Here is a 228,597-nt window from a genome sequence, read left to right as displayed (position 1 = left end):
GGCCGTTCGTCGCGAGGCTGTTTCCACGTGGAACGCGCGCGCGCGTGCCGCACGACGCCGATTCTTTGCCGCAGCGCACCAGGCCGGCGACGGGCGAAGCGCTGCTGGTCGTCGACAACGCGCGCAAGCAGTTCGGCGGGCTGGTGGCCGTCAACGACGTCAGCTTCGAGGTCAACGCGGGGCAGATCATCGGCCTGATCGGCCCGAACGGCGCCGGCAAGTCGACGACGTTCAATCTCGTGACGGGCGTGCTGCGGCCGACCGGCGGCGCGATCACGTTCCGCGGCGAGCGGATCGACGGCCTGACGTCGCGCGAGATCGTCCGCCGCGGCATCGGCCGCACGTTCCAGCACGTGAAGCTGCTGCCGGGGATGACCGTGCTCGAGAACGTCGCGCTCGGCGCGCATCTGCGCGGTACGACCGGCGTCTGGCGCAGCGTCGCGCGGCTCAATGCCCGCGAGGAGGCGCGGTTGCTGGCCGAAGCGGCGCGCCAGATCCGCCGGGTCGGGCTAGAAACCCATATGTACGACGAAGCGGGGAGCCTTGCGCTCGGCCAGCAGCGGATACTCGAAATTGCCCGCGCGCTGTGCTGCGACCCGACGCTGCTGCTGCTCGACGAGCCGGCCGCCGGGCTGCGCTACAAGGAGAAGCAGCAACTGGCGGATCTGTTGCGGCGGCTGAAATCGGAAGGGATGAGCGTGCTGCTCGTCGAGCACGACATGGACTTCGTGATGAATCTCACCGATCGGCTGGTGGTGATGGAGTTCGGCACGCGGATCGCGGAAGGGCTGCCGCAGGAGGTGCAGCAGGATCCGGCGGTGCTCGAAGCGTACCTGGGCGGGGTGGAATGATGGCGGACACGATGCCGATTCTCGACGTGCACGGGCTCTCGGTCCGGTACGGCAAGGTGGAGGCGCTGCACGGCGCGGCGATCAAGGTCGGCGCGGGGCAGATCGTCAGCGTGATCGGGCCCAATGGGGCCGGCAAATCGACGCTGCTGAACGCGATCATGGGCGCGTTGCCGGTCACCGGCCAAGCGTCGGGCGCAGTCGTTTATCGCGGCACCGACGTCGGCGCGCTGCCGGTCGAGCAGCGGGTGGCGCGCGGCATGTGCCTCGTGCCGGAAAAGCGCGAGCTGTTCGGCACGATGTCGGTCGAAGACAACCTCGTGCTCGGCGCATACCGGCGCAAGCAGGCAGGCGAAACGAGCTTCCTCGACCAGCTCGATCATGTGTTCGCGCTGTTTCCTCGCCTGAAGGAGCGGCGTAATCAGGCGGCCGGCACGCTGTCCGGCGGCGAGCGGCAGATGCTCGCAGTGGGGCGGGCGCTGATGGGCAAGCCCGATCTGCTGATGCTCGACGAGCCGAGCCTCGGACTCGCCCCGCTGATCGTGAAGGAGATCTTTCATATCATCAGCGCGCTGCGCGGCACCGGTGTCGCGACGCTGCTGATCGAGCAGAACGCGCGGGCGGCGCTGCAGATTTCCGACTACGGCTATGTGCTCGAGACCGGCGAGTTCGCGTTGGAAGGGCCGGCGGCTGAACTTGCACAGAATCCGCGTGTGATCGAAACGTACCTCGGGTTGGCAAAGAAGACGGCTTGAACGGTGGGTTCGGCGGAAAGCGGGCGGCGTGTTTCACGTGAAACAGGCCGCTTTTGTTTGAGTCGGGACGCAAGACTCGACGGCCACAGCGTTGGGATAAGTGCCAAGCAAACGGCCCGAAATTCTGTGCCTGCGGCATGCGGAACACGGCCGGACGGCACAGATTCGCCGATCGACCAGCGGAAAAGCGACGAAATGAACGGACCCTACCATTCGGACGGCCTTCGGGTGAAAAGCGAACCCGCTATAATTCGGCCCATACATTTCTCAGATAGGTTCGTGCGCAGTCCTGCGTGCGGAATCCACCATGCTTTTTCCCACAGAATTTGACGTCATCGTCGTCGGTGGCGGTCATGCCGGCACGGAAGCCGCGCTCGCGTCCGCCCGTATGGGCGTGAAGACGCTGCTGCTGACGCACAACATCGAAACGCTTGGGCAGATGAGCTGCAATCCGTCGATCGGCGGCATCGGCAAGGGGCATCTGGTCAAGGAAGTCGACGCGCTGGGCGGCGCCATGGCTGCCGCGACGGACGAGAGCGGCATCCAGTTCCGGATCCTCAATTCGTCGAAAGGGCCGGCCGTGCGTGCGACGCGCGCCCAGGCCGACCGCATCCTGTACAAGGCCGCGATTCGTCACCGCCTCGAGAATCAGCCCAATCTGTGGCTGTTCCAGCAGGCGGTCGACGACCTGATGGTCGAAGGGGACCGTGTGGTGGGGGCCGTGACGCAGATCGGCATCCGTTTCCGCGCCCGCGCGGTGGTGCTGACCGCCGGGACCTTCCTCGACGGCAAGATCCACGTCGGCCTGAACAACTACACGGGCGGCCGCGCCGGCGATCCGGCGGCCGTGACGCTGTCGTCGCGCCTGAAGGAACTGAAGCTGCCCCAAGGGCGGCTGAAGACCGGTACGCCGCCACGCATCGACGGCCGCACGATCGACTTTTCGAAGCTGGAAGAGCAGCCCGGTGATCTGGACCCGATTCCGGTGTTCTCGTTCCTGGGGCGAGCGGAGCAGCATCCGCAGCAGCTGCCGTGCTGGGTCACGCACACGAACGAGCGCACGCACGACATCATCCGCGGCGGTCTCGATCGCTCGCCGATGTATACAGGCGTGATCGAAGGCGTCGGGCCGCGCTACTGCCCGTCGATCGAGGACAAGATCCACCGTTTCGCGTCCAAGGAATCGCATCAGATCTTCCTGGAGCCGGAAGGGCTGACCACCAACGAGTTCTATCCGAACGGGATTTCGACGAGCCTGCCGTTCGACGTCCAGCTCGAGCTCGTGCACTCGATGCGCGGCCTCGAACAGGCCCACATCCTGCGCCCGGGCTACGCGATCGAGTATGACTACTTCGATCCGCGCGCACTGAAGGCATCGCTTGAAACCAAGGCGATCAACGGGTTGTTCTTTGCGGGCCAGATCAACGGGACGACGGGCTACGAGGAAGCGGCGGCTCAAGGGCTGCTGGCCGGCGTCAACGCGGGCCTGTACGTGCAGGAGAAGGACGCATGGTGCCCGCGTCGCGACCAGGCGTATCTGGGCGTGCTGGTCGATGATCTGGTGACGCGCGGCGTCGCCGAGCCGTACCGGATGTTCACGAGCCGGGCCGAATACCGCCTGAGCCTGCGTGAAGACAATGCGGACATGCGCCTGACCGAGATCGGCCGCGAACTGGGCCTGGTGGACGACGTTCGCTGGGATGCGTTCTGCCGGAAGCGCGACGCTGTTTCACGTGAAACCGAGCGCCTGAAGTCGACGTGGGTCACGCCGAAGACGCTGCCGGCCGACGAAGCCACGGCGTTGCTCGGCAAGGCAATCGACCACGAATACAGCCTCGCCGAACTGCTGCGCCGCCCGGGCATCAGTTACGACGGCGTGTGCAGCCTGAAGGGTGGCGAATGCGGTCCGGCGGAACCGCTGGCCGACGATCCGGTGCTGCTCGAGCAGATCAAGGAGCAGGTCGAGATCGGCATCAAATATCAGGGCTATATCGAGCGTCAGGCGAACGAGATCGAGCGCAACGACGCGAACGAAAACACCCGCTTGCCGGAAGGCATCGACTACCGCGAAGTGCGTGGCCTGTCGTTCGAAGTGAGTCAGAAGCTGAATCAGTTCCGGCCGGAAACGATCGGCCAGGCGTCGCGCATTTCGGGCGTCACGCCGGCGGCGATCTCGCTGCTGATGGTGCACCTGAAGCGCCGCGGCCTGGGTCGCCGCAACGGCAATGCCAATGCCGCCGAGGCAGTGGAGCAGGGGGACGGCAGCGTCCCGACGCAGCAATGACGGCGCGTCGCGCGCCGGCGCTCAATCGGGATGGCCTGGAGAGAATGCTCGTCGAGGGTGCGCATGCACTCGACGTCGCGCTGACGGATGCGCAGCGGAATCAGCTGCTCGACTATGTCGCACTGCTCGGGAAGTGGAACGCGGTCTACAACCTGACCGCGATTCGCGATCCGCAGCAGATGCTGATTCAGCACATCCTCGATTCGCTTTCGATCGTTCCTCATCTGCGTGGCCGCGCGTCGGCGCGCGTGCTCGACGTCGGGTCGGGCGGCGGGCTGCCGGGCATCGTGCTGGCGATCGTGCTGCCGGACTGGCAGATCACGCTGAACGATATCGTCCAGAAGAAGTCTGCATTCCAGACGCAAACTCGGGCCGAGCTGAAACTCGCGAACCTGTCGGTCGTGACCGGGCGCGTGGAAACGCTGCAGCCGGGCGTCGAAGTGCCGGAAAAATTCGACGTAATCGTATCGCGCGCTTTCGCGGACCTATCCGACTTCGTTAAACTTGCTCGACATCTGGTCGCGCGTGGCGGATCGATCTGGGCGATGAAGGGCGTGCATCCGGATGACGAGATTGCACGGCTGCCCGACGGCAGCCACGTGAAGCAGACCATTCGGCTGGCGGTGCCGATGCTCGATGCCGAACGGCATCTGATCGAAGTCGCCGTCGACGAGGCGAATTGACGGCGCGCTGTCGGCGCGCCGATTGTTTGAAGTTAGAAGGACACACCAACGATGGCAAAGATCTTCTGCGTTGCGAACCAGAAGGGGGGCGTCGGCAAGACGACGACAACGGTCAATCTCGCCGCGAGCCTTGCAGCGCAGGAGCAACGTGTCCTGCTGATCGATCTCGACCCGCAAGGCAACGCGACGATGGGTAGCGGGATCGACAAGGCGGGTGTCGAGTCGACCGTGTACGAGGTGCTGGTCGACGGGGTCACGGTTGCCGATGCGCGCGTGCGCCCCGAAGCGGTGACGTACGACGTGCTGCCGGCGAACCGCGAACTGTCCGGCGCCGAAATCGAGCTGATCGGCATCGACAATCGCGAGCGCCGGTTGAAGGCGGCGCTCGAGCGCGTGGCCGACGATTACGACTTCGTGCTGATCGATTGTCCGCCGACGCTGTCGCTGCTGACGCTGAACGGCCTGTGCGCGGCGCACGGCGTCGTGATTCCGATGCAGTGCGAATACTTCGCACTCGAGGGCCTGTCGGATCTCGTCAACACGATCAAGCAGGTGCATGCGAATATGAACCGCGACCTGAAGATCATCGGCTTGCTGCGGGTGATGTTCGATCCGCGCATCACACTGCAGCAGCAGGTTTCCGACCAACTGAAGGCGCACTTCGGCGACAAGGTGTTCGACGTGGTGATTCCGCGCAACGTTCGCCTCGCGGAAGCGCCGAGTTACGGGTTGCCGGGCGTCGTGTTCGACCGCGGCTCGCGCGGTGCGCAGGCCTATCTCCAGTTCGGCGCCGAGATGATCGAGCGCGTGCGCGCATTCGATGCGTGATCCGGACATGAGCGAAGCGAGGAAGAAAGACATGAACGCGGTGCCGAAGAAGAAAGGGTTGGGTCGTGGCCTCGAAGCGCTGCTCGGCGGCAGTGCCGACATCACCGAAGCGGTGAAGATCGAGGGCGCGCCGAACACGCTCGCGCTTGCGAAGCTGCAGGCCGGCAAGTACCAGCCGCGGACGCGAATGGACGAGGGCAGCCTGCAGGAACTGGCGGCGAGCATCCGCGCGCAGGGCGTGATGCAGCCGATCCTGGTTCGCCCCATTTCGTCAGACAAATACGAGATCATCGCGGGCGAGCGGCGTTTCCGCGCCGCGCGTCTCGCCGGCCTCGAAGAAGTGCCGGTGCTCGTGAAGGATGTGTCCGATCAAGCCGCCGCCGCGATGGCACTGATCGAGAACATCCAGCGCGAAGACCTGAATCCGCTGGAAGAGGCGCATGGCATCCAGCGCCTGCTCGACGAATTCCATTTCACGCACGAGCAGGCCGCCGAGTCGGTCGGCCGTTCGCGCAGCGCGGTGTCGAACCTGCTGCGCCTGCTGAATCTCGCGGCGCCGGTGCAGACGATGCTGCTCGCCGGCGATCTCGACATGGGCCATGCGCGCGCGCTGCTGGCGGTCGATGCGGCGACGCAGATCACGCTTGCGCACCAGGTCGTGAACAAGCGCATGTCGGTGCGCGAGACCGAGAAGCTCGTCACGCAGACGACGAAGGAAGCGCCTGCCGTGAAGGCGCGCGCGAAGGACGACGGCGGCCGCGACACGCGCCGTCTCGAAGAGGAGTTGTCCGACCTGCTGGCGTCGACGGTGAAGATCAAGCTCGGCCGCCGCGGGCGAGGGCAGGTGACGATCGATTTCGGCAACCTCGATGCGCTCGAGGGCATCCTCGCGCGGCTGCGCGGTAACGTCGCAACTGAAGAGTGACGAGGTTCAATTGATCGAAAGCACGGGCGCGCCGGCGCCGCGCCGGTGGCTCGGCTGGCTTTTGCAGGAGCCCGTACTGACGGTACTGGCCGTTGCGCTGATCGTTCTCGAATGGTTGCGCCCGCAACCGTTCGCGATACTGGCCGGTCTGGTCGACTGGCAGACGGTCGCGACGCTTGCCGGCCTGCTGATGCTGACGAAGGCGCTCGAGCTGTCCGGGTGCCTGATGTGGCTGGCCCATCGCATCGTGCATCACGTGCATTCCGAGCGCGCGCTCGCGATGCTGCTCGTCGGGTTCTCCGCCGCGCTCTCGATGTGGCTCACCAACGACGTCGCGCTGTTCGTCGTCGTGCCGTTGATGGTGTCGCTGCGCGCATTGACGCCGCTGCCGTTCCGGCGGCTCGTGATCGTCGTTGCGCTGGCCGTCAACGCGGGGTCGGTCGCGACGCCGCTCGGCAATCCGCAGAACCTGTTCCTGTGGCAGTTGAGCGGCGTGTCGTTCAGCCGCTTCGTGCTCACGCTCGGGCCGCTCGCGATTGCGTTGATGGCGTTGCTGCTCGCGGTCACGGCGTGCGTGTTTCGTGCCAAACCGCTCGACTTGTCGGGAGACGTGCAGGCGGTGCCCGTGCAACGCATGCACGCATTGCTCGCGGCCGTGCTGTTCGGCGGCTTCGTGCTGCTCGCCGATGCGCATCATGCGCTGCACGGCCTGATCGCCGTCGTGCTCGCGCTGCTGGCGGCGAAGCGCGACGCAGTCCTGAAAATCGACTGGCTGCTGTTGCTGATCTTCGTGCTGATGTTCGTCGTGCTGCGCACCGCGGCTGCGCTGCCCGCGATACACGACGCGATCGCGCATGCGCGTCTCGACACGCCGCTGCGCGTGTTCGCGGCGGGCGCGATGTTGTCGCAGGGGATCAGCAACGTGCCTGCCGCGATCCTGCTGTCGGAGTTCACGCGGGACTGGCGCGCACTTGCGTTCGGGGTATCCGTCGGCGGCTTCGGCATCGCGATCGGCTCGCTCGCGAACCTGATCGCGGTGCGGCTCGCGAAGGAGCCGCGCATGTGGCTGCCGTTTCACGCGGTGTCGATTCCGTTCGCGCTGGCGAGTGCGGCACTCGGCGCGTGGTTGCTCGTCCACGGTTGAGCGCCGCGGCCGGCGGCAGCGGCGACGCCGGCCGCCTGCAAAAGCGTGGCCGGGCAGGGCGGCAGCAGCAGCGATCTTCGAAACACCCCCCTGTTGATAAGTGCGCCGATTCTCAGTCGATCTGCTGTGGCGACGCAACGCCGCTCGCCGCTTCATCTGCACGGCTGATCGCATTTCTTCGTGCTGCCAAGCGGCGCACGTCGGCGAGGTGCGGTTGTCGCGCAGCGCCGGCCGCTGCGCTTCCGTTCGTTCCGCCTTCGCGGAATTTCATCGCACTCAGCCCGCCGCGACGCCGCGTCACAGCCCCCATTTCCGGCCGTTGATTTCCGCTGAAACGCGCATTTCCGCCCGCGAAATGTGCGACGCGAAAAAACCACCTTACAACTGTCATCGTACCTCGTGGATTCACGCGTTTTTCACATCATGAGGCGTCGTTTTACGCAGGTTTTTGTCGCGTCTAAAGCCTTGAATCACCTGCAACTATCGCTTACAATCGCCCGGATTTGTTAGCTAGGCGCCCCTGAAAGCTTTCGGAAAGCTTGGGGCCGGGTTCAGGGATTTTGCGGAAGACTGCGATGGCGGGTCAGGCGCCGAAAAATGGGCACGATGATCACCGCGCGCAACGCACCGCTTCAGCGGCCGGCGAGCGGCGCGAATCCTCCGGCGACGACTGGGACGCCGAGCTGCAAGATGACAACATCGTTCCGCTCACGCGGGCCGAAGCCGAGAAGCTGTTCGGCCCGAACGTGAGTCGGCCCTCGCGTATCACCCCCTACAAGGTGGTGATCGCGCAAGTGGCCTTGTCCCTGGTTGCAACGCTGGCGTGGTGGCTGTTTTCGAAGTCGCCGGGCGCCGCTGCGCAATCCGCGTTTCTGGGCGGAGCGATCGGCTGGGTGCCGAGTGCGTTGTTCGTGGCACGACTGAAGGCAGGTGGCTCGGCCACCGTGATGAGCTGGGTGGCAGGTGAAGCCGTCAAGCTCGGTGTGACGATCGGGATGTTCGCCGCAGTGGCGTTCGGCTATCCCGGCGTGCACTGGGTGCCGCTCCTCGTCACGTACCTCGTCGTGCTGAAGACGTACTGGATCGCGCTGGCCTGGCGGTAAGGAACAAGCAGCGCGCGATTTCGACATGAACACGCGCCGGCCCGTTCCCGCAATAGCGTATTGCGGAATCGGGCAAAACGATTTTCGACAATTTGGGTGGCATTAACGATATGGCAGCTAGCGAAGGCACGCGCGGTCCGGATCCGTCCGAGTACATTGCGCACCACTTGCAGAATTTCTCCACCTCGCATCAGACGTCGATTTTCGACATTCATGTCTGGAATCTCGACACGCTGTTCTGGTCGATCGTGTGTGGCGTCGTCACCATCCTCGTGCTGCGCCTGGCTGCCCGCAAGGCGACGTCCGGCGTGCCGGGCCGCTTCCAGTGCGCGATCGAGATGCTCGTCGAGATGGTCGAAGACCAGTCGAAGGCGATCGTCCACGGCAACCGCGCCTTCATCGCTCCGCTCGCACTGACCGTGTTCGTGTGGGTCGCGCTGATGAACGCCCTCGACTTCCTCCCCGTCGACCTGCCGGGCCGCGTGATCGGCGTGCTCGGTCTGTCGGGCATCATTTCCCACCATCGCATCGTTCCGACGGCCGACCTGAACGGCACCCTCGGCATCGCGCTCGGCGTGTTCGTCCTGATGATCTACTACAGCATCAAGATCAAGGGCGCGGGCGGCTTCGTGCATGAACTGCTGTCGGCACCGTTCGGCGCACACCCGGCGCTGTGGATCCCGAACCTCGCGCTCAACATCGTCGAATTCGTCGCGAAGACCGTCTCGCTCGGCATGCGGTTGTTCGGCAACATGTACGCGGGTGAGCTGGTGTTCCTGCTGATCGCCCTGCTCGGCAGCATGTGGAGCTTCGGCGGTGACGCAACGTTCCTCGGCTTCATTGGTCACGTGATCGCGGGCAGCGTCTGGGCAATCTTCCACATCCTGATTGTTCTGTTGCAGGCATTCATTTTCATGATGCTGACGCTGGTGTATCTCGGCCAGGCGCACGACAAGCACTAAGCGCGGCGTGCAAAAAAGAGTCTTCGTTTTAGTTTTTTAAATCTCAGTTCCAAGTCTTTTCACAAAGGAGTGATCATGCAAGCTTTCATCGCCAACATCCAGGGTCTGACCGCCATCGGTATCGGCATCATCATCGGCCTGGGTGCGATCGGCGCCTGTATCGGTATCGCGCTGATGGGTGGCAAGTACATCGAAGCATGCGCACGTCAGCCGGAACTCATCAACCCGCTGCAAACGAAGATGTTCCTGCTGGCTGGTCTGATCGACGCGGCGTTCCTGATCGGTGTTGGTGTCGCAATGCTGTTCGCGTTCGCGAACCCGCTCCTGTCGAAGCTCGCAGGCTAAGGTTCCTCGGAAATATGCGCCCGGCGTGAGCCGGCGCAGGGCGGAACGGAGACTTGGGGCGCTGATCGAATGCAACTCGATGAGCGCCTTACCGTTTCATTTTTCCGGAATAGCAGATAAGGAAACACCGTGAATCTCAACGCAACTCTGTTTGCGCAAATGGTCGTGTTCCTGGTCCTCGCGTGGTTCACGATGAAATTCGTGTGGCCGCCGTTGATCAATGCCCTCGACGAGCGCGCGAAGAAGATCGCCGACGGCCTCGCCGCCGCGGAAAAGGGCAAGGCGGAACTCGACGCAGCGCACAAGCGCGTGGACCAGGAACTCGCGCAGGCCCGCAATGACGGCCAGCAGCGCATCGCCGACGCTGAAAAGCGTGCCCAGGCGGTCGCCGAGGAAATCAAGGCCAATGCCCAGGCTGAAGCCGCCCGCATCGTCGCCCAGGCGAAAGCGGAAGCAGAACAGCAAATCGTGAAGGCGCGCGAAGCGCTGCGTGGCGAAGTCGCCACGCTGGCCGTGAAGGGCGCCGAGCAGATCCTGAAGCGCGAAGTCGATCAAACGGCCCACGCCCAACTGCTGAATCAACTGAAAGCCGAGCTCTGATCATGGCCGAACTTGCAACCATCGCCCGCCCTTACGCAGAAGCGCTGTTCCGCGTGGCCGAGGGGGGTGACATCGCCGCCTGGTCCACGCTCGTGCAAGAGCTGGCCCAGGTTGCGCATCTGCCCGAAGTGCTCTCCGTGGCGTCGAATCCGAAGGTGACCCGCGCGCAAGTGGCCGAGCTGCTGCTTGCCGCGGCGAAGTCGCCGCTCGCGACGTCCGCCGAGGCGAAGAACTTCGTGCAGATGCTGGTCGACAATCATCGCATCGCGCTGCTGCCGGAAATCGCCGTGCAGTTCGACGCGCTCAAGAACGCGCGCGAAGGCGCCGCCGACGCAACGATCGTCAGCGCATTCCCGCTGAACGGTACGGACCTCGAAGGTCTCGTCGCGAGCCTCGAGCGCAAGTTCAAGCGCAAGCTGAAGCCGACGGTCGAAGTCGATTCGTCGCTGATCGGCGGCGTGCGCGTGACGGTCGGCGACGAAGTGCTCGACTCTTCGGTTCGCGCGCGCCTTGCTTCGATGCAGGCTGCCTTGACCGCCTGAGCGCCACGCCGGCACGCAACAGAATTGACTATCAGGAGCGAATAATGCAACTCAATCCCTCTGAGATCAGCGAGCTGATCAAGAGCCGGATCCAGGGCCTTGAAGCGAGCGCAGACGTTCGCAACCAGGGCACCGTGATCTCCGTGACCGACGGTATCGTGCGCATCCACGGCCTGTCGGACGTGATGCAGGGCGAAATGCTCGAGTTCCCGGGCAACACGTTCGGCCTCGCGCTGAACCTCGAGCGCGACTCGGTCGGCGCGGTGATTCTCGGCGAATACGAACACATCTCGGAAGGCGACATCGTCAAGACGACGGGCCGCATTCTCGAAGTCCCGGTCGGTCCGGAACTCGTCGGCCGCGTGGTCGACGCGCTGGGCAACCCGATCGACGGCAAAGGCCCGGTCAACGCGAAGCTGACCGACGCGATCGAAAAGATCGCCCCGGGCGTGATCTGGCGCAAGTCGGTGTCGCAGCCGGTGCAGACCGGCCTGAAGTCGATCGACTCGATGGTGCCGATCGGCCGCGGCCAGCGTGAGCTGATCATCGGCGACCGTCAGTGCGGCAAGACCGCGGTGGCGCTCGACACGATCATCAACCAGAAGGGCAAGGACCTGATCTGTATCTACGTCGCGATCGGCCAGAAGGCTTCGTCGATCATGAACGTGGTGCGCAAGCTCGAAGAAACCGGCGCGATGGAGTACACGATCGTCGTCGCCGCTTCGGCATCGGATTCCGCCGCGATGCAGTACCTCGCGCCGTACGCGGGCTGCACGATGGGTGAATACTTCCGCGATCGCGGCCAGGACGCGCTGATCATTTACGACGACTTGACCAAGCAGGCTTGGGCATACCGTCAGATCTCGCTGCTGCTGCGCCGCCCGCCGGGCCGTGAAGCATACCCGGGCGACGTGTTCTATCTGCACTCGCGTCTGCTCGAGCGCGCGGCTCGCGTGTCGGAAGAGTACGTCGAGAAGTTCACGAACGGCGAAGTGAAGGGCAAGAGCGGCTCGCTGACGGCACTGCCGGTCATCGAAACGCAAGCGGGCGACGTGACCGCGTTCGTTCCGACGAACGTGATCTCGATCACCGACGGCCAGATCTTCCTGGAAACCGACCTGTTCAACGCGGGCATCCGTCCGGCAATCAACGCCGGCGTGTCGGTGTCGCGAGTCGGCGGCGCCGCGCAGACGAAGGTCGTGAAGAAGCTGTCGGGCGGTATCCGTACCGACCTCGCGCAGTACCGTGAGCTCGCAGCGTTCGCGCAGTTCGCGTCGGACCTCGACGAAGCGACCCGCAAGCAGCTCGAGCGCGGCCGCCGCGTGACGGAACTGCTGAAGCAGCCGCAGTACCAGCCGCTGCAGGTGTGGGAACTGGCCGTGTCGCTGTACGCCGCGAACAACGGCTACTTCGACGACCTCGACGTCAAGCAAGTGCTGCCGTTCGAGAAGGGCCTGCGCGAATTCCTGAAGACCAGCCACGCTGACCTCATCAAGCGCATCGAAGACACCAAGGACCTCTCGAAGGACGACGAAGGCGCGCTGCGCGCGGCGATCGAATCCTTCAAGAAGTCGGGTGCCTATTGATCCGCGCGTGAACACTGAAGCCGCGCGGGTCGCTTGACGCGCCCGCGCCGCTTCGGTCAAGGAGCAAGCTATGGCTGGAATGAAGGAAATTCGCGGCAAGATCAAGAGCGTGCAGAACACGCGCAAGATCACGAAGGCGATGGAGATGGTGGCCGCATCGAAGATGCGCCGCGCGCAGGAACGCATGCGCGCCGCTCGTCCGTATGCGGACAAGGTCCGTGCCATCGCCGCGCACATGAGCCGCGCGAACCCGGAGTACCGCCACCCGTTCATGGTGGCGAACGAAGGCGCGAAGACGGCCGGCATCATCCTCGTCACGACGGACAAGGGTCTGTGCGGCGGTCTGAACACCAACGTGCTGCGCGCGACGGTGCAGAAGTTCAAGGAGCTGGAAGAGAAGGGCCAGAAGGTCGAAGCCACCGCGATCGGCGGCAAGGGCCTCGGGTTCCTGAACCGCTTCGGCGCGAAGGTGATGTCGCAGGTCGTGCACCTCGGCGACACCCCGCACCTCGACAAGCTGATCGGCGCGGTGAAGACGCAGCTCGACCTGTACTCGGAAGGCAAGCTGTCGGCGGTTTATCTCGCGTACACGCGCTTCGTCAACACGATGAAGCAGGAAGCGGTGATCGAGCAGCTGCTGCCGCTGTCGTCGGAGCACTTCGAGGCGAATGACGGCACGCCGGCCACGTCGTGGGACTACATCTACGAGCCGGATGCGCAGGCTGTCGTCGACGAGCTGCTGGTGCGCTACGTCGAGGCGCTGGTGTACCAGGCCGTCGCGGAAAACATGGCGTCGGAGCAATCGGCGCGGATGGTCGCGATGAAGGCTGCGTCGGACAACGCGAAGACCGTGATCAGCGAGCTGCAGCTGGTGTACAACAAGAGCCGTCAGGCCGCGATCACGAAGGAACTGTCGGAGATCGTCGGCGGCGCCGCAGCTGTTTAAGCGCGAGCCGCCAGACCACCCGAAACTGCGCCTTTGCGCGAGTAAAGAATCAGGTATTTAAAGGAAAAGCGATGAGTACTGCTGCTTTGGTAGAAGGCAAGATCGTACAGTGCATCGGCGCCGTTATCGACGTGGAATTCCCGCGCGAAAGCATGCCGAAGATCTACGACGCGCTCATTCTGGAAGGCTCGGAACTGACGCTCGAAGTCCAGCAGCAGCTGGGCGACGGCGTGGTCCGCACCATCTGTCTGGGTGCATCCGACGGCCTGCGCCGCGGTCTGACGGTGAAGAACACGAACAAGCCGATCTCGGTGCCGGTCGGCAAGCCGACCCTCGGCCGGATCATGGACGTGCTCGGCCGCCCGATCGACGAGGCTGGCCCGATCGAGAGCGAACACACCCGCTCGATCCACCAGAAGGCGCCGGCGTTCGACGAACTGTCGCCGTCGACCGAACTGCTCGAAACGGGCATCAAGGTCATCGACCTGATCTGCCCGTTCGCAAAGGGCGGCAAGGTCGGCCTGTTCGGCGGTGCGGGCGTGGGCAAGACCGTCAACATGATGGAGCTCATCAACAACATCGCGAAGGAGCACGGCGGTTACTCCGTGTTCGCGGGCGTGGGCGAGCGTACCCGTGAAGGGAACGACTTCTACCACGAAATGAAGGACTCGAACGTTCTCGACAAGGTCGCGCTGGTGTACGGCCAGATGAACGAGCCGCCGGGCAACCGTCTGCGCGTCGCGCTGACCGGCCTGACGATGGCCGAGCACTTCCGTGACGAAGGCCTCGACGTGCTGTTCTTCGTCGACAACATCTACCGTTTCACGCTGGCCGGTACCGAAGTGTCGGCACTGCTCGGCCGTATGCCGTCGGCAGTGGGCTATCAGCCGACGCTGGCTGAAGAAATGGGCAAGCTGCAGGAACGCATCACGTCGACCAAGAAGGGCTCGATTACGTCGGTCCAGGCCGTGTACGTCCCTGCGGACGACTTGACCGACCCGTCGCCGGCTACGACCTTCGGCCACCTGGACGCAACCGTCGTTCTGTCGCGTGACATCGCTTCGCTGGGCATCTACCCGGCGGTCGACCCGCTCGACTCGACGTCGCGCCAGATCGACCCGAACGTGATCGGTGAAGAGCACTACACGATCACCCGCCGCGTTCAGCAGACGCTGCAGCGCTACAAGGAACTGCGCGACATCATCGCGATTCTGGGCATGGACGAACTGTCGCCGGAAGACAAGCTGTCGGTCGCGCGCGCACGCAAGATCCAGCGTTTCCTGTCGCAGCCGTTCCACGTCGCTGAAGTGTTCACGGGCTCGCCGGGCAAGTACGTGCCGCTGAAGGAAACGATCCGCGGCTTCAAGATGATCGTCGACGGCGAGTGCGATCACCTGCCGGAACAGGCGTTCTACATGGTCGGCACGATCGACGAAGCCTTCGAGAAGGCCAAGAAGATCCAGTAAAGGTCGGGTGTAACGCAGCGGGCGCCCGTGCGTCCGCGATGGCTGCCGTTCAGGCGGCTTTTCGCGGACGGGCGCCCACGTAACACGCTCAACCAGGAGTCGATATGGCAACCATCAAAGTAGACGTCGTCAGCGCGGAAGAGCAGATCTTCTCGGGCCAGGCGAAGTTCGTCGCGCTGCCGGGCGAAGCGGGTGAGCTGGGCATCCTGCCGGGTCACACGCCGCTGATCACGCGGATTCGTCCGGGTGCGGTGCGCATCGAAACCGAAAGCGGCAACGACGAATTCGTGTTCGTCGCGGGCGGCATTCTCGAAGTGCAGCCGGGCGCCGTGACGGTGCTCGCCGATACCGCGATCCGCGGCAAGGATCTCGACTCGGCGAAGGCCGAGGAAGCGCGCAAGCGCGCCGAGGAAACGCTGCAGAACGCGAAGTCGGACATCGACCTCGCGAAGGCGCAGTCCGAGCTCGCGACCGCCATGGCGCAGCTCGAAGCGATCCAGCGTCTGGCGAAGATGCGCAGCCGGCACTGAGCCGCGCATCACGCAAAAGAAAGCAGCCTCCGGGCTGCTTTTTTTTTCGCCCCGGTTTCGTCAGGGTTTCGTCCGAGCGTGCTATTTCGCCCGGACGCAGCGAATCGATGTCAGAGTGTCGTCAGCGGAGCGCGCTATCGTCCGCTGCATCAGACCGACAAAAGACGGAGACATCATGGCTGCAGACCCTGGCATGCGGGCGCTGATCGCGCCCGAGAACGGATTGTCGTACGTGCGCGGCGCGACCGACGTGCCGCTTTCCGAAGCGACGATCGGGCAGTTCCTGCGGGATACCGCCGGACGCTTTCCTGACCGTCCGGCCGTGGTGTTCCGCGAGCAGCGCGTGCGCTGGAGCTGGCGCGAATTCGCCGACGAGGTCGACGTGCTGGCCACGGGCCTCGCCGCGCTCGGCATCGCGAGGGGCGACCGCGTCGGGATCTGGTCGCCGAACCGCAGCGAATGGCTGCTGACTCAGTTCGCGACCGCGCGCATCGGCGCGATCCTCGTCAACCTCAATCCCGCGTACCGGCTCGCGGAAATCGAATACGCGCTGAACAAGGTCGGCTGCAAGGCGGTGATCACCGCCGAGCGCTTCAAGTCGTCCGGCTATGTCGACATGCTGCAGGCGATCGCGCCGGAACTCGCGTGCTGCGCGCCGGGCGACCTGCACGCGGTGCGCGTGCCGAGCCTGCGCACGATCGTGTCGATGGGCGAGGTCGCGCCCGCCGGCATGTTCCGCTTTGCCGACGTGATGGCGCGCGGCCGCACGGCGCTCGATGCCGCGCGCTCGACGCGCTCGGCGCGACGCTCGCGTCGATCGATCCGATCAACATCCAGTTCACGAGCGGCACGACCGGCAGCCCGAAGGGCGCGACGCTCTCGCACCGCAACGTCGTCAACAACGCGCGCTCGATCGCGCAGGCGATGCGCTTCAGCGAGCAGGATGCGCTGTGCATTCCGGTGCCGCTTTACCACTGCTTCGGGATGGTGCTGGCCGTGCTCGCGTGCGTGTCGACCGGCGCCGCGATGGTGTTCCCCGGCGAGGCGTTCGACCCGGCCGCGACGCTCGCCGCGGTTGCCGACGAACGCTGCACCGCGCTGCACGGCGTGCCGACGATGTTCATCGCGGAGCTCGATCATCCGGACTTCGCGAACTACGACCTGTCGTCGCTGCGCACCGGCATCATGGCCGGCTCGCCGTGCCCGATCGAGACGATGAAGCGCGTCGTGTCGCAGATGCACCTGTCGGAGATCACGATCGCGTACGGGATGACGGAGACGAGCCCCGTGTCGTTCCAGAGCTCGACCGACGATCCGCTCGAGATGCGCACGACGACCGTCGGCCGCATCCAGCCGCATCTGGAAGTGAAGATCGTCGATCCGAGCGGCGGCATCGTGCCGGTCGGCGCGACGGGCGAGCTGTGCACGAAGGGCTATTCGGTGATGCGCGGCTACTGGGACGACGACGAGAAGACGCGCGATGTGCTGATCGACGGCTGGATGCACACCGGCGATCTCGCGACGCTCGACGCTAACGGCTACTGCAACATCGTCGGCCGGCTGAAGGACATGCTGATCCGTGGCGGCGAGAACATCTATCCGCGCGAGATCGAGGAATTCCTGTTTCGTCATCCGAAGATCCAGAGCGCGCAGGTGTTCGGCGTGCCCGACGCGAAGTACGGCGAGGAAGTGTGCGCGTGGATCGTGCTGCGCGCGGGCGAGCAGCTGACCGAGGATGACGTGCGCGCGTTCTGCCAGGGGCAGATCGCGCACTACAAGATTCCGCGCTACATCCGCTTCGTCGACGAGCTGCCGATGACGGTGACAGGGAAGGTGCAGAAGTTCGTGATGCGTCAGCGCATGATCGACGAGCTGAAGCTCGACGTGCAGAAGACCGCGTGACGCGGGAAACGTGGCGCCCCGCGGGCCGCCACGTTTTCGATGGACGAAAAAAAGCGGGCTTATTAGCCCGCTAAAAACCACACGCTACGGGGTTAGCGCGAGGAGACCAAAGATGGAACGCATCCGGTCCGAAGACCGGAAACGACTCCAACAAGGATGCCCCCCGGAAGGGCTTCGGCATATAACCGACGGGCTCGCAGTGCTTTGCGTCCGCTCACACTTGGCACACGAGACCGCATCCGTGTTGAAACCGTTGAAAGGCATTGTGGGCGAATTGGTGCGCCCTCGCGGTAACAAAGTGTTTCAGGTTGTAACGCCCGCCGGATAAGGCTTTCCGGGATTTTTTGCTGTTTTAAGGGATTCCATTGAGGTCATTTTTACCAATATTATCGAAAGTGTTTTCATCGCGTGCGCGTAATGCGTTTTTCGTGCGCGACAGGCTCGACGAAGTCCACAATTGCACGCGAAAAAGTGCAATGCGCAGAGCATTCGATGTCTGACGATTCAATCGTCAGAAAGATTTTGAAACGTGATCGAGGGGCGCGCCAGTCGGCCGTTCGGCCAAACCGCGCGCCTGCGCCATCGCGTCACGCGCTGGCCGCCCGAGGCGCGGCCGCGGCCGGCGTCACTTCAGCCACTTGTCCGAGATCGCCCGGAACTCGCCGTTCGCGAGCGCCAGGTGCAGCCATTGATCGACGTACTGCTGGAACACGACGTCGCCGCGCGGCACCATGTATGCCTTCTCGCCGAACTGGAACGGCTGGTCCGGATGCACCGAGCACAGGCCCGGATTCAGTTTTTGCTGCAGCAGCGTCTCGGACGCGTCGGTCACCATCACGTCCGCCTTGCCGGCGAGGATCTGCTTGAAGATCGTCACGTTGTCCGGGTAGACAGTGACGTTCGCGTGCGTGAAGTGCTGCTTCGCAAAACGCTCGTTGGTGCCGCCCGGGTTCACGATCACGCGGGTCCCGGGGCGGTCGATCTGCGCGACGGTCTGGTATTGGTCGACGTCCGCGCAGCGCACGATCGGGGTCTTGCCGTCGGTCATGTACGGCTGCGTGAAGAACGCGCGCTTCTGGCGCTCGAGCGTCGTCGATACGCCGCCGACCGCGATGTCGCACTTCGCCACGAAATCCGCGGTCAGGGTCGGCCAGCTCGTCTTCACGTAGTCGGCCTTCACGCCGAGCGATTTCGCGAGCGCGTCGGCCATGTCGATGTCGATGCCTTCGAACCTGCCGTCGGCGCGGTAATACGAATACGGCTTGTAGTCGCCCGTCGTGCAGACACGCAGCGTGCCGCGCGCGAGCACGTCGTCGAGCCGCGAGCCGGCGCCTGCCGTGCCGCCGCCCGGGGCCGTCTGCGCGTGCGTGGCGGCGGCGCATGCCAGCGCGGTGATGATGGCGACGGCGGCAATCTTGGCGAGCTGCTTCATCGAGTCTCCTCCTTCGTTCGTTTCGATATGGGTGTCCGATCATAACGGAGCCATCGCGCGCGTCATATGGCCGCCATCGGCGCCGCGTGCACGGCGGGATGGCCCCGGTCCGGTAAAATGCGCTTTTGCCTCTTCCGCATCGTCGCCTCCACCGTGGCTCATACCCTGCTCAACGACACCTTCCTGCGTGCGCTCCTGCGCGAGCCGACCGACTACACGCCGATCTGGCTGATGCGCCAGGCGGGCCGCTACCTGCCCGAATACAACGCGACGCGCGCGCGCGCGGGCAGCTTCCTCGGCCTCGCGAAGAACCCCGACTACGCGACCAAAGTGACGCTGCAGCCGCTCGAGCGCTTCCCGCTCGACGCCGCGATCCTGTTCTCGGACATCCTGACGATTCCCGACGCGATGGGTCTCGGCCTCGACTTCCAGGTCGGCGAAGGGCCGAAGTTCGCGCATCCGGTGCGCACCGAAGCGGACGTCGCGAAGCTCGCGGTGCCGGACATCGGCGCGACGCTCGGCTACGTGACGGACGCGGTGCGCGAGATCCGCCGCGCGCTCACCGACGGCCAGGGCCGCCAGCGGGTGCCGCTGATCGGCTTCTCGGGCAGCCCGTGGACGCTCGCGTGCTACATGGTCGAAGGCGGCGGCTCGGACGACTTCCGCACCGTGAAGTCGATGGCGTATTCGCGGCCGGACCTGATGCACCGGATCCTCGACGTCAACGCGCAGGCGGTCGCCGCGTACCTGAACGCGCAGATCGAAGCGGGCGCGCAGGCGGTGATGATTTTCGATACGTGGGGCGGCGCGCTCGCCGACGGCGCGTACCAGCGCTTCTCGCTCGACTACATCCGCCGCGTCGTGTCGCAGCTCAAGCGCGAGCACGACGGCGAGCGCGTGCCGGTGATCACGTTCACGAAGGGCGGCGGGCTGTGGCTCGAGGAAATCGCGGCGACGGGCGTCGATGCGGTCGGGCTCGACTGGACGGTCAACGTCGGCGCCGCGCGCGAGCGCGTCGCGGGGCGCGTCGCGCTGCAGGGCAACCTCGATCCGACGATCCTGTTTGCGCCGCCGGCCGCGATCCGCGAGCAGGCGCGCGCGGTGCTCGACAGCTACGGCAACCATCCGGGCCACGTGTTCAACCTCGGGCACGGCATCTCGCAGTTCACGCCGCCCGAGCACGTCGCCGAACTGGTCGACGAGGTGCACAACCACAGCCGCGCGATTCGTAGCGGAGCCGCGCGCTGATTGCAGGCGCGGGCGTGCTGCGGTGCAGAGCGGCCGCGTTTCGCGCCCGGAACTAAACAGGGCGCAACCCCGCCCGGGCGGGTGATCGGCGGCTTGTCAAGACTTGACTTATACACATTTTCCACGTTGCAGCGCGGTAGAGCCCCGTATCGGTCAATTTGCCCCGCTATGGTCTGAGAATTTGAATAGCAGCCTTATGGAATAAGGCTTCGCGGGCCCCGGTTCCGAATCGGCAAAAGCAGCGGCAGGCTCGGCCCGACGCGCTCCGGGCGCGGTGAAAGGCAAGTTCTCAACAAAGTTATCCACAGGCCGGTCAGGGTATACGGCGATTCCTAATGCGAATCCAAAACTTAGCGACGAATCTGAAGTTTTACTTTAAGTTTGCCGCCGCCGCCCCCGTATTGAGGGGCGGAACCCGGATCGCTCGCACGCTCACGGGAGGCCCGTGACCGACGGCACCTATCTGCGGGTGGCGCTCGACCATCCGCTCGCGACCCTGTTCGATTACCGTTGCGACGCGCAGCCGGCGCCCGGGCCCGGCACGCTCGTGCAGGTGCCGTTCGGCAAGCGGCAGGCGGTCGGGCTCGTTTGCGAAGTGACGACTCACACCGACGTGCCGCCGTCGCGGCTGCGCGCGGTCGACGCGATCTGCGCGGACCTGCCGCCTCTGTCCGCCGACTGGCTCGCGCTCGTCGCGTTCGCCGCCGACTACTACCAGCGCGGCCGCGGCGAGGTCGCGCTGCCGGCGCTGCCGCAGGCGCTGCGCGACGCCGGACGCTGGGGCCGGCTGCTGGCGCCGGAGATCCGCTATCGGCTGTCGGACGCCGGCCGTGCCGCGCTGCCGGATGCGTTGCCTGCGCGTGCGGCGGCGCTGCGGCGGCTGGCCCAGGCGCTCGCCGACGCCGAGTCGCTGAGCCTGCCCGACGCGCGTGCGCTGCATCCGAAGGCGGCGGCGACGCTCGACGACTGGGCCGCGCAAGGCTGGGTCGAGGTCGACGAAATCGGCTGGGCGGACAACCCTGTGCCCAAGCCTGTGGATAACCTGTCGACAATGGGTGGACAAGGCGGTGCGCGAACCGTGCCGCCGCCGCTGACCGACCAGCAGGCCGAGGCGCTCGACGCGATCCGCGCCGCGCAGGGGTTCGCGCCGTTCCTGCTGCACGGCGTGACCGGCAGCGGCAAGACCGAGGTCTACCTGCACGCGCTCGCGTCGCTGCTGGGCGCGCGGCCTGACGCGCAGGCGCTCGTGCTCGTCCCCGAAATCAACCTGACGCCGCAGTTCGAGGCGGCGTTTCGCGCGCGCTTTGCCGGCACGCTCGCGCCTGAAGCGATCGTCACGCTGCACAGCGGCCTCGCCGAAGGCGAGCGCGCGCGCAACTGGCTGGCCGCGCACACGGGCCGTGCGCGGATCGTGCTCGGCACGCGCCTCGCGGTGCTCGCGTCGCTGCCGGCGCTCGCGCTGATCGTCGTCGACGAGGAGCACGAGCCGGCCTACAAGCAGCAGGAAGGGCTGCGCTATTCGGCGCGCGACCTCGCGGTCTGGCGCGCGAAGCAGCTCGGCATCCCGGTCGTGCTCGGCTCCGCGACGCCGTCGCTCGAAAGCTGGTGGCAGGCCGAGCAGGGGCGCTATACGAAGCTCACGCTGTCGCGGCGCGCGGTGGCCGACGCGGTGCTGCCGAGCGTGCGGCTGATCGACCTCGAAGAGGAGCGGCGGCGCGGGCGGGCGTCGATGGGCGGGCTGTCCGGGCCGCTCGTCGCAGCGCTGAAGGCGCGGCTCGAGCGCGGCGAGCAGAGCCTCGTGTTCCTGAACCGGCGCGGCTACGCGCCGCAGCTCGCGTGCGACGCGTGCGGCTGGGTGGCCGGCTGCCCGCGCTGCAGCGCATACGTCGTGCTGCACAAGCCCGAGCATGCGCTGCGCTGCCACCACTGCGGCTGGGAGGCGCGCATCCCGCGCTCGTGCCCCGAATGCGGCAACGTCGACATCGCGCCGCTCGGCCGCGGCACGCAGCGCATCGAGGAAGCGCTCGTCGAGGCGGTGCCCGGCGCGCGCGTATTGCGGATCGACGCGGACAGCACGCGCCGCAAGGGCAGCGCGCAGGCGCTGTTCTCGGACGTGCACGCGGGCGAGGTCGACATCCTGGTCGGCACGCAGATGATCGCGAAAGGGCACGATTTCCAGCGCGTGTCGCTCGTCGGCGTGCTCAACGCCGATACCGCGCTGTTCTCGCACGACTTCCGCGCGAGCGAGCGGCTGTTCGCGCAGCTGATGCAGGTGAGCGGCCGCGCGGGCCGCGCCGGGCTGCCGGGCGACGTGCTCGTGCAGACGCGCTATCCGCGCCACGCGCTGTACCACGCGCTCGCGCGGCACGATTACGTCGGCTTCGCGAATTCGACGCTCGGCGAGCGCCGCGACGCGCATCTGCCGCCGTTCGTCTACCAGGCGCTGCTGCGCGCCGAAGGGCGCACGCTCGACGCGGCGCTCGAATTCCTGCAGCGGGCCGCGGCGGCGCTGCCGGGGCTGCCCGGCGCGGACCGCGTGACCGTCTACGACGCGGTGCCGATGACGATCGTCAAGGTCGCGAACGTGCATCGCGCGCAGCTGCTGCTCGAAAGCGCGTCGCGGGCGGCGCTGCAGCACGCGCTGCGCGCGTGGCAATTCATTCGAGCTGCGCGCGCTGAAGGGCGTGCTGAGGTGGAGCGTCGAGGTCGATCCGCTGGATATCTGATGGGCCGGCGCAACCTGCTTTCATGCGCGCGGTAGGGGGCTTGCGCGACCGGCGCGCGTCCGCACGCCGCGGATCAGGGAAAATACCGATCCCCGCGGCGCGGGCAACCCCTAGGTTGCGACAGCATAAACCACTGATTATATTGGATAAGTTTGAGGTGCAACCCTGCTTGCAATTTGGTTGCACCTTTTTATTGTGTGCCGTAGGATTTCGCGCATCCTCTCACGTCACTGGCCGGCTTTCGTCCGGCGCACGAATCCATCATGGCAAGCACCACCCTTGGCGTCAAAGTCGACGATCTGCTCCGCTCGCGCCTGAAAGACGCGGCGACGCGGCTCGAACGCACTCCCCACTGGCTGATCAAGCAGGCGATCTTCGCGTATCTCGAACGCATCGAGCACGGCCAGCTGCCGCCGGAGCTGGCCGGCCACAGCGGCGTGACCGAGCTGGCCGACAGCCACGCCGGCGAAGGCGGCGACGACGACAACTCGCCGCACCCGTTCCTCGAGTTCGCGCAGAACGTGCAGCCGCAATCGGTGCTGCGCGCGGCGATCACCGCCGCGTACCGCCGCCCCGAGCCGGAATGCGTGCCGTTCCTGGTCGGCCAGGCGCGGCTGCCCGCGAACCTGCAGGCGGACGTGCAGGCGCTCGCGACGCAGCTCGTCGAGGCGCTGCGCGAGAAGAGCTCGGGCGGCGGCGTCGAAGGGCTGATCCACGAATTCTCGCTGTCGAGCCAGGAAGGCGTCGCGCTGATGTGTCTCGCGGAAGCGCTGCTGCGCATTCCCGACCGCGCGACCCGCGACGCGCTGATCCGCGACAAGATCAGCAAGGGCGACTGGCGCTCGCACGTCGGCCACGCGCCGTCGCTGTTCGTCAACGCGGCGACCTGGGGGCTGATGATCACCGGCAAGCTCGTCACGACGAACAGCGAAGCGGGCCTGTCGTCGGCGCTCACGCGCCTGATCGGCAAGGGCGGCGAGCCGCTGATCCGCAAGGGCGTCGACATGGCGATGCGCCTGATGGGCGAGCAGTTCGTGACCGGCGAGACGATCTCCGAAGCGCTCGCGAACAGCCGCAAGTACGAAGCGCGCGGCTTCCGCTACTCGTACGACATGCTCGGCGAAGCGGCGACGACCGAAGAGGACGCGCAGCGCTACTACGCGTCGTACGAGCAGGCGATCCACGCGATCGGCAAGGCGGCCGGCGGCCGCGGCATCTACGAAGGCCCCGGCATCTCGATCAAGCTGTCGGCGCTGCATGCGCGCTACTCGCGCTCGCAGCAGGAGCGCACGATGACCGAGCTGCTGCCGCGCGTGCGCGCGCTCGCGCTGCTCGCGCGCCGCTACGACATCGGCCTGAACATCGACGCGGAGGAAGCGGACCGCCTCGAGCTGTCGCTCGACCTGCTCGAGGCGCTGTGCTTCGATCCGGAGCTGGCCGGCTGGAACGGCATCGGCTTCGTCGTGCAGGGCTACCAGAAGCGCTGCCCGTTCGTGATCGACTACCTGATCGATCTCGCGCGCCGCAGCCGTCACCGCCTGATGATCCGCCTCGTGAAGGGCGCGTACTGGGATACCGAGATCAAGCGCGCGCAGGTCGACGGCCTGGAAGGCTATCCGGTCTACACGCGCAAGATCTACACGGACGTGTCGTACCTCGCGTGCGCGAAGAAGCTGCTCGCGGCGCCGGACGCGGTCTATCCGCAGTTCGCGACGCACAACGCGTACACGCTCGCGGCGATCTACCAGCTCGCGGGCCAGAACTACTACCCGGGCCAGTACGAATTCCAGTGCCTGCACGGGATGGGCGAGCCGCTGTACGAGGAAGTCACCGGCCGCGACAAGCTGAACCGCCCGTGCCGCGTGTACGCGCCGGTCGGCACGCACGAGACGCTGCTCGCGTACCTCGTGCGCCGCCTGCTGGAGAACGGCGCGAACACGTCGTTCGTGAACCGCATCGCCGACAAGACCGTGTCGGTGAAGGAGCTGGTCGCCGATCCGGTCGAGGAAGCGCTGAAGGTCGTGCCGCTCGGCGCGCCGCACGCGAAGATCCCGCTGCCGCGCAACCTGTACGGCGACGAGCGCTTCAACTCGATGGGCCTCGACCTGTCGAACGAGCACCGCCTCGCGTCGCTGTCGTCCGCGCTGCTCGCGAGCGCGCATCATCCGTGGCGCGCCGCGCCGATGCTCGCCGACGACGCGGTCGCCGACGCGCCGGCCCGCGACGTGCGCAACCCGGCCGACCATCGCGACGTCGTCGGCGCGGTCAGCGAAGCGAGCGCCGAGCACGTGAGCGCCGCGCTCGCGCATGCGGTGGCCGCCGCGCCGATCTGGCAGGCGACTCCGGTCGACGCGCGCGCCGACTGCCTCGCACGCGCGGCCGACCTGCTCGAAGCGCAGATGCACACGCTGATGGGCCTGATCGTGCGCGAAGCGGGCAAGTCGCTGCCGAACGCGATCGCGGAAATCCGTGAAGCGGTCGATTTCCTGCGCTACTACGCCGCGCAGATCCGCGACGAATTCTCGAACGACACGCATCGTCCGCTCGGCCCCGTGGTCTGCATCAGCCCGTGGAACTTCCCGCTCGCGATCTTCATGGGCCAGGTGGCGGCAGCGCTCGCCGCCGGCAACACGGTGCTCGCGAAGCCGGCCGAGCAGACCCCGCTGATCGCCGCGCAAGCGGTGCGCATCCTGCGCGAGGCCGGCGTGCCGGCCGGCGCGGTGCAACTGCTGCCGGGCACCGGCGAGACGGTCGGTGCGGCGCTCGTCGCCGACGCGCGCACCCGCGCGGTGATGTTCACCGGCTCGACCGAAGTCGCGCGCCTGATCAACAAGACGCTGTCGGCGCGCCTCGATCCGGACGGCAAGCCGATCCCGCTGATCGCCGAGACGGGCGGCCAGAACGCGATGATCGTCGATTCGTCGGCGCTTGCCGAGCAGGTCGTCGCGGACGTGATGCAGTCGTCGTTCGATTCCGCCGGTCAACGGTGTTCGGCGCTGCGCGTTCTGTGTTTGCAGGACGATGTCGCGGACCGCACGCTGACGATGCTGAAAGGCGCGATGCAGGAGCTCGCGCTCGGCAACCCGGACCGCCTGTCGACCGACGTCGGCCCGGTGATCGACGCCGAAGCGAAGCAGACGATCGACGCGCACGTCGCGGCGATGAAGGACAAGGGCCACGCGGTCACGCAGATGCCGATGCCGGAAGCCTGCGCGCACGGCACGTTCGTGCCGCCGACGCTGATCGAGATCGGCAGCGTCGACGAGCTCAAGCGCGAGGTGTTCGGCCCGGTGCTGCACGTCGTGCGCTATCGCCGCAGCGCGCTGGACAAGCTGCTCGAGCAGATCCGCGCGACCGGCTATGGCCTGACGCTCGGCATCCACACGCGGATCGACGAGACGATCGCGCACGTGATCGAGCGAGCGCGCGCACGTCGGCAACATCTACGTGAACCGCAACGTGATCGGCGCGGTGGTCGGCGTGCAGCCGTTCGGCGGCGAAGGGCTGTCGGGCACGGGCCCGAAGGCGGGCGGCGCGCTGTACCTGCAGCGCCTGCTCGCGACGCGTCCGTCCGGCCTGCCGCGCTCGCTCGCCGGCATGCTGGTCGCGGACGACGTCGCCGAAGGCGAGCAGCGCGAGAACCCCGCGGCGACGCTGACGGCGCTGCGCGACTGGCTGATCGAGCAGCGCGAGCCGACGCTGGCGGCGCGTTGCGACGGCTACCTCGCACAGGTGCCGGCGGGCGCGACCGCGGTGCTGACCGGCCCGACGGGCGAGCGCAACACGTATACACTCGGCCCGCGCGGCACGGTGCTGTGCGTCGCGGCGACGCCGAGCGGCGCGCGCGCGCAGTTCGCGGCGGTGCTCGCTACGGCCAACCGTGCGCTCTTCGCGGGCGCGGCGGGCGAGGCGCTCTTCGCCGCGCTGCCGGCGGCGCTGAAGGCGCATGCGGGCGTGCGCAAGCAGGCCGACGCGGCGTTCGACGCGGTGCTGTTCGAAGGCGACAGCGACGAGTTGCAGACGCTGGTGAAGGAAGTCGCGCAGCGGCCGGGCCCGATCGTGTCGGTGCAGGGCGTGTCGGCGGGCGCGTTCGAGAACGGCGACGCGGAAGACTACGCGCTCGAGCGCCTGCTGACGGAGCGCTCGGTCAGCGTGAACACCGCGGCGGCGGGCGGCAATGCGAATTTGATGACGATCGGCTGAACATCCTTGCCGTTCGGATCAAGAAAAGGAAGCGGCAAGGCGATCCCGAAGCCGCTCCATTTACACCTGGTACCTAGGAGAAGCTATGCAACACACGATGAAAAAGCTGGCAGGCGCGACGTTCGTTGCGGTCATGTCGCTGGCGGGGACTGCGCATGCGGATGACGTGAAGGTCGGCTACGCAGGGCCGATGACGGGTGCGCAGGCGCATTACGGCAAGGATATGCAGAACGGCATCGTGCTCGCGATCGAGGATTTCAACGCGACCAAGCCGGTGATCGGCGGCAAGCCGGTGAAGTTCGTGCTCGACACGCAGGACGACCAGGCCGACCCGCGCACGGGCACGACGGTCGCGCAGAAGCTCGTCGACGACGGCATCAAGGGCATGCTCGGCCACTTCAACTCGGGCACGACGATTCCGGCCTCGCGCATCTACGCGAACGCGGGCATTCCGCAGATCGCGATGGCGACCGCGCCGGAATACACGCAGCAGGGCTACAAGACGACCTTCCGCATGATGACGTCCGACACGCAGCAGGGCTCGGTGGCGGGCACGTTCGTCGCGAAGGATCTCGGCCTGAAGAAGATCGCGATCGTCGACGACCGCACCGCTTACGGCCAGGGTCTCGCCGACCAGTTCGAGAAGGCGGCGAAGGCCGCCGGCGCGACGATCGTGCTGCGCGAATTCACGAACGACAAGGCGGTCGACTTCAAGGCGATCCTGACGAAGCTGAAGGCGGCGCAGCCGGACATCGTCTACTACGGCGGCGCGGATTCGCAGGCGGCGCCGATGGTCAAGCAGATGAAGGCGCTGGGCTTCAAGGCGCCGCTGATGGGCGGCGAAATGGTGAAGACGCCGACGTTCCTGAAGATCGCGGGTGACGCGGCCGACGGCACGATCGCTTCGCTCGCGGGCCTGCCGCTCGACGAGATGCCCGGCGGCAAGTCGTACGCCGACAAGTACAAGAAGCGCTTCGGCGAGGACGTGCAGACCTATTCGCCGTACTCGTACGACGGCGCGATGGCGCTGTTCAACGCGATGAAGAAGGCGAACTCGACCGATCCGGCGAAGTACCTGCCGCTGCTCGCGAAGACCGACATGGCCGGCGTCACGTCGACCCACCTCGCGTACGACGCGAAGGGCGACCTGAAGAACGGCGGCATCACGATGTACAAGGTCGAGAAGGGCGAGTGGAAGCCGCTGAAGAGCATCGGCGGCAAGTAAGCCCGATGCTGATCGCGGGCGGCGCCGAACGGCGTCGCGTCGCGCATCCTGCGGGAAAGCCGTCGGGCCTTCGGGCCCGGCGGCTTTTTTGTTGGCGGGTTGGCGGGTACTGCGGCGACGTCAGGCGCGGTACGCACGCTCCAGCAACGCCGCGACATCCATCGCACGCGGATCGAAGCCGCCCGCGATGCGGCCCCACGCCGGCTCGGCGAGCCGCGTCGCGACGAACGCGTCGGCCACCGCGGCTGGCGCATCGCGTGTGAGCAGGCAGGCCTGCGCCACCAGCGCGAGCCGCTGCGCGAACAGGCGGCCGGACGCTTCGAGCGTATCGGGCGGCGCGGCGAGCATCACGCGCAGCGCGTCGAGCGCGGCGCGGATGCGCGGCTCGCCCGCGCCCAGCTCCGTCAGCTCGGCGAGCAGCGCGGCCGCCGCGTCGGGTTCGCGCGACACCGCGCGCAGGACGTCGAGGCACATCACGTTGCCGGAGCCTTCCCAGATCGAGTTGACGGGTGCTTCGCGGAACAGCCGCGCGATCGGGCCGTCGTCGACGTAGCCGTTGCCGCCGAACACTTCCATCACTTCGCCGGTCAGCTCGACCGCGCGCTTGCAGACCCAGAACTTCGCGGCGGGCGTGACGATCCGCTTCCACGCGCGCTCGCGCGGCGTGTCGTCGCGTTCGAACGCGGCGGCGAGCCGCATCGCCAGCGCGAGCGCGGCCTCGCTTTCGAGCGCGAGATCGGCGAGCACCGTGCGCATCAGCGGCTGCTCGGCGAGCGCGCGGCCGAACGCATGGCGCTGCCGTGTGTACGCGATCGCCTGCACGACGCCCTGGCGCAGCATCGCCGCGCTGCCGAGCACGCAGTTCAGGCGCGTATAGGTCGCCATCTCGATGATGGTCGGGATGCCGCGGCCTTCGTCGCCGAGCATGATGCCCCACGCATCGTCGAGCTCGATCTCGCTGCTCGAGTTGCTGCGGTTGCCGACCTTGTTCTTCAGGCGCTGGATCTCGACCGCGTTCTTCGTGCCGTCGGGCCGCCAGCGCGGCACGTAGAAGCACGACGGGCCGCCGGCGTCGGTGCGCGCGACGACGAGGTGCGCGTCGCACATCGGCGCGGAGAAGAACCACTTGTGGCCGCGCAGCCGGTATTCGCCGCCGCGGCCGCCCGCGCCGGCCGGCGTCGCGAGCGTCGTGTTCGCGCGCACGTCGGAGCCGCCCTGTTTCTCGGTCATGCCCATGCCGATCCAGATCGAGCGCTTGTCCGCGACCGGCACGTCGCGCGGGTCGTAGACGTCGCTGTAGAGCTTGTCGCGCAGCATCTCCCACAGCGCGGGCTCCTTCTGCAGCACGGGGATCGCGGCCTGCGTCATCGTCGCCGGGCACAGCGTGCCGGCCTCGATCTGGCCGTGCAGGTAGAAGCCGGCGGCGGTCGCCGCCCAGCGGCCGGGCCGCGTGTCGCGGAACGCGAGCGACACGAAGCCTTCGGCGCGATACAGGCCGAGCAGCGCGTGCCAGGCCGGATGGAACTCGACGCGGTCGATGCGCCGGCCGCGCCGGTCGAATGCGTGCAGTTCCGGCGGATAGTGGTTCGCGTCGTCGGCGAGCTGCGCGGTGTCGGCGCTGCCGAGCCGGGCGCCGTACGCGTCGAGCTGCGGCGCGGCCCAGCCGGCCCCGGCGCGCGCGAGCGCCTCGCGCAGCGCGGCGTCGGTCGTGAAGAGGTTATAGTCGACGAGTTCGTCGAACTGGTTCGAGACTGCGTGCGTCGGGCCTGTCATCGATGTGTCTCCTCATCCGGGGCTTCGTCTTGTCCTGATTCCAGAGTAGCAAATATGCCGCCGCGACATGTTCAGGTTCCGGCGCCGCAGCCCCGGCCCGCGCTGCGCCGCCGGCCGCGCCAGCCGCGCGCGCAGGCGAGCTCCGATGCGCTGCAGCAGGCGTTCGTTCAGCTTTTGCTCGAGCGCGGCTATGCGAAGGCGACGATCCGCGAGATCGCGGCGGTGGCGGGCGTGAGCGTGGGCACGTTCTACGAGTATTTCGCCGACAAGCAGAGCCTCGCGGCGCTGTGCATCCACCGGCGCGTGCAGGCGATGGCCGACCAGTTGCGCGCCGCGGCGCAGGCATTGCGCGGCCGGCCGCGCGCCGAAGTTGCCGCCGCGTTCGTCGCGCTGCAGGTCGACGTCGTGATTGCGGACGCCGGGCTATGGACCGCGCTGTTCGCGCTCGAGCGGCAGGTGTCGCCGCTCGCCGCGTACCGGCGTCATTATGACGGCTACGTCGAACTGTGGCGCGACGCGCTCGCGCACGCGGCCGATCCGCCGCCGGCAGAACGGCTCGGCGAGGTCGCGCGGCTCGCGCATTCGCTGTGCTACGGATGGGTGTCGCAGTCGCTGCTGACGCGCGGGCCCGCGCCAGGCGCCGCCGCGCTGCGCGACGAACTGCACGCGGCGCTGCAGGCCTACCTGGCCGCCGTGCCGGGGGCGTCCGGCGGTTGACGCCTGCCCGCGAAATGCCTTCATTGCATGACGGGAACCCCCAATCCTCCAAAAATTGAACCTGGCGCGATGTGTGTCATGACCTGAATGCATGGCTGCCATGACTATCTTTCGATTGCCGCGCGATATTGGCTGCGGCTAAATCGGTTGAACGATCCGGACGCGCCCGCCGCGTCCGACAGCGATACAACCAGGAGGAGTCATGCGAAGCGCCACCGCGCCCCGTTCGAAGCTGCCGGACGTCGGGACGACGATCTTCACCGTGATCGGCCAGCTCGCCGCGCAGCACGATGCGCTGAACCTGTCGCAGGGCGCGCCGAATTTCGCGCCCGATCCGGCGCTCGTCGAAGGCGTCGCGCGCGCGATGCGCGACGGGCACAACCAGTACGCCCCGATGGCCGGCGTCGCGCCGCTGCGCGAGCGGCTGGCCGAGAAGACCGAGGCGCTCTATGGCACCCGCTACGACCCGGCCACCGAGGTCACGGTGATCGCGAGCGCGAGCGAGGGGCTGTACGCGACGATCAGCGCGCTCGTGCATCCGGGCGACGAAGTGATCTATTTCGAGCCTTCGTTCGACAGCTATGCGCCGATCGTGCGGATGCAGGGCGCGACGCCGGTCGCGATCAAGCTGTCGCCCGAGCACTTCCGCGTCGACTGGGACGAGGTGGCCGCGGCGATCACGCCGCGCACGCGGATGATCATCGTCAACACGCCGCACAACCCGACCGCGACGGTGTTCTCCGAAGCGGACGTCGCGCGCCTCGCGCAGCTCACGCGCGACACCGACATCGTGATCCTGTCCGACGAGGTCTACGAGCACGTCGTGTTCGACGGCGCGCCGCACCAGAGCATGGCGCGGCATCGCGAGCTGGCCGAGCGCAGCGTGATCGTGTCGTCGTTCGGCAAGTCGTTCCACGTGACCGGCTGGCGGGTCGGCTACTGTCTCGCGCCGGCCGAGCTGATGGACGAGATCCGCAAGGTGCACCAGTTCATGATGTTCTCGGCCGACACGCCGATGCAGATTGCGTTCGCGGAGATGCTCGCGCAGCCCGACAGCTATCTCGGCCTGTCGGCGTTCTACCAGGCCAAGCGCGACCTGCTCGCGCGCGAGCTGGCCGGGTCGCGCTTCGAGCTGCTGCCGAGCGAAGGCTCGTTCTTCATGCTCGCGCGGTTCCGGCATTTCTCCGACGAGCACGACAGCGATTTCGTGCTGCGCCTGATCCGCGATGCGCGCGTCGCGACGATTCCGCTGTCGGCGTTCTACACCGACGGCACCGACGCCGGCGTGATCCGGCTCAGCTTTTCGAAGGACGACGCGACGCTGATCGAAGGCGCGCGCCGGTTGCGCGGCATATGACATCACTCCGGTCGACGAGGAAAACCTGATGAAACACCTGAAACTCTGGCTCGCGCTCGCCTGCGCGTTCGGCTCCGGCGCGGCGTGCGCCGACGGGCAGCAGACGCTGCGCTTCGGCCTCGAGGCCCAATATCCGCCGTTCGAATCGAAGGCGCCGAACGGCGACCTGCAGGGCTTCGACATCGACGTCGGCAATGCGGTCTGCCAGACCGCGAAGCTGTCGTGCAAATGGGTCGAGACGTCGTTCGACGGGCTGATTCCCGCGCTGCAGGGCCGCAAGTTCGACGCGATCAACTCGGCGATGAACGCGACCGAGCAGCGGCGCCAGGCGATCGACTTCACGACGATCATCTACCGCGTGCCGACGCAGCTGATCGCGCGCAACGGCAGCGGCTTGCAGCCGACGCCGGAATCGCTGAAGGGCAAGCGGGTCGGCGTGCTGCAGGCGTCGATCCAGGAAACCTATGCGAAGGCGCACTGGGAGCCGGCCGGCGTGTCGGTGGTCGCGTACCAGGACCAGAACCAGGCGTACGCGGATCTCGTGGCGGGCCGCGTCGACGCGACGCTGGTGCTCGCGCCGTCCGGCCAGCGCGGCTTCCTGTCGCGCCCGGACGGCAAGGACTTCTCGTTCGCCGGGCAGCCGGTGCGCGACGACCGGATTCTCGGCAACGGCATCGCGTTCGGCCTGCGCAAGGGCGACGACGCGCTGAAGGCGAAGCTGAACGCCGCGATCGACAAGCTGAAGGCCGACGGCACGGTCAAGACGCTGGGCCGGAAGTACTTCGGCGACATCGACATCTCCGCCAAGTAAGCGGTGCGGACGATGCAGAGCCTGCCCGCGGCCGGCGTGCCGGACGGCCCTGGCGTGCCGCCGCAGGCGGACGACGCGCTCGCCGCGGCGCTCGCCGCCGCGCTGGGCGATGCGCTGGATGATGGCCTCGTCACGCGCTCGGCCGACATCGAGCCGCGCTTTTTCACCGCGTACAACGAGCCGCCCGGCGTGCGGCCGCGCGCGCTGGTGCGAGCGCGCAGCGTTGACGACGTGTCGCGCGCGCTCGCGTTGTGCGCGCGGCTCGGGCAGCCGGTCGTGCCGCAGGGCGGGCTGACCGGGCTGGCGCGCGGCGCGGTGGCGCTCGGCGGCGAGGTGGTGCTGTCGATGGAGCGGTTCGCGGGCGTCGAGTCGCTCGACGCCGCCGCCGGCACGATCACGGTGCGCGCCGGCACGCCGCTGCAGACCGTGCAGGAGGCGGCCGAAGCGGCGGGCTTCACGTTCGGCGTCGACCTCGGTGCGCGCGGGTCGTGCCAGATCGGCGGCGCGCTCGCGACCAACGCGGGCGGCACGCGTGCGATCCGCTACGGGATGATGCGCGAGCAGGTGCTCGGGCTCGAGGCGGTGCTCGCGGACGGCACCGTCGTGTCGTCGATGAACCGGATGCTGAAGAACAACGCCGGCTACGACCTGAAGCAGCTGTTCATCGGCAGCGAAGGCACGCTCGGCGTGATCACGCGCGCGGTGCTGCGGCTGCATCCGCAACTGGCGGCGCCCGCGACCGCGCTGTGCCGGGTTGCCGGCTACGACGCGGTGGTCGGGCTGTGGAACCGCGTGCGCGCGCTGCCCGAGGTGGTCAGCTTCGAGGCGATGTGGCCGGCGTTCTACCGGTATGTCGCCGAACACACGCCCGGGGTCGTCGCGCCGTTCGCGGCCGACGACGGCTTCGCGGTGCTGATCGAATGCGCGACGAGCGCGCCGGGTGGCGATGCGCGACACGCGCTGGAGACGTGCCTCGCCGACTGCTTCGACGCGGGCCTTGTCGACGACGCGGCGCTCGCGACGTCGGAGCGGCAGGCGCGCGACATGTGGACGCTGCGCGAAGGGCTCGCGATCGATGCGCTGCCGAATCTCGTCAACTTCGACGTGAGCCTGCCGACGGGCGAGCTCGGCGCGTTCGCCGAGCGCTGCGAGGCGGCGCTGCGCGCGCGCTGGCCGGCGGCCGTGTGCCTGTTCTTCGGGCACGTCGGCGACGGCAACGTGCATATCGGCGTGTCGCTCGCGGCGCACGGCGCCGCGACCGGCGACGAACTGGATCGGGTCGTCTATGACGTCGTGCAGGCGATGGGCGGCTCGATTTCCGCCGAGCACGGGATCGGCGTGCTGAAGCGTCCGTATCTCGGCTGCACGCGCAGCGACGCGGAAATCGGCCTGATGCGCCGGCTGAAGGACGCGCTCGATCCGCATCACATCCTGAATCCCGGCAAGGTGCTTTGACGGGCGGCGCGGCGCCGGCCCGGGTTCGATCAGCCGTCGACCCAGCGCAGCGCGCCGATCCGCAGGTGGTCGACGACGCTGCGCACCCAGCCGAGCTCGGCGTCGAGCAGCACGAGCGCATGCTCGTTATGCAGCAGGAACAGGCGCGGCACCTGGTCGGCCTGCGCGGCGTTGCGCAGCGATTCGACGCGCGCGCGTTCGGCTTCGAGCGCGGCGATGCGGCGCTCGAGCTGCTGACGGGCGTCGTCGGCGTCGAGCAGCGGCAGGAACGCGAGCCCGGCGCCGAACGCCGGAAACTCGCGCGCGGGCTCCGCGAGCTGCGCGCGCAGCCACGCCTCCCCGGCGGCGCGCCCGGCATCGGTGAGTTCGTAGCGCGTGCGTTCCGGAAACGCGCCGTCGCGCTCGGTGTCGTGCACGGCGATCAGGCCGTCGCGCAGCAGGCGGTCGATCGTCTGGTACAGGCTCGTGCGCTGCCGCACGTTGACGACTTCGTCGTGGCCGCGCGATTTGAGTTGCTGCAGCATCCCGTACGGATGCATCGGCGTTTCGGTGAGGGTCGCCAGCACGGCGAGGGCGAGCGGTGACGGGCGGCTGACCGGCATGGGTAGTTCATCTATATCTAGTCATGACATGACTAGTATTGGGTAAACTATCAGATCCGACAAGGGCTTCAGCCGAGGTGCGTGCGTTTCGCGGCCGGCGCAACCGTCTCCATCGTCGCGAGCCCCTGCACGATCCCGCAGTCCTCGACCGAGTGCTCGCCCACGCATTGGCGGCGCAATTCGGTCAGCTGGTCGCGCAGATGCGTCAGTTCGGCCAGCCGCGCGTCGACGTGCCCGATGTGTTCATCGAGCAGCGCATTGATCGAATCGCAGCGATCGCCGGGCGTATCGGTGAGGCGCAGCAGCGCGCGGATCTCGTCGTGCGCCATGTCGAGCGCGCGGCAGTTGCGGATGAAGCGCAGCCGTTCGACATGGGTTTCCGTGTAGTTCCGGTAGTTCGCGTCGGTGCGCTCCGCATCGGGCATCAGACCCTCCTTCTCGTAGAAGCGGATCGTCTCGGGCGTGCAGCGCGCCGCCTTGGCCAGTTCGCCGATCTTCATACTTTTCTCCTGTCGAAGGGTTGACCTTGTAGTGGCTTCAAGGTGTTAACTCTACACCGTCGAGCTATTGAGGAGGTGGTGATGACCGACGCCCTGCGTACCCCCGACCCACGACACCGCCATGCCGACGGCGCCGCGACCTGCTGCGCCGACGCGCGCGACACGCAGGCGTGCTGCGCCGGCGACGCGGCGCCGGCGGGCGGCGAGCACGCACACGGCGATGCGGCGGCGCGCGGCGTACGTCCGGAGGCCGATGGTCATGAGCACGCCGATTCGCGCGCGCACGGCGCGCAGCACGATCACGGCGTCGCTGCTGCGGGCGGGGCGCGGGGGGATGGGCACGTGCATGGGGCGGCTTGTTCGCAGGGCCACGCCCACGAGCATGCTCACGACCACGACCACGACCACGACCACGACCACGACCACGACCACGACCACGCGGCCGGCGACTGCTGCGCGCCCGCCGCGCTGACGCTCGCGCCGCTGCCCGTGTCGCAGGCCACGGCGTCCGGCGACGTGCGTTCCGCGTTCCGGATCATGCAGATGGACTGCCCGACCGAGGAGACGCTGATCCGCAAGAAGCTCGGCGGGATGCGCGAGGTGTCGGCGCTCGAATTCAACCTGATGCAGCGGATGCTGACGGTCGAGCACGCGCCCGGCGCACAGGCGGCGATCGCCGGCGCGATCCGCACGCTCGGCATGACGCCCGAGGCCGCGTCCGCCGATGCGCCGCCGTCGCGCGCGCGCGCCGAGCCGGCGAAGCCGTGGTGGCCGCTCGCGCTGGCCGGCGTCGCCGCGATCGCGTCGGAGGCCGTGAGCTGGGCCGGCCTGCCGTCGTGGCTCGCGGCGGTGCTCGCGCTCGGCGCGGTGCTCGCGTGCGGGATCACCACCTACAAGAAGGGCTGGATCGCGCTGCGCAACGGCAACCTGAACATCAACGCGCTGATGAGCATCGCGGTGACGGGCGCGATGGCGATAGGCCAATGGCCGGAAGCCGCGATGGTGATGGTGCTGTTCACGATCGCCGAACTGATCGAGGCGAAGTCGCTCGACCGCGCGCGCAACGCGATCCAGGGGCTGATGCGGCTCGCGCCGGATACGGCGACGGTGCGCGACGCCGACGGTTCGTGGCGCACCGTCGAGGCCGCGCAGGTCGCGCTCGGCGCGATCGTGCGCGTGAAGCCGGGCGAGCGGATCGGCCTGGACGGCGAAGTCGTCGACGGCCGCTCGACCGTGAACCAGGCGCCGATCACCGGCGAGAGCCTGCCCGTCGAGAAGACGGCCGGCGATACCGTGTTCGCCGGCACGATCAACGAATCCGGCTCGTTCGAGTACCGGGTGACCGCGGTCGCGTCGAACACGACGCTCGCGCGGATCATCCACGCGGTCGAGGAGGCGCAGGGCGCGAAGGCGCCGACGCAGCGCTTCGTCGACCAGTTCGCGCGCGTCTACACGCCGATCGTGTTCGCGATCGCGCTGCTGGTCGCCGTGGCGCCGCCGCTCGTCGCGGGCGGCGCATGGCACGAATGGATCTACCGCGCGCTGGTGCTGCTGGTGATCGCGTGCCCGTGCGCGCTCGTGATCTCGACGCCGGTGACGATCGTGTCGGGCCTCGCCGCCGCGGCGCGGCGCGGGATTCTCGTGAAGGGCGGCGTCTACCTGGAAGAGGGGCGCGAGCTCGGGTGGCTCGCGCTCGACAAGACCGGCACGATCACGCACGGCAAGCCGGTGCAGACCGATTTCGTGCTGCGCGCGGCCGACGTCGACGCCGCACGCGTGCGGCACCTCGCCGCGAGCCTCGCCGCGCGGTCGGATCATCCGGTGTCGCAGGCGATCGCGGCGGCGGCCCGCGCAGAGGCAGAGGATGCCGCGCCGTTCGCCGACGTGCAGGACTTCGAAGCGCTCGTCGGGCGCGGCGTGCGCGGCGCGATCGACGGCGCGCGCTACTGGCTCGGCAACCACCGGCTCGTCGAGGAGCTGGCGCGCTGCTCGCCGTCGCTGGAAGCGCAGCTCGACGCGCTGGAGCGCGAGGGCAAGAGCGTCGTGATGCTGATCGACGAGACCCGCGTGCTCGGCGTGTTCGCGGTCGCCGACACGATCAAGGAGACGAGCCGCGCGGCGATCGCCGAGCTGCATGCGCTCGGCATCCGCACCGCGATGCTGACGGGCGACAACCCGCACACCGCGCAGGCGATCGCACGGCAGGCCGGCATCGACGACGCGCGCGGCAACCAGCTGCCCGAGGACAAGCTCGCGGCGGTCGAGGAGCTCGCCACGAGCGGTGCGGGCGCGGTCGGGATGGTCGGCGACGGGATCAACGACGCGCCGGCGCTCGCGCGCGCCGACATCGGCTTCGCGATGGGCGCGATGGGCACCGATGCCGCGATCGAGACCGCCGACGTCGCGCTGATGGACGACGACCTGCGCAAGATTCCCGCGTTCGTGCGGCTGTCGCGCGCGACGCATCGCGTGCTGGTGCAGAACATCGGTTTCGCGCTCGGCGTGAAGCTCGTGTTCCTCGGCCTGACCGTCGCGGGGCTCGGCACGATGTGGATGGCGGTGTTCGCCGACGCGGGCGCGAGCCTGATCGTCGTCGGCAACGGCTTGCGGCTGCTGTCGAAGGCCGGTGTGTTCGACGGCGCGCGCACGCAGCGCTGAGGAGCGGGCGATGGGGTTGCTGAAACGGGTGTTTGGCGGGTGGGGTGGTCGGCACGGGGGCGGGCACGGCGGCTCACACGGCTCACACGGCTCACACGGCTCACACGGCTCACACGGCTCACACGGCTCACACGGCTCACACGGCGGCGGGCACGGCAGCGGACCGCAGAGCGGCCATGGCGGCGGCCATCACGGCGAGCGAGGCCGCGAACTGTACGACGCGCACGACGCGCACGGCCGCGATCGCGATCGCCATGACTGGGGCCGGCAGCCGCCGACCGGCGGCCGGGGCGTGCCCGGCGCCGACTTGTCGTTGCGCCAACTCGTATGCGCGGGCTGCGGTGCGCTCAACGCGCCGGCCGCGCGATTTTGCGCGCAGTGCGGCGTATCGCAGCGTGGCCGCGCGTGCGGCCGTTGCCAGGCAGCACTCGCCGCCGACGCGCGCTTTTGTCCGAACTGCGGGACGCAGGCCGGCTAGACGCGCAAGCACGGGTATCGTTGCCGGCAGACCGGCAGACCGGCAGACCGGCAGACCGGCAGACCGACAGACCGACAGACCGACAGACCGACAGACCGACAGACCGACAGACCGACAGACCGACAGACCGACAGACCGACAGACCGACAGACCGACAGACCGACAGACCGACAGACCGACAGACCGACAGACCGACAGACCGGCAGACCGGCAGACCGGCAGACCGGCAGACCGGCAGACCCACCCCCGCACCCCTCCGCGACCGCATCGACCGGCTTCCCTCCCGGCCCAGACATCCCGATACCCCGGACCCGCGTTCGCCCCACGTCATCGCCAGCCCCCTCTCCCAGCCATCGTCCGCCCCCGAATCGCCCCCTTTTAATTTGTCCGAATCGGGGTTCACCCCTCCGATCACCGACTAAAGTTAAAGACGGTGAAATCGGATCAACGCGTCATTTTTCTCGGGTAAGTTCGCCGGACGGTAACGCACGGTTTTCGAAGTACGCAGGTAGTTCGTCGATGTTCAATCGCAACGCCACGTTTTCGGGAGAGAAGAAATGGATGCATCCAGCTTCATCACAACGCTGCAGACCACGCTGGGCGGCTACCTGCCCAAGATCGCCGGCGCGATCGGCATCCTGGTGATCGGCTGGCTGATCGCCGTCGCGGCGCGGGCCGGCACGCTGCGGCTGCTCGGTGCGCTGAAGGTCGACCAGCGGATCGCCGAAAGCACCGGCCAGGGCGCGTACGTCGAGCGCATCGTCGCCGGCGGCCTGTTCTGGCTCGTGCTGCTCGTCACCGCGGTGGGCATCTTCAACGTGCTCAACCTGTACGCGGTGTCCAATCCGTTCTCGCTGCTCGTCACCCACATCGTCGACTACCTGCCGAACCTGATCGGCGGCGCGGCGCTCGCGCTGATCGCGTGGCTGATCGCGTCGCTGTTGCGCAGCCTCGCGAACCGCGCGCTGAAAGCGTGCAAGGTCGACGACAAGCTGACCGAAAGCGCCGGCATGCAGCCGATGAGCGGCTATCTCGGCGACGTGCTGTTCTGGCTCGTGATCCTGATGTTCCTGCCGGCGATCCTGTCCGCGTTCGCGCTGTCGGGCCTGCTGTCGCCGGTGCAGGGGATGGTCGACAAGCTGCTCGCGATCGTGCCGAACCTGTTCGCGGCGGCCGTGATCGGCACCGTCGGCTGGATCGTCGCGCGCGTGCTGCGCGGGCTCGTCACGAACCTGCTGATCGCGGCGGGCGCCGACAAGCTCACCGAGCGCCTCGACAGCCCGACGCCGGTGCGCGTGTCGAGCTTCGTCGGCACGGTCGTCTACGTGTTCGTGTTCGTGCCGACGCTGATCTCCGCGCTCGACGCGCTGAAGATCGACGTGATCTCCGGCCCCGCGACCAACATGCTGAACCAGTTCCTCGCCGCGGTGCCGGACATCGTCGCGGCACTCGTGATCGTGCTCGTCACGTTCTACTTCGCGCGCTTCGTCGCCGCGCTCGCGCAGAAGCTGCTGGTCGCGGCGGGCGTCGACGGCCTGCCGAAGGTGCTCGGCGTCGAGCCGGTGTTCTCGGGCATGCTGCAGCCGTCGGTGCTGGCCGCGCGGCTGATCGTGTTCTTCGCGATGCTGTTCGCCGCGGTCGAGGCGTCGAACCGGCTCGGCTTCTCGCAGGTGCGCGACGTGGTCACGCTGTTCATCGAGTTCGGCGGCCACGTGCTGATGGGCGGCGTGATCCTCGTGATCGGCTTCTGGCTCGCGGGCCTCGCGCGCCGCGTGATCCAGCAGGCGGACACGCAGCACAGCGTGCTGTTCGCGCGCATCGCGCAATTCGCGATCCTCGGCCTCGTGTTCGCGATGGGGCTGCGCGCGATGGGCATCGCGAACGAGATCGTGCAGCTCGCGTTCGGCCTCGTGCTCGGCGCGATCGCGGTGGCCGTTGCGCTGTCGTTCGGCCTCGGCGGACGCGACGCGGCCGGCAAGCTGCTCGATCGCTGGTTCAATCAGCGCGGCGGCGAGTAAGGGGCGAATGAGCGGCAAGCAAGCGGCGGGCCGCGCTGACGTTTTGCTTACGGAAACGGCCGCGCGGACCTTTGCCGAATTTCGATAACACGTCGATTAATGACTCACTAGCATCGATTCTCAGTCGTGCAGACCAGCCCGGCGGACGCGCCCTCGCGGCGCGCCGCCGGACGGACACGCGGTCTGGCGCCCTTGAGGAGAAACCGATGAAAGCAGAGTCGAATGGCCGGCCCGCCGCCGGCGGCAAGTCGTCCGGCCAGCCCGCGCTGCAGCAGACGCTCGGGACCTGGCAGTTGTGGGGCATCGCGGTCGGCCTCGTGATTTCCGGCGAGTATTTCGGCTGGAGTTACGGCTGGGCGAGCGCGGGCACGCTGGGCTTCGTGGTCACCGCGCTGTTCGTCGCGGCGATGTACACCACCTTCATCTTCAGCTTCACCGAGCTGACCACGTCGATTCCGCATGCGGGCGGCCCGTTCGCGTATGCGCGCCGCGCGTTCGGCCCGACGGGCGGCTACCTGGCGGGCGCGGCGACGCTCGTCGAGTTCGTGTTCGCGCCACCCGCGATCGCGCTCGCGATCGGCGCGTACCTGCACGTGCAGTTCCCGGGGCTCGAGCCGAAGCATGCGGCGATGGGCGCGTATCTCGTGTTCATGGCGCTGAACATCGTCGGCGTGCAGATCGCCGCGACCTTCGAGCTCGTCGTCACGCTGCTCGCGATCTTCGAGCTGCTGGTGTTCATGGGCGTCGTGTCGCCGGGCTTCGCGTGGAGCAACTTCATGAAGGGCGGCTGGGCTGGCGCCGATCACTTCAGCGTCGGCTCGTTCCACGGGATGTTCGCGGCGATCCCGTTCGCGATCTGGTTCTTCCTCGCGATCGAAGGCGTCGCGATGGCGGCCGAGGAAGCGAAGAACCCGAAGCGCTCGATCCCGATCGCGTACGTGGCCGGCATCCTGACGCTCGTCGTTCTCGCGATCGGCGTGATGGTGTTCGCGGGCGGCGCGGGCGACTGGACCAAGCTCGCGAACATCAACGACCCGCTGCCGCAGGCGATGAAATACATCGTCGGCGAGAACAGCGGCTGGATGCACATGCTCGTGTGGCTCGGCCTGTTCGGCCTGGTCGCGTCGTTCCACGGGATCATCCTCGGCTACTCGCGCCAGATCTTCGCGCTGGCCCGCGAAGGCTACCTGCCGGAGTGGCTCGGCAAGGTGCATCCGCGCTTCAGGACCCCGCATCGCGCGATCCTCGCGGGCGGCGTGGTCGGCATCGCGGCGATCTACAGCGACGAGCTGATCCAGTTCGGCGGCCAGACGCTGACCGCGAACATCGTCACGATGTCGGTGTTCGGCGCGATCGTGATGTATATCGTCAGCATGGCCGCGCTGTTCAAGCTGCGCCGCACGCATCCGGGCATGGCGCGGCCGTTCCGCGCGCCGCTGTATCCGTTGTTCCCGGCGTTCGCGATCGTCGCCGCGCTGATCTGCCTCGCGACGATGGTGTATTTCAACGGGCTCGTCGCGATGGTGTTCGTCGCGTTCCTCGCGCTCGGCTACGCGTACTTCCTCGCGACCCGCGCGCAGCGCGCGAGCGCGCCGGGCGACGCGCTGCTGGAGGAATGAAGGTGATGGGCCGTTGACACGGCATCCGGCGCGCCCGCGGCAAGGGCGCGCCGTCGGCTTTTGGCAAGGAGACTCGCACGATGTCCTACACGGAGACGATCGGTTCGCGCACCTACCGCTTCGCGGACCTGAAGACGCTGCTCGCGAAGGCGAGCCCGCTGCGTTCCGGCGACCAGCTCGCCGGCGTCGCGGCGGCGAGCGAGGAGGAGCGCGTCGCCGCGAAGATCGCGCTCGCGGGCGTGCCGCTCAAGGCGTTCCTGAGCGAAGCGCTGATTCCCTACGAAGACGACGAGGTCACGCGCCTGATCGTCGACGATCACGATGCGGCCGCGTTCGCGGAAGTCTCGCACCTGACGGTCGGCGACTTCCGCAACTGGCTGCTGTCGCCGGCGGCCGACGGCGCGGCGCTCGAACGGATCGCGCCGGGCCTCACGCCGGAGATGGTCGCGGCCGTGTCGAAGCTGATGCGCAACCAGGACCTGATCGCGGCGGCGAGGAAGCGCCGCGTCGTCACGCGCTTTCGCAACACGGTCGGGCTGCCGGGCCGGATGTCGGTGCGGCTGCAGCCGAACCACCCGACCGACGACGTGAAGGGGATCGCCGCGTCGATGCTCGACGGGCTGATGTACGGCTGCGGTGACGCGATGATCGGCATCAACCCGGCCACCGACAGCCTCGCCGCGATCGTGAAGCTGCTCGCGATGATCGACGGCTTCCGCGAGCGCTACCGCGTGCCGACCCAGTCGTGCGTGCTCACGCACGTGACCAACACGATCGCGGCGATCGAGAAGGGCGCGCCGGTCGATCTGGTGTTCCAGTCGATCGCGGGCACCGAGAAGGCGAACGCGAGCTTCGGCATCTCGCTCGCGCTGCTCGGCGAGGCGCGCGACGCGGCGCTGTCGCTCCAGCGCGGCACGGTCGGCAACAATCTCATGTACTTCGAGACGGGGCAGGGCAGCGCGCTGTCCGCGAACGCGCACCACGGCGTCGACCAGCAGACCTGCGAGGTGCGCGCCTATGCGGTCGCGCGCAAGTTCGAGCCGTTCCTCGTGAACACGGTGGTCGGCTTCATCGGGCCGGAATACCTGTACGACGGCAAGCAGATCATCCGCGCGGGGCTCGAGGATCATTTCTGCGGCAAGCTGCTCGGCGTGCCGATGGGCTGCGACATCTGCTACACGAACCACGCGGAAGCGGACCAGGACGACATGGACACGCTGCTGACGCTGCTGGGTGCGGCCGGCATCAACTTCATCATGGGGATTCCGGGCGCGGACGACGTGATGCTGAACTACCAGAGCACGTCGTTCCACGACCAGCTGTACGTGCGCGAGGTGCTCGGCCTGCGCCGCGCGCCCGAGTTCGAGGAATGGCTGGAGACGATGGAGATCGCCGACGCGCACGGCGCGCTGCGCGCCGCGTCGGCGCGCGTGCCGCTGCTCGCGGGCGCGAACGACTGGATGGGGCTTTCAGCATGAGCGACGCCGTCGAAAAGAACCCGTGGGGGCAGCTGAAGTCGTTCACGAACGCGCGGATCGCGCTCGGCCGCGCGGGCAACAGCCTGCCGACCGCGCCGCTGCTCGCGTTCAACCTGTCGCACGCGCAGGCGCGCGACGCGGTGCACCAGCCGCTCGACGCCGACACGCTGCGGCGCGAGATCGAGGATGCCGGGCTGCCGACGCTCGGCGTGCAGAGCGCGGCGCCGGACCGCCAGCACTACCTGCGCCGGCCCGACCTCGGCCGCAAGCTGTCCGACGACAGCCGCGGGCTGCTCGCCGGCTATGGCGCGGCGCTGGACGACGCGCCCGACGTGGTGTTCGTGGTCGGCGACGGGCTGTCCGCGTTCGCGGCCGCGAAGCAGGCGCTGCCGCTGCTGGAGGCGGTGCGGCCGCGGCTCGATGCGGACGGCTGGCGGATCGGCCCGGTGGTGGTCGCGCGGCAGGCGCGCGTCGCGCTCGGCGACGAGATCGGCGAGCTGCTGCGCGCGACGCTCGTCGCGATGCTGATCGGCGAGCGGCCGGGGCTGAGTTCGCCGGACAGTCTCGGCGTCTATCTCACCTATGCGCCGAAGGTCGGCTGCCACGACGCGCTGCGCAACTGCATCTCGAACGTGCGGCCGGAAGGGCTGCCGTACGACGCGGCCGCGCACAAGCTGCACTACCTGCTGACGCAGGCGCGCAGGCTCCGGCTCACGGGCGTCGGGCTGAAGGACGACAGCGACGCGCTGCTGCCGCAGGCGGAGGCCGAGCGGATCGGGGCGGTGTGACCGCGCGCCGCTACCTGAACAGCCGCTCGCACAGAAAGTCGACGAACACGCGCAGCTTCGGCGACAGTTGCCGGCTCGACGGCCACACGATCGAGAATTGCCCCGGCGCGATCCGGTAGTCGTCGAGCACGGTGACGAGCGCGCCGTGCGCCAGCGCGTCGCGCGCGAGGAAGTCGGGCATGTAGCCGATGCCGAGGCCCGCGAGCACCGCGCCGCGCAGCGCCTCCATGTTGTTGCAGGTCATCGCGGTGCGCAGCTTCAGCGGCGTGCCGTCGTCGGCCGCGAGCGCCCAGTCCTGCAGCTTGCCCGTGGTCGGGAAGCAGTAGCGCACGCAATCGTGCGCCTCCAGGTCGCGCGGCACGCGCGGCGTGCCCGCCTGCGCGAGATACGCGGGCGTCGCGCACAGCACGAACCCGAACGGGCCGAGCCGCCGCGACATCAGGCTCGAATCCGACAGCGCCCCGCTCCTGATCACCGCGTCGAACCCGCCTTCGACGACGTCCACCATCCTGTCGTTGAAATCGAGGTCCAGCTCGACGTCCGGATAGTGCCGCCGGAATTCCGGCAGCACCGGCAGCAGGAACCGGTAGCCGATCACGGGCAGGCTCACGCGCAGCTTGCCGCGCGGCCGCTGCGCGGACGCGGTCACGGTCGCCTCCGCGTCGCGGAAGTCCTCGAGGATGCGCTGGCAGCGCTCGAAGAAGTGCCGGCCCTCGTCGGTCAGCGTGACGCGGCGCGTGGTGCGGTGGAACAGGCGCACGCCGAGCGACTGCTCGAGCTTCGCGATCGTCTTGCCGACCGCCGACGCCGAGATGCCGAGCGCGCGGCCGGCCGCGACGAAGCTCAGCGTTTCTGCGGTGCGCACGAACGCGACGATGCCGTTCAGGTTGTTCATCGAGGTTCCGGATAGAGGCCAGGGCGTCGAAATTCAGGAATTCTAGTCCGCTATATCCGGAGTTCGGCGTGGTTTTTCGGCGATTGAATCCGAATTATCGTGTGTCGCTTCCAAGGCGCGGGTGCGCCGGGTTTTCGAGGAGCGAGAGATGGACCACACGTTTTCCGCCGCGTCGGCGCACCGCCGCACGCTCGTGCTGGCCGCCGTATGCGCGGCCGCGGTCGCGCTGCCGCTGAGCTTTTCCGGCGGCGCGGTCGCGACGCCCGCGATCGGCCGCGACCTGCACGGCGGGCCGGTCGCGCTGAACTGGATCACGAATGCGTTCATGCTCGCGTTCGGCAGCTTCCTGATGGCCGCCGGCGCGCTCGCCGACCAGTTCGGCCGCAAGCGCGTGTTCGCGATCGGCGTCGCCGCGTTCACGTTGTTCTCGGTCGCGCTCGCGTTCGCGCCGTCGATCGTCGTGCTCGACCTGCTGCGCGCAGCGCAAGGCCTGGCCGCCGCGGCGGCGCTCGCGGGCGGCACCGCCGCGCTCGCGCAGGAGTTCGACGGCCCGGCGCGCACGCGCGCGTTCAGCCTGCTCGGCACGACGTTCGGCGTCGGCCTCGCATTCGGCCCGGTGCTGGCCGGCTGCCTGATCGAGCGCTACGGCTGGCGCGCGATCTTCGTGACGGGCGCGGCGGCCGGCGCGCTGTCGCTCGCGTTCGGGCTGCCGCGCATGCGCGAGTCGCGCGACCCGCACGCGACGGGGCTCGACTGGCCCGGCACCGCCACGTTTACCGCCGCGCTGACGCTGCTCACGTTCGGCGTGATCGAGGCGCCGGAGCGCGGCTGGACGAGCCCGCTCGTCATCGGGCTGCTGGCCGGTGCGGCGCTCTCCGCGGCGGCGTTCGTCGCGATCGAGACCCGTGTCGCGCGGCCGATGCTCGACCTGTCGCTGTTCCGCATTCCGCGCTTCGTCGGCGTGCAGGTGCTGCCGGTGTCGACCTGCTGCTGCTACATCGTGCTGCTCGTCGTGCTGCCGCTGCGCTTCATCGGCATCGACGGCTTCAGCGAGATCGACGCCGGCTGGCTGATGCTCGCGATCTCCGCGCCGATGCTGGTCGTGCCGCTCGTCGCGGCGACGCTCGCGCGCCGGCTGTCGGCCGGCGTGATTTCCGGCGTCGGGCTCGTGATCGCGGCGGCGGGGCTCGTGTGGCTGGGCGTCGCATTGCGCCACGGCGCGGGGCCGGCGGCAATTGCGCCGATGCTCGCGATCGGCGTCGGCGCCGGGATGCCGTGGGGGCTGATGGACGGGCTGTCGGTGAGCGTCGTGCCGAAGGAGCGCGCGGGGATGGCGACCGGCATCTTCAGCACGACGCGGGTGGCCGGCGAGGGCATCGCGCTCGCGATCGCCGGCGCGGTGCTCGCGACGCTCGCGCACGCCGATCTGCGGCGCGTGCCGGCGGGCGGCGCGTCCGGCGCATCCGATGCGGCGCTGCGCGCGTCCGCCCGGCTCGCGACCGGCGACCTCGGCGGCGCGGCGGCCGTGTTGCCGGGCGTCGATCGCGCGACGCTGTTGGCGAGTTATTTGCACGCGTTCGACCGGTTGCTGCTCGCGCTCGCGGTGGTGACGGTGCTGTGCGCGGGTGTGGTGTTCGCGTTTCTCGGCGCGCGGCCGGCGCCGGATGCGACGACGGGCGCCGACGACGGCAGCCGCGCGCGTGGCGATGCGGCGGCGCGGCGTGCGGCGCGCAACGCCGCGTAGTCCTACCGATCCGAAGACACGACGCCCGCCCCACGCCGCGTCACGCCAGCACCAGCGGTGGCAGCCGCGCATCCGCGCGTGCCTGCGCGCGCTCCACCGCGACGACCACGTAGCGCCGCGCATCGGGCCACAGCTGCGCGTGGCTTCCGGCATCTTCGTCGACGGTCGCGCGCCCCTGCACGAGCCACGTCGTCTGCCGCACGAAATCGACGAACAGCAACGCGATCGACGGGTTCACGAGCAGGTTGCCGATCGTGTTGAACAGGTTGTTGCCCGCGAAGTCGGGCAGCACCAGCGTCCTGCGATCGGCCACATGGACCAGCGGCGCGAACGAGCCGTCGGCGCGCGGCTGACGGCCGCGATACGAGCAATCGGCGTCGCCGGCCGCGTTCGCGGTCGCGACGATCAGGAACGCCTGTTCCTGGATGAAGGCGACGGCATCGTCGCTGAGAGGGGCCGCATCGGTCATGGTTCGGTGGTCGCGTCTGGGCGTACGAAACACCGAGCCGTACGCAAGCCACATGCCACGCGCCGACTGTCACACACCGATGCGGCGGCGCGGCTGCGCTGTGGAAAATCCGAACACCCGCGCCGCGGCTGTGCCATCGCATTGTTCAGAATCGACACACTTGCGCGATGCGTGCAGCGACTGCGCGCGGCGGACGGCCGCACGCATCGCTCCGGTTTGCTTGTCGGCCCGCTTTGGCACGCATGTTGCGTAATCCGTGCAGCGCGATCCAACCGGCGCTGCATTCACACAAGCAAGATGAACAGGAGACATCTGATGAACCCGTTCGACCTGAAACAACTGGGCCTCGACGTCGAATACCCGTACCGCTCGCAATACGACAACTACATCGGCGGCAAGTGGGTGCCGCCGGTCAAGGGCGAATACTTCGAGAACGTGTCGCCGATCAACGGCCAGCCGTTCTGCCGCATTCCGCGCTCCGGCGCCGACGACATCGAGATCGCGCTCGACGCGGCCCATGCCGCGCGCCGCAAGTGGGGCAAGACGTCGGTGACCGAGCGCGCGAACCTGCTGCTCGCCGCGGCCGACCGGATGGAAAAGAACCTGAAGCTGCTCGCCGTCGCGGAAACGATCGACAACGGCAAGCCGCTGCGCGAGACGATGGCCGCCGACCTGCCGCTCGCCGTCGACCACTTCCGCTATTTCGCGGGCTGCATCCGCGCGCAGGAAGGCGGCATCTCCGAGATCGACGACAACACGGTCGCGTACCACTTCCATGAGCCGGTCGGCGTCATCGGCCAGATCATCCCGTGGAACTTCCCGCTGCTGATGGCCGCGTGGAAGCTCGCGCCGGCGCTCGCGGCAGGCTGCTGCATCGTGATGAAGCCGGCCGAGCAGACGCCCGCGTCGGTGCTCGTGCTGATGGAGCTGATCGGCGACCTGTTCCCGCCCGGCGTGATCAACATCGTGAACGGCTTCGGCAAGGAGGCCGGCGAAGCGCTCGCGACGAGCAAGCGCATCGCGAAGATCGCGTTCACGGGCTCGACGCCGGTCGGCAAGCACATCCTGCGCGCCGCCGCCGACAACCTGATCCCGTCGACGGTCGAGCTGGGCGGCAAGAGCCCGAACATCTTCTTCGCCGACCTGCTCGACCAGGACGACGCGTTCCTCGACAAGGCGCTCGAAGGGCTCGCGATGTTCGCGCTGAACCAGGGCGAGGTGTGCACGTGCCCGTCGCGCGTGCTGATCCAGGAGTCGATCTACGAGCGCTTCATCGAGAAGGCGGTCGCGCGCGTCGAGCGCATCAAGGCCGGCCATCCGCTCGACCTGCAGACGATGATCGGCGCGCAGGCGTCGCAGCAGCAGCTCGACAAGATCCTGTCGTACATCGACATCGGCCGCGGCGAAGGCGCGCAATGCCTGACGGGCGGCGAGCGCACGGCGCCGGCGGCCGACCTCGGCACGGGCTACTACGTGAAGCCGACGATGCTGCTCGGCAACAACAAGATGCGCGTGTTCCAGGAGGAGATCTTCGGGCCGGTCGCGTCGGTGATGACGTTCAAGGACGAGCAGGAAGCGATCGAGCTCGCGAACGACACGTTCTACGGCCTCGGCGCGGGCGTGTGGACGCGCAACGGCACGCGCGCGTACCGGATGGGCCGCGAGATCGAGGCCGGCCGCGTGTGGACCAACTGCTACCACCTGTACCCCGCGCATGCGGCGTTCGGCGGCTACAAGCAGTCGGGCATCGGCCGCGAGACGCACAAGATGGCGCTGTCGAACTACCAGCAGACGAAGTGCCTGCTGGTCAGCTACCAGGCCGAGGCGCTCGGGTTCTTCTGATCGCCGCTTGCGCCGGCGCGCGTCAGCCCGCGCCGGCGCGTCCCGCGAGGAGCCGACACGGCGGAACCGGTTCGGCCGATTGCCCGGCATCCGGTGTTTCACGACGGCGAGCTCGACGCGCTTCGCCGCTTCGGCGTCGTCGACGAGGCCGGGCGCATGCGCGACGTCGTCCCGACGCGGCCGAGCATCGGCGTGCGGCATTTCATCGAGACGCAACCGTTCATGTTCGTCGGCGCCGGGTGCGGCGCTCGCGCGGCTGCACCAGCCGGGTGCGCGCCGGGCGGCATCGCGGTCAGCCCGAATTGCGCGTCCGGGCGCGCCGTCGTTGAATGACGGGCTCGCGCCGGATCGCAAGCGATTCGGCACGGGACTTGCGTGTCATGCGCGGTTCCGGGCGGTTGAAGGAGAAACACGATGAGTGAACGAGTGGAGCGTGCCGCCGAGCCGACGGCCGAGGACACGCAACGCAGCGCGCAAGGCGGCGACGTGCCGGCCGGGCAGGCCGTCGTCAGCGTCGCGCACGATGCCGACGAGCAGGCGCGCAACCTGATCGGCTGGCGGCAGACCTACGACCAGCTCGCGGCGGGCCGCTTCGTCGGCACGCTGACCGAGCTGCCGCTCGACACGATGAAGCTGTTCCGCGAATCGACGAGCCACATGCTGCGCCAGGCGTGCGAGGTGCGCGGCGATGCGTACTGGTTCGGCATCCCGCTCGTGCGCGACGGCGCGGCGCGCGTCGACGCGCACCGGATCGAGGCCGGCGCGCTCGCGTTCCGGCCCGGCAACGTCGAATTCGAATTGCTGACGCCCGCGCAGTTCTCGATCTACGGCGTCGTCGTGCGCGGCGACGTGCTGCGCCGCTATGCGGAGCAGGTCGAGCGCTGCGGGCTCGACGACCGGCTGCCCGCGCAGAGCGTGATGCAGGTCGGCGAGGCGCGGCTCACGCGCCTGTGCGCGCTGCTCGGCGCACGGCTCGACGACGCGGCCGCCGCCGCGCCGCTGTCGGACCCGCTGCGCAACGACCTGCAGGCCGAGGTGCTCGCGGCGCTGTTCGACGTGTGCGCGCTGCCCGCCGACGGCGCGGCCGGCACGGCGCTGTCGAGGCGGCGCCGGATCGTCGAGCAGGCGCGCGACTACGTGCTCGCGCACCGCTCGCGCCCGGTCGGCGTGCCCGAGCTGTGCGAACAGCTGCACGTGAGCCGCCGCACGCTGCAGTACTGCTTCCAGGACGTGCTCGGGATGGCGCCCGCGACCTATCTGCGCACGCTGCGGCTGAACGGCGCGCGGCGCGACCTGTGCGGCCGCGCGGTGGGGTCCGTGCAGGACGTCGCCGAGGCGTGGGGCTTCTGGCACCTGAGCCAGTTCGCGACCGATTACCGGCGGATGTTCGGCAAGCGGCCGTCGGAGACGCTGCGCGACCGTGCCGCAATGGTGACGGCCGGCTGACCGGGCGACGCAGGATGCGGCGGCGCGCGTGGGCGTCGGCGTGACCGCCGCGCTCGTAGCGTGCGCGCTCTGCGGCGGTCGTTCCAGCCGTACTTCCAGCCGCACTTCCAGCCGCACTTCCAGCCGCACTTCCAGCCGCACTTCCAGCCGCACTTCCAGCCGCACTTCCAGCCGCACTTCCAGCCGCACTTCCAGCCGCACTTCCAGCCGCACTTCCAGCCGCACTTCCAGCCGCACTTCCAGCCGCACTTCCAGCCGCACTTCCAGCCGCACTTCCAGCCGCACTTCCAGCCGCACTTCCAGCCGCACTTCCAGCCGCACTTCCAGCCGCACTTCGACCCTAACTCCCCGCCGTACTCCCAGCCGCACCCGTGACCACCACGTCCCGCGCACTTGGCCAAGACAGCGCCGTCCAGTCGATCGCCCGGTAGGCGGCCTCGACCGCCGCAAGATCGTCCGGCCGCTCGCTGCGGTGCAGTCCGTGCAATTCGGCCGGCACGTTCACCGCCACCGGCATGCAATGCGGATAGTCGCGCACGCGCAGCGCCGGCGCGATCGTCGTGAAGCACGCGAGCGTCGGCACGTCGAAGCCGTCCGCGATATGCAGTGCGGCCGTGTCGGGCGCGAGCAGCATGCTCGCACCGGCGATCCACGCGATGAAGTGCGCGGTGTCGGCCGCGTCGCGGCTCACGTCGACATAGGCGGGATGCGCGACCGGCCCGAACCCGACCACGGGCAGCCGGTAGCGCCGCGCGAGCCGGTCGACGAAGGCGGCCCGCAACGCCGGCGGCACGCTGCGCACCGCGGTGCTCGCGCTCGGGCAGAACAGCGCGTACGGCCGCCGCCACGCATCGGGCAGCGCGGGGAGCGGCACGCGTGCGAGCCAGCGGTTGCGCTTGGCCGACGCGGGCAGCGCCGCCGGGTCCGCGCCGAGCGCGGCGAGAAAGAAGTCGATCATCGGCAGCCGCGCGAAATCCGGCCAGTACAGGTGATTGCCGAGATCGATGCAGTGCGTGGCGGCCGGCAGCGCGTCGGCCGGCCACGGCAGCGCGCGCGACGGCGCGACGACGTCGGCCGCGAGCGCATACAGCGTCTCGACGTAGCGCGGCGCGCGGGCAGGGCGGTAGAGCGTGAAGCGCAGCCCGGGGTGCGCTTCGCGCAGCGCGGCGAGCGCGGTCAGGCCGATCACCGAATCGCCGAGCTTGACGCCCATCCCGTTGATCACGTGCACGTCGGCCGTACGCGCCGCCGTAGTCGAGCCGGAACGGCCGCTGGGCCGCATGCAGCAGGCCCAGCGCAGGTGCGGCCGGCACGTACTCGGCCGCCCATTCGCTGCCGTGCTCGAGATCGTACGGTGCGACCAGCGTGCCGTCGCGCGCGAGCAGCGTGCCGGGGTAGGCGAGCGCAGCGTCGCGCGACAGTGCGGCGCCGACGCCCACGCCCGCCGCCAGCGGTGTCGCGGTCATGCGCCGCGCGCGCGGCGCCCCTGTTCGCGGATCTGCTCGAGCGTCGCCGCCGGCGTGCAGGCTTCCTGCGGCACGCGGATCTCGATCAGCGCGGGCAGGCCGCAGGTGAGTGCGCGCTCGAGCGCGGGCGCGAAGTCGGCGGTGCGCTCGACCGTCTCGCCGTGCGCGCCGAACGCGCGCGCATACGCGGCGAAGTCCGGGTTCGTGAGCCCGGTGCCGTGCACGCGCCCCGGGTAGTTGCGCTCCTGATGCATGCGGATCGTGCCGAAATGACCGTTGTTGACGACGATCACGACGATTTTCAGCCCGTACTGCATCGCGGTCGCCAGCTCGTTGCCGGCCATCATGAAGCAGCCGTCGCCCGCGAGCGCGACGACCGGCCGCTCCGGATACAGCGACTTCGCGGCGAGCGCGGCGGGCACGCCGTAGCCCATCGCGCCGCTGGTCGGCGCGATCTGCGAGCGGAAATGGCGGTACGCGAAGTGCCGGTGCAGCCAGATCGCGTAGTTGCCCGCGCCGTTGGTCAGGATCGCGTCGTGCGGCAGACGCTCGCGCAGCTGCACCATCACGTCGCCGAGCTGGACGTCGCCCGGCATCGGCAGCGGCGCGTGCCAGTCGAGATACGCGCGGTGCGCGTCGGCGGCGCTGCCGGCCCACGCGGGCGCTGCCGGCGGGTCGAGCGCGGCGAGCGGCGCGGCGATCTCCGGCATGCCGGACACGATCGGCAGGTCGGCCGCGTAGACCCGGCCGAGCTCGTCCGCGCCCTGGTGGACGTGGATCAGCGTCTGGCGGGTCTTCGGGATGTCGAGCAGCGTGTAGCCGCCGGTCGTCGCTTCGCCGAGGCGCGGCCCGAGCGCGAACAGCAGGTCCGCGTCGCGGATGCGCCGCGCGAGCGCGGGATTGATGCCGAGCCCGACGTCGCCCGCGTAGTTCGGATGCGCGTTGTCGAAGGTGTCCTGGTAGCGGAACGCGCACGCGACCGGCAACTGCCAGCGCTCGACGAAGGTGCGCAGGTTCGCGCACGCGTCGGTCGTCCAGCCGCTGCCGCCGACGACGACCATCGGCCGCTCGGCGCGCGCGAGCCGCTCGCGCAGCTCGTCCATCTGCGCGGCGGACGGCGCGGCCGCGACGCGCCTCGCGGGCGGCGCGGCCGGCTGCGCCGCGCACGGCTCGGACAGCACGTCCTCCGGCAGCGCGAGCACGACCGGGCCCGGCCGGCCCGACATCGCGACGTGGAACGCGTGGCTCAGGTATTCAGGGATGCGGCGCGGGTCGTCGATCTGCGCGACCCATTTCGCCATCTGGCCGAACATGCGGCGGTAGTCGATTTCCTGGAACGCCTCGCGGTCGAGGTGTTCGCGCGCGCACTGGCCGATGAACAGGATCATCGGCGTCGAATCCTGGAACGCGGTGTGCACGCCGATCGACGCGTGCGTCGCGCCGGGCCCGCGCGTGACGAACGCGACGCCGGGGCGGCCGGTCAGCTTGCCGACCGCCTCCGCCATGTTCGCGGCGGCCGCCTCGTGGCGGCAGACGACCGTCTGGAGGCGCGCGGTGTGGTCCGCGAGCGCATCGAGCACGGCCAGAAAGCTCTCGCCCGGCACGCAGAACACGCGTTCGACGTGATTGGCGAGCAACGCATCGACAAGCAGGCGCGCGCCGTTGACGCCGCGCGGCTCGAGATCCTCGGAATGCGACATGAGATGCCGTCTCCCTGGGTAGCGGGACGTACAGCTTACGCCGGTTGCCCGCCCGGTGAAAAGGGGCGGAACGAGGGGCGTTCACCGGAGCACGGCCGGGCGTTCGCGCCGCTTTCGACTGGCCGGACGGCCGGCTTGTGCGGACGCGTGCGCCGGTGGAAAGTGGGCGTTGTGAATATCGGGCCGGACGATGGAGGGAGCTTATGTACACACAGGGATTTACATCACGCATGGCGTCATATGATGTACATCCTCAGTACATCCGACGAGAGGTCGACATGCATACCACGAGGGTATTTCGGAACGGCAATTCGCAGGCCGTGCGAATTCCTGCGGATCTCGCTTATGAGCGCAGCGATATCGAGCTCGAGATCGAGCGCATCGGCGACGAGATCCGCATCCGGCCGGCGCGACGGCCGTTGACGCAGGTGCTGGAGAAGTTCGCGAAATTCGGGCCGGATTTCATGGCGGAAGGGCGTGGCGACCACGAGCAGGCCGAACGCGAGGGGTTGTGATGCCGCGCTACATGCTCGACACCAACATGTGCATCTACTTGATGAAGAGCCAGCCCGAGCAAGTGGCGAAGCGATTTGCGCAGTGCTACACGGGCGACGTCGTGATGTCGGCGATCACGTATGCCGCGCTGGAGTACGGCGTCACCGCTTGCGCGGCGCCCGCGCGTGAGCGCCGCCATCTTGCGGCGCTGATCGAGGATATTCCCGTCGCGCCGTTCGACGCCGCGGCCGCGCAAGCATATGGGCCCGTGCGTGACGCAACGCGCGCATGGAAGAAGGATCATCTCGACAAACTGATCGCCGCTCATGCGGTGTCGCTCGATGTCGTGCTGGTGACGAATGACGAGCGCGATTTCACGAGCTATCCGGGATTGCGGCTGGAGAACTGGCTGAACGATTAGCGCCGGGCGGCGCGTGCGGCGGCAAGGCGCGACGGCGATTCGCGCCGCCTTGCCGCCGTGCCGCGCATCAGCACTCGACGATATTCACCGCCAGCCCGCCGCGCGACGTCTCCTTGTACTTCGTCTTCATGTCGGCGCCGGTTTCGCGCATCGTCTTGATCACCGAATCGAGCGACACGTAGTGCGTGCCGTCGCCGCGCAGCGCCATGCGCGCCGCGTTGACCGCCTTCACCGACGCCATCGCGTTGCGCTCGATGCACGGAATCTGCACCATCCCGCCGACCGGATCGCAGGTGAGGCCGAGATTGTGCTCCATGCCGATCTCGGCCGCGTTCTCGACCTGGCGCGGCGTGCCGCCGAGCACCGCGGCGAGCGCGCCCGCCGCCATCGAGCAGGCGACCCCGACTTCACCCTGGCAGCCGACTTCCGCGCCGGAGATCGACGCGTTCAGCTTGTACAGGATGCCGATCGCGGCGGCCGTCAGCAGGAAGTCGATCACGCCCTGCTCGTTCGCGCCCGGCGTGAAGCGCGTGTAGTAATGCAGCACCGCGGGGATGATGCCGGCCGCGCCGTTGGTCGGCGCGGTGACGACGCGCCCGCCGGCCGCGTTTTCCTCGTTGACCGCGATCGCGTACAGGTTGATCCAGTCGATCATCGACAGCGGGTCCTGCAGCGCGCGCTCCGGGCTGCCCGTCAGCGTGCGGTACAGCTGCGGCGCGCGGCGCTTGACCTGGAACGGGCCGGGCAGGTTGCCGTCCGCGTCCGGGTTGCCGATCCCGCAGCCGCGCGACACGCACGACTGCATCACGCTCCAGATCTTCAGCAGGCCGTCGCGGGTCTCTTCCTCGGTGTGCCATGCGCGCTCGTTTTCCCACATCAGCTGCGCGATCGACTTGCCGGTCGACTCTGTCAGCGCGAGCAGCTCCGCCGCGTTGGTGAACGGGTGCGTCATCTGCTCGGCGGCGCTCAGCACCTTGGTGTTCGGCGCGCCGGCCGTCACGACGAAGCCGCCGCCGACCGACAGGTAGGTGCGCTCGACCAGCACCGCGCCGCTCGCGTCGGTCGCGCGCAGCTTCATCCCGTTCGGATGCTCGGGCAGCGCCTGCCGGTAGAACGCGATGTGCTCCTTCAGCACGAACGGGATCGGGTGCTTGCCGAGCAGCGCGAGCGTCTTCGACGTGCGCACGGCTTCGAGCCGGGCGGCGATCGTGTCGGGATCGACGGTGTCGGGCGCGTCGCCGAGCAGGCCGAGCATCACGCCGCGGTCGGTGCCGTGGCCCTTGCCGGTCGCGCCGAGCGAGCCGTACAGCTCGACCTTCACGTTGGCGGTCGCGTCGAGCTGCCCGTCGCGCTCGAGGCCCTGGACGAACATCAGCGCGGCGCGCATCGGGCCGACCGTGTGCGAGCTGGACGGGCCGATGCCGATCTTGAAGAGGTCAAACACGCTGACTGCCATTTATGTTTCCTGTCTTGCTGTAAGTAGTCTAGCGCGCCTGCAGCGGCAAGCACGCGGCTAGCCATGCGGGCGGCGTCGGGGATAGCTGCTGCGCGACGCGGGCGTAGCGCCCGTCGAGCCGCGCGGCCAGATGAAAGAGTTCGGTGGCGTTTTTCGGGTCCCACTGCCCCGTGTAGCCGGGAAGGCCGGCTTCGCGCCGCTTCGCGTCGAACGCGATCGGCGAATGCACGAATTCCTCATGCGTTTTCTCGCCGCGCGCGTACGGCACGAGCCAGTCGAGCGCAGCCGCGAGCGTCGCGCCGTTCGCGCCCTTTTCGCGCAGCCAGTTGCGGTTGAAGCGGCGCGCGGCGAGCGCGGCGGTCACGAGCGGCTGCAGGTCGTACACCGCGTAGTGCAGCGCATCACGCTCCGTGAAGTCGTAGGTCGTGCCGTCCGCGGCGATGTTGTCGGCGAGATGCTCGACGAACAGGCGCTGCGCGGCGTTCATCATCCGGCGGTCGCCGAGCGTGAACGCGGACAGCGCGATCAGCTTGATCCGGTGGCTCTGCCAGTTATTGCGCCAGGTGCCGGCGAGCGGGCGCTTCTGCGCGTCGATCTGCGCGACGTAGCCGGCGCCGAGCTTCGCGATGAACGCCGACGCGGCGTTGCGGGTCTTCACCGGAAGCGCGCTCGCGGTCATGTCGTACGCAAGGATCAGGCTGTCGAAGCGGGTTTCGTCGATCGGGTTGAAGCTCGGCTGGTAGGTCGCGACCCACGCGGACAGGAAGCGGTCGACGAGCTGCAGGTAGCGCGGATCGTTGGTCACGCGCCATGCGAGCGCGGCGTCGCGCATCAGGTCCATGTCCTTCAGCGCGGCGACGCTCTGGTCGTAGAGGCCTTCGTGCGGCAGCGTGCCTTCGGTGTGCACGCGCGGCAGCGCCTTCGGCTGCTCGCCGAGATGCGCGTCGACGCCGCGGATCAGCGCCTGCACGCCCGGCTCGGCCTGGGTCGTCTCGCTCGACTGCAGCGCGGGCGCCGCGCAGAAGTTCATCGCCGCGCGCGCCGCGCCCGACGCGCCGAGACCGGCGGCGAGCGACAGCGACACGACGAGCGCCGGCACGAACGCGCGGGCGCGCACGCGCCGCCACATGTGCCGTGATTCGCGGCCCGGGAACATCGGACGCACCATGCGGAACTCCTTCATTGGCTGGATCGCGTGTGATGTTAGCCGGATTGGGGGACGAACGTCAGGCGGATCGGCGTCCAACGCAAAAGCCGCACGCAACCCCGGGGGATTGCGTGCGGCGCAGCATCGAACGAACCGGAACGAACGCGCGTTACGCGTATTCCGACATCGGCACGCACGCGCAGAACAGGTTGCGGTCGCCATAGGCGTTGTCCGCGCGGCCGACGGGCGGCCAGTACTTGTTCGTGCCGAGCGATGCGACCGGATACGCGGCCTGCTCGCGCGAGTACGCGTGCGGCCATTCGTTCGCGGTGACGACGGCGGCCGTGTGCGGCGCGTGGCGCAGCGGGTTGTCCTCGCGATCGGCGCGGCCTTCCTCGACCGCGCGGATTTCCTCGCGGATCGCGATCATCGCGGCGATGAAGCGGTCGAGTTCCTCCTGCGATTCCGATTCGGTCGGCTCGACCATCAGCGTGCCCGGCACCGGGAAGCTCATCGTCGGCGCGTGGAAGCCGTAGTCCATCAGGCGCTTCGCGACGTCGTCGACGGTGATGCCGCTCGAGTCCTTGATCGGACGCAGGTCGAGAATGCACTCGTGCGCGACCAGCCCGCCCGGGCCCGAATACAGCACCGGGTAGTGCGGCGCGAGGCGCTTCGCGATGTAGTTCGCGTTGAGGATCGCGGTTTCCGTCGCGGCGGTCAGGTTCTTCGCGCCCATCATCGCGATGTACATCCACGAGATCGGCAGGATCGACGCGGAGCCGTACGGCGCGGCCGACACCGCGCCGATGCCTTCCTCGCCGCGCGCGTAGCCGGTCGAGCGCTGGTTCGGCAGGAACTTCGCGAGGTGCGCGCCGACCGCGACCGGGCCGACGCCCGGGCCGCCGCCGCCGTGCGGGATGCAGAAGGTCTTGTGCAGGTTCAGGTGCGACACGTCGCCGCCGAACTGGCCCGGCGCGGTCAGGCCGACCATCGCGTTCATGTTCGCGCCGTCGACGTACACCTGGCCGCCGTGCGCGTGCACGATCTCGCAGATCTCGCGCACGTTCTGCTCGAACACGCCGTGCGTCGACGGATACGTGATCATGATCGCCGCGAGGTCCTTCGCATGCTCGTCGGCCTTCGCCTTCAGGTCGTCGATGTCGACGTTGCCCTGCGCGTCGCATGCGACCACCACGACCTTCATGCCGGCCATGTGCGCGGACGCGGGGTTGGTGCCGTGCGCGGACGCCGGGATCAGGCAGACGTCGCGGTGGCTCTCGCCGCGCGACGCGTGGTATGCGTGGATGATCAGCAGGCCCGCGTACTCGCCCTGCGAGCCCGCGTTCGGCTGCAGCGACACGGCCGCGTAGCCCGTTGCGGCAACCAGCATCTGCTCGAGCTGGTCGATCATCTCGCGATAGCCGACGGTCTGCTCGGCCGGCGCGAACGGGTGGATCTGGCCGAATTCGGGCCACGTGACGGGCAGCATCTCCGACGTCGCGTTCAGCTTCATCGTGCACGAGCCGAGCGGGATCATCGAGCGGTCGAGCGCGAGGTCCTTGTCCGACAGGCTGCGCAGGTAGCGCAGCATTTCCGTTTCCGAATGATGGCGGTTGAACACCGGGTGCGTCAGGTACGCGCTCGTGCGTTCGAGGCCGGCCGGCAGCGCGGCGACGCCGGCGAGGCCCGCGTCCAGCGCGTCGACGGCCGGTGCGGTGCCGCCCGCGGCCTGCGCGAACACGTCGAGGAGGTCGGCGAGGTCGTCGCGCGTCGTCGTCTCGTCGACCGACACGCCGACCTGCGTGGCGCTCACGCGGCGCAGGTTGATGCGCTTCGCGTTCGCCAGTTCGTGGAGCTGCGCGGTGCGCGCGCCGGTGTCGATCGTCAGCGTGTCGAAGAAGGTGTCGTTGACGGTCGCGAAGCCGAGCTGCTTCACGCCGGCGGCGACGAGCGCCGCGATGCGGTTCACGCGCAGCGCGATCGTCTTCAGGCCGTGCGGGCCGTGATAGACCGCGTACATGCTCGCCATGATCGCGAGCAGCGCCTGCGCGGTGCACACGTTCGACGTCGCCTTCTCGCGGCGGATGTGCTGCTCGCGCGTCTGCAGCGCGAGACGCAGCGCGGGCTTGCCCTGCGCGTCGACGGTCACGCCGACGAGGCGGCCCGGCATCTGGCGCTTGAATTCGTCGCGCACGGCCATGTAGGCGGCGTGCGGGCCGCCGAAGCCCATCGGCACGCCGAAGCGCTGCGCGCTGCCGACCGCGACGTCCGCGCCCCAGTCGCCGGGCGGCGTCAGCACGGTGAGCGCGAGCAGGTCGGCCGCGACGACCACGTGGCCGCCGGCCGCGTGGATCGCTTCGGTGAGCGCGCGGTAGTCGCGCACGTCGCCGTTGACGCCCGGATATTGCAGCAGCACGCCGAACGCGTTCGACTGCGCGGCGTCGGCGGCGGGGCCGGTCTTGACCTCGATGCCGACCGGCAGCGCGCGGGTGCGGATCACTTCGAGCGTCTGCGGCAGCACGTCGTCGGCGACGTAGAACACGTTCGACCGCGGCTTGCCGACGCGCTGCAGCAGCGTCATCGCCTCGGCCGCGGCGGTCGCCTCGTCGAGCAGCGACGCGTTCGAGATCGCGAGGCCCGTCAGGTCGGCGACCATCTGCTGGTAGTTCAGGAGCGCCTCGAGGCGGCCCTGGGAAATTTCAGGCTGGTACGGCGTGTACGCGGTGTACCACGCCGGGTTTTCGAGCACGTTGCGCAGGATCACCGCCGGGGTGTGCGTGTCGTAGTAGCCCTGGCCGATGTACGAGCGGAACACCTGGTTCTTGTCCGCGAGCGCGCGCAGCGCGGCGAGCGCTTCGGCTTCGCTCTTCGGTTGCGCGAACGGGCCGAGCGGCAGCGTTTCGGCACGGCGGATCGACGCGGGGATCACGGCGTCGATCAGGGCGGCGCGGGTCGCGAAGCCGAGCGTGTCGAGCATCGCCTGCTGGCTGGCGGCGTCGGGGCCGATATGGCGTTCGGCGAACGCGTCGTGCGTTTCGAGCGCGGCGAGCGAGAGGGGCGTGCGGTTCATCAGGCGGTCCGGGTGTTCGAGCTTCATGGCAATCCTGCGGTCGCGGCGCGCGGCCGGTGCTGCCGGGCCGGCGCGCCGCGCGATTCGTGAGTAGTTGGGTTAGCCGACCAGCTTCGCGTAGGCGGCTGCGTCGAGCAGGTTGTCGGTCGATGCGCCGGCGGCGAGCTTGATCTTGAAGAGCCACGTGTCGTACGCGTCGCTGTTCACCTCTTCCGGCGAATCGGCGGCGTCCGTGTTGATGGCGACCACTTCGCCCGTCACGGGCGAGTAGATGTCCGACGCGGCTTTCACCGACTCGACGACGCCGACCGCGTCGCCTGCCTTCACCTGCTTGCCGACTTGCGGCAGTTCGAGGAAGACGATGTCGCCGAGCGTGCTCTGCGCGTGATCGGTGATGCCGATCGTCAGCGTGCCGTCGGCTTCGGTGCGGATCCACTCGTGTTCGTCGGTGTACTTCAGATCGGCCGGGACGTTGCTCATCGGATGCTCCTGAATAGAAAGGGTGTGATTCTTCGTTCGGGCGCGCCGCGCGGACGCGCCGGGTGTCGTTTCGCCGGGCGCCATGCCGCCCGGCCCTTCGGTCGTTACGCAGCGAGGACCTTGCCGTTGCGCACGAACGGCAGTTTTACCACGCGCGCGGGAAGTTGCTTGTCGCGAATCTGCACCTGCACGGTGTCGCCGATCTGCACGGCCGCGGGCACGCGTGCAAAGGCGATCGACTCCTGCATCGACGGCGAGAACGTGCCGCTCGTGATCTCGCCTTCGCCGTGCGGCGTGACGACCTTCTGGTGCGCGCGCAGCACGCCGCCCGCCTTGCCGTTCTCCTTCTGCAGGATCAGGCCGACGAACGCGGCGCGCGCGCCGTCGCGCTCGAGCGCGTCGCGGCCGACGAACGCGCGCGGCGCCGTGAGGTCGACCGTCCACGCGAGGCCCGCGTCGAGCGGGGAAACGGTTTCATCCATGTCCTGGCCGTACAGGTTCATGCCGGCCTCGAGGCGCAGCGTGTCGCGCGCGCCGAGCCCGCACGGGCGCACGCCGTTTTGCTGCAGCGCGTTCCACAGTGCTTCGACGTGGACGGCCGGAACGATCACCTCGAAACCGTCTTCGCCGGTGTAGCCGGTGCGCGCGACGGTGAGGTCGCCGAACGGCGTGCCCGCGACCTGCGCGGCGTTGAACGGCTTGAGCTCGCTCGTCGCGGCGCGCGCGGCGGGGATCGTCGCCCAGGCTTTTTCACGGGCGTTCGGGCCCTGCACGGCGACGATCGCGAAATCGCGGCGCGGCGCGATCGTGACGCCGTAGCCGCCTTGCTCGTTGAGCTGGTTGAACCACGCGATGTCCTTCTCGGCGGTGCCGGCGTTGACGACGACGCGGAAGAATTCCTCGGTGAAGTAATAGACGATCAGGTCGTCGATGACGCCGCCCTGCGGATTGAGCAGGCACGAGTAGAGCGCCTTGCCGGGCGTCTTGAGCTTGCCGACGTTGTTCGCGACCGCATGCTCGAAGAACGCGCGCACGCGGCTGCCGGTGAAATCGACGACGCACATGTGCGACACGTCGAACATGCCGGCGTCGGTGCGCACGGCCTGGTGCTCTTCGATTTGCGAGCCGTAGTTGACGGGCATGTCCCAGCCGCCGAAGTCGACCATGCGGGCGTTGAGCGCGCGGTGCGCGGCGTTGAGCGGGGTATGTTTCAGTGCAGTCATCGAGGCCTCAGGCAAGGCGCTTGCGCGCGGGACAATACGGCGTTGTGCCGACCGCCGCGGCCTTGGGCCGGCGGGCGGTGCTGTACATGCCCCTCTGTCCTCGATACCTGAGAGATTGCGTCGCGGGCCGGACCCAACGAACGCGCGCCCCTTCGGTGGGCAGCCTGCCCGCGCTGCATTCGCGCAGCGGGCTACTGCCGCTCTCCAGAGTGCGAAGATCGCGGCCTGCAACGTGCGCAGGCGGGATGCTTCGACGCGGCCGGTCCTTTTGCCTGAGAGTTTGCGGGTGTGCCCCTTCGGCGGCGCGACCGGCGTTCAGCAACGCGGCCACGCGCTCTCCCGACGCGTGCGGGCGACTGTACGCGAGCCAGGAACCCTTGTCAATTTGGGCAAATATGTGTCGCTTCGCGACAAGCGGCGGCACGGCGCCGCCGCGAATTTTCGTCCGGCCGCGGCCGGCGTCACTCGCCGATTGCGCGCGCCGCGGTGTCGAGTTCCTGGTTCAGCACGCGCTGCTCGTCGCCGGACAGGCCGCCGCCGTGCTGCGAGGCCATGTCGGCCGATTCCTGGCGGATCACGTCGAGCCGGCGATGCAGTGCGGCGCCTTGCGGCGGCGCGTAATAGCCGCCGTTGACGCGCGCGTCGATCCGGCGGCCCAGGTTGTCGATCCGGTTCTGGATCTGCTGCATCCGCTCGTAGCCGACGGGCGGCGGGCTGGGTTGCGGGCTCGGTTGAGGAATCACCGGTGGATTGACTTGCGGGGCGGGGCGGGGCGGAGGCGCCGGGCGACGCTGCTGCGGCTGCACGATGCAGGCCGCGAGCGAGGAAACCAGGGCGCAGCACACTGCCGCGCGAATCAACCGTTGCATCAACATTCTCCTGACGGTGTGGTGTCGGTTTGGTGTCGGATCGACTTTTTCGAGAAACGCATCAGACAGGAGCACCGCTGACTTTCGTTCCCGCGCCATTTGTAACCGATTGTTCCGGCGCGACGCGGGCCGGCCGGCTCGGGCCGCTCAGACGATCTTGCGCACGAACGGCAGGCGCCGTCCTTCGTGCTCGCTTTGCGCGGCGAGCTCGATGATCGTCATCACGTCGACCGCATCCTGCGGCGTGACCGGGAACGGCGCGCCTTCGCGGATCGACGCGGCGAGCGCGCGGTAGAACTCCGCGTACTGGCCGTCGAGGGTCGGCACCGGGCGCTCGGTTTCGACGTCGCCGTCGAGCACGCGCAGCACGCCTGGCGGGTTGCCGCCGCCGAACTCGACGTCGTCTGGCGTGAGGCCGGCCTTCAGCTGGTCTTCCTGCGTGTCGAGCCCGAACTTCTGGTAGCTGCCGCGGGTGCCGTGCAGCGTGAAGCGCGCCGGCTCGATCGCCGACAGCGCGCTCGCGTGCAGCGCGACGTCCTTGTCCGGGTAGCCGAGCTGCACGTGGACGAAGTCGGGCGCCGAACCGTTGTCGCGGCGGGTCTTGACGGTCGCGCTCACCGTATCGGGCAGGCCGAACAGCGCGAGCGCCTGGTCGATCAGGTGCGGGCCGAGGTCGAGCAGCAGGCCGCCGCCGCGCGCGGCTTCCTCGCGCCAGCGCACGCGCACCTACCTGCGGCCGGAAGCGGTCGAAATGCGACGTGACATAGGTGATGCGGCCGAGCTCGCCGGATTCGACGATGCGGCGCACGGTGAGGAAGTCGCCGTCCCAGCGGCGGTTGTGGAACGGCGCGAACACGCGGCTGCGGGCGTTCGCGAGGCGCGCGAGCGCGAGCGCCTCGTCGGACGTCAGCGTCACCGGCTTGTCGACGACGACGTGGCGGCCCGCGTCCAGCACTTGCCGCGCGAGCGGGAAGTGCGTGTCGTTCGGCGTGGCGATCACCACGCACTCGATGTCGTCGAGGGCCAGCAGCGCGTCGAGATCGGCCACGATGCGGGCATCCGGATACGCGGCCCGCGCGCGGTCCGGCTGCCCGGTGGCGATCGCGGCGACCTGCGTGCGGCCGCTCGCCGCGATCACCGGCGCGTGGAACGTCGCGCCGGCGAATCCGAAACCCATCAAACCAATCCTGAGCAATGACGACATGGCATTCCTTGGCAACAAGCGAAACGTGAGGACGGCGCACCGTGGCGGCGCGATGACGATCGGCTATTTTGGCACGACGGCGGTCTGGAATCCGGCGCGATTTTTGCGCTCGCGCACATGGGTATATAGAGGGGGCAATGGCCCGCGGCCGCTCATTGTCGCGCAATCGCCGCCGCGCGTAGCCGAATTGGCCGAACGGACAGGGGCGCATGCGCCCGTCCGCCCGCACAGCCCCGCCCGACGGGGCTCCGGAATTCGCCGCCGCGGCCGTGTTAACATGCGCGTCCTGCCCGTGCGTCCGCATGCCCGACCTGGCGCCCCGCGCGCGGCATCCTCCCGGCGTTCCGCCGTCAACCGCAACACCATCCGCAACCATGTCCGCAGGCCTCAATCCCGCTCAGAACGAAGCGGTGCGCTATCTCGACGGTCCCTGCCTCGTGCTCGCCGGCGCGGGCAGCGGCAAGACCCGCGTCATCACGCAGAAGATCGCGCACCTGATCGAAGCCAAGGGCTTCGAGCCGCGCCACATCGCCGCCGTCACGTTCACCAACAAGGCGGCCGCCGAAATGCGCGAGCGCGTGTCGAAGCTGCTCGAGGGCAAGACGCTCACGACGCCCGGCAAGGAAGGGCGCAAGGTGCCGGTGAACCAGCTCACCGTCTGCACGTTCCACTCGCTCGGCGTGCAGATCCTGCGCCAGGAGGCCGAGCACGTCGGCCTGAAGCCGCAGTTCTCGATCATGGATTCGGACGACTGCTTCGGGATGATCCAGGAGCAGATCGGCACGACCGACAAGGGCCTGATCCGCAAGATCCAGACCACCATCTCGCTGTGGAAGAACGGCCTCATCATGCCCGAGGAGGCGATGACGATCGCCGCCAACGAGGACGAGCACCAGGCCGCGCTCGTCTACCGCAACTATGTCGCGACGCTGCACGCGTACCAGGCGGTCGACTTCGACGACCTGATCCGCCTGCCCGCCGAGCTGTTCGCGCGCAACGAACAGGTGCGCGACCGCTGGCAGAACAAGCTGCGCTACCTGCTGATCGACGAGTACCAGGACACCAACGCGTGCCAGTACGAGCTGCTGAAGCTGCTCGCGGGCCCGCGCGCGGCGTTCACCGCGGTGGGCGACGACGACCAGGCGATCTACGGCTGGCGTGGCGCGACGCTCGAGAACCTTGCGCAGCTCGGCAAGGATTTCCCGAAGCTGCACGTGATCAAGCTCGAGCAGAACTACCGGTCGACGGTGCGCATTCTCACCGCCGCGAACAACGTGATCGCGAACAACCCGAAGCTGTTCGAGAAGAAGCTGTGGTCCGAGCACGGGATGGGCGACTCGATCACCGTCACGCCGTGCAACGACGAGGAGCACGAGGCCGAATCGGTCGTGTTCCGGCTGTCCGCGCACAAGTTCGAGCGGCGCGCGCAGTTCCGCGACTACGCGATCCTGTATCGCGGCAACTTCCAGGCGCGGATCTTCGAGCAGGTGCTGCGGCGCGAGCGCATTCCGTACGTGCTGTCCGGCGGCCAGTCGTTCTTCGACAAGGCCGAGATCAAGGACCTGTGCGCGTACCTGCGCCTGATCGCCAACGCCGACGACGATCCCGCGTTCATCCGCGCGATCACGACGCCGCGCCGCGGCATCGGCAACACGACGCTGGAAGCGCTCGGCTCGTTCGCGGGGCAGGCGAAGGTGTCGCTGTTCGAGGCCGTGTACATGGGCGGCATCGAGGCGCGGCTGTCCGCGCGCCAGGTCGAGCCGCTGCGGATGTTCTGCGATTTCATCCAGCGCCTGACCGAGCGCGCGGACAAGGACCCCGCGACCGTCGTGCTCGACGACATGATGGAGGCGATCCACTACGAGGCCTACCTGTACGACGCGTTCGACGAGCGGCAGGCGCAGTCGAAGTGGCAGAACGTGCTCGAATTCCTCGAATGGCTGAAGCGCAAGGGCACCAAGCCCGAGGCGGCGGAGGCCGTCGACGGCGAGGCGGAGGGCTTCCACAACGCCGACGGGCTCGCCGACACCGGCAAGAACCTGCTCGGCCTGATCCAGACCGTCGCGCTGATGTCGATGCTCGAAGGCAAGGAGGAGGACCCGGATGCGGTGCGGCTGTCGACGGTGCACGCGTCGAAGGGGCTCGAGTATCCGCACGTGTTCCTGGTCGGCGTCGAGGAGGGCATCATGCCGCACCGCGGCGGCAGCGAGGACGACGGCCCGATCGACAGCGAGCGGATCGAGGAGGAGCGCCGGCTGATGTACGTCGCGATCACGCGCGCGCAGCGCAGCCTGCACCTGAACTGGTGCAAGAAGCGCAAGCGGGCGCGCGAGACGGTGGTCTGCGAGCCGTCGCGCTTCATCCCCGAAATGGGCCTCGACGACGCGCCGCCGCCCGCGCCGGAGGAAGCGCCGATGACGCCGAAGGACCGGCTCGCGAGCCTGAAGGCGCTGCTGCAGAAGTGATCGCGGCCGCCGCGTGACGGACGGCCAGACAAAACCCCCGCGATGCTTGTCGCAGCGCGGGGGTTTTTCGTTGGGCCGGGCGTTACTTCGCCGCGTTGACCATGTAGTCGACAGCGGCCTTCACGTCGGCGTCGGACGCGGTCGACCCGCCCTTCGGCGGCATCGCGCCCTTGCCGTGCAGCGCGTAGTTGTAGACCGTGTCCATCGATTCCTTCAGGCGCGGCGCCCAGTCTGCCTTGTTGCCGAACTTCGGCGCGTTCAGCACGCCGGTCGCGTGGCAGGCCTGGCAGACCTGCGCGTACAGCGCCTTGCCGGCGGACGCGGCGTCGGCGCTGGTCGGCGCGGCCGCGGGCTTCTCGCCCGCCTTCGGGATCGCGGCGATCGCGGCCTGCGCGGCGGCGATCTGCGCGCTCGCGGCGTCGGCGGCGCCCGACGCGGGCGCGGCGCCGGCAGCCGCCGCCGCGTTGGCGGCCGGCGCGGCGGGCTCGGGGAAGTTCGCGCCGTCGTTGTTCGCCATGTAGACGATCGCGCGGGCGATCTCGTAGTCGCTGTAGTCGTCCGGGCTCGTGCCGCCGCGCGGGGGCATCGCGCCCTTGCCGGCCAGCGCCGTCTTCAGCAGCGTGTCGAAGCCCTGCGAGATGCGCGGCGCCCAGTCGTCCTTGCTGCCGAATTTCGGCGCGCCCGCAGCGCCCGTGCCGTGGCAGGTCACGCACACGGCCTTGTAGACTGCCTCGCCCGTCTTGTAGGTGCGTGGCGCGTTGGCGTCCTTCACGTCGACCTGCGCGAGCGGCGCGATGCGCTTGGCCACCTGTTCGTCGGACAGCGCGTCGGTGCCCGCGCCGGAACGGAACGCGACGTTGGCGTAGGTGGCGAACAGGACGATGAGGGCGATCGGAACCGCGAACGACGCGACGATGAGGGCGATCAGCTGCCGGGGCGTCTTGATGGGAGATTGGTGGGGTGCTTCGCTCATGCTTGCCTCGTCTCCGTGAATAGGAATTGTGAGCGGTGCAACGGCAAAATGGCTGTGAAAAGAAGCAGGACGATTATAGACGGAACGTTTACATCACGGCGAGCGGCGCGGCGGCGCGTGTTTACCCGCACGATCGCCGCCCGGCGGGCGATTTGCCGGCATGGTGGACGCGTCATGGGAAACCGGGTATCCTTGCCGTCTTGCCATTCGTGGCCGGCCAGGTGTCTGGGGTCGCTCCACGGTCACACAGGCGCCCGTAGCTCAATGGATAGAGTACTGCCCTCCGAAGGCAGGGGTTGCTGGTTCGATCCCAGCCGGGCGCGCCAAGTCTAGCAAGACTCTCAGCGGTTTCCTCCCTTCGTCGTGCAGACCCGTTGCAGCTAAGTTGCAGCTAGCATCGGCACCAGCTCGGCCGTTTGCAGCGCGACATCCAGTCGTCGGGAGACCGCCAGACTCCACGCCCACACGGCGGGCATCGTGATCGGCTTCGAACACGTGTCTTCGCGAAGCAGGCTCTCAACGTGCCGGTTCAGGTCAGCCAATCATCCATGCAACGACGATGCCCCGCGCGCGGCGCAGAGCACGTGTATTCGCTTGTGGCGGGACAGATCACGACGAAAAAGCCCGCGAACTCCTGGTCCGCGGGCTTCAGTATCAACGGCGTGATCAGACTCGAGCGGCGCTCGAGCGACGAAGGTCTGGAAGGCTCGCTACGAGCCTGTCGACCTCGATCGGCGTCTTATTCGAACGCGTTGAGGTTGCGCAGCGGGATGAGATTCCACTGTTGAGCCGGCGAGCCGTTGTACGGGTAGAGCCACGTCGGCGTCCCGTCGGCAATTCTGCGGTCCTTGACGTCGAGGCACAGGGGCGGATTGACATCGACCATGAGGTAGCCGGGATGCAGGAAGAAATCGAAATGTATCGCATCCTGACGAAGGGCGAGCTTCGCATAGGATTCGGCGGCGATCGGCGTTGCACCGATCGCAATCCCGCCGCCACTCGAATTGAGCGAAATGACGCCGCTGTCGAAGTCGACATCCCAAAAGGCATATCGCGGCGCGAGCCCTTTCTTGTTCTTGATTACGACCGACGAGCCCAGCATTTGGTCCTGGACGGCGAGCACGAAGTTGGTATCTTGACCATATTCAATGATATAAACACCCATTTTTGCCCTCTTCTAATCATTTTGTTAACGGCTATCCCCGTAGTTTTTTTGGGGGTAGTGTGGCCGAAATTGAATCGGGTCGGCAGAAGAATATTAGGCGGTGGTTGCAAAATTCCTATCTGTCAGATTTGACGGGGTTATTTTGGTTTGCAGTCCGAGTGATTTTTTCGCTCGGCGTTTTATTTCGTATGGTCGCGCCGAATTAATTGGTTCTGGTGCAATTTAATGCTTATGTATTTTTGAAATAATTTCGTGTTTCGTTTGATTTGTTGTATCTGGATCCTCGCGCAGGCGGCCGGCCATCCGGTCACGCCGTCGCACGCGGTCGACGCCGCATGGCACCTGCACCTGCAATACACGCGCGAATACTGGAGCGTGTTCTGCGCCGACGTGCTGCGCGCGCCGCTGCATCACGTGCCGGGCGCGGGCGCGCCCGACGAGGCCGCGAAGTACGAACAGCAATACCGGCAGACGCTCGACAGCTACCGGCGGCTGTTCGGCTGCGAGCCGCCCGCGGCGATCTGGCCGTGCCGCGTGGCTGAGCCGGTCGTGCCCGCCGACGCCCCGGCGCAGCGCGCCGAACCGCGCGTCGGCCCGTCGGGCGAGCGCGCCGCGCGCGCGATCCTGCTGCTCGTGCTCGGCGCGGGGGCGGTGAAACTCGCGATCGGCCTGAGCCGCGGCCGGCCGGTGCTGCTGCTGATGATCTTCATGGCGGCGTTCATGGCGGCGTACCACTTCGTGGTCGGCCGCCTGCCCGGCATCGGGCGCGGCGGCGCTCGACGCGCACCGGAACGAACGCCAGGGCGACCGCGCGACCCCGGACGGGCTGCTGTGGACGGCCGCCTTGTTCGGCGCCGGTGCGCTCGCCGGCACCGTGTGGGCCGAGCATCTGGACGCGCTGATGGCGCCGCCGCCCGTCGTCGCCGCGAAAACCGGCGGATCGAGCGGTTCGTCCGACTCGGATGCCGGGGACAGCAGTTCGAGTTCCTGCGGAGCGTCGAGCGCGTGCAGTTCGTCGAGTTCATGCAGCTCGAGCAGTTGCGGCGGCTGTTCGAGCAGCTGAATATAGGGCGCGCTGCCGGGATAGCGCGCCGGGCCGCCAGCGTTAGGCAAGCGGCTCGGCGCGCGCCGAACTACGCGATCGCGGCATCGGCGGGCGTTCGTGCCTGCGCGGCACGCCCGTCGCCCGCCTCGACGATCAGCGTCCAGTCGAACGCCGGCAGCGCGCAGAGCTGCTCGACGGTGGCCGGGTAGTCGTGCGCGGCCGCGTGCAGGTAGCGCACCTTGTCGGTCCACTCGGGCAGCGGCGCCTGCGACGTGGTCAGCACGACCGCCAGCAGATCCTGTTCCGGCCGCGTCGCGACGGCCTGCAGGCTCAGCCGGACCTTGTCGAGGTCGCCTTCGGCGTCGAGGATCAGCGCGCCCGGAATCGGCGCATCCTGCCGGGCGGGCTGGCTGGCGACGGCGCCATTGTCGACGCACTGCCGATACACCTGCCCATGGCGCGGCAGCGCCTGCTGCAGCGCGTGATGCTTGCGGACCTTCGCCTGCGCGGTGCGCGCGAGCCCGCGGCGCAGCGCCGGGTTCGCGATCAGCCGGTCGAGCGCGTCGATCCAGGCCTCGCGCGCATCCGCGGCCAGCAGGCCGTCGCAGCCGTCGTTCAGCGCGAAGCGATAGGCGGGCCGGTCGCTGACGATCGCGGCGATGCCCGCCGCCGCGTATTCCTGCCAGCGGATCGTGCTCTTGCCGGCGTGGTAGTCATCGTCGGCGAGCGGCAGCAGCGCGATGTCCCAGCGCTGTTCCTTCAGGCGTTGCGCGTACGCGTCGTAGTCGTGCAGCGCGGGCTCGAACGTGGCCGCCGGGTGCGCGGCCCAGCCGGCGGGAGCGCCGGGGCCGGCGAAGCACACCTTGACCTTGCCGGGATGGCGCGCGCAGATCGCCTGCAGCGCCGCATCGACGAGCGCGAAGTTGTCGGCGCGCAGCGCCGCGCCGGCGATGCCGATCGTCACGCAGTCGTCGCCGCGCGTCGCCACGGGGCGGTAGAAGCGGACGAAGTCCACGCTGTCGGGCAGCACGTGGATGCGGGGGGTCTCCATCCGGTAGCGGCTCGCGGCGAACGGCGTCGACACGATCACGGCACTGGCGTTGCGCAGCATGAACTCGATCCCCGCGCGGGCCATCGCGCCTTGCGCGGCGAGCGGATGTGCGGCCGGCAGGTCGGTCAGCAGGTCGTCGGTGTCGTAGATCACCGGCTTCTCATGCTTGAAGATCGTGTACAGGTCGTTGCCGGTCAGTATGCCGGGCGTCATCCGCTGCAGCAGGATGGCGTCGGCGTCGGCCAGCACGCTGCTGTCGATCCGGCCGTCGCGTATGCCCCAGACGAGCTCCCACTCGTCGCGCAGCCGGTCGAACGGCTGCACGAGGCGAATCCGCGCCGACGCGCCTTCGGGCGGCTCGACCGAGTACACGACGAGCCGCTTGCGGCGCGGCGCGGCGTCCGCGCTCGCGGCGACGGGCGCCGGCGTCCGGTTCTGCTCCAGCAGCCGCGCATACAGCGCGCCGTGGCGCGCGGCGTTGCGGCCGACGTCGTGCCGCGCGCGGATCGCATCCTGCGCGGCGGCGGCGAGCTGCGCGCGCGCCTGCGGATGCTCGATCAGGTGCGCGATCGCGTCGACCCACGCGTCGGCGGTGTCGGCGACGAGCCAGCCGGTGCGGCCGTGGACGATCGCGCTGCCTTCAGCGGGCGCGGCGATGAGCGCCGTGGCGGGCGCGGCGACGAGCACGGTGGCCGCGCCGGCCGCCGAGTATTCGAGCCATTCGCGCGGCGGATCGTCGTCGCGCAGCGCGAGCGGCGACGCGACCAGCGCGAGGTCGAGCCCCGCGCGCTTCAGCGCGTCGGCGTAGCTGTCGTAAGCGGCAGGCTCTGCGATCAGCGTGACGTCCGGATCGCCGTCCCAGCCGGCCGGCAGCGCCGGCCCGACGAACGACACGCGGAGCTTGCCCGGATACCGGCGGCGCAGCTCGGCCAGCGCCAGCCGGGCCTGTTCGAGACGAGGGCCGTCGAGCCCGGCGCCGGACACCGCGAGGTTCACGTGGTCGCGAACGCCGGGCGCCGCGCGGTACAGCCGCTCGACATCGATGTCGGTCGGCAGCACATGGACCGACGCGTTGACCTGCCGGTACTGCCGGGCCAGATCCGCCGACGGCACGACGAGCGCATGCGCGCGCTGCGCGGCGTAGCGGATGTTCGTGTTGCGGCGCGCGTTGTCGGCGGCCGCGGGCGCGCCGGCGAGCAGCGCGTCGAGCGGTGCGTCGATCTCGTGGACGACCGGCTTGCCGAGCGCGAACAGCTGTTCCAGCGCAGCCGGAGACAGCAGGCCCGGCGTGTCGCCCTGCAGCACGATCAGGTCGGCGCGCTGCAGCGCGTCCGCATCGAGGCCGGCGTGCGTGACCGGAAAGCTCAGCTCCCATTCGCGCTCCAACCTCGCGAACGGCTGCACGAAGCGCACGCTGGCGCGCGCGTGCGCAGCCGGCTCGGCGGTCACGACCGCGATGCACGAGCGCGGCGTGGATGCCGACTGCCCTTGGGCGGCCGCGCCCGCTGCGACGGCCTGCGCATCCAGCGTGTCCGCGTGGGCCTGGGTCCGTTCGACGAAGTTCTGCAACTGCCGCCAGAACGTTTCCTCTTCCTGCAGGTACGCGTCGCGCGCGTCGTGAACGGTGGCCTTCGCGCGGGCGATCTCCTCTTCGTCGAGCCCCCACGCGATGCCCTTGCCGTCCATCACCCAGCGCTCGGCCTTCGGCATCGACGCGTCGTTCAGGATGCAGACGACCGGACAGCCGCACAGCAGCGCCTCGAACGCGGCGGTCGACCACTCGTACATGTACACGCATTCGACCTGGCGAAACAGCGCCGCGAGCTCGTGCGCCGAGCGTTCCGGCACGCGGTTCGAGATCTCGATCGAATCGGCGGTGACCGGATGCAGGCTGCCGCCGCGCACCAGGTGCCGGTTGATGAAGACGGCCGTGCCGCTGCGGCGCGCGTCGTCGACGCCGTCGCTGTTGAAGATGCGCGTGTCGACCAGCGGCATGCGCAGCAGGTCCGCCTGCCATCCCGCGGGCACCAGCGTCGGCCCGAACGTGAACACGAGGTCGCTCGGCTGCAGGTCGATCGCGTTGCCCTCGATGCGGCCGGGTTCGGCAAGCAGATAGCGCGCAACGCAGCGCGTGCCGAACGGATTGCCGGAGACGATTTCCGGATAGACGGCGATCGGGCTGCGATGCGCGTCGGCGTGCGCCTGCGCGATGTCGTTGGTCAGCCGCGGCGTACGCAGGTCCGGGTGCACGCCATCCGTGTTGACGTACGCTTCGTGGCCGAGCAGGTTCAGCACGTGGCACAGGTAGTGCATCGCGCGGATGCCGCCGGACGTCTGCCGGAATTTCGGCGCGCAGACGTAGTACGGGTGGTCGAGCCGCGCAAAGATGCGCGACCCGCGGTGCGTCGGGCCGGAAGTCGGAATCGTCATCGTTATCGGGTGCGGTAGAAATCGAAGACCACGTCGAGGATGCGGTCCTGTTCGGCTTCGGTCATGTCGTGGTACAGCGGCAGCCGCACGAGCCGGTCGGCGACGAGGTCCGTCACCGGCAGCTCGGACCCGCGGCGCCCGTAGCGCTGGCCGGCCGGCGAACTGTGCAGCGGCACGTAATGGAACACGGCGTTCACGCCCAGCGCGCGGATCTGCTGCAGCAGCGCGGTGCGCTCGGCGAGGTTGCGCGCGAGGAAATAGAACATGTGGCCGTTGCCGCGCTCGGCGAGCGAAATCGCGGGCAGCTCGATCAGCCCGTCGGCGTGCAGCGGCTGCAGCGCGTCCTGGTAGCGCTGCACGGTCGCGCGCCGCTGCGCGGTGATCACGTCCGCGTGCTCGAACTGCGCGTACAGGAACGCCGCGATCAGCTCGCCCGGCAGGAACGACGAGCCGACGTCGACCCACGTGTACTTGTCGACCTGCCCGCGGAAGAACTGGCTGCGGTTGGTGCCTTTCTCGCGAATGATCTCCGCGCGCTCGACGAGGCGCGGGTCGTTGACCAGCAGCGCGCCGCCTTCGCCGGAAATCACGTTCTTGGTCTCATGGAAGCTGAGGCACGCGAGGTGGCCGAGGCTGCCGAGCGGCTTGCCGTTCCACGTCGACTGGAGCGCCTGCGCGGCATCCTCGATCACCCACAGCCCGTGGTCCGCCGCGAGCTGCCCGATCACGTCCATGTCGCACGCGACGCCCGCATAGTGCACCGGCACGATCGCGCGGGTGCGCTCGGTGATCGCGGCGGCGACGAGCGTCTCGTCGAGGTTCAGCGTGTCGCGGCGGATGTCGACGAACACCGGCGTCGCGCCGCGCAGCACGAACGCGTTGGCGGTCGACACGAACGTGTAGGACGGCATGATCACTTCATCGCCGGGCTGCACGTCGGCGAGGATCGCGGCCATTTCCAGCGCGGCCGTGCACGAGTGCGTGAGCAGCGCGCGCCGGCAGCCGATGCGCGCTTCCAGCCAGCGGTGGCAGAGCTTCGTGAACGCCTGGTCGCCGGCGAGGCCGCCCTGCTCGACCGCTTTCGCGATGTAGTAGAGCTCCTTGCCGACCACGAACGGGCGGCCGAACGGAATGCTGTCGAGATTGGGTGGGCCGAACATGGTCAGGCTCCGCGGTAAGGGGTTGGGACGATCGGCCGCGCGGCGCGCTCAGGCGTCCTTGCGGACGAGGATCGTGAATTCGTGCAGGCCGTAGTCGTGCAGCAGCGCGACCTGGCGCGAATAGCGGCGCTTGCAGCGATCGAACAGCGCGCACGGATCGGCGTAATACAGGAGGTCCGGACGCATGAACGGCGGATCGGAATACGACGTCAGGCAGTTGAACGCGAAGCCCCGGCGGCTCGTCGCGTGCAGCGTGTCGAGCGTTGCGTGGAGGTAGTCGAGCCACGCGTCGTCGCCGTGACCGCGCCTGACGTTGAAGATGCCGGACGCGATCCCGTAGTCCGACGCGGCCTGCGGCGTCGCGCCGACGTGAAACGCGACGTTCGCGTCGTCGCGGTAGCGCTGCCGCGCGGCGTCGACCATGTCGGACGAGATGTCGTTGCCCGCATACGTGAAGCCGTCCGGCAGCGCGCGCGCCTTCAGGAAATCGACCAGCGCGCCGTAGCCGCAGCCGATGTCGTTCACCGAGTGGCCGCCGGACGCGGGCAGGATCTTCGTCAGTTGCTCGAAGCGCAGGAACTGGCCGGTTTCGCCGTTCCAGTCCACGCCGCGCGCGGTGGCGCCGTGCTCCGCCAGCCGCGCGCTGTAGTACGCGGCCACTTCCTGCAGCAGGCTTGCATGCGGGGTTTCGCTCATGTGAATCACCTCACGCTTTCGAGGTCAGCGCGTACCGGCGCGCGTCGGGACCGCAGTTGAACAGCACGTCGAGCACCGTCACGCCGTGGACGAAGTCGCCCCACTGCTGCGGATACTCGGGATAGGCCGGGTAGTCGAACCAGCGCACCGCGACCCCGGCGTCGGCGAACAGCTTCTCGTCCAGGTAGCTGCGCGCGGCCGGGCCCGACAGGTACTCGGTCGCGCCCGCCTGCACGCACAGGTTCAGCAGCTTCTCGGTGCGGTCGCCGTGCAGTTCGTAGTCCGAAGACGACGACACGCGCGTGTCGATCTCCAGTTGCCGGAGAACCCACGTCAGCATCGCGCGATTCAGCTCGCTCAGCATCCCGTACGTGCGGCCGGTGTAAAGCGCTTCGAGCTCGTCCGCGTAGCGCTCGAAGTGCGGCGCGCGCGCGTAGTTCTGCTGCAGGCGCTTCCAGTGCAGCGGCGCCCAGTCGGCGCCGTCGATTTCCGTTTCGCGGATCGACTGGTGATACTTGCCCTTCACCTTCACCGGCACGCTCAGCCATTGCACGCCCTGCGGCGTCTTGATCTGGTTGCGGTTGCGCCAGTCGCGGCGCGTGTACTGCGCGTCGTCGTAGAGGATGAACTCGTCGCTGGCGGCGATCAGGTCGAAGTAGCCCTTCCACGGGATGTAGTTGGACTGGACGATCGCCACCCGCTTCGCATCGCGGTTCATGTGCGTGACGCTCATGCCGGGATGTGGCCGTACCGGTACATGTCGACGAGCTCGGGCGGAATGCCCCAGTCCGTCGCGCCCAGCCTGTCGTGCAGCGCTTCCAGGTCCGCGCGCATCGTGTTCTGGAGCTGCTCGACCATGCGGTTTCTCGCCGGCACGAAATCGTGCTGGTAGGCCGCATTGATCTGATGGCGCACGGTCTTCGCGATCGCGGCCTCGCGCGTCATGTTGCGGATCAGCTTTCGCTCGGGCGCGAGTTCCGCGTAGCGCGGATCGATCGGCTGGCCGCGCATCGCCGCGACGAGGTCGCGGCACAGCACCGGCGACAGGTGGAAGCCGTCGCGCTTGGTCCCGCCGAGTATCCACAGGTCCCGCACGCTGGTTTCACCGAACAGCGGATACAGGTCGGACGTCGTCGGCCGCCAGCCGACGTTGACGTTGACCAGGTTCGCGCGCGAGAAGCGGGTGTTGATCTGGTCCATCGCGGATTTCAGCAGCGTGTACGCGCTGCCGGCATGGCCGTGCTCGTGCGGCACCGGGCTGATGTAGTTGCTGGCGCCGACCAGCGTGCGGTCGGGCCCGTACGGCGCCGAATACACGCCGCACGCGAGGCCGCGGTTGGTCGTGCGCACGCAGTGCGTGTGCACGTTCTCCGCGCTCTGCAGCTCGACCGACATGCCGATGCCGTAGAACATCCGCTGCACCGGCAGCTCGGGCAGGCTCGCCTGCAGCACGCGCGTCAGGTTGGCGCCGTTGCTGAGGATGAAGCGGTCCGCGCCGAGCACGCTGCCGTCGGACAGCCGCGCCGCGACGACGCGCCCGCCGGCGGTGTCGAGCCGCTCGACTTCGGCGTCGATGAAGCGCGCGTTGCCGGCCTGCGCGACGGACGCCGTCAGCGCGTCGAGAAACTGCTTCGGATTGGCCCAGCCTTCACGCTCCAGGAACACCGCCTTCAGCGCGCGATAGCGCGGGTCGGGGTGATAGTTCGGGATGCCTGACGGATCGACCGCCTCGCAGGGCTCCTCGAATTCCCGGCAGAACCGCTGCATGGCCGCGAAGTTCTCGTCGTCGAGCGCGTCGGTCGCCGCGTTGTTCAGCACGAAGGTGCCGAAGCCGTGCGCGACCGCGCGCTCCGGCGTGCAGATCTCGGCGAACACGGCGGGCCACGCCGCCGTCGCCGCGCGGCTCAGTTCGAACTTGAAGCGGTCGATCGGCGTGCCGAGCGAGTCGCCTTCCAGCTCGGTAAAGGAGTTGAGCATCGCCGCCGCCGCACGCGTTGCCGAGCCGGGCCGATGCGCGTGGCCGACGATGACGAGCTCGACGCCGGGGTCGGCCTGCTGCCATGCGCGGGCCGTCATCAGGCCGAGAATGCCGTTGCCGAGGATGGCGATCTTCATTTGCGTGCGCCTCCGCCTTCGGGGAACGACAGGTAGCAGAGCGACGGGTATGCCGCCGCCTTGTGGATCTGGTGCGGGCGATTGCCGAGCAGGTCGCGCAGGTAATGGATGCCTTCGGCCGGCAACTGGCCGCCGCGGGTGAGCTGCCAGAACGCGACGACGCCGCCGGGCACCAGCCGCGCCATCACCGCTTCGAACGCGTGCCGGGTCGGCTCGATCACGTTCAGGTCGAACCATGCGAGCGCGACCATCTCGCCGGGATGCGCTTCGTCGAACGCCGCCAGCGTGTCGCGGCAGTCGCCTTCCCACACGCGGTGCTTGTCATGCACGTGCCCCATCGCGTTGTTGCGCTCGTGCAGGCTCAGCAGCTTGCGCAGCAGGTCGGCGTACTCGCCGGACAGCGAGTACGTGCCGTCGGAGAACAGCTTGCGGTCGCGTGCGTCGTTCTCGGCAAAGCCCGTGTAGCCCGTGAACGTATCGAATGCGTGAATGCGGCGCTGGAAGTTCAGCGGCTCGAGAATCGCGCGGAAGTTCTCGCACAGCACGGCGGTCTGCCCGCGCCACGTGCCCATGTCGAGGATCGCGCCCGGCAGCGGCACGATCCGCTGGTACACCTCGAACGTCGCCAGGATGCGCGCGAGCAGCGAGCCGCGCACGAACAGGCCGAGCGAGCGTTCCAGTTCCTCGCGCGTCGCAGGATAGGTCTGCATCAGGTCGAACAGTTCGCGGCGCGCCGCGAGCTGATCGCCGTCTGCGTTGGTGATGATCGCTGATTCGTGCATACACAAGGCTCCAGGCACAAAGGGTGAGACCGGACGAACGCGTGAGCGCTGCGCCGGCATCTGGATGCGCGGCCGTCCGCATGTCGCAAGTCGGACATCTTTCTGCGATCAAGTCTATCGACCGCCGTCAGGATCGAATGTCGGATTAGCGGCCCATTTCACCCCGCATTTCGATGGATGCGCGGTGTTCGGCGACGATTTCGGCGGGCTTGCAGTCGCGGGAATTACGACCAATTCCGGCGCCTGATCGCCGGATTGGAACGCGGCGCGCGCGGAGAGAATTCGGACACGTCGGGGACTGTCCGTGCGCGGCGCCGCACGTCCGCAAGCCCGTTACCAGCGTGAACAGACCCTAGCAGGACGACAGATCTCATGATGCCCACCTCCCCCGCCACCGCCACGATCGAGCACGCGCTGGCGCACCATCAGGCCGACCGCCTCGAAGAGGCCGAGACCCTGTACCGGCAGATCCTCGAGACCGATCCCCGGCACGCGGACGCGCTCCACCTCCTCGGCCTGATCGGCCACCAGTACGGGCGCTATCAGGAGGCATCCAACCTGATCATGGCAGCGATCGAGGTCAAGCCCGAGGCGATCTACTACTACAACCTCGGCAACGTGATGCAGGCGGACAACCGCCATTGCGCCGCCGCCGAGTGCTTCCGCCTCGCGATCGAGCTGCGGCCCGACTACGTCGACGCGTACAACAACCTCGGCAACGCGCAGCGGCTCGCCGGCGACGCCCGCGCGGCCGTCGATTCGTTCTGCAAGGCGATCTCGCTGAACGCGGACAACGCCAAGGCCTACAACAACCTTGCGAACGCGCTGTTCGACCTGAACGAGATCCCGGCCGCGCTCGAGGCATACCAGCACGCGATCGCGCTGCACCCCGAACTGCCGGAGCCGCGCAGCAACCTGCTGTTCGCGAGCCACTACGGCGACGCATTCGACCATGACGCGTATCTCGCCGAGGCCGCCCGCTACGACGAACTCGTCACGCGCCGCGCGAAGCCGTGGACGGACTGGCTCGTCGACCTGACCGCCCGCGTCGGGCGGCCGCTCAAGGTCGGCATCGTGTCGGGCGACCTGAAGTCGCATCCGGTCGGCTATTTCATCGAGAGCATGCTGAAGCATCTCGACGCGAACCGGATCGAGATGCATGCGTACCCGACGCGCGACGTCGAGGACGACGTCACCGCCCGCATCAAGCCGACTTTCTCGACGTGGACCTGCCTCGCCGGCCTGAGCGACGAGGCGGCGGCCGCGCGAATCCGCGCGGACCGCATCGACGTGCTGCTCGACGCATCGGGCCACACGATCTACAACCGCCTGCCGCTGTTCGCGTGGAAGGCGGCGCCGCTGCAGGCGAGCTGGCCCGGCTACTTCGCGAGCACCGGCGTGCGCGCGATCGACTACGTGATCGGCGATCGCCACGTACTGCCGCCCGCGGAGGCCGCGCATTTCACCGAGCGGCCGTGGCATCTGCCGGACAGCTATCTGTGCTTCACGCCGCCGGCCGATGCGGTCGACGTCGGCGCGTTGCCGATGCTCGCGAACGGCCATCCGACCTTCGGCTATTTCGGCAAGCTCGCGAAGCTCACCGATCGCGTCGTCGCGGTCTGGTCGCGCGTGCTGCAGTCGGTCGCGGGCGCGAAGCTGTTCGTGAAGGCGGAGCATCTCGACGATCCGCGCGAACAGCAGGCGCTCGCCGCGCGCTTCGCGGCGCACGGCATCGATGCGTCGCGCCTGATCCTCGAAGGCCGCTCGCCGCGCGCGGAGTACCTGGCCGCGTACCGGCGCGTCGACCTGATGCTGAGCCCGTTCCCGTACCCGGGCGGCACGACGACCGCCGAAGCGCTGTGGATGGGCGTGCCCGTGCTGTGCCGGCGCGGCGACCGGTTCCTGTCGCACATCGCCGAGAGCCTGCTGCATGCGGCGCGGCTGCCCGAGTGGATCGCTGACGACGACGACGCGTACGTCGCGAAGGCCGTCGCGCAGACGGCCAAGCCGGCCGAGCTGGCGGTGCTGCGCACGACGCTGCGCGCGCAGGTGCTCGCGTCGCCGCTGTGCGATGCGCCCCGCTTCGCCCGCAATTTCGAGGACGCGCTGCACGCGATGTGGGCGCGCCGCGTCGACGCCGCGCCGGTCGAGTCCGCGTGAGGTCGGTCACGGCGTGACGTGCGCCGACGATGCCGCGTCGGCGGCAAGCGGAACACGGCGGACGTCGCGCCGAGCAGCGCGCCGGCCGACCTGACGTTCCCCCGACCTGGCGGCGCGCGGCATCGTCGCCGCGATAGGCCGCGATAGGTCGCGATAGGTCGCGAAGGGATCGCGACCTCGCCCGTCACGATCGGACATCTGACGGTCGCCGATCGACTGCGTATGCGACTCATCCGTATTGAGCAGGGCAGACGAGATGGACGGAACCGCTCAGGCATTGCAGTCTGCGCTCGCGCATCATCAGGCCGGGCGTCTCGCGGAAGCGAAGGCGCTGTACGACGCGATTCTCACCGCGCAGCCGGGCCAGCCGGACGCGCTGCATTTCCTCGGGCTGCTCGCATGCCAGCTCAAGCAATACGACGCGGGGATCATGTTGATGCAGCGCTCGCTCGTCGAGCGGCCGGACGCGTCGTACTTCAACAACCTCGGCAACATGCTGCGCGAATGCGGCCGGCTCGACGACGCGATCGCGCACTACCGCCGCGCGGTGGCGCTGCGGCCCGACTACCCGGAGGCGCACAACAACCTCGGCAACGCGCTGCGCGACGCGGGCGAACCGACGGCGGCGATGGCGAGCAGTGCGCGCGCGATCGAGCTGCGCCCCGATTACGCGCAGGCGTACAACAATCTCGGCAACGCGCTGCAAGACCTGGGCGACCTCGATGGCGCCGCCAAGCACTATGAACGCGCGATCGAACTGGACGCGTCGATGGCGGTCGCGCACGCGAACCTCAGCGGCGTGCGCCGCCGGCAGATGCGCTACGCGGAAGCGCTCGCGCATGCGCTGGACGCGATCCGGCTCGCGCCGGACCTCGGCGACGCGCACAACAACGCGGGCAACGCCTATCACGGGCTGGCGCAACTCGACGCGGCGCAGGCCGCCTATCGCAAGGCCGTCGCACTGAATCCGGCGGACGCCGGCGCGTGCCACAACCTGTCGGTCGTGCTGCTCAAGCTGAACCGGCTCGACGAGGCGCTTGCGTATTGCCGGCGCGCGCTGGACGGCGGCGCGCCGAGCGCATCGATGCACGTCAATCTCGGTGACATCCTGCGCGCGCAGGGCAACGTCGACGCGGCGGTCCCCGCGTATCGCGACGCGCTTGCACTGATGCGCGACGACGCCGACGACGGCGCGGCCGAAGTGCTGGGCCGGCTGCTGTTCAGCGCGGCGGCGTCCGCGTGCGTGAGCCCCGCCGACTACCTGGACGATGCGCGGCGCTACGGCCGGCACCTGGCCGCGCGATCGACGCGCTACGCGCACGATCCGCGCGAGCGGGCCGCGCGCGCGCAAGGGCGGCCGCTGCGCGTCGGCTTCGTGTCGGGCGACCTGCGCCAGCACCCGGTCGGCATCTTCCTGGAAAGCGTGCTCGCGCACCTCGATCGCACGCGCATCGACCTGCGCGTCTACGTGACGTCGGACGAGGAGGACGCGATCACCGCGCGGCTGAAGCCGCATGCGGGAGGCTGGCGCTCGATCGCCGGGCTCGCCCCGGGCGCGGCCGCGCGGATGATTCATGACGACGGGATCGACGTCCTCGTCGACCTCGCGGGCCATACGCAGGACAGCGGGCTCGCCGTGTTCGGCTGGAAGCCCGCGCCGGTGCAGGCGAGCTGGCTCGGCTTCTTCGCGTCGACCGGCTGCGACGCGATCGACTACTTCATCGGCGATGCCTGCACGCTGCCGGACGCCGAGGCGCATCACTTCGTCGAGAAGCCATGGCGGCTGCCGGACAGCTGGCTGTGCTTCACGCCGCCGGCGCACGACGTCGCGGCCGGTCCGCTGCCGATGGCGGCGCGCGGCCATCCGACGTTCGGCTGCTTCGGCAAGCTCGTGAAGATCGGCGACGACGTCGTGCGCGTGTGGTCGCGGCTGCTGCATGAACTGCCGGCGGCGCGGCTGCTGCTCAAGGCGCAGGAGCTCGACCGCGCGAGCGTGCGCGACGCGACGATCGCGCGCTTCGCGCGGCACGGCATCGACGCGGCCCGGCTCGAATTCGAGGGCGCGACGCCGCGCGCCGACTATTTCGCCGCGTACCACCGCATCGACGTCGCGCTGAGCCCGTTCCCGTACCCGGGCGGCACGACCACGGCCGAAGCGCTGTGGATGGGCGTGCCGGTGCTCGGCATGAAGGGCAGCCGGTTCGTCACGCACATCTGCGAGAGCATGCTGCACGCGGCGGGGATGGGCGACTGGATCGCGGACGACGAGGACGCCTATCTCGCGAAGGCGATCGACGCGGTGCGCGACCGCGAGCGGCTCGCGGCGCTGCGCGCGGGGCTGCGCGCCCAGCTGCTCGCGTCGCCGCTGTGCGACGCGCGCCGGTTCGCGGCGCATCTCGAAGCGGCGTTCCTCGGCATGTGGCAACGCTATACGGACACGGCAAACGAAGCATGAACGATATCCACGACACTCTGCAGTCTGCGCTCGCGCATCATCAGGCCGGGCGTCTCGCGGAAGCGAAGGCGCTGTACGACGCGATTCTCACCGCGCAGCCGGGTCAGCCGGACGCGCTGCATTTCCTTGGGCTGCTCGCGTGCCAGCTCAAGCAGTACGACGCGGGGATCATGTTGATGCAGCAGTCGCTCGTAGAGCGGCCGGACGCGTCGTACTTCAACAACCTCGGCAACATGCTGCGCGAATGCGGTCGGCTCGACGACGCGATCGCGCACTATCGCCGCGCGGTGGCGCTGCGGCCGGATTATCCGGAGGCGCACAACAACCTCGGCAACGCGCTGCGCGATGCGCGCGACCCGGCGGCCGCGATGGCGAGCTGCGCGCGCGCGATCGAGCTGCGTCCCGGCTATGCGGAGGCGTACAACAACCTCGGCAACGCGCTGCATGACCTGGGCGAGCACGAAGCGGCGGCCGCGAGCTACGGCAAGGCGGTCGCGCACGACCCGCAGTACGCGCAGGCGTACAACAATCTCGGCAACGCGCTGCGCGCGCAGGAAAAACACGATGCCGCGGCGGATGCCTATCGGCATGCCATCGCGCTGCAGCCGGGGTTTCGCGTCGCGCACCAGGGGCTGAGCGCGGCGCTGCTCGCGGCCGGTGATCCGCTGGGCGCGATCGAACATGCGCTCGAGGGACTCGAGCCGGCTGACGCGGATGCGCATTGCGTGCTGGCAAGGCTGCAGCAGCGCATCAGCGATTTCGGCAAGGCGGCCGAGCTGTTCGAGCAGGCGATCGCGATCGACCCGGAGCATGCGCGGGCGTGGGCCTGGCTCGGCGAGCTGCGCAGCCAGCAGGGCGAATTCGGGCAGGCGGTGCAGCTGTGCCGGCGCGCGATCGAGCTCGATCCCGAACTGGCCGACGCGTACAACTTCCTCGGTTTCGCGTATCACAACCTCAACATGTTCGCCGCCTCGGAGCTGAGCCACCGGCACGCAGTCGACCTGAACCCCGACGATGCCGACGCGCATCACAACCTCGCCGCCGTGCTGTTTCGGCTCGACAAGCTCGACGAGGCGACGAAGCATTACGAGATCGCGCGGGAGCTCGGCATCGATCCCTTGCGGATCCAGATGACGCTCGGCGACATCCTGTGGGCGAAAGGGGATCTTGCCGGCGCGATGGATGCGTTCCGCGCAGCGATCCGCTACGACTTGCATCGCGCGTATTCGCGGATGATGTTCAACATGACGACGTCGCCCGCGTTCACGCCCGAGCAATGGGTCGCGGAGGCGCGCAGCTACGGCGAGCATCTCGCGCGTGACGCCAAACCGTTCGAGCACGACCGCGGGCAGCGCGTCGCGCAGGCGCAGGGGCGGCCGCTGCGCGTTGGCTTCGTGTCCGGCGACCTGCGGCAGCACCCGGTCGGCATCTTCCTGGAAAGCGTGCTCGCGCGGATCGACCGGTCGCGCATCGAGCCGCATGCCTACGTGACCTTCGTCGCCGAGGACGACGTGACCGCGCGGCTCAAGCCGAGCTTCGCGAGCTGGAAGAAGGTGACCGGCCTGGCCCGCGAGCAGGCGGCGGAGGTGATCCGCGACGACGGCATCGACATCCTGATCGACATGGCCGGCCACACCAACTGGAGCGGCCTGCCGATCTTCGCGCACAAGCCCGCGCCGGTGCAGGCAAGCTGGCTCGGCTTCTTCGCGACGACCGGTTGCCGCGCGATCGACTATTTCATCGGCGACGCACATACGCTGCCGGCCGACGAGGAGCATCACTTCGTCGAGAAGCCGTGGCGGCTGCCGGACAGCTGGCTGTGCTTCACGCCGCCGCCATACGACGTCGCGGTCGGAGCGCTGCCGATGGTGGCCAACGGCGGCGTCACGTTCGGCTGCTTCGGCAAGCTGTCCAAGATCAGCGACGCCGTCGTCGCGCTGTGGTCGCGCATCCTGCACGCCCTGCCGGACGCGCGCTTGCTGCTGAAGGCGCACGAACTCGGCTCCGGCGACCAGAACCAGACGACGCTCGACCGTTTCGCGCGGCACGGCATCGGCGCGGACCGGCTGATCCTCGAGGGCGGTTCGCCGCGCGCGGAATACTTCGGCGCGTACAACCGCATCGACATCGCGCTCAGCCCGTTCCCGTACCCGGGCGGCACGACCAGCGCCGAAGCGCTGTGGATGGGCGTGCCGGTGCTCGGGATGAAGGGCAGCCGGTTCGTCACGCACATCTGCGAAAGCCTGCTGCATGCGGCGGGGATGGCGGAATGGATCGCGGACGACGAAGCGGCGTACCTCGCGAAGGCGGTCGCGTTCGCGCGCGACCGCGACCGGCTGGCGACACTGCGGGCGACCCTGCGCGAGCGCACGCTGGCGTCGCCGCTGTGCGATGCGGCGCGCTTTGCGCGCAACCTCGAGGATGCGCTGCACGGCATGTGGGCCAGCTACGCGGCTGGCGAGACGGCGCCCGCGGACGCGTGACGCGCGAGCGGGGCGGGGCGCGGCTGGAAGCGACGTTCGAACCGACGCTTTGTGTGCCGGCCGAATGAGCGCTACTGGGTGACCGGCGCGATCCCGCTCGCGCCCCGCGTGCCGGCGAAAAAAAAGCCGCACTGAAGCGGCTCGACGGTACGGCAACAGCGGTCCGCTCGACTGGCGGCGTCTTGTGGTTCGACATCGGTACAGACCAGACGGCCTGCCGGTTACAGCATGCCCGTCTTCTGGTACAAGCTCGCGGCCTTGATGCGTTCCTGCGACTGCGCAAATTCCGCAGTCAGACGGTGATGGTCCGCTTGCGCCTGCTCCGCGATCGACGCGTCGATCGTCATGATCTGCCGCACCAGGTCCAGCACGTCCGGCGTCTGGTCGCGCGACAGGCTCATCAGCAACGGCGAGCGTTCGTCGGCGAGGGCCGCGACGCGCGCCCAGTCGCGCGCGTCGGTTGCCGACTGCATGTCACGGGTCAGGTCGAATGCGCGGGACAGGGTGTCGATCGTCATGGTTCGGCTCCGAAGGTGCGGCGCGGCCGGGGCTTACTTGTTGTTGGCCATCGCGCCGGCGCTGTTCTGGCCGCCGAACAGCTGCGTCAGATAGCGGGTGTTGTTCGCCATGGTCGCCATCAGCGTGTTCAGCGCGGTGAACTGCGCATTGTATTGCTTGGTCAGCTGGTCCGAGTAGCTCTGCAACTGCGTTGCCTGATTCTGCACGCTCTTCAGATCCGAGTTGAGCGCCGTGGTGCGCTGGTCGATCAGGCCGGACGTCTGAGTGTATGAGTTGATCAGCGAGTTGAGCTTCTGGCCGATGCCGTTGGTCTTGTTGAAGACCGCCGACACCGCCGAGCTGTTCGTCTTGAGCGCATTGGCCAGGGTGGCGGCGTCGGTCGTCAGCGTGCCGTTGGCGTTCAGGTTGATGCCGATGGCCGCGAGCGAATAGGTCGTGCCGCCGGTCGTGACACCGCCGCTGAGCGCCGTCGCAAGGCTGTTCGTGATCGTGTTCAGCATGGCGTCGCCGAGCAGCGGCCCGGCGGACTTCGCCGTCGGGTCGTAGGCCGACAGCTGTTTCGCGGTGTTCACGAAATTGGTGTACGCGGTGGCGAAATTGTTGATCGCGGTCGTCGCCGCGGCCGTGTCCTGCGACAGCGTGACCGTCTGCGTCGTGCCGACGGCGGCCTGCGACAGGTTCAGCGTGACGCCCGTCAGCGCGCCCGACACGGAGTTCGACGCGCTCGAGACCGGCGTGCCGTCGATCGTCAGCTTGGCGTCGGCGGCCGCCGTGACCGTCGTGTAGCCCGACGTCAGTTTCGAATTGACGCCCGTGCCCGTGACCGAGACGGTATTGGCTGCGCCGGTCGCGTTCGATTGCAGCACGAGGTGCTGGCCGTCCGAACCCGTGATGACCGACGCGGTGACGCCGGGGTTGCCCGACGCGGAGTTGATCGACGTGGCGATGTCGGACAGCGCTGCGCCGGCCGACACGTTGACGTTGAATGCGGGGTTGCTGCCGTACGTGATGCTCAGCGAGCCGGCCGAGATCGTATCCGCCGACGTGAGGCCGGCCGACGACAGCTTGTTGGCGGTCGCGAGCTGCGTGACGTTGACCGAATACGAGCCGGCCACCGCGCCGCTGTTGCTCGTGATCGCCGGCGTGAGGCCGGTGCCGCTCGCCGTCGCGGCGAGGCTGCTCAGCGCGGTGCCGTTCGAGAGGCCGGTGAGCGCGCTCTGCAACGCGGCCAGCTGTGGGACTTCAGCTGGCCGATCGCGGACAGCTGGGTGTTGTCGGCCGCCTGCCGGTTCTGAAGGGTCTGCAATTGCCCGGCCGTCTTCGCGTTCACGAGCGTCGTCACGAGCGTATTGACGTCGAGCGTCGAATTGGTCGCGCCGCCGATGAGCGATTGTCCGGCCTGCGCCAGGACGTTGCTGATATCCGTCGAACTCACGGGGGATGTGGTGGCCATGCCGTTGCTCCGGTCGTCCGCGCAATCTCGCGCGATGCGGCGGATCGCCGCGGTTCAATGCAAAGAGGGAGGCGCGCCTCCCTGGAGAATTCGGGTCGGGGGTGTTCCGGCGGCGACACCGTGCATGTGCATGGCGGCGCCGCCGGACCCGAAGGCGGGCGGGCGCGTGGCCCGCCGCGCGTGCCCGGCTATTAGCCGAGGAGCTTCAGGACTTGCTGCGGCATCGAGTTCGCTTGCGCCAGAACCGAGATGCCTGCTTGCTGCAGCACTTGCGCCTTGCTCAGGTTCGCCGTTTCCGTCGCGAAGTCCGCGTCGGTGATCTGCGAGCGAGCAGCGCTCATGTTGGTTGCCTGGGTCTGCGTCGTCGAGATCGCAGCCTGGAACGTGTTCTGTGCCGCACCCAGCTGTGCCTGGAACGTGTTGACCTGCTTCAGTGCCGCGTCGATCGACGTGATGGCCGACTGTGCGCTCGCTTGGCTGGAGACGGACAGGGTGTTCACGCTCATGCCCGTGCTGTTCCAGGTCGTCGTGCCGAAGTCGACGCTGACGATCTGGTTCGCTGCTGCGCCGATCTGGAACGAGACGCTGCCTGCGCCGCCCAGGATGGTCTGGCTGTTGAACGTCGTTTGCGATGCGACACGGTCGATTTCGCCGAGACGCGTCGTCACTTCAGCCTGCAGGTTTGCGCGGGCGCTCGAATCCAGCGAGCCGTCGCCGGATTGTTGTGCCAGCACGCGGATACGCTGCAGGTTGTCGATCGTCGATTGCAGCGCGCCGTTGGCGGTCTGGATCATCGAGATGCCGTTGTTCGCGTTTGCCACGCCTTGCGTCAGCGCGTTGATCGCTGCCGTTTGCGACGTCGAGATCGCGAGGCCTGCCGCGTCGTCAGCTGCGGTGTTGATGCGCTTGCCCGACGACAGGCGGTTGATTGCCTGCGACAGCGCGTTTTGCGTGCCCGACAGGTTCGTCTGCGTCGACAGCGACAGGATGTTGGTATTGATGTTCAGCATTTGCTTCCTCGTTTTGGAAAACGCCTGTGTGAGGCAGGTTTTCAATCTCGGCGTTGCGCTTATCGCGAGTTGCGCTGGCCGCCTTTCCTGGTTGACGGCGGCACCCGGCGAAAACTTTAGAGGATTGTCCAAGGAAATTCGGGACCGAAAGATCGGACGATCCCGCGGACCTCGGCCGACCCTCGGCCAACACAAGGCCGGCGGGCGCGCCGGACGGTTCCGGCGGCCGACCCGCAAGCCGTCCGTCCGGCCGCGGCCGTCGAGGGGCGGCGGCGGGGATCGCGAAAAGGGTGGTTTTCTCTGTGATTCCCTGATATGATGGCAGGCTGAATTGAGATTTTCTGTCACGCCTGTGCCGTCTCGGCACGTTTGCTGGCAGTCAAACGCGGCGCTGCACGCGGCTTGTGAAGCGTACTCGCGGTGCTTTCCGCCTCTCTTTTCCGGCCTCCGAGGCCGTATTTCCGCTCGTTTCGCCTGTTGTGGGAACGCCCGGATGGCCGGTGCGTGGCGCTTGGCCGCTACGTTTTTGACCGTTTAAGCAATTTAGGAACGACATGACGACGATTCTTCTGAAAGAAAACGAGCCGTTCGAAGTGGCGATTCGCCGCTTTCGCCGCGCTATCGAAAAAAATGGCCTGATCGCTGAACTGCGCGAGCGCCAGTCCTACGAAAAGCCGACCGCAGTCCGCAAGCGCAAGAAGGCAGCTGCCGTCAAGCGCCTGCACAAGCGCCTGCGCAGCCAGATGCTGCCGAAGAAGCTCCACTAAGAGCGTCTGACGGTTCGCCGCGAAACGGCGGAGCGTGCTTCGAAAGAAGCCGCTCCGCCGTTTCGCTTTTTTGGCTGGCTGTTCCGGGCGGTATAGGTGTCGGGAGCGCTGCCGACAGGCGCGGTCTGCGGCTATCCCCCCAGCCGGCGCCGCTGCCGCTGCCGCCGCCGCGGTCGTGCCGCCGGGCCAGCCCGCTTCGTGGCGGGCCTGTCGTCGGCCCGTCCAGCTCCGCTGCCCGCCGCCTCGCCGTCAGCCTGCGTTGCGGCGCCGTGCCGGCTGCTTGCCCGCAAGCGCCGCACATTGCGCATGGCAAGGGCAGCCGACCTCGTGATCGTTGACCATGCCGGTCGCCTGCATCAGCGCGTAGCAGATCGTCGAGCCGACGAACTTGCAGCCGTAAGCCTTCAGCGCCTTGCTGAGCGCGTCGGAGCGCTCGGTCGACGCGGGGGCGTCGCGATACGACTGCCATGCGTTCTGGATCGGCGCGTGATCGACGAACGACCACAGGAATTTGGCGAGCGAGCCGTGCTCGTCGCGAATCCGCTGCACGGCCTGCGCGTTCGCGACCGCGGCCTGCACCTTCGCGCGGTTGCGCACGATGCCCGGATCCTGCAGCAGCTTCTCGATGCGCTGCGGCGTGAAGCGTGCGACGGCGTCGACGTCGAAATCGGCGAACGCCGCGCGGTAGCCGGCGCGCTTGTTCAGGATCGTCGACCATGACAGCCCCGCCTGCGCGCCTTCGAGGATCAGCATCTCGAACAGATGGCGGTCGTCGTGCGACGGCACGCCCCATTCGGTATCGTGATAGTGAGCGTCCGCTTCCGTTTTCACCCAGTTGCACCGCTGCGACATCGTGTGCCTCGCTTCCCGTATCGATTCGTTCGCGCCAGCATAGCGGAAGCCCGGTACCCGGCAAAGCCGGCCGAACGGCAGATGGGCGCGCGGCGCCGATCCGGTTAAGCTTGGCGCCTGTTCGAATCGGCAGGATGAAGTGATGACGGATATTCTTTTCGCGATCGGCATCGACGGCGGCGGCACCGGCACCCGCGCGGTGCTGGCGGATCGGCAGGGCCGCGAGCTCGCGCAGGGGCGCGGCGGCCCGTCGGGGCTCGGCCTCGGCATCGAGCGCGCATGGGCGTCGATCGGCGTCGCGTGCGCGGACGCGTTCACGCAAGCGGGTTTCGCGCTCGACTGGTCGCGCTGCGTGCTCGGCTGCGGGCTGGCGGGCGTCAACAACGCGAGCTGGCTCACGGCGTTCCGCGCACAGGCGCCGCTCGATGCGCTGGTGGTCGAAAGCGACGCGTATACGACGGTCGTCGGCGCGCACGGCGGCGCGCCGGGGCTGATCGTCGCGCTCGGCACCGGCAGCATCGCGGCGGCGCTCGATCCGGCCGGCGCCTGCCGGTTCGCGGGCGGCTTCGGCTTCCCGTCGGGCGATGAGGCGAGCGGCGCGTGGCTCGGCCTGCGCGCGCTCGCGCATGCGCAGCAGGCGCTCGACGGCCGCGTGCCGCGCGATGCGCTGGCCGACGCGCTGCTTGCCGAGATTGCCGAGATCGGCGCAGCGGATCGCGATACGCTCGTCGAGTGGTCGTGCGACGCGAACCAGACGGCCTATGCGCGCCTGGCGCCGATCGTCTTCGCGCATCGCGCGCATCCGCATGCGGCGGCGCTGATCGCGCAGGCGGGCGACGAGATCGGCAAGATGATCGACGCGCTCGATCCGCGGCGCGCATTGCCGGTCGCGCTGTGCGGCGGGCTCGCCGACGCGCTCGCGCCCGCGGTGCCGGCGCGCCACGCGGGGCGGCTGCGCGCGCCGCTCGAGGATTCCGCGCACGGCGCGCTGAGGCTCGCGCTGAGGTTCGCGTCTGAGGCTCGTATTTGACGCGGCGCAGGGCGGCCGAGCGGAGCCGGCTTGCCGGGGCCGACGCCCGGCAGGCCGCGCGCCAACCTGACAACTGCCCGACGCAGCCCGGCGCGCGACGCTAGAATAGCGATTCCGCAGAGCCAACCGCGCCTTATCCCGTCCCATGTACAAAGTCATCGCCACCGATCTCGACGGCACCCTGCTGAACAGCGATCACCAGCTCGACCCGTACACGATCGAGACCGTGCGTCATCTCGACCGCGACGGCCTGCAGTTCATCATCGCGACGGGGCGGCACTATGCGGACGTCGCGGGCATCCGCGACCTGCTCGGCATCCGGCCGTACCTGATCACGTCGAACGGCGCGCGCGTGCATGCGCCCGACGATACGACGATCCATGCGCAGGACATCGATCCGGCGATCGTGCGCCGTCTCGTGCAGCCCGATATCGTCGGCGCGCATGGCCGCGTGATCGTCAACCTGTTCGCCGATCACGGCTGGCTGATCGACCGCGATGCGCCGCACCTGCTCGATTTCCACCAGGATTCGGGTTTCCGCTACGACGTGATCGACATGGCGGCGCATGCGGGCACGGACATCGCGAAGGTGCTGTACATCGGCGAGCCGGCGGACCTGGCGGTCGTCTCCGAACGGTTGCAGGCGCAATTTGGCGACGCGCTGTACGTGACGTACTCGCTGCCCGACTGTCTCGAAGTGATGGCGGCGAACGTGTCGAAGGGCCGCGCGCTGCGCGCGGTGCTCGGGCGGATCGGCGTCGAGCCGGGCCACTGCATCGCGTTCGGCGACAACATGAACGACATCGACCTGCTCGAAACCGCGGGCCACGCGTTCATGATGAACAACGCGAACCCGGACCTCGTCGCGCGCCTGCCGCACATCCCGCGGATCGGCAACAACTTCGACGCAGGCGTCGCACGCCATCTGCGCGCGCTGTTCGCGCTGACGGATGCCGTCGACGGCGTCGCGGCGTCCTGAACGAAAAGGAAAAACGGGCGCCGACGGCGCCCGTTGAATCTGCCTGCCTCGTTTTGTTCGACAGCGTGAGGCTCGCTGCTCTGCTCGCGTGACCCCGTAGTGTTGTTATGCGCTTGTGCGAGCGGATGCCGGCAGCCGGCCGGGGGCGTCGCGCCCCGCGACCAGCGGATAGATGACCCCGGCGAGCGCCGCGCCGATCAGCGGCGCGACCCAGAACAGCCAGAGCTGCCCGATCGCCTCGCCGCCGACGAACAGCGCCGGGCCGGTCGAGCGGGCCGGGTTCACCGACGTGTTGGTGACCGGAATCGAAATCAGGTGGATCAGCGTCAGGCACAGGCCGATCGCGATCGGCGCGAAGCCGGCCGGCGCGCGCTTGTCGGTCGCGCCGAGAATCACGAACAGGAAGAAGGCGGTCATCACGACTTCGCAGATGAACGCCGCGCCGAGCGCGTAGTGGCCGGGCGAGCGTTCGCCGAAGCCGTTCGTCGCGAAGCCGCTGCCGACGACGTCGAAGCCGGGCTTGCCGGTCGCGATCAGGTACAGCACGAATGCGCCGAGCGTCGCGCCGATCACCTGCGCGACGATGTACGGCACGAGATCGCGCGCGGGGAAGCGGCCGGCAACCGTCAGGCCCACGCTCACCGCAGGATTCAGATGGCACCCCGAAACATGTCCGATCGCGAACGCCATCGTGAGGACGGTGAGGCCGAAGGCCAGCGCGACGCCGGCGAAACCGATGCCGAGCCCCGGAAAGGCCGCTGCCAGCACGGCGCTGCCGCACCCGCCGAGCACCAGCCAGAAGGTGCCGAATGCCTCGGCGGCGAGCCGTTGAGAAAGGTTCATGAAGGGACCTCGTCCAAGTAGGGTGAACACCAATGGGCGGCCGGCTGATTTACTTCGTCGCCCGAATTGGTCTGGATTATAGGAAACGAATCGGGGCCAAGAGGGTCAACGATTGTTAAATAGGAATGCTGGACGAGCGGCTTTTATTAGAATAAGTCCGCATTCTCGATATAGACGAATCGGTTAAAGATGGCAGAATTAATTGGCAAGAGCAGGGCGGCAGTGCGATGACGTAACGGGTGTCGGCGTTCCGGCCGGAGTCGGCGGAGCCGCATCATGCAAAAAAAGGGAGTCGATATGTCTCAATACGCGAAACTCAAGGCGCAGATCGCTGATTTGCAGGCCCAGGCGGATGAAGTGCGCCGCCAGGAAGTCGAGGCGGTAATTGCCGATGTTCAGCGGGTGATCGCCGAATACGGGCTGACCGCCCAGGATCTGGGATTTGCCGAGCGCGCGCGGCGCGGCCGTCCGCCGAAAAAGGCGCCGCTGCCGGCGAAATATCGCGACCCGAAGTCGGGCGCCACCTGGAGTGGCCGAGGCAAGCCGCCGAATTGGATCGTCGGCAAAAACCGCGACCGTTTTCTGATCGAATGATCCATCAATCGCCGGCACCAATCGGCGCGCCGCGCAAAAAGAAAGAGCCGCATCGACGATGCGGCTCTTTGTTCGATGCCGGCAGCTTTTACGCGCGGATTTCCACGCAATTTTTCCGGCGTATTTCGTGACGAATTTACGCGTCAGGCTCCGGCGACCCTGCGCAACGCCGGGCGTTTCGCCGCCGCGCAAAGCGATTCGTAGGTTTCGACATAGCGGCGCGCCATCGCCGTGGCGCTGAAGCGCGTGTCGAAGCGCGCGCGGATCGCGTCGCGCGACAGGCCGTCGATCCGGTGCAGCGCGCCGACCGCCCCCTGCACGTCCTCGACGATGAAGCCGGTCACGCCGTCCTCGATCACTTCCGGCACCGAGCCGCGGTTGAACGCGACGACCGGCGTGCCGCACGCCATCGCCTCGATCATCACGAGGCCGAACGGCTCCGGCCAGTCGATCGGGAACAGCAGCGCCTTCGCGCCGGAGAGAAACGCGGGCTTCTGCGCCTCGTTGATCTCGCCGATGAATTCGACGTGCGCCTCGCCGAGCAGCGGTTCGATCACTTCCTTGAAGTAGTCGGCGTCGGCCTTGTCGACCTTCGCGGCGATCTTGAGCGGCAGTCCGCTTTGCGCGGCGATCCGGATCGCGGTGTCGACGCGCTTTTCCGGGCAGATCCGGCCGAGGAACGCGAGGTACTCGGGCTTCACGCCAGGTTGCGGCGTGAGCAGCGTGCCGGGCAGCCCGTGATACACGGTGCCGGCCCACGCGGCCTGCGGCAGCGGCTTGCGCTGGTTGTTCGAGATCGACACGACGGGCGCGTCGGGGAACGCGTCGAACACCGGCTGCAGCTCCGGCAGGTCGAGCCGCCCGTGCAGCGTCGTCACGTACGGCGTGTCGAGGCGCGACATCAGCGGAAACGGCAGGTAGTCGAGATGGAAGTGCAGCACGTCGAATTCGTGCGCGACCCGGGCGACCTGCTCGAGCAGGCGCATGTGGGGCGCCATCGCATCGCGGATCGACGGATCGAGCCGCAGCGCGCGCGGCCAGGCCGCTTCGAGGCGGGCGGACGTGACCGAGTCGCCGCTCGCGAACAGCGTGACGTCGTGGCCGAGCTCGACGAGGGCTTCGGTGAGGTAGGACACGACGCGCTCGGTGCCGCCGTAGAGTTTCGGCGGGACGGCTTCGTAGAGCGGTGCGATCTGGGCAATGCGCATGGGCGATCTCCAGTGTCGACCAGCGGGTTCCGGTGCGGATGCTGGTCCGATACAAGGTTGCGGAACTCGCCGACGCACGCGTTGAGCGGTACGTGACCGGCCCGCGAGGGGAGATGCGGGACGCCGGGCGGCAAGCTGCGGGGCGGACCGGCGCGGCTCACGCCGCCGCCCATTGGAGTCCATTATGGATATCGCCTTCAGGGGTTCGAGTGTTTTTTCAAACACTTAAGGCTTGTTACACGCTGAAATACGAGAAAACCCCGAGAAAAAGGGCACGCGAATCGAAATCGAGACAGTGGCCATAATTGTTGCGATATCGTGAAAAACCACTATAATTTTTACCGATTGACTCACTCGCGCCCCGCCGTTCCAGCTTCCCCCGTCTACGCGCTCTGCAGCGCCTCTCCTCCGACAGATCCGGGTTTCACCCGTCCCCACCGGGCATTTTTTCTGTCGGAAAAATTCCTACACGGTTTACAGACAAATCCTGCGCAGCGCACGCCACTTTGCTGATACCGGCATAAAACCCGTTTAGCCAAAATCCCGTTGTAAGACCATAAACATGCCGATTGCGCGCCACGAGCCGCCACGTCGAGCAAACGTTTTCATAACACGAATGGCCAAAGGCTCTTAACGGGGAAATCATGAGCGCTACAAGCGAAATGCTCAGTGAGATCAAAGAGGTAAACCTGTCGTACCTCCTGCTCGCGCAACGCCTGCTGCGCGAGGACAAAGCGATGGGCATGTTCCGCATGGGAATTTCCGAGGAACTGGCCGATGTCCTCGGGAACCTCACGCTTGCCCAGACCGTGAAGCTCGCGGCGTCGAACCAGATGCTGTGCCGCTTTCGCTTCGACGATCACGCACTGCTGTCGTCGCTGGCCGACAAGGGGCGCAGCACCGTGGTGTCGCATGCCCATTCGGCGATCCTGATGGCCGGCCAGCCGGTCGAAAGCGTCCGCTGACGCTCCCTGCCCTGCGTTCGTCCCGGCGCGCCGCGCCGGCGGCCGGCGCTTGGGCGTCTGATCCGAAGCAACGAGAGGCGGACGGCTAACACTTATGGCAAGCAAAAGCGTCGTGGTCGAGGTGAAGGAAATCACCCTCGCCATCGAACTGATCGAACTGGGTGCCCGGCTGCAGCTGCTGGAGGCGGAGACGAGCCTGTCGCGGGACCGTCTGATCAAGCTGTACAAGGAGCTGAAGGGCGTGTCGCCGCCGAAGGGGATGCTGCCGTTCTCGACCGACTGGTTCATGACGTGGCAGCCGAACATCCACTCGTCGCTGTTCTACAACATCTACCGGTTCATGCAGGACCACGGCCGCTGCGAGCCGATCCAGGCGATCGTGAAGGCGTACCGGCTGTATCTGGAGCACGTGAACCTGTCCGGCGACGAGGCGGCGCTGAGCCTCACGCGCGCGTGGACGCTGGTGCGCTTCTTCGATTCGGGAATGCTGCAGATGACGCCGTGCACGCGCTGCGGCGGCCATTTCGTCGCGCACGCGCATGATCCGCATCAAGGTTTCGTGTGCGGGCTCTGCCAGCCGCCGTCGCGCGCCGGCAAGACCCGCAAGGCGGCGGCCGCGCAGGCAGGGCAGGCGGCGCTCGCGGTGTGAGCCCCTCGGGGCGGGGGACGCGGGCCGCAGCCGCGTGCCGCGGGCAGGCGCGAGCCGCCGCGGGATGCTGGTAAACACGGCCCGGCCGCCGCCGCGGGGCGCCCAAAGTTTTCCTGCCGACTGCCGTAAACCACTTAACGGCGGTCTCCCCGCCGGCCATTCGTGAGGGACAGGCAGTGCTGATTATCGTAGGAACACTCGTGACGATTTTGTCCGTCTTCGGCGGTTACGCGCTGGCAGGCGGGCATCTGGGCGCATTGATCCAGCCGATCGAAATTCTGATGATCGTCGGCGCGGGCGTGGGCGCGTTCATCCTCGGCAACGGCATGAAGACGATCAAGGCGACCTTGCAGGTGCTGCCGACGCTCTTCAAGGGCTCGAAGTACAACAAGGACGTCTACATGGAGCTGATGGGGCTCCTGTACGTGCTGCTCGCGAAAGCGCGCAAGGAAGGCACGCTGACGCTCGAGGCCGACATCGACGATCCGGACAAGAGCCCGATCTTCACCCAGTATCCGAAGATCCTGGCCGACCGCCACATCGTCGAATTTCTGACCGACTACCTGCGGCTGATGGTCGGCGGCAACATGAACGCGTTCGAGATCGAGAGCCTGATGGACGAGGAGATCGAGACGCATCACACCGAAGGCGAAGGCCCGGCGCACGCGCTGATGCGCGTCGGCGACGCGATGCCGGCGTTCGGCATCGTCGCGGCCGTGATGGGCGTCGTGCACACGATGGCGTCCGCCGACAAGCCGCCCGCGGTGCTCGGCGCGATGATCGCGCAGGCGCTGGTCGGCACGTTCCTCGGCATCCTGCTGTCGTACGGGCTGATCGGCCCGCTCGCGAGCCTCGCGGAGCAGCGCGTCGCCGAGTCGACGAAGATGTTCCAGTGCATCAAGGTCACGATTCTCGCGAGCCTGAACGGCTACGCGCCGGCGATCGCGGTCGAATTCGGCCGCAAGGTGCTGTTCTCGACCGAGCGGCCGTCGTTCGCCGAGCTCGAAGAGCACGTGCGCCGCGTGAAGGCGAAGTGACGCGGAGCGCCCGATGAGCAAGAGCAAGGATCGCGCAATCGTCGTCAAGCGGGTGGCCCCGGCGAAGAAGGGCCACCACGGCGGCGCCTGGAAGCTCGCGTATGCGGACTTCATGACCGCGATGATGGCGTTCTTCCTGTTGATGTGGCTGCTGAGCTCGGTGACGCCGGTGCAGCTCAAGGGGATCGCCGAGTACTTCAACACGCCGCTGCAGGCCGCGCTGTTCGGCAGCGGCGACCGCAGCTCGCAGGATTCGAGCATCATCAACGGCGGCGGGCGCGACATCTCGAGCGTCGACGCGGGCTCGACGCGCCGCACCGACGGCTCGACCAGCCTCGCGGACCGCGTCGCGAAGAAGAACGACGACGAAGCGCAGGCCCAGGCGCAGGGCTCGCTCGAGCGCCGCGAGCAGGCGCGCCTGCACGACCTGCAGATCAAGCTGATGGCCGCGATCGAGGCCAACCCGACACTGCGCCAGTTCAAGCAGCAGATCCGCATCGACTCGACGCTGATGGGGCTGCGCATCGAGATCGTCGACACGCAGAAGCGGCCGATGTTCGCGATGTCGAGCGACCACGTCGAGCCGTACATGCGCGACATCCTGCGTGAGATCGGCAAGACGCTGAACGACGTGCCGAACCGCATCATCGTCCAGGGCCACACCGACGCGGTGCCATACGCGGGCGGCGAAGGCGGCTACAGCAACTGGGAGCTGTCGGCCGACCGCGCGAACGCATCGCGCCGCGAGCTGATCTCGGGCGGCATGGACGAATCGAAGGTGCTGCGCGTGCTCGGCCTTGCGTCGACGCAGAACCTGAACAAGGCCGATCCGCTCGATCCGGAGAACCGCCGGATCAGCGTGATCGTGCTGAATCGCAAATCCGAAGAGGCGCTGATGCGCGACGACGCGACGACCACGACGCTGTCGGCAGACGCCGCGGGCTCGAAGCAGCTCGCGCAGCAGCTGGGCGCCGCCTCGGCCGCCCGGCCGGTGCTCGCGAGCGCCGTGGCCGTCGCGCCGAAACCCTGACGTTTCCAGCTTCCGAGACAGACATGATCCGAACCATTCTTGCCATCGACGACTCCGCGACCATGCGTGCGCTCCTGCAGGGGACGCTCGCGCAGGCCGGCTACGACGTGACGGTTGCGCCGGACGGCGAAGCCGGCTTCGACATGGCGGCCACCGTCGCGTACGACCTGGTGCTGACCGATCAGAACATGCCGCGCAAGAGCGGCCTCGAAGTGATCGCGGCGCTGCGCAAGCTGACCGCCTACGCGGACACGCCGATCCTCGTGCTGACGACCGAGGGCAGCGATGCGTTCAAGGCCGCGGCGCGCGATGCGGGCGCGACTGGCTGGATCGAGAAGCCGATCGACCCGGCCGTGCTGATTGACCTGGTCGCGACGCTGTCCGCGCCGGCCGATTCCTGATTTGACCGCGACGACCTTATCCGGTGACCCGGCATGACTCTCGACATCACTCAGTTCTACCAGACATTCTTCGACGAGGCGGACGAGCTGCTCGCGCAGATGGAGCAGCTGCTGCTGAATCTGGACGTCGACGCGCTCGATCCCGAGGACGGCGCGGCGATCTTCCGCGCCGCGCATTCGATCAAGGGCGGCGCGGCGACCTTCGGCTTCACCGCGCTCACCGAGACGACGCACATCCTCGAATCGCTGCTTGACCGCGTGCGCAACCACGAGCTGAAGCTGACGAAGGAGATGGTCGACGTCTTCCTCGAGGCGAAGGACGTGCTGTCCGACCAGCTCGCCGACTATCGCGCGAGCGCGGAGCCCGATGCGGCAGCCGCCGCGGCGATCTGCGCGAAGCTCGAACGGCTGAAGGCCGCGAGCGGCACGGCCGCGGCAGCACCGGCGCCCGCGCCGGCTGCGGCCGCCGCACCCGCGCCCGCTGCGCCGGCTGCGGCTGCGCCGGAGCCCGCCGCCGCCGGCGATAGCGCGCCGGACCACGTGATCGAACAGGCCGTCGCGGCCGCCCATCCGGCGGCAGGCGGGGCCGATGCCGGCGCCGAAGGCCCGCACCTGAAGATCACGCTGACCGGCGTCGACGCGAAGGACCGCGAGCTGCTCGCCGAGGAACTCGGCAATCTCGGCCGCATCGTCGGCCGCGAGGAGGCGGGCGGCGACCTGACGCTGTGGCTGGAGTCGGACGTGTCGACCGACGACATCGTCGCGGTCTGCTGCTTCGTGATCGACGACAGCCAGATCCGCATCTCGCGCGGCACCGCGCCGGCCGCAGCGGCGGCGCCGGGCGCACCGGCAGCAGAGGCCGCAGCGCCCGCACCGGCGCCGGCCGCCGCGACGCCGGCTGCCGCCGAACCGGCCGCGGCCGCAGCCGCACCGGCCGCACGCGTCGAGGTGTTCGCGCCCGCAGCGCCCGCCGCACCGGCGGCGCCGGCCGCCGCGGCCGCGCCGCAGGCGCCGGCACAGCCCGCCGCAGCCCAGCCGCAGCAAGCGCCGCACGCCGAACCGGCCAACGCGCATGCCGCCCACCATCACCACGACGACAAGCGTCCGCGCGGCGCGGCCGGCGCGGCAGGCGGCGCCGAAGGCAGCTCGATCCGCGTCGGCGTCGAGAAGGTCGACCAGCTGATCAACCTGGTCGGCGAGCTCGTGATCACGCAGGCGATGCTCGCGGAAACGGCGAGCGCGTTCGACCCCGCGCTGCACGACCGTCTCTTCAACGGGATGGCGCAGCTCGAGCGCAACGCGCGCGACCTGCAGGAAGCGGTGATGTCGATCCGGATGATGCCGATGGACTACGTGTTCAGCCGCTTCCCGCGGCTCGTGCGCGATCTCGCCGGCAAGCTCGGCAAGCAGGTCGAGCTCGTCACGTTCGGCCAGGCGACCGAGCTCGACAAGAGCCTGATCGAGCGGATCATCGATCCGCTCACCCACCTCGTGCGCAACAGCCTCGACCACGGGATCGAGACCGTCGACAAGCGGCGCGCGGCCGGCAAGGACGCGGTCGGCCAGCTCGTGCTGTCGGCCGCGCATCACGGCGGCAACATCGTGATCGAGGTCAGCGACGACGGCGGCGGCCTGAACCGCGAGCGCATTCTCGCGAAGGCCGCGAAGCAGGGCATGCAGATTCCCGACACCATCAGCGACGACGAAGTCTGGCAGCTGATCTTCGCGCCGGGCTTCTCGACCGCCGAGACGGTGACCGACGTGTCGGGCCGCGGCGTCGGCATGGACGTCGTGAAGCGCAACATCCAGTCGATGGGCGGCCACGTCGAAATTTCGTCGCACGCCGGCAAGGGCACGACCACGCGCATCGTGCTGCCGCTCACGCTCGCGATCCTCGACGGGATGTCGGTGAAGGTCGGCGGCGAGATCTTCATCCTGCCGCTCAATTTCGTGATGGAGTCGCTGCAGCCGTCCGCGGACGACATCTACACGGTCGGCAACGGCGAGCGCGTGGTGCGCGTGCGCGGCGAATACCTGCCGCTCGTCGCGCTGCATGAAGTGTTCTCGGTGGACGAGGCGCGCACCGACCCGACCCAGGGAATCGTCACGATCATGGAAACCGAGGGCCGCCGCTTCGCGATGCTGATCGACGAGCTGGTCGGCCAGCAGCAGGTGGTCGTGAAGAACCTCGAAACCAATTACCGCAAGGTGCACGGCATCTCGGCAGCAACGATCCTCGGCGACGGCAGCGTCGCGCTGATCGTCGACGTCGCGGCGCTGAACCGCGAAACCCGTGCGACGCACGGCGCCAATCAATCCGGCCGCCGCGCTCGCGTTCTGACTCTCGCCACAACCGATTGGGGGCATACGTGTCTGCTGAAGTCCAAATGATCAATCCGGCCGCGGCGAACGCGGCCACGAGCCGCCGCGATGCGGAGCATGGCGATGCGACGGGTCAGGAATTCCTCGTCTTCACGCTCGGCGACGAGGAGTACGGGATCGACATCCTGAAGGTGCAGGAGATCCGCGGCTACGACAGCGTCACGCGCATCGCGAACGCGCCTGATTTCATCAAGGGCGTGATCAACCTGCGCGGGATCATCGTGCCGATCGTCGACATGCGGATCAAGTTCCACCTGGGCCGCGTCGAGTACGACCACCAGACCGTCGTGATCATCCTGAACGTGTCGAATCGCGTGGTCGGGATGGTGGTCGACGGCGTGTCCGACGTGCTGACGCTGCAGACCGACGCGATCATGCCGGCGCCGGAGTTCGGCGCGACGCTGACGACCGAGTACCTGACGGGCCTCGGCACGGTCGACGGCCGGATGCTGATCCTGATGGACATCGAGAAGCTGATGTCGAGCCGCGAGATGGCGCTGATCGAGACGCTCGGCGTGTAAGCGCGCCGGGCGCAAGGAATTTCGGGAGAACCTGCAATGTTGCAAAACTGGTCGATCCGCACAACGCTCACGGCGGTCGGACTCATCCTCGCATGCCTCGCCGCGGCGGTCGGCGGGCTCGGCCTCTATGCGCTCCATCACGCGAGCCGCTCGCTCGACGGTGTCGCGCATGGCGACCTGCCGGCGATCCATGCGCTCGACGACACGTCGACGTTCCTGCTGCGCTCGCGCGTGTCGCTCGACCGCTTCCGCTCGCTGACCGAAGGCGGCAATGCCGAAGAGGCCGGCAAGGTGCTGGCGCGCGCGCAGGAGCTGTTCGCGAAGTCGGGCCAGAACTGGCAGGCGTTCCTGGCGACGCCGAAGGAAGGCGTCGATCAGGCGCTCGTCGACGACCTGGCCGCGCGCTACGCGACGATCATCAAGGAAGGCGTCGAGCCGGAATTCGCGGCCGCGCGCGCCGGCGACCTGGCCGCGTATCGCGCGATCGCCGACACGAAGATCAGCCCGATGTTCGTCGCCTACGACCAGGCGGCGGCGGCCGTGATCGGCGCGCTGCAGGCGCGCGCGGAATCACGCCAGGATGCGACGCAAACGCGGATCTCGCTGATGATCGCGCTGATCACGGCCGGCATCGCGCTGTCGCTCGTGATGGTGGTCGCGATCCGCTTCGCGCTGCGCGGGCTGATCATCCAGCCGCTCGAGCAGGCGGTCGCGCACTTCGAGCGCATCGCCGCGGGCGACCTCACCGAGCCGGTGCAGGTCCGGAGCACGAACGAGATCGGGCGCCTGTTCGGCGGCATCCGCCGGATGCAGGACGCGGTCACCGCGATGGTGCAGTCCGTGCATCGCGGCGCGGAGTCGATCGACGTCGGCGCGCGCGAGATCGCCACCGGCAACACCGACCTGTCGCAGCGCACGGAGGAGCAGGCCGCGTCGCTGCAGGAAACCGCGTCGAGCATGGAGCAGCTGACCGGCACCGTGCGGCAGAACGCCGAGAACGCGCGCCAGGCGAGCCAGCTCGCGGTCAACGCGTCGGACATCGCGACGCAGGGCGGCGAGGTGGTCGGCCAGGTGGTCGAGACGATGCAGGACATCGCGACGAGCTCGGGCAAGGTCGTCGACATCATCGGCACGATCGAAGGCATCGCGTTCCAGACCAACATCCTCGCGCTGAACGCGGCGGTGGAAGCGGCGCGCGCCGGCGAGCAGGGCCGCGGCTTCGCGGTCGTCGCCGGCGAGGTGCGCTCGCTCGCGCAGCGCAGCGCGACCGCCGCGAAGGAAATCAAGCAGCTGATCGGCGATTCGGCGGACAAGGTGCAAAGCGGCTCGGAGCTGGTCGCGCGCGCCGGCTCGACGATGGACGAGATCGTGCAGGCCGTGCGCCGCGTGACCGACATCATGGGCGAGATCAGCGCCGCGTCCGAAGAGCAGTCGACCGGCATCGAGCAGGTGAACCGCGCGGTCGGCCAGATGGACGCCGTCACGCAGCAGAACGCGGCGCTCGTCGAGCAGGCCGCGGCCGCCGCCGCGTCGCTCGAGGAGCAGACGCGCCAGATGAAGGCGGTCGTGGCCGGCTGGCGCGTCCTCGGCGGCATCGCGCATGCGGCCGCGCCCGTGCGCTCGGCGCCGCCGGCGCTGCCCGCCGCGCGCCCGGCGCCGCAGCCGGCCGCCGTGCCGGCGCTGCCGCATGCAGGACACTCGGCCCACGCCCACACGCATGAACCGCAGCCGGTGAAGCGCGCCGCGCTCGCGGCCGAACCGAAGGCGCCGTCGGGCAGCGCGCCGGCCGCGGGCGGCTATGCGCCGCGCGTCGCGAAGCCGGCCGCCGCCAAGCCCGCCGCGCCGGCGGCGAAGCCCGCGCTCGTGCGGCCCGCGCTGTCCGGCGAGAAGCCGGCGCCTGCCGCGGCCGGCACGTCCAACGACGACTGGGAGACCTTCTAAGCCATGCTGACTGCGCGCGCTCCGCTTCGTGCCGAATCTCAGGACGCTTCGACCCGGGCCGGTGAGGCCGGGCGCGACTTCGCGTTCACGGCCGCCGACTTCGCGCGCATCCGCACGCTGATCCACCAGCGTGCGGGGATTTCGCTGTCCGAGCACAAGCGCGACATGGCGTACAGCCGGCTCGCGCGCCGGCTGCGCGCGCGCGGTCTCGACACGTTCCGCGACTATCTCGACCAGCTCGAGCGGGAGGACGATCCCGTCGAATGGGAAGCCTTCACCAACGCGCTGACGACGAACCTCACCGCATTCTTTCGCGAGGCGCATCACTTTCCGATCCTCGCCGATTTCGTGAAGGGCCGCGACGCGCCGGTGTCGGTGTGGTGCTCGGCCGCGTCGACCGGCGAGGAGCCGTATTCGATCGCGATCACGCTGATCGAGGCGCTCGGCGACTCGGCTGCGCGCAGCGCGTCGATCCTCGCGACCGACCTCGACACGCAGGTGCTCGCGAAGGCCGAGGCCGGCATCTACACGTACGACCAGGTCAAGCACCTGTCGCCGGAGCGCCTGAAGCGCTTCTTCCTGAAAGGCACGGGCGCGCAGGCCGGCCGCGTGAAGGTGCGCCCGGAGCTGCGCGCGATGATCCGCTTCGAGCAGCTCAACCTGACCGATGCCGACTACGGGATCGGCAAGCCGTTCGACGCGATCTTCTGCCGCAACGTGATGATCTACTTCGACAAGCCGACGCAGGGGCAGGTGCTGTCCCGCTTCGAGCCGCTCGTGAAGCCGGGCGGCCTGCTGTTCGCCGGCCACTCGGAGAACTTCACGTACGTCACGCAGGCGTTCCGGCTGCGCGGCCAGACGGTCTATGAACTGACGCGCGACGCGTCGCGCCCGGCCGCGTCCGGCGGCGGCGCGCCGCGCGCGCGCATGGGCGGGGCCGCGACGCCGGCCGCCGGGGAACGCCGATGAGTGCGCTGCCGATCGCGACCAACCGCTACTTCGACAGCCACTTCGGCCTGCCGGGCGTGAAGCTGCTGCCGAACGAGTTCTACACGACCGGCGACGACATGGTGCTGATGACCGTGCTCGGCTCGTGCGTCGCCGCGTGCCTGCACGATCCGTACGCGGGCATCGGCGGAATGAACCACTTCATGCTGCCCGACGACGGCGCGGACGCATGCGCGGCCGCGTCCGAGTCGATGCGCTACGGCGCGTACGCGATGGAAGTGCTGATCAACGAGATGATCAAGGCGGGCGGCCGCCGCGAGCGTTTCGAGGCGAAGGTGTTCGGCGGCGCGGCCGTGCTGGCCGGCATGACGACGATCAACATCGGCGACCGCAATGCGGACTTCGTGCGCCGCTATCTCGCGCTCGAGCGCATCCGGATCACGGCGGAAGACCTGCAGGGCGTGCATCCTCGCAAGGTCGCGTTCATGCCGCATTCGGGGCGCGCGGCGGTGAAGAAGCTGCGTTTGCAGGTGCATGGCGTCACGGAGCGCGAAGCCGCGCTCGCACGCGCGGCCGAAGCCGGCCGCGCCGCGCGGCCGCGCCCGCACGTCGAGCTGTTCGGCACGCCGGCGACGCGCCCCGCGCCGGGCCAGCCCGGCGCGAACCCGCTCGCGAAGCAGCCGGGCGCGGCCCAGCCGGCGCGTGCGCGCATCGAGCTGTTCGGCGCGCGCGGCGGTGCGGGTGCGGGCGGCTCGGCCGCCGGGAGCCCATTCGCCGGCGGCCGGTACGCCCAGACGATATCGAAATAGCAGGAGGCAAGAACGCAGTGCAAAAGATCAAGGTATTGTGCGTCGACGATTCGGCGCTGATTCGCAGCCTGATGACCGAGATCATCAATGGGCAGCCCGACATGGAAGTGTGCGCGACCGCGCCGGATCCGCTCGTCGCGCGCGATCTCATCAAGCAGCACAACCCGGACGTCCTGACGCTCGACGTCGAAATGCCGCGCATGGACGGGCTCGACTTCCTCGAGAAGCTGATGCGCCTGCGGCCGATGCCGGTCGTGATGGTGTCGTCGCTGACCGAGCGCGGCTCGGAAATCACGCTGCGCGCGCTCGAGCTGGGCGCGGTCGACTTCGTCACGAAGCCGCGCGTCGGCATCCGCGACGGGATGCTCGACTACGCGGAGAAGCTCGCCGACAAGATCCGCGCGGCGTCGCGCGCCCGCGTGCGGCAGGCGCCGCAGCCGCAGGCCGCCGCCGCGCGCGCGGCAAGCGGCCATCCCGCTGCGCCGATGCTGAACAATCCGCTCGTCAGTACCGAAAAGCTGATCATCGTCGGCGCGTCGACGGGCGGCACCGAGGCGATCCGCGAAGTGCTGACGCCGCTGCCGCCGGATGCGCCGGCGGTGCTGATCGCGCAGCACATGCCGCCCGGCTTCACGAAGTCGTTCGCGCAGCGCCTGAACGGCCTGTGCCGGATCGCGGTGAAGGAAGCCGAGCACGGCGAGCGGGTGCTGCCCGGCCACGCCTACATCGCGCCGGGCCACGCGCACCTGCTGCTGGCCCGCAGCGGCGCGAACTACATCGCGCAGCTGTCCGACGAGCCGCCGGTCAACCGGCACCGGCCGTCGGTCGACGTGCTGTTCCGCTCGGCGGCGACGCACGCCGGCAAGAACGCGATCGGCGTGATCCTGACCGGGATGGGCCGCGACGGCGCGGCAGGCCTGCTGGAGATGAAGCGCGCGGGCGCTTACACGTTCGCGCAGGACGAGGCGAGCTGCATCGTGTTCGGGATGCCGCGCGAGGCGATCGCGATGGGCGGCGCGGAAGAGGTCGTGCCGCTCGCCGACATGAGCCGCCGCGTGATGTCGCGTCTCGCTACGATGGGCGATCGCGTGCAGCGCGTCTGAACGAAATGTCTCCGGGCATGTACGATGCTGCATGCCCTGACGGTAACGAATCTGGAAAGGAACAATGATGGACAAGAGCATGAAAATCCTGGTGGTGGACGACTTCCCGACGATGCGCCGGATCGTCCGCAACCTGCTCAAGGAACTGGGCTACACGAACGTCGACGAGGCCGAGGACGGCGCGGCCGGCCTCGCGCGGCTGCGCGGCGGCGGCTTCGACTTCGTGATCTCCGACTGGAACATGCCGAACCTCGACGGCCTCGCGATGCTGAAGGAAATCCGCGCGGACGCGACGCTCACGCACCTGCCGGTGCTGATGGTCACGGCCGAGTCGAAGAAGGAGAACATCATCGCGGCGGCGCAGGCCGGCGCGAGCGGCTATGTCGTGAAGCCGTTCACGGCGGCGGTGCTCGACGAGAAGCTGAGCAAGATCATCGAGAAGATGGCCAAGACCGGGAGCTGACGTGAACGAGCCGATCCACGCGGCGATGGCGGGCGCGGGCTTTGCCGCCGACAGCCACTCTGAAGGCGCCGATCTGGCGGCCGACCGCATCCTCGCGCGCATCGGCTCCGTCACGCGAGCGCTGCGCGACTCGATGCGCGAGCTCGGGCTCGACAAGCACGTCGAGCGCGCGGCGGAAGCCGTGCCGGACGCGCGCGACCGGCTGCGCTACGTCGCGACGATGACCGAGCAGGCGGCCGAGCGCGTGCTGACCGCGATCGAGGTCGCGAAGCCGATGCAGGAGCGCATGCAGAACGACGCCGAGGCGCTCGACGCGCGCTGGGCGCAGTGGTATGCGGCGCCGATCGAGCGCGCGGAGGTCCGCGAGCTGATGGACGATACGCGCGCGTTCCTGCGCGCGCTGCCGGAGTCCACGTCCGCGACCAGCGCGCAGCTGCTCGAGATCATGCTCGCGCAGGACTTTCAGGACCTGACCGGGCAGGTGATCAAGAAGATCATGGACATGGTCTACCTGATCGAGCAGCAGCTGCTGACCGTGCTGGTCGAGAACATCGCGCCGGAGCGGCGCGAGCAGTTCGCGGCGACCGCGGCCGCGCTCGCGGCCGAGCAGCCGATGAGCAGCACCGGCAGCCCCGCGTCGCTGCTGAACGGCCCGCAGATCAATCCGGAAGGCAAGACCGACGTCGTCCAGGACCAGGCGCAGGTCGACGACCTGCTCGCCAGCCTCGGCTTCTGACCGGGCACACCCATCGCGCCCGCGGCCCCTCCGTTGCATGGAGCGGCCCGGTGCGGCGCGCATGCGCGGTATTCCGCGCTATTCCGCGGTATTCACATCGCCCGGATCGCCGCGCGGCATCGCTTCGCCTTGCCCTGCCTCGCGCGACATGCTGCGACGCATCATGCGGCACCCATTTGACATTCCGACATACTCCGCAGGCATACTACGCGTCAGCAGCAATGAAGCGTCATTGTGAAGACTCCAATTCGTAGCCGGCGGTGCCGGACGGTTCGGTATCGCGGCGACGAAGCCAGTCCCTTGGGGGGGAATGTGAAACTGAAACGCTTGGGCTGGGCCGTCGCGCATGCGGCGGCTGCAACGGGTGTGCTGTGGTCGATCCACGCACATGCCGAACTGGGCGGCGCGCCGATGTCGCCGCCGGCGGACGACCATGCCGCCACCGTGCGCGCGCTGCAGCGCGCGATGCGCGCAGCCGACGGCGTCGTGCAGCCGAGCGCGGCCGCATACACCGTGCGCGAGATCACGCTCGGGTCGGGCACCGTCATCCACGAATACACCAGCGCGGCCGGCAGCGTGTTCGGGCTCGCGTGGCGCGGGCCGAGCATGCCGGACCTCGAGTCGCTGCTCGGCAGCTATCTTCCGCAGTACAAGGCCGGCGTCGAGGCGGCGCACGCGGCGCGCGGCTGGCGCGCGCCCGTGTCGGTCGACTCGAGCGCCATCGTGATCCGGACGGGCGGCCACATGGGCTCGTTCTCGGGGCAAGCCTGGCTGCCGCAGGCGCTGCCTGCCGGCGTGACCGGCAACGACATCCAGTGACCGGGAGAGCGATCTTGCGAATTTCTCGTACCTTCAAGCGCTGGCTCGGCGTGCTGGGCCTGGCCGCCGCGACGGCGATGCTCGTCACCGCATGCGGCGGCGGCGGCGACAGTGGCGGCAGCGGCGGCAGCAGTGGCGGCGGCTCCAACGTGTCCGACGGCAATACCGCGAACACGGCCGTGATCACGGTCGGCCCGGGCGCCGCGCGGGTGATCAACATCCCGACCGTCAGCGTGACGGTGTGCGCGCCGGGCACGTCGAACTGCCAGGTCGTCAGCAACGTGCTGGTCGATACCGCGTCGTACGGGCTGCGGCTCGTCAGCAGCGCGCTGACCTCGGGCGTGTTGAACGGCCTGCCGCAAATCACCAGCGGCGGCGCGCCGCTCGCCGAGTGCGGCAAGTTCGTGTCGACCTACACGTGGGGCTCGGTGCGCACCGTCGATCTGTCGATCGGCACCGAGCAGGCGCCTGCGCTGCCGGTGCAGATCATCGGCGACCTCGGCACGGCCAACGTGCCGGCCTCGTGCTCAAACAACGGCGCGCGGACCTCGGCGAACACGACCGGCGATCTCGGCGCGAACGGCATCCTCGGCGTCGGGCCGGCGCCGTTCGATTGCGGCGCGACCTGCACGACGTCGACGTCGTCGCTCAGCAACAATTACTACGCGTGCCCGAGCGGCAATGCGAGCTGCACGGTCGCGCTCGTGCCGACGTCGCAACAGGTCGCGAACCCGGTCCATCACTTCGCGAGCGACAACAATGGCGTGATCGTGCAGATGCCGACCGTGTCGAACAGCGGGCAGGGCAGCGCGACGGGGCTGCTGACGTTCGGCATCGGCACGCAGAGCAACAACGCGCTCGGCGCATCGACGCAGCTGACGTCGACGAGCGCCGGCGACGTCGATGCGACCTTCCTCGGCAGCAGCGTGACCGCGTTCTTCGACACCGGCTCGAACGCGTACTTCTTCAACGATGCGGCGCAGACGACGTGCTCGACCAACACGCAGTTCTACTGCCCGTCGTCGACGGTCACCTATTCGGCGACGCTGACCGGCAAGAACGGCGCGAGCGGTGGCGTGTCGATGCCGGTGGGGAATGCGGATGCGCTGTTCGCGGCGCCGTCGACGTTCGTCTACAACGACATCGCCGGCCCGTTCGGTCCGAGCGGCTGGCTCGACCTCGGCCTGCCGCATTTCTACGGCAAGACGATCTACTTCGGGATGGACAAGACGGCCAGCGGCGGCGCGCAGCCTTACGTCGCGTTCTGAACGCGCGCGGCTGGCGATGACCGGAAAGGGGGCGAGCGATCGCCCCCTTTCTCATTGCGCGGGCACCGGGCGTGCTACGGAGCGCGGCGCCGCGCCACCGCCGCACAGCGCCTACGATATAAGACCGGCGCCGGTGCCGGGACGACATCGAGGAGGCACTGCCATGACCGAGCGTATCCAGCGCATCACGCCGTTCCTGTGGTTCGACCGCGACGCCGAGGCGGCCGCCCGCTTTTACGTGTCGGTGTTCGACAACGCGCGCATTGTCGACGTCGCGCGCTACGGCAAAGCGGGTGCGCAGGCGGCCGGGCAGGCCGAGGGCGCGGTGATGACCGTCTCGTTCGAGCTGGACGGCCAGGCGTTCCTCGCGCTGAACGGCGGCCCCGCCTTTCCGCTGACGCCGGCCGTGTCGTTCGTCGTCAACTGCCGCGACCAGCGCGAGATCGACCGCTACTGGGCCGCGCTCGCCGAGGGCGGCGACGAGCGCGCGCAGCAGTGCGGCTGGCTGCGCGACCGCTTCGGCGTGTCGTGGCAGGTGGTGCCCGTGCAGATGCCCGAGCTGATGGCCGGCGACCCGGCGCGCGCCGAGCGCGTGATGGCGCAGGTGCTGCGGATGAAGAAGCTCGATCTGAGCGTGCTGGAGCAGGCGGCGGCCGGTTAGCGGCGGCACGGCGATTTGCTGCGCCGTTTCAGGCCCGTGCGCGATGCTGGTGGCATGCCTGTTGCGAATGGGCGGTAAATCCGTCGCGGCATCGGCGAGCCGATTATCGGCTGTGCAGCGTTTCATGCCGCCGTAATCGAATTGTGGATTATCTTTTGGTTATTCGTCGCGCGGCGCGGCGATTATAAGCGCGGCGGGGCACGCGGCTGGCGGTTCTCCCGGAGCGCCGGCGCGGCCGGTGCGGCAAGCATTGAGCGATGCGCGAAAAGAGATGCAATACCCGGAACTTGATATTTATAATGCCTTCGTTGTTTCCGCGGTCGACGATATAAAACGAGAGGGCAATAAAATGAATTTCGGTGAAGCCGTGCGTTCCGCACTCAATCAATACGCAAAATTCGACGGCCGGGCGCGCCGCGCGGAATACTGGTATTTCGCGTTGCTCACGGGCATCGTGTCGATCGTCTGTCAGGTGGTCGCCGCGGCCGCCGAGGACCCGAGCGCGATCGCGATGCTGCTGATGGTCGTCGTCGCGCTCGCGTCGCTTGCGCTGGTATTGCCCAGCCTCGCGGTCACCGTGCGCCGCCTGCACGATACGGACCGCTCCGGCTGGTTTGTGCTGATCACGCTCATCCCGCTCGTCGGCGCGATCGTGCTGCTCGTGTGGATGTGCGCGCGCGGCACCGAGGGCCCGAACCGCTACGGTCCGGATCCGATCCCGGCTGTCTGAGCGGGGCCGGGGGCGGCCTGGCGGCCGGTTCCGGGCGGGTTGGGCTCCGGCTCGCGCCGGGGCCAACACGCAGACCAACGCTGGGGCGGTGATTCGGTCGCTGGCTCAGGCTTAAATACTCCGGCCCGCCCGCCGTCCGCTCCCACCGCCCACCGCCGCCTCAGCCGCCTCAGCCGCCTCAGCCGCCTCAGCCGCCTCAGCCGCCTCAGCCGCCTCAGCCTCAGCCTCAGCCTCAGCCTCAGCCTCAGCCTTAGCCGGCCCGCCAACCCTCGGCTCCCTCCATCCCCACCGCATTTCCCCCGCATCGCCCACCCGCGAACGCGTGTCCCGCCGCCGCAGCATCCCCCCATCCATCGCCGAACCCCCGCCGCCCACCGCCTGCCGCACGCCCTCACCCGATTCTCCGAAATACCCCCCTTTCCAGGCTTTGCTCGACCGATCGGCGTTTGACGCGTCCATGAATAATCGGTGTCACTGGAAAGCGGCATCCCGCCGTACCCGTCTGGAGGCCCCGTGGCAGACGAGAGCGATCTCGACAAAACCGAAGCCGCCACTCCCAGGCGCCGCGAGAAGGCGCGCGAGGAGGGGCAGGTCGCGCGCTCGCGCGAGCTGGCTTCGTTCGCGCTGCTCGCGTCGGGCTTCTACGGCACGTGGCTCGTGTCGGGGCCGTCGGGCGCCCATCTGCAGACGATGCTGCGCAGTGCGTTCACCTTCGACCGCGCGACCGCGTTCGACACGCACCGGATGCTGTCGGCCGCCGGCACGGCGAGCGCCGAAGGCCTCGCCGCGGTGCTGCCGATCCTCGCCCTCACGGGCCTCGCCGCGCTGCTCGCGCCGATGGCGCTCGGCGGCTGGCTGATCTCGTCGAAGACGTTCGAGCTGAAGCTCGACCGCCTGAACCCGATCACGGGCCTCGGCCGGATCTTCTCGGTCCAGGGGCCGATCCAGCTCGGCATGTCGCTCGCGAAGACGCTGGTCGTCGGCGGGATCGGCGGCATCGCGATCTGGCGCAGCAAGGACGAACTGCTCGGCCTCGCGATGCAGCCGCTGCACGCGGCGCTCGCCGACGCGCTGCACCTCGTTGCCGTGTGCTGCGGCACCACGGTCGCCGGGATGCTGGTCGTCGCCGCGCTCGACGTGCCGTATCAACTCTGGCAGTACAACAAGAAGTTGCGCATGACGAAGGAAGAAGTGAAGCGCGAGCATCGCGAGAACGAAGGCGATCCGCACGTGAAGGGCCGGATTCGCCAGCAGCAGCGTGCGATCGCGCGGCGCCGGATGATGGCGGCCGTGCCGAAGGCCGACGTCGTCGTCACGAACCCGACGCACTTCGCCGTCGCGCTGCAATACACGGACGGCGCGATGCGCGCGCCGAAGGTCGTCGCGAAGGGCGTGAACCTCGTCGCCGCGCGCATCCGCGAGCTCGCGGCCGAGCACAACGTGCCGCTGCTCGAAGCGCCGCCGCTCGCGCGGGCGCTGTATCACAACGTCGAACTCGAACGCGAGATTCCCGGCTCGCTGTACTCGGCCGTCGCCGAGGTGCTCGCGTGGGTGTACCAGCTCAAGCGCTTCCGTTCGGAAGGCGGCGCGTTCCCGGCGGCGCCGGTCGATCTCGACGTGCCGGCCGAACTCGACAAGGGCGCGTCGGTGTCCGCCGCCGACGAGCGCGAGGAAGCCGAAGACGTGCTCGGCGCGCAAGGGGGTAACGCATGATTAGCCCCCACGCTCACATTCGTTCGCTGCCCCCCGAGGGGGCGGCTGCCGTCCACGGCCGGCTTTGCAAAGCCGGCCGGCTGCGCGGGCGCGGAGCCATGCTCCGCGAATTCCCCGCTACGCCCCTTGGGGCGGCCCGGCGGGAGGCAGCATGAGCACGCCGGCCGGCCTGTTCGCGAAGCGCCCGAACCTGCTCGCGGGCACCAACCTGCGCGCGCTCGCGGGCCCGATCCTCATCTGCATGATCCTGGGGATGATGATCCTGCCGCTGCCGCCGCTGCTGCTGGATCTGCTGTTCACGTTCAACATCGCGCTGTCCGTGATGGTGCTGCTCGTCAGCATGTACACGATGAAGCCGCTCGACTTCGCGGCGTTCCCGAGCGTGCTGCTGTTCTCGACGCTGCTGCGCCTGTCGCTGAACGTCGCGTCGACCCGCGTCGTGCTGCTCGAGGGCCACACGGGCCCGGACGCGGCCGGCCAGGTGATCGAGGCGTTCGGCCACTTCCTCGTCGGCGGCAACTTCGCGGTCGGCATCGTCGTGTTCGTGATCCTGATGATCATCAACTTCATGGTGATCACGAAGGGCGCGGGGCGGATCGCCGAAGTGTCCGCGCGCTTCACGCTCGACGCGATGCCCGGCAAGCAGATGGCGATCGACGCCGACCTGAACGCGGGCCTCATCAACGAGGAGCAGGCGAGAAAGCGCCGCACCGCGGTCGCGCAGGAAGCCGAGTTCTACGGATCGATGGACGGCGCGTCGAAGTTCGTGCGCGGCGATGCGATCGCGGGCCTGATCATCATGGCGATCAACGTGATCGGCGGGCTGATCGTCGGGATGATCCAGCACGACATGACGTTCGCGGCGGCCGGCACGAACTACACGCTGCTGACGATCGGCGACGGCCTCGTCGCGCAGATCCCGTCGCTCGTGATCTCGACCGCGGCCGGCGTGATCGTGTCGCGCGTCGCGACCGACGAGGACATCGGCACGCAGATCACCGGCCAGCTGTTCGCGAACCCGCGCGTGCTGGCGATCACCGGCGCGATCATCCTGATCATGGGGCTGATCCCCGGCATGCCGCACTTCGCGTTCCTGCTGCTCGGCGGCGGCGCGATCTGGTTCGCCCGCACGCAGACGAAGCGCGCGGCGGCCCGCAAGGCGGCCGGCGACGTCACCGAGATCGCGCCGCCCGCCGCGCTGCCCGCCGACAGCCACGAGGCGACCTGGGACGACGTGCAGCTGATCGACCCGCTCGGCCTCGAAGTCGGCTACCGGCTGATCCCGCTCGTCGACAAGAACAGCGACGGCGAGCTGCTCAAGCGGATCAAGAGCATCCGCAAGAAATTCGCGCAGGAAATCGGCTTCCTGCCGCCCGTGATCCACATCCGCGACAACCTCGAACTGCGGCCGAACGGCTACCGGATCGCGCTGAAGGGCGTCGAGATCGGCATCGGCGAAGTGTTTCCGGGCCAGTGGCTCGCGATCAACCCGGGCCAGGTGACGGCCGCGCTGCCCGGCGTGCCGACCACCGACCCGGCGTTCGGGCTGCCGGCCGTGTGGGTCGACGTCGCGATGCGCGAGCAGGCGCAGGTGTACGGCTACACGGTGGTCGACGCGAGCACGGTCGTCGCGACCCACCTGAACCATCTGGTCGTCCAGCACGCGGCCGAGCTGCTCGGCCGCCAGGAAGTGCAGGCGCTGATCGAGCGCACCGGCAAGGACGCGCCGTCGCTCGTCGAGGACCTCGTGCCGAAGACGATCTCGCTGACGACGCTGCAGAAGGTGCTGCAGAACCTGCTCGAGGAAGGCGTGCCGATCCGCGACATGCGCACGATCCTCGAAGCCGTGTCCGAGCACGCCGGCCGCATCACCGACGCGTACGACATCACGGCCGCGGTGCGGCTCGCGCTCGGCCGCGCGATCACGCAGCAGTGGTACCCGGGCTCGGGCGAGATGCAGGTGATGGGCCTCGACGCGAATCTCGAGCGCGTGCTGTCGCAGGCGCTCGCCACGGGCGCGAACCCGGGTCTCGAGCCCGGCCTCGCGCATTTTCACTCCTGACCGGCACGCAGCAAGCGATGCTGCGTCAACAGAATCTCGGGCTGCCGCCCGTGCTGCTCGTGCAGCACGCGCTGCGCGCGATGCTCGCGCGCTTCCTGCGCCGCAGCCTGCCGCAATTGAAAGTGCTGTCGTATGCCGAAGTGCCGGATACACGCACGATCAAGGTCGTTAACGTCATCGGGGGTTCCGCTTGAACATTCGCAAATTCACCGGGCCGACGAGCCGCGACGCGCTGCGGCTCGTGCGCGAGGCGCTCGGCGCCGACGCCGTCGTGCTGTCGAACCGCACGCTCGATGACGGCAGTGTCGAAATCGTCGCGCTCGCCGACGCCGAACTGTCGGCGATCACGCCGCCGGGCGCGGCCGACGTCGTCGCGCTGCCCGGCGCGGCGTTCCGGGCCGGCGCGCCGGCGCCCGCGGGCACGGCGCCGCGGGCGGCCGTCAATCCGTATGCGATGGGCGACGGCGGCTTGCCGGACGTGTTCTCGTCGGTGTTCGGCGCGAGCGCCGAGACGACCGACGCGCCGGCGGCGCCGGTGGCGGGCTCTGCCGCCGCCGCTGCGCCGGCCGCGGGATCGTTCGCCGCACGAGTGCCTGCCGCGGGATCGCCTGCCGCGGGATCGCCCGCCCCCCCTTCCGAACCCGCGCCGTGGCTCGTCGAGCACGCGAAGCGCCTGACGCAGCAGCGCGAAGCGCTGATCGCGCGCGCGCAGGCGACGCCGGCGCAGGAAGTTGCGCCGCGCGCCGCGCACGAAGCGACGCCGCCCGAGTGGGCGCGCGACATCGTGCGCAACGTCGCGCGCCGCGTGCCGGCGGACGACGCCGCGCCGCGCCGCGGCGCCGACGCGCCCGCCCCGAAGGCGGCGGACCGCGCGCGCGTGACTGAAGACACGGCCGCCGCGGTGGCCGACGCGGTGAAGGCGCGCATCGAGCGGATCGTCAACGACACGGTGATGAACGAGCTCGGCTCGCTGCGCGGGATGATGGAGGAGCAGTTCGACAGCCTGATGTGGCACGAGCGCCAGCGCCGCAGCCCGGTGCACGGCGCGTTGACGAAGCATCTGTTCGCGGCCGGCTTCTCCGCGCAGCTCGTGCGGATGATGGTCGACAACCTGCCGCAGGGCGAAGGCGAGCAGACGTTCGAGCAGGCGGCCGAATGGGCGCAGTCGGTGCTCGAGTCGAACCTGCCGGTGCTCGACAGCGAGGAAGCGCTGATGGAGCGCGGCGGCGTGTTCGCGCTGATGGGGCCGACGGGCGTCGGCAAGACGACCACCACCGCGAAGCTCGCCGCGCGCTGCGTGATGCGCTTCGGCGCGAGCAAGGTCGCGCTGCTCACGACCGACAGCTACCGGATCGGCGGCCACGAGCAGCTGCGGATCTTCGGCAAGATCCTCGGCGTGCCCGTGCACGCGGTGAAGGATGCCGGCGACCTGCAGCTCGCGCTGTCCGAGCTGCGCAACAAGCACATCGTGCTGATCGACACGATCGGCATGAGCCAGCGCGACCGTGCGGTGTCCGACCAGATCGCGATGCTGCACGGCGCGAACACGCCGGTGCAGCGCCTCCTGCTGCTCAACGCGACGAGCCACGGCGACACGCTCAACGAGGTCGTGCAGGCCTACCGCAGCGCGGCCGGCCATCCGGACGCGGCATCCCCGGAGCTCGCCGGCTGCATTCTCACGAAGCTCGACGAGGCGACCCACCTCGGCGGCGTGCTCGACACGGTGATCCGCTACAAGCTGCCCGTCCACTACGTGTCGACCGGCCAGAAGGTGCCGGAGAACCTGTACGTCGCGACGAAGAAATTCCTGATGAAGAGTGCCTTCTGTGTGCCGCGCGACGGCTCGCCCTTCGTGCCGCAGGACGAGGACATGCCGACGCTGCTTTCCGCGTTGACCGCACGTTCGACCGCCGAGCTGCACGAGGTGCGCTTTGGATAAAAGGATGATCGACCAGGCCGAAGGATTGCGGCGCCTGCTGGCCGGGCGCGCTTCGAGGATCGTCGCGGTGGCGGGCGGGCCGGCGGGCGTCGGCTGCACGTCGACCGTCGTGAACCTGGCCGCGGCGCTGGCCGCGCTGGGCAAGGACGTGCTCGTCGTCGACGAGCGCGCGAACGTGCATTCGGCCGCCGCGACGCTCGCCGGCTCCTGGCTGCGGGACGGCGAGCGCGCGCGCGTGTCCGCCGGGTTCGGCGTGTGCGCCGCGTCGCGGCTCGCGCGCGCGGGCTACAGCGACGCGCAGCTCAGCGATTTCGTCGACGGCCCGGCCGACATCGTGCTCGTCGACGCGCAGCTCGACGCCGACGGCGGGTTCTCGGCGCTCGCGCGCGAAGCGCACGACGTGCTGATCGTCACGCGCGTCGCCGCGCAGGCGATCACCGAGGCGTACGCGTGCATGAAGCGGCTGCATTTCGCGCATGCGATCGCGCAGTTCCGCGTGCTGACCAACCACGTCGGCAGCCACGCCGACGCGAAGACCGCGTTCGACAACCTCGCGGGCGTCGCGAGCCGCTACCTGACCGTGTCGATCACCGACGCGGGCTGCGTGAGCGCCGATCCGCTCGTCGAGCATGCGCGCGAGCTCGTGCGCACGGCGGTCGACGCGTTTCCGTCGTCGCCGGCCGCGCGCGATTACCGGCAGATTGCCGCCGACCTGCTGTACTGGCCGCTGCGTCCGCGGCCGGGCGCCGGCGCGGCGCGGGCGCGGGCGGCAGCACGTCGTTCGAGGCGGGCGCGGCGCACGCCGCGTGAGGGCCACCGGAAGGAGAGAGCCATGATGTACAACGCTCAAGGAAAGATTTCGCAGGCCGACGTGCTCGCGCAATACGCGCCGCTCGTGCGCCGCCTGGGCCTGCAGCTCGTCGCGAAGATGCCGGCGAGCGTCGATCTCGACGACCTGATCCAGGCCGGGATGATCGGCCTGATGGACGCGGCCGGGCGCTACAAGGAAGACCAGGGCGCGCAGTTCGAGACCTACGCGACGCAGCGGATCCGCGGCGCGATGCTCGACGAGCTGCGCAGCAACGACTGGCTGCCGCGCAGCCTGCGCAAGACGTCGCGCGAGGTCGAGCATGCGGTGCACCAGGTCGAGCAGCACCTCGGCCGCGCGGCGAGCGAGGCCGAGATCGCGCAGCACCTGAACATGCCGCTCGACGAATACCAGGGGATGCTGCAGGACCTGCACGGCAGCCAGCTCATCTACTACGAGGATTTCGACCGCGCGGCCGACGACGAGCCGTTCCTCGACCGCTATCGCGTCGATCACGCCGATCCGCTGTCGTCGCTGCTCGACGAGCACCTGCGCGAGGCGCTGATCGAGGCGATCGAGCGGCTGCCGGAGCGCGAGAAGCTGCTGATGTCGCTGTACTACGAACGCGGGCTGAACCTGCGCGAGATCGGCGCAGTGCTCGAAGTGAGCGAATCGCGCGTGTGCCAGCTGCACAGCCAGGCGGTCGCGCGGCTGCGCGCGCGGCTGCGCGAGCAGGCGTGGGTCGGCGCGGAGAACTGAGCGGCAGCGGCGGGCGTCGCGCGCGCCGACGCCGCGCGTGCGGCCGCCCGCCCAACCCCACATTTCTCGCCACGATTTGCTACAATCCCACCCGTTTTCCGAGGAGCGTTGCGACGGACCGTCCAGCGTCCGCCAGGCTCGGAAAGCTTCACCAAGCGGCCGGGCCGCGGCGCAATGCGCCGGCTCCCGCTTCCTGAACGGCGCTCACGTCACCATTTTCTAGAACTTTTTTAGAAAGGAGGGCGTGATGAACGCCGTCATCGATTCCAAAGCTTCCAACGATTACGTCGTCGCCGACATGGCGCTTGCCGGGTGGGGCCGCAAGGAACTGAACATCGCCGAGACCGAAATGCCGGGCCTCGTGCAGATCCGCGACGAATACAAGGCGCAGCAGCCGCTGAAGGGCGCGCGCATCGCGGGCTCGCTGCACATGACGATCCAGACCGGCGTGCTGATCGAGACGCTGAAGGCGCTCGGCGCCGAAGTCCGCTGGGCATCGTGCAACATCTTCTCGACGCAGGACCACGCCGCCGCCGCGATCGTCGAGTCCGGCACGCCGGTGTTCGCGTTCAAGGGCGAGTCGCTCGACGAATACTGGGAATTCTCGCACCGCATCTTCGAATGGCCGAACGGCGAGTTCGCGAACATGATCCTCGACGACGGCGGCGACGCGACGCTGCTGCTGATCCTCGGCTCGAAGGCCGAGAAGGACCGTTCGGTGATCGCCAAGCCGGCCAACGAGGAAGAAGTCGCGCTGTACAAGTCGATCGCGAAGCACCTCGACGTCGACGCGAACTGGTACTCGAAGCGCCTCGCGCACATCAAGGGCGTCACCGAGGAAACGACGACCGGCGTGCACCGCCTGTACCAGATGGAAAAGGACGGCCGCCTGCCGTTCCCGGCGTTCAACGTGAACGACTCGGTCACGAAGTCGAAGTTCGACAACCTGTACGGCTGCCGCGAGTCGCTCGTCGACGGCATCAAGCGCGCGACCGACGTGATGATCGCGGGCAAGGTCGCGGTCGTCGCGGGCTACGGCGACGTGGGCAAGGGCTGCGCGCAGTCGCTGCGCGGCCTGGGCGCGACCGTGTGGGTCACCGAGATCGATCCGATCTGCGCGCTGCAGGCGGCGATGGAAGGCTACCGCGTCGTGACGATGGAATACGCGGCGGACAAGGCCGACATCTTCGTGACGGCGACCGGCAACTACCACGTGATCAACCACGATCACATGAAGGCGATGCGCCACAACGCGATCGTCTGCAACATCGGCCACTTCGACTCGGAAATCGACGTCGCGTCGACCCGCCAGTACCAGTGGGAAAACATCAAGCCGCAGGTCGACCACATCATCTTCCCGGACGGCAAGCGCATCATCCTGCTGGCCGAAGGCCGCCTCGTGAACCTCGGCTGCGCGACCGGCCACCCGTCGTTCGTGATGTCGAACTCGTTCGCGAACCAGACCCTCGCGCAGATCGAGCTGTTCACGCGCGGCGGCGAGTACGAGAACAAGGTGTACGTGCTGCCGAAGCACCTCGACGAGAAGGTCGCGCGCCTGCACCTCGCGCGCATCGGCGCGAACCTGTCGGTGCTGTCGGACGAGCAGGCGGCGTACATCGGCGTGGCGAAGGAAGGCCCGTTCAAGCCGAACCACTACCGCTACTGATGCGGCAAGCCGCCGCCCGCCACCGGCGCGGCGGCGGCGCCGCGCCGTCCGAGCGTCCACCGAACCGGAGCATTACATGAGCGTCATCCTGTCCTGGATCATCAATGCCCTCGCGCTGCTGATCATCACCTACCTGGTGCCGTCGATCCACATCAAGAGCTTCGGCACCGCGCTGATCGTCGCGGTCGTGCTGGGGCTGATCAACACGGTGATCCGGCCGGTGCTGATCCTGCTGACGCTGCCCGTCACGGTCGTCACGCTCGGGCTGTTCATCCTCGTCGTCAACGCGCTGTGCTTCTGGTTCGCGTCGTCGCTGCTCAAGGGCTTCGAGGTATCCGGGTTCTGGTCCGCATTCTTCGGTTCGATCCTGTACAGCATCGTGTCCTGGCTGCTGTCCGCCCTCATCTTCGGCCAGCGCAACATCGGCTGAGCGGGCAAGTCCAGCGTCTTCTGAATCATGAAACCGATCGAACTCTCGTTTGAATTCTTCCCGCCGAAGACGGCGGAAGGCGTCGAGAAGCTGCGCGCGACCCGTGCGCAGCTGCTGCCGCTGAAGCCGAAATTCGTCTCCGTGACGTTCGGCGCCGGCGGCTCGACGCAGCAGGGCACGCTCGATACCGTGCTCGACATGCAGAAGGACGGCCTCGAGGCCGCGCCGCACCTGTCGTGCATCGGCTCGTCGAAGGACAGCCTGCGCGCGATCCTCGACCAGTACCGCTCGCACGGCATCCGCCACATCGTCGCGCTGCGCGGCGACCTGCCGTCCGGCATGGGCGAGGTCGGCGAGCTGCGCTACGCGTCGGAGCTGGTCAGCTTCATCCGCGCGGAGCACGGCGACTGGTTCCGCATCGAGGTCGCCGGCTATCCGGAATACCATCCGCAGTCGCGCTCGCCGAAGGCCGATCTCGAGAACTTCGCGCGCAAGGTGAAGGCCGGCGCGAATTCCGCGATCACGCAGTATTTCTTCAACGCGGACGCGTATTTCCGCTTCGTCGACGACGCGCGCAAGCTCGGCGTCGAGGTGCCGATCGTGCCGGGCATCATGCCGATCACGAACTTCTCGCAGCTGATGCGCTTCTCCGAGATGTGCGGCGCCGAGGTGCCGCGCTGGATCGCGCGCCGGCTCGAGAGCTTCGGCGACGATCGCGACGCGATCCGCGCATTCGGCGCGGACGTCGTCACGGGCCTGTGCCAGCGGCTGCTCGACGCCGGCGTGCCGGGGCTGCATTTCTATACGCTGAACAGCGCGGCCGCGACCAAGACGATCTGCGAACGGCTCGGCGTGTAAACGCCGCGCGCATCACCCCCGCGCCTGCATCAGCGGCGGCCGGCGGTCGAACCACGGCCGCGCCTGTTCGAGCTGCCGCGCGAGCTTCAGCAGCAGCGCGTCGTCGCCGTGGCGCGCGGCGAACTGCACGCCGATCGGCAGGCCGCGCGCGTTCCAGTAGAGCGGCACCGACATCGCCGGCTGGCCGGTCAGGTTGAAGAGCTCGGTGCAGCCGGCCCACGCGAACGTCTTCTGCGACGCCTTCGCGAGCATCTCCTTCAGCAGCGGCTTGATCGGCAGCGCCGCGAGCAGCTTCATCTGCGCATGCTCGAACGGCGTCGGCTGCAGCTCGCCGATCTTGACCGGCGGGCCGGCGAGCGACGCGCACAGCAGCACGTCGTAGCGCGCGGCGGCGCGCGCGACCTGCACGGTGAGCTGGCGCTGCCACTCGAGCACGTCCGGCAGCCGCGTGCGCGCGAGCCGCCGGCCGACCACGGCCATCGCCCACGTCGCCGCCTCGAATTCGCCGCGTTGCGGCGTGCGGCCCGTCAGCGTGCGCGCGCCGAGCACCATCTCCTCGGCGATCGTCGCCCACAGCGTCAGGAAAGTCTCGCCGATGCGCGCGTAGTCGAGGTTCAGCGCCGCCGGCTCGACGTGGTGGCCGAGCGACGCGACGAGCGCGGCGGCGTCGTCGAGCGCCGCGCGCGTATCGTCGGCGAGCGCCGGCGCGAGCATCGGGTGGGTGACGAGGCCGATCCGCAGCGCGGCGGGCGGCGCGTCGAGCGCGCCGAGGAAGGTGCCGGGCGCGCCGGGCGGCAGCGGCCGGCCGGTCGTGACGTCGAGCAGCAGCGCGCTGTCGCGCACGCTGCGCGCGACCGCGTGCTGGACGACCAGATCGCCGTTCGTCGGGATGTCGACGAGCGCCGGGTTGCGGCTCGGCTTGAGGCCGAACAGCCCGCAGCACGACGCGGGAATGCGGATCGAGCCGCCGCCGTCGGACGCGTGCGCGAGCGGCACGATGCCGGCCGCGACGGCCGCGGCCGCGCCGCCGCTCGAGCCGCCGGGCGTGTGGTCGAGGCTCCACGGGTTGCGGCACGCGCCGAACAGCTCCGGCTCGGTATACGGCATCTGGCCGATTTCGGACGTGTTGGTCTTGCCGAAGACGTTGAGCCCTGCCGCGCGGCTTTTCGCGATCAGCGGCGAATCGGCGTCGGGCACGAAATACCGGTAGTGCCGGCTGCCCATCGACAGCGGCAGCCCCGCGACCGCCGCGCCGAGATCCTTGACGAGATAGGGCACGCCCGCGAACGGGCCGCCGGATTCGCACAGCGCGGCGGCGCGCTCGCGCGCGGTGTCGTAATCCTGCAGCACGACCGCGTTGATCGCGGGATTGACCGCTTCGGCCTGCCCGATCGCGGCGTCGATCAGCTCGCGCGGGCTCGCGGCGCGCTCGCGCACCAGCGCGGCGAGGCCGATCGCGTCATATCCGAGATAGTCCGACTGCATCGCGCTCACCCCCGTTGTGACGCGTGACGATCGAGCGAGGATAACGCGGCCGCGGCGTGCCGGGGCCGCCGGCTGCGACTACAGCTGTTCGGCCAGGAACGTGAGCGTGCGGCCGTGCGCGAGCGCCGCTGCGCGCTGGTTGTACGACGCGCGCTCGGCGCAGTTGAAGCCGTGCTCGGCGCCCGGGTACAGATGGAACGCGGCGTTGTCGCGGCCGGCGAACGCGGCCTTCACCTGGTCGACCGCCGCCAGCGGGATCGCGTGGTCGTTTTCCGCGTAATGGAACAGGATCGGCTGCGTGACCTTGCCCGCGACGTCGAGCGCGTTCTGGATGCGGCCGCCGTAATAGGCGACCGCGGCGTCGATCTTGCCGGTCGCGGCCGCGAGATACGCGAGGCGGCCGCCGAAGCAGTAGCCGATCGCGGCGACCTTGCCGCCGGCTTCGGGCGCCGCGTGCGCAGCAGGTCGGCCGCCGCGGCGACGTCCGCGACCGCGAGGTTCACGTCGGTCTTCTGCAGCAGCTCGATGCCCTTGTCGCGGTCCGCGCCTTCGTAGGCCAGCTCGACGCGCGGCTGGGTGCGCCAGAACACGTCCGGCGCGAGTGCGACGTAGCCGTCGGCCGCGTACTGGTCGGCGACCGAGCGGATATGCGCGTTCACGCCGAAGATCTCCTGCACGATGATGACGGCGGGACCCTTGCCGCGCCGCGGCAGCGCGAGATAGCCGCCGAAGCTGTCGTTACCGGTCGGGATGTCGATCCATTGGGCTGTCAAGGTGCACTCCTGGCGAGCGAGGCCGCGCGGCGCGCGCCTCTCGGGATTGAAAAAAGGGACGGTCTAGTGTGCCACCGATCGGCGAGAAGCGGTGGCAGCGCGCGCCGTTCGCTTCTCGCGCAGCGAACGTTCCGTTCACGATTATTCATTTTTCGGTGGTGCGGCGCTTCGGTAGAGTCGAACGCATCGACCCATTACAACGCGCTTTCGCGCGCCACCGAAGGATCCGCTCATGTCAGCCCGCTCCCTGTCCACGCCGTTCGCCGAACGCTTCGGCCTGCGCCTGCCGCTCGTGCAGGCGCCCATGGTCGGCGCGACCACGCCCGCGATGGTCGCCGCCGCATCGAACGCCGGCGCGCTCGGCAGCCTCGGCGGCGGCGCGTTCGCGCCCGAACGCCTCGCCGACGAGGTCGCGCAGATCCGCGCGGCCACCGACCGCCCGTTCGCCGTCAACCTGTTCGTGCTGCCGGAGCTCGTGCCCGACGCGGCGACGATCGCGCGCGCGCTCGCCGCGATCGATCCGCTCAACGCGGCGCTCGGCCTGCCGCCGGGCGTCGCGCCCGCGCGCTTCGCGCCCGATTTTCGCGCACAGCTCGACATGCTCGTGTCGCTGCGCGTGCCGGTCGCGAGCTTCACGTTCGGCGTGCTCGACGCGGCCGACGTCGCCCGTCTGAAGGCGGCCGGCACCTACGTGATCGGCACCGCGACGCATGTCGCGGAAGGGCTCGCCTGGAAGGCGGCCGGCGCCGACGCGCTGTCCGCGCAGGGCGCCGAGGCGGGCGGCCATCGCGGGACGTTCATCGGCGCGGCCGACGACGCGCTGATCGGCACGCTCGCGCTCGTGCCGCAGCTCGTCGACGCGACCGGGCTGCCCGTGCTCGCGGCGGGCGGCATCATGGACGGCCGCGGCATCGCGGCGGCGCTCGCGCTCGGCGCGCAGGCCGCGCAGCTCGGCACCGCGTTCCTGACGTGCGCGGAAAGCGCGATCGCCGCCGACTGGAAAGCGCGGTTGCTCGCGAGCACGGACACGTCGACGCAGGTCACGCGCGCGATCACCGGGCGTCATGCGCGCGGGCTGCGCAACACGCTGATGGCGCGGCTCGGCGAGCGCCTTGGCGACGTCGCGCCGTATCCGGTGCAGAACGCGCTGACGCAGCCGCTGCGCCAGGCCGCCGCGCGCGCGAACGACGGCGACTATCTGTCGCTGTGGGCCGGGCAGGGCGCGCCGCTCGCGCGGCGGCGCGGCGACGCACTGACGACGTCGCAATTGATCGATGCGCTCGACGCCGAATGGCGTGCGGCGGCCCGCTGAGCGCGCGTCCGGCGTCGCGATCCAATGCTCAAAATGATGATCGGGAATGTTGCGCGAGCGCCTTGTAAAAGCCTTTCAATAAGGTGTCGGAACTAGCGGTAACCCTTATCCGGCGGGCGTTGCCGCGAGGTCCGAGGGTGGCCCGATACATGCTTGCATCGGTAGTGTTACCACTACCCCAAAAAAGTCCCACAAATTAATTTGATCACCTACACTTCGGCGCAAGTACGGGTGGGCGGCTGCTAAAAGCGACCGCTTCGCGTGCTTGAGGCCAAGTGCATGAACGATGCAACCGGCGAATCGTCCAGTGATGGCAAGCACAGGGATGGCAGCGGGGCACGGGGCGATGGCGTTTTTGGGATCGAAACTGGAGACTTATATGAATATCAAGATGCAAAAGTTGCTGCCGATCGCCGCAGCGGCAACGCTGTGCGTTGCTGCCGCAGGCAACGCGTCCGCCGATCAAGTCGTCAAGATCGGCCACGTCGCGCCGTTGACGGGCGGCATTGCACACCTCGGCAAGGACAATGAAAACGGCGCGCGTCTCGCCGTCGAGGAAATCAACGCGAAGGGTCTCACGGTCGGCGGCCAGAAAATCACGCTGCAGCTCGATGCGCAGGATGACGCGGCCGACCCGCGGCAGGCGACGCAGGTCGCGCAGAAGCTCGTCGACGACAAGGTCGCCGCGGTGGTCGGCCACCTGAACTCGGGCACCTCGATCCCGGCGTCGAAGATCTACAGCGATTCCGGCATCGTGCAGATCTCGCCGTCGGCGACCAACCCGGCTTACACGCAGCAAGGCTTCAAGACGACGTACCGCGTCGTCGCGACCGATGCGCAGCAGGGCCCGGCACTTGCGAACTACGCGCATTCGAAGGGCATCAAGAGCGTTGCGGTGGTCGACGATTCGACCGCCTACGGCCAGGGTCTCGCGAACGAGTTCGAGAAGAAGGCCAAGGCGCTCGGCCTGAAGGTGATGTCGCACGACGCGACGAACGACAAGGCGGTCGATTTCCGCGCGATTCTGACCAAGATCAAGGGCGAGAATCCGGACGCGATCATGTACGGCGGCATGGACGCGACGGGCGGCCCGTTCGCGAAGCAGGCGAAGCAGCTCGGCCTGCGCGCGAAGATCCTCGCGGGCGACGGCGTGTGCACGGAGAAGCTGGCCGACCTGGCCGGCGACGCGACCGACAACGTCGTGTGCTCGGAAGCGGGGGCTTCGCTCGAGAAGATGCCGGGCGGCGCCGCGTTCAAGGCGAAGTACGAGAAGCGCTTCGGCCAGCCGATCCAGATCTACGCGCCGTTCACGTATGACGCGGTGTACATCATCGCCGACGCGATGAAGCGCGCGAACTCGACCGATCCGGCGAAGATCCTCGCGGCGATGCCGGAGACGAACTACACGGGCGTGATCGGGACGACGTCGTTCGATTCGAAGGGCGACCTGAAGCACGGCGTGATTTCGCTCTACAACTACAAGGGCGGCAAGAAGACGTTCCTCGACGAAGTGAAGATGTAAGCAGCGAGCGGTCGACAGCAGGGGTAGAAACGCGCATGCGGCAACGCATGCGCGTTTCTTTTTGCGGGGCACGCCATGCGTGCCGGCCTGCCGTCAGATCTTCAGGTGCGCGAGCACCTTCGGCGCGACGGCCGCGACGAGCGCCGCGCACAGCGCGACGACCGCGAGCCCGATCGTCAGGTTCGCGGCCTGCGCGACCGCGCCGATCACGACCGGACCGAACAGCAGTCCGAAATAGGCGAGGCCGGCCACGTGCGCGAGGCCTTCGGCCGCATGGATGCCCTTCACGCGCGCGGCCGCGGCGAACAGCACCGGCATCATGTTCGCGAGCCCGAGGCCCATCAGCGTGAAACCCGTCAGCACCGCGATCGGGTGCGGCAGCAGCAGCGCGCCGATCATCCCCGCGCACGCAAGCGACGCGCTCGCGAACACGAGCTGCGGCGCGCCGAAGCGCGCGCGCACCGCGTCGCCGGCGAAGCGCGCGGCCGCCATGCCGCCGGAGAAGGCCGCATACGCGGCGCTCGCGAGCGCGGGGCCGGCCGCGACGACGTCGCGCATGTAGACGGTCGCCCAGTCGTACATCGCGCCTTCGGCGATGAGGGCCACGAGTGCGATGCCGCCGAGCATCCACAGCGCGGGCGAGCGCCAGCGGTTGCCGCCGCCGTGCGCGTGCGCGTGATGCGGGACGTGCGGCAGCACCGACGGGCACGCGGCGACGAGCGCCGCGGCGCTGACCGCAGCGGCGAGCGCGAGGTGAGCGGCAGGCGCCATGCCGGCCGACAGCAGCGCGCCGCCGGCCGCCGCGCCCGCCATCCCGCCGACGCTGAACATCCCGTGCAGCGCCGACATGATCGGCCTGCCGAGCGCGATCTCGACCGCGCTCGCCTCGGCGTTCATCGCGACGTCGAGCGTCGCCATCGAGAAGCCGAACAGCGCGAGCACCGCGAGCAGCAGCGGATAGTCGGGCACCACGAGGATCAGCGCCGCGCATGCCGACATCACGAGGCCGCCCGCGAGGCATGCGGTGCGCGAGCCGACGCGCGCGATCCAGCGCGCGACGGTCAGCATCGCGGCGATCGAGCCGCCGGCCACCGCGAACAGCGCGATGGACAGCAGCGCGGGACTCAGCGCGAACTTGTCGCGCACGGTCGGCACGTGCACGCCCCACGACGCGTACATCATGCCGGCGACGAAGAACAGCGCCATCGTGGCGGTGCGGGCCCGCTGGCGAACCGGCAACGCGAGCGCGCGATGCGCGTCGGGCGGCGCGGCGAAGTCGGACGGGGATCGGGACGAAGATTCGGACACGGGACGCTCTCGGGTGGGGCGATGGATGGGCGCGCGGCGCTGGCTGGATTCGTCCGATTCTATCGAAGCGCTTACGATCTTGCCGGCGTTGTGGGCTGGTGCTCCAGGCGTTCGGAGTGTGTCGGGCGAGCGAGATGTCGTCTGCCGTTTCCGGCTTGGCGGGCGTGCCGGCGCGCGCCTCATCTGCCTTTCGGCCAATGGTCGGCCGGCGACCGCCGCGAGTAACATCGATGCAGCAAGCTGCGTGCGCGCGACATATCGGCGTCGCGCGCTGCTGACATTTCCATTCCATGCCTTTCGACCGCAGGAGTTTTCGTGAACATCGACCCCGCCATCGCCCTGCACCTGCTGCACCGTTGCGCGCTCGGCACGCTCGCGACGCACGCGCGCGAGCCGCAAGGCTTTCCGTATCCGACGGTCGTGCCGTTCGCGCCGGACGCGCGCCACCGGCCCGTGATCCTCGTGAGCGGCCTCGCCGAGCACACGCGCAATCTCGCCGCCGATCCGCGTGCGGGCTTTCTCGTCGTCGACGCGCCGGACGGCGACGTGCTGAACGCCGAGCGCGCGACGCTGCTCGGCCGCTTCGCGCCGGTCGACGCCGATCCGCATCTCGTCGCGCGCTACCTGCGCTACGAACCCGACGCCGCGCGCTATCTCGCGCTCGGCGATTTCACGTTTTGGGCGCTCGACGTCGAGCGGCTGCGCTATATCGGCGGATTCGGCCGGATGGGCTGGGTGGACGGCACGGCGCTCGACGCGCGGGCGCCGCTCGGCTTCGACGACGAGCGCGCCTTATGGGATGCGTACGAGTCGAGCGACGTGCGCCGCGCCGGGCTCGACCTGCTGGGCGTCGACCGCTACGGCGCCGACTGGCGGCACGACGGCCGACGGCTGCGCACGCCGTTCGCGCCGCTGCCGGCCGACGCTGGCCCGGCTGCGCTGCGCGAGCAATTGAGCGAGCAATTGATTGCGAGTGCGCACGCTGCGGCGTGACGTCGCACCGCCGCGCATAGCATTGCTTTATTGCATACTTTTTCGCAAACCTGTCGTCTGATGAAAGCTTTGATTTTTCAGATGCAGGGTAATTGCGTATGCTGAAAGTCCAATTAGTGGATCGGTAATGTCCTAATCTCTATGCAACCGCGTAAAAATTTGAGATAAGGCCGCGGCAGGTCAAAATGACACGGCCGAATTGAAAACGATCTGTGTATTTTCGTGAAACGCGCTCTATCAAATCTGTTTTGTGCTAATCTCTGCCTTCAAAATCCGAGGCACAAATATTTCAAGAATGGTGAGCCGGCTCAAGACCGGCGCCATTGGTCAGATAAAAGGGAAACTATGTCTTCTTACAAGGACCTGCTGGCCCAGCGGGAAAAGCTGGAGAAGCAAATCGAAGAGGCGAAGTCGCGTGAATACGCCGAAGTCCTCAATGACGTGAAGCAGAAAATCGCTGACTACGGCTTTACGCTCGCCGAGCTCGGCCTGAGCCGTGCGAAGGCTGGCAAGGTCGGCCGTCCGCGTGCCGGCGTCGCGGCAAAATACCGCGATCCGGAATCGGGCGCGACGTGGTCGGGCCGCGGCAAGCCGCCGCGCTGGATCGCCGGCAAGAACCGCGAACAGTTCGCGATTTAAACGACTGATTAAGTCGGTGCCGAAAGAAGGCCGCGTCTCCGTCGAGGAGTGCGGCCTTTTTTGCATCGTGATACGAAAATGTAAGGAAAATGTCACGGAAACGTCACGGTCGGCGTGAATGAAAATGCGACCCGTTCGCATAAGCGTCTGATTTAACGGGAAAAATCCGTGTTAACGGAATGCCCGGCGAGATTGGTTTGATAGAATCACCTATCTCAACCGTTATCTCATATTTCATGTCCACCTTTTCCGGCGACGCGCATAGCGGAGAAAAGCACGCGGTTGCGCGCAAGAGCACGCTGGTCAGTATCGTGCTCAATGTCGTGCTGGCGACGTTTCAGATCGCAGTCGGCACGATTGCGCATTCGCAGGCGCTGATTGCCGATGGCATCCATTCAATCTCCGATTTGATCTCGGATTTTGTCGTCCTGGTCGCGAATCGCCACAGTGGCGCAATGCCGGACGCCGATCACAATTACGGGCACAGCCGTTACGAGACGGTTGCGTCGCTGTTTCTCGGCGGGATTCTGATCGCGGTGGGAATCGGCATGCTGTGGCGCGCGGGCGATCGCCTCGTGCATCTCGAGGACATTCCGCCCGTGCATTTCAGTGCGCTGATCGTCGCGGTCACCGTGCTGGTGTCGAAGGAGGCGCTGTTCCGCTACATGCTGCGCGAGGCGCAGCGCGTGCGTTCGGCCATGCTCGTCGCGAATGCATGGCATGCGCGCTCGGATGCCGCGTCGTCGCTCGTGGTCGCGATCGGCATCGTCGGCAGTCTTGCCGGCGTGCGGCTGCTCGACCCGATCGCCGCTGCGATCGTCGGCTTCATGGTCGCGCGGATGGGCTGGACGTTCGGCTATGACGCGCTGCAGGACCTCTCCGACCGCGCGCTCGACGAGACCGACACCGCGGAGATTCGCGCGCTGCTCGCGGCCACGCCCGGCGTGCGCGACGTGCACGACCTGCGCACGCGCAAGATGGGCGACTCGGCGCTCGTCGATGCGCATATCCTCGTCGACCCGATGATCTCCGTATCGGAAGGGCATTACATCGCGGAGACCGCGCGCGCGCGCGTGCTGTCCGACCGGCGCGTGCTCGACGCGCTGATCCACGTCGATCCGGAGAACGACGCGGCGCGCCGGCCGGCGCTCGCGCTGCCGCCGCGCGGCGAGATCGCGGCCCGGCTCGAGGCCGAGCTCGCGCGGCGCGGCCTGCGCGCCGACACGGTGAATCTCCACTACCTGAGCACGGGGCTCGAGATCGACGTGACGCTCGCGGCCGATCCGCGCGCGAGCGCCGATGCCGACGCGGCGCTTGCCGAACGGCTCGACGTCGGCGCGCTGGCGCGGCAGTTCGGCGCGCGCCGGATCAGTTTCACGCGGGCGGTGCAGGAGCGTCCATGACGGGGAGCGGTTCGCGCTTAGAGCGGCAGCTGCGTATCGAACTTGATCTCGCGCAGCACGACGCTCGTGCGCACCTGCGACACCGCCGGAATCTTGAAGATGCGCTCGTGCAGGAACACGTCGTACGCCTTGATGTCGGGCGCGACGATCTTGAGGATGTAATCGGCTTCGCCGGTCGTGCTGTAGCACTCGGTGACTTCCGGGCAGGTCGCGATCTCGCGCTCGAACTGCTCGACGCCGCCCTCGTTGTGACGGGTCAGGTGCACGTGCGCGAGCGCACACACGTGCAGGCCGAGCTTTTCGCGATCGAGCAGCGCGGTGTAGCGCTGGATCACGCCGGATTGCTCCATGTCCTTGATGCGGCGCCAGCACGGCGTGCTCGACAGGCCGACCTGGTCGGAGATTTCCTGGACGGAACGGCGCGCGTCGAGCTGCAACAGGCGAAGGATTTTTTGCGAAAAGGAATCGAGCGTCACCTGCGCCTCCATGCGGCAGCTACAACACTCCGAATGTTAGAGGGGTGCGAAAGGAAAGGCAATCCGATATGCGCCGCCGCTGAGGGAGATTCGCTAATTTGCACGCGGGTCCGTAGGATTTTGTCCCGCCAGGCCGTCGTCGGCCGCCGTGTCGGCAGCGCCCGAGCGCGCGGCGAGCGCGGCCTGCTGCGTGCGCAGGTCGGCGAGCATGTTGCAGAACAGCGCGCCTTGCTCGATCGCGTCGTCGAGCGCGACGTGCGTGTGCGGATGATCGTCGAACCAGTGCTTCGGGAAGCGCGGCTTGATCGCTTTGCGGTACGGCAGGCCCGTCATCGCGAACGCGAGCGTCTTGATGTCGAGCGCCGACCACGAGAACGGGCAGCGGCCCGCGAAGCGCATCATGTACCAGAACATGAACGTGAAATCGAAGCCGGCCGGCATCGCGACGAACACCGGCTTGCCGGGCAGCGCCTCGACCCAGTCGACGTAGGCGACGAGCGCCGCTTCCGGCGCCTGCAGGTCGCGCCGGCACGCGGCCCACGCATCGGGCTGGGTCTTCCACCACGCGTCCTGCACCGGATGCGGCTGCGCGCCGGGCAGCGTCTCGAGGTTCGCGGAAAACGTCGCGATCAGCTGCTTGTCCTCGGTGTACGCGGCCGACGCGAAGCTCAGCATCGAGTGCGGGCCGGGAATCGGGCCGTCGGCCTCGACGTCGGTGCTGACGTAGATTTCCTGAATCGCCTTCTGGTTCATCCGAACACCTTGTCCGAGACGAACGGATTCGTGCGGCGCTCGTCGCCGAACGTCGACACCGGGCCGTGGCCGGGCACGAACGTGACGTCGTCGCCGAGCGGCCACAGCTTCTCCTTGATCGAGCGGACGAGGTCGGCGTGGTTGCCGCGCGGGAAATCCGTGCGGCCGATCGAGCCCGCGAACAGCACGTCGCCGACGATCGCGAGCCGGTGCGGCCGGCTGAAGAACACGACGTGGCCCGGCGTGTGGCCCGGGCAGTGGTAGACCTCGAGCGTCTCGTCGCCGAACTGCACGGTGTCGCCGTCGTTCAGCCAGCGGTCGGGCTCGAACGCGTCCGCGGCCGGGAAGCCGAAGCGCTCGCTCTGCGTCGGCAGCTTCTCGATCCAGAAGCGCTCGTCCTCCTGCGGCCCTTCGATCGGCACGCCGTAGCGGGTCGCGAGCGCCTTCGCGCCCGCGCAGTGATCGATGTGCCCGTGCGTGAGCAGCACCTTCTCGACCTGCACGTTCTGGCGGGCGACTTCCTGTTCGATCCGTTCGAGATCGCCGCCGGGATCGACGACGGCGGCGCGGCCGGTCGCCTCGCAGACGAGCAGCGAGCAGTTCTGCTGGAACGGCGTGACCGGGATGAGCGTGACTTTCATGGAAGCACCGGCGGCTAAAAGGAGCGATTGTACCGGTCGCACGCGCCGCATGTGGGCGTGGCGCCGCGCCGCGCGGCGCGCTTCTACGGGCATTCCCCGAGCATCCCGATTGTTACGGCCATAGAGAGAATCAATGGTCCGGCGGGGGCGCTTTTCGAGACAGCGTTTTGATTTATGTATAATGCGGCCCACTGTGCGTGAATTTCACGCAGTTCGCTGGTGTTTCGGCCCCGTTAAACGGGGCGTCGGATTCACCGTCAAGCATCGGCCGCCGGGGAGTCCGGCGGTGAATCCAGCACCGACTGTTCGGTGCTCACGTCTTGTCCGGCCGGGTGCTGCGCGCCCGCTGCGGCCCTGCTGCCGCGCCGCCGGATGAGGCCTGTGCCGCCGTTCCTGTGCGTTGGCTGTATCGACGCGCGCGAACGTGAAAGCCATGTTCGATGGCGGCATGTGGGGTCTGGTCAGGCTGCCGGGGACAGGTTGCGCCAGACGTGAAAGCTAATCAGGACGGTTGCGGCGAGTACGATAGCCGCGTCCATGCTAGCCGCCTGCTCGTGGTCGAGCGGGGCGTTGCGCGCATTTGCCGTCCGGGCCGCATAGCAATGTTGTGAAAACGCGGCCCGAACCAGAAGGCGACACGTCGATGAAATTTCGATTTCCGAGCCGATTCGGAACTTTGGCTGTATTTTTCGCGCTGACGGGCTGTGCCGTGCCGCCCAGCCAGACCACCGGCAGCGCCAACCAGAAGGGTGCGGTCAACAAGACCGCTGCCGCCGCGAAGGCGGACGACGACAAGCAGCAACTGAATTTCGATTCGGCGCTGGCGTCGATGCCGGCTGCCGACAGCAAGGAAGCCAAGGGCGCGTCGCTCGCCGATGCGCAGCCGATCGACGGCGCCGACGTATCCGATTTCCGCCAGACCGGCCGGGCGTCGTGGTACGGCAGGGGCTTCCACGGCCGCCGCACCGCGAACGGCGAGCGCTTCAACATGAACGCGTTCACGGCCGCTCACCGGACGCTGCCGCTGTCGTCGTACATCAAGGTGACGAACGCGTCGACCGGCAAGTGGGTCGTCGTGAAGGTCAATGACCGCGGGCCGTTCAAGCGTGGTCGCGTGCTCGACCTGTCGTACGCGGCCGCCAAGCTGATCGGCCTCGTGCACGCCGGCACCGGGCGTGTGAAGATCGAAGGGCTGTCGCCGCAGGAAGCGCGCGCAGCGCGCGACGAAATGCTCGCGTCGATCTCGACCAAGTAACGCGACGGCTCCCGCTGCCGCCAGCGGGCCAAACGACAAAGGGCTGCCATCGGCAGCCCTTTGTCGTTTCCGCGGCGCCGCCGCTCAACCGTCCTTCAGCACGAGCGCGCGCGCATACAGCGCGTTGCGCGACGCGCCCGTCAGCGCGGCCGCGAGCCTGGCCGCGCTCTTCACCGGCACCTCTTCCAGCAGCAGCCTGAGCAGCGCGTCGTGCGCGGCGTCGTCGGCCGCGCCCTCGTCGGCCGGCGCGCCTTCGACGACGAGCACGAACTCGCCGCGCTGCCGGTTCGCGTCCCCTTCGAGCCACGTCAGCCCTTCGGCCAGGGTGCCCTGGAACAGCTGTTCGTGTAGCTTGGTCAGTTCGCGCGCGATCAGCAGCCGGCGCGCGGGGCCGAACGCGTCCGCGAGCGCGGCGACCGTCTCGACGATCCGGTGCGGCGCTTCGTAGAACACGAGCGCGTATGGATGCGCGGCGAGCGCCTGCAGTGCGGTGGCGCGCTGCTTCGCCTTCGGCGGCAGGAATCCCGCGAACGTGAACGCGCCGGCCCAGTCGCCGGCGACGCTCACCGCGGTCACGGCCGCGCTCGCGCCCGGCAGCGGAATCACCGCGAAGCCGGCCGCGCGCACCGCGTCGACGAGCCGCGCGCCGGGGTCCGAGATGCCCGGCGTGCCGGCGTCCGACACATACGCGACGCGTTCACCCGCGCGCAGGTGCTCGATCACGCGCAGCGCGGCTTCGCGTTCGTTGTGCTCGTGCGCAGCGACGAGCGGCTTCGAGATTCCGTAGCGCGCGAGCAGCTGGCCGGTGTTGCGGGTGTCTTCGGCGGCGATGCGGTCGGCGAGGCCGAGCACGTGGAGCGCGCGCAGCGTGATGTCGGCGGTGTTGCCGATCGGCGTCGCGACGATGTAGAGCGCGGCGCTCGGGTAGTGCTGCGAGTGCGCAAGTTCGAGGAGGGCAGTCATGGCGGGCAACGCGCGCGGTCGCGGCGCAAGCGGAACAAGGTCGGCATTGTGCCACGGGGCGCCGGCCGGATCGGGCGGCGGACGCGCGCCGTCGCGTGCGGATGGGCAGCCGGCTGCGCGCACGGACAACTTTTCCGGCGCGGCGCGATCCAAGTCGGTCGGCGCGGCGTTCGAGGCGCGGGCGCGGCAGTTCCTCGAGCGCCGCGGGCTCGCGTTCGTCGCGGCGAACGTGACGATGCGCGGCGGCGAGCTCGATCTCGTGATGCGCGAGCCGGACGGCACGCTGGTGTTCGTCGAGGTGCGCGCGCGGCGCAGCGTCCGGCACGGCGGCGCGGCGGCGAGCGTCGGCTGGCGCAAGCGCATGCGGCTCGTCGCGGCGGCCCAGTGCTTCTGGGTGAGGCACGGCGCGGGCGCGCCGTGCCGCTTCGACGTGGTCGCGTTCGAGGCAACGCAGCTCGTGTGGCTGCGCGACGCGTTTCGCGCGGACGACACGTGACGCGAGCTGTGACCAGATGTAAAGAGTTCTGCCGGCCTCCGGGGCGAGACCGCGGAGTACGGTAAACTCGCCGCACTCACGATGTCGCGCGATGCCCCATCACGCATAGCACCCGATCAGGAATCGATGTCAGTCGAACGTATTCAGCAACATTTCCACGACAGCGCCGCGCTTCACGCCGAAGCCGGCGACGCGCTGTCGTTGCCGATCGCGGCCGCGGTCGACGCGATGTTCGCCGCGCTGGCGAACGGCAACAAGATCGTCGCATGCGGCGACGGCCTGTCGGCTGCCGCCGCCCGCTACCTCGCCGTGTCGCTGGTCGGCGGCTTCGAGCGCGAGCGCCCGGGCCTGCCGGCGATCGCGCTTGCCACCGACGCGTCCCATGCCGGCCTGACCGGCGCGCTGGCGCCGGATCAGCTGTTTGCGCAGCAGGTGCGCGTGCTCGGGCAGACCGGCGACATCCTGCTCGTGCTGGACCCGACCGGCGCGTCGCCGCGTGTGCTGGCCGCCGTCGACGAGGCGCACGAGCGCGAGATGACGGTGGTCGCGCTCACCGGCGGCAGCAGCCTTGCGCTGGCGGCCGCGCTGTCCGACACCGACATCCCGATCAGCGTGCCGGCCGACCGGGCGGCGCGCATTCACGAAATCCATCTGCTGACCATCCACTGCCTGTGCGACGGCATCGACGCGATGCTGCTGGGTGAGGATTGAACGAAGGAGAGCCGTCGATGAAAAAAAGCCGCGTCCAACAGACGCTCGTCAGAACCACGCTGCTGGCCGCGCTGACGGCCGGTCTCGCCGTGTCGCTACAGGGCTGCGTGCTCGGGGTGGTGGGCGCCGCGGCAGGCGGCGGCGCGCTGATCGCGACCGACCGCCGCACGCTCGGCGCGCAGACGGAAGACCGCGAGATCCAGCTCAAGGCGACGACGCAGATCAACAACGGCCTGCCGGACCAGTCGCACGTGGGCGTAACCGTGTTCAACCGCCGCGTGCTGCTGACGGGCGAAGTGCCGAACGATGCGTCGAAGCAGCGCGCCGAGGAAATCGTGCGCGGCATCAACAACGTGAACGGCATCGTCAACGAGCTGGCGGTCGGGCCGGCCAGCTCGCTGTCGGATCGCGCGAACGACTCGTACCTCGAAGGGCGCGTGAAGACCGCGCTGATCGCGACGAAGGATCTTTCCGCGAACAACTACAAGGTTGTCAGCGAGCGCGGCAACCTGTACCTGATGGGGCTCGTCACGGTCGACGAAGGCAACCGCGGCGCGGAAGTCGCGAGCCAGGTGCCGGGCGTCGAGAAGGTCGTGAAGGTGTTCCAGTACATCAAGCCGCAGGACGCGCAGGCGCTGCAGGCGGCGGCCCCTGCGAGCGGCGCGTCCGCGGCGGCTCCAGCTGAAGGCGCGACGGTCGGCGCGGTGCCCGACGCGTCGGTTCAGGCGACGCCGCTGCAGTCGCCCGCGCCGATCTCGAATTCGACCAACGTTCATCCGGGCAATCCGAAGGCGGCGCCGCAATGAAGCCGAAGCAGTGGATTCAAGGCGCCGCGGCTGCGGCGCTGCTGGCGGGCACGTTCGGCGCGATCGCGCACGCGGACGTCGGCGACGGTCTCAAGGTCGCGCGCGGCAATGCGTGCATGGGCTGCCACGCGGTCGACCGCAAGCTGGTCGGCCCATCGTTCAAGGACATCGCGGCGCGCTACAAGGGCGATCCGCAGGCGGTCGCGAAGCTGTCGAAGAAGGTGAAGGAGGGCGGCTCCGGCGTGTGGGGCGCGATTCCGATGCCCGCGCATCCGCGCATGAGCGATGCCGACGCCCGTTCGGTCGTCGAATGGGTGCTGGCAGGCGCGCCGTCAAAGTAATTTGACACTATTGCCAAGCGCGCGAAAGCGTGTGTATGATGTTCGCTTGTTGGGGCGGTAGCTCAGCTGGGAGAGCGTCGCGTTCGCAATGCGAAGGTCGGGAGTTCGATCCTCCTCCGCTCCACCAACAGAATCCGAAGGGCTCGATCGCAAGATCGAGCCCTTTTTGTTGTGCGCTGCTCGATGCCGCGCCGCTGCCCGTGCCGTCAGACGCCCCGCGCAAAACTCGGCCTTTTCGGATCATAAGTCCACCCCGGCACGAGGCAGCGCATCGCGACCGCATCGTCGCGCGCCGTGCCGCCGACCTGCCGGTACAGCGCATGCGCGGCCTCCACCTGCGCCATGTCGAGCTCGATCCCGAGCCCCGGCCGCTGCGGCACGGCCACCTGGCCGCCGACGATCGCGAGCGGCTCGCGCGTGAGCCGCGCATCGCCTTCCTGCCAGATCCAGTGCGTGTCGATCGCGGTGATCGCGCCCGGCGCGGCGGCGGCCGCATGCGTGAACATCGCGAGCGACACGTCGAAGTGATTGTTCGAGTGCGAGCCCCACGTGAGCCCCCAGTCGCGGCACAGCTGCGCGAGCCGCACCGAGCCCCGCATCGTCCAGAAGTGCGGATCGGCGAGCGGGATGTCGACCGCCTGCAGGCGGATCGCGTGATCCATCTGCCGCCAGTCGGTCGCGATCATGTTGGTCGCGGTCGGAATGCCGGTCGCGCGGCGGAACTCGGCCATCACCTCGCGTCCCGAATACCCGGCTTCCGGGCCGCAAGGGTCTTCCGCATACGCGAGCAGGCGGCCCTGCCCGCGGCACAGCGCGATCGCTTCGTCGAGCGACCACGCGCCGTTCGGGTCGAGCGTCACACGCGAATCGGGAAAGCGCGACTTGATCGCGGCAATCGCCTCCATCTCGTCCGCGCCCGCCATCACGCCGCCCTTCAGCTTGAAATCGGCGAAGCCGTAGCGCTCGACCGCCGCCTCGGCCTGCCGCGCGATCGCGGCCGGCGTGAGCGCCGCTTCATTGCGCAGCCGGAACCACGGAGCCGGCGCGTGCGCTTCGTCGCGATACGGCAGATCCGTGCGGCGACGGTCGCCGACGTAGAACAGGTACGCGAGCATCGGCACCGCGTCGCGCTGCTGGCCTTCGCCGAGCAGCGCCGCGACGGGGACGTCGAGGCACTGGCCGAGCAGGTCGAGCAGCGCGGCCTCGATCGCGGTGATCACGTTGTCCAGCCTCAGGTTGATCTCGTGGGGCTGCCGCAGCACGGCGGCCTCGCCGGCCGACGTCACCTCGTGCCGGATCGCGCGGCCGGCCGCCGGGCCCGCGGCGGCGCCGGCGGCGCCGCCGGACATTGCCGCGCGCACCGCGTTGAGCGTCGCCGGGTAGCGCCCGATCGGCTGGCCGACCACGAGACCGGTCATGCGCTCGAGTGCCTGGCGGATCCCTTCGCCGCCCGGCACTTCGCCGACGCCGGTCCGTCCGCTGCTGTCGGCGAGGATCACGAGGTTGCGGGTGAAGAACGGCGCGTGCGCGCCGCACAGGTTCAGCAGCATGCTGTCGCGCCCGGCGACCGGGATCACCTGCATGCGCGTCACCAGCGGGGTGCCCGGCGTCGGGCCGGCGCTGCGGGGTTCGGACATCGCTTCGCTCCTGGTTGGCGCGGGCGGCCGGGCGCGCCGGCGCGAGCCCGCGTCGTTCATTCCAGCTCGACGCGGCGGATCTCGCCGACGACGAACACGTAACAGATCACCGCGACGAGCGCATGCGCGACGACGTAGACGAGCGCGCCGTTGAACGAGCCGCTGCGCTCGACGATGTAGCCGATCGCGATCGGCGTCGTGATGCTCGACAGGTTGCCGCAGGTGTTGAGCAGCGCGCCGCTCAGGCCGGCGATCTGGCGCGGCGCCGTGTCGGCGTTGACGGCCCAGCCGAGCGCGCCGAGCCCCTTGCCGAAGAACGACAGCGCCATGAACAGCACGACGAGCACATGCGATTCGGTGTAGTTGCAGACGATCATCGACATCGACAGCAGCATGCCGATGACGATCGGCACCTTGCGCGCGGCCGACAGCGACGCGCCGTGCTTCAGCAGCGCATCGGACACGACGCCGCCGAGGATGCCGCCGAGGAACCCGCACACGGCCGGGATCGACGCGACGAGCCCGGCGTTGAGGATCGACATGCCGCGCGCCTGCACCAGGTAGACGGGAAACCACGTGATGAAGAAATAGGTCAGCGCGTTGATGCAGTACTGCGCGACGTAGATGCCGATCAGCATCCGGCTTCTCAGCAGCGCCTTCACGTGGCGCAGCTGCGGGCCGCCGTCGCGTGCGCCGGCCGGTTGCCTGGTCGATGTTGACGAGCGCGCCGCCGTCGGCGAGATAGTCGAGTTCGGCGCGGTTGATGCGCGGGTGGTCCTTCGGGTCGTACACGATGCGGTTCCACACCGCGACGAACGCGAAGCCGAGCACGCCCATCACCGCGAACACCGACTGCCAGCCGAACGCGTGCACGAGCCAGCCCATCAGCGGCGCGAACACGACGGTCGCCGCATACTGCGCCGCGTTGAAGATCGCCGACGCGGTGCCGCGCTCAGGCGCCGGGAACCACGCGGAGACGATCCGGCTGTTGGCCGGGAACGACGGCGCCTCGGCCGCGCCGACCAGAAAGCGCAGCCCGAACAGCAGCGCGAATGCGGCGGCGCCGCCGAAGAAGCCGATCGCGCCTTGCAGCAGCGTGAACAGCGACCAGAAGAAGATGCTGAACGCGTAGACGATGCGCGACCCGTAGCGGTCGAGCAGCCAGCCGCCCGGCAATTGCGCAATCACGTACGACCAGCCGAACGCGGAGAAGATGAAGCCGATCTGCACGTGGCTCAGGTGCAGGGCGCGGGCGAGGCTCGGGCCCGCGATCGAGATCGCGGCGCGGTCCGCGTAGTTGATCGTCGTGACCGCGAACAGCGCGGCCAGCACGAGCCAGCGCACGCGGGTGCGCGCGACCGTCGCCGACGCGGACGCCGGCAACGCGTGGAGCGGATTCATATCTGTCTCCTCCGAGAGGCGGAACGTGCCGGGGCTACTGCGCGTCGAATGCGCGCTTCGTCATATGACGTCTGGCCATTCTGGCACGGGGGAATTCACGTTTTCATGCCAATTGCTGACTTGATTGATTCAGAACTTGAATCAATCGACAGAACCACGCGCATTCTTTTTTACCCGGATGATATTGACAGTCTGTTTATACCCGGATAAAAATAGCGGCATTCCAATTTCCACTGCAAGGCGGCCACGATGACGCTTTCCCTGTTCGTTCCTTCCTACACCGCGTTCGACGGTCATCGGCGCCTCGCCTCCGGGGCGCTGGAGACGGTCGCGCTGGCGGTCCGGCGCGCGGCCGACGACGCTGCGAGCGGCCCGATCGCGATCTTCGACGATGCGACCGGCCGCACGATCGATCTCGACCTGCGCGGCACGGCGGACGACGTCCGCGCGCGCTACGCAGCGGCGCCAGCCGAGGCGCGGGCAGCGTCCGAAGCCGGCGAGCCGGGCGCGGGCGAACAACGCGGCCGCGGCCGGCCGAAGCTCGGCGTGGTGGCGCGGGAGGTCACGCTGCTGCCGCGCCATTGGGACTGGCTGGGCGCGCAACCGGGCGGCGCGTCGGTCGCGCTGCGCAAGCTCGTCGAGGACGCGCGGCGCACCCATGCGGCGGCCGATCGGCGGCGCGATGCGCAGGCGCGCGCGTACCACTTCATGTCGGCGATCGGGGGCGATCTGGCGGGCTTCGAGGAGGCGACCCGCGCGCTTTACGCGAACGATCACGCCCGGATGGGCGAACTGATCGCCGGCTGGCCGGCCGATGTGAGCGCTCATGCGCTCGCGCTGGCGCGCGGCGATCTGCCGCCGTCGGCCGACGAAGGCTGAACCGGGGCACCATACGATGCCGACTTTCGACCTGAACCGCGGCGCGCTCGCGCCGGTGGCCGACGAAGCCGATCTCGTCGACCTGCGCGTGACCGGCGCGATCCCGCCCGAACTCGACGGCACGTTGCTGCGCAACGGCCCGAATCCGCTGAGCCGCAGGCCGTTTCGCCGGCAACGACGTGCTGTCGTGGTGGCCGGAATCCGCGATGCTGCACGCGATCTCGTTCGAGCGCGGCCGTGCGACCGGCTACTGCAACCGCTGGCTGCGCACGCAGCGCTGGGCGCGCGTGCATGCGCCCGAGCAGGCGCCGCATCTGCCCGACGCCAATCCGAGCGTGAACGTGCTGCGGCACGCGGGGGAACTGCTGGCGCTGGCCGAAGGCGGTGCGCCGCTCGCGATCACGGCCGCACTCGACACGTTGGGCGAGCCGGCCCGGCACGCGGGGTTGGGCGGCGCGATGACCGCGCATCCGAAGCTCGATCCGGTGACGGGCGAGCTGATCCTGTTCCGCGCGGACTGGCGCGAACCGTGGCTGCGTTACGGCGTCGCGGACGCGTACGGCGTGCAGCGCGTCGACATGGTCGTCGACGTGCCGGCGCCGTCGATGATGCACGACATGGCGATCACCGCGACCCACAGCATCCTGCTCGACCTCAATGTCGGCTACGACTTCTCGATGCTGTCGCGCGGGCACCGGATGCCGCTGCGCTGGCACGACGAGCGCCGCGCGCGTCTCGGCGTGATCCCGCGTCACGGCGGCGTGGTGCGCTGGTTCGACATCGCGCCATGCTTCATCCAGCACGTCGTGAACGCGTATGACAGGGACGATGCGACGATCGTGCTCGATGCGGTGCGATACCCGTGGTTCCTGCGGCTCGACGCGCGCACCGGCCGCTTTGCGGACAACCCGGTGGGCGTGCTGTGGCGCTACGTGATCGATACCGCGAACGGGCTGATCGACGAAGGGCCGCTCGCCGACGGCGGCATCGAGCTGCCGCGCATCGACGAAAGCCGCACGGGGCGCAGCTACCGCTATCTGTATGCGGCCGAGCAGCCCGACAGCGCCGAGATGCGCGGCGTCGTGCGCTACGACCACGTGCGCGGCACGAGCACGCGTTACGCGCTGCCGGTGGGCGACCAGAACAGCGAGCCGGTGTTCGTGCCGCGTCCGGGCCGCAGCGCCGAGGACGACGGCTGGCTGCTGGTCGTGGTCTACCGCGCGGCGACCGACACGAGCGACGTCGTGATTCTCGATGCGAGCGCGATCGACGCGCTGCCGGTCGCGACCGTCCACCTGCCGCGCCGCGTGCCGGCCGGATTCCACGGCGCATGGCTGCCGCGCGAGCGTTGAAGCGTGACGCCGCAGGCGCGCGCGTCACCGCGCCCGCAGCGCGTCGACGATATTCATCCGCGCGGCGCGCATCGCCGGCAGGAAGCCGCCGATCAGCCCCATCGCCAGCGAGAACAGCAGCGTCTTCACGACGATGGCCGGGGTGAGCACGAAGCGGAACGACAGGTCCGAGAAGGTCTGGAAATTCGTCGTCGAGAACGACGCGAACTGCATCAGCGCCGCGCAGCCCAGCCCGGCGACGCCGCCGACGAGGCCGAGCAGCAGCGCCTCGAGCAGGAACGCGGCGAGCACGTTCGCGCGCTTGAAGCCGAGCGCGCGCAACGTGCCGATTTCCGCGACCCGATTGGCCACCGACGCGTACATCGTGATCATCGCGCCGATCATCGCCGCGATCGAGAAGATCGACGACAGCGTGATGCCGAGGATGTTGATGAAGGTCGACAGCGCCCGCGACTGGTCGCCGTAGAACGCCTGCTCGCGCTTGGCTTCGTCGGCGAGCCGCGGATCGACGTCGATGTCCGCCTTGAAGCGCGCGAACGCATCGGCCTGCGCGATGCGCACGATCATCGACGAGTAGCCGGTGCGCCGGAACGACTGCATCAGCTGGTCGACGTCGCCCCAGATCTCCGAATCGAAGCCGCTGCCGCCGGCGTCGAAGTGGCCGACGACGGTCCAGTCGCGCTGCGCGAAGCGCAGCCGGTCGCCGATCCGCGTGCCGCTGAAGCCTTTCGCGATCGCGCTGCCGACGACGATCTCGGACGATCCGGCGTTGAACATGCGCCCGGCCGCGAGCCGCACGCGGGGGCGCAGCCCGATCCCCGCCGGCGACACGCCGCGGATCACCACGTTCGACGGTTTGCCGGTCGCGGCCTTCGCGAGCGAGATGAGCACCACCGCCTCCTTCGACGCCAGCGGCCGGCCGTCGGCGCCGAGCGCGACCGACGGATGCATCTCGATGACGTTGGCCTGCTTGTGGTCGATCGCGCTCTGCACCTCGGTTTCCGCGCCCTTGCGGATCACCACGACGTTGCCGGGCTCGCCGGTCGACACGAGCGTCTTCGTGAGGCCCGCGTCGAGCATCAGCACGGTCGCGAACACGAACACGACGAGCGCCATCCCGCCCGCGGTGAGCACGGTGGTCAGCCGGCGGGCCCACAGGTTGCGCGCGACGTAGGCGAGCGGAATGGCCATCGCGCCGCCTAGCCGATCGCCCGCAGGCCTTCGACGACGCGCACCCGCGCCGCGTGCCACGCCGGCACGAGCGCAGCCGCGACGCCGACCGCGAGCGAGCAGGCGGCCTGCAGCGCGATCGTCTGCGCGGACACGTTGAACACGGGGAACACGCCGCCTGTCGCCTGCTTGAACAGGTGCGCCGCCGGCGGCATCGCGAGCATGCCGAGGCTGCCGCCGATCGCGGCGATCACCAGCGATTCGCCGAACACGAGCAGCGCGAGGAACCCGGGGCCGAAGCCGAGCGCCTTGAGCGTCGCGTATTCGGTCGTGCGCTCGCGCGCGCTCATCGCCATCGCATTGGCCATCACGGCCATGATGATCACGATCACCACGTAGGACACCACGCGGATCGCCGCGATGATCTGGTTCGACATCGCGACGAAGCCGAGCTGGAACGCCTGCTCGGTTTCGGTGAGGGTCTCGGCGAGCGAGTTCTTGAACACGGCGTCGACGTTGCGGGAGATCGCGGCGGCATCGTCCGGGTCGGCGATCCCGAACACGTACACGCCGACCTGGTCGGCCTGCCGCGGCGTCGTCTTGCGCACCCGCTCGTTCAGGTAGTCCCAGTGGAAGATCAGCTGCCGCGTGATCGTCGATTCGTCCCGCCCGTCCAGGATGCCGCGCACGACGAACTCCCAGGTGCCGGGGTAGATCGTGCCCTTGATCGGGATCACGTCGCCGACCTTGAAGCCGAACTGGTTCGCGAGCTGCCGCCCGATCAGGCAGCCCTTGCGGTCGCGCTGGTAGTCGGCGCGCTGCTGCGCGCTCAGGATGAACTCCGGATACAGGTCGAGATAGTTGTCCGACACGGCGAACTGCGCGAAGAAGTTCTTCGGCTCCCGGTAGATGCCGCCGAACCAGTTCGAGCGGGCGACCATCGTCACGCCGTCGACGCCGCGTATCCGGCTCTCGTAGCTCACCGGCAGCGGAAACACGAGCGAGATCGCGTTGCGCGTGACGAGCCGCGCGTTGGACGCCGCGGCGGCGCCCGCGTACCACGCGTCGACGACCGTGTGCAGCAGGCCGTACGCCAGCACCGCGACGGTCAGGCCGAACACGGTCAGCAGCGTGCGCAGCTTGTGCCGCAGCGCGTTGCGCACGATCAGCTTCAGCACGTACATCGTGCGACTCCGCGAGCGCGCTCAGCGGGCCCGGCCATTGGTCAGCTCCCCTTTTTCCAGATGCACGAGCGCCTTCGCCGCGCCGGCCGCGTGCGCGTCGTGGGTCACCATGATGATGGTCTTGCCGAGCTCGGCGTTCAGGCGCTGCATCAGCGCCAGCACGTCGGTGGCGGATGCGCGGTCGAGATCGCCGGTCGGCTCGTCGGCGACGATCAGCGCGGGATCGGTGATCAGCGCGCGCGCGATCGCGACGCGCTGCTGCTGGCCGCCGGACAGCTCCGACGGGTAATGGTCCATCCGGTTCGCGAGGCTCACCATGTCCAGCACCAGCTCGACGCGCTCGCGCCGCTCGCGGCGCGGCAGGCGCGTGAGCATCAGCGGCAGCTCGACGTTCTCGAACGCGGTGAGCACCGGCATCAGGTTGTAGAACTGGAAGATGAAGCCGACGTGGGCGGCGCGCCAGTCGGCCAGCGCCGCTTCCGCCAGCCGCGTGATGTCGAGGCCGCCGACCCGCAGCTCGCCGCTGTCGGGCCGGTCGATGCCGGCGACCAGGTTGAGCAGCGTGCTCTTGCCGGAGCCCGACGGCCCCATCAGCGCGACGAAATCGCCTTCGCCGATGTCGAGCGTGATGTCGGTCAGCACCGGCACGGTCTGCACCCCGCGCCGGTACGACTTCGCGACGTGGCTGATCTCGACGAGCGGCGGCGATGCGTCGTTCACGTGCGCCACGCTATTTCTTCGCGACGGTCACCTTCGCGCCGTCCTTGAGCTTCGCGCCCGGCGCCAGCACGAGCGTGTCGCCCGGGCGCACGCCGCGGATCGCGACGAGTTCGCCGATCCGCGCGCCGGTCGTCACGGCGGTCTCGCGCACGGCGTCGTCCTTCACGACGAACACCACCTTGCGGCCGTCGCGCTCGGCGACCGCGCCGGCCTGCACCGCCGTCACGGGCTGCTTGTCCTGCGCCGACACGGGCTTCGACAGGAACGCGATCTTCGCGCTCATGTCCGGCAGCACGCGCTCGTCGCGCTCGACGAAGCGCACCTTGACCAGCACGGTCGCCTTCGAGCGGTCCACCGTCGGCACGATGCGCGACACGCGGCCGGCGAAGCGCTGGTCCGGCAGCGCATCGAGCAGGATCTCGCACGGCTGGTCGACGCGAATCCGCGCGATGTTCGATTCCGCGACGTCCGCCTCGACCTCGAGCGTGGCCATGTCGGCGATCGTCACGACCGCGCCCTTGCTGTCCGACGCGGACGAGAACGGCGTGATGTTGTCGCCGACGTTCGCGTGCTTTTCGAGCACGACGCCGTCGAACGGCGCGCGGATCGCGGTCTGGTCGACCGCGACCTGCGCGGCCTGCGCGTTGGCCTCGGCCGACGCGATCGCAGACTGATCGCTGCCGAGCGTCGCGCGTGCCTTGTTCACGCGCGCCGTGTCGATGTCGAGCTGCGCGGCGGGCACGGCGCCCTTCGGCGCAAGCACGGCGGTGCGCCGCAGCGCGATTTCGGCGTCCTTCAACTCGGCCTGCGCGACGCCGAGATTGGCGCGCGACACCAGCACCTGCGCGCGCGCCTGCCCGAGCGCGGCCGCGACGTCGCGGCTCTCGAGGCGCGCGATCACTTCGCCTTCCTTCACCCGCGTGCCTTCGAGCACGCCGAGCCATTCGACGCGGCCCTGGGCCTTCGACGCGACCGCGGCCTTGCGCTGCGGCACGACGTAGCCGGTCGCGTTGAGCAGCGTGTCGTTCTGGAACGGATAGGCGGAGGTCACGGTCGTCGTCTCGACCGTCTGCCGGCCGGTCAGCACGAGCGCCGCCGCAATCGCCGCGGCAACGAGCGCGGCGGCCGCCGCGTAGCGGACCCAGCGGCGCCGGCGCGGCGCGGGTGCGAGCGGACGCCGGTCGATTTTCAGCCTGTCCAGATTGTGATCGGGCAATTGGGTCGCCTCGCGACGGCGGCGGTCTCCGGTCTCGCGACGGGCCGCGCGCCGTTCAGTCGGAAGGAGGCCAGTATAGCGTCGCCGCGACGGGCGGAAGGGGCGGTTCGGCGCGTGCGGGGGCGGCGCCGCCGCGGCCCTGCGTCGCAGTGCTCGGTGGAAACCCGGAGGATGCAAGCTGCGTGTCAACTGGCCGCGCCGGCGGTGCGTTATGGAGCCAGTGCGTCAGTATTTGCCGTGACGGAAAGGCCAACGCCGCTCCGCCCGGCCGCGACCGGCAACCCCGGCGCGACTGATGTTCCGATGCGGATGCCTCGCATCTTTTCATACCGGTTCGCTTGATTTTTTCCCTGACAGAGGAAGAACGATGAAGAAGACGCTCGCTTCGATCATGACCGCGGCATTCGCACTCGCATCGGTTTCGGCATTCGCACAGGCTTCGGCGCCGGCTGCCGAAGCGCCGGCCGCCGCATCGGCGCCGATGAAGAAGGACCACACCAAGCCGAAGCACCAGCTGAAGCAGCACGGCTCGGCGAAGGGCAAGGCGAAGGCCGCGGCGGCATCGGCCGCCGGCACGGACGACGCAGGCTCGCAGAACTAAGCACGCTTCGCCGCGGCCGGCGCGACCGGCCGCCCCGTCGCAAGACCCCGCACGCTTTCCGGCATGCGGGGTTTTGTTTTTTCGGGCGTTCGACGCCTCCGAGCCTCGGAACCCGATGCGCCCGCCGAGTCGATGCGGTCGGCATCGCACCGCGCATGGCCGGCCGCAGGCGCTGCAGACTGCCGGCATCTGTGTTTAACTCGCGGCTTCACTTGTCGAAGGAGCGTGCGATGGATCTCGGATTTATCGGGCTGGGCGAAATGGGGCAGGCGATCGCGACGAACCTGCTGAAGGCGGGGCATCAGGTGCGGGTCTGGAACCGTTCGCGCGAGCGGACCGAGCCGCTCGTCGCGCTCGGCGCGCAGGCGGTCGGCACGCCGGCCGACGCGTTCCGCGGCGACGCCGTGTTCTCGATGCTCGCCGACGATGCCGCCGCGCGCGGCGTCTTCGACGACGCGCTGCTCGCGCAGGCGCCGCGCGGCCTGATCCACGTCAACATGGCGACGATTTCCGTCGCGCTCGCCGAGTCGCTCGCGCACGCGCATGCGTCGCGCGGCCTCGACTATGTCGCGGCGCCCGTGATGGGGCGGCCGGACGTCGCGGCGGCGGCGCGCCTGACGATCATGGCGGCCGGCCCGGCGGAAGCGATCGACCGGGTGCAGCCGCTGTTCGACGTGATCGGCCAGAAGACCTGGCGGCTCGGCTCGCTGCCGCAGCATGCGAACGTCGCGAAGCTCGCCGCGAATTTCACGCTGGCGTCGGCGATCGAGACGCTCGGCGAGGCGTCCGCGTTGCTGGCCGGGCACGGCGTCGCGATGCGTGATTTCCTCGACGTGATCACCCACAGCGTGTTCCCGGGGCCCGTGTACGAAGGCTACGGCGCGATGATCGCCGAGCGGCGCTACGAGCCGGCGCGCTTCAAGGCCCGCCTCGGCCTGAAGGATGTCCGGCTCGCGCTCGAGGCGGGCGACGCGGTGTCGGTGCCGCTGCCGGTCGCGAGCCTCGTGCGCGACAACCTGCTCGATGCGCTCGCGCACGGCGGCGGCGAGCTGGACTTCGCGGTGCTCGGCGAGGTCGCGTCGCGCCGCGCGGGCCGCTGAGGCGGCGCGGGACAAATCCGCGCCGCAGCCGGCATAATCGTCTTTTTTCCTTCGCGCAGAGGCGGCAATGAGCTTGCATACGTGGTGGCTTTTCGTGGCGACGGTGTTCGTCGTGTCGGCGATTCCCGGTCCGAACATGTTGCTCGTGATGACGCACGGCGCGCGGCATGGCCTGCGGCGCTCGGCGGCGACGATGGCCGGCTGCCTGAGCGCGCTGGTGCTGATGCTGTCGGTGTCGGCCGCCGGGCTCGGCGTGTTCCTCGAGGCGTGGCCGGCGATGTTCAACGCGCTGCGCTATGCGGGCGCGGCCTACCTGGTCTACCTCGGCGTAAAGGCGTGGCGCGCGCGCGTCGATGCCGGCACACCGGGCGGCGACGTCGAGCCGGTGGCCCGCCAGGCCGCGCCGGCATCGCGCTGGGCGCTGTTCCGCAACGGCTTTCTGGTCGCGGGCAGCAACCCGAAGGCGATCCTGTTCGCCGCCGCGCTGCTGCCGCAGTTCATCAACGCGTCCGAGCCGACGCTGCCGCAGTTCGGCGTGCTGGTCGCCACGTTCGCGGTGATCGAGGTGAGCTGGTATCTCGTCTATGCATTGTTCGGCACGCGAATCGGCGCGACGCTGAAGAGCCAGAACGTCGCGAAGGCGTTCAACCGGCTGACCGGCGGCCTGTTCGTCGGCTTCGGCGCGATGATGGCGCTGGTGCGGCACTGATTCCGGCGGTTTCCGGCTGCTTCGGCCCCACGCCCCGTCCTCGTCCGAGGGCGGGGCGTTCGTCTTTCAGGGGCGCGCGCCGGGCGCGGCCGCCGTGCCGGGACGGCGCTCGGCCAGGAGCCCGAACGCGCCGGCGGCGCCGGTGAACGCCAGCGCGACGCCGCACACCGCGGGCCAGCCGGCCCACGCCCACGCGCTGCCCGCGAGCGCCGCGCCGAGCGCGCCGCCGACGGCGCTCGCGCGCAGCGCGCATCGCGATGGGCTGCAGGTAGTCCGCACCGCCGGGCTGGAGACGCGGATCAACATCTGGTTCGTGCACGGCGCGCTGCCGGGCCGCCTGCTGCGGCCGGTCACGCTGCTGCGGGACGCGCTGGCCGAGGTGCTGGCGCAGGAAAACGAGGTAGGGTCAGGATCAATGGCTGTTTAGAGCCAGCATTCGAGGGAAAGTCCTGATTTTCTCGACGGAAATGTTGCATTGCAGAAATTGATTCGCTATAGTTGCACCTGTCTCCTCCATGTCTCCTCTGATATGGATTCAGCCCGCCTTTTAGGCGGGCTTTTTTTCGTCCGTACTTTTCCGATCAGTCTCAGAACTTGTACGACATCCCGACGTAGCTGATGATCGGATCGGCCTTCAGGTCCGATTTCGACTCGGCGAGCGTCGTGCCGTCGGCGGCCTTGATCGTCACCGTCGACGTCGTCTTCAGCGGGATGTAGGTGACCGACGCGACGAGCCCGAAATGCTCGGTGACGTTGTACTGCAGGCCCGCGTTGAACACCGGCTGCCACGACGACGACGCCTTCGCCTCCACCGAAGTCTTGCCCGGCTTGCCCGCGCCCGCCGCGAGGATCGCGCCGAGGTTGTCCTGCGTCTGCCTGACGAAGTTCGGGTTGAGCTGCAGGTCGCTGAACCAGTTGTACGACACGCCGAGGCCGAGGAACGGCCGGAATTTCGCGTTCGCCTGCGGAAGTAGTACTGCAGGATCACGGCCGGGCTCCACTGCCGCACGCTCTTCACGATCGGGTTGACCGAGCCGAGCCCGATGTCTTGCGTGCCGAGCGCGCCGGCCGGGCCGGGCGGCTTGATCGTGCCCTGTCCCGACACCTTGAACACCGGCGGCACGCCCGCCACCGACGTGACCGCGATGTGGTCGGTGAGGAAGTGGCTGACCGTGAGGCCGACGGTGTCCGCGCCGCTCGTGCGCAGCCCGGTGCCCGGCGACGTGAACGACGGCGGCAGGCGCAACGGCGTGTTGATCGGCGTCGGCGCGACATTGGTCGTCATCGGCGTGCTGCTCTGCTGCGGCATCACGTGGAACCAGCCGAGCGTGACGACGTTGCTGCCGGCGCTTTGCGCGTGCGCCGCGAGCGGCGCCAGCGCGGCGGCGCCGGCCGCCGCGCCGAGAAGGATCTTCTTCATGACGGCTTCCGGGCCCGCTTACTGGACGAACGCGCCGATCGTGAAATACGGCGTCGAACTCGCGTTGTCGAGGAAGCCGAACACGCCGCCCGTGAAGATGAACTTGCCGGTGGGCGTCGTGCTGCCCGCGCCCGTGTGGACCGTCGTGACGGTGCCCGGCACCTTCTGCGTGTAGTCGAGGTCGAGCGGGGTCGCGAGCGATGCCTGCGACGGCTGGAACGGATCGAGCAGCGTCGCCTGGTTGTTGATCAGCGCGGTGGTGCGGTAGTTGAACGCGCTGTCGACGCCGATGTACTCGCCGTTCTGCGAGCCGACCGTGATCGCCGTCTGCGGCGCGAGGATCGAGATGCTCGATTCGTCGTCGGCGGTGAGGCCCGGCACGCCGTTGCCGTCGGGCTGCACGTTCGGGTTCGCGACGCCGGTGCGCACGAGGATCGGCACGAGCTGGTTGCGCAGCTTGCCGACGATCATGAAGCCCTTGCCCTGCGGCAGCGTCGACAGCGTCGGCTTGACCTGGCTCTGGTAGCTGTTGGTCTGGAACGCGCCGCTGCCGTCCGCCGACTGCGCGAGGTTCGTGCCCGGCTGGCGGCACGTGCCGGCGAACTGGCCGGTCGAGTCGCACTTGATCCACGTGCCGTCGGCGTTGATCGTCACCTTCGGGTCGATCGACACCGGCGCGAACTGCTGCGACGGCACTTCGCCGAAGCCGACGTGGCTGTACGTGCCGGCGAGGTTCGCGAGGTTGGTCTCGATCGCCGAGAAGCCGATGAACGGGTAGTACGGGAACTTCGTGTCGGGCACCGCGGCCTGGCCGAGCACGCCGCCGAACTGGATCTCCTTGCCGGGAATCGTGCCGCCCGCGACGCCGAAGCCGACGAAGATGCGCGCCGGGCGCGACGGGTCGAGGCTCGCGCCGTTCAGGCGGAACGCGCACTGGTTCAGCTTGTTGGTCGGCAGCAGCGTTTCCTGCGTGAGCGTGCCGCTGTCGACCGTACCGGCGCGCGTCGGCGTGACGGTGCCGGTGGTGCGCGGAACCGGCGATTCGATGTAGCTGACCTGCCAGGTCATCCTGGTCGTGTCGAGCTGCAGCTTGACGAGCTCGCCGCTGCCCGCGCCGCCGGTGTAGACGGTGCCGTAGTCGAGCGCGGCGGGGCAGAGACGGTCTTCGACGAGCGGCGGCGGATTGTCGCTCCCCCCGCCGCCGCCGCATGCCGAAAGAAGGGGGGCGGCCACGGTTGCCGCGAGAATGAGGTTGCGCTTCATGTTGCTCCTCCAGAATTTGTCTTGTGTGGCGGCCGGCTCCCTGTCGGCCGCTTCGTGTTTGTGCGTCGTCCTGCCGGCGCCGTGCCGGGCGCCTCTCGGTCGTTGCCGCGGCGGCGTGCGTTACTTGCTGATCTGCGCGCCGACGCCGAAGTACGGCGCCGACGACGTGCTCGCATTGGCCGACGACGGCGTGACGCCGCCGTTCACCGTGCCCTGCACGAGCGCCGCGTACAGCCCGCCCGTCGCGATCAGTAGTCCGGAACTTGCCGCGTAGCCCGAATTGGCCGGCGGGATCGTCTGCAGGTTCAGCAGGCCCGGCGTCGCCTGGCCGTAGTCCAGCGTGAAGCCGTCCTCCGCGGCCTGCGTCGTCGGGTTCACGAACGTCGCGTTCCCGCCGCGGATCAGCGCGGCCGTGTACTTGAAGTTCGAGTCCGCGCCCGCGTAGCCGCCGTCGATGCCGCCCGACGCGAGCGCCGTCGCCTTGCCGAGCACCGCGATGCCCGATTCGTCGTCGACCTGCGCGTCGGCGTGCAGCGGCGGCGTGCCGAGGTTCACGTTGCCGGTGCGCACGATCACGGGGACCGTCGCGCCGTTGAGCTGGCCGATCACCATGTGCGCGATGGCCGACTTGCCGGTCTGGCCGACCAGCGGCAGGCTCGTCTGCGGCAGCGTTTGCGGCGCCTTCGTGCTGTCGAAATAGCCGCCGTTCGCGCTCGCCTTCCACGGGTTGCCGGTCGTCTGGCAGCCGCCCGAGCTCGTCGACGTGCACGCGCCGTTTGCATCGAACGTCTCACTCGAGTTCGTGCCTTTCGTCGCGTAGTTGCCAGACGGCACGAGGTAGTAGATCAGCGCGTTGTAGGTGCCCGGCAGCTTCGTGAGGTCCGTCGTCGTGCTCGCGAAGCCGAGGAACGGATAGAAGTCGAAGTGGCGGTTCGGCACCTTGCCGACGTTCTGCACGATGCCGGGGATGATCGTCAGGCCGTCGTACTGGATCGTCGCGCCAGGAATGCCGCCGCCGGCCACGCCCATGCCGACCAGCAGCATCGGCGGGTTCGACGGGTTGAAGTCGGCGGCCGTCGAATAGGCCGAGCCGTTTCCGGCCGTGCCCGCGCCGGGCGTGAGGACGAACGCGCAGCGCGTCTGCTCGGCGGTCGGCAGCGTGCCGGTCGGCGGGTGCATGACGCGGCCGGTGATCGTCGTGCCGACGCGCGTCGGCGTGACCGTGCCGGTCGCCAGCGGAATCGGCGATTCGAGCCACTTGAGCGTGTAGGTCATCGCGACCGCGTCGATGTTGACGCTGACGATCTCGCCGCTGCCGGCGCCGCCGAGATACGTGCTCTTCACGATGTCCGCGTTGGCCGGGCACAGCGCGCCGTTGACGGGTTGTGATGCCGGCGGCCCCTGCGTGCCGCAGCTCGAGCCGGAACATTGCGGCGCTTCGATCGGGGCGGGCGCGCCGGAATCCCCTCCTCCACATGCGACGAGCAAAGGGGCAATGGCAAAGGCCGTTGCCACCCCCTTCGATAAGGTGTGCGACATGCCGCTGTCTCCAATCGTTTAATTGTGCGGGTTAATGTCGCCGCACGTATTTTTGCTGTCAATTGATGAACCCGTCTAAAAAAGACGATTGAAACGGCGGGCGCGCACTGAATGCTTTCGGGATCGGGAATTCAGTAAGAATTAAAACGCAAGGCATGCTGAAGATGTGCGCGGAAGGCGACGCGGTGCGGCACGCCGGGCAATGCGGCGCGGCCTTTGGGTCATTGCGGCAGCGTTTAAAGCGAGGGTATCCGGTTTATCCCTATTCGGGATTGACTGGATAAAGGGCGGAAGGAATTAATCGATCGGATATCGCGCAATCGAAAGCTTGTAAATAATTGTAAAACCCTGCGCGAATTATCACTTATTGTCAATTAAGGCTAAATAAAAAGCCGGCCAGCGGCCGGCTTTGCATCGCATGCGAGGATGACTCAGCGCGTGAGGCCCGTGTCCTCCGCCGCGCCGATGTTCAGGTTCATGCACTGGATCGCGGCGCCCGACGCGCCCTTGCCGAGATTGTCGAGGCGCGCGACGGTGACGAAGCGCTCTTCGTTGCCGAACACGAACAGGTCGACGCGGTTCGTGTCGTTGTTCGCCTGCACGTCGAAGAAGCCGGCGTCGAGGTTGTCGTCGGCGTTGAACGGGGCGACGCGCACGAACGCTTCATCCGCGTAGTACTCGGCGAAGATGCGCTGCACGTCCTGCGGCGTTGCGCGCTTTGCGAGCTGGCCCGGCGTGAAGTAGGTCGTCACCGCGAGGCCCTTGAGGAACGGGCCGACGATCGGCGTGAAGATCGGAGCAGTCGCGAGGCCCGTGTGCGCGGCCATTTCCGGCAGATGCTTGTGCGTGAGGCCGAGCGCATACGGGCGCGGGCTCGCGAGCTTCGCGGCCGACGCGGGGTTCTCGTAATCGGCGATCATCGACTTGCCGCCGCCGCTGTAGCCGGTGATCGAGTGGCTGTGCGCGGCGAACGTCGGCGCGACGACGCCGGCGTCGACGAGCGGCCGCATCGCGAGCACGAACGCCGATGCGTGGCAGCCGGGCACCGCGATGCGCTTCGACGTGCGGATCTTCTCGCGCTGCGCGCGGGTCAGCTCGGGCAGGCCGTATGCCCAGTCCGGGTTCGTGCGGAACGCGGTGCTCGCGTCGATCAGCGTCGTGTCCGGGTTCTCGACGAGCGACGCCGATTCGCGCGACGCGACGTCCGGCAGGCACAGGAACGTGACGTTCGACGCGTTGATCAGGCGGCGGCGTTCGTCGACGTCCTTGCGCTTCGCTTCGTCGATGCGAAGGATCTCGATGTCGCTGCGGGCGGACAGGTATTCGAAGATCTTGAGGCCGGTCGTGCCTTCCTGGCCGTCGACAAAAACTTTGGTGCTCATTTCGCTCTCACTGAAACGGGGCCGCGGCGCTTGCACGCCGGAAAACCGCCATTCTAAGACTTCATGCGGCGAGCCTGCACCGCACGGGCCGAAAAAAAGACGGCCGCGCGGGCCGTCTTGTGTCCCTTTATCGGGGCAGGCCGCTTCAGCGGCCGCCCGCGATCCAGCGGGCCGTCGCCTCGGCGACGCGCCGGCCGAACGCCTTCGCGGTCTCGAGATCGCCCGGCAGCGGCGCCTCGTCGGGCGACGCGTCCGACGGCGATTGCGCGAGCAGGCCCGTGAAGCCGCCGACGAAGTTGATGTCGTTGCGCGTGGCCGCCTTCGAGTTGGCCGGCATCAGGCCCGTGCCGACCCACACCATCCCGTGCTGCATCGCCAGCGTGACGAAATATTGAATCGTCGAGAACTTGTCGCCGTTCATCGTCGCGGAGTTCGTGAAGCCCGCGGCGATCTTGTCTTTCCATTTCTGCGTGAACCACGCTTTCGACGTCGCGTCGGCGAACGTCTTGAACTGCGCCGACGGGCCGCCCATGTAGGTCGGCGCGCCGAACACGATCGCGTCGGCCGCGTCGAGCGCGGCCCAGCCTGCGTCGTCGAGGTCGCCGACCGCGACGAGGCGCACGTGCGCCCCCGTGTCCTGCGCGCCGGCGTGGACGGCTTCGGCCAGCTTCTTCGTATGGCCGTAGCCGCTGTGATAGACGATGACGATGTTCGACATGGGGCGTTCTCCGGAAGGGGACGACACGGCGGCCGCCGCGGCCTGCCGCGTCACGCGCCGCAGCGGGGCGGCGCGACGGGTGCGCGGCGGGATGCCGCGACCGCTGCGGTGGAGTCTAGCAAGCCGAAATGACGGGAGAACGGCGCGCGGTGCGTGGACGTTCGCGCGCCGAAGCGATCGCGACGCCCGCCTGCGCTCATCGCCCGTAGGTGACGGTGAGCTGCGCGGTGCCGATCGCCTGCGTGCCGATCTCGTGCTCGAACATCGGCGCGGGGCGGCCCTGGCCGATGCGCAGGTCGGTGCTCTTCAGCGCGTAGATGGTGATCACGTAGCGATGCGGCTTGCCGGGCGGCGGGCATGGGCCGCCATAGCCGTCGATGCCGAAATCGTTGCGCGCCTCGCTCGCGCCGATGCGCCGCAGGAGGCCCGACGCGCTCGCATCGGCGGGCAGGCTCGTGACGGTCAGCGGCAGGCTCGCGACGGCCCAGTGCCACCAGCCGTGGCCGGGCGCGTCCGGGTCGAACATCGTGATCGCATAGCCGCGCGTGCCGGGCGGCGGATTGCGCCACGACAGTTGCGGCGAGCGGTTCGCGCCCTTGCAGTCGCCGCGGTCGAACACCTGCGCGGCGCCGACGCGCCCACCGGGCGCGAGGTCGGTGCTCGTGACGGTGAACGGGCCTTCCGCGCGCGCGGGCGCGGTGGCGAACGTGGCCAACGCGGCGGCGGCGGCGCAGAGCAGGGTAGCGATGAACGGAGCCGTACGACCGGGTGGCGCAGGTGAGGTGATCCGGCGACCCACACGCATATGGCGCTTCTCCCGTCACGTGGGCCGGGCCGACGCTCCCGGCGTGATTGGCGTTGTAGGTGGTTGCGCGCGCAGCCGATGGCGGCGATGGAGCAAGTCTAGCATTAGGGTTCGATGAGCGACGCATGCCGTGGCCGCGGACGCGGCCCGATGCTGATCTGGATCGACGGACGAAAAAAAACCGCCCGCGAGGTCGCGGGCGGCCGTTTCAGCCTGGGCGCCGGCAGCGTGGCCGGGGTGGCGTCATTCTTTCGGGGCCGTGGCGCCGCCGTGCGCGGCCGACCACTCGGCCGGCGAGTGCAGGAATTTCTCGACTTCGTCGAGCGTCTTCGTCTCGAAGTAGCCCGACGCCTTCGCGACGCGCAGCACGTCCCACCAGGTCGCGAGCGCGTGCAGGTCGACGTCGATGTCCTTCAGGACCGACACGCTTTCCTTGAAGATGTTGTAGTGGAACAGCACGAAGCAGTGGTTCACCGACGCGCCTGCCGTGCGCAGCGCGTTGATGAAGTTGATCTTGCTGCGGCTGTCGGTCGTCAGGTCCTCGACGAGCAGCACGCGCGAGCCTTCTTCCAGATGGCCCTCGATCTGCGCGTTGCGGCCGAAGCCCTTCGGCTTCTTGCGCACGTACTGCATCGGCAGCATCATGCGGTCGGCGATCCAGGCCGCGAACGGGATGCCGGCGGTTTCGCCGCCCGCCACCGCGTCGATCTGCTCGAAGCCGACGTCGCGCAGGATCGTCGCTTCCGCCATTTCCATCAGGCCGCGGCGCACGCGCGGATACGAGATCAGCTTGCGGCAGTCGATGTAGACGGGGCTGGCCCAGCCGGACGTGAAGATGAACGGCTTTTCGGCGTTGAAGTGCACCGCCTGCACTTCGAGCAGGATTTTGGCGGTCGTGTCGGAGATCGTCTGACGATCGAAGCCTGTCATGGGCATTCCTTGGATGGTGAGCGAGGTGCGGGCGCGTGCCCGGTGGCGCAGCAAGGGGAGCCCGCCCGCGAGGGCCGGGGCGCGACCGGGGAGCCGATCGTATCGCTGCGCGCGTAGCCGGCTATTTTACCCGATTCGGGCTGCTTTCGACGGACTTTGCGCGCGCTTGCCGCCGTGTACGGAACGGTCCGGAATAAACGGGGCTTGATCGGCGGGCCGCTGCGAGGCCCGCGATGCCGCGCCGCAGCAACGTTCGTCATGCGCGGGGGTGTACACTAGGCGGCCCTAGAATAATCGCTCGGTACTTTGTACTTTCCTCTTGCCACCCGCCGAGGTTCGATCGCGCGCCGATCCGGCGTGCAACGGCCGTCGCAGTCGAATACCCCCTCGATCCACGCATCCGCGGCTCAAGGTGCTGCGTACTGAGCACTCGCATTTCTCTTTCGCATGTCTCTCGCAGGTCAATCATGGACGAACAACTGAAGCAGGCCGCACTCGCTTATCACCTGAACCCGAAACCCGGCAAGATTTCGGTCACGCCGACCAAGCCGCTGTCGAACCAGCTCGATCTGTCGCTCGCGTATTCGCCGGGCGTCGCGGCCGCGTGCGAGGCGATCCACGCCGATCCGCTCGACGCGCAGAAATACACGTCGCGCGGCAACCTCGTCGGCGTCATCACGAACGGCACGGCGGTGCTCGGCCTCGGCAACATCGGCCCGCTCGCCGCGAAGCCGGTGATGGAAGGCAAGGGCTGCCTCTTCAAGAAATTCGCGGGCATCGACGTGTTCGACATCGAGCTGTCGGAATCCGATCCGGACAAGCTCGTCGACGCGATCGCGATGCTCGAGCCGACGCTCGGCGGCATCAACCTTGAAGACATCAAGGCGCCGGAGTGCTTCTACATCGAGCAGAAGCTGCGCGAGCGGATGAAGATCCCGGTCTTCCACGACGACCAGCACGGCACCGCGATCATCGCGTCGGCGGCGATCCTGAACGGCCTGAAGGTGGTCGGCAAGACGATCGGCGAAGTGAAGCTCGTATGCTCGGGCGCGGGCGCGGCGGCGATCGCGTGTCTCGACCTGCTCGTGAAGCTCGGCCTGAACAAGGCGAACGTGCTCGTGTGCGACTCGAAGGGCGTGATCTACGAAGGCCGCGGCAACCTCGATCCGTCGAAGCAGCGCTACGCCGTGACGACCGATGCGCGCACGCTCGGCGACGCGATCGTCGGCGCGGACGTGTTCCTCGGCTGCTCGAGCGCCGGCGTGCTGAAGCAGGACATGGTCAAGGCGATGGGCGACCGTCCGCTGATCCTCGCGCTCGCGAACCCGGAACCGGAAATCCGCCCGGAAGATGCGAAGGCCGCGCGCCCCGACGTGATCATCGCGACCGGCCGTTCGGACTACCCGAACCAGGTCAACAACGTGCTGTGCTTCCCGTTCATCTTCCGCGGCGCGCTCGACGTCGGCGCGACGACGATCACGGAAGAGATGAAGCTCGCGTGCGTGCGCGCGATCGCCGAGCTGGCCGAGGAAACCGACCAGAGCGAGGAAGTCGCGAAGGCGTATGAAGGCCATTCGCTCGAATTCGGCCCGGAATACCTGATTCCGAAGCCGTTCGACCCGCGCCTGATCATCAAGATCGCGCCGGCCGTCGCGCAGGCCGCGATGGATTCGGGCGTCGCGACCCGTCCGATCCAGGACATGGACGCGTACCGCGAGCAGCTCGGCACGACCGTCTACCGCACCGGCATGGTGATGCGCCCGGTGTTCGCGACCGCGAAGAAGGCCGCGGCCCGCATCGTGTTCGCCGAGGGCGAGGACGAGCGCGTGCTGCGCGCCGCGCAGTTCGTGCTGCAGGAGAAGATCGCGAAGCCGATCATCGTCGGCCGCCCGTCGGTCGTCGAGATGCGCTTGCAGAAGATCGGCTCGAAGCTGAAGGCCGGCGTCGATTTCGAGATCGTCAATCCGGAAGACGACACCCGCTATCACCGCTACTGGCAGGCGTACCACGAGATCGGCGCGCGCGACGGCGTGACGCCGGAGGTCGCGAAGGCGGCGCTGCGCAAGTTCAACACGCTGATCGGCGCGATGCTCGTCCACCTGGGCGACGCGGACGGCATGATCTGCGGGATGATCGACACGTACCACAGCCACCTGAAGTTCATCGAGCAGGTGCTGGGCCGCGCGAAGGGCGCCGAGCACTTCGCGGCGATGAACCTGCTGATGCTGCCGGGCCGCAACCTGTTCCTGTGCGATACGTACGTGAACGAGGTGCCGAGCGCCGAACAGCTCGCCGACATGACGATCCAGGCCGCGGCCGAGATCGAGCGCTTCGGCATCACGCCGAAGGCCGCGCTGCTGTCGAACTCGAACTTCGGCAGCGCGCCGTCGGCGACGTCGCGCCGGATGGCCGAGGCCCGCAAGCTGATCGTCGAGCGCGCGCCGCACCTGGAAGTCGACGGTGAAATGCACGGCGACGCGGCGCTGTCCGAAGCGATCCGCAAGGCCGCGTTCCCGGGCACGACGCTGACCGGCGAAGCGAACCTGCTGATCATGCCGAACGTGGAAGCGGCGAACATCGCGTACAACCTGCTGAAGATGGTCGGCGGCGAAGGCGTGACGGTCGGCCCGCTGCTGCTCGGCGCGGCGAAGCCGGTCCACATCCTGACGCCGGCCGCGACCGTGCGCCGGATCATCAACATGACGGCAGTCGCCGCGGCGAACGTGAACACGAAGTAAGTTCGCGCGAGCGGTCGCGCCGCGCTCCCCGCGCGGCACAAAGAAAAACGCCACGGAACCCGGGTTCCGTGGCGTTTTTTCTTTGGGCTATAAGCAAGCGGCGGCCGGCGTCCGCATCGCGAACGCCGGCTCCGCGCCCCGTCAGGCGACCTGCTGCCGGCTTTGGCCGCCCGTCGGCGAACGCCACTGCGCGAGCAGCGTGTTCCACTTCGTGCGAACCGCGCGCAGGTTGTTCTCCTTCACGTGACCATAGCCGCGAATGCCGTCCGGCAGCGCGGCCAACTCGAGCGCGAGCGGGCGGTTCGCGGCCGTCAGCTTGCCGACGACTTCGCCGATCAGCGCTTCGTACTCGCCGATCAGCGCACGCTCGGTGCGACGCTCCTCGGTGCGGCCGAACGGATCGAGGCCGGTGCCGCGCAGGAACTTCAGCTTCGCGAGCATCCGGAACGCCGGCATCATCCACGGGCCGTACGCCTTCTTCACCAGATGGCCGTGCGCGTCCTTCTTCGCGAACAGCGGCGGCGCGAGATGGAATTTCAGCTTCCAGTCGCCTTCGAACTGCGCGGACAGGCGCGCGAGGAACGCCGGATCGGACTGCAGCCGCGCAACCTCGTATTCGTCCTTGTATGCCATCAGCTTGAACAGGTTGCGCGCGACCGCCTCGGTCAGCGGCTCCTGCGCGTCGCCGTCGGCCAGCGCGCGCTCGGCGGCGCGCACGCGCTCGACGAACGCCGCGTAGCGCGCCCCGTAGGCTGCGTTCTGGTACGCGGCGAGGAACTCGACCCGCTTCGCGATCAGCGCGTCCACCGACTTCTTCGTGTGCAGCGCGATCACCGTCGCACCGGCTTGCGCGGCGCGCGCGCCGCCGGTCGCGGCCTGCTGCACGCTCGCGAGGTCATGCGCGGCGCGGCGGCCCCAGTCGAACGCCGCACGGTTCTTGTCGACCTGCACGGCGTTCAGCTCGATCGCGCGCTCGAGCGACGCGAGCGTGAGCGGCAGCCAGCCTTTCTGCCACGCGTAGCCGAGCACGAACGGGTTCGTGTAGATCGCGTCGCCGAGCAGCGCCACCGCGAAGCGGTTCGCGTCGACGAGATCGACCGCGTCGCCCGCGGCCGCGCGGATGTCCTGCTCGGCCGACAGGCCCGGGAACGACCAGTTCGGGTTCTTGATGAACTCGGCGGTCGGCGTCTGCGCGCTGTTGACGACCACGCGCGTCGCGTTGTGCCGCATCCGCGACGTGCATTCGTCGCCGGCCGTGACGAGCGCGTCGCAGCCGATCACGAGATCCGCTTCGCCCATCGCGATCCGCGTCGCGTGGATGTCGGTCGGCGCGTGCGAGATCTGCACGTGGCTCATCACCGCGCCGCCCTTCTGCGCGAGGCCGGTGACGTCGAGCACGGTCACGCCCTTGTTCTCCAGGTGCGCGGCCATCCCGAGCAGCGCGCCGATCGTGACGACGCCCGTGCCGCCGACGCCCGTGACGAGCACGCCGTACGCGCGGTCGATCGCCGGCAGCGCCGGCTCCGGGATCGGCGGCAGCGCGCTGCCGTCCACCGACACGGCCTTCGGCTTCTTCAACTGGCCGCCCTCGACCGTCACGAAGCTCGGGCAGAAGCCCTTCACGCACGAGAAGTCCTTGTTGCAGGTCGACTGGTTGATCTGGCGCTTCGTGCCGAATTCGGTTTCCAGCGGCTCGACCGACAGGCAGTTCGACTGCACCGAGCAGTCGCCGCAGCCTTCGCATACCGCGTCGTTGATCACGACGCGCTTCGCCGGGTCCGGATACGCGCCGCGCTTGCGGCGGCGGCGCTTCTCGGTCGCGCAGGTCTGGTCGTAGACGAGGATCGTCGTGCCTTCGATCTCGCGCAGCTCGCGCTGCACGTCGTCGAGCTGGTCGCGGTGATGGATCGTCACGCCCGGCGCGAGCAGCGACGTCTGGCCTTCGTACTTGTCCGGCTCGTCGGTGACGATCACGATCTTCTTCGCGCCTTCCGACGCGAGCTGGTGCGTGATCTGCGGCACCGTCAGCACGCCGTCGACCGGCTGGCCGCCCGTCATCGCGACCGCGTCGTTGTACAGGATCTTGTACGTGATGTTCGCCTTCGACGAGATCGCCGCGCGCACCGCGAGCAGGCCCGAGTGGAAGTAGGTGCCGTCGCCGAGGTTCGCGAACACGTGCTTCTCGTTCGTGAACGGCGCCTGGCCGATCCACGGCACGCCTTCGCCGCCCATCTGGCTGAACGTGCTCGTGTTGCGGTCCATCCACACGGTCATGTAGTGGCAGCCGATCCCCGCGATCGCGCGCGAGCCGTCCGGCACGTTGGTCGACGTGTTGTGCGGGCAGCCCGAGCAGAACCACGGCTTGCGCTCGGTCGTCACGTGCGGCTTCGCGAGCGCGGTTTCCTTCGCGTGGATCACCGCGAGCCGCGCGGCGATGCGCGCGCGCACGTCGGACGGCAGCTCGAATTTCTCGAGGCGCGTCGCGATCGCCTTCGCGATGATCGCGGGCGACAGCTCGTAGTGCGCGGGCAGCAGCCAGTTGCCCATCGGCACCGACCATTCGCCGCCGGCGCCGTCCTTCTCGTCGAACTTGCCGAACACGCGCGGACGCTGCGCGTCCGGCCAGTTGTACAGCTCTTCCTTGATCGCGTATTCGAGGATCTGGCGCTTTTCCTCGACGACGAGGATCTCGTCGAGCCCGCGCGCGAACGCCTGCGCGCCCTGCGCTTCGAGCGGCCACACGCAGCCGACCTTGTACAGGCGGATGCCGATGCGCGCGCAGGTCTCGTCGTCGAGGCCGAGGTCGGTCAGCGCCTGGCGCACGTCGAGGTACGCCTTGCCGCCCGTCATGATGCCGAAGCGCGCGTGCGGCGAGTCGATCTCGATGCGGTCGAGCTTGTTGGCGCGCACGTAGGCGAGCGCCGCGTACCACTTGTAGTCGAGCAGGCGCGCTTCCTGCACGAGCGGCGGGTCGGGCCAGCGGATGTTGAGGCCGCCGTCCGGCATGATGAAGTCCGACGGCAGCACGATCTCGGTGCGATGCGGGTCGATGTCGACCGATGCCGACGATTCGACCACGTCGGTCACGCACTTGAGCGCGACCCAGAGGCCCGAATAGCGGCTCATCGCCCAGCCGTGCAGGCCGAAGTCCAGGTATTCCTGCACGTTCGACGGGAACAGCACCGGCAGGCCGCAGGCCTTGAAGATGTGTTCGGACTGGTGCGCGAGCGTCGACGATTTGGCCGCGTGGTCGTCGCCGGCGAGGACGAGCACGCCGCCGTGCTGCGACGAGCCGGCCGAGTTCGCGTGCTTGAACACGTCGCCGGTGCGGTCGACGCCCGGGCCCTTGCCGTACCACATGCCGAACACGCCGTCGTACTTCGCGCCGGGGTACAGGTTCACCTGCTGCGAGCCCCACACGGCGGTGGCGGCGAGATCTTCGTTGAGGCCGGGCTGGAAAACGATCTGGTGGGAAGACAGGTGCTTCTTGGCCTTCCACAGCGACTGGTCGAGGCCGCCGAGCGGCGAGCCGCGATAACCGGAGATGAAGCCGGCGGTGTTGAGGCCGGCGGCGCGATCGCGTTCCTGCTGAAGCATCGGCAGGCGCACCAGCGCCTGGATGCCGCTCATGTACGCGCGGCCGCGTTCGAGGGTGTATTTGTCGTCAAGCGTGACGGACGTCAGCGCGGCTTCTAGGGACGCGCGTTGGCCTGCGTCTAGCGGGGCATTCATTGATGAGTCTCCTCCACCCAGTCTGGGATCGCCAAAACTTCGATTGCGTCGGCGTCTTGTGAACACGTCGGCAGTGGCCGGCATATTGGCCGGTTTCAGGCGATGGTAGCACTGGGAAAAACCCGCCGCTCGTCGTCAAAATTGCTGCGCCGGCCCGGTTGCGAGCACGTTTTGCGCGTTACAGCATGTAAAAGCATGTAAAGCCGCGCACATCGTCCGGCACTTGCCGTTAATCTGGGCGGCCTGCCGGAGGTGCCCGCCGGCGTCGATTGTCATGACGAAAGCGGGGAGGCGCCGGCAGTTCAACAGGAGGTACCAATGAACACACGTCATATCCAGAGTTTCCTGATCGTGTCCGCCGCGTTTTTCGCGATGACCGGCCCGGTGCGTGCGCAAGGCGCGAGCGCACTGGCGGCAGCGGGCGTGCAGATGAGCCGGATCGCGCCTGCGCGGCACGCCGATGTGCAGCCGTCGGGCGTGCGCCTGGTCGCGCCGGGGGCGAATGCGCATTGATCCGGCCGGGCGGCCGCACCGGCCGCGCCGATGAACGTCGATGAAAAAAGGGCGGGAATCCTGGGATTCCCGCCCTTTCTATTTGCGCCGGCGCCCGCCCGCTGCCGCCGGGCGTGCCGCGCCGCGCGCGTCAGGCCTTGTCCTGCACGACGCCGCGGCGGATCTGGTCGAGCTCGATCGACTCGAACAGCGCCTTGAAGTTGCCTTCGCCGAAGCCCTGGTTGCCCTTGCGCTGGATGATCTCGAAGAAGATCGGCCCGATCTGGTTCTCGGTGAAGATCTGCAGCAGCAGGTCGTCGCGCGCGCCGTCGATCAGGATCTTGCGCTTCTTCAGTTCGTCCAGCGGCTCGCCGTGGTTCGGCACGCGGCGGTCGACGAGCTCGTAGTACGTGTCGATCGTGTCGAGCAGCTTCACTTCCTTGCTGCGCAGGCCGTCGACCGCGCGATAGATGTCCGATGCGCCGAGCGCGATGTGCTGGATGCCTTCGCCGTGATACGCGTCCAGGTATTCCTGGATCTGGCCGGCTGTTTCCGAGCCTTCCTCGTTGATCGGGATGCGGATCTTGCCACACGGCGACGTCATCGCCTTCGACTTCACGCCGGTCACCTTGCCTTCGATGTCGAAGTAGCGCACTTCGCGGAAGTTGAACAGGCGCTCGTAGAACTCCGCCCATTCCTGCATGCGGCCGCGGTGCACGTTGTGCGTCAGGTGGTCGATGTAGGTGAGGCCGTGGCCGACCGGGTTCGGGTTCGCGCCGGGAATCGGCTCGAAGTCGACGTCATAGATGCTGATGTCGCCGATCGCGCCCGGCTGTGCGCCGTTCTTGCCGCGCCAGCGGTCGACGAAGTAGATCAGCGAATCGCCGATGCCCTTGATCGCCGGGATGTTCAGCTCCATCGGGCCGGTCTTGTTGTCGAAGCCCCATGCGCCGAGTTCGAGCGCGTGCCGGTAGGCCTTCGCGGCGTCCTGCACGCGGAATGCGATCGCGCAGATCGACGGGCCGTGCAGGCGCGCGAAGCGCTGCGCGAACGAATCCGGCTCCGCATTGATGATGAAGTTGATGTCGCCCTGGCGGTACACCGTCACGTCCTTGTGGCGATGGCGCGCGATCGCGGTGAAGCCCATCCGCTCGAACAGCTGGCCGAGCGCCTTCGGGTCCGGCGCGGTGTACTCGATGAATTCGAAGCCGTCGGTGCCGACGGGGTTGTCCCAGGTGGGGATCTGCATGCTTGTCTCCGGAGGCGCGCCGCGACGCGCGCGTTGAATCGATGTGTGTGCGACAAAGTGTAGCGGGCGAGGGGAGGCGGAAACTTGCGAACTTGATCGTGGCTGACTACGATGGCGCAATTTCCAGTCTTGTATTCTTGCTTGGGAGGCAGAAGATGGCGCAAGTGGAATTGGATGCCATCGATCGGCGGATTCTCGCGATTCTTCAGGAGAACGGCCGCCTGTCGAACCAGGAGATCGCCGAGCGCGTGAACCTGTCGCCGAGCCCGTGCCTGCGGCGGATTCGTCGGCTCGAGGAGATCGGCGTGATCACCGGCTATGTCGCGCTGCTCGATCCGCAGAAGCTCGGGCTAGATCTGCTCGCGTACGTCAGCGTGCGGCTCGAGAAGCGGGGCGGGCTCGCGCCGGTCCGCGCGGACGAGACGCCGGCGCGCGCCGGCGCGACGCATGCGGAGCTGTTTCGCGCGGCGGTGCAGACCTGGCCGGAGGTGGTCGCCTGCCATGCGATGACGGGGGACATGGATTACCTGCTGCGGGTGCAGGTCGAGGACATGGCGCACTTCTCCCGCTTCGTGCAGGAGCAGCTGCTGCACCATCCGTCGGTGATCGACGTGAAGACGAGCTTTTCGCTCGAATGCTTCAAGGAGACGACGGCGCTGCCGATTCGGTCGATCCGGTAGGGGGGCGCGATTGGAAGATGGGAAGCGCGACCGGGCACGCCGCGTCGGCGGGCCCGGTCGGCCGATGTCAGGCCGTCAGCGCGGCCGGCATCAGCGATTCGATGAACTTCGACGTGCGATGCGCCTGGCGCTTGAGCGCGTAGTCGAACACCGCGGCCTGTTCCTGCAGCATCTCGGCGATGATCGTCGAGTGGTCGGCGGGCGGCAGCGACAGGTACGCATCGGCTTCGCCGTACGCGTACTCGATCCGCATTCCGGACTTCTTCGCGATGTGCATCATCGTCGCGTTGCGCGACAGGCAATGCATGTACAGCATCGTCACGTGCGTGTTGCGGCTGCGGATCGCCGCGCGCTCGAACAGCTTCGAGCCGACGCCGCGGCCGCGCGCGCTTTCGAGCACCGACACGCCGAATTCGGCAGTGCGCTTGTCGCCCTCGGCGGGCAGGTAGGCCAGATGGCCGACGCCGATCAGCTCGAGCGCGTGATCGAACACGCCGAACACGGTGTCGCGGCCGAAATCGATCGTGCGGACATAGTTCTCGATCACGTGGTCGGGCACCACCTGGCCGAAGCGCAGCAGGCGATCGTCCTCGTCGAGCGAGAGAAAGTGGGTGAGCATCTGCTCACGGTCTTTGGAAGCCAGTTCCCTGACGAGAACCGGCGCAGCACCGGCGGTGCCGACGACATCGGCCGGGCCGCCGTGTGGATATGCGTGTTCATCGTGGGTTCCTCAATGTGTGACCGTACTGCGGGTTGTGCAATGCAGCAGCATTTTACCCGACAGCAGGCCCCCGGATTGGGGAAAACCCGTACTTGTTTTGGAAGGGTGTTCTAAATACGCTCAATTAAGCGCACAACTGTTTGATTTTTAATGATTAAAAAATTCATCATATGAAATATGTGGCGGGGTGTCGCAGTGTTTCCGCCACGCAACGCTTGCTGCTCCGCGGCAATCAGGCCGCCGACGACATTCCGCGCTCGATCATGTCGATCACTTGCTCGGCGAAGTCGCGGTAGCCGAGGCGCCCGCCCGGCTTGAGCCACGTGAACGTCCAGTTGATCATCCCGAACACCATCATCGTGACCGACGTCTGGTTTTCCTTCGAGATCCGCTCCGGATACGCGCGCGCGAGCTGGCGCGCGAAGGCCGCGACGATGTCGCGCTGGCGGTCCAGCACGATCTCGCGCTGCGCATCCTCGAGGTACTTCACGTCGTTGAGCAGCGCGACGTGGCGGCTGTGCGACGTCTCGTATTCGGCGAGGAACGCGCGCACGAGCTCCGCGAACGCCTCGCGCTCGGTGAGGCCGCGCCGCTGGCTGGTGCCTTCGACCTCGGCGATGATCAGCATCAGCCGCTTCGTGTAGCGGTCGAGCAGGTCGAACAGGATCGCTTCCTTGCTTTCGTAGTAGTGATAGAGCCGCGCCTTCGACGTGCCGCTTGCGGTGGCAAGGTCGGACATCGACGTGCTCGGGTAGCTCGTCTGCGCGAACTTTTGGGCGGCGAGATCGAGGATCTGCTCGCGCTGGGATTCGTGATCAGGGGCTCGGGTGCGGGCCATGGTCGAATGCGGGGATTAGCGTTGCGTCGCGGTGGCGCGGGCTGCGCGCACCTGCGTGGAATGGAGGTCGGCGGTGTCGTCCAGCAGCTCGAGGCGGCCGGCGGCGGCGAGTTCGCGGCAGCGCCACAGCGCGATCGAATCGCTGACGAACAGCCCGCCGCGATCCGCGTCGGCCATCACGCCGCCGGCGAGACGCCGCGCCGGCAGCCAGCCGTTCTCCGCATGCGCGAGGATCAGCGCATCGAGGTCGCCGTAGTGGCCGCTCTTGATCGTGTTGCTGACCCAGTAGCGGAGTTCGGCGTCCAGGTGCTTGGCTTCCTGCCATTCGAGCGCGAGCCGGCCGATGCGCAGCACCGAGATCGGGGCGGCTTCGGGCAGCTTCGCGAGCAGTTGCGCCGGCGAGAACATGCCGGTCGCGCACGCGCGGTCGGCGCGTGTCGACGCCGCGCCGAGATCGGCCTCCGACAGCCGCACTTCGTTCAGGCGCTGCGGCACGTTGCGCAGATGGTAGGCGACGCGCCGCAGCAGCAGCTTGTCGCCGACGCTCGGCGCGTGCCAGACGACCACTTGGCCGGTGTCCATCGCGAGCAGGTCGAGGCGCGCGAATTCGCGCTCGACTTCCGCCTTCCAGTCGGGAATCTGGTCGCCGAGCACGCGTTGCCAGAACGCGGCGCGGATCTCCGGCGTCTCGTCGACGCCCTTGAGCGGCCCGACGGCCAGGTCGTCGAGCAATCCGACGACGCGCTCGTCGCGCCCCGCCTGCGCGAGCGCCTCGCCGAGCGACGCGGCGGCGCTGCCGCCCTGAATCACGTGAATGGTACTCATCGGCCTGTCGTCAACAAAAGAGAACCGCCGGCCGGCCGGACTTGCATCGTCCGGCCGGCGGGCGGCCCCTAGTGTAAGCGAGTTGTGTGACGGCGAGAAACCGGCGGGCGGGCGACACCCGGTCGCGGACCCGGCGCCGCGCCGCTTGTTCAGCGTTCGTCGTAGCTGACCACGACCTTGTCGCTGACCGGATGGCACTGGCAGGTGAGCACGAAGCCGTCCTTCACCTCGCGCTCCTCGAGCGTGTAGTTCTTCTCCATCCGCACCTCGCCTTCGAGCACCTTTGCGCGGCACGTGCAGCACACGCCGCCCTTGCACGCATACGGCAGCGCGAGGCCGGCGCGCAGGCCGACGTCGAGCAGGCTCACGCCTTCGTACGGCAGCCGCAGCTTGCGCGTCTTGCCGTCGAGGACGATTTCGAGGTCGGCGGCGGGCGTCGCGTCGGTTATCTCGACGACCGGCACGCCGGCCTGCGGCAGCGGCGTGCCGAAGCGCTCGACGTGGACCTTCTCCTGCGGCACGCCGGCCGCCTTCAGCGCGGCCTCCGCCGCGTCCATCATCGGCGCGGGGCCGCAGATGAACGCCTCGTCGATCGAGTCGGCCGGCACCAGCGCGTCGAGGAACGCCGCGCACTTCGCCTGGTCGAGCACGCCGTTGAACAGCTCGACGTCCTGGAGGTCGTCGGACAGCACGTGATACAGCACGAAGCGGTTCATGTAGCGGTTCTTCAGGTCCTCGAGCTCCTCCGCGAACATGATCGCGTCGACGCTGCGGTTCCCGTAGATCAGCGTGAACGTGCTGCGCGGCTCGAGCTCGAGCGTCGTCTTGATGATTGCGAGCACCGGCGTGATTCCGGAGCCGCCCGAGAACGCGACGTACTGCTTGCCGTGCTCCGCGTTCAGGTGCGTGAAGAAGCGGCCGTCGGGCGTCATCACGTCGATCGTGTGGCCGGGCTTCAACGTGTCGAACGCGAAGTTCGAGAAGCGCCCGCCGCGCACGCGCTTGATGCCGATGCGCAATTCGCCGTCGCGGTCGTAGTCGGTCGTGCCGACGCAGATCGAATACGAGCGGCGCGTCTCTTCGCCGTCGATATGGGTCTTCAGCGTGACGAACTGGCCTTGCGTGAAGCGGTATGCATCGCGCAGCTCGGGCGGGATCTCGAAGGAGACGGTCACGGCGTCGGCGGTCTCGGGCCGCACGTCGCGGATACGCAGCGGATGGAATTGCGGGGTCGTCGGCCCCCGCCGGGCCGCCCCAAGGGGGCCGACCGCCCCCTCGGGGGGCAGCGAACGAAGAGAGCGTGGGGGTTGTGTCATTTCAGTAAGGTTTGAAATAGTCGAAGGGTTCGCGGCAGTCGACGCAGCGATACAGCGCCTTGCAGGCGGTCGACGCGAATTGCGCGAGCCGCTCGGTGCGCGCGGAGCCGCAGCGCGGGCAGGCGGGCGCCGCGACCGGCCGCGGCACGAAGCGAACGACGTTCTCGCGCGACGCGGCGCTGCCGCACTGGCCGACCGGCGGCGCGATCCCGTAGGCGCGCAGCTTGTCGCGCGCTTCCTGCGTGATCCAGTCGGTCGTCCATGCGGGCGCGAGCACGGTCTCGACGCGGTGAGGCGGCAGGCCGGCCTGCTGCATCGCGGCCGCGATGTCCTCGGCGATCTGCGACATCGCCGGGCAGCCCGAGTAGGTCGGGGTGATCACGACCTCGAGCCGGCCGTCGTCCGCGCGCCGGACGTCGCGCAGGATGCCCAGCTCGCGGATCGACACGACGGGGATTTCCGGATCGGGCACGGCCTCCAGCACTTCCCACGCCCGCGCGAGCAGCGGATCGGCGTGGCGCGGGGCGGGTGAGGCGGCGAGGGCGGATGAGGCGGACATCGCGAGGCTCCGTTTGACGTGCGCGTTACCAGGTCGCGCCCGGATGCTGGCGCGCGAGGCTCTGCATTTCGGCGAGCAGGTAGCCCATGTGCTCCGAGTGCTCGCCCTGCTTGCCGGTGGTGATGTGCTGGACGGGCGCCGGCAGCGTCAGCGTCGCGTCGGCGAGCGCGTCGTCGACGTCGGCGCGCCACGCGGCTTCGAGCGCGGCCGGCGCCGGGCCGATGCGCTGCGCGGCGATCGCGTCGTCCACCTGGTCCGCCGCGAAGAACTCGCGCGTATACGGGGTCAGGTAGTCGAGCGCGGCCTGCGCGCGGCGGTGCGATTCGTCGGTGCCGTCGCCGAGCCGCACCAGCCACTCGCGCGCGTGGTGCAGGTGATAGCGGGTCTCCTTCACCGATTTCGCGGCGATGGCGGCCAGCGTCGCGTCGGTCGACGTTTCGAGCGCGCTCCACATGTGCAGCATCAGCGCCGCGTAGAGGAAGTTGCGCACGATCGTCACCGCGTAGTCCTTGTCGGCGTGCGCGGTGCCCGACACCGGGCCGTAATGCGGCAGCTCGGCGAGCGTGAAGTTCGCGAACTCGCGTTCCGTGCGGAAGTACGCGTAGTCGTCCTCGGTCTTCGCCGCGCCGTTGAGCTGGCGTTCGAGGTCGGCCGCGTGCGTATACAGCATCCGCGCCTGGCCGATGAGGTCGAGGCTCATGTTGGTCAGTGCGATGTCTTCTTCGAGAATCGGGCCGTGACCGCACCATTCGGCGTTGCGCTGACCGAGGATCAGCGCGTTGTCCGCAAGGCGCAGCACGTAGCAGAGGTGTTCGGGCGTGATCGTCATGGGGCGGGCGTTACATGTGGTTGACTTCATCGGGCAGCGTGTAGAACGTCGGGTGGCGATAGATCTTGTCGCCCGCCGGCTCGAACAGCTCGGCCTTCTCGTTCGGATCCGACGCGGTGATCGCCGACGACGGCACCACCCAGATGCTCACGCCTTCCTGGCGGCGCGTGTAGACGTCGCGCGCCATGCGCAGCGCCATCGACGCGTCGGCGGCGTGCAGGCTGCCGCAATGCTTGTGGTCGAGGCCTTGCTTGCTGCGCACGAACACTTCCCAGATCGGCCATTCCTTGTTCATCACTCTCTCCTGAATCTGAATTCGATGGTTGCCGCTCAGGCGGCTTGCTGCTCGGCGCGGGCGCGGCGCTTCGCTTCGTGCGCGAGCGCGGCTTCGCGCACCCACGCGCCGTCGTCGTGCGCCTTCACGCGGGTCGCGAGGCGCTCCCGGTTGCACGGGCCGTCGCCGTTGACGACGCGCCAGAATTCGTCCCAGTCGATCGCGCCGTAGTCGTAATGGCCGCGCGCGTCGTTCCATTTCAGGTCGGGATCGGGCAGCGTCACGCCGAGCACCTTCGCCTGCTCGACGGTCGCATCGACGAATTTCTGCCGCAGGTCGTCGTTCGTGATCCGCTTGATGCCCCATTTGGCCGACTGGTTGCTGTGGACGGAGTCGGCATCGCTCGGGCCGAACATCATCAGCACCGGCCACCACCAGCGGTTCACCGCCTGCTGGACCATCGCGCGCTGGGCGTCGGAGCCCTTCATCATCGACAGCAGCGCGTCGAAGCCCTGGCGCTGGTGGAACGACTCCTCCTTGCATACGCGAATCATCGCGCGCGCATACGGGCCGTACGTGCAGCGGCACAGCGGGATCTGGTTCATGATCGCGGCGCCGTCGACGAGCCAGCCGATCACGCCGACGTCCGCCCAGGTCGGCGTCGGATAGTTGAAGATGCTCGAGTATTTCGCCTTGCCGGCGTGCAGCGCATCGATCAGCGCGTCGCGCGACACGCCGAGCGTTTCGGCCGCGCTGTACAGATAGAGGCCGTGGCCGGCTTCGTCCTGCACTTTCGCGAGCAGGATCGCCTTGCGCTTGAGGCTCGGCGCGCGCGAGATCCAGTTGCCTTCCGGCAGCATGCCGACGACTTCCGAGTGCGCGTGCTGCGAAATCTGGCGGATCAGCGTCTTGCGATAGGCGTCGGGCATCCAGTCCTGCGGCTCGATCTTGCCGTCCGCGGCCATGACCGCGTCGAACCGCGCCTGCTCGGGCGACTCGGCGGCGGCGTCGAGCGGGGCGACGTTGCCGGGGATGTCGAGGGATTGCGTGTACATGGCGAGGCTCTCGTCCGGTTGAATGTGTGCGAAGTATAAACCAACCGACCGGTCGGTTAATATATTTTGCATGGATTCACGGCGAGATGCGGGTAAACGACAGGTGTCGCGGCGAGAGGGGATTGCGTCCGATTTATGGTGCGCTGCGTGACGGGAGCCGGTTCTGCGGCACAATGCCCGCTTTCCTATAAGGATCTTGCCGATGTCATTTCGAAGTGGTTTCGTCGCGGCGCTGGTGGGCGCGTCCGTATTCCTGTCGCCGGTTGCGGCGTCCGCCGCACCGGGCGGATGGGTTGCCGCCTGGGCCACCGCGCTGCAGCCGATTCCGGATCTTGCCTCGCCGCCGCCGCTTTATCGCGCGCCCGACGTGGCGGGCAGGACGGTCCGGCAGATCGTCTACCCGACGGTATCGGGGCGGGCCGCGCGAATCCGCGTGAGCAACGCGTACGGGCATGCGCCGCTCCAGATCGACGCGGCGAGCCTGGCGCCGGCGGGCGACGGTGCGGCGCTTGCGGGTGGTGCAGTCGCGGTGCGGTTCGGCGGGCGGGCGTCGGTGACGCTGGCGCCGGGGCAGGAAATCGAAAGCGATCCGGTGACGATCGACGTGGCGACCGGTCGGCCTTATGCGGTCAGCCTGTATATGGGAGCGCGACAGCGGATGACGGTCTGGCACCGCGTGTCGAACCAGGTCAATTACGTATCGGAGGCCGGCGACCACACGAAGGACGCTGGCGCTGGCGCGTTTCGAACCCGATTTACCCAATATGCGTGGGTGACGGAACTCGCGGTCGAGGCCGGGCCCGCGCGCGCGAGCGTCGCGGCGATCGGCGATTCGATCACCGACGGGCTGCGCTCGAGCCTGAACCGGAACCGCCGCTGGCCGGACGCGCTGGCGCGCCGGCTGGCGGGGTCGGACGCGGTCGGCGTGGTGAATCTGGGTATCAGCGGCAACCGGCTGCTCAGTGATTCGGCCTGCTACGGCACGTCGCTGCAATCCCGCTTCGAGCGCGACGCGCTATCGCGCTCGGGGGTGAAGGCGGCGATCCTGCTGATCGGCATCAACGACATCAACTTTGCGACGATGCCGCCTCGCGCCGGTCTCGATTGCGATCATCCGCATACGCAGGTGACCGCGGCGTCGCTGATCGACGGCTATCGCCGGCTGATCGATGCAGCGCATCGCCAGGGCGTAAGGATCTTCGGCGCGACGCTCACGCCGGCGGCGCTGCCGGCCGGACGTGAAGCGATCCGGCTGGAGGTGAATCGCTGGATCCGGAGCGGCGGGGCGTTCGACGGTATCGTCGATTTCGACGAGGCGCTGCGCGATCCCGCTCGCCCGAACGTGCTGCAGCGTCGCTACGATAGCGGCGACGGCATTCATCCGAGCGATGCCGGCTATGCGGCGATGGCGGACGCGGTGCCGTTGGAGCAATTGCGGGCGGCGGTGGCCGGTAACTGAGTTGCCTGCACCTACTCTATCTATATAGAGAACGACGCGGCGCCGAGGTATTGCCGGTCTAACCTGAGCCCCCCATGCGGCAGCGTGCGGGGCTTTTTCAAAATATTTTCACAAAAGGGGTTGCATTGCGAGGGGCGGGTGCCTAGAATCACGCCTCTTTCGCGCTGACGGCAACGCGGCGCGGAAGAAGAAGGGAAGCGGTGCGGTTGGGGTGGTTGTAGTGACCCGAACGCACACGAAGCTGAACCCCTCACCGTCACAACGAAGCAGTTCAAAAAGTTGTTGACGAGTGAAGAAAGACGGTTCATAATCTCGTTTCTCTGCTGCTGACAACGCAGCGCTGCTGAGAAAGACGAAGTGCTTCTCGCAGATGTGCTCTTTAAAAATTAACAGCCGATAAGTGTGGGCGCTTGATCGAAGCGAGCCGATCGTCAGATCGGATTGGCAAAAGTATCAAGAGTCTCACACTAAAGTAAGTCAGGTTTATGAAGCAATTCATATTCCTGTCAGCTTTGAGTGAGCGACCGGTTCTTAACGGAACCGAAAACAGTAACAGGTTTAAACTGAAGAGTTTGATCCTGGCTCAGATTGAACGCTGGCGGCATGCCTTACACATGCAAGTCGAACGGCAGCACGGGCTTCGGCCTGGTGGCGAGTGGCGAACGGGTGAGTAATACATCGGAACATGTCCTGTAGTGGGGGATAGCCCGGCGAAAGCCGGATTAATACCGCATACGATCCACGGATGAAAGCGGGGGACCTTCGGGCCTCGCGCTATAGGGTTGGCCGATGGCTGATTAGCTAGTTGGTGGGGTAAAGGCCTACCAAGGCGACGATCAGTAGCTGGTCTGAGAGGACGACCAGCCACACTGGGACTGAGACACGGCCCAGACTCCTACGGGAGGCAGCAGTGGGGAATTTTGGACAATGGGCGAAAGCCTGATCCAGCAATGCCGCGTGTGTGAAGAAGGCCTTCGGGTTGTAAAGCACTTTTGTCCGGAAAGAAATCCTTGGCTCTAATACAGTCGGGGGATGACGGTACCGGAAGAATAAGCACCGGCTAACTACGTGCCAGCAGCCGCGGTAATACGTAGGGTGCAAGCGTTAATCGGAATTACTGGGCGTAAAGCGTGCGCAGGCGGTTTGCTAAGACCGATGTGAAATCCCCGGGCTCAACCTGGGAACTGCATTGGTGACTGGCAGGCTAGAGTATGGCAGAGGGGGGTAGAATTCCACGTGTAGCAGTGAAATGCGTAGAGATGTGGAGGAATACCGATGGCGAAGGCAGCCCCCTGGGCCAATACTGACGCTCATGCACGAAAGCGTGGGGAGCAAACAGGATTAGATACCCTGGTAGTCCACGCCCTAAACGATGTCAACTAGTTGTTGGGGATTCATTTCCTTAGTAACGTAGCTAACGCGTGAAGTTGACCGCCTGGGGAGTACGGTCGCAAGATTAAAACTCAAAGGAATTGACGGGGACCCGCACAAGCGGTGGATGATGTGGATTAATTCGATGCAACGCGAAAAACCTTACCTACCCTTGACATGGTCGGAATCCTGAAGAGATTCGGGAGTGCTCGAAAGAGAACCGGCGCACAGGTGCTGCATGGCTGTCGTCAGCTCGTGTCGTGAGATGTTGGGTTAAGTCCCGCAACGAGCGCAACCCTTGTCCTTAGTTGCTACGCAAGAGCACTCTAAGGAGACTGCCGGTGACAAACCGGAGGAAGGTGGGGATGACGTCAAGTCCTCATGGCCCTTATGGGTAGGGCTTCACACGTCATACAATGGTCGGAACAGAGGGTTGCCAACCCGCGAGGGGGAGCTAATCCCAGAAAACCGATCGTAGTCCGGATTGCACTCTGCAACTCGAGTGCATGAAGCTGGAATCGCTAGTAATCGCGGATCAGCATGCCGCGGTGAATACGTTCCCGGGTCTTGTACACACCGCCCGTCACACCATGGGAGTGGGTTTTACCAGAAGTGGCTAGTCTAACCGCAAGGAGGACGGTCACCACGGTAGGATTCATGACTGGGGTGAAGTCGTAACAAGGTAGCCGTATCGGAAGGTGCGGCTGGATCACCTCCTTTCCAGAGCTTATCGCAAAGTTGAGCGCTCACGCTTATCGGCTGTAAATTAGGACAGACTCAGGGGTCTGTAGCTCAGTCGGTTAGAGCACCGTCTTGATAAGGCGGGGGTCGTTGGTTCGAATCCAACCAGACCCACCATTGTCTGGCGTGGAAACCTGGGGCATCTCTGTATGGGGGCATAGCTCAGCTGGGAGAGCACCTGCTTTGCAAGCAGGGGGTCGTCGGTTCGATCCCGTCTGCCTCCACCAATCCTCAATGCCAAGAGTTTGCTGAAAAAAACAGCGAGCGCTTTGCATTGGCGATTGAGCCAGTCAGAGTGATGCAGTAAACCATATCGGCTGTCGTTCTTTAACAATCTGGAAGAAGTAAGTAATTTGGATAGCGGAAGCGTCTCTGAGATGGACGTGGAAACTATCCGGGTTGTGATTGTATCGATGTATCTCAAGATGATTCGAACTTCATGTTCGGCTCAATTGGAATACGGCACAACGCGAGAACTCAACCTGTAACGAGACAGACTCGTTATAGGGTCAAGCGAACAAGTGCATGTGGTGGATGCCTTGGCGATCACAGGCGATGAAGGACGCGGTAGCCTGCGAAAAGCTACGGGGAGCTGGCAAACAAGCTTTGATCCGTAGATGTCCGAATGGGGAAACCCACTCCGTATGGAGTATCCATGGCTGAATACATAGGCCATGCGAAGCGAACGCGGTGAACTGAAACATCTAAGTAACCGCAGGAAAAGAAATCAACCGAGATTCCCAAAGTAGTGGCGAGCGAAATGGGATGAGCCTTGTACTCTTTATTTGTATTGTTAGCCGAACGCTCTGGAAAGTGCGGCCATAGCAGGTGATAGCCCTGTAGGCGAAAACAGTATGAAAGAACTAGGTGTACGACAAGTAGGGCGGGACACGTGAAATCCTGTCTGAAGATGGGGGGACCATCCTCCAAGGCTAAATACTCGTGATCGACCGATAGTGAACCAGTACCGTGAGGGAAAGGCGAAAAGAACCCCGGGAGGGGAGTGAAATAGATCCTGAAACCGCATGCATACAAACAGTCGGAGCCTCGTAAGGGGTGACGGCGTACCTTTTGTATAATGGGTCAGCGACTTACGTTCAGTAGCAAGCTTAACCGTATAGGGCAGGCGTAGCGAAAGCGAGTCCGAATAGGGCGTTCAGTTGCTGGGCGTAGACCCGAAACCAGGTGATCTATCCATGGCCAGGATGAAGGTGCGGTAACACGTACTGGAGGTCCGAACCCACTAACGTTGAAAAGTTAGGGGATGAGCTGTGGATAGGGGTGAAAGGCTAAACAAACCTGGAAATAGCTGGTTCTCTCCGAAAACTATTTAGGTAGTGCCTCGTGTCTCACCTTCGGGGGTAGAGCACTGTCATGGTTGGGGGGTCTATTGCAGATTACCCCGCCATAGCAAACTCCGAATACCGAAGAGTGCAATCACGGGAGACAGACATCGGGTGCTAACGTCCGGTGTCAAGAGGGAAACAACCCAGACCGCCAGCTAAGGTCCCCAAATATAGCTAAGTGGGAAACGAAGTGGGAAGGCTAAAACAGTCAGGAGGTTGGCTTAGAAGCAGCCACCCTTTAAAGAAAGCGTAATAGCTCACTGATCGAGTCGTCCTGCGCGGAAGATGTAACGGGGCTAAGCTATATACCGAAGCTGCGGATGCGAGCTTTGCTCGCATGGTAGGAGAGCGTTCCGTAAGCCTGCGAAGGTGCCTTGTAAAGGGTGCTGGAGGTATCGGAAGTGCGAATGCTGACATGAGTAGCGATAAAGGGGGTGAAAGGCCCCCTCGCCGTAAGCCCAAGGTTTCCTACGCAACGTTCATCGGCGTAGGGTGAGTCGGCCCCTAAGGCGAGGCAGAAATGCGTAGCTGATGGGAAGCAGGTCAATATTCCTGCACCATTGTTAGATGCGATGGGGGGACGGATCGCGGAAGGTTGTCCGGGTGTTGGAAGTCCCGGTCGCTGCATTGGAGAAGGCACTTAGGCAAATCCGGGTGCGTAATTCAAGGGTGTGGCGCGAGCTCCTTCGGGAGCGAAGCAATTGGAAGTGGTTCCAAGAAAAGCCTCTAAGCTTCAGTCTAACGATGACCGTACCGCAAACCGACACAGGTGGGCGAGATGAGTATTCTAAGGCGCTTGAGAGAACTCGGGAGAAGGAACTCGGCAAATTGGTACCGTAACTTCGGGATAAGGTACGCCCTTGTAGCTTGACTGGCCTGCGCCAGGAGGGTGAAGGGGTTGCAATAAACTGGTGGCTGCGACTGTTTAATAAAAACACAGCACTCTGCAAACACGAAAGTGGACGTATAGGGTGTGACGCCTGCCCGGTGCCGGAAGATTAAATGATGGGGTGCAAGCTCTTGATTGAAGTCCCGGTAAACGGCGGCCGTAACTATAACGGTCCTAAGGTAGCGAAATTCCTTGTCGGGTAAGTTCCGACCTGCACGAATGGCGTAACGATGGCCACACTGTCTCCTCCCGAGACTCAGCGAAGTTGAAGTGTTTGTGATGATGCAATCTACCCGCGGCTAGACGGAAAGACCCCATGAACCTTTACTGTAGCTTTGCATTGGACTTTGAACCGATCTGTGTAGGATAGGTGGGAGGCTATGAAACCGGAACGCTAGTTTCGGTGGAGCCGTCCTTGAAATACCACCCTGGTTTGTTTGAGGTTCTAACCTTGGCCCGTGATCCGGGTCGGGGACAGTGCATGGTAGGCAGTTTGACTGGGGCGGTCTCCTCCCAAAGCGTAACGGAGGAGTACGAAGGTACGCTAGGTACGGTCGGAAATCGTGCTGATAGTGCAATGGCATAAGCGTGCTTAACTGCGAGACCGACAAGTCGAGCAGGTGCGAAAGCAGGTCATAGTGATCCGGTGGTTCTGTATGGAAGGGCCATCGCTCAACGGATAAAAGGTACTCTGGGGATAACAGGCTGATACCGCCCAAGAGTTCATATCGACGGCGGTGTTTGGCACCTCGATGTCGGCTCATCTCATCCTGGGGCTGTAGCCGGTCCCAAGGGTATGGCTGTTCGCCATTTAAAGAGGTACGTGAGCTGGGTTTAAAACGTCGTGAGACAGTTTGGTCCCTATCTGCCGTGGGCGTTGGATATTTGAAGGGGGCTGCTCCTAGTACGAGAGGACCGGAGTGGACGAACCTCTGGTGTACCGGTTGTGACGCCAGTCGCATCGCCGGGTAGCTATGTTCGGAAGAGATAACCGCTGAAAGCATCTAAGCGGGAAACTCGCCTTAAGATGAGATATCCCTGGGGACTTGATCCCCTTGAAGGGTCGTTCGAGACCAGGACGTTGATAGGTCGGGTGTGTAAGCGCAGTAATGCGTTCAGCTAACCGATACTAATTGCCCGTAAGGCTTGATCCTATAACAAGGCTGTTTTAGAGCGGTTGAATGACCGCGATGTGTGCGATACGCACAACCTCAAGATTACTGCTTCTTCCCAGATTGGTTCTGTTGGCCCAAGCCAGCAGGACAACCCTCTTTGCCTGATGACCATAGCGAGTCGGTCCCACCCCTTCCCATCCCGAACAGGACCGTGAAACGACTCTACGCCGATGATAGTGCGGATTCCCGTGTGAAAGTAGGTAATCGTCAGGCTCCCCCTAGCCAGAAACCCCCGCCCGAAAGGCGGGGGTTTTTGCATTCGCGCCACGGAAAAGTCTTATGCCTTCGTGACTTGGTAGTAAGCTCTGCTGCCAGCGTGTCGCCCGAGGTCCCCTGCCTACATATATCGATCAGCCGCCCCAGCGGACGACGCATCGACAGGCCGAGAACGGATGCCTGTAGGCACAGCGCTAAGCAGTACACCCTCCCGGCTACCTGCTCCCTATAGTCACTTCGGCAGTCCGAACTGCGGGTTAATCTTGTGCTGCCCGCCAGAGCATGGTGCCGCTTGAGTGCGTCCCTCGGGCGGTCGGTAGCTCCTCGGAAATCGAACGGGTTATCGGCCCGCTGGACATCTATCGCTTCCAGCGATGGTGCACCACACCCCGCGATATCCGGACGCGTACTGCAATGAACTGCGGCCGATTTCCGATATCTCCCTCCGGCGACGAGCCGCAGCTGCGGTCCGTTCCGTCAAGATTTAGGGCTTGGCCGGCCGCGACCTGGTGGTCTCAGTCCGTGCAGCATGGGCGGCCCGGTGGCGTGTCCACGACATCGTCACTTGAGGGCGGCCAGGGTGGCGCGTAAGAGCGTGCACGGTGGGCACGTGTAGGTCGGGGCGAAGTTGTGCTGCCGATGTTTTGTGCCTTGGGCGCCTGCTATTACTCGATTGCGCCGACCGGGAGTGGCCTAGCCGGAGGCATTTTCAGCTCGATCGGCGTATGGCGACCGTCCTAACGGTCGCCATACAGCGAACTATGGCTGCACGGGCACTGGGGGGGCTGCTTATAACGCGCCCCAGCCATCGCCGACGAAGAGCGCGTCCGCCGTCGTGCGGAGATCACGCGCTTCGTAGCGTGCGCGAGCAACAGCGGATCTGCGATCCCAGCTCCAGCACAACGAAGCGCATTATGTCGAGCCCGTCTCCACGACATCCGAACCGCCGCCAAACACTCCAACCGACGCCGTTCCAATTGCCCGGCATGGAAATTGCGAAATTTTTTCGTCTACCTGCTTGGCATTCCGGGCAGGAGGTCGTATGATGGCGGTCTTTCGTTTTCAGCAAAGATGCAAATCGCTGCTGAAGACGGGGTCTGACGAAGATGTGGACGCCGATCGGCGGTCCTCTCGAGCTTGCCTTTAGCCGGGCGAGTGCGGGCGTCGGGTGTGTCGGTCTGGTGCCTGGAAGAGAATGAAAATAATCTTCGCGGTGTGCTTGACAAAGGTTCGATGCACCTCCATAATCGTCAGTTCTCTACGGAGGGGTGCCCGAGTGGCTAAAGGGGGCAGACTGTAAATCTGTTGGCTTACGCCTACGTTGGTTCGAATCCAACCTCCTCCACCAAGACATCAACGCAGAGAGCGGTAGGGAATCGTTAGTGGCCCGCGCGGGTGTAGCTCAATGGTAGAGCAGAAGCCTTCCAAGCTTACGACGAGGGTTCGATTCCCTTCACCCGCTCCAGTCTGTGCAGTTGAAGCATGAAATCGCCCATGTGGCTCAGTGGTAGAGCACTCCCTTGGTAAGGGAGAGGTCGGCAGTTCGATCCTGCCCATGGGCACCAGCAGTATAGTCAGTGTCTGTTTGCGCGCGGCGCAACATGTGAAATTCCTTTCGGGAGTTGAAAATGGCCAAGGAAAAATTCGAGCGGACCAAGCCGCACGTGAACGTTGGTACGATTGGTCACGTTGACCACGGCAAGACGACGCTGACGGCGGCGATCACGACCGTGCTGACGAAGAAGTTCGGCGGCGAGGCGAAGGCATACGACCAGATCGACGCGGCGCCGGAAGAAAAGGCGCGCGGCATCACGATCAACACCGCGCACGTCGAGTACGAAACGGCGAACCGCCACTACGCGCACGTCGACTGCCCGGGCCACGCCGACTACGTGAAGAACATGATCACGGGCGCGGCGCAGATGGACGGCGCAATCCTGGTGTGCTCGGCAGCAGACGGCCCGATGCCGCAAACGCGTGAGCACATCCTGCTGGCGCGTCAGGTTGGCGTTCCGTACATCATCGTGTTCCTGAACAAGTGCGACATGGTGGACGACGCTGAACTGCTCGAGCTGGTCGAGATGGAAGTTCGCGAGCTGCTGTCGAAGTACGACTTCCCGGGCGACGACACGCCGATCGTGAAGGGTTCGGCCAAGCTGGCGCTGGAAGGCGACACGGGCGAGCTGGGCGAAGTGGCGATCATGAACCTGGCAGACGCACTGGACACGTACATCCCGACGCCGGAGCGTGCAGTTGACGGCGCGTTCCTGATGCCGGTGGAAGACGTGTTCTCGATCTCGGGTCGCGGCACGGTGGTGACGGGTCGCGTCGAGCGCGGCATCGTGAAGGTCGGCGAGGAAATCGAAATCGTCGGTATCAAGCCGACGGTGAAGACGACCTGCACGGGCGTGGAAATGTTCCGCAAGCTGCTGGACCAGGGTCAGGCAGGCGACAACGTCGGTATCCTGCTGCGCGGCACGAAGCGTGAAGACGTGGAGCGCGGCCAGGTTCTGGCGAAGCCGGGTTCGATCACGCCGCACACGCACTTCACGGCTGAAGTGTACGTGCTGAGCAAGGACGAAGGCGGCCGTCACACGCCGTTCTTCAACAACTACCGTCCGCAGTTCTACTTCCGTACGACGGACGTGACGGGCTCGATCGAGCTGCCGAAGGACAAGGAAATGGTGATGCCGGGCGACAACGTGTCGATCACGGTGAAGCTGATTGCGCCGATCGCGATGGAAGAAGGTCTGCGCTTCGCAATCCGCGAAGGCGGCCGCACCGTCGGTGCAGGCGTCGTCGCCAAGATCATCGAGTAAGCCAGTTATTCGTTGATCGACAGTTTTGGGGCTGGCATCGGCCAGTCCCAACATGGTCTAGGGGTATAGCTCAACTGGCAGAGCGTCGGTCTCCAAAACCGAAGGTTGGGGGTTCGATTCCCTCTGCCCCTGCCAAAAAATCGCCACGTGTCCTACGTGGCATTTGTTTTAAGGTGTTATGGCGAATCCATCCGTCGAAACTGTAAATACCTCCGGCGATAAGCTGATGCTGGCCCTGGGCGTATTGTTGGTCTTGGCCGGATTCGTGGGCTTCTTCTGGCTGGGCGGTCAGGAGTGGTATATCCGCGGTGTCGCATTGGCGGTAGGGTTGATCGCCGGCGTGGCCGTCGGTCTGATGTCGGCGCCTGGCAAGAGCCTGATCGCATTTGCCAAGGATTCGTACAAGGAAGTCCGGAAGGTCGTTTGGCCCACCCGCAAGGAAGCAACGCAAACCACGCTCGTCGTGTTCGGTTTCGTGCTCGTGATGGCGATTTTCCTCTGGTTGAGCGACAAGTCCATCGAGTGGGTGATTTTCTCGGTGATTCTGGGTTGGAAATGATATGAGCGATACTCCGGCATCCCCGAGCGGAAAGCGTTGGTACGTTGTGCACGCCTACTCCGGCATGGAGAAGAGCGTGCAACGCGCGCTTCAGGAGCGCATTGAACGTGCCGGCATGCAGGACAAATTCGGTCAGATCCTGGTTCCGACCGAAGAAGTGGTCGAAGTCAAGGGTGGCCACAAGGCAGTGACGGAGCGTCGTTTCTTCCCCGGCTACGTGCTGGTGGAAATGGAAATGACGGACGAAACGTGGCACCTCGTGAAGAATACCGCGAAGGTCACCGGTTTCGTCGGCGGTGCGCGTAACCGCCCGACGCCGATTTCCCCCAAGGAAGTCGAGAAGATCATGTCGCAGATGCAGGAAGGCGTGGAAAAGCCGCGCCCGAAGACCCTGTTCGAGGTCGGCGAGATGGTTCGGGTCAAGGAAGGCCCGTTCACGGATTTCAATGGCACCGTCGAAGAAGTGAACTACGAAAAGTCGCGTGTGCGTGTGTCGGTCACCATCTTCGGTCGCGCTACTCCGGTCGAACTCGAGTTCGGCCAGGTCGAAAAAGTTTGATCCCGATTCGGTGGGCAGCCTCGGCTGCCCACCTTCGCGCTTACGGCCCGCGTCATGGCTGTTGAGGAGCGTCAGTAGCCGAGCGGCGAACGCGCGTTATCACTCACCGAACGCCGCTTGGCGTTCCAACGAGGTTTTCAAATGGCAAAGAAGATTGTCGGCTTTATCAAGCTGCAGATCCCTGCAGGTAAAGCCAACCCGTCGCCGCCGGTCGGTCCGGCACTGGGCCAGCGCGGCCTGAACATCATGGAGTTCTGCAAGGCGTTCAACGCGCAGACTCAAGGCATGGAGCCGGGTCTGCCGGTGCCGGTGGTCATCACGGCATACGCTGACAAGAGCTTCACGTTCGTGATGAAGACGCCGCCGGCGACCGTCCTGATCAAGAAGGCGGCGAAGGTGGACAAGGGCTCGAGCAAGCCGCACACCGACAAGGTCGGTTCGATCACGCGCGCTCAAGCCGAAGAAATCGCGAAGACCAAGATGCCGGACCTCACGGCAGCTGATCTGGACGCAGCCGTTCGCACCATCGCTGGTAGCGCACGCTCGATGGGCATCACCGTGGAGGGTGTGTAAATGGCTAAGATCTCCAAGCGCCGTCAGGCATTTGCCGCCAAGGTCGACCGTCAGAAGCTGTACGCGATCGAAGACGCACTCGCACTCGTGAAGGAATGCGCGAGCGCGAAGTTCAACGAGTCGATCGACGTCGCAGTCCAGCTCGGCATCGATGCGAAGAAGTCGGACCAGGTTGTTCGTGGTTCGGTCGTTCTGCCGGCAGGTACGGGCAAGTCGGTTCGCGTTGCCGTGTTCGCGCAAGGCGAGAAGGCCGAGCAGGCACGAGCAGCAGGCGCGGAAATCGTCGGTATGGAAGACCTGGCTGAGCAGATCAAGGCTGGCCAGATGGATTTCGACATCGTGATCGCTTCGCCGGACACGATGCGCATCGTCGGTACGCTGGGCCAGATCCTCGGCCCGCGCGGCCTGATGCCGAACCCGAAGGTCGGCACCGTGACGCCGGACGTCGCGACCGCCGTCAAGAACGCGAAGGCTGGCCAGGTCCAGTTCCGCGTCGACAAGGCCGGTATCATCCACGCAACGATCGGCCGTGCATCGTTCGAGTCGACCGCGCTGCGCACCAACCTGTCGGCGCTGATCGAAGCGCTGCAGAAGGCGAAGCCGGCAACGAGCAAGGGCGTGTACCTGCGCAAGATCGCACTGTCGAGCACGATGGGCGTCGGCGTGCGTGTCGACCAGGCTTCGCTGGCCGCGCAGTAAGCAAGAATTCGGGCCGCTTCGCGCGTTGCGTAGCGGCCCTAAAGGGCTTTGGGCGGTTGTCCGTGCAGTAGGCGGGCAACCGGTTATCAAAGACCGTTGGTGGGAGCGCAGCAGTCGGGTGATCCCTTAATTCAAGCCAACGCAGATGGCGAACCCGAAAAAGTTTTGTAGTGGTGAAGCCGCAGGCCGCGAAGCGATTCGCGGCGTGAGGTGGAAATACTCCTAACGAGTCGGACGCCGTTGTTGAACGAGGTACGTGAGGTTTCGCCATATCGGCAAGCCGAACGTATCGTTTCTGGAGGCTAACCGTGCCGCTTAATAGAGAAGACAAGCAAGCCGTCGTCGCTGAGGTTGCCGCGCAAGTCGCGAAGGCCCAGACCGTTGTGCTGGCTGAGTATCGTGGAATTGCGGTTGGCGATCTGACCACGCTGCGCGCGAAAGCGCGTGAGCAGAAGGTTTACCTGCGCGTTCTGAAGAACACGCTGGCGCGCCGCGCCGTTGAAGGTACGCCGTTTGCTCCGCTGGCAGAGCAGATGACTGGCCCCCTGATCTACGGCATCTCGGAAGATGCAATTGCTGCTGCGAAGGTCGTCAACGACTTCAGCAAGAGCAATGACAAGTTGGTCATCAAGGCTGGTTCGTTCGATGGCAAGGTGATGGACAAGGCTGGCGTGCAAGCGCTGGCAAGCATCCCGAGCCGTGAAGAACTGCTCTCGAAGCTGCTGTTCGTTATGCAATCGCCTGTTTCCGGCTTTGCGCGCGCTCTGGCCGCGCTGGCTGAGAAGAAGCAAGCCGAAGCTGCGTAATCACTACGCGCGAACGCACATCAGCGTCACTGATCGCTGGCTGTATCCGTATTCAATTTAGGAGTATTTCAAATGGCAATCGCAAAAGAAGACATCCTGGCAGCAGTCGAAGGGATGACCGTTCTGGAACTGAACGAACTGGTCAAGGCATTCGAAGAGAAGTTTGGCGTGTCGGCAGCTGCTGTTGCAGTCGCTGGCCCGGCAGGCGGCGGCGGCGCTGCTGCTGCTGCTGAAGAGAAGACCGAGTTCACGGTCGTCCTGGCTGAAGCAGGCAGCAACAAGGTTTCGGTCATCAAGGCAGTTCGCGAACTGACGGGCCTGGGCCTGAAGGAAGCGAAGGACCTGGTTGACGGCGCACCGAAGCCCGTCAAGGAAGGCGTGGACAAGGCTGCTGCTGAAGAAGCCAAGAAGAAGCTGGAAGAAGCAGGCGCGAAGGTCGAAGTCAAGTAAGTTCCGACGCGCTGTGCGAAGGCTGGCGGTATTTCCACCGCCGGCCTTTTTGTGCTTTGTGGGGACGTTATTCTGGCACTCTTTCGGGAGCCCGAATAAACGCCCCCAGAAGCCAAAGATAACCGCCAAATCGTCGTGATTGGCGTTTCTCTTTGTCTTCTGAAGCGACTGCAGAAGGCAAGTTTGGTCGGGTAGCGGGCAACACAGGCATCCGCTGCCGTCAGCCAGCGGTTGGTAGCGGCCAACCACCAAGCTTCTCGGCTCGTTCAAGCCGTCGGACGGCCATCGGGTCTCAGTCGGTGAACACTCGGGTTTGACACGTCCAGGTATTCCGCCTCGATAGCACCCGCCGTGATTCGGAGATCGTATGCAATATTCCTTCACCGAGAAGAAGCGCATTCGCAAGAGTTTCGCGAAGCGCCCCATCGTTCACCAAGTTCCTTTCCTGCTGGCCACCCAGCTTGAATCATTCAGCACGTTTCTGCAAGCGGATGTGCTGACGGCGCAACGCAAGCCCGAGGGTTTGCAGGCCGCTTTCACATCCGTGTTTCCCATTGTTTCGCACAATGGCTTCGCGCGTCTCGAGTTCGTGAGCTACGCGCTGTCCTCGCCGGCGTTCAACATCAAGGAATGCCAACAGCGGGGCCTGACGTACTGTTCCGCGCTGCGCGCGAAGGTGCGTCTCGTCATCCTCGACAAGGAATCGCCGAACAAGCCGGTCGTCAAGGAAGTGAAGGAGCAGGAAGTGTACATGGGCGAAATTCCGCTCATGACGCCGACGGGCTCGTTCGTCATCAACGGCACCGAGCGTGTAATCGTCTCGCAGCTGCACCGTTCGCCGGGCGTGTTCTTCGAACACGACAAGGGCAAGACGCACAGCTCGGGCAAGCTGCTGTTCTCGGCACGGATCATTCCGTACCGCGGCTCGTGGCTCGACTTCGAATTCGATCCGAAGGACATCCTGTACTTCCGCGTCGACCGTCGCCGCAAGATGCCGGTCACGATCCTGCTGAAGGCGATCGGCCTCACGCCGGAACAGATCCTCGCGAACTTCTTCGTGTTCGACAACTTCACGCTGATGGACGAAGGCGCGCAACTCGAGTTCGTGCCGGAGCGTCTGCGCGGTGAAGTCGCGCGTTTCGACATCACGGATCGCGACGGCAAGGTCATCGTCCAGAAGGACAAGCGGATCAACGCGAAGCACATTCGCGATCTCGAGGCCGCGAAGACCAAGTTCATCTCGGTGCCGGAAGACTACCTGCTCGGCCGCGTGCTGGCGAAGAACGTCGTCGACGGCGACACCGGCGAAGTGATCGCGAACGCGAACGACGAAGTCACGGAAAGCGTGCTCGAGAAGCTGCGCGAAGCGGGCATCAAGGACATCCAGACGCTCTACACGAACGACCTGGATCAGGGCCCGTACATCTCGTCGACGCTGCGTGTCGACGAAACGACCGACAAGACGGCCGCGCGCATCGCGATCTATCGCATGATGCGTCCGGGCGAGCCGCCGACCGAAGAAGCGGTCGAGGCGCTGTTCAACCGCCTGTTCTACAGCGAAGAAGCGTACGACCTGTCGAAGGTCGGCCGCATGAAGTTCAACCGCCGCGTCGGCCGTGACGAAATCGTCGGCCCGATGACGCTGCAGGACGACGACATCCTCGCGACGATCAAGATCCTCGTCGAGCTGCGCAACGGCAAGGGCGAAGTGGACGACATCGACCACCTCGGCAACCGCCGCGTGCGTTGCGTCGGCGAACTGGCGGAAAACCAGTTCCGCGCCGGTCTCGTGCGTGTCGAGCGCGCGGTCAAGGAACGCCTCGGCCAGGCCGAAAGCGAAAACCTGATGCCGCACGACCTGATCAACTCGAAGCCGATTTCGTCGGCGATCCGCGAGTTCTTCGGCTCGTCGCAGCTGTCGCAGTTCATGGACCAGACCAACCCGCTGTCGGAAATCACGCACAAGCGCCGTGTTTCCGCACTGGGCCCGGGCGGTCTGACGCGCGAGCGTGCAGGCTTCGAAGTCCGCGACGTGCACCCGACCCACTACGGCCGCGTGTGCCCGATCGAAACGCCGGAAGGTCCGAACATCGGCCTGATCAACTCGCTCGCTCTGTACGCGCACCTGAACGAGTACGGTTTCCTCGAGACGCCGTACCGCAAGGTCGTGGACGGCAAGGTGACCGACCAGATCGACTACCTGTCGGCGATCGAGGAAGGCCGCTACATGATCGCGCAGGCGAACGCCGCGATCGACGAGAACGGCACGCTGATCGACGAACTCGTGTCGTCGCGTGAAGCCGGCGAAACGATGATGGTCACGCCGGACCGCATCCAGTACATGGACGTCGCGCCGTCGCAGATCGTGTCGGTCGCAGCCTCGCTGATTCCGTTCCTCGAGCACGATGACGCGAACCGTGCACTGATGGGCTCGAACATGCAGCGTCAGGCCGTGCCGTGTCTGCGTCCGGAGAAGCCGGTCGTCGGTACGGGCATCGAGCGCACTTGCGCGGTCGACTCGGGCACGACGGTTCAGGCGTTCCGCGGCGGCGTCGTCGACTATGTCGACGCGGGCCGTATCGTGATTCGCGTGAACGACGACGAAGCGGTCGCGGGTGAAGTCGGTGTCGACATCTACAACCTGATCAAGTACACGCGTTCAAACCAGAACACGAACATCAACCAGCGTCCGATCGTGAAGATGGGCGACAAGGTCTCGCGCGGCGACGTGCTGGCCGACGGCGCCTCGACGGACCTGGGCGAGCTCGCGCTCGGCCAGAACATGCTGATCGCGTTCATGCCGTGGAACGGCTACAACTTCGAGGATTCGATCCTGATCTCGGAGAAGGTCGTGGCCGACGATCGCTACACGTCGATCCACATCGAAGAGCTGAACGTCGTTGCACGCGACACGAAGCTCGGGCCGGAAGAAATCACGCGCGACATCTCGAACCTGGCGGAAGTCCAGCTCGGCCGTCTCGACGAATCGGGCATCGTGTACATCGGTGCAGAAGTCGAAGCGGGCGACGTGCTGGTCGGCAAGGTCACGCCGAAGGGCGAGACCCAGCTGACGCCGGAAGAGAAGCTGCTGCGCGCGATCTTCGGCGAGAAGGCGTCGGACGTGAAGGACACGTCGCTGCGCGTGCCGTCGGGCATGAGCGGCACGGTGATCGACGTCCAGGTCTTCACGCGTGAAGGCATCCAGCGCGACAAGCGTGCGCAACAGATCATCGACGACGAACTGAAGCGCTACCGCCTCGACCTGAACGACCAGCTGCGCATCGTGGAAGGCGACGCGTTCCAGCGTCTCGCGCGCATGCTCGTCGGCAAGGTCGCGAACGGCGGTCCGAAGAAGCTCGCGAAGGGCACGAAGATCGACCAGGCTTACCTGGAAGACCTCGACCATTACCACTGGTTCGACATCCGTCTGGCGGACGACGAGGCCGCGGCGCAGCTCGAAGCGATCAAGAACTCGATCGAAGAGAAGCGTCACCAGTTCGACCTCGCGTTCGAAGAGAAGCGCAAGAAGCTCACGCAAGGCGACGAACTGCCGCCGGGCGTGCTGAAGATGGTCAAGGTGTACCTCGCGGTGAAGCGCCGCCTGCAGCCTGGCGACAAGATGGCGGGCCGTCACGGCAACAAGGGTGTCGTGTCGAAGATCGTCCCGATCGAAGACATGCCGTACATGGCCGACGGCCGTCCGGCAGACGTCGTGCTGAACCCGCTCGGCGTGCCGTCGCGGATGAACGTGGGTCAGGTTCTGGAAGTGCACCTCGGCTGGGCCGCGAAGGGCCTCGGCTGGCGTATCGGCGAAATGCTGCAGCGCCAGGCGAAGATCGAGGAACTGCGCGCGTTCCTGACGAAGATCTACAACGAGTCGGGCCGCCAGGAAGATCTGGAAAGCTTCACCGACGACGAGATCCTCGAACTCGCGAAGAACCTGCGCGAAGGCGTGCCGTTCGCGACGCCGGTGTTCGACGGTGCGACCGAGGAAGAAATGGGCAAGATGCTCGACCTCGCGTTCCCGGACGACATCGCGGAACAGCTCGGCATGAACCCGTCGAAGAACCAGGTCCGTCTGTACGACGGCCGCACGGGCGAAATGTTCGAACGTCGCGTGACGCTCGGCTACATGCACTACCTGAAGCTGCACCACCTGGTCGACGACAAGATGCACGCGCGTTCGACGGGCCCGTACTCGCTCGTCACGCAGCAGCCGCTGGGCGGCAAGGCGCAGTTCGGTGGCCAGCGTTTCGGTGAAATGGAAGTGTGGGCGCTCGAAGCGTACGGCGCATCGTACGTGCTGCAGGAAATGCTGACGGTGAAGTCGGACGACGTGACCGGCCGGACCAAGGTGTACGAGAACCTGGTCAAGGGCGATCACGTGATCGATGCAGGCATGCCGGAATCCTTCAACGTGCTGGTGAAGGAAATCCGCTCGCTCGGTATCGACATCGATCTCGACCGCAATTAATCGGACTACGGAGAGAAAGCAATGAAAGCTCTGCTCGATCTATTCAAGCAAGTCCAACAGGAAGAAGTTTTCGACGCGATCAAGATCGGTCTGGCCTCGCCGGACAAGATCCGCTCGTGGTCGTTCGGCGAAGTGAAGAAGCCGGAGACCATCAACTACCGTACGTTCAAGCCGGAACGCGATGGTCTGTTCTGCGCGAAGATCTTCGGGCCGATCAAGGACTACGAGTGCCTGTGCGGCAAGTACAAGCGCCTGAAGCACCGCGGCGTGATCTGCGAGAAGTGCGGCGTCGAAGTGACGCTGGCGAAGGTGCGTCGCGAACGCATGGGCCACATCGAGCTGGCCTCGCCGGTCGCGCACATCTGGTTCCTGAAGTCGCTGCCGTCGCGTCTGGGCATGGTGCTCGACATGACGCTGCGCGACATCGAGCGCGTGCTGTACTTCGAAGCGTACGTGGTGATCGAACCGGGCATGACGCCGCTGAAGGCGCGGCAGATCATGACCGAAGAGGATTACTACAACAAGGTCGAGGAATACGGCGACGAATTCCGTGCCGAGATGGGCGCGGAAGGCGTGCGTGAGCTGCTGCGCGCGATCAACATCGACGAGCAGGTCGAGACGCTGCGCACCGAGCTGAAGAACACCGGCTCGGAAGCGAAGATCAAGAAGTACGCGAAGCGCCTGAAGGTCCTCGAGGCATTCCAGCGCTCGGGCATCAAGCCCGAGTGGATGATCCTCGAAGTGCTGCCGGTGCTGCCGCCGGAACTGCGTCCGCTCGTGCCGCTGGACGGCGGCCGTTTCGCGACGTCGGACCTGAACGACCTGTACCGCCGCGTGATCAACCGTAACAACCGGTTGAAGCGTCTGCTCGAGCTGAAGGCGCCGGAAATCATCGTCCGCAACGAAAAGCGGATGCTGCAGGAAGCCGTCGATTCGCTGCTCGACAACGGCCGCCGCGGCAAGGCGATGACGGGCGCGAACAAGCGTCCGCTGAAGTCGCTCGCCGACATGATCAAGGGCAAGGGCGGTCGCTTCCGTCAGAACCTGCTGGGCAAGCGCGTCGACTACTCGGGCCGTTCGGTCATCGTGGTCGGCCCGACGCTGAAGCTGCACCAGTGCGGCCTGCCGAAGCTGATGGCGCTCGAGCTGTTCAAGCCGTTCATCTTCAACAAGCTGGAAGTGATGGGGGTAGCTACGACCATCAAGGCTGCGAAGAAGGAAGTCGAGAACCAGACGCCGGTGGTGTGGGACATCCTCGAAGAGGTGATCCGCGAGCACCCGGTGATGCTGAACCGTGCGCCGACGCTGCACCGTCTCGGCATCCAGGCGTTCGAGCCGGTGCTGATCGAAGGCAAGGCGATCCAGCTGCACCCGCTCGTCTGCGCGGCGTTCAACGCCGACTTCGACGGTGACCAGATGGCCGTTCACGTGCCGCTGTCGCTCGAAGCGCAGATGGAAGCGCGCACGCTGATGCTTGCGTCGAACAACGTGCTGTTCCCGGCCAACGGCGATCCGTCGATCGTGCCGTCGCAGGATATCGTGCTGGGTCTGTACTACGCGACCCGCGAGGCGATCAACGCGAAGGGCGAGGGCCTGTCGTTCACCGGCGTGTCGGAAGTGCTGCGCGCGTACGAGAACAAGGAAGTCGAGCTCGCATCGCGCGTCAACGTGCGGATCACCGAAATGGTCCACAACGAGGACAAGTCGGAAGGCGCGCCGGCGTTCGTGCCGAAGATCACGCTGTACGCGACGACCGTCGGCCGCGCGATCCTGTCGGAGATCCTGCCGCACGGCCTGCCGTTCTCGGTGCTGAACAAGCCGCTGAAGAAGAAGGAAATCTCGCGCCTGATCAACACGGCGTTCCGCAAGTGCGGGCTGCGCGCGACGGTGGTGTTCGCCGATCAGCTGATGCAGTCGGGCTTCCGTCTCGCGACGCGCGCCGGCATCTCGATCTGCGTGGACGACATGCTCGTGCCGCCGCAGAAGGAAACGATCGTCGGCGACGCCGCGAAGAAGGTGAAGGAGTACGACCGCCAGTACATGTCGGGTCTCGTCACCGCGCAGGAACGCTACAACAACGTGGTCGACATCTGGTCGGCGACGTCGGAAGCGGTCGGCAAGGCGATGATGGAGCAGCTGTCGACGGAGCCGGTGACGGACCGCGACGGCAACGAGACGCGCCAGGAATCGTTCAACTCGATCTACATGATGGCCGACTCGGGCGCCCGGGGTTCGGCGGTGCAGATTCGTCAGCTGGCCGGTATGCGCGGCCTGATGGCGAAGCCGGACGGCTCGATTATCGAGACGCCGATTACCGCGAACTTCCGCGAAGGCCTGAACGTGCTGCAGTACTTCATCTCGACCCACGGTGCACGTAAGGGTCTGGCTGATACGGCACTGAAGACCGCGAACTCGGGTTACCTGACGCGTCGTCTGGTCGACGTCACGCAGGATCTGGTCGTGGTCGAGGACGATTGCGGCACGTCGAACGGCGTCGCGATGAAGGCGCTGGTCGAAGGCGGTGAAGTCGTCGAAGCGCTGCGCGACCGTATCCTCGGCCGCGTCGCGGTGGCGGACGTCGTCAATCCGGAAACGCAGGAAACGCTGTACGAATCGGGCACGCTGCTCGACGAAACCGCGGTGGAAGACATCGAGCGCCTCGGCATCGACGAGGTGCGCGTGCGCACGCCGCTGACCTGCGAAACGCGTTACGGCCTGTGCGCGGCCTGCTATGGCCGCGACCTCGGCCGCGGCTCGCTCGTGAACGTCGGCGAAGCGGTCGGCGTGATCGCGGCACAGTCGATCGGCGAACCGGGCACGCAGCTGACGATGCGTACGTTCCACATCGGTGGTGCGGCATCGCGTGCGGCAGTGGCGTCGTCGGTGGAAGCGAAGAGCAACGGTATCGTGCGCTTCACGGCCACGATGCGTTACGTGACGAACGCGAAGGGCGAGCAGATCGTCATCTCCCGTTCGGGCGAGGCGCTGATCACCGACGATATCGGCCGCGAGCGCGAGCGTCACAAGATCCCGTACGGCGCGACGCTGCTGCAGCTCGACGGCGCGGCGATCAAGGCCGGCACGCAGCTGGCGACGTGGGACCCGATGACGCGTCCGATCATCACCGAGTACGGCGGTACGGTGAAGTTCGAGAACGTCGAGGAAGGCGTGACGGTCGCGAAGCAGATCGACGACGTGACCGGTCTGTCGACCCTCGTCGTGATCGACGTGAAGCGCCGCGGTTCGCAGGCGTCGAAGAGCGTGCGTCCGCAGGTGAAGCTGCTTGACGCGAACGGCGACGAAGTGAAGATCCCGGGCACGGAGCACGCGGTGCAGATCGGCTTCCAGGTCGGCGCGCTGATCACCGTGAAGGACGGCCAGCAGGTGCAGGTGGGTGAAGTGCTCGCACGTATCCCGACCGAAGCGCAGAAGACGCGTGACATTACCGGCGGTCTGCCGCGGGTGGCGGAACTGTTCGAAGCGCGTTCGCCGAAGGATGCGGGCATCCTCGCGGAAGTCACCGGCACGACGTCGTTCGGCAAGGACACGAAGGGCAAGCAGCGTCTCGTCATCACGGATCTCGAGGGCAACCAGCACGAGTTCCTGATCGCGAAGGAAAAGCAGGTGCTGGTCCACGACGCCCAGGTCGTCAACAAGGGCGAAATGATCGTGGACGGCCCGGCCGATCCGCACGACATCCTGCGTCTGCAGGGTATCGAGGCGCTGTCGCGCTACATCGTCGACGAAGTGCAGGACGTGTACCGTCTGCAGGGCGTGAAGATCAACGACAAGCACATCGAGGTGATCGTTCGCCAGATGCTGCGTCGTGTGCAGATCACCGACAACGGTGATACGCGCTTCATCCCGGGCGAGCAGGTCGAGCGTTCGGACATGCTGGACGAGAACGACCGCATGATCGCCGAAGGCAAGCGTCCGGCGTCGTACGACAACGTGCTCCTCGGTATCACGAAGGCGTCGCTGTCGACCGACTCGTTCATCTCCGCGGCATCGTTCCAGGAAACGACCCGCGTGCTGACCGAAGCGGCGATCATGGGCAAGCGCGACGATCTGCGCGGCCTGAAGGAAAACGTGATCGTCGGCCGTCTGATCCCGGCCGGTACCGGTCTCGCGTTCCACAAGGCGCGCAAGGCGAAGGAGTCGTCGGATCGCGAGCGTTTCGACCAGATCGCAGCGGAAGAGGCGTTCGACTTCGGCACGCCGAGCACGCCTGCTGCTGCGGAAGAGCCGCAACAGCATCCGGCAGCCGAGTAAGCGCGGGCGGCGCAAGCCGCCTCGCTACGCTGTCGCTGAAACCGCCCAGTTTCGACTGGGCGGTTTTTTTTCGCCGTCGTTCACGCGCATGACGGGCTTGCGAGGGCGCCTGCCGCAGGCCCGTCATGCGCGCGAACGGAACCCGTCCGGATGGCCAACGTTGCGCGATTCGCCGCGCGGCCCGCGAGCGGGTTGTTAAAATCCCGGTCATCGTTTGCCGTCCTCGTTCTCATTCATGTCCCGCGCCCTCGAAATTCTCGACGAAGTCTTTGGTTATTCCGCGTTTCGCGGCCAGCAGGGCGAGATCGTCGAGCACGTCGCCGGCGGCGGCGATTGCCTCGTGCTGATGCCGACGGGCGGCGGCAAGTCGCTGTGCTATCAGATTCCCGCGCTGCTGCGCCGCGAGGCCGGGCAGGGCGCGGGCATCGTCGTGTCGCCGCTGATCGCGCTGATGCAGGACCAGGTCGCCGCGCTTTCCGAAGTCGGCGTGCGCGCGGCCTACCTGAACTCGACGCTGTCCGGCGCGGAAGCCGCGGCCACCGAGCGCGCACTGCGCGACGGCGACATCGACCTGCTGTACGTCGCGCCCGAGCGGCTGATGACCGGGCGCTTCCTCGACCTGCTCGACCGCGCGAAGATCGGCCTGTTCGCGATCGACGAAGCGCACTGCGTGTCGCAATGGGGGCACGATTTCCGCCCCGAATATATCCAGCTGTCGGTGCTGCACGAGCGCTTTCCGTCGGTGCCGCGCATCGCGCTGACGGCCACCGCCGACGCGATCACGCGCGACGAGATCGTCCATCGCCTCGCGCTCGACGATGCGCGCGTGTTCGTGTCGAGCTTCGACCGGCCGAACATCCGCTACCGGATCGTCGAAAAGGACAACGCGCGCGCGCAGCTGCTCGACTTCATCCGCGCCGAGCATACGAACGCCGACGGCACGACCGACGCCGGCGTCGTGTACTGCCTGTCGCGGCGCAAGGTCGAGGAAACGGCCGAATGGCTGAAGTCGCAGGGCGTGCGCGCGCTGCCGTATCACGCGGGGATGGAATTCGAGGTGCGCCAGAAGCACCAGGAGATGTTCCAGCGCGAAGAGGGCATCGTGATGTGCGCGACGATCGCGTTCGGGATGGGCATCGACAAGCCGGACGTGCGCTTCGTCGCCCACCTCGACCTGCCGAAGAGCGTCGAGGGCTATTACCAGGAAACCGGCCGTGCGGGCCGCGACGGCCTGCCTGCGAACGCATGGATGGCATACGGCCTCGGCGACGTCGTCCAGCAGCGCAAGATGATCGACGAGTCCGATGCGGACGACGCGCACAAGCGCGTGCAGACGTCGAAGCTCGACGCGCTGCTCGGCCTGTGCGAGACGATCTCGTGCCGCCGCGTGCGTCTGCTGAACTATTTCGGAGAGACCAGCCAGCCGTGCGGCAACTGCGATACGTGCATCGAGCCGCCCGACTCGTGGGACGCGACGCGCGAGGCGCAGATGGCGCTGTCGTGCGTGTTTCGCGCGCAGCGCGCGAGCGGCTTCAACTTCGGCGCGAGCCACCTGATCGAGATCCTGCGCGGCAGCCGCAACGAGAAGATCCTGCAGCGCGGCCACGACACGCTCAGCACGTTCGGAATCGGCGCGTCGCTGTCCGAGCCGGAATGGCGGGCGATCTTCCGGCAGCTCGTCGCGTACGGCTACCTGGCCGTCGATCACGGCGGCTTCGGCGCGCTGGTGCTGACCGAAGCCGCGAAGCCGGTGCTGAAGGGCGAGGAAAAGGTCACGCTGCGGCGCTACGTGAAGCCGCAGCGCACGCGCCAGTCGTCGAGCCGCAGCGGTACGCGCGTCGACCCGACGACCGGCATGAGCACGCGCGAACGCGCGCGCTGGGACGCGCTGCGCGCGTGGCGCGCGGAGACGGCCAAGGCCGACGGCGTGCCGGCCTATGTGATCTTCCACGACGCGACCCTGGCCGAGATCGCGCGCAACGCGCCGGAGTCGATCGACGATCTGCGTCATATTCCGGGCATGGGTATCCGCAAGCTCGAGCGTTTCGGCGACGAGATCATCGACGTCGTCGAATCCGCCTGACGAGACCGTTTCCTGACCCCGGCGGCGCGGCCGGAAAACACGCAAGCCGTTGACTTGCTTGGTATTTCCGGAATATGATGTTAGGTTCCGGTTCTTGGTGGGACGGGTCGCGTGCGAAAGTTCGTGCCCGTTTTCCGGATCCGGAGGTCAATCGCACGTCGATTCTCGCTTTGCCCGAAATCGATGTGCGGATTTTGTTCAATTTCAGGAATAAACAATGCCAACCATCAACCAACTGGTTCGCAAAGGCCGTCAGTCGGAAACGACGAAGAGCAAGAGCCCGGCCCTGCAGGACTGCCCCCAGCGTCGCGGCGTGTGCACCCGTGTGTACACGACGACGCCGAAGAAGCCGAACTCGGCACTCCGTAAGGTCGCCAAGGTTCGTCTGACGAACGGCTTCGAAGTGATTTCGTACATCGGCGGTGAAGGCCACAACCTGCAGGAGCACTCGGTTGTGCTGATCCGCGGCGGCCGTGTGAAGGACTTGCCGGGTGTGCGTTACCACATGGTTCGCGGCTCGCTGGATACCCAGGGCGTCAAGGACCGTAAGCAGGCGCGCTCGAAGTACGGCGCGAAGCGTGCGAAGGCTGCGAAGTAAGCAGTGTTCGATTAGGGATCGCCTCTGGGCGGTCAAGGCGGTGGTGCCGGATTGCCGGTGCTGTCGAGTAAGTGGTCACCCGGCCAAGCTGGTTAGTCGTGAAGATGTGATCGGGTTAGTTGGTGGCCGCGGGGCTGAGAAACAGCTCCAACTGAACAGGTAAAGGAAGAAACATGCCGCGTCGTCGCGAAGTCCCCAAGCGGGAAGTGTTGCCGGATCCGAAGTACGGCAACGTAGATGTAGCCAAGTTCATGAACATGCTGATGCTGTCCGGCAAGAAGTCGGTCGCTGAACGCATCGTTTATGGCGCATTCGAACAAATCCAGACCAAGGGTGGCAAGGACCCGCTGGAAGTGTTCACGGTTGCGCTCAACAACGTGAAGCCGGTGGTCGAAGTGAAGAGCCGTCGCGTTGGTGGTGCCAACTATCAGGTTCCGGTCGAAGTGCGCCCGTCGCGTCGTATGGCATTGGCGATGCGCTGGTTGCGTGAGGCTGCGAAGAAGCGCAGCGAGAAGTCGATGGCTCTGCGTCTTGCTGGCGAACTGTCCGAAGCGGCCGAAGGCCGTGGCGGCGCGATGAAGAAGCGCGATGAGGTTCACCGCATGGCGGAAGCCAACCGCGCATTCTCGCATTTCCGTTTCTAAGCGCCAGGCTGGGCTTTTAGCGGAAAAAATTCCGGGCGGGTGCGCTTTTCAAGCGCCTCGCCCGTTTGTGTTGAGGCGTGATGCGACAGGGTCGCATCACGCCAACCCAGTAGAGGATCAAAGTGGCTCGCAAGACTCCCATCGAGCGCTACCGCAACATCGGTATTAGCGCTCACATCGACGCCGGCAAGACGACGACGACCGAGCGCATTCTGTTTTACACCGGCGTGAACCACAAGATTGGTGAAGTTCACGACGGTGCAGCAACGATGGACTGGATGGAGCAGGAGCAGGAGCGTGGCATCACGATCACGTCCGCTGCTACCACGGCCTTCTGGAAGGGCATGGGCGGCAACTATCCGGAACACCGCATCAACATCATCGACACCCCGGGTCACGTCGACTTCACGATCGAAGTCGAGCGTTCGATGCGCGTGCTCGACGGCGCGTGCATGGTGTACTGCGCAGTGGGCGGCGTGCAGCCGCAGTCGGAAACGGTGTGGCGCCAGGCGAACAAGTACAAGGTGCCGCGTCTCGCGTTCGTCAACAAGATGGACCGTACCGGCGCGAACTTCTTCAAGGTCTACGACCAGCTCCGTCTGCGCCTGAAGGCGAACCCGGTTCCGGTCGTGGTGCCGATCGGCGCGGAAGAGAACTTCAAGGGCGTCGTCGATCTGCTGAAGATGAAGGCGATCATTTGGGACGAAGCGTCGCAAGGCACGAAGTTCGACTACGTCGACATCCCGGCCGAGCTCGCCGACACCTGCAACGAATGGCGTGAAAAGATGGTCGAAGCGGCTGCGGAAGCCAGCGAAGACCTGATGAACAAGTACCTGGAAGAAGGCGATCTGCCGGAAGCCGACATCGTCAAGGCGCTGCGCGACCGTACGATCGCATGCGAAATCCAGCCGATGCTGTGCGGTACCGCGTTCAAGAACAAGGGCGTGCAGCGCATGCTCGACGCCGTGATCGACTTCCTGCCGTCGCCGGTCGACATCCCGCCGGTCAAGGGCGAGTTGGAGAGCGGTGAAGAAGCCGAGCGCAAGGCGTCCGACGAAGAGAAGTTCTCGTCGCTCGCGTTCAAGATCATGACCGACCCGTTCGTCGGCCAGCTGATCTTCTTCCGCGTGTATTCGGGCGTCGTCAACTCGGGCGATACGCTGCTGAACTCGACCAAGGGCAAGAAGGAGCGCCTCGGCCGTATTCTGCAGATGCATGCGAACCAGCGTGAAGAAATCAAGGAAGTCCGTGCAGGCGACATCGCTGCTGCGGTCGGCCTGAAGGAAGCGACCACGGGCGACACGCTGTGCGATCCGGCACACCCGATCGTGCTCGAGCGCATGGTGTTCCCGGAGCCGGTGATTTCGCAGGCTGTCGAGCCGAAGACCAAGGCTGACCAGGAAAAGATGGGCCTCGCGCTGAACCGTCTCGCGCAGGAAGATCCGTCGTTCCGCGTGCAGACCGACGAAGAGTCGGGCCAGACCATCATTTCGGGCATGGGCGAGCTCCACCTCGAAATTCTGGTCGACCGGATGAAGCGTGAATTCGGCGTGGAAGCGACCGTCGGCAAGCCGCAGGTTGCGTACCGCGAAACGATCCGCTCGACGGCGAAGGACGTCGACGGCAAGTTCGTCAAGCAGTCGGGTGGTCGCGGCCAGTACGGTCACGCGGTCATCACGCTCGAGCCGAACGAGCAGGGCAAGGGCTACGAGTTCTTCGACGAGATCAAGGGTGGTGTGATTCCGCGCGAATACATCCCGGCGGTCGACAAGGGTATCCAGGACACGCTGAAGTCGGGCGTGCTGGCAGGCTTCCCGGTCGTCGACGTGAAGGTCCACCTGACGTTCGGTTCGTACCACGACGTCGACTCGAACGAAAACGCGTTCCGCATGGCCGGTTCGATGGCGTTCAAGGAAGCGATGCGCAAGGCGAACCCGGTCGTGCTCGAGCCGATGATGGCTGTCGAAGTCGAGACGCCGGAAGACTACATGGGCAACGTGATGGGCGACCTGTCGGGCCGTCGCGGTATCGTCCAGGGCATGGAAGACATGGTCGGCGGCGGCAAGATCGTCCGTGCGGAAGTGCCGCTGTCGGAAATGTTCGGCTATTCGACGTCGCTGCGCTCGCTGACGCAAGGCCGTGCAACGTACACGATGGAGTTCAAGCACTACGCCGAAGCTCCGAAGAACGTTGCCGACGCGATCATCAGCGCGAAGTCGAAGTAAGCTGCATCTACCAACCGATTATTTTTTGAAAGAAGAGAATCATGGCAAAAGAGAAGTTTGAGCGGACCAAGCCGCACGTGAACGTTGGTACGATTGGTCACGTTGACCACGGCAAGACGACGCTGACGGCGGCGATCACGACCGTGCTGACGAAGAAGTTCGGCGGCGAGGCGAAGGCATACGACCAGATCGACGCGGCGCCGGAAGAAAAGGCGCGCGGCATCACGATCAACACCGCGCACGTCGAGTACGAAACGGCGAACCGCCACTACGCGCACGTCGACTGCCCGGGCCACGCCGACTACGTGAAGAACATGATCACGGGCGCGGCGCAGATGGACGGCGCAATCCTGGTGTGCTCGGCAGCAGACGGCCCGATGCCGCAAACGCGTGAGCACATCCTGCTGGCGCGTCAGGTTGGCGTTCCGTACATCATCGTGTTCCTGAACAAGTGCGACATGGTGGACGACGCTGAACTGCTCGAGCTGGTCGAGATGGAAGTTCGCGAGCTGCTGTCGAAGTACGACTTCCCGGGCGACGACACGCCGATCGTGAAGGGTTCGGCGAAGCTGGCGCTGGAAGGCGACACGGGCGAGTTGGGCGAAGTGGCGATCATGAACCTGGCCGACGCGCTGGACACGTACATCCCGACGCCGGAGCGCGCGGTTGACGGTTCGTTCCTGATGCCGGTGGAAGACGTGTTCTCGATCTCGGGCCGCGGTACGGTGGTGACGGGTCGTGTCGAGCGCGGCATTGTGAAGGTCGGCGAGGAAATCGAAATCGTCGGTATCAAGCCGACGGTGAAGACGACCTGCACGGGCGTGGAAATGTTCCGCAAGCTGCTGGACCAGGGTCAGGCAGGCGACAACGTCGGTATCCTGCTGCGCGGCACGAAGCGTGAAGACGTGGAGCGCGGCCAGGTTCTGGCGAAGCCGGGTTCGATCACGCCGCACACGCACTTCACGGCTGAAGTGTACGTGCTGAGCAAGGACGAAGGCGGCCGTCACACGCCGTTCTTCAACAACTACCGTCCGCAGTTCTACTTCCGTACGACGGACGTGACGGGCTCGATCGAGCTGCCGAAGGACAAGGAAATGGTGATGCCGGGCGACAACGTGTCGATCACGGTGAAGCTGATTGCGCCGATCGCGATGGAAGAAGGTCTGCGCTTCGCAATCCGCGAAGGCGGCCGCACCGTCGGTGCAGGCGTCGTCGCCAAGATCATCGAGTAATATCGGCGATCCGCGGGCCCTTCACGGGCTCGCGCGTCACGGCAGCTGTCGTGCCGTCGAAACCGGGTGTCCAGTTTGATCTGGCGCCCGGTTTTTTTGTGGTGCACGCAGCGCGGTATTGACAAATGCGCGCCACCGCTTTGATTTTTCGTGTAGAATCGCGGGCTTAGCAGTGGAAGTACCGTTCGGGACGTGTCGCCTCGCTCCCCGCAGGCAACAGGTCTCGCGTTCTTTTCGTGATCCGGCGATGCAATATCGCCTCGCTCTTTTCAAGGAATCGTCATGCAGCAACAGAAAATCCGCATTCGTCTGAAGGCTTTCGACTATCGTCTGATCGATCAATCGGCTGCCGAAATCGTCGACACGGCGAAGCGGACTGGCGCAATCGTCCGTGGCCCGGTGCCGCTGCCGACGCGCATTCAGCGTTTTGACATCCTGCGTTCGCCGCACGTCAACAAGACGTCGCGCGACCAGCTCGAAATCCGTACCCACCAGCGCCTGATGGACATCGTCGATCCGACCGACAAGACGGTCGACGCGCTGATGAAGCTCGACCTGCCGGCAGGCGTCGACGTGGAAATCAAGCTGCAGTAAGGCTTTCAGCGCCGCCCGGCCTGCCGGGCGGCGCTAAGTCTTTGATTGCTTGCAGAAAACGAATGGCCCGGCTATAATGCTTGGCTTTTCGCGTATTCGCGTAAAAAAGTCGGGCCTTGCGTGCCCGGCATTTTGTAAATCAGCCCCGACCAATCGCAGTCGGGAATGGAGAAAACGATGAGCCTTGGACTCGTAGGTCGCAAGGTTGGTATGACCCGTATCTTCACGGCTGAAGGGGATTCGATTCCCGTCACCGTGCTGGACGTGTCGGACAACCGCGTGACGCAGATCAAGACTGTTGAAACCGACGGCTACACGGCCGTGCAGGTTGCATTCGGCTCCCGTCGTGCATCGCGCGTGACGAAGCCGCTGGCAGGTCATCTCGCCAAAGCCGGTGTCGAAGCCGGTGAAATCCTCAAGGAATTCCGCATCGATGCGGCCAAGGCAGCCGAGCTGTCGAACGGCGCCATCGTCGGTCCGGACCTGTTCGAAGTGGGCCAGAAGGTCGACGTGCAGGGCGTGTCGATCGGTAAGGGCTACGCCGGTACCATCAAGCGTTACAACTTCGGTTCGGGTCGTGCATCCCACGGTAACTCGCGCTCGCACAACGTGCCGGGCTCGATCGGTATGGCGCAGGATCCGGGTCGCGTGTTCCCGGGCAAGCGCATGACGGGTCACATGGGTGACGTGACGGTGACGGTGCAGAACCTCGAAATCGCTCGTATCGACGCAGAGCGCAAGCTGCTGCTGGTCAAGGGCGCGATTCCGGGTGCGAAGGGCGGCAAGGTTTTCGTGACGCCGGCCGTGAAGACCAAGGGGGCGAAATAATGGAACTCAAGCTCCTGAACGCAAATGGTCAGGAAGGTGCGGTGGTTAACGCGTCGGACGTCGTGTTCGGCCGTGACTACAACGAAGCGCTGATCCACCAAGTTGTCGTCGCTTACCAGGCGAACGCTCGCCAGGGTAACCGCGCGCAGAAGGACCGTGAGCAGGTCAAGCACACGACCAAGAAGCCGTGGCGCCAGAAGGGTACGGGCCGTGCTCGTGCCGGTATGTCGTCGAGCCCGCTGTGGCGTGGCGGTGGTCGTATCTTCCCGAACTCGCCGGAAGAAAACTTCTCGCACAAGGTCAACAAGAAGATGCATCGCGCAGGCCTCTGCTCGATCTTCTCGCAGCTGGCCCGCGAAGGCCGTCTGTCGGTCGTCGAGGACATCGTTCTCGAAGCGCCGAAGACCAAGCTGCTGGCCGACAAGTTCAAGGCCATGGGCCTCGAATCCGTGTTGATCATCACCGACACGGTCGACGAAAACCTGTACCTGGCTTCGCGCAACCTGCCGCACGTGGCAGTTGTCGAGCCGCGCTACGCTGACCCGCTGTCGCTGATCTACTTCAAGAAAGTGCTGGTCACGAAGGCTGCGGTCGCCCAGATCGAGGAGTTGCTGTCATGAGCGAGATTCGCAAGAACGATCATCGTTTGATGCAGGTCCTGCTCGCACCGGTGATCTCCGAAAAGGCGACGCTGGTTGCCGACAAGAACGAGCAAGTCGTGTTCGAAGTCGCACCGGATGCCACGAAGCAGGAAGTGAAGGCGGCTGTCGAGCTGCTGTTCAAGGTTGAAGTTGATTCCGTCAACGTGCTGGTTCAGAAGGGCAAGCAAAAGCGCTTCGGCCGTTCGATGGGCCGCCGCAAGGACGTGAAGAAGGCATATGTGTGCCTGAAGCCCGGCCAGGAAATCAACTTTGAAGCGGAGGCCAACTAACCATGGCAATCGTCAAAGTCAAGCCGACATCGCCGGGTCGCCGCGCGATGGTCAAGATCGTCAACAAGGATCTGCACAAGGGCAAGCCGCACGCTGCGCTGCTCGACACGCAGAGCTCGAAGGCCGGTCGCAACAACAACGGTCGCATCACGACGCGTCACCAGGGTGGTGGTCACAAGCAGCACTACCGCGTGATCGATTTCCGTCGCACGAAGGACGGCATTCCGGCGAAGGTCGAGCGTCTCGAGTATGACCCGAACCGCAGCGCGAACATCGCGCTGGTGCTGTACGCAGACGGCGAGCGCCGCTACATCATCGCGCCGAAGGGCGTGACGGTTGGCCAGCAGCTGATGTCGGGCTCGGAAGCGCCGATCCGCGCAGGCAACACGCTGCCGATCCGCAACATTCCGGTCGGTACGACGATCCACTGCATCGAAATGCTGCCGGGCAAGGGCGCGCAAATGGCGCGTTCGGCCGGCACGTCGGCAATGCTGCTCGCACGTGAAGGCGTGTACGCGCAGGTTCGTCTGCGTTCGGGCGAAATCCGCCGCGTGCACATCGAGTGCCGTGCGACGATCGGTGAAGTCGGCAACGAAGAGCACAGCCTGCGCCAGATCGGCAAGGCCGGTGCAAACCGCTGGCGCGGTATCCGCCCGACGGTGCGTGGCGTGGCAATGAACCCGATCGACCACCCGCACGGTGGTGGTGAAGGCCGTACTGCTGCGGGCCGCGACCCGGTGAGCCCGTGGGGCACGCCGACGAAGGGCTTCCGTACGCGTCGCAACAAGCGCACGACGACGATGATCGTCCAGCGCCGTCACAAGCGTTAAGGAGTAGGCAATGGCACGTTCTGTTAAAAAAGGTCCGTTCTGCGACGCCCATTTGCTGAAGAAAGTTGAGGCGGCTGCAGCTTCGCGCGACAAGAAGCCGATCAAGACCTGGTCGCGTCGCTCGACGATCCTCCCGGATTTCATCGGTCTGACGATCGCCGTTCACAACGGCCGTCAACACGTTCCGGTGTACATCTCGGAAAACATGGTCGGCCACAAGCTTGGCGAGTTCGCACTGACCCGTACGTTCAAGGGTCACGCGGCCGACAAGAAGGCCAAGAAATAAGGGGCAATCAAGATGGAAGTGAAAGCAATTCATCGCGGTGCCCGCATCTCGGCGCAGAAGACGCGCCTTGTGGCTGACCAGATCCGCGGTTTGCCGGTCGACAAGGCGCTGAACGTTCTGACGTTCTCGCCGAAGAAGGCGGCTGGCATCGTGAAGAAGGTCGTGCTGTCGGCGATCGCGAATGCGGAGCACAACGAAGGCGCCGATATCGACGAGCTCAAGATCAAGAGCATCTACGTCGACAAGGCTGCGTCGCTCAAGCGGTTCACCGCGCGCGCAAAGGGCCGCGGCAACCGCATTGAGAAGCAATCCTGTCACATCACTGTGACGGTCGGGAATTAAGGGGTCATACGATGGGACAGAAAATTCATCCGACTGGCTTCCGTTTGGCCGTCAGCCGCAATTGGGCGTCGCGTTGGTACGCGAACAACAACAATTTCGCGGCGATGTTGAAGGAAGACATCGGTGTTCGTGAATACCTGAAGAAGAAGCTGAAGAACGCTTCGGTTGGTCGCGTCGTCATCGAGCGTCCGGCAAAGAACGCGCGCATCACGATTTTCAGCTCGCGTCCGGGTGTCGTCATCGGCAAGAAGGGCGAGGATATCGAACTGCTGAAGACGGAACTGCAACGCCGCATGGGCGTTCCGGTTCACGTCAACATCGAAGAGATCCGCAAGCCGGAAACCGATGCGCAACTGATCGCTGACTCGATCACGCAACAGCTCGAGCGCCGGATCATGTTCCGTCGCGCGATGAAGCGTGCGATGCAGAACGCGATGCGTCTGGGTGCCCAGGGCATCAAGATCATGAGCGCGGGCCGTCTGAACGGTATCGAAATCGCACGTACGGAGTGGTATCGCGAAGGTCGCGTGCCGCTTCACACGCTGCGTGCCGACATCGACTACGCGACTTCGGAAGCGAAGACGACCTACGGGATCATCGGCGTCAAGGTGTGGGTGTACAAGGGCGATACCCTTGGCCGCAACGACGCGCCGGTGGTGGAAGAAGTAGCCGAAGACAAGCGTCCGCGTCGCAATGCGCGCCCGGGCGACCGTCGTCCGCGCCGTGACGGCGAAGGCGGCGCTCCGGGTGCTCGCCGTGGCGCACCGCGCCGTGGCGCCGGCAAGCCGGAAGACGGCAAGACTGGAGAATAACGATGCTGCAACCGAAACGCAGGAAGTATCGCAAAGAGCAGAAGGGTCGTAACACCGGCAAGGCGACGCGCGGCAACGCGGTGTCGTTCGGTGAATTCGGCCTGAAGGCGATCGGTCGCGGCCGTTTGACCGCGCGTCAAATTGAAGCGGCGCGTCGTGCCATGACGCGTCACATCAAGCGTGGCGGCCGCATCTGGATTCGCATTTTCCCGGACAAGCCGATTTCGCAGAAGCCGGCCGAAGTACGTATGGGTAACGGTAAGGGTAACCCGGAGTACTACGTTGCCGAGATTCAGCCGGGCAAGATGCTGTATGAAATGGACGGCGTATCCGAAGAACTGGCACGCGAAGCGTTCCGTCTGGCTGCAGCGAAGCTGCCGCTGAAGACGGCGTTCATCGTTCGTCAGCTCGGCGCCTAAGGAGAAAACATGAAGGCTTCCGAACTTCTCCAGAAAGACCAGGCCGCGCTCAACAAGGAGCTGGCGGACCTGCTGAAGGCGCAATTCGGCCTGCGCATGCAACTCGCGACCCAGCAGCTCACGAACACGAGCCAGCTGAAGAAGGTTCGTCGCGACATCGCACGTGTGCGGACCGTCATGACTCAGAAGGCGAACCAGAAATGAACGATAGCGTGAAAACCTCGCTGAAGCGGACGCTGGTCGGTCGGGTCGTCAGCAACAAGATGGACAAGACCGTCACCGTGCTGATCGAGCACCGCGTCAAGCATCCGATCTACGGCAAGTATGTCGTGCGCTCGAAGAAGTACCACGCGCACGATGAAGCGAACACCTGCAACGAAGGCGATCTCGTCGAAATCCAGGAAACCCGTCCTGTTTCGAAGACGAAGGCCTGGACGGTGTCGCGCCTCGTCGAAGCAGCCCGCGTCATCTGAGCGGGTCGAGCGGTAGGGCAGTAACAGGCACTTCTCCACGAAGTGCTTGAAATCGCAAAGTTTTTGCTTGCGTGACCGGGATTATTTGTTATAATCCCGGTCTTCCCTCTTTATGGGAGCCCCGTCGCGGGCGAAGTTGGTGGGGGAAGCGGACGGGCGCCAGCCTGCTCCGAAAGATTCACCGAATTGCGATGGCGGGTTTCGTTTGCCGTCGCTGCTGTTCCAACCCAAGCAGCCGATTGGCTGACGGGACCAAGACTGACCGAATGCATCATGGTGGTGCATCCGGATTAAGTTGGGAAAGACAAACCATGATCCAGACCGAATCTCGGCTCGAAGTAGCCGACAACACGGGTGCGCGTGAAGTCATGTGCATCAAGGTGCTCGGCGGCTCGAAGCGTCGTTATGCCAGCATTGGCGACATCATCAAGGTGAGCGTCAAAGAGGCAACGCCGCGCGGGCGCGTGAAGAAAGGCGAAATCTACAACGCCGTGGTGGTCCGCACCGCCAAGGGCGTTCGCCGTCAAGACGGCTCGCTGATCAAGTTCGACGGCAACGCCGCTGTGCTTTTGAATAACAAGCTCGAGCCGATCGGCACCCGTATCTTCGGGCCGGTGACGCGTGAGCTGCGTAGCGAACGATTCATGAAGATCGTTTCGCTGGCGCCGGAAGTGCTGTAAGGAGTCGCGATGAACAAGATTCGCAAGGGTGACGAAGTCATCGTCATCGCAGGCAAGGACAAGGGCAAGCGCGGCGTCGTGCTGGCTGTCGGTGCCGAGCATGTGACGGTTGAAGGTATCAACCTCGTCAAGAAGCATGTGAAGCCCAACCCGATGAAGGGTACGACGGGCGGCGTGGAAGCGAAGACGATGCCCCTCCATATTTCGAACGTCGCACTGGTCGACGCGAATGGCAAGGCGTCGCGTGTTGGCATCAAGGTCGAGGAAGGCAAGAAGGTTCGCTTCCTGAAGACGACCGGTGCCGTACTGAGCGCCTGACGCAGCGGAGTAAAAAATGGCTCGTTTTCAAGAGTTTTACAAAGAAAAGGTTGTGCCCGGCCTGATCGAGAAGTTCGGTTACAAGTCGGTCATGGAAGTGCCGCGCATCACCAAGATCACGCTGAACATGGGTCTTGGCGAAGCGATCGCTGACAAGAAGATCATCGAGAACGCCGTTGGCGACCTCACGAAGATCGCTGGTCAGAAGCCGGTCGTGACGAAGGCGCGCAAGGCAATCGCAGGCTTCAAGATCCGCCAGGGCTACCCGATCGGCGCGATGGTGACGCTGCGTGGCCGCGCGATGTACGAATTCCTCGACCGTTTCGTGACCGTTGCCCTGCCCCGCGTGCGTGACTTCCGTGGTGTGTCGGGTCGTGCTTTCGATGGCCGCGGCAACTACAACATCGGTGTGAAAGAGCAGATCATTTTCCCCGAAATCGATTACGACAAGATCGACGCGCTGCGTGGGCTGAACATCAGCATCACGACGACTGCGAAGACCGACGACGAAGCAAAGGCTCTGCTCGCCAGCTTCAAGTTCCCGTTCAGAAACTGAGGTTACCGTGGCTAAACTGGCACTGATCGAACGTGAAAAGAAGCGCGCCCGCCTGGTCGCGAAGTTCGCAGCAAAGCGCGAAGCGCTGAAGGCGATCATCGAAGACCAAAGCAAGTCGGAAGAAGAGCGCTACGAAGCACGCCTGGAGCTGCAGCAACTGCCCCGCAACGCAAACCCGACCCGCCAGCGCAACCGCTGCGCGATTACGGGCCGTCCGCGTGGCACGTTCCGTAAATTCGGCCTCGCGCGCAACAAGATTCGTGAAATCGCATTCCGTGGCGAGATTCCTGGCCTGACCAAGGCGAGCTGGTAATAGGAGAAACATAAATGAGCATGAGTGATCCTATCGCCGATATGCTGACTCGCATCCGCAACGCGCAGATGGTCGAGAAGGTATCGGTCGCGATGCCCTCGTCGAAGGTCAAGGTTGCAATCGCACAAGTCCTCAAGGACGAAGGTTATATCGACGATTTCGCGGTGAAGACCGAAGGCGCGAAGGCAGAGTTGAACATCGCGCTGAAGTACTACGCTGGTCGTCCGGTCATCGAGCGCCTCGAGCGCGTGTCGAAGCCGGGCCTGCGCGTGTACCGCGGCCGTAACGAGATTCCGCAGGTCATGAATGGCCTCGGTGTTGCCATCGTGTCGACGCCGAAGGGCGTGATGACCGACCGCAAGGCGCGCGCTACGGGCGTCGGCGGCGAAGTCATCTGCTACGTCGCTTAAAGCCGAGGAGAGAGAAACATGTCTCGAGTAGGTAAGAGCCCGATCGCGCTGCAAGGCGCGGAAGTCAAGCTGGCCGACGGTGCGATCACCGTCAAGGGCCCGCTGGGCACCATCACGCAAGCGGTCAACCCGCTCGTGAACGTGGCGAACAACGACGGCACGCTGAACCTGTCGCCGGCGGACGAAAGCCGCGAAGCAAATGCACTGTCGGGCACGATGCGCGCGATCATCGCGAATGCCGTGCACGGCGTGACCAAGGGTTTCGAGCGCAAGCTGACGCTGGTTGGCGTCGGTTATCGTGCGCAAGCGCAAGGCGACAAGCTGAACCTGTCGCTGGGTTTCTCGCACCCGGTGGTGCACCAGATGCCGGAAGGCGTCAAGGCTGAAACCCCGACGCAAACCGAAATCGTGATCAAGGGGATCGACAAGCAGAAAGTCGGGCAAGTGGCAGCGGAAGTCCGCGGCTACCGTCCGCCGGAGCCCTACAAGGGCAAGGGCGTGCGCTATTCCGACGAGGTTGTGATCCTCAAAGAAACGAAGAAGAAGTAAGGGTGCGCAATCATGGATAAGACTCAATCTCGCCTGCGCCGCGCTCGCCAGACGCGTATCAAGATCGCTGAGCTGCAGGTCGCGCGTCTCGCCGTGCATCGCACGAATACGCACATCTACGCGCAAGTGTTCTCGCCGTGCGGCACCAAGGTGTTGGCAAGCGCGTCGACGCTCGAAGCCGAAGTGCGCGCTGAGCTCGCCGACAAGTCGGGCAAGGGCGGCAACGTTGCCGCTGCGACCCTGATCGGCAAGCGTATCGCCGAAAAGGCCAAGGCCGCCGGCATCGAATCCGTCGCCTTCGACCGCTCGGGCTTCCGCTACCACGGCCGCGTGAAGGCGCTGGCTGAGGCGGCTCGCGAAGCCGGGCTCAAGTTCTAAGGAAGGAATTCGTCATGGCAAAGATGCAAGCGAAAGTTCAGGCTGACGAGCGCGACGACGGCCTTCGTGAAAAGATGATTTCGGTCAACCGCGTGACCAAGGTCGTGAAGGGTGGCCGTATTCTCGGCTTCGCCGCACTGACCGTGGTCGGCGACGGCGATGGCCGCATCGGTATGGGCAAGGGCAAGGCGAAGGAAGTGCCGGTTGCCGTCCAGAAGGCAATGGAACAAGCTCGCCGCAACATGTTCAAGGTGCCGCTCAAGAACGGCACGCTGCAGCACGAAGTGCACGGCAAGCACGGCGCATCGGCAGTCCTCCTCGCTCCGGCGAAGGATGGTACTGGCGTGATCGCCGGCGGCCCGATGCGCGCAGTGTTCGACGTGATGGGCGTTCAAAACGTCGTGGCGAAGAGCCACGGTTCGACGAACCCGTACAACCTCGTCCGTGCGACGCTGGACGGCCTGCGCAAGCAGTCCACCCCGGCAGACATCGCGGCGAAGCGCGGCAAGTCCGTCGAAGAAATTTTGGGCTAAGCCCGGGTGGTCACCATGTCTGAAAAAACTGTCAAGGTTCAGCTCGTCAAGAGCCTGATCGGGACCCGCGAATCGCACCGCGCGACCGTGCGTGGCCTGGGCCTGCGCCGACTCAACTCGGTTAGCGAGCTGCAGGATACGCCGGCGGTCCGCGGCATGATCAACAAGGTCTCGTACCTGGTTAAGGTCATCGCGTAAGCGGCCGACTACGGATCAAGGAGTTGATATGGAATTGAATAACCTGAAGCCGGCCGCTGGCGCCAAGCACGCCAAGCGTCGCGTCGGCCGCGGCATCGGTTCGGGCCTCGGCAAGACGGCTGGCCGTGGTCACAAGGGTCAGAAATCGCGTTCGGGCGGCTTCCACAAGGTCGGCTTCGAAGGCGGTCAGATGCCGCTGCAACGTCGTCTGCCGAAGCGCGGCTTCACGTCGCTGACGAAGGAATTCGTCGGTGAAGTGCGCCTGGGCGACCTCGAGAAGCTGCCGGTCGACGAAATCGATCTGCTCGCACTGAAGCAAGCCGGCCTGGTCGGCGAGCTGACGAAGAGCGCAAAGATCATCGCCACCGGTGAACTGAAGCGCAAGATCGTCGTGAAGGGTCTCGGCGCCACCAAGGGTGCGCGCGCTGCGATCGAAGCGGCTGGCGGTTCGTTTGCCGAGTGACACGCCTAGCGCGTCGTCTCTAGCATTTGCATCGGAGAAAGTACTTGGCTAACAGCCCGAGTCTTGCAAAACCCGGTCGAAGCACGGCGAAATTCGGCGATCTGCGCCGGCGAGCGATGTTCCTGCTCCTGGCGTTGATCGTCTATCGCATCGGCGCGCACATCCCCGTGCCGGGCATCGATCCGGATCAACTGGCTAAGCTGTTCCAGAGCCAGGCGGGCGGCATCCTGGGCATGTTCAACATGTTCTCGGGTGGCGCGCTTTCCCGCTTCACGATCTTCGCGCTGGGGATCATGCCGTACATCTCGGCGTCGATCATCATGCAGCTGATGGCGATCGTCTCGCCGCAGCTCGAAGCGCTGAAGAAGGAAGGGCAGGCAGGGCAACGGAAGATCACGCAGTACACGCGGTATTTCACCGTGGTGCTCGCGACCTTCCAGGCGTTCGGTATCGCGGCCGCGCTGGAAAACCAGCCGGGCCTCGTCACCGACCCCGGCATGCTGTTCCGTCTGACGACGGTCGTGACGCTGGTAACCGGCACGATGTTCCTGATGTGGCTGGGTGAGCAGATCACCGAGCGAGGTCTGGGCAACGGTATCTCGATCATCATCTTCGGCGGGATCGCAGCAGGGTTCCCGAATGCCGTCGGTGGGTTGCTCGAGCTGGTGAAGACGGGTTCGATGGGGCCGTTCTCGGCGATCATCATTGTCGTTCTGATCGCCGCGGTGACTTACCTGGTCGTGTTCATCGAACGCGGTCAGCGCAAGATCCTCGTGAACTACGCGAAGCGCCAGGTCGGCAACAAGATCTACGGCGGGCAGTCGTCTCACCTGCCGCTGAAGCTGAACATGTCGGGCGTGATTCCGCCGATCTTCGCATCGTCGATCATCCTGTTCCCGGCAACCATCCTCGGCTGGTTCAGCACGGGTCAGCCGTCGGGAAGCTGGTTCTCCAACACGCTGCATAACGTGGCGGAGGCGCTGAAGCCGGGCCAGCCGGTCTATGTGCTGCTGTACACGCTGGCAATCGTGTTTTTCTGCTTCTTCTACACCGCACTGGTGTTCAACAGCAGGGAAACCGCGGACAACCTGAAGAAGAGCGGCGCGTTCGTGCCGGGCATCCGTCCGGGCGAGCAGACTGCACGATACATCGACCGCATCCTCACGCGTCTGACGCTGGCCGGTGCGATCTACATCGTCTTCGTGTGTCTGCTGCCGGAGTTTCTGGTGCTGCGCTGGAACGTGCCGTTTTATTTTGGTGGAACGTCGCTGCTGATCATTGTCGTCGTCACGATGGACTTCATGGCGCAGGTGCAGTCGTACGTTATGTCGCAACAGTATGAGTCGCTGCTCAAGAAGGCCAACTTCAAGGGCGGCAACATCCCAATGCGTTGAAAGGACTTATGGCCAAGGACGATGTAATCCAGATGCAGGGCGAGGTGATCGAAAACCTCCCGAATGCGACCTTCCGCGTGAAGCTGGAGAACGGCCATGTCGTGTTGGGGCATATCTCCGGAAAGATGCGGATGCACTACATCCGCATTCTCCCGGGCGACAAGGTGACGGTTGAATTGACGCCTTACGATCTGTCGCGTGCGCGGATCGTGTTCCGGGCGAAGTGATTTGAAAAAAGGGTAATATCATGAAAGTGATGGCATCGGTTAAGCGCATTTGCCGCAATTGCAAGATCATCAAGCGCAAAGGCGTCGTTCGCGTGATCTGCAGCTCGGATCCGCGCCACAAGCAGCGCCAAGGCTGACCGCGCGTTTGTTTGCGCTTTTTGTTTGAGGAAAAACAATGGCTCGTATCGCAGGGGTTAACATCCCGAATCACCAGCATACCGAGATCGGCCTGACGGCTATCTTCGGTATCGGCCGCACCCGTTCGCGCAGCATCTGCGTGGCAGCTGGCGTCGATTTTTCGAAGAAGGTCAAGGATCTGACCGACGCAGACCTCGAAAAGCTGCGTGAAGAAGTGGGCAAGTTTGTCGTCGAAGGCGATCTGCGCCGTGAAGTGACGATGAACATCAAGCGCCTGATGGATCTCGGCTGCTACCGTGGCGTTCGTCACCGCAAGGGCCTGCCGATGCGCGGTCAGCGTACGCGTACGAACGCACGCACTCGCAAGGGTCCGCGTCGTGCAGCGCAAGCGCTGAAGAAGTAAGCGGAACTGACAGTTACAGGAAAACGTAATGGCTAAGGCTTCGAACACCGCGGCGCAACGCGTTCGCAAGAAGGTCAAGAAGAACGTCGCTGAAGGCGTGGTTCACGTTCACGCGTCGTTCAACAACACGATCATCACGATCACCGATCGCCAGGGCAATGCACTGGCATGGGCGACGTCGGGCGGCCAGGGCTTCAAGGGCTCGCGCAAGTCGACGCCGTTCGCTGCTCAGGTTGCTGCTGAGTCGGCCGGTCGCGTGGCGATGGAATACGGCGTGAAGAATCTGGAAGTGCGGATCAAGGGCCCGGGCCCGGGTCGTGAGTCGGCAGTGCGTGCACTGCACGGCCTCGGCATCAAGATCACCGCGATTTCGGATGTCACTCCGGTTCCGCACAACGGCTGCCGTCCGCCGAAGCGTCGCCGCATCTAACGATGTGCTGGCGCAATGCCTGTCGCCGCTTCGCGTCGACGGGCTGTGCTTTTTTGATTGACTAAGCCCACCGTTCGCCCCAAAGGGCGCGAACTAGCGCGGATCGCGATCCGCGTGACTGATTGATAAAGGAATGCAAAGTGGCACGTTATATCGGCCCTAAGGCCAAGCTGTCCCGCCGTGAAGGCACCGACCTGTTCCTGAAGAGCGCGCGCCGCTCGCTCGCCGACAAGTGCAAGCTCGACAGCAAGCCGGGCCAGCACGGCCGTACCTCGGGTGCACGTACGTCCGACTACGGCACGCAGCTGCGTGAAAAGCAAAAGGTCAAGCGCATCTACGGCGTGCTGGAGCGTCAGTTCCGCCGCTACTTCGCCGAAGCCGATCGCCGCAAGGGCAACACGGGTGAAAACCTGCTGCAACTGCTCGAGTCGCGCCTCGACAACGTCGTGTACCGCATGGGCTTCGGCTCGACCCGCGCTGAAGCGCGTCAGCTGGTGAGCCACAAGGCGATCACCGTGAACGGCATCGTCGCGAACGTCCCGTCGCAGCAAGTGAAGGCTGGCGACGTGATCGCGATCCGCGAAAAGGCGAAGAAGCAGGCACGTATCGTCGAAGCACTGTCGCTGGCCGAGCAAGGCGGCCTGGCGAGCTGGGTGGCGGTCGATGCGAAGAAGTTCGAAGGTACGTTCAAGCAAATGCCGGAACGCGCCGACATCGCCGGCGACATCAACGAAAGCCTGATCGTCGAATTGTATTCGCGTTAATCCGATTGACGGCCGAGGTACCCCGATTGCGTCACGCAAGGAGGGGCCTCGGCTGTTTATTTTCTGGTTGTTACCGGTCAGCCTTATCGGTGTAACGAGCCGAGGGTATTGAAAAGGAAAACCCATGCAAACCAGTTTGCTGAAACCCAAGATCATCGCCGTGGAATCGCTGGGCGAGAACCACGCGAAGGTGGTCATGGAGCCGTTCGAACGCGGCTATGGCCATACCTTGGGCAATGCGCTCCGCCGCGTGCTGCTGTCGTCGATGGTGGGCTACGCGCCGACCGAAGTGACGATCGCGGGCGTGGTGCACGAGTATTCGACGCTTGACGGTGTGCAAGAGGACGTCGTCAACCTGCTGCTGAACCTGAAGGGCGTGGTGTTCAAGCTGCACAACCGCGACGAAGTGACGGTGACGCTGCGCAAGGAAGGCGAAGGTGTCGTCACGGCAGCCGATATCGAGCTGGCGCACGATTGCGAAGTCATCAACCCGAATCACGTGATCGCGCATCTGTCGAAGGGCGGCAAGCTCGACGTGCAGATCAAGATCGAGAAGGGTCGCGGCTATGTGCCGGGCAACGTTCGTCGCTATGGCGAAGACACGGCCAAGATCATCGGCCGCATCGTGCTCGACGCATCGTTCTCGCCGGTTCGCCGCGTGAGCTATGCCGTCGAAAGCGCGCGTGTCGAGCAGCGTACCGACCTCGACAAGCTCGTGATGAACATCGAGACGAGCGGCGTGATCACCCCGGAAGAGGCGATCCGTCAATCGGCGCGCATCCTGGTCGACCAGCTGTCCGTGTTCGCGGCGCTGGAAGGCACGGAGACGGCAGCGGAAGCACCGTCGCGCGCACCGCAGATCGACCCGATCCTGCTGCGTCCGGTGGACGATCTCGAACTGACGGTTCGTTCGGCGAACTGCCTGAAGGCCGAGAACATCTACTACATCGGCGACCTGATCCAGCGCACGGAGAACGAGCTGCTGAAGACGCCGAACCTCGGTCGCAAGTCGCTCAACGAGATCAAGGAAGTGCTCGCTTCGCGCGGTCTCACGCTGGGCATGAAGCTCGAGAACTGGCCGCCGGCCGGTCTCGACAAGTAAGCCCGGTTGTTGCTGTAACTGGCCAAGATGCGGATTTTCCTTTAGAATCCGCATCTTGCTTTTTTTCGTTACCGGCCCGTGCACCCCTGCAGGTGCGATAGAAGAGCTGGATCAAAACTTTGAATCAAGGAAACTGAAATGCGCCATCGTCATGGTCTGCGGAAACTGAACCGCACGAGCAGCCACCGTCTGGCAATGCTCCGCAACATGTCCAACTCGCTGATCGAGCACGAAGTCATCAAGACGACGCTGCCGAAGGCGAAGGAACTCCGTAAGGTCGTCGAGCCGCTGATCACGCTCGGCAAGAAGCCGTCGCTCGCGAACCGTCGCCTGGCGTTCAACCGCCTGCGCGATCGCGATTCGGTGGCGAAGCTGTTCGACGTGCTCGGTCCGCGTTTCGCGAACCGTCCGGGCGGCTACCTGCGCATCCTGAAGTTCGGCTTCCGCGTCGGCGACAACGCACCGATGGCACTGGTCGAGCTGCTGGATCGTCCGGAAGTCGAAGAAACGGAAAACGTGCAAGAAGCTGAATAAGCTTCCCCCGGTACGTCGCAGTAACAGAAAAGGGTCAAGCAATCGCTTGGCCCTTTTTGCTTGGCAGTCGGGGAATGCGGTCGATTGTCGCAGGCGCCCGCCGGCACCATTGCGCGGGGTGCGCTACGATACGGAGCAAACAGCTGGCGAATGCGCCGGCGAACGAAACTGGAGGTGCGCGAATGGTCGTGGTGTTGATGCTGACGACGGTGCCGGATGCGGCGACCGCCGATGCGCTCGCCGACGGCGCGCTGGCCGCGCGGCTTGCCGCCTGCGTGTCGCAGCTCGGCGCGATCCGATCGCGCTATCACTGGGAAGGCAAGGTCGAGACCGCCGAAGAAATCCAGTTGCTGTTCAAGACGAGCCCGGTGCGCTCGCTCGAGCTGGAGCGCTTCATCCAGTCGCACCATCCTTACGACACGCCCGAAATCGTCTCCTGGCAAGCGGCGGCCGCGCCGAAGTACGGCCAGTGGGTGACGGGCGAAACTCAACGTCTATTTCATGTTTAACGGTATGGCACTTCGCGCGCGCATCCATGCATTGAGGCTCCTCGCGCTGCTGCTGTCGCTCCTCGCGTTCACGCTGGGCGGCATGTCGCTCGCCCGTGCCGCCGACGATTTCCTCGATCCGTCGGTGGCGTTCAAGTTCAGCGCCAGCGAGTCGCCGGGCCAGGTCGACGTGCGCTTCAAGGTCGCGGACGGCTATTACCTGTATCGGGAGCGGTTCGCGTTCGCGGTCAAGAGCGGCCAGGCGACGCTCGGCGAGCCTCAGCTGCCCGCGGGCCATGTGAAGTTCGACCAGACGTTCCAGAAGAACGTCGAGACCTATCGCGGCGACGTGGTGATTCACGTGCCGGTCAAGCAGGCAGCCGGGGCGTTCGAGCTCGCGGTGACGTCGCAGGGATGCGCGGACGAAGGGATCTGCTATCCGCCGGCGGAGCACGTCGTGAAGATCGACGGCGCGGCGCTCGGCGCGGCCGCAGCGGCTGACGGCGCGGCCGCATCGGGCAGCTGGCTCGACAAGATCACGAGCGCCGATTATGCGCAGTCGCTGCTCGAAGGCCAGGGCTTCTTCACGGTCGTCGCACTCTATTTCGTCGCGGGCGTCGTGCTGAGCCTCCTGCCCTGCTCCTATCCGATGATTCCGATCGTGTCGGCGATCATCATCGGCCAGGGCGCGCGCGTGACGCACGCACGCGGCTTCGCGCTGTCGCTGACCTACGTGCTCGGCATGGCGCTCGTCTACACGGTGCTTGGGATCGCCGCCGCGCTGGTCGGGCAGAGCCTCGGGGCATGGCTGCAGAACCCGTGGGTGCTGGGCAGCTTCGGCGTGCTGCTGACGGCCTTCGCGGCATCGCTGATTTCCGGCATCGACATCGCGCTGCCGCAGCGCTGGCAAAACGGCGCCGCCAGCGCATCGAGCGGCCGCAAGGGCGGCCACTTCGCGGCGGTCGCGGCGATGGGCGCGCTGTCGGCGCTCGTCGTCGGCGCCTGCATGACGGCGCCGCTGTTCGCGGTGCTTGCGTTCATCGCGCATACCGGCAACGCGCTGCTCGGCGGCGCGGCGCTGTTCGCGATGGGGCTGGGGCTCGGCGTGCCGCTGCTGATCGTCGGCGTCGGCGCGGGTACGTTGCTGCCGCGCGCGGGCGCATGGATGGACGGCGTGAAGGTGTTCTTCGGCATCGTGCTGCTCGCGGCTGCGCTGTGGATCGTCTGGCCGGTGCTGGCGGGCGGCCTGAAGATGATGCTCGCCGCGTTGTGGTTGCTGATCGCCGCAGCGGCGCTCGGACTGTTCACGCCCCATGCCGGAGCCGCCTCCATCTGGCGGCGCTTCGGGCGCGGGCTCGGCGCGGCGCTGGCAATCTGGGCGGCCACGCTGCTCGTCGGGCTCGCCGCAGGATCGACCGATCCCGTCAAGCCGCTCGCCGTGCTGGCCGCGCGTACGGTTGCGTCGGGCGCTGCGACGTCGGCGGCCGGCCAGGCGGCCGGGCAGGCCGCGCCCGCGTTCGCGGCGGTGCGCTCCAGCGGGGAGCTCGATGCGCTGCTGAAGACGTCGAGCCGGCCGGTGATGCTCGATTTCTATGCCGACTGGTGCGTGAGCTGCAAGGAGATGGAGCATCTGACCTTCACCGATTCGCGCGTGCAGGCGCGGCTCGCGCAATTGCACCTGGTGCGCGCGGATGTCACCGCGAACAGTCCGGCCGATCAGGCGCTGCTGAAGCGCTTCAACCTGTTCGGCCCGCCCGGGATCATCTTCTTCGATCGCAACGGCAAGGAAATCGGGCGGGTGGTCGGCTATCAGGCCGCCGAGACGTTCCTGCGCAGCCTCGATCGCGCGGCGGTGCCGACGGTCTGATCCGAGCTGGACCGACCTGGCCGCCCAGCGCACAAAAAAACGGCGGGACACTTCGGTGTCCCGCCGTTTTTTCATCCTGCGTGCCGATCGGCAGCGCGGCTCAGCGCTGCGCCTTCAGCAGACGTGCGGCATCGAGCGCGAAGTACGTGAGCACGCCGTCGGCGCCGGCGCGCTTGAACGCGAGCAACGATTCGAGCACGACCTTGTCGTGATCGAGCCAGCCGTTCATCGCGGCAGCCTTCAGCATCGCGTATTCGCCGCTGACCTGGTACACGTAGGTCGGGAAGCGGAACTCGTCCTTCACGCGGCGCACGATGTCGAGGTACGGCATGCCGGGCTTCACCATCACCATGTCCGCGCCTTCCTCGATGTCTAGGCGCACTTCGCGCAGCGCTTCGTCGGTGTTCGCCGGGTCCATCTGGTAGGTCATCTTGTTGCTCTTGCCCAGATTCGCCGCCGAGCCGACCGCGTCGCGGAACGGGCCGTAAAACGCCGACGCGTACTTGGCCGAATAGGCCATGATGCGCGTGTGAATATGGCCTTCGCTTTCGAGCATCTCGCGGATCGCGCCGATGCGGCCATCCATCATGTCGGACGGCGCAACGATGTCGACGCCGGCCTCGGCCTGCGCGCGCGCCTGCTCGATCAGGATTTCGACGGTGTCGTCGTTGATCACGTAGCCGTTTTCGTCGAGCACGCCGTCCTGGCCGTGGCTCGTATACGGATCGAGCGCGACATCGGTCAGCACGCCGAGCTCCGGGAAACGCTTCTTCAGCTCGCGCACCGCGCGCGGGATCAGGCCCTCGGGATTGGCCGCCTCGCGGCCGTCAGGCGTCTTCAGCGACGGCTCGATGGCCGGGAACAGCGACAGCACGGGCACGCCCAGTTCGACGCACTGCTCGGCAACCTGCATCAGCAGGTCGACGGACACGCGCTCGACGCCGGGCATCGACGGCACCGGCTGGCGCTCGTTCGTACCTTCGACGACGAAGACCGGATAGATCAGGTCGTCGGCGGTCAGGTGGTTTTCGCGCATCATGCGGCGGGAGAAGTCGTCGCGGCGCATCCGGCGCGGACGATGAAGCGGATGGAAGCTCATGGCGATTTGGCAGAAATCAGGGCAATAAGGGCTTTACGGAACCCTTAGGTTATTTTCTGGATCGTTGGTATATGATAGCGATCGAGCGTCACGCCTAGCGTGATGCTCCCCGCTTCTCCTCCCTGAGCGGGTGCCTGTCGTTATTCGATTAGGCTGTTTAACCCGCCGCTAAACGGCGGGTTTTTTTATGAGCCGGCCGAAAGCAGGCGCCCTCAGGTGCGCACGGCCGGTGCCGGCCGCGCGGTGCCCGATCATTGTGCTACAGGCTCGATTTTTTCGTCGGCGACGGACGGCCGCACCCAGCCCTCGATCAGCGCATGGGCCTCGTCGAGCCCCGTGCGCTTGAGCGCCGAGAACAGCTGGACCGTCAGCTTGCCTTCGACGCCCGCATCGCGATACGCATCCAGCCCTTTCTGCGTCGTCCGCAGCGCATTGATGCTTTCCTGGCGCGTCAATTTGTCGCACTTCGTCAGCAGCGTGTGGATCGGCTTGCCGGTCGGCGCGAACCACTCGATCATCCGGCGGTCGAGCTCGGTCAGCGGGCGGCGCGAATCCATCATCAGGATCAGCCCGCAGAGCTGCGAGCGGGTTGCGAGGTAGGTCGACAGCAGCATTTCCCAATGCGCCTTCGCGGCGCCGGGCACTTCCGCGTAGCCGTAGCCGGGCAGGTCGACGAGGTTCGCGACGGGCTCGGCCGCCGGGCCGACCGAGAAGTAGTTGATGTGCTGCGTACGGCCGGGCGTCTTCGACGCGAACGCGAGCCGCTTCTGGTTGCACAGCACGTTGATCGCGGTCGATTTGCCGGCGTTCGAGCGGCCCGCGAACGCGACTTCCGGTTGCACCGTCGGCGGCAGGTCGCGCAGGTGGTTGACGGTCGTATAGAAGCGGGCTTGATGGAGCAGAAAGGCCATGGGAACCGGGGACGGACGGGCGGCGCGAGCCGCTTGGTGGAGGCGGGGTAGCCCCGATAGGCGCGGGGGCTTTCAGCGCGATATTGTACAATACGGCGGTTTTGCCGAAGGCCCCGGGCGCCCCGCCTCGCGCGCTTCTGCGGTAGACTGATCGCCGTCGTTTATTGCAGAACCTCATTCCCACAAGACGAAACAGGGTGTGCGAATGAATCGACTGTGCAAGTCTCTGATGGTGCTTCAGGTTGCAGCAGGGTTCGTAGGTTTCGTAGCAGAGGCAAGGGCGGCGGATGCGGCAAAGCCTGATCTGGATCGTGGCAAGGCGATCGCGGCGCAAGTCTGCGCATCGTGTCACGGCGCCGACGGCAACAGTGCGTCGGGCGGTTTTCCGAAGCTCGCCGGCCAGCATCCCGAATATCTGGTCAAGCAGTTGAACGATTTCAAGGCGCAGCCGGGCGCGAAGGGGCCGGCGCGCAACAACGCCGTGATGATCGGGTTCGCGAGCGCGCTGAGCGCGGACGACATGCGCAACGTCGCGGCGTATTACGGCTCGCAGGCGGCCAAGCCCGGCACCGCGCACGTCGCGGCCAGCGTGCCGCTCGGCCAGAAGATCTACCGCGGCGGCATCGCGGAGAAGGGCGTGCCCGCGTGTGCGAGCTGCCACGGGCCGACGGGGCAGGGGCTGCCGGTCCAGTATCCGCGTCTGTCGGGCCAGTGGTCGGATTACACCGTCGCCCAGTTGACGGCGTTCCAGCAGGGAGCTGGCGCCCGTAACAACAACGAGGCGATGCATCAGATCGCGTCGCGCCTGTCGGACAGCGAGATCAAGGCCGTCGCGGATTACATCGCCGGCCTGCACTGAGCGCCGGCCGCGAAAAGCGACCGGGCGCCCGCAGGGCGGCCGGAGTCAGAACAAGAAAAGGGTGGGGCGCCGCATCGCAGCGGCCGCCTTGCCCTTTTTTGTTGTCAGTCGGAGTTTGAATGAGCGTTACCACGTCGGGGTTGCAGTCGAAGTCGGGCCAGGGCGCAACGAAGCGCGCAGTCGAGCTGTTGAGCTCGATGCGCTTTGCGATCGCGCTGCTGGTGGTGCTGTCGATCGCGAGCATCGTCGGCACCGTCCTGACCCAGGACGACCCGTATCCGAACTACGTGAACCAGTTCGGGCCGTTCTGGGCCGACATCTTCCGCTCGCTCGGCCTGTACAACGTGTACAGCGCGTGGTGGTTCATGCTGATCCTGATCTTCCTCGTCGTGTCGATCTCGCTGTGCGTGATCCGCAATGCGCCGAAGATGCTCAAGGACGCGAAGAGCTGGAAGGACAAGGTGCGCGAAGGCAGCCTGCGCGCGTTCCACCACAAGGCCGAATATGCCGCGGCCGGCACGCGCGCGCAGGCGACCGCGACGCTCGCCGCGTTCGTCACGAAGGCCGGCTACAAGCACGTCGTGCGCGAAACCGACGGCGCGACGCTGGTTTCCGCGAAGCGCGGCGCGATGACGAAGTGGGGCTACATCGCCGCGCACCTCGCGATCGTCGTGATCTGCGTCGGCGGCCTGCTCGACAGCAACCTGCCGATCAAATTCCAGATGTGGATGTTCGGCAAGAGCCCCGTCAACACGAGCGCGACGATCAGTGAGATCTCGCCCGACCATCGCCTGTCGGCGTCGAACCCGACGTTCCGCGGCTACGCGTGGGTGCCGGAAGGCCAGTTCGTGTCGACCGCGATCCTCAACCAGCCGAACGGCTCGCTGATCCAGGACCTGCCGTTCTCGATCCAGCTCAACAAGTTCATCGTCGACTACTACACGACCGGGATGCCGAAGCTGTTCGCGAGCGACATCGTCGTGATCGATCGCGCGACCGGGCAAAAGATCCCGGCGCGCGTCGAGGTCAACAAGCCGTTCACGTACAAGGGCGTGTCGATCTACCAGTCGAGCTTCCAGGACGGCGGCTCGCAGATGCAGATGACCGCGTACCCGATGACGGGCGCCGCGCCGAAGACGTTCCCGGTGCAGGGCACGATCGGCAGCTCGGTGCCGCTGCAGATGCCGGGCGCCGACGGCGAGACGATCGAATTCTCCGATTTCCGCGCGATCAACGTCGAGAACATGGCCGACGCGAACGGCAGGCCGGACGTGCGCGGCGTCGCGAAGACCACGACGCTCAAGGAAGCGTTCGACGAGCGGCTCGGCTCGGGCGCGAAATCGTCGAAGCCGATGCAACTGCACAACATCGGCCCGTCGGTGCAATACAAGGTGCGCGGCAAGGACGGCCAGGCGCGCGAGTTCAACAACTACATGCTGCCGGTCGACATGGGCGGCGAGCGCGTGTTCCTCGCGGGCGTGCGCGCAAGCCCGAACGATCCGTTCCGCTACATGCGGATTCCGGCGGACAGCCAGGATTCGATCGGCGAATGGATGCGCGTGCGCGCGGCGCTCGAAGACCCGGCGGTCCGCACGGAGGCCGCCGCACGCTTCGCGCAGCGTTCGCTGCCGGGCAGCGAAGCGGCGCTGCGCGGCCGCCTGCAGGACAGCGCGTCGAAAGTGCTGACCCTGTTTGCGGCCGGCGACGACAGCGCCGGGCGCGGTGTGGACGGCCAGCCGCTGGGCGGGTTCCAGGCGGTTGCGACGTTCATCGACCGGTCGGTGCCGAAGGCCGAGCAGGAGAAGGCGGCCGGCCTGCTGCTGCGGATGCTCGAAGGCGCGATGTGGGAGGTCTGGCAGATCGCGCGCGAGCGCGCCGGCGAACCGCCCGTGCAGCAGGGCGCGGAGTCGGTCCGGTTCGTGCAGAACGCGATCAACGCGCTGTCCGACAGTTTCCTGTACGGCGCGCCGGTCTACCTGCAGCTCGATTCGTTCAAGCAGGTGCAAGCTTCGGTATTTCAGCTGACGCGCGCGCCCGGCAAGAATCTGGTGTATCTTGGCAGCCTGCTGCTGGTCGCCGGCATCTTCTCGATGTTCTACGTGCGCGAGCGGCGCCTCTGGTTCTGGCTCAAGGACGCCGGCTCCGGCGTCGATGTGGTGATGGCGATGTCCACGGCCCGCAAGACCTTCGATTTCGAGAAAGAATTCGTGCAGACGCGCGACGCGGCCGGCGCCGCCTTGCACGCCGCACCTCGCGATGCCGCTCCGGCATCGGCTCCCCGCCCGCCGGCCGGCGGCGGTTCAGAGGATTCCACCCGGTAACATCATGGATCTCACTCAAGTTTCCCCCGCCCGCGAGGCGTCGGCTCAGGCCCCGATTCCGGCGCCGCTGTTCGACGACCGTCCGTTCCTGTTGCGCCTGTCGCCGCTCGACTGGCTGTTCGCGGTCGCGCTCGTGCTCGGCGCGGGTTATGCGTTCGTGCACTACAACGCGCACATGGATTACTACGACAAGGCGGTGCTGGTCGGCACCGTCCCGGCGCTCGTCACGCTCGGCTGGCGCTGGAAGCCGGCCCGGCTGCTGATGGCGTCGATCGCGGTGCTGGCGCTGCTGTCGATCCAGATCTACCAGGGCGACCTGGCGCGCGCGGACTCGGCGTTCTTCCTCAAGTACTTCCTGTCGAGCCAGTCGGCGATCCTGTGGATGAGCGCGCTGTTCGTGCTCGCGACGGTGTTCTACTGGATCGGCACGCTCGCGCGTTCGGCGTCCGCCGCCGCGATCGGCCAGAAGCTCACGTGGGTCGCGGTGCTGATGGGCTTCACCGGGATGATGGTGCGCTGGTACGAGTCGTACCTGATCGGCACCGACGTCGGCCATATCCCGGTGTCGAACCTGTACGAAGTGTTCGTCCTGTTCAGCCTGATCACCGCGCTGCTCTACCTGTATTACGAAGGCCACTACGGCACACGCGCGCTCGGCGCGTTCGTGCTGCTGATCATCAGCGCGGCGGTCGGCTTCCTGATGTGGTATTCGATCGCGCGCGACGCGCAGCAGATCCAGCCGCTCGTGCCGGCGCTGCAGAGCTGGTGGATGAAGATCCACGTGCCGGCGAACTTCATCGGCTACGGCAGCTTCGCGCTGTCGGCGATGGTGTCGGTCGCGTACCTGATGAAGGAGCGGGGCGTGCTCGGCGACCGCCTGCCGGCGCTCGAGGTGCTCGACGATGTGATGTACAAGTCGATCGCGGTCGGCTTCGCGTTCTTCACGATCGCGACGATTCTGGGCGCGCTGTGGGCGGCGGAGGCGTGGGGCGGCTACTGGAGCTGGGACCCGAAGGAGACCTGGGCGCTGATCGTGTGGCTGAACTACGCGGCGTGGCTGCACATGCGGCTGATGAAGGGCCTGCGCGGCACGGCCGCCGCATGGTGGGCGCTGACGGGCCTGATCGTCACGACGTTCGCGTTTCTCGGGGTCAACATGTTCCTGTCCGGGCTGCACAGCTACGGCAAGCTGTAAGATTCCCGACGCTCGTTCGACCAAAGACCGCCGGCGCACTGCGTGCCCGGCGGTTTTCTTTTGTAACGTGCGGGCGATCCGGGCGCCGAACGGCGCATGATGGCGCGGGTCGAACGCGCATGGCGCGGGCGCGGTGCGCACGCAGGAGGAGCAGCACGATGTGGATCAAACGGCCTTTCCGGAACGCGTTGAGCGGTGACGACATTCCGCGCAGCGAGATCACGCCGCGCGCGGTATTCGACGACCGCCGGCGCATGCTGCAGGCAGCCGGCCTCGCGGCGGCAGGCAGCATGCTGGGCGGCAGCGGCGCGGCAGTTGCCGCGTACGCGTCGCCCGATGCGCGTGCGGCGAAGCTGGCGGCGAAAACCAACCCGAAATTCGTCGCGGCCGACAACGCGACGCCGTTCAAGGACGTCACGTCCTACAACAACTTCTACGAATTCGGCACCGACAAGGGCGATCCGGCCCGCAACGCCGGCACGCTGCGCCCGCGTCCGTGGCGCGTCAGCGTCGAGGGCGACGTGCAGCATCCGAAGGTGTTCGATCTCGACGAACTGCTGAAGCTCGCGCCGCTCGAGGAGCGCGTCTACCGGCTGCGCTGCGTCGAAGGCTGGTCGATGGTGATTCCGTGGATCGGCGTGCCGCTTGCCGAGCTGATCAAGCGCGTGCAGCCGACCGGCAACGCGAAATACGTGCAGTTCGTCACGCTCGCCGACCCGTCGCAGATGCCGGGCCTGTCGACGCCGATTCTCGACTGGCCGTATTCGGAAGGCCTGCGGATGGACGAGGCGATGAATCCGCTGACGCTGCTGGCGATGGGCGTCTATGGGCAGGTGCTGCCGAACCAGAACGGCGCGCCCGTGCGGGTCGTCGTGCCGTGGAAGTACGGCTTCAAGAGCGCGAAGTCGCTCGTGAAGATCCGCTTCGTCGACAAGCAGCCGCCGACCAGCTGGAACACCTACGCGCCGAACGAGTACGGCTTCTATTCGAACGTGAATCCGAACGTCGACCATCCGCGCTGGAGCCAGGCGACCGAGCGGCGCATCGGCGATGACGGCTTCTTCACGCCGAAGCGCAAGACGCTGATGTTCAACGGCTACGGCGAGTTTGTCGCGTCGATGTATCAGGGCATGGATCTGAAGAAATTCTTCTGACGCGCACCGATGAGAAACGACATGCCCGCTTCGACGCTCGCGCCGGCGCCCGCCGCCGCGCCCCGGCCGGACAAGGCCCGGGCCGCTCCGCCGCGCTGGCTCGCTCCCGCCAAGGTGCTGGCCTTCGCGGCCGGCCTGACTCCGTTCGCGCGCGTCGTGCTGTTCGGCCTGACCGACCGGCTCGGCGCGAATCCGGTCGAATTCGTCACGCGCTCGACCGGCCTGTGGACGCTCGTGATGCTGTGCATCACGCTCGGCGTCACGCCGCTGCGGCGGATGACCGGCGTTGCCGCGCTGCTGCGCTTTCGCCGGATGCTCGGCCTGTTCGCATTCTTCTACGCGACGCTGCACTTCACGACCTATGTCTGGTTCGACAAGTGGTTCGACCTGGCCGAGATACTGAAGGACATCGGCAAGCGGCCGTTCATCACCGTCGGCTTCGCCGCGTTCGTGCTGCTGGTCCCGCTTGCCGCGACGTCGCCGCGCGCGATGGTCCGCAGGCTCGGGCGGCACTGGGCGACGCTGCATCGCGCGATCTACGCGATCGTGCCGTTCGGCGTGCTGCACTTCTGGTGGATGAAGGCCGGCAAGCACGATCTCGCGCAGCCGAAGCTGTACGCGGCGATCGTCGTGGCGCTGCTCGGCTGGCGGCTGTTCGAATGGAGCCGGCGCCGCATTCGCGCGTGACGATGAACGACGCACGCGCAGAAAAACAAAAGGCGATGACGGGGAGTCATCGCCTTTTGTCGTGTCGACAGGTGAACCGCGAGCGGCGCAGCGCTCGATTACTTCGCGGCCGCCGGGCTCGATGCTGCCGTTGCCGCCTTCGACGTGCTGCTCGACAGCTCGGGCGACAGCGTGAGCGGCGTGCCGGAAGAGTCGGGGATGCTGTCGTACGACGCGGTTTCGTCGGTCGGCTTGACGTCGGACGGCGGCGTGTCCTGCTGCTGAATGGGCTTGGCTGGCAACGGGGGCACGGTGGGCAAATAGAGCGGACCGCTTTGACCGCAGCCTGCAAGAATTGCCAAAGCCGCTACAATCGCGCTCATCCGGAAAACGACTCGCATGATCGTCCCTGAACAATTGAACCGATAGAGTTTAGCATGTCCGATACCGAATACCTGACCCGCGCCGAGGCCGTGCTGGCGGCCGTCGAGCGCACCGTGGACGCCGCGAACGACGGCGATCACGACATCGATCTCGAGCGCAACGGCAGCGTCCTGACGCTGACGTTCGAGAACGGCTCGAAGATCATCGTCAACCTGCAGCCGCCGATGAAGGAAGTGTGGATCGCCGCGAAGGCGGGCGGTTTCCATTACCGCTACGTCGACGGCGCTTGGCGCGACACGCGCACCGGCACGGAGTTCTACGCGGCGCTCAGCGACTACGCGACGCAGCAGGCCGGGATGCCGATCACGTTCCGCGCGTGACGCCGGCGCTCGGCGCAGCAGCATGAAAAAAAGCGCCCGCGGGCGCTTTTTTCATTTCCGGGCCGCCGGAGCGTCAGTGGCCGCGGAACAGGTTCATGATGTCCTGCTTCTCCTGCTCGTCGACGTGCGGCGCTTCTTCCTCCGCGTCCTGCGCGACCGGCGCCTGCGCCACGCCGACCGTCGACACGAAGCCGTGCCCCGGCGTGAAGTCGGCGAAATACAGCTCGCTGCCGAGCGTCTCGACGCCGTCCGGCATCGTCGGCTTGAATTCGGGCACGCCCTTGAGCGCCGCGCCCATGTAGTCGATCCACACGGGCAACGAGAGGCCGCCGCCGGTTTCGCGGTCGCCGAGGCTGCGCGGGTTGTCGTAGCCGATCCAGGCGATCGCGGCGAGCGTGTGCTGGTAGCCGGCGAACCACGCGTCGTGCGAGTCGTTCGTCGTGCCGGTCTTGCCCGCGAGATCGGTGCGTTTCAGCACGTTGGACTTCGCGCCGGTGCCGCGCTGCGCGACGCTCTGCAGCAGGCTGTTCATCACGAATGCGTTGCGCGCGTCGATCGCGCGCGGCGCGT

The 228,597-nt window shown here is 66.8% G+C and carries 192 protein-coding genes, 8 tRNA genes, 3 rRNA genes, 15 pseudogenes and 3 riboswitches (2 of these 221 cut by a window edge); of the genes and pseudogenes, 154 read left to right on the top strand and 64 right to left on the bottom strand.

Annotation, left to right across the window (positions count from 1 at the left end; all coding sequences use genetic code 11):
• The 7 genes from WJ35_RS10930 to WJ35_RS10900 form a co-directional block, all read left to right on the top strand.
• Window positions 1-851: the 3' portion of an ABC transporter permease subunit gene (locus tag WJ35_RS10930; protein WP_060231137.1), read on the top strand. 934 nt of this gene lie to the left of the window's left edge; 851 of the gene's 1,785 nt are visible here — the last part of the coding sequence; the start codon falls outside the window, past its left edge; its stop codon occupies window positions 849-851.
• On the top strand, window positions 848-1,603 hold the full coding sequence (locus tag WJ35_RS10925; protein WP_060231140.1) for an ABC transporter ATP-binding protein: 756 nt from the start codon (window positions 848-850) through the stop codon (window positions 1,601-1,603). The genes WJ35_RS10930 and WJ35_RS10925 overlap by 4 nt, the downstream gene beginning before the upstream one ends.
• Window positions 1,604-1,910: 307 nt before the next feature.
• Window positions 1,911-3,887 (top strand): tRNA uridine-5-carboxymethylaminomethyl(34) synthesis enzyme MnmG, encoded by a 1,977-nt coding sequence (gene mnmG, locus WJ35_RS10920; protein ID WP_069239144.1) that lies wholly within the window; start codon window positions 1,911-1,913, stop codon window positions 3,885-3,887.
• Entirely contained in the window at window positions 3,884-4,570 is a 687-nt protein-coding gene (gene rsmG, locus WJ35_RS10915) for a 16S rRNA (guanine(527)-N(7))-methyltransferase RsmG (protein ID WP_045566910.1), read from the top strand. Before mnmG ends, rsmG begins: the two co-directional genes overlap by 4 nt.
• Window positions 4,571-4,621: 51 nt before the next feature.
• On the top strand, window positions 4,622-5,398 hold the full coding sequence (locus tag WJ35_RS10910) for a ParA family protein (RefSeq protein ID WP_010093111.1): 777 nt from the start codon (window positions 4,622-4,624) through the stop codon (window positions 5,396-5,398).
• 31 nt (window positions 5,399-5,429) lie between these two features.
• Window positions 5,430-6,323: a ParB/RepB/Spo0J family partition protein gene (locus WJ35_RS10905; RefSeq protein ID WP_069239428.1), complete on the top strand. Its 894-nt coding sequence runs from the start codon at window positions 5,430-5,432 to the stop codon at window positions 6,321-6,323.
• Between the two features lie 13 nt (window positions 6,324-6,336).
• Window positions 6,337-7,467, top strand: coding sequence for an SLC13 family permease (locus WJ35_RS10900; protein WP_196222094.1), 1,131 nt, complete (start codon window positions 6,337-6,339; stop codon window positions 7,465-7,467).
• 112 nt (window positions 7,468-7,579) lie between these two features.
• Here the strand turns inward: WJ35_RS10900 and WJ35_RS31170 are convergent, their stop codons facing one another.
• Entirely contained in the window at window positions 7,580-7,858 is a 279-nt protein-coding gene (locus tag WJ35_RS31170; protein ID WP_124260015.1) for a hypothetical protein, read from the bottom strand.
• Between the two features lie 184 nt (window positions 7,859-8,042).
• Here WJ35_RS31170 and WJ35_RS10895 point away from each other — a divergent pair, with 184 nt between their 5' ends.
• The 10 genes and pseudogenes from WJ35_RS10895 to WJ35_RS10850 all read left to right on the top strand — a co-directional run bounded on the left by WJ35_RS10895 (window position 8,043) and on the right by WJ35_RS10850 (window position 17,449).
• Window positions 8,043-8,570, top strand: a complete 528-nt coding sequence (locus tag WJ35_RS10895; protein ID WP_060231145.1) for an ATP synthase subunit I — start codon at window positions 8,043-8,045, stop codon at window positions 8,568-8,570.
• Between the two features lie 110 nt (window positions 8,571-8,680).
• Window positions 8,681-9,532, top strand: coding sequence for a F0F1 ATP synthase subunit A (atpB, locus tag WJ35_RS10890; RefSeq protein ID WP_060231148.1), 852 nt, complete (start codon window positions 8,681-8,683; stop codon window positions 9,530-9,532).
• 75 nt (window positions 9,533-9,607) lie between these two features.
• A complete protein-coding gene (gene atpE, locus WJ35_RS10885) occupies window positions 9,608-9,877 on the top strand; it encodes a F0F1 ATP synthase subunit C (protein WP_004195828.1) in 270 nt (89 codons plus the stop codon).
• A gap of 129 nt (window positions 9,878-10,006) precedes the next feature.
• Window positions 10,007-10,477: a F0F1 ATP synthase subunit B gene (locus WJ35_RS10880; RefSeq protein ID WP_010093101.1), complete on the top strand. Its 471-nt coding sequence runs from the start codon at window positions 10,007-10,009 to the stop codon at window positions 10,475-10,477.
• 2 nt (window positions 10,478-10,479) lie between these two features.
• Window positions 10,480-11,019 carry a F0F1 ATP synthase subunit delta gene (locus WJ35_RS10875; protein WP_010093099.1) on the top strand — a complete coding sequence of 180 codons (540 nt, stop codon included), beginning with the start codon at window positions 10,480-10,482 and terminating at the stop codon, window positions 11,017-11,019.
• A 44-nt stretch (window positions 11,020-11,063) separates the two neighbouring features.
• A complete protein-coding gene (gene atpA / locus WJ35_RS10870) occupies window positions 11,064-12,605 on the top strand; it encodes a F0F1 ATP synthase subunit alpha (RefSeq protein WP_010093097.1) in 1,542 nt (513 codons plus the stop codon).
• Window positions 12,606-12,675: 70 nt separating this feature from the next.
• Window positions 12,676-13,551 carry a F0F1 ATP synthase subunit gamma gene (atpG, locus tag WJ35_RS10865; RefSeq protein WP_010093096.1) on the top strand — a complete coding sequence of 292 codons (876 nt, stop codon included), beginning with the start codon at window positions 12,676-12,678 and terminating at the stop codon, window positions 13,549-13,551.
• A gap of 71 nt (window positions 13,552-13,622) precedes the next feature.
• A complete protein-coding gene (gene atpD, locus WJ35_RS10860; RefSeq protein ID WP_029226648.1) occupies window positions 13,623-15,017 on the top strand; it encodes a F0F1 ATP synthase subunit beta in 1,395 nt (464 codons plus the stop codon).
• 104 nt (window positions 15,018-15,121) lie between these two features.
• A complete protein-coding gene (locus WJ35_RS10855) occupies window positions 15,122-15,547 on the top strand; it encodes a F0F1 ATP synthase subunit epsilon (RefSeq protein ID WP_010093094.1) in 426 nt (141 codons plus the stop codon).
• Between the two features lie 175 nt (window positions 15,548-15,722).
• Window positions 15,723-17,449 (top strand): annotated as a pseudogene (locus tag WJ35_RS10850) (AMP-binding protein).
• Window positions 17,450-18,074: 625 nt separating this feature from the next.
• On the opposite strand, the gene WJ35_RS10845 reads toward WJ35_RS10850, so the two are convergent.
• Window positions 18,075-18,881 carry a transporter substrate-binding domain-containing protein gene (locus WJ35_RS10845; protein ID WP_060231153.1) on the bottom strand — a complete coding sequence of 269 codons (807 nt, stop codon included), beginning with the start codon at window positions 18,879-18,881 and terminating at the stop codon, window positions 18,075-18,077.
• 153 nt (window positions 18,882-19,034) lie between these two features.
• On the opposite strand from WJ35_RS10845, the gene hemE reads away from it, so the two are divergent.
• The 4 genes and pseudogenes from hemE (at window position 19,035) to WJ35_RS10825 (ending at window position 28,283) form a co-directional block, all read left to right on the top strand.
• A complete protein-coding gene (gene hemE / locus WJ35_RS10840) occupies window positions 19,035-20,129 on the top strand; it encodes a uroporphyrinogen decarboxylase (protein WP_088580074.1) in 1,095 nt (364 codons plus the stop codon).
• A 445-nt stretch (window positions 20,130-20,574) separates the two neighbouring features.
• A pseudogene (locus WJ35_RS10835) lies at window positions 20,575-22,855 on the top strand (primosomal protein N').
• A 263-nt stretch (window positions 22,856-23,118) separates the two neighbouring features.
• Window positions 23,119-27,135 (top strand): trifunctional transcriptional regulator/proline dehydrogenase/L-glutamate gamma-semialdehyde dehydrogenase, encoded by a 4,017-nt coding sequence (putA, locus tag WJ35_RS10830; RefSeq protein WP_420480890.1) that lies wholly within the window; start codon window positions 23,119-23,121, stop codon window positions 27,133-27,135.
• Window positions 27,136-27,143: 8 nt separating this feature from the next.
• The gene (locus WJ35_RS10825) at window positions 27,144-28,283 is read left to right on the top strand and encodes a branched-chain amino acid ABC transporter substrate-binding protein (protein ID WP_010093087.1); all 1,140 of its coding nucleotides are present in this window, start codon (window positions 27,144-27,146) and stop codon (window positions 28,281-28,283) included.
• Window positions 28,284-28,403: 120 nt separating this feature from the next.
• Here WJ35_RS10825 and WJ35_RS10820 read toward each other — a convergent pair whose 3' ends face one another.
• A complete protein-coding gene (locus tag WJ35_RS10820; RefSeq protein ID WP_069239142.1) occupies window positions 28,404-30,056 on the bottom strand; it encodes an isovaleryl-CoA dehydrogenase in 1,653 nt (550 codons plus the stop codon).
• A gap of 54 nt (window positions 30,057-30,110) precedes the next feature.
• Here WJ35_RS10820 and WJ35_RS10815 point away from each other — a divergent pair, with 54 nt between their 5' ends.
• The 4 genes from WJ35_RS10815 to WJ35_RS10800 all read left to right on the top strand — a co-directional run bounded on the left by WJ35_RS10815 (window position 30,111) and on the right by WJ35_RS10800 (window position 34,396).
• Window positions 30,111-30,773, top strand: coding sequence for a TetR/AcrR family transcriptional regulator (locus WJ35_RS10815; protein ID WP_060231167.1), 663 nt, complete (start codon window positions 30,111-30,113; stop codon window positions 30,771-30,773).
• A 202-nt stretch (window positions 30,774-30,975) separates the two neighbouring features.
• Window positions 30,976-32,130 (top strand): pyridoxal phosphate-dependent aminotransferase, encoded by a 1,155-nt coding sequence (locus tag WJ35_RS10810; RefSeq protein ID WP_060231170.1) that lies wholly within the window; start codon window positions 30,976-30,978, stop codon window positions 32,128-32,130.
• 28 nt (window positions 32,131-32,158) lie between these two features.
• The gene (locus WJ35_RS10805) at window positions 32,159-32,941 is read left to right on the top strand and encodes an ABC transporter substrate-binding protein (protein ID WP_069239141.1); all 783 of its coding nucleotides are present in this window, start codon (window positions 32,159-32,161) and stop codon (window positions 32,939-32,941) included.
• A gap of 12 nt (window positions 32,942-32,953) precedes the next feature.
• Entirely contained in the window at window positions 32,954-34,396 is a 1,443-nt protein-coding gene (locus WJ35_RS10800; RefSeq protein ID WP_069239140.1) for an FAD-binding oxidoreductase, read from the top strand.
• A gap of 29 nt (window positions 34,397-34,425) precedes the next feature.
• On the opposite strand, the gene WJ35_RS10795 is transcribed toward WJ35_RS10800, so the two are convergent.
• Both WJ35_RS10795 and cadR read right to left on the bottom strand, forming a co-directional pair.
• Window positions 34,426-34,998, bottom strand: coding sequence for a PadR family transcriptional regulator (locus tag WJ35_RS10795; protein WP_069239139.1), 573 nt, complete (start codon window positions 34,996-34,998; stop codon window positions 34,426-34,428).
• Window positions 34,999-35,066: 68 nt separating this feature from the next.
• Entirely contained in the window at window positions 35,067-35,498 is a 432-nt protein-coding gene (cadR, locus tag WJ35_RS10790; protein ID WP_059770430.1) for a Cd(II)/Pb(II)-responsive transcriptional regulator, read from the bottom strand.
• Between the two features lie 81 nt (window positions 35,499-35,579).
• Here cadR and WJ35_RS10785 point away from each other — a divergent pair, with 81 nt between their 5' ends.
• The 6 genes from WJ35_RS10785 to eutC all read left to right on the top strand — a co-directional run bounded on the left by WJ35_RS10785 (window position 35,580) and on the right by eutC (window position 44,537).
• Complete coding sequence (locus tag WJ35_RS10785; protein WP_069239138.1) at window positions 35,580-38,156, top strand: heavy metal translocating P-type ATPase; 2,577 nt, start codon at window positions 35,580-35,582, stop codon at window positions 38,154-38,156.
• 10 nt (window positions 38,157-38,166) lie between these two features.
• Window positions 38,167-38,634, top strand: coding sequence for a zinc ribbon domain-containing protein (locus WJ35_RS29910; protein ID WP_080484284.1), 468 nt, complete (start codon window positions 38,167-38,169; stop codon window positions 38,632-38,634).
• 557 nt (window positions 38,635-39,191) lie between these two features.
• Window positions 39,192-40,652, top strand: a complete 1,461-nt coding sequence (locus tag WJ35_RS10780; RefSeq protein ID WP_059988839.1) for a mechanosensitive ion channel — start codon at window positions 39,192-39,194, stop codon at window positions 40,650-40,652.
• A gap of 206 nt (window positions 40,653-40,858) precedes the next feature.
• Complete coding sequence (gene eat / locus WJ35_RS10775) at window positions 40,859-42,271, top strand: ethanolamine permease (RefSeq protein WP_060234702.1); 1,413 nt, start codon at window positions 40,859-40,861, stop codon at window positions 42,269-42,271.
• An 80-nt stretch (window positions 42,272-42,351) separates the two neighbouring features.
• Window positions 42,352-43,749, top strand: a complete 1,398-nt coding sequence (locus tag WJ35_RS10770) for an ethanolamine ammonia-lyase subunit EutB (protein WP_060234703.1) — start codon at window positions 42,352-42,354, stop codon at window positions 43,747-43,749.
• Window positions 43,746-44,537, top strand: a complete 792-nt coding sequence (gene eutC, locus WJ35_RS10765; RefSeq protein WP_042586724.1) for an ethanolamine ammonia-lyase subunit EutC — start codon at window positions 43,746-43,748, stop codon at window positions 44,535-44,537. The genes WJ35_RS10770 and eutC overlap by 4 nt, the downstream gene beginning before the upstream one ends.
• A gap of 10 nt (window positions 44,538-44,547) precedes the next feature.
• Here the strand turns inward: eutC and WJ35_RS10760 are convergent, their stop codons facing one another.
• On the bottom strand, window positions 44,548-45,432 hold the full coding sequence (locus tag WJ35_RS10760; RefSeq protein ID WP_042586725.1) for a LysR family transcriptional regulator: 885 nt from the start codon (window positions 45,430-45,432) through the stop codon (window positions 44,548-44,550).
• 148 nt (window positions 45,433-45,580) lie between these two features.
• On the opposite strand from WJ35_RS10760, the gene WJ35_RS10755 reads away from it, so the two are divergent.
• Window positions 45,581-47,176 (top strand): MFS transporter, encoded by a 1,596-nt coding sequence (locus WJ35_RS10755; RefSeq protein WP_069239137.1) that lies wholly within the window; start codon window positions 45,581-45,583, stop codon window positions 47,174-47,176.
• 40 nt (window positions 47,177-47,216) lie between these two features.
• Here the strand turns inward: WJ35_RS10755 and WJ35_RS10750 are convergent, their stop codons facing one another.
• A complete protein-coding gene (locus WJ35_RS10750) occupies window positions 47,217-47,645 on the bottom strand; it encodes a pyridoxamine 5'-phosphate oxidase family protein (RefSeq protein ID WP_014722195.1) in 429 nt (142 codons plus the stop codon).
• A 315-nt stretch (window positions 47,646-47,960) separates the two neighbouring features.
• On the opposite strand from WJ35_RS10750, the gene WJ35_RS10745 reads away from it, so the two are divergent.
• The 4 genes and pseudogenes from WJ35_RS10745 to WJ35_RS31795 all read left to right on the top strand — a co-directional run bounded on the left by WJ35_RS10745 (window position 47,961) and on the right by WJ35_RS31795 (window position 51,308).
• Window positions 47,961-49,487, top strand: coding sequence for an aldehyde dehydrogenase family protein (locus tag WJ35_RS10745; RefSeq protein ID WP_060234705.1), 1,527 nt, complete (start codon window positions 47,961-47,963; stop codon window positions 49,485-49,487).
• Between the two features lie 78 nt (window positions 49,488-49,565).
• Window positions 49,566-49,745: pseudogene (locus WJ35_RS10740) on the top strand (hypothetical protein); the annotation flags it as partial.
• Window positions 49,746-49,901: 156 nt separating this feature from the next.
• Window positions 49,902-50,933, top strand: a complete 1,032-nt coding sequence (locus WJ35_RS10735; RefSeq protein WP_069239136.1) for a helix-turn-helix domain-containing protein — start codon at window positions 49,902-49,904, stop codon at window positions 50,931-50,933.
• A 60-nt stretch (window positions 50,934-50,993) separates the two neighbouring features.
• Window positions 50,994-51,308 (top strand): hypothetical protein, encoded by a 315-nt coding sequence (locus WJ35_RS31795; RefSeq protein WP_069239135.1) that lies wholly within the window; start codon window positions 50,994-50,996, stop codon window positions 51,306-51,308.
• Here the strand turns inward: WJ35_RS31795 and WJ35_RS10725 are convergent.
• Together WJ35_RS10725 and WJ35_RS10720 are read right to left on the bottom strand one after the other, a co-directional pair.
• Window positions 51,274-52,399, bottom strand: a pseudogene (locus WJ35_RS10725) (ADP-heptose--LPS heptosyltransferase). The gene WJ35_RS31795 and the pseudogene WJ35_RS10725 overlap by 35 nt on opposite strands.
• Complete coding sequence (locus WJ35_RS10720) at window positions 52,396-54,099, bottom strand: thiamine pyrophosphate-binding protein (protein ID WP_060234708.1); 1,704 nt, start codon at window positions 54,097-54,099, stop codon at window positions 52,396-52,398. The pseudogene WJ35_RS10725 and the gene WJ35_RS10720 overlap by 4 nt, the downstream one beginning before the upstream one ends.
• Before the next feature lie 278 nt (window positions 54,100-54,377).
• Here WJ35_RS10720 and vapB point away from each other — a divergent pair, with 278 nt between their 5' ends.
• Window positions 54,378-54,614, top strand: a complete 237-nt coding sequence (gene vapB / locus WJ35_RS10715) for a type II toxin-antitoxin system VapB family antitoxin (RefSeq protein WP_069239134.1) — start codon at window positions 54,378-54,380, stop codon at window positions 54,612-54,614.
• Window positions 54,614-55,015 carry a type II toxin-antitoxin system VapC family toxin gene (locus WJ35_RS10710; RefSeq protein ID WP_059735504.1) on the top strand — a complete coding sequence of 134 codons (402 nt, stop codon included), beginning with the start codon at window positions 54,614-54,616 and terminating at the stop codon, window positions 55,013-55,015. The genes vapB and WJ35_RS10710 overlap by 1 nt, the downstream gene beginning before the upstream one ends.
• A gap of 67 nt (window positions 55,016-55,082) precedes the next feature.
• On the opposite strand, the gene WJ35_RS10705 is transcribed toward WJ35_RS10710, so the two are convergent.
• From WJ35_RS10705 to WJ35_RS10675, 7 genes and pseudogenes are all read right to left on the bottom strand, one after another.
• Entirely contained in the window at window positions 55,083-56,471 is a 1,389-nt protein-coding gene (locus WJ35_RS10705) for an L-serine ammonia-lyase (RefSeq protein WP_060234709.1), read from the bottom strand.
• Between the two features lie 28 nt (window positions 56,472-56,499).
• A complete protein-coding gene (locus WJ35_RS10700; RefSeq protein ID WP_060234793.1) occupies window positions 56,500-57,639 on the bottom strand; it encodes an alginate lyase family protein in 1,140 nt (379 codons plus the stop codon).
• Between the two features lie 148 nt (window positions 57,640-57,787).
• Complete coding sequence (gene gcvP / locus WJ35_RS10695) at window positions 57,788-60,715, bottom strand: aminomethyl-transferring glycine dehydrogenase (RefSeq protein ID WP_060234710.1); 2,928 nt, start codon at window positions 60,713-60,715, stop codon at window positions 57,788-57,790.
• A gap of 72 nt (window positions 60,716-60,787) precedes the next feature.
• On the bottom strand, window positions 60,788-61,168 hold the full coding sequence (gene gcvH / locus WJ35_RS10690) for a glycine cleavage system protein GcvH (RefSeq protein ID WP_060234711.1): 381 nt from the start codon (window positions 61,166-61,168) through the stop codon (window positions 60,788-60,790).
• Window positions 61,169-61,272: 104 nt separating this feature from the next.
• Entirely contained in the window at window positions 61,273-62,391 is a 1,119-nt protein-coding gene (gene gcvT, locus WJ35_RS10685) for a glycine cleavage system aminomethyltransferase GcvT (protein WP_010093063.1), read from the bottom strand.
• An 84-nt stretch (window positions 62,392-62,475) separates the two neighbouring features.
• A riboswitch (glycine riboswitch) is annotated at window positions 62,476-62,609 on the bottom strand.
• Window positions 62,610-62,640: 31 nt separating this feature from the next.
• A riboswitch (glycine riboswitch) is annotated at window positions 62,641-62,743 on the bottom strand.
• 109 nt (window positions 62,744-62,852) lie between these two features.
• Window positions 62,853-63,260 carry a hypothetical protein gene (locus WJ35_RS10680; protein ID WP_060234794.1) on the bottom strand — a complete coding sequence of 136 codons (408 nt, stop codon included), beginning with the start codon at window positions 63,258-63,260 and terminating at the stop codon, window positions 62,853-62,855.
• Window positions 63,261-63,407: 147 nt separating this feature from the next.
• Window positions 63,408-64,464 (bottom strand): annotated as a pseudogene (locus tag WJ35_RS10675) (oxidoreductase).
• A gap of 374 nt (window positions 64,465-64,838) precedes the next feature.
• Between WJ35_RS10675 and WJ35_RS10670 the strand changes: the two are divergent.
• Window positions 64,839-66,929 (top strand): UvrD-helicase domain-containing protein, encoded by a 2,091-nt coding sequence (locus tag WJ35_RS10670; RefSeq protein WP_010093066.1) that lies wholly within the window; start codon window positions 64,839-64,841, stop codon window positions 66,927-66,929.
• An 82-nt stretch (window positions 66,930-67,011) separates the two neighbouring features.
• Here the strand turns inward: WJ35_RS10670 and WJ35_RS10665 are convergent, their stop codons facing one another.
• The gene (locus WJ35_RS10665; protein ID WP_060234712.1) at window positions 67,012-67,902 is read right to left on the bottom strand and encodes a c-type cytochrome; all 891 of its coding nucleotides are present in this window, start codon (window positions 67,900-67,902) and stop codon (window positions 67,012-67,014) included.
• 250 nt (window positions 67,903-68,152) lie between these two features.
• On the opposite strand from WJ35_RS10665, the gene WJ35_RS10660 reads away from it, so the two are divergent.
• A tRNA-Arg gene (locus WJ35_RS10660) sits at window positions 68,153-68,228 on the top strand.
• A 413-nt stretch (window positions 68,229-68,641) separates the two neighbouring features.
• On the opposite strand, the gene WJ35_RS10655 is transcribed toward WJ35_RS10660, so the two are convergent.
• Window positions 68,642-69,067, bottom strand: coding sequence for an RICIN domain-containing protein (locus WJ35_RS10655; protein ID WP_041493721.1), 426 nt, complete (start codon window positions 69,065-69,067; stop codon window positions 68,642-68,644).
• A gap of 282 nt (window positions 69,068-69,349) precedes the next feature.
• Between WJ35_RS10655 and WJ35_RS29895 the strand changes: the two are divergent.
• Window positions 69,350-70,130 (top strand): annotated as a pseudogene (locus WJ35_RS29895) (TIGR04222 domain-containing membrane protein); the annotation flags it as partial.
• A gap of 70 nt (window positions 70,131-70,200) precedes the next feature.
• On the opposite strand, the gene WJ35_RS10650 reads toward WJ35_RS29895, so the two are convergent.
• The 6 genes from WJ35_RS10650 to WJ35_RS10625 are packed head-to-tail and all read right to left on the bottom strand — an operon-like array spanning window position 70,201 to window position 78,346.
• Window positions 70,201-73,593: a glycosyltransferase family protein gene (locus tag WJ35_RS10650; protein WP_069239133.1), complete on the bottom strand. Its 3,393-nt coding sequence runs from the start codon at window positions 73,591-73,593 to the stop codon at window positions 70,201-70,203.
• 2 nt (window positions 73,594-73,595) lie between these two features.
• The gene (gene rffA, locus WJ35_RS10645; protein WP_060234735.1) at window positions 73,596-74,753 is read right to left on the bottom strand and encodes a dTDP-4-amino-4,6-dideoxygalactose transaminase; all 1,158 of its coding nucleotides are present in this window, start codon (window positions 74,751-74,753) and stop codon (window positions 73,596-73,598) included.
• 48 nt (window positions 74,754-74,801) lie between these two features.
• Window positions 74,802-75,449 carry a class I SAM-dependent methyltransferase gene (locus tag WJ35_RS10640; protein ID WP_060234736.1) on the bottom strand — a complete coding sequence of 216 codons (648 nt, stop codon included), beginning with the start codon at window positions 75,447-75,449 and terminating at the stop codon, window positions 74,802-74,804.
• Window positions 75,450-75,459: 10 nt separating this feature from the next.
• On the bottom strand, window positions 75,460-76,182 hold the full coding sequence (locus WJ35_RS10635) for a WbqC family protein (RefSeq protein ID WP_088580121.1): 723 nt from the start codon (window positions 76,180-76,182) through the stop codon (window positions 75,460-75,462).
• Complete coding sequence (locus WJ35_RS10630; RefSeq protein ID WP_060234737.1) at window positions 76,179-77,564, bottom strand: NAD(P)/FAD-dependent oxidoreductase; 1,386 nt, start codon at window positions 77,562-77,564, stop codon at window positions 76,179-76,181. The genes WJ35_RS10635 and WJ35_RS10630 overlap by 4 nt, the downstream gene beginning before the upstream one ends.
• A complete protein-coding gene (locus tag WJ35_RS10625) occupies window positions 77,561-78,346 on the bottom strand; it encodes a TylF/MycF/NovP-related O-methyltransferase (protein WP_060234738.1) in 786 nt (261 codons plus the stop codon). The genes WJ35_RS10630 and WJ35_RS10625 overlap by 4 nt, the downstream gene beginning before the upstream one ends.
• A gap of 372 nt (window positions 78,347-78,718) precedes the next feature.
• Here WJ35_RS10625 and WJ35_RS10620 point away from each other — a divergent pair, with 372 nt between their 5' ends.
• The 3 genes from WJ35_RS10620 to WJ35_RS10610 all read left to right on the top strand — a co-directional run bounded on the left by WJ35_RS10620 (window position 78,719) and on the right by WJ35_RS10610 (window position 85,444).
• Window positions 78,719-80,506 carry a tetratricopeptide repeat protein gene (locus tag WJ35_RS10620; protein ID WP_069239132.1) on the top strand — a complete coding sequence of 596 codons (1,788 nt, stop codon included), beginning with the start codon at window positions 78,719-78,721 and terminating at the stop codon, window positions 80,504-80,506.
• Window positions 80,507-80,762: 256 nt separating this feature from the next.
• A complete protein-coding gene (locus tag WJ35_RS32565; RefSeq protein ID WP_069239131.1) occupies window positions 80,763-82,961 on the top strand; it encodes a tetratricopeptide repeat protein in 2,199 nt (732 codons plus the stop codon).
• A complete protein-coding gene (locus WJ35_RS10610; RefSeq protein ID WP_069239130.1) occupies window positions 82,958-85,444 on the top strand; it encodes a tetratricopeptide repeat protein in 2,487 nt (828 codons plus the stop codon). The genes WJ35_RS32565 and WJ35_RS10610 overlap by 4 nt, the downstream gene beginning before the upstream one ends.
• 221 nt (window positions 85,445-85,665) lie before the next feature.
• Here WJ35_RS10610 and WJ35_RS10605 read toward each other — a convergent pair whose 3' ends face one another.
• From WJ35_RS10605 to WJ35_RS10595, 3 genes and pseudogenes are all read right to left on the bottom strand, one after another.
• Complete coding sequence (locus WJ35_RS10605; protein ID WP_069239129.1) at window positions 85,666-85,962, bottom strand: flagellar protein FliT; 297 nt, start codon at window positions 85,960-85,962, stop codon at window positions 85,666-85,668.
• Window positions 85,963-85,995: 33 nt separating this feature from the next.
• Window positions 85,996-87,416, bottom strand: a pseudogene (gene fliD / locus WJ35_RS10600) (flagellar filament capping protein FliD).
• A gap of 191 nt (window positions 87,417-87,607) precedes the next feature.
• Window positions 87,608-88,426 carry a flagellin domain-containing protein gene (locus tag WJ35_RS10595; RefSeq protein ID WP_060234746.1) on the bottom strand — a complete coding sequence of 273 codons (819 nt, stop codon included), beginning with the start codon at window positions 88,424-88,426 and terminating at the stop codon, window positions 87,608-87,610.
• Between the two features lie 554 nt (window positions 88,427-88,980).
• On the opposite strand from WJ35_RS10595, the gene rpsU reads away from it, so the two are divergent.
• Window positions 88,981-89,193, top strand: coding sequence for a 30S ribosomal protein S21 (gene rpsU / locus WJ35_RS10590; protein ID WP_006401410.1), 213 nt, complete (start codon window positions 88,981-88,983; stop codon window positions 89,191-89,193).
• Window positions 89,194-89,442: 249 nt separating this feature from the next.
• On the opposite strand, the gene WJ35_RS10585 is transcribed toward rpsU, so the two are convergent.
• Window positions 89,443-90,045 carry a DNA-3-methyladenine glycosylase I gene (locus tag WJ35_RS10585; protein ID WP_069239128.1) on the bottom strand — a complete coding sequence of 201 codons (603 nt, stop codon included), beginning with the start codon at window positions 90,043-90,045 and terminating at the stop codon, window positions 89,443-89,445.
• Window positions 90,046-90,187: 142 nt separating this feature from the next.
• Between WJ35_RS10585 and WJ35_RS10580 the strand changes: the two genes are divergently transcribed.
• Both WJ35_RS10580 and WJ35_RS10575 read left to right on the top strand, forming a co-directional pair.
• Window positions 90,188-91,075, top strand: coding sequence for a BadF/BadG/BcrA/BcrD ATPase family protein (locus tag WJ35_RS10580; protein ID WP_069239127.1), 888 nt, complete (start codon window positions 90,188-90,190; stop codon window positions 91,073-91,075).
• A gap of 145 nt (window positions 91,076-91,220) precedes the next feature.
• Window positions 91,221-92,054, top strand: a complete 834-nt coding sequence (locus WJ35_RS10575; RefSeq protein WP_069239126.1) for a Cof-type HAD-IIB family hydrolase — start codon at window positions 91,221-91,223, stop codon at window positions 92,052-92,054.
• A gap of 105 nt (window positions 92,055-92,159) precedes the next feature.
• Here the strand turns inward: WJ35_RS10575 and aqpZ are convergent, their stop codons facing one another.
• A complete protein-coding gene (gene aqpZ / locus WJ35_RS10570) occupies window positions 92,160-92,897 on the bottom strand; it encodes an aquaporin Z (RefSeq protein WP_069239125.1) in 738 nt (245 codons plus the stop codon).
• A 297-nt stretch (window positions 92,898-93,194) separates the two neighbouring features.
• On the opposite strand from aqpZ, the gene WJ35_RS10565 reads away from it, so the two are divergent.
• On the top strand, window positions 93,195-93,491 hold the full coding sequence (locus WJ35_RS10565) for an H-NS histone family protein (protein ID WP_069239124.1): 297 nt from the start codon (window positions 93,195-93,197) through the stop codon (window positions 93,489-93,491).
• Between the two features lie 143 nt (window positions 93,492-93,634).
• Here WJ35_RS10565 and WJ35_RS10560 read toward each other — a convergent pair whose 3' ends face one another.
• Entirely contained in the window at window positions 93,635-94,699 is a 1,065-nt protein-coding gene (locus WJ35_RS10560) for a glycosyltransferase family 4 protein (RefSeq protein WP_069239123.1), read from the bottom strand.
• Between the two features lie 644 nt (window positions 94,700-95,343).
• Here WJ35_RS10560 and flhD point away from each other — a divergent pair.
• The 25 genes and pseudogenes from flhD (at window position 95,344) to metF (ending at window position 121,397) form a co-directional block, all read left to right on the top strand.
• Window positions 95,344-95,664: a flagellar transcriptional regulator FlhD gene (gene flhD / locus WJ35_RS10555; RefSeq protein ID WP_010093028.1), complete on the top strand. Its 321-nt coding sequence runs from the start codon at window positions 95,344-95,346 to the stop codon at window positions 95,662-95,664.
• Window positions 95,665-95,758: 94 nt separating this feature from the next.
• Window positions 95,759-96,313 carry a flagellar transcriptional regulator FlhC gene (gene flhC, locus WJ35_RS10550; protein ID WP_042586778.1) on the top strand — a complete coding sequence of 185 codons (555 nt, stop codon included), beginning with the start codon at window positions 95,759-95,761 and terminating at the stop codon, window positions 96,311-96,313.
• Between the two features lie 176 nt (window positions 96,314-96,489).
• Window positions 96,490-97,350: a flagellar motor stator protein MotA gene (gene motA / locus WJ35_RS10545; RefSeq protein ID WP_010093026.1), complete on the top strand. Its 861-nt coding sequence runs from the start codon at window positions 96,490-96,492 to the stop codon at window positions 97,348-97,350.
• Window positions 97,351-97,363: 13 nt separating this feature from the next.
• A complete protein-coding gene (gene motB / locus WJ35_RS10540; RefSeq protein WP_069239122.1) occupies window positions 97,364-98,380 on the top strand; it encodes a flagellar motor protein MotB in 1,017 nt (338 codons plus the stop codon).
• Window positions 98,381-98,403: 23 nt separating this feature from the next.
• Window positions 98,404-98,781 (top strand): response regulator, encoded by a 378-nt coding sequence (locus WJ35_RS10535; protein WP_010093024.1) that lies wholly within the window; start codon window positions 98,404-98,406, stop codon window positions 98,779-98,781.
• Window positions 98,782-98,814: 33 nt separating this feature from the next.
• Window positions 98,815-101,172, top strand: a complete 2,358-nt coding sequence (gene cheA / locus WJ35_RS10530; protein ID WP_230459659.1) for a chemotaxis protein CheA — start codon at window positions 98,815-98,817, stop codon at window positions 101,170-101,172.
• The gene (cheW, locus tag WJ35_RS10525) at window positions 101,169-101,684 is read left to right on the top strand and encodes a chemotaxis protein CheW (protein ID WP_010093021.1); all 516 of its coding nucleotides are present in this window, start codon (window positions 101,169-101,171) and stop codon (window positions 101,682-101,684) included. The genes cheA and cheW overlap by 4 nt, the downstream gene beginning before the upstream one ends.
• A 36-nt stretch (window positions 101,685-101,720) precedes the next feature.
• Entirely contained in the window at window positions 101,721-103,625 is a 1,905-nt protein-coding gene (locus WJ35_RS10520) for a methyl-accepting chemotaxis protein (protein WP_060234754.1), read from the top strand.
• 3 nt (window positions 103,626-103,628) lie between these two features.
• Window positions 103,629-104,594, top strand: a complete 966-nt coding sequence (locus WJ35_RS10515) for a CheR family methyltransferase (RefSeq protein WP_060234755.1) — start codon at window positions 103,629-103,631, stop codon at window positions 104,592-104,594.
• Window positions 104,591-105,382: a chemoreceptor glutamine deamidase CheD gene (gene cheD, locus WJ35_RS10510; protein ID WP_060234756.1), complete on the top strand. Its 792-nt coding sequence runs from the start codon at window positions 104,591-104,593 to the stop codon at window positions 105,380-105,382. The genes WJ35_RS10515 and cheD overlap by 4 nt, the downstream gene beginning before the upstream one ends.
• Before the next feature lie 71 nt (window positions 105,383-105,453).
• Window positions 105,454-106,485 carry a protein-glutamate methylesterase/protein-glutamine glutaminase gene (locus tag WJ35_RS10505; RefSeq protein WP_269466220.1) on the top strand — a complete coding sequence of 344 codons (1,032 nt, stop codon included), beginning with the start codon at window positions 105,454-105,456 and terminating at the stop codon, window positions 106,483-106,485.
• A 67-nt stretch (window positions 106,486-106,552) separates the two neighbouring features.
• Window positions 106,553-106,948 (top strand): chemotaxis response regulator CheY, encoded by a 396-nt coding sequence (cheY, locus tag WJ35_RS10500; RefSeq protein WP_029226639.1) that lies wholly within the window; start codon window positions 106,553-106,555, stop codon window positions 106,946-106,948.
• A gap of 1 nt (window position 106,949) precedes the next feature.
• Window positions 106,950-107,684: a protein phosphatase CheZ gene (gene cheZ / locus WJ35_RS10495; RefSeq protein WP_060234757.1), complete on the top strand. Its 735-nt coding sequence runs from the start codon at window positions 106,950-106,952 to the stop codon at window positions 107,682-107,684.
• 312 nt (window positions 107,685-107,996) lie between these two features.
• Window positions 107,997-108,503 carry a DUF2844 domain-containing protein gene (locus WJ35_RS10490; RefSeq protein ID WP_069239120.1) on the top strand — a complete coding sequence of 169 codons (507 nt, stop codon included), beginning with the start codon at window positions 107,997-107,999 and terminating at the stop codon, window positions 108,501-108,503.
• A gap of 14 nt (window positions 108,504-108,517) precedes the next feature.
• Window positions 108,518-109,771, top strand: coding sequence for a DUF3443 domain-containing protein (locus WJ35_RS10485; RefSeq protein ID WP_069239119.1), 1,254 nt, complete (start codon window positions 108,518-108,520; stop codon window positions 109,769-109,771).
• Between the two features lie 163 nt (window positions 109,772-109,934).
• Entirely contained in the window at window positions 109,935-110,432 is a 498-nt protein-coding gene (locus WJ35_RS10480) for a VOC family protein (RefSeq protein ID WP_034192936.1), read from the top strand.
• A 238-nt stretch (window positions 110,433-110,670) separates the two neighbouring features.
• Window positions 110,671-111,162, top strand: a complete 492-nt coding sequence (locus WJ35_RS10475; protein WP_346268555.1) for a DUF805 domain-containing protein — start codon at window positions 110,671-110,673, stop codon at window positions 111,160-111,162.
• A gap of 513 nt (window positions 111,163-111,675) precedes the next feature.
• Complete coding sequence (flhB, locus tag WJ35_RS10465; protein ID WP_069239117.1) at window positions 111,676-112,875, top strand: flagellar biosynthesis protein FlhB; 1,200 nt, start codon at window positions 111,676-111,678, stop codon at window positions 112,873-112,875.
• 151 nt (window positions 112,876-113,026) lie between these two features.
• Window positions 113,027-115,131: pseudogene (gene flhA, locus WJ35_RS10460) on the top strand (flagellar biosynthesis protein FlhA).
• Window positions 115,128-116,876 carry a flagellar biosynthesis protein FlhF gene (gene flhF / locus WJ35_RS10455; RefSeq protein ID WP_060234762.1) on the top strand — a complete coding sequence of 583 codons (1,749 nt, stop codon included), beginning with the start codon at window positions 115,128-115,130 and terminating at the stop codon, window positions 116,874-116,876. Before flhA ends, flhF begins: the two are co-directional and overlap by 4 nt.
• Window positions 116,869-117,686 (top strand): annotated as a pseudogene (locus WJ35_RS10450) (MinD/ParA family ATP-binding protein). The gene flhF and the pseudogene WJ35_RS10450 overlap by 8 nt, the downstream one beginning before the upstream one ends.
• A gap of 22 nt (window positions 117,687-117,708) precedes the next feature.
• Complete coding sequence (locus WJ35_RS10445) at window positions 117,709-118,443, top strand: RNA polymerase sigma factor FliA (protein WP_010093004.1); 735 nt, start codon at window positions 117,709-117,711, stop codon at window positions 118,441-118,443.
• 94 nt (window positions 118,444-118,537) lie between these two features.
• Window positions 118,538-118,656, top strand: a riboswitch (S-adenosyl-L-homocysteine riboswitch).
• A gap of 34 nt (window positions 118,657-118,690) precedes the next feature.
• Complete coding sequence (gene ahcY / locus WJ35_RS10440) at window positions 118,691-120,109, top strand: adenosylhomocysteinase (RefSeq protein ID WP_060234764.1); 1,419 nt, start codon at window positions 118,691-118,693, stop codon at window positions 120,107-120,109.
• Window positions 120,110-120,185: 76 nt separating this feature from the next.
• The gene (locus WJ35_RS10435; protein WP_010093000.1) at window positions 120,186-120,539 is read left to right on the top strand and encodes a phage holin family protein; all 354 of its coding nucleotides are present in this window, start codon (window positions 120,186-120,188) and stop codon (window positions 120,537-120,539) included.
• Between the two features lie 27 nt (window positions 120,540-120,566).
• A complete protein-coding gene (gene metF, locus WJ35_RS10430; protein WP_010092999.1) occupies window positions 120,567-121,397 on the top strand; it encodes a methylenetetrahydrofolate reductase [NAD(P)H] in 831 nt (276 codons plus the stop codon).
• 12 nt (window positions 121,398-121,409) lie between these two features.
• On the opposite strand, the gene WJ35_RS10425 is transcribed toward metF, so the two are convergent.
• Together WJ35_RS10425 and WJ35_RS10420 are read right to left on the bottom strand one after the other, a co-directional pair.
• On the bottom strand, window positions 121,410-122,882 hold the full coding sequence (locus tag WJ35_RS10425; protein WP_069239427.1) for an amidase: 1,473 nt from the start codon (window positions 122,880-122,882) through the stop codon (window positions 121,410-121,412).
• Between the two features lie 78 nt (window positions 122,883-122,960).
• Window positions 122,961-123,655: pseudogene (locus tag WJ35_RS10420) on the bottom strand (dienelactone hydrolase family protein).
• Window positions 123,656-123,887: 232 nt separating this feature from the next.
• On the opposite strand from WJ35_RS10420, the gene WJ35_RS10415 reads away from it, so the two are divergent.
• The gene (locus WJ35_RS10415; RefSeq protein WP_060234767.1) at window positions 123,888-124,967 is read left to right on the top strand and encodes an NAD(P)H-dependent flavin oxidoreductase; all 1,080 of its coding nucleotides are present in this window, start codon (window positions 123,888-123,890) and stop codon (window positions 124,965-124,967) included.
• Between the two features lie 379 nt (window positions 124,968-125,346).
• Window positions 125,347-126,489 carry a branched-chain amino acid ABC transporter substrate-binding protein gene (locus WJ35_RS10410; RefSeq protein WP_059530546.1) on the top strand — a complete coding sequence of 381 codons (1,143 nt, stop codon included), beginning with the start codon at window positions 125,347-125,349 and terminating at the stop codon, window positions 126,487-126,489.
• Between the two features lie 93 nt (window positions 126,490-126,582).
• Here the strand turns inward: WJ35_RS10410 and WJ35_RS10405 are convergent, their stop codons facing one another.
• Window positions 126,583-127,797 carry an MFS transporter gene (locus tag WJ35_RS10405; protein WP_069239116.1) on the bottom strand — a complete coding sequence of 405 codons (1,215 nt, stop codon included), beginning with the start codon at window positions 127,795-127,797 and terminating at the stop codon, window positions 126,583-126,585.
• A 315-nt stretch (window positions 127,798-128,112) separates the two neighbouring features.
• Here WJ35_RS10405 and WJ35_RS10400 point away from each other — a divergent pair, with 315 nt between their 5' ends.
• From WJ35_RS10400 to WJ35_RS10390, 3 genes are all read left to right on the top strand, one after another.
• Window positions 128,113-128,790 (top strand): HugZ family protein, encoded by a 678-nt coding sequence (locus tag WJ35_RS10400; RefSeq protein ID WP_069239115.1) that lies wholly within the window; start codon window positions 128,113-128,115, stop codon window positions 128,788-128,790.
• A 345-nt stretch (window positions 128,791-129,135) separates the two neighbouring features.
• Window positions 129,136-129,429 (top strand): H-NS family nucleoid-associated regulatory protein, encoded by a 294-nt coding sequence (locus WJ35_RS10395; RefSeq protein ID WP_010092987.1) that lies wholly within the window; start codon window positions 129,136-129,138, stop codon window positions 129,427-129,429.
• 236 nt (window positions 129,430-129,665) lie between these two features.
• Complete coding sequence (locus WJ35_RS10390) at window positions 129,666-130,832, top strand: cation diffusion facilitator family transporter (RefSeq protein WP_060234770.1); 1,167 nt, start codon at window positions 129,666-129,668, stop codon at window positions 130,830-130,832.
• A 17-nt stretch (window positions 130,833-130,849) separates the two neighbouring features.
• On the opposite strand, the gene WJ35_RS10385 is transcribed toward WJ35_RS10390, so the two are convergent.
• The 3 genes from WJ35_RS10385 to WJ35_RS10375 form a co-directional block, all read right to left on the bottom strand.
• On the bottom strand, window positions 130,850-131,320 hold the full coding sequence (locus WJ35_RS10385) for an Lrp/AsnC family transcriptional regulator (RefSeq protein ID WP_006477376.1): 471 nt from the start codon (window positions 131,318-131,320) through the stop codon (window positions 130,850-130,852).
• Between the two features lie 81 nt (window positions 131,321-131,401).
• A complete protein-coding gene (locus tag WJ35_RS10380; RefSeq protein WP_060234771.1) occupies window positions 131,402-132,061 on the bottom strand; it encodes a hypothetical protein in 660 nt (219 codons plus the stop codon).
• Window positions 132,058-132,702, bottom strand: coding sequence for an MBL fold metallo-hydrolase (locus WJ35_RS10375; RefSeq protein ID WP_042586800.1), 645 nt, complete (start codon window positions 132,700-132,702; stop codon window positions 132,058-132,060). Before WJ35_RS10375 ends, WJ35_RS10380 begins: the two co-directional genes overlap by 4 nt.
• A gap of 643 nt (window positions 132,703-133,345) precedes the next feature.
• Between WJ35_RS10375 and WJ35_RS10370 the strand changes: the two genes are divergently transcribed.
• The gene (locus tag WJ35_RS10370; protein ID WP_069239426.1) at window positions 133,346-133,957 is read left to right on the top strand and encodes a septal ring lytic transglycosylase RlpA family protein; all 612 of its coding nucleotides are present in this window, start codon (window positions 133,346-133,348) and stop codon (window positions 133,955-133,957) included.
• A gap of 84 nt (window positions 133,958-134,041) precedes the next feature.
• Here WJ35_RS10370 and rsmI read toward each other — a convergent pair whose 3' ends face one another.
• Window positions 134,042-134,920 carry a 16S rRNA (cytidine(1402)-2'-O)-methyltransferase gene (gene rsmI, locus WJ35_RS10365; protein ID WP_060234772.1) on the bottom strand — a complete coding sequence of 293 codons (879 nt, stop codon included), beginning with the start codon at window positions 134,918-134,920 and terminating at the stop codon, window positions 134,042-134,044.
• A gap of 46 nt (window positions 134,921-134,966) precedes the next feature.
• On the opposite strand from rsmI, the gene WJ35_RS10360 reads away from it, so the two are divergent.
• The 5 genes from WJ35_RS10360 (at window position 134,967) to WJ35_RS10340 (ending at window position 137,401) form a co-directional block, all read left to right on the top strand.
• Window positions 134,967-135,416 carry a YraN family protein gene (locus tag WJ35_RS10360; protein ID WP_415874006.1) on the top strand — a complete coding sequence of 150 codons (450 nt, stop codon included), beginning with the start codon at window positions 134,967-134,969 and terminating at the stop codon, window positions 135,414-135,416.
• A gap of 126 nt (window positions 135,417-135,542) precedes the next feature.
• Window positions 135,543-136,127 carry an SIS domain-containing protein gene (locus WJ35_RS10355; protein ID WP_010092979.1) on the top strand — a complete coding sequence of 195 codons (585 nt, stop codon included), beginning with the start codon at window positions 135,543-135,545 and terminating at the stop codon, window positions 136,125-136,127.
• Window positions 136,128-136,144: 17 nt separating this feature from the next.
• Window positions 136,145-136,933: a BON domain-containing protein gene (locus WJ35_RS10350; protein ID WP_059530568.1), complete on the top strand. Its 789-nt coding sequence runs from the start codon at window positions 136,145-136,147 to the stop codon at window positions 136,931-136,933.
• Entirely contained in the window at window positions 136,930-137,274 is a 345-nt protein-coding gene (locus WJ35_RS10345) for a c-type cytochrome (protein WP_060234774.1), read from the top strand. The genes WJ35_RS10350 and WJ35_RS10345 overlap by 4 nt, the downstream gene beginning before the upstream one ends.
• Window positions 137,275-137,325: 51 nt before the next feature.
• Window positions 137,326-137,401, top strand: a tRNA-Ala gene (locus tag WJ35_RS10340).
• Between the two features lie 79 nt (window positions 137,402-137,480).
• Here the strand turns inward: WJ35_RS10340 and WJ35_RS10335 are convergent.
• Both WJ35_RS10335 and WJ35_RS10330 read right to left on the bottom strand, forming a co-directional pair.
• Window positions 137,481-138,911 carry an enolase C-terminal domain-like protein gene (locus WJ35_RS10335; RefSeq protein WP_069239425.1) on the bottom strand — a complete coding sequence of 477 codons (1,431 nt, stop codon included), beginning with the start codon at window positions 138,909-138,911 and terminating at the stop codon, window positions 137,481-137,483.
• Between the two features lie 56 nt (window positions 138,912-138,967).
• Window positions 138,968-140,312: pseudogene (locus tag WJ35_RS10330) on the bottom strand (MFS transporter).
• Between the two features lie 249 nt (window positions 140,313-140,561).
• Between WJ35_RS10330 and WJ35_RS10325 the strand changes: the two are divergent.
• Together WJ35_RS10325 and WJ35_RS10320 are read left to right on the top strand one after the other, a co-directional pair.
• Window positions 140,562-141,191 carry a DUF2239 family protein gene (locus WJ35_RS10325; RefSeq protein ID WP_069239114.1) on the top strand — a complete coding sequence of 210 codons (630 nt, stop codon included), beginning with the start codon at window positions 140,562-140,564 and terminating at the stop codon, window positions 141,189-141,191.
• 16 nt (window positions 141,192-141,207) lie between these two features.
• Window positions 141,208-142,543 (top strand): annotated as a pseudogene (locus WJ35_RS10320) (carotenoid oxygenase family protein).
• A 24-nt stretch (window positions 142,544-142,567) separates the two neighbouring features.
• On the opposite strand, the gene WJ35_RS10315 reads toward WJ35_RS10320, so the two are convergent.
• The 4 genes from WJ35_RS10315 to WJ35_RS10300 are packed head-to-tail and all read right to left on the bottom strand — an operon-like array spanning window position 142,568 to window position 146,833.
• Window positions 142,568-143,734 (bottom strand): ABC transporter permease, encoded by a 1,167-nt coding sequence (locus tag WJ35_RS10315; RefSeq protein ID WP_010094498.1) that lies wholly within the window; start codon window positions 143,732-143,734, stop codon window positions 142,568-142,570.
• An 8-nt stretch (window positions 143,735-143,742) separates the two neighbouring features.
• Window positions 143,743-144,897, bottom strand: a complete 1,155-nt coding sequence (locus WJ35_RS10310; RefSeq protein ID WP_060234778.1) for an ABC transporter permease — start codon at window positions 144,895-144,897, stop codon at window positions 143,743-143,745.
• Between the two features lie 21 nt (window positions 144,898-144,918).
• The gene (locus tag WJ35_RS10305) at window positions 144,919-145,617 is read right to left on the bottom strand and encodes an ABC transporter ATP-binding protein (protein WP_069239424.1); all 699 of its coding nucleotides are present in this window, start codon (window positions 145,615-145,617) and stop codon (window positions 144,919-144,921) included.
• A gap of 10 nt (window positions 145,618-145,627) precedes the next feature.
• The gene (locus tag WJ35_RS10300) at window positions 145,628-146,833 is read right to left on the bottom strand and encodes an efflux RND transporter periplasmic adaptor subunit (RefSeq protein ID WP_069239113.1); all 1,206 of its coding nucleotides are present in this window, start codon (window positions 146,831-146,833) and stop codon (window positions 145,628-145,630) included.
• A gap of 367 nt (window positions 146,834-147,200) precedes the next feature.
• Here WJ35_RS10300 and WJ35_RS10295 point away from each other — a divergent pair, with 367 nt between their 5' ends.
• From WJ35_RS10295 to WJ35_RS29880, 4 genes and pseudogenes are all read left to right on the top strand, one after another.
• Entirely contained in the window at window positions 147,201-147,434 is a 234-nt protein-coding gene (locus WJ35_RS10295) for a hypothetical protein (protein WP_069239112.1), read from the top strand.
• Between the two features lie 230 nt (window positions 147,435-147,664).
• Window positions 147,665-148,534 (top strand): NAD(P)-dependent oxidoreductase, encoded by an 870-nt coding sequence (locus tag WJ35_RS10290; protein ID WP_060234780.1) that lies wholly within the window; start codon window positions 147,665-147,667, stop codon window positions 148,532-148,534.
• 67 nt (window positions 148,535-148,601) lie between these two features.
• Window positions 148,602-149,243 (top strand): LysE family translocator, encoded by a 642-nt coding sequence (locus WJ35_RS10285; RefSeq protein WP_060234781.1) that lies wholly within the window; start codon window positions 148,602-148,604, stop codon window positions 149,241-149,243.
• A gap of 217 nt (window positions 149,244-149,460) precedes the next feature.
• A pseudogene (locus tag WJ35_RS29880) lies at window positions 149,461-149,670 on the top strand (LysR family transcriptional regulator); the annotation flags it as partial.
• 160 nt (window positions 149,671-149,830) lie between these two features.
• Here WJ35_RS29880 and WJ35_RS10275 read toward each other — a convergent pair.
• From WJ35_RS10275 to WJ35_RS10245, 7 genes and pseudogenes are all read right to left on the bottom strand, one after another.
• A pseudogene (locus tag WJ35_RS10275) lies at window positions 149,831-150,663 on the bottom strand (OmpW/AlkL family protein).
• An 18-nt stretch (window positions 150,664-150,681) separates the two neighbouring features.
• A complete protein-coding gene (locus tag WJ35_RS10270; RefSeq protein WP_069239110.1) occupies window positions 150,682-151,926 on the bottom strand; it encodes a DUF2957 domain-containing protein in 1,245 nt (414 codons plus the stop codon).
• Between the two features lie 120 nt (window positions 151,927-152,046).
• Complete coding sequence (locus tag WJ35_RS10265) at window positions 152,047-153,465, bottom strand: DUF2957 domain-containing protein (protein WP_069239109.1); 1,419 nt, start codon at window positions 153,463-153,465, stop codon at window positions 152,047-152,049.
• Window positions 153,466-153,896: 431 nt separating this feature from the next.
• On the bottom strand, window positions 153,897-154,847 hold the full coding sequence (gene argC, locus WJ35_RS10260) for an N-acetyl-gamma-glutamyl-phosphate reductase (protein WP_010092972.1): 951 nt from the start codon (window positions 154,845-154,847) through the stop codon (window positions 153,897-153,899).
• 145 nt (window positions 154,848-154,992) lie between these two features.
• Entirely contained in the window at window positions 154,993-155,565 is a 573-nt protein-coding gene (locus tag WJ35_RS10255) for a flavodoxin family protein (RefSeq protein WP_059593257.1), read from the bottom strand.
• Window positions 155,566-155,761: 196 nt separating this feature from the next.
• Window positions 155,762-156,370, bottom strand: coding sequence for a YbhB/YbcL family Raf kinase inhibitor-like protein (locus tag WJ35_RS10250; RefSeq protein ID WP_069239108.1), 609 nt, complete (start codon window positions 156,368-156,370; stop codon window positions 155,762-155,764).
• 243 nt (window positions 156,371-156,613) lie between these two features.
• Complete coding sequence (locus WJ35_RS10245; RefSeq protein WP_069239107.1) at window positions 156,614-157,300, bottom strand: orotate phosphoribosyltransferase; 687 nt, start codon at window positions 157,298-157,300, stop codon at window positions 156,614-156,616.
• A gap of 467 nt (window positions 157,301-157,767) precedes the next feature.
• Here WJ35_RS10245 and WJ35_RS10240 point away from each other — a divergent pair, with 467 nt between their 5' ends.
• Entirely contained in the window at window positions 157,768-160,038 is a 2,271-nt protein-coding gene (locus tag WJ35_RS10240; RefSeq protein WP_059648215.1) for an NADP-dependent malic enzyme, read from the top strand.
• Window positions 160,039-160,179: 141 nt separating this feature from the next.
• On the opposite strand, the gene WJ35_RS10235 is transcribed toward WJ35_RS10240, so the two are convergent.
• Complete coding sequence (locus tag WJ35_RS10235; RefSeq protein WP_060234786.1) at window positions 160,180-163,770, bottom strand: indolepyruvate ferredoxin oxidoreductase family protein; 3,591 nt, start codon at window positions 163,768-163,770, stop codon at window positions 160,180-160,182.
• A gap of 318 nt (window positions 163,771-164,088) precedes the next feature.
• Between WJ35_RS10235 and WJ35_RS10230 the strand changes: the two genes are divergently transcribed.
• Complete coding sequence (locus WJ35_RS10230; protein WP_010092966.1) at window positions 164,089-164,283, top strand: hypothetical protein; 195 nt, start codon at window positions 164,089-164,091, stop codon at window positions 164,281-164,283.
• Window positions 164,284-164,413: 130 nt separating this feature from the next.
• On the opposite strand, the gene hppD is transcribed toward WJ35_RS10230, so the two are convergent.
• Window positions 164,414-165,511: a 4-hydroxyphenylpyruvate dioxygenase gene (hppD, locus tag WJ35_RS10225; protein WP_045566820.1), complete on the bottom strand. Its 1,098-nt coding sequence runs from the start codon at window positions 165,509-165,511 to the stop codon at window positions 164,414-164,416.
• Between the two features lie 155 nt (window positions 165,512-165,666).
• On the opposite strand from hppD, the gene WJ35_RS10220 reads away from it, so the two are divergent.
• Complete coding sequence (locus tag WJ35_RS10220) at window positions 165,667-166,191, top strand: Lrp/AsnC family transcriptional regulator (RefSeq protein WP_060234787.1); 525 nt, start codon at window positions 165,667-165,669, stop codon at window positions 166,189-166,191.
• Window positions 166,192-166,258: 67 nt separating this feature from the next.
• Here WJ35_RS10220 and WJ35_RS10215 read toward each other — a convergent pair.
• From WJ35_RS10215 to paaA, 8 genes and pseudogenes are all read right to left on the bottom strand, one after another.
• Window positions 166,259-166,963, bottom strand: a pseudogene (locus WJ35_RS10215) (GNAT family N-acetyltransferase).
• 181 nt (window positions 166,964-167,144) lie between these two features.
• Entirely contained in the window at window positions 167,145-167,750 is a 606-nt protein-coding gene (locus WJ35_RS10210) for a TetR/AcrR family transcriptional regulator (protein WP_010092962.1), read from the bottom strand.
• A 15-nt stretch (window positions 167,751-167,765) separates the two neighbouring features.
• Window positions 167,766-168,575, bottom strand: coding sequence for a DUF1835 domain-containing protein (locus WJ35_RS10205; RefSeq protein ID WP_060234788.1), 810 nt, complete (start codon window positions 168,573-168,575; stop codon window positions 167,766-167,768).
• Between the two features lie 149 nt (window positions 168,576-168,724).
• Window positions 168,725-169,861 (bottom strand): 1,2-phenylacetyl-CoA epoxidase subunit PaaE, encoded by a 1,137-nt coding sequence (gene paaE, locus WJ35_RS10200; RefSeq protein ID WP_060234801.1) that lies wholly within the window; start codon window positions 169,859-169,861, stop codon window positions 168,725-168,727.
• A gap of 31 nt (window positions 169,862-169,892) precedes the next feature.
• A complete protein-coding gene (gene paaD, locus WJ35_RS10195) occupies window positions 169,893-170,450 on the bottom strand; it encodes a 1,2-phenylacetyl-CoA epoxidase subunit PaaD (protein WP_010092959.1) in 558 nt (185 codons plus the stop codon).
• A 25-nt stretch (window positions 170,451-170,475) separates the two neighbouring features.
• The gene (paaC, locus tag WJ35_RS10190) at window positions 170,476-171,279 is read right to left on the bottom strand and encodes a 1,2-phenylacetyl-CoA epoxidase subunit PaaC (protein WP_060234789.1); all 804 of its coding nucleotides are present in this window, start codon (window positions 171,277-171,279) and stop codon (window positions 170,476-170,478) included.
• 10 nt (window positions 171,280-171,289) lie between these two features.
• Entirely contained in the window at window positions 171,290-171,574 is a 285-nt protein-coding gene (gene paaB, locus WJ35_RS10185) for a 1,2-phenylacetyl-CoA epoxidase subunit PaaB (protein ID WP_010092957.1), read from the bottom strand.
• Between the two features lie 35 nt (window positions 171,575-171,609).
• Entirely contained in the window at window positions 171,610-172,608 is a 999-nt protein-coding gene (gene paaA / locus WJ35_RS10180) for a 1,2-phenylacetyl-CoA epoxidase subunit PaaA (protein WP_059962594.1), read from the bottom strand.
• Window positions 172,609-172,810: 202 nt separating this feature from the next.
• Here paaA and WJ35_RS10175 point away from each other — a divergent pair, with 202 nt between their 5' ends.
• The 55 genes from WJ35_RS10175 to dsbD all read left to right on the top strand — a co-directional run bounded on the left by WJ35_RS10175 (window position 172,811) and on the right by dsbD (window position 219,058).
• Window positions 172,811-174,067: an SGNH/GDSL hydrolase family protein gene (locus WJ35_RS10175; protein ID WP_069239106.1), complete on the top strand. Its 1,257-nt coding sequence runs from the start codon at window positions 172,811-172,813 to the stop codon at window positions 174,065-174,067.
• Between the two features lie 560 nt (window positions 174,068-174,627).
• Window positions 174,628-176,158 (top strand): 16S ribosomal RNA (locus WJ35_RS10170).
• Window positions 176,159-176,219: 61 nt separating this feature from the next.
• A tRNA-Ile gene (locus WJ35_RS10165) sits at window positions 176,220-176,296 on the top strand.
• Window positions 176,297-176,330: 34 nt separating this feature from the next.
• A tRNA-Ala gene (locus WJ35_RS10160) sits at window positions 176,331-176,406 on the top strand.
• A gap of 280 nt (window positions 176,407-176,686) precedes the next feature.
• Window positions 176,687-179,568: ribosomal RNA gene (locus WJ35_RS10155) — 23S ribosomal RNA — on the top strand.
• A gap of 121 nt (window positions 179,569-179,689) precedes the next feature.
• Window positions 179,690-179,802 (top strand): 5S ribosomal RNA (rrf, locus tag WJ35_RS10150).
• Together the 16S, 23S and 5S rRNA genes with 2 tRNA genes alongside form the textbook arrangement of a ribosomal RNA operon.
• A gap of 1,265 nt (window positions 179,803-181,067) precedes the next feature.
• Window positions 181,068-181,153 (top strand) — tRNA-Tyr (locus WJ35_RS10145).
• A gap of 43 nt (window positions 181,154-181,196) precedes the next feature.
• Window positions 181,197-181,270, top strand: a tRNA-Gly gene (locus tag WJ35_RS10140).
• A gap of 25 nt (window positions 181,271-181,295) precedes the next feature.
• Window positions 181,296-181,370: transfer RNA gene (locus tag WJ35_RS10135), tRNA-Thr, on the top strand.
• Between the two features lie 63 nt (window positions 181,371-181,433).
• Entirely contained in the window at window positions 181,434-182,624 is a 1,191-nt protein-coding gene (gene tuf, locus WJ35_RS10130; protein ID WP_011882996.1) for an elongation factor Tu, read from the top strand.
• Window positions 182,625-182,683: 59 nt separating this feature from the next.
• Window positions 182,684-182,759, top strand: a tRNA-Trp gene (locus tag WJ35_RS10125).
• 43 nt (window positions 182,760-182,802) lie between these two features.
• Window positions 182,803-183,183 (top strand): preprotein translocase subunit SecE, encoded by a 381-nt coding sequence (gene secE / locus WJ35_RS10120; protein ID WP_060234175.1) that lies wholly within the window; start codon window positions 182,803-182,805, stop codon window positions 183,181-183,183.
• A 1-nt stretch (window position 183,184) separates the two neighbouring features.
• Window positions 183,185-183,742, top strand: coding sequence for a transcription termination/antitermination protein NusG (gene nusG, locus WJ35_RS10115; protein WP_006765424.1), 558 nt, complete (start codon window positions 183,185-183,187; stop codon window positions 183,740-183,742).
• Window positions 183,743-183,883: 141 nt separating this feature from the next.
• Window positions 183,884-184,315 (top strand): 50S ribosomal protein L11, encoded by a 432-nt coding sequence (gene rplK, locus WJ35_RS10110; RefSeq protein ID WP_006400671.1) that lies wholly within the window; start codon window positions 183,884-183,886, stop codon window positions 184,313-184,315.
• Complete coding sequence (gene rplA, locus WJ35_RS10105) at window positions 184,316-185,014, top strand: 50S ribosomal protein L1 (RefSeq protein WP_010092953.1); 699 nt, start codon at window positions 184,316-184,318, stop codon at window positions 185,012-185,014.
• 308 nt (window positions 185,015-185,322) lie between these two features.
• Complete coding sequence (gene rplJ, locus WJ35_RS10100) at window positions 185,323-185,820, top strand: 50S ribosomal protein L10 (protein WP_010092952.1); 498 nt, start codon at window positions 185,323-185,325, stop codon at window positions 185,818-185,820.
• 72 nt (window positions 185,821-185,892) lie between these two features.
• On the top strand, window positions 185,893-186,270 hold the full coding sequence (gene rplL, locus WJ35_RS10095) for a 50S ribosomal protein L7/L12 (RefSeq protein ID WP_069239105.1): 378 nt from the start codon (window positions 185,893-185,895) through the stop codon (window positions 186,268-186,270).
• Between the two features lie 367 nt (window positions 186,271-186,637).
• Window positions 186,638-190,744, top strand: coding sequence for a DNA-directed RNA polymerase subunit beta (rpoB, locus tag WJ35_RS10090; RefSeq protein ID WP_010092950.1), 4,107 nt, complete (start codon window positions 186,638-186,640; stop codon window positions 190,742-190,744).
• A 21-nt stretch (window positions 190,745-190,765) separates the two neighbouring features.
• Window positions 190,766-195,016: a DNA-directed RNA polymerase subunit beta' gene (rpoC, locus tag WJ35_RS10085; RefSeq protein WP_069239104.1), complete on the top strand. Its 4,251-nt coding sequence runs from the start codon at window positions 190,766-190,768 to the stop codon at window positions 195,014-195,016.
• Between the two features lie 235 nt (window positions 195,017-195,251).
• Window positions 195,252-197,099 (top strand): DNA helicase RecQ, encoded by a 1,848-nt coding sequence (recQ, locus tag WJ35_RS10080; protein ID WP_060234176.1) that lies wholly within the window; start codon window positions 195,252-195,254, stop codon window positions 197,097-197,099.
• Between the two features lie 217 nt (window positions 197,100-197,316).
• The gene (gene rpsL / locus WJ35_RS10075; protein WP_006400662.1) at window positions 197,317-197,697 is read left to right on the top strand and encodes a 30S ribosomal protein S12; all 381 of its coding nucleotides are present in this window, start codon (window positions 197,317-197,319) and stop codon (window positions 197,695-197,697) included.
• Window positions 197,698-197,870: 173 nt separating this feature from the next.
• A complete protein-coding gene (gene rpsG / locus WJ35_RS10070) occupies window positions 197,871-198,341 on the top strand; it encodes a 30S ribosomal protein S7 (protein WP_004198359.1) in 471 nt (156 codons plus the stop codon).
• A gap of 122 nt (window positions 198,342-198,463) precedes the next feature.
• On the top strand, window positions 198,464-200,566 hold the full coding sequence (fusA, locus tag WJ35_RS10065; protein WP_042582907.1) for an elongation factor G: 2,103 nt from the start codon (window positions 198,464-198,466) through the stop codon (window positions 200,564-200,566).
• A gap of 41 nt (window positions 200,567-200,607) precedes the next feature.
• Window positions 200,608-201,798 carry an elongation factor Tu gene (tuf, locus tag WJ35_RS10060; protein WP_060234174.1) on the top strand — a complete coding sequence of 397 codons (1,191 nt, stop codon included), beginning with the start codon at window positions 200,608-200,610 and terminating at the stop codon, window positions 201,796-201,798.
• Window positions 201,799-202,080: 282 nt separating this feature from the next.
• Complete coding sequence (gene rpsJ, locus WJ35_RS10055; protein WP_004199280.1) at window positions 202,081-202,392, top strand: 30S ribosomal protein S10; 312 nt, start codon at window positions 202,081-202,083, stop codon at window positions 202,390-202,392.
• A gap of 177 nt (window positions 202,393-202,569) precedes the next feature.
• Complete coding sequence (gene rplC, locus WJ35_RS10050; RefSeq protein WP_009687192.1) at window positions 202,570-203,220, top strand: 50S ribosomal protein L3; 651 nt, start codon at window positions 202,570-202,572, stop codon at window positions 203,218-203,220.
• Entirely contained in the window at window positions 203,220-203,840 is a 621-nt protein-coding gene (rplD, locus tag WJ35_RS10045; protein ID WP_010092946.1) for a 50S ribosomal protein L4, read from the top strand. Before rplC ends, rplD begins: the two co-directional genes overlap by 1 nt.
• Window positions 203,837-204,151: a 50S ribosomal protein L23 gene (gene rplW, locus WJ35_RS10040; RefSeq protein ID WP_009687194.1), complete on the top strand. Its 315-nt coding sequence runs from the start codon at window positions 203,837-203,839 to the stop codon at window positions 204,149-204,151. Before rplD ends, rplW begins: the two co-directional genes overlap by 4 nt.
• Window positions 204,152-204,153: 2 nt before the next feature.
• Window positions 204,154-204,981 (top strand): 50S ribosomal protein L2, encoded by an 828-nt coding sequence (gene rplB, locus WJ35_RS10035; RefSeq protein ID WP_009687195.1) that lies wholly within the window; start codon window positions 204,154-204,156, stop codon window positions 204,979-204,981.
• Between the two features lie 10 nt (window positions 204,982-204,991).
• Window positions 204,992-205,267: a 30S ribosomal protein S19 gene (gene rpsS / locus WJ35_RS10030; protein ID WP_004199273.1), complete on the top strand. Its 276-nt coding sequence runs from the start codon at window positions 204,992-204,994 to the stop codon at window positions 205,265-205,267.
• Between the two features lie 12 nt (window positions 205,268-205,279).
• Window positions 205,280-205,609: a 50S ribosomal protein L22 gene (gene rplV, locus WJ35_RS10025; protein ID WP_004199272.1), complete on the top strand. Its 330-nt coding sequence runs from the start codon at window positions 205,280-205,282 to the stop codon at window positions 205,607-205,609.
• An 11-nt stretch (window positions 205,610-205,620) separates the two neighbouring features.
• Window positions 205,621-206,421, top strand: coding sequence for a 30S ribosomal protein S3 (gene rpsC, locus WJ35_RS10020; RefSeq protein WP_010092944.1), 801 nt, complete (start codon window positions 205,621-205,623; stop codon window positions 206,419-206,421).
• 2 nt (window positions 206,422-206,423) lie between these two features.
• Window positions 206,424-206,840 (top strand): 50S ribosomal protein L16, encoded by a 417-nt coding sequence (gene rplP / locus WJ35_RS10015; protein WP_006765417.1) that lies wholly within the window; start codon window positions 206,424-206,426, stop codon window positions 206,838-206,840.
• A gap of 9 nt (window positions 206,841-206,849) precedes the next feature.
• A complete protein-coding gene (rpmC, locus tag WJ35_RS10010) occupies window positions 206,850-207,044 on the top strand; it encodes a 50S ribosomal protein L29 (RefSeq protein WP_006400652.1) in 195 nt (64 codons plus the stop codon).
• A complete protein-coding gene (gene rpsQ / locus WJ35_RS10005) occupies window positions 207,041-207,313 on the top strand; it encodes a 30S ribosomal protein S17 (RefSeq protein WP_006752928.1) in 273 nt (90 codons plus the stop codon). Before rpmC ends, rpsQ begins: the two co-directional genes overlap by 4 nt.
• Window positions 207,314-207,624: 311 nt before the next feature.
• A complete protein-coding gene (gene rplN / locus WJ35_RS10000; RefSeq protein WP_004197951.1) occupies window positions 207,625-207,993 on the top strand; it encodes a 50S ribosomal protein L14 in 369 nt (122 codons plus the stop codon).
• A gap of 9 nt (window positions 207,994-208,002) precedes the next feature.
• A complete protein-coding gene (rplX, locus tag WJ35_RS09995; RefSeq protein ID WP_010092943.1) occupies window positions 208,003-208,311 on the top strand; it encodes a 50S ribosomal protein L24 in 309 nt (102 codons plus the stop codon).
• Window positions 208,312-208,327: 16 nt separating this feature from the next.
• Window positions 208,328-208,867: a 50S ribosomal protein L5 gene (rplE, locus tag WJ35_RS09990; protein ID WP_006482882.1), complete on the top strand. Its 540-nt coding sequence runs from the start codon at window positions 208,328-208,330 to the stop codon at window positions 208,865-208,867.
• A 7-nt stretch (window positions 208,868-208,874) separates the two neighbouring features.
• Window positions 208,875-209,180, top strand: a complete 306-nt coding sequence (rpsN, locus tag WJ35_RS09985) for a 30S ribosomal protein S14 (RefSeq protein WP_006400648.1) — start codon at window positions 208,875-208,877, stop codon at window positions 209,178-209,180.
• Window positions 209,181-209,194: 14 nt separating this feature from the next.
• On the top strand, window positions 209,195-209,590 hold the full coding sequence (gene rpsH, locus WJ35_RS09980; RefSeq protein WP_006400647.1) for a 30S ribosomal protein S8: 396 nt from the start codon (window positions 209,195-209,197) through the stop codon (window positions 209,588-209,590).
• Window positions 209,591-209,608: 18 nt separating this feature from the next.
• On the top strand, window positions 209,609-210,139 hold the full coding sequence (rplF, locus tag WJ35_RS09975) for a 50S ribosomal protein L6 (RefSeq protein ID WP_010092942.1): 531 nt from the start codon (window positions 209,609-209,611) through the stop codon (window positions 210,137-210,139).
• A 12-nt stretch (window positions 210,140-210,151) separates the two neighbouring features.
• Window positions 210,152-210,517, top strand: a complete 366-nt coding sequence (rplR, locus tag WJ35_RS09970) for a 50S ribosomal protein L18 (RefSeq protein ID WP_006400645.1) — start codon at window positions 210,152-210,154, stop codon at window positions 210,515-210,517.
• 14 nt (window positions 210,518-210,531) lie between these two features.
• Window positions 210,532-211,050 carry a 30S ribosomal protein S5 gene (rpsE, locus tag WJ35_RS09965; protein WP_010092941.1) on the top strand — a complete coding sequence of 173 codons (519 nt, stop codon included), beginning with the start codon at window positions 210,532-210,534 and terminating at the stop codon, window positions 211,048-211,050.
• A gap of 15 nt (window positions 211,051-211,065) precedes the next feature.
• Window positions 211,066-211,248, top strand: coding sequence for a 50S ribosomal protein L30 (rpmD, locus tag WJ35_RS09960; protein WP_006400644.1), 183 nt, complete (start codon window positions 211,066-211,068; stop codon window positions 211,246-211,248).
• Window positions 211,249-211,276: 28 nt separating this feature from the next.
• Entirely contained in the window at window positions 211,277-211,711 is a 435-nt protein-coding gene (rplO, locus tag WJ35_RS09955; protein ID WP_006482880.1) for a 50S ribosomal protein L15, read from the top strand.
• A gap of 44 nt (window positions 211,712-211,755) precedes the next feature.
• A complete protein-coding gene (secY, locus tag WJ35_RS09950; RefSeq protein ID WP_010092940.1) occupies window positions 211,756-213,105 on the top strand; it encodes a preprotein translocase subunit SecY in 1,350 nt (449 codons plus the stop codon).
• 8 nt (window positions 213,106-213,113) lie between these two features.
• Window positions 213,114-213,332 (top strand): translation initiation factor IF-1, encoded by a 219-nt coding sequence (gene infA / locus WJ35_RS09945; protein ID WP_004521905.1) that lies wholly within the window; start codon window positions 213,114-213,116, stop codon window positions 213,330-213,332.
• Window positions 213,333-213,352: 20 nt separating this feature from the next.
• Window positions 213,353-213,469 (top strand): 50S ribosomal protein L36, encoded by a 117-nt coding sequence (gene rpmJ / locus WJ35_RS09940; RefSeq protein ID WP_004199844.1) that lies wholly within the window; start codon window positions 213,353-213,355, stop codon window positions 213,467-213,469.
• Between the two features lie 38 nt (window positions 213,470-213,507).
• Complete coding sequence (gene rpsM, locus WJ35_RS09935; RefSeq protein WP_006400641.1) at window positions 213,508-213,873, top strand: 30S ribosomal protein S13; 366 nt, start codon at window positions 213,508-213,510, stop codon at window positions 213,871-213,873.
• A 28-nt stretch (window positions 213,874-213,901) separates the two neighbouring features.
• Complete coding sequence (rpsK, locus tag WJ35_RS09930; protein WP_010092939.1) at window positions 213,902-214,303, top strand: 30S ribosomal protein S11; 402 nt, start codon at window positions 213,902-213,904, stop codon at window positions 214,301-214,303.
• 140 nt (window positions 214,304-214,443) lie between these two features.
• The gene (rpsD, locus tag WJ35_RS09925; protein WP_010092938.1) at window positions 214,444-215,067 is read left to right on the top strand and encodes a 30S ribosomal protein S4; all 624 of its coding nucleotides are present in this window, start codon (window positions 214,444-214,446) and stop codon (window positions 215,065-215,067) included.
• Window positions 215,068-215,191: 124 nt separating this feature from the next.
• The gene (locus WJ35_RS09920) at window positions 215,192-216,169 is read left to right on the top strand and encodes a DNA-directed RNA polymerase subunit alpha (protein WP_010092937.1); all 978 of its coding nucleotides are present in this window, start codon (window positions 215,192-215,194) and stop codon (window positions 216,167-216,169) included.
• A gap of 138 nt (window positions 216,170-216,307) precedes the next feature.
• Window positions 216,308-216,703 carry a 50S ribosomal protein L17 gene (gene rplQ, locus WJ35_RS09915; RefSeq protein ID WP_004197924.1) on the top strand — a complete coding sequence of 132 codons (396 nt, stop codon included), beginning with the start codon at window positions 216,308-216,310 and terminating at the stop codon, window positions 216,701-216,703.
• Window positions 216,704-216,885: 182 nt separating this feature from the next.
• Complete coding sequence (gene cutA / locus WJ35_RS09910; protein WP_059759905.1) at window positions 216,886-217,212, top strand: divalent-cation tolerance protein CutA; 327 nt, start codon at window positions 216,886-216,888, stop codon at window positions 217,210-217,212.
• Window positions 217,205-219,058, top strand: coding sequence for a protein-disulfide reductase DsbD (dsbD, locus tag WJ35_RS09905; protein WP_069239103.1), 1,854 nt, complete (start codon window positions 217,205-217,207; stop codon window positions 219,056-219,058). The genes cutA and dsbD overlap by 8 nt, the downstream gene beginning before the upstream one ends.
• A gap of 100 nt (window positions 219,059-219,158) precedes the next feature.
• On the opposite strand, the gene hemB is transcribed toward dsbD, so the two are convergent.
• Window positions 219,159-220,157 carry a porphobilinogen synthase gene (gene hemB, locus WJ35_RS09900; RefSeq protein ID WP_060234178.1) on the bottom strand — a complete coding sequence of 333 codons (999 nt, stop codon included), beginning with the start codon at window positions 220,155-220,157 and terminating at the stop codon, window positions 219,159-219,161.
• A gap of 251 nt (window positions 220,158-220,408) precedes the next feature.
• Entirely contained in the window at window positions 220,409-221,068 is a 660-nt protein-coding gene (gene yihA, locus WJ35_RS09895) for a ribosome biogenesis GTP-binding protein YihA/YsxC (protein ID WP_060234179.1), read from the bottom strand.
• A 205-nt stretch (window positions 221,069-221,273) separates the two neighbouring features.
• Here yihA and WJ35_RS09890 point away from each other — a divergent pair, with 205 nt between their 5' ends.
• The 5 genes from WJ35_RS09890 to msrQ all read left to right on the top strand — a co-directional run bounded on the left by WJ35_RS09890 (window position 221,274) and on the right by msrQ (window position 227,284).
• Window positions 221,274-221,927 carry a c-type cytochrome gene (locus WJ35_RS09890; protein ID WP_060234180.1) on the top strand — a complete coding sequence of 218 codons (654 nt, stop codon included), beginning with the start codon at window positions 221,274-221,276 and terminating at the stop codon, window positions 221,925-221,927.
• 119 nt (window positions 221,928-222,046) lie between these two features.
• On the top strand, window positions 222,047-224,248 hold the full coding sequence (locus tag WJ35_RS09885; protein WP_060234181.1) for a cytochrome c biogenesis protein ResB: 2,202 nt from the start codon (window positions 222,047-222,049) through the stop codon (window positions 224,246-224,248).
• Between the two features lie 4 nt (window positions 224,249-224,252).
• Window positions 224,253-225,443, top strand: coding sequence for a c-type cytochrome biogenesis protein CcsB (gene ccsB / locus WJ35_RS09880; RefSeq protein ID WP_060234182.1), 1,191 nt, complete (start codon window positions 224,253-224,255; stop codon window positions 225,441-225,443).
• A gap of 158 nt (window positions 225,444-225,601) precedes the next feature.
• A complete protein-coding gene (gene msrP / locus WJ35_RS09875) occupies window positions 225,602-226,597 on the top strand; it encodes a protein-methionine-sulfoxide reductase catalytic subunit MsrP (RefSeq protein WP_060234183.1) in 996 nt (331 codons plus the stop codon).
• Window positions 226,598-226,618: 21 nt separating this feature from the next.
• Complete coding sequence (gene msrQ, locus WJ35_RS09870; protein WP_069239102.1) at window positions 226,619-227,284, top strand: protein-methionine-sulfoxide reductase heme-binding subunit MsrQ; 666 nt, start codon at window positions 226,619-226,621, stop codon at window positions 227,282-227,284.
• A 98-nt stretch (window positions 227,285-227,382) separates the two neighbouring features.
• Here msrQ and lptM read toward each other — a convergent pair whose 3' ends face one another.
• Window positions 227,383-227,664: an LPS translocon maturation chaperone LptM gene (gene lptM / locus WJ35_RS09865; protein WP_069239101.1), complete on the bottom strand. Its 282-nt coding sequence runs from the start codon at window positions 227,662-227,664 to the stop codon at window positions 227,383-227,385.
• A 36-nt stretch (window positions 227,665-227,700) separates the two neighbouring features.
• Between lptM and cyaY the strand changes: the two genes are divergently transcribed.
• Window positions 227,701-228,027 carry an iron donor protein CyaY gene (gene cyaY, locus WJ35_RS09860; protein ID WP_069239100.1) on the top strand — a complete coding sequence of 109 codons (327 nt, stop codon included), beginning with the start codon at window positions 227,701-227,703 and terminating at the stop codon, window positions 228,025-228,027.
• Window positions 228,028-228,100: 73 nt separating this feature from the next.
• Here the strand turns inward: cyaY and WJ35_RS09855 are convergent, their stop codons facing one another.
• Window positions 228,101-228,597 carry the 3' end of a penicillin-binding protein 1A gene (locus WJ35_RS09855; protein ID WP_080434883.1) on the bottom strand. It continues 1,891 nt past the right edge of the window, so 497 of the gene's 2,388 nt are visible here — the last part of the coding sequence; its start codon lies off the right edge, out of view; the stop codon is at window positions 228,101-228,103.

The organism is Burkholderia ubonensis (genome assembly GCF_001718695.1).
GTDB lineage: Bacteria > Pseudomonadota > Gammaproteobacteria > Burkholderiales > Burkholderiaceae > Burkholderia > Burkholderia ubonensis_B.
The sequence above is the reverse complement of the archived record's forward strand: the minus strand, read 5'-3'. Positions and strand labels throughout refer to the sequence as shown.

Excerpts from the sequence above, each read along its gene's own strand:
- WJ35_RS10925 (WP_060231140.1), top strand. The coding sequence starts at position 848 with ATGATGGCGGACACGATGCCGATTCTCGACGTGCACGGGCTCTCGGTC.
- mnmG (WP_069239144.1), top strand. The coding sequence starts at position 1,911 with ATGCTTTTTCCCACAGAATTTGACGTCATCGTCGTCGGTGGCGGTCAT.
- rsmG (WP_045566910.1), top strand. The coding sequence starts at position 3,884 with ATGACGGCGCGTCGCGCGCCGGCGCTCAATCGGGATGGCCTGGAGAGA.
- WJ35_RS10910 (WP_010093111.1), top strand. The coding sequence starts at position 4,622 with ATGGCAAAGATCTTCTGCGTTGCGAACCAGAAGGGGGGCGTCGGCAAG.
- WJ35_RS10905 (WP_069239428.1), top strand. The coding sequence starts at position 5,430 with ATGAACGCGGTGCCGAAGAAGAAAGGGTTGGGTCGTGGCCTCGAAGCG.
- WJ35_RS31170 (WP_124260015.1), bottom strand. The coding sequence starts at position 7,858 with ATGACAGTTGTAAGGTGGTTTTTTCGCGTCGCACATTTCGCGGGCGGA.
- WJ35_RS10895 (WP_060231145.1), top strand. The coding sequence starts at position 8,043 with ATGGCGGGTCAGGCGCCGAAAAATGGGCACGATGATCACCGCGCGCAA.
- atpB (WP_060231148.1), top strand. The coding sequence starts at position 8,681 with ATGGCAGCTAGCGAAGGCACGCGCGGTCCGGATCCGTCCGAGTACATT.
- atpE (WP_004195828.1), top strand. The coding sequence starts at position 9,608 with ATGCAAGCTTTCATCGCCAACATCCAGGGTCTGACCGCCATCGGTATC.
- WJ35_RS10875 (WP_010093099.1), top strand. The coding sequence starts at position 10,480 with ATGGCCGAACTTGCAACCATCGCCCGCCCTTACGCAGAAGCGCTGTTC.
- atpA (WP_010093097.1), top strand. The coding sequence starts at position 11,064 with ATGCAACTCAATCCCTCTGAGATCAGCGAGCTGATCAAGAGCCGGATC.
- atpG (WP_010093096.1), top strand. The coding sequence starts at position 12,676 with ATGGCTGGAATGAAGGAAATTCGCGGCAAGATCAAGAGCGTGCAGAAC.
- atpD (WP_029226648.1), top strand. The coding sequence starts at position 13,623 with ATGAGTACTGCTGCTTTGGTAGAAGGCAAGATCGTACAGTGCATCGGC.
- WJ35_RS10855 (WP_010093094.1), top strand. The coding sequence starts at position 15,122 with ATGGCAACCATCAAAGTAGACGTCGTCAGCGCGGAAGAGCAGATCTTC.
- WJ35_RS10845 (WP_060231153.1), bottom strand. The coding sequence starts at position 18,881 with ATGAAGCAGCTCGCCAAGATTGCCGCCGTCGCCATCATCACCGCGCTG.
- putA (WP_420480890.1), top strand. The coding sequence starts at position 23,119 with ATGGCAAGCACCACCCTTGGCGTCAAAGTCGACGATCTGCTCCGCTCG.
- WJ35_RS10825 (WP_010093087.1), top strand. The coding sequence starts at position 27,144 with ATGCAACACACGATGAAAAAGCTGGCAGGCGCGACGTTCGTTGCGGTC.
- WJ35_RS10820 (WP_069239142.1), bottom strand. The coding sequence starts at position 30,056 with ATGACAGGCCCGACGCACGCAGTCTCGAACCAGTTCGACGAACTCGTC.
- WJ35_RS10815 (WP_060231167.1), top strand. The coding sequence starts at position 30,111 with ATGCCGCCGCGACATGTTCAGGTTCCGGCGCCGCAGCCCCGGCCCGCG.
- WJ35_RS10810 (WP_060231170.1), top strand. The coding sequence starts at position 30,976 with ATGCGAAGCGCCACCGCGCCCCGTTCGAAGCTGCCGGACGTCGGGACG.
- WJ35_RS10805 (WP_069239141.1), top strand. The coding sequence starts at position 32,159 with ATGAAACACCTGAAACTCTGGCTCGCGCTCGCCTGCGCGTTCGGCTCC.
- WJ35_RS10800 (WP_069239140.1), top strand. The coding sequence starts at position 32,954 with ATGCAGAGCCTGCCCGCGGCCGGCGTGCCGGACGGCCCTGGCGTGCCG.
- WJ35_RS10795 (WP_069239139.1), bottom strand. The coding sequence starts at position 34,998 with ATGCCGGTCAGCCGCCCGTCACCGCTCGCCCTCGCCGTGCTGGCGACC.
- cadR (WP_059770430.1), bottom strand. The coding sequence starts at position 35,498 with ATGAAGATCGGCGAACTGGCCAAGGCGGCGCGCTGCACGCCCGAGACG.
- WJ35_RS10785 (WP_069239138.1), top strand. The coding sequence starts at position 35,580 with ATGACCGACGCCCTGCGTACCCCCGACCCACGACACCGCCATGCCGAC.
- WJ35_RS29910 (WP_080484284.1), top strand. The coding sequence starts at position 38,167 with ATGGGGTTGCTGAAACGGGTGTTTGGCGGGTGGGGTGGTCGGCACGGG.
- WJ35_RS10780 (WP_059988839.1), top strand. The coding sequence starts at position 39,192 with ATGGATGCATCCAGCTTCATCACAACGCTGCAGACCACGCTGGGCGGC.
- eat (WP_060234702.1), top strand. The coding sequence starts at position 40,859 with ATGAAAGCAGAGTCGAATGGCCGGCCCGCCGCCGGCGGCAAGTCGTCC.
- WJ35_RS10770 (WP_060234703.1), top strand. The coding sequence starts at position 42,352 with ATGTCCTACACGGAGACGATCGGTTCGCGCACCTACCGCTTCGCGGAC.
- eutC (WP_042586724.1), top strand. The coding sequence starts at position 43,746 with ATGAGCGACGCCGTCGAAAAGAACCCGTGGGGGCAGCTGAAGTCGTTC.
- WJ35_RS10760 (WP_042586725.1), bottom strand. The coding sequence starts at position 45,432 with ATGAACAACCTGAACGGCATCGTCGCGTTCGTGCGCACCGCAGAAACG.
- WJ35_RS10755 (WP_069239137.1), top strand. The coding sequence starts at position 45,581 with ATGGACCACACGTTTTCCGCCGCGTCGGCGCACCGCCGCACGCTCGTG.
- WJ35_RS10750 (WP_014722195.1), bottom strand. The coding sequence starts at position 47,645 with ATGACCGATGCGGCCCCTCTCAGCGACGATGCCGTCGCCTTCATCCAG.
- WJ35_RS10745 (WP_060234705.1), top strand. The coding sequence starts at position 47,961 with ATGAACCCGTTCGACCTGAAACAACTGGGCCTCGACGTCGAATACCCG.
- WJ35_RS10735 (WP_069239136.1), top strand. The coding sequence starts at position 49,902 with ATGAGTGAACGAGTGGAGCGTGCCGCCGAGCCGACGGCCGAGGACACG.
- WJ35_RS10720 (WP_060234708.1), bottom strand. The coding sequence starts at position 54,099 with ATGTCGCATTCCGAGGATCTCGAGCCGCGCGGCGTCAACGGCGCGCGC.
- vapB (WP_069239134.1), top strand. The coding sequence starts at position 54,378 with ATGCATACCACGAGGGTATTTCGGAACGGCAATTCGCAGGCCGTGCGA.
- WJ35_RS10710 (WP_059735504.1), top strand. The coding sequence starts at position 54,614 with ATGCCGCGCTACATGCTCGACACCAACATGTGCATCTACTTGATGAAG.
- WJ35_RS10705 (WP_060234709.1), bottom strand. The coding sequence starts at position 56,471 with ATGGCAGTCAGCGTGTTTGACCTCTTCAAGATCGGCATCGGCCCGTCC.
- WJ35_RS10700 (WP_060234793.1), bottom strand. The coding sequence starts at position 57,639 with ATGGTGCGTCCGATGTTCCCGGGCCGCGAATCACGGCACATGTGGCGG.
- gcvP (WP_060234710.1), bottom strand. The coding sequence starts at position 60,715 with ATGAAGCTCGAACACCCGGACCGCCTGATGAACCGCACGCCCCTCTCG.
- gcvH (WP_060234711.1), bottom strand. The coding sequence starts at position 61,168 with ATGAGCAACGTCCCGGCCGATCTGAAGTACACCGACGAACACGAGTGG.
- gcvT (WP_010093063.1), bottom strand. The coding sequence starts at position 62,391 with ATGACTGCACTGAAACATACCCCGCTCAACGCCGCGCACCGCGCGCTC.
- WJ35_RS10680 (WP_060234794.1), bottom strand. The coding sequence starts at position 63,260 with ATGCAACGGTTGATTCGCGCGGCAGTGTGCTGCGCCCTGGTTTCCTCG.
- WJ35_RS10670 (WP_010093066.1), top strand. The coding sequence starts at position 64,839 with ATGTCCGCAGGCCTCAATCCCGCTCAGAACGAAGCGGTGCGCTATCTC.
- WJ35_RS10665 (WP_060234712.1), bottom strand. The coding sequence starts at position 67,902 with ATGAGCGAAGCACCCCACCAATCTCCCATCAAGACGCCCCGGCAGCTG.
- WJ35_RS10655 (WP_041493721.1), bottom strand. The coding sequence starts at position 69,067 with ATGGGTGTTTATATCATTGAATATGGTCAAGATACCAACTTCGTGCTC.
- WJ35_RS10650 (WP_069239133.1), bottom strand. The coding sequence starts at position 73,593 with ATGACGATTCCGACTTCCGGCCCGACGCACCGCGGGTCGCGCATCTTT.
- rffA (WP_060234735.1), bottom strand. The coding sequence starts at position 74,753 with ATGTTCGGCCCACCCAATCTCGACAGCATTCCGTTCGGCCGCCCGTTC.
- WJ35_RS10640 (WP_060234736.1), bottom strand. The coding sequence starts at position 75,449 with ATGAGCGAAACCCCGCATGCAAGCCTGCTGCAGGAAGTGGCCGCGTAC.
- WJ35_RS10635 (WP_088580121.1), bottom strand. The coding sequence starts at position 76,182 with ATGAGCGTCACGCACATGAACCGCGATGCGAAGCGGGTGGCGATCGTC.
- WJ35_RS10630 (WP_060234737.1), bottom strand. The coding sequence starts at position 77,564 with ATGAAGATCGCCATCCTCGGCAACGGCATTCTCGGCCTGATGACGGCC.
- WJ35_RS10625 (WP_060234738.1), bottom strand. The coding sequence starts at position 78,346 with ATGCACGAATCAGCGATCATCACCAACGCAGACGGCGATCAGCTCGCG.
- WJ35_RS10620 (WP_069239132.1), top strand. The coding sequence starts at position 78,719 with ATGATGCCCACCTCCCCCGCCACCGCCACGATCGAGCACGCGCTGGCG.
- WJ35_RS32565 (WP_069239131.1), top strand. The coding sequence starts at position 80,763 with ATGGACGGAACCGCTCAGGCATTGCAGTCTGCGCTCGCGCATCATCAG.
- WJ35_RS10610 (WP_069239130.1), top strand. The coding sequence starts at position 82,958 with ATGAACGATATCCACGACACTCTGCAGTCTGCGCTCGCGCATCATCAG.
- WJ35_RS10605 (WP_069239129.1), bottom strand. The coding sequence starts at position 85,962 with ATGACGATCGACACCCTGTCCCGCGCATTCGACCTGACCCGTGACATG.
- WJ35_RS10595 (WP_060234746.1), bottom strand. The coding sequence starts at position 88,426 with ATGCTGAACATCAATACCAACATCCTGTCGCTGTCGACGCAGACGAAC.
- rpsU (WP_006401410.1), top strand. The coding sequence starts at position 88,981 with ATGACGACGATTCTTCTGAAAGAAAACGAGCCGTTCGAAGTGGCGATT.
- WJ35_RS10585 (WP_069239128.1), bottom strand. The coding sequence starts at position 90,045 with ATGTCGCAGCGGTGCAACTGGGTGAAAACGGAAGCGGACGCTCACTAT.
- WJ35_RS10580 (WP_069239127.1), top strand. The coding sequence starts at position 90,188 with ATGACGGATATTCTTTTCGCGATCGGCATCGACGGCGGCGGCACCGGC.
- WJ35_RS10575 (WP_069239126.1), top strand. The coding sequence starts at position 91,221 with ATGTACAAAGTCATCGCCACCGATCTCGACGGCACCCTGCTGAACAGC.
- aqpZ (WP_069239125.1), bottom strand. The coding sequence starts at position 92,897 with ATGAACCTTTCTCAACGGCTCGCCGCCGAGGCATTCGGCACCTTCTGG.
- WJ35_RS10565 (WP_069239124.1), top strand. The coding sequence starts at position 93,195 with ATGTCTCAATACGCGAAACTCAAGGCGCAGATCGCTGATTTGCAGGCC.
- WJ35_RS10560 (WP_069239123.1), bottom strand. The coding sequence starts at position 94,699 with ATGCGCATTGCCCAGATCGCACCGCTCTACGAAGCCGTCCCGCCGAAA.
- flhD (WP_010093028.1), top strand. The coding sequence starts at position 95,344 with ATGAGCGCTACAAGCGAAATGCTCAGTGAGATCAAAGAGGTAAACCTG.
- flhC (WP_042586778.1), top strand. The coding sequence starts at position 95,759 with ATGGCAAGCAAAAGCGTCGTGGTCGAGGTGAAGGAAATCACCCTCGCC.
- motB (WP_069239122.1), top strand. The coding sequence starts at position 97,364 with ATGAGCAAGAGCAAGGATCGCGCAATCGTCGTCAAGCGGGTGGCCCCG.
- WJ35_RS10535 (WP_010093024.1), top strand. The coding sequence starts at position 98,404 with ATGATCCGAACCATTCTTGCCATCGACGACTCCGCGACCATGCGTGCG.
- cheA (WP_230459659.1), top strand. The coding sequence starts at position 98,815 with ATGACTCTCGACATCACTCAGTTCTACCAGACATTCTTCGACGAGGCG.
- cheW (WP_010093021.1), top strand. The coding sequence starts at position 101,169 with ATGATCAATCCGGCCGCGGCGAACGCGGCCACGAGCCGCCGCGATGCG.
- WJ35_RS10520 (WP_060234754.1), top strand. The coding sequence starts at position 101,721 with ATGTTGCAAAACTGGTCGATCCGCACAACGCTCACGGCGGTCGGACTC.
- WJ35_RS10515 (WP_060234755.1), top strand. The coding sequence starts at position 103,629 with ATGCTGACTGCGCGCGCTCCGCTTCGTGCCGAATCTCAGGACGCTTCG.
- cheD (WP_060234756.1), top strand. The coding sequence starts at position 104,591 with ATGAGTGCGCTGCCGATCGCGACCAACCGCTACTTCGACAGCCACTTC.
- WJ35_RS10505 (WP_269466220.1), top strand. The coding sequence starts at position 105,454 with ATGACCGAGATCATCAATGGGCAGCCCGACATGGAAGTGTGCGCGACC.
- cheY (WP_029226639.1), top strand. The coding sequence starts at position 106,553 with ATGGACAAGAGCATGAAAATCCTGGTGGTGGACGACTTCCCGACGATG.
- WJ35_RS10480 (WP_034192936.1), top strand. The coding sequence starts at position 109,935 with ATGACCGAGCGTATCCAGCGCATCACGCCGTTCCTGTGGTTCGACCGC.
- WJ35_RS10445 (WP_010093004.1), top strand. The coding sequence starts at position 117,709 with ATGATGTACAACGCTCAAGGAAAGATTTCGCAGGCCGACGTGCTCGCG.
- ahcY (WP_060234764.1), top strand. The coding sequence starts at position 118,691 with ATGAACGCCGTCATCGATTCCAAAGCTTCCAACGATTACGTCGTCGCC.
- WJ35_RS10435 (WP_010093000.1), top strand. The coding sequence starts at position 120,186 with ATGAGCGTCATCCTGTCCTGGATCATCAATGCCCTCGCGCTGCTGATC.
- metF (WP_010092999.1), top strand. The coding sequence starts at position 120,567 with ATGAAACCGATCGAACTCTCGTTTGAATTCTTCCCGCCGAAGACGGCG.
- WJ35_RS10425 (WP_069239427.1), bottom strand. The coding sequence starts at position 122,882 with ATGCAGTCGGACTATCTCGGATATGACGCGATCGGCCTCGCCGCGCTG.
- WJ35_RS10415 (WP_060234767.1), top strand. The coding sequence starts at position 123,888 with ATGTCAGCCCGCTCCCTGTCCACGCCGTTCGCCGAACGCTTCGGCCTG.
- WJ35_RS10410 (WP_059530546.1), top strand. The coding sequence starts at position 125,347 with ATGAATATCAAGATGCAAAAGTTGCTGCCGATCGCCGCAGCGGCAACG.
- WJ35_RS10395 (WP_010092987.1), top strand. The coding sequence starts at position 129,136 with ATGTCTTCTTACAAGGACCTGCTGGCCCAGCGGGAAAAGCTGGAGAAG.
- WJ35_RS10390 (WP_060234770.1), top strand. The coding sequence starts at position 129,666 with ATGTCCACCTTTTCCGGCGACGCGCATAGCGGAGAAAAGCACGCGGTT.
- WJ35_RS10385 (WP_006477376.1), bottom strand. The coding sequence starts at position 131,320 with ATGGAGGCGCAGGTGACGCTCGATTCCTTTTCGCAAAAAATCCTTCGC.
- WJ35_RS10380 (WP_060234771.1), bottom strand. The coding sequence starts at position 132,061 with ATGAACCAGAAGGCGATTCAGGAAATCTACGTCAGCACCGACGTCGAG.
- WJ35_RS10375 (WP_042586800.1), bottom strand. The coding sequence starts at position 132,702 with ATGAAAGTCACGCTCATCCCGGTCACGCCGTTCCAGCAGAACTGCTCG.
- WJ35_RS10370 (WP_069239426.1), top strand. The coding sequence starts at position 133,346 with ATGAAATTTCGATTTCCGAGCCGATTCGGAACTTTGGCTGTATTTTTC.
- rsmI (WP_060234772.1), bottom strand. The coding sequence starts at position 134,920 with ATGACTGCCCTCCTCGAACTTGCGCACTCGCAGCACTACCCGAGCGCC.
- WJ35_RS10355 (WP_010092979.1), top strand. The coding sequence starts at position 135,543 with ATGTCAGTCGAACGTATTCAGCAACATTTCCACGACAGCGCCGCGCTT.
- WJ35_RS10350 (WP_059530568.1), top strand. The coding sequence starts at position 136,145 with ATGAAAAAAAGCCGCGTCCAACAGACGCTCGTCAGAACCACGCTGCTG.
- WJ35_RS10345 (WP_060234774.1), top strand. The coding sequence starts at position 136,930 with ATGAAGCCGAAGCAGTGGATTCAAGGCGCCGCGGCTGCGGCGCTGCTG.
- WJ35_RS10335 (WP_069239425.1), bottom strand. The coding sequence starts at position 138,911 with ATGTCCGAACCCCGCAGCGCCGGCCCGACGCCGGGCACCCCGCTGGTG.
- WJ35_RS10325 (WP_069239114.1), top strand. The coding sequence starts at position 140,562 with ATGACGCTTTCCCTGTTCGTTCCTTCCTACACCGCGTTCGACGGTCAT.
- WJ35_RS10315 (WP_010094498.1), bottom strand. The coding sequence starts at position 143,734 with ATGGCCATTCCGCTCGCCTACGTCGCGCGCAACCTGTGGGCCCGCCGG.
- WJ35_RS10310 (WP_060234778.1), bottom strand. The coding sequence starts at position 144,897 with ATGTACGTGCTGAAGCTGATCGTGCGCAACGCGCTGCGGCACAAGCTG.
- WJ35_RS10295 (WP_069239112.1), top strand. The coding sequence starts at position 147,201 with ATGAAGAAGACGCTCGCTTCGATCATGACCGCGGCATTCGCACTCGCA.
- WJ35_RS10290 (WP_060234780.1), top strand. The coding sequence starts at position 147,665 with ATGGATCTCGGATTTATCGGGCTGGGCGAAATGGGGCAGGCGATCGCG.
- WJ35_RS10285 (WP_060234781.1), top strand. The coding sequence starts at position 148,602 with ATGAGCTTGCATACGTGGTGGCTTTTCGTGGCGACGGTGTTCGTCGTG.
- WJ35_RS10270 (WP_069239110.1), bottom strand. The coding sequence starts at position 151,926 with ATGAAGCGCAACCTCATTCTCGCGGCAACCGTGGCCGCCCCCCTTCTT.
- WJ35_RS10265 (WP_069239109.1), bottom strand. The coding sequence starts at position 153,465 with ATGTCGCACACCTTATCGAAGGGGGTGGCAACGGCCTTTGCCATTGCC.
- argC (WP_010092972.1), bottom strand. The coding sequence starts at position 154,847 with ATGAGCACCAAAGTTTTTGTCGACGGCCAGGAAGGCACGACCGGCCTC.
- WJ35_RS10255 (WP_059593257.1), bottom strand. The coding sequence starts at position 155,565 with ATGTCGAACATCGTCATCGTCTATCACAGCGGCTACGGCCATACGAAG.
- WJ35_RS10250 (WP_069239108.1), bottom strand. The coding sequence starts at position 156,370 with ATGCGTGTGGGTCGCCGGATCACCTCACCTGCGCCACCCGGTCGTACG.
- WJ35_RS10245 (WP_069239107.1), bottom strand. The coding sequence starts at position 157,300 with ATGACAGGCTTCGATCGTCAGACGATCTCCGACACGACCGCCAAAATC.
- WJ35_RS10240 (WP_059648215.1), top strand. The coding sequence starts at position 157,768 with ATGGACGAACAACTGAAGCAGGCCGCACTCGCTTATCACCTGAACCCG.
- WJ35_RS10235 (WP_060234786.1), bottom strand. The coding sequence starts at position 163,770 with ATGAATGCCCCGCTAGACGCAGGCCAACGCGCGTCCCTAGAAGCCGCG.
- WJ35_RS10230 (WP_010092966.1), top strand. The coding sequence starts at position 164,089 with ATGAACACACGTCATATCCAGAGTTTCCTGATCGTGTCCGCCGCGTTT.
- hppD (WP_045566820.1), bottom strand. The coding sequence starts at position 165,511 with ATGCAGATCCCCACCTGGGACAACCCCGTCGGCACCGACGGCTTCGAA.
- WJ35_RS10220 (WP_060234787.1), top strand. The coding sequence starts at position 165,667 with ATGGCGCAAGTGGAATTGGATGCCATCGATCGGCGGATTCTCGCGATT.
- WJ35_RS10210 (WP_010092962.1), bottom strand. The coding sequence starts at position 167,750 with ATGGCCCGCACCCGAGCCCCTGATCACGAATCCCAGCGCGAGCAGATC.
- WJ35_RS10205 (WP_060234788.1), bottom strand. The coding sequence starts at position 168,575 with ATGAGTACCATTCACGTGATTCAGGGCGGCAGCGCCGCCGCGTCGCTC.
- paaD (WP_010092959.1), bottom strand. The coding sequence starts at position 170,450 with ATGTCCGCCTCATCCGCCCTCGCCGCCTCACCCGCCCCGCGCCACGCC.
- paaC (WP_060234789.1), bottom strand. The coding sequence starts at position 171,279 with ATGACGATCACGCCCGAACACCTCTGCTACGTGCTGCGCCTTGCGGAC.
- paaB (WP_010092957.1), bottom strand. The coding sequence starts at position 171,574 with ATGAACAAGGAATGGCCGATCTGGGAAGTGTTCGTGCGCAGCAAGCAA.
- paaA (WP_059962594.1), bottom strand. The coding sequence starts at position 172,608 with ATGTACACGCAATCCCTCGACATCCCCGGCAACGTCGCCCCGCTCGAC.
- WJ35_RS10175 (WP_069239106.1), top strand. The coding sequence starts at position 172,811 with ATGTCATTTCGAAGTGGTTTCGTCGCGGCGCTGGTGGGCGCGTCCGTA.
- tuf (WP_011882996.1), top strand. The coding sequence starts at position 181,434 with ATGGCCAAGGAAAAATTCGAGCGGACCAAGCCGCACGTGAACGTTGGT.
- secE (WP_060234175.1), top strand. The coding sequence starts at position 182,803 with ATGGCGAATCCATCCGTCGAAACTGTAAATACCTCCGGCGATAAGCTG.
- nusG (WP_006765424.1), top strand. The coding sequence starts at position 183,185 with ATGAGCGATACTCCGGCATCCCCGAGCGGAAAGCGTTGGTACGTTGTG.
- rplK (WP_006400671.1), top strand. The coding sequence starts at position 183,884 with ATGGCAAAGAAGATTGTCGGCTTTATCAAGCTGCAGATCCCTGCAGGT.
- rplA (WP_010092953.1), top strand. The coding sequence starts at position 184,316 with ATGGCTAAGATCTCCAAGCGCCGTCAGGCATTTGCCGCCAAGGTCGAC.
- rplL (WP_069239105.1), top strand. The coding sequence starts at position 185,893 with ATGGCAATCGCAAAAGAAGACATCCTGGCAGCAGTCGAAGGGATGACC.
- rpoB (WP_010092950.1), top strand. The coding sequence starts at position 186,638 with ATGCAATATTCCTTCACCGAGAAGAAGCGCATTCGCAAGAGTTTCGCG.
- rpoC (WP_069239104.1), top strand. The coding sequence starts at position 190,766 with ATGAAAGCTCTGCTCGATCTATTCAAGCAAGTCCAACAGGAAGAAGTT.
- recQ (WP_060234176.1), top strand. The coding sequence starts at position 195,252 with ATGTCCCGCGCCCTCGAAATTCTCGACGAAGTCTTTGGTTATTCCGCG.
- rpsL (WP_006400662.1), top strand. The coding sequence starts at position 197,317 with ATGCCAACCATCAACCAACTGGTTCGCAAAGGCCGTCAGTCGGAAACG.
- rpsG (WP_004198359.1), top strand. The coding sequence starts at position 197,871 with ATGCCGCGTCGTCGCGAAGTCCCCAAGCGGGAAGTGTTGCCGGATCCG.
- tuf (WP_060234174.1), top strand. The coding sequence starts at position 200,608 with ATGGCAAAAGAGAAGTTTGAGCGGACCAAGCCGCACGTGAACGTTGGT.
- rpsJ (WP_004199280.1), top strand. The coding sequence starts at position 202,081 with ATGCAGCAACAGAAAATCCGCATTCGTCTGAAGGCTTTCGACTATCGT.
- rplC (WP_009687192.1), top strand. The coding sequence starts at position 202,570 with ATGAGCCTTGGACTCGTAGGTCGCAAGGTTGGTATGACCCGTATCTTC.
- rplD (WP_010092946.1), top strand. The coding sequence starts at position 203,220 with ATGGAACTCAAGCTCCTGAACGCAAATGGTCAGGAAGGTGCGGTGGTT.
- rplW (WP_009687194.1), top strand. The coding sequence starts at position 203,837 with ATGAGCGAGATTCGCAAGAACGATCATCGTTTGATGCAGGTCCTGCTC.
- rplB (WP_009687195.1), top strand. The coding sequence starts at position 204,154 with ATGGCAATCGTCAAAGTCAAGCCGACATCGCCGGGTCGCCGCGCGATG.
- rpsS (WP_004199273.1), top strand. The coding sequence starts at position 204,992 with ATGGCACGTTCTGTTAAAAAAGGTCCGTTCTGCGACGCCCATTTGCTG.
- rplV (WP_004199272.1), top strand. The coding sequence starts at position 205,280 with ATGGAAGTGAAAGCAATTCATCGCGGTGCCCGCATCTCGGCGCAGAAG.
- rpsC (WP_010092944.1), top strand. The coding sequence starts at position 205,621 with ATGGGACAGAAAATTCATCCGACTGGCTTCCGTTTGGCCGTCAGCCGC.
- rplP (WP_006765417.1), top strand. The coding sequence starts at position 206,424 with ATGCTGCAACCGAAACGCAGGAAGTATCGCAAAGAGCAGAAGGGTCGT.
- rpmC (WP_006400652.1), top strand. The coding sequence starts at position 206,850 with ATGAAGGCTTCCGAACTTCTCCAGAAAGACCAGGCCGCGCTCAACAAG.
- rpsQ (WP_006752928.1), top strand. The coding sequence starts at position 207,041 with ATGAACGATAGCGTGAAAACCTCGCTGAAGCGGACGCTGGTCGGTCGG.
- rplN (WP_004197951.1), top strand. The coding sequence starts at position 207,625 with ATGATCCAGACCGAATCTCGGCTCGAAGTAGCCGACAACACGGGTGCG.
- rplX (WP_010092943.1), top strand. The coding sequence starts at position 208,003 with ATGAACAAGATTCGCAAGGGTGACGAAGTCATCGTCATCGCAGGCAAG.
- rplE (WP_006482882.1), top strand. The coding sequence starts at position 208,328 with ATGGCTCGTTTTCAAGAGTTTTACAAAGAAAAGGTTGTGCCCGGCCTG.
- rpsH (WP_006400647.1), top strand. The coding sequence starts at position 209,195 with ATGAGCATGAGTGATCCTATCGCCGATATGCTGACTCGCATCCGCAAC.
- rplF (WP_010092942.1), top strand. The coding sequence starts at position 209,609 with ATGTCTCGAGTAGGTAAGAGCCCGATCGCGCTGCAAGGCGCGGAAGTC.
- rplR (WP_006400645.1), top strand. The coding sequence starts at position 210,152 with ATGGATAAGACTCAATCTCGCCTGCGCCGCGCTCGCCAGACGCGTATC.
- rpsE (WP_010092941.1), top strand. The coding sequence starts at position 210,532 with ATGGCAAAGATGCAAGCGAAAGTTCAGGCTGACGAGCGCGACGACGGC.
- rpmD (WP_006400644.1), top strand. The coding sequence starts at position 211,066 with ATGTCTGAAAAAACTGTCAAGGTTCAGCTCGTCAAGAGCCTGATCGGG.
- rplO (WP_006482880.1), top strand. The coding sequence starts at position 211,277 with ATGGAATTGAATAACCTGAAGCCGGCCGCTGGCGCCAAGCACGCCAAG.
- infA (WP_004521905.1), top strand. The coding sequence starts at position 213,114 with ATGGCCAAGGACGATGTAATCCAGATGCAGGGCGAGGTGATCGAAAAC.
- rpmJ (WP_004199844.1), top strand. The coding sequence starts at position 213,353 with ATGAAAGTGATGGCATCGGTTAAGCGCATTTGCCGCAATTGCAAGATC.
- rpsM (WP_006400641.1), top strand. The coding sequence starts at position 213,508 with ATGGCTCGTATCGCAGGGGTTAACATCCCGAATCACCAGCATACCGAG.
- rpsK (WP_010092939.1), top strand. The coding sequence starts at position 213,902 with ATGGCTAAGGCTTCGAACACCGCGGCGCAACGCGTTCGCAAGAAGGTC.
- WJ35_RS09920 (WP_010092937.1), top strand. The coding sequence starts at position 215,192 with ATGCAAACCAGTTTGCTGAAACCCAAGATCATCGCCGTGGAATCGCTG.
- rplQ (WP_004197924.1), top strand. The coding sequence starts at position 216,308 with ATGCGCCATCGTCATGGTCTGCGGAAACTGAACCGCACGAGCAGCCAC.
- cutA (WP_059759905.1), top strand. The coding sequence starts at position 216,886 with ATGGTCGTGGTGTTGATGCTGACGACGGTGCCGGATGCGGCGACCGCC.
- dsbD (WP_069239103.1), top strand. The coding sequence starts at position 217,205 with ATGTTTAACGGTATGGCACTTCGCGCGCGCATCCATGCATTGAGGCTC.
- hemB (WP_060234178.1), bottom strand. The coding sequence starts at position 220,157 with ATGAGCTTCCATCCGCTTCATCGTCCGCGCCGGATGCGCCGCGACGAC.
- yihA (WP_060234179.1), bottom strand. The coding sequence starts at position 221,068 with ATGGCCTTTCTGCTCCATCAAGCCCGCTTCTATACGACCGTCAACCAC.
- WJ35_RS09890 (WP_060234180.1), top strand. The coding sequence starts at position 221,274 with ATGAATCGACTGTGCAAGTCTCTGATGGTGCTTCAGGTTGCAGCAGGG.
- WJ35_RS09885 (WP_060234181.1), top strand. The coding sequence starts at position 222,047 with ATGAGCGTTACCACGTCGGGGTTGCAGTCGAAGTCGGGCCAGGGCGCA.
- ccsB (WP_060234182.1), top strand. The coding sequence starts at position 224,253 with ATGGATCTCACTCAAGTTTCCCCCGCCCGCGAGGCGTCGGCTCAGGCC.
- msrP (WP_060234183.1), top strand. The coding sequence starts at position 225,602 with ATGTGGATCAAACGGCCTTTCCGGAACGCGTTGAGCGGTGACGACATT.
- msrQ (WP_069239102.1), top strand. The coding sequence starts at position 226,619 with ATGCCCGCTTCGACGCTCGCGCCGGCGCCCGCCGCCGCGCCCCGGCCG.
- lptM (WP_069239101.1), bottom strand. The coding sequence starts at position 227,664 with ATGCGAGTCGTTTTCCGGATGAGCGCGATTGTAGCGGCTTTGGCAATT.
- cyaY (WP_069239100.1), top strand. The coding sequence starts at position 227,701 with ATGTCCGATACCGAATACCTGACCCGCGCCGAGGCCGTGCTGGCGGCC.